We start from the raw sequence: 226,802 nt of genomic DNA on the forward strand, positions 1-226,802 counted from the left end.
CGGTGTATGCCTTGTCCGCGGCCAACGACGATCTCGCCGCACAGGCGCTGCAGCCGTTGATCAGCCACGGCTGGAGCCTGGCGACCGCGCTGTCGCTGCTAGTATGGTTCATCTACGCGCCGATGTGCATCTCGACGCTGGCGACGATCAAGCGCGAGACCAACTCCTGGCGGACGATGGCGTGGTCGACGTTCTATCTGTTCGCGCTGGCCTACCTGGCTTCGCTGGTGACCTATCAGGTCGCCGTTGCCCTGGGGGCTGGATGAACATGGAGCTTTCGCTGGCCCTGCAATATGCGGTGATCGTGCTGGCGGCACTGGCCAGCGTGCTGGTGGTGTGGAAAAAACAGTTCCCACGCAGCCTGCGCCGGCTGCGTTCGGCGATTGCGCTGCGCCTGCTGCGGGAACAGGCACCGGCATGGCAGCGACGTCTCGGCCGGCGGATTGCGCCACCGGCGCAGTCCATCGGTGCCGCTGCCTGCGGCGGCTGCGACAGTTGCGGACCGTCCAGGCCAGGCAAGTAAGCGCGGCGCTGCGGAATCGCTGTTGCGGTACCTGGCGGGCGGCAGCGGCTAGTGGCGGGTGAAGCGTTTGCCGAAGCCCTTGGCCGGGGTCGGCGTCACTTCCACCGACAGGCTGAAGGTGCGTGCTTCATTGGGTTGCATCGCGCCCACGCCGACCACCTGGCGGGTCACTTCCTCGCCTTTGTCGTTCTTGATTGACAGCACCACGCAGTATTCCCACGGGCCGCCGTCAGCCGGATGGCGGATGCTGCCCTCGACCTTGAGCGGGGTGATGGTCTGCACCGCCTGTGCATCCGCGTCGGCGGAGAAGCGCAGGTGGTGGCGGCACGACGGACATACCGTCGCGCTTTCCAGAATCACCGTCTTGCAGTGCGGGCAGGTGCGGGTTGCACCTGCCGTGCCGGGGCGCGGTGCGCTCATGCGCCGGCGCCGGACTCCGCGCCATTGCGCTTGCCGGAGGACGCGGACTTGTCGCCGCCCTTGCTGTCTTCCCAGCCGAAGTCGGCGTTGCCGCGCATGCGCGAACCGGCGGCGACGGTCAGCGAACCGGCTTTGACGTCGCCGATCAACACCCCGGATGCCAGCAGTTCGACCCGCGACGCGGATTCGATGTTGCCTTCCAGTTCGCCGGCGATGATCACCTTCTTGGCCCTGACGCCGCCATTGAGCTTGGCACCGGTCTCGATGGTCAGATCGCCCTGCACGTTGACGTCGCCCTTGAATTTGCCGGCGATGCGGATGTGCCCGGCGCCTTCAATCTTGCCCTCGATGGTCAGATCGGCGGCAATCACTGATTCCTTCGCAGCCGCCGATGGCTCGGCCATGCGCGTGGGCGTGGCGGCCGGCAGCGGTGGCACCACCGAGGCGGGTGGTTCGGTTTGGGCGGAGGCATCGCGCACTGCGGGTTCGGCCGGCGGTGGCGCGGGCGAATCCTTGCGCGGTTGGAACTGATCCTTCCAGCTAGACATGAGCAGGGGCTCCGTTGGGGACAGGGGAAACCGGACTATGGCGCGCAAGTTGCAGGCGCGTTGTGATGTATTTCACCTAACTGGAAGATATTGCAAGGAATTTCTGCTGCCGGCTACATCCGGAATACGCCGAACCGGGTCTCCACGACCGGTGCATTCAGCGAGGCCGAGATGGCCAGACCGAGCACCCGGCGGGTATCGGCGGGGTCGATGATGCCGTCGTCCCACAACCGCGCGGTGGCGTACCAGGGACTTCCCTGGTGTTCGTACTGATCGCGGATCGGCTTCTTGAATGCTTCTTCCTCGTCGCTGCTCCACTGGCCGCCGCGGGCTTCGATGCCATCGCGCTTGACCGTGGACAGCACGCTGGCGGCCTGCTCGCCGCCCATCACGCTGATACGGGCGTTTGGCCACATCCACAGGAAGCGGGCGCCATAGGCGCGCCCGCACATCGCGTAGTTGCCGGCGCCAAAGCTGCCGCCGATGATCACCGTGAACTTGGGCACCGACGAACAGGCCACGGCGGTCACCATCTTGGCGCCGTCCTTGGCAATACCGGCGTTCTCGTATTTCTTGCCGACCATGAAGCCGGTGATGTTCTGCAGGAACACCAGCGGGATGCCGCGCTGGTTGCACAGTTCAATGAAGTGCGCGCCCTTGAGCGCGCTTTCGGCAAACAGGATGCCGTTGTTGGCGACGATGCCAACCGGATAACCATGGATGTGGGCGAAGCCGGTGACCAGGGTCGCGCCGAAACGCGCCTTGAACTCGTCGAAGCGCGAACCATCGACCAGCCGTGCGATCACTTCGCGCACGTCGAATGGGCGCCGGGTGTCCCTGGGTACGATGCCGTACAACTCGTCAGCCGGGTAGGCCGGCTCGCGCGGTTCCTGCACCGCCACCGGCAGGTGCTTGCGGCGGTTCAGATGGCGGACCACGTTGCGGGCGATGTCCAGCGCGTGGCGGTCATCCTCGGCGAAATGATCGGCTACCCCGGAGACCCGCGTATGCACGTCGGCACCGCCCAGGCTTTCCGCGTCGACCACTTCGCCGGTTGCCGCTTTCACCAGTGGCGGGCCACCGAGGAAAATCGTGCCCTGTTCGCGGACGATGATGCTTTCATCGCACATCGCCGGCACGTAGGCACCGCCGGCGGTACAACTGCCCATCACCACTGCTATCTGCGGGATGTTGGCGGCGCTCAATCGCGCCTGGTTGTAGAAGATGCGGCCGAAGTGCTCGCGATCCGGGAATACCTCGTCCTGCAGCGGCAGGAACGCGCCACCGGAATCGACCAGATAGATGCAGGGCAGGTGGTTCTCGGCGGCGATCTCCTGCGCGCGCAGGTGCTTCTTGACCGTCATCGGGAAGTAGGTGCCGCCCTTGACGGTTGCATCGTTGGCCACGATCACTACTTCCAGGCCGTTGACGCGGCCGATGCCGGCGACCATGCCGGCGGCCGGGGCGGCGCCGTCGTACATGTCTTCGGCCGCCAGCGGCGCTATTTCGAGAAACGGCGAGCCGGGGTCGAGCAGCGCGGTAATGCGATCCCGCGCGGGCAGCTTGCCGCGCTCGGTGTGCTTGTCACGTGCCTTCTGGCCGCCACCTTCGGCCGCGCGCGCCAGTCGCTTCTGCAGTTCTTCGGCAAGGGCGCGATGGTAGGCGGCGTTTTCAATGAAATCCGCCGAGCGCGGATCAAGTTGCGAAGTCAGGACGGTCATGCAAAAAGCCGGTACGGGAAAACGGCCATCACATCATGAAACGCCACGTCGCGCCAATCGATGCGCGAGCCGGGACAACGAAAACAACAAGGCCCGCGTTCGCGGGCCTTGTCGAATCACAATCGCGAAGCGATTACTGCTTGGCTTCTTCCTTGGCTTCGTCAGCCTTGGCTTCAGCCTTGTCGGCCATTTCAGCGGCCTTGTCGGCGGTTGCCTGGGCAGCGTCGGCGACCGAAGCAGCAGCGTCGGCGGTGGCTTCGGTAGCGGCGGCCGACGCGTCGGTGGCGGCATCAGCGGCAGCGTTGCCGGCAGCGGCAGCGGCGTCGCCAGCAGCGGCGGTGGCTTCAGCGGCGCTGTCGGCGGCCGAGGCAGCGGCTTCGGCGGTCGCGTCGGCGGCATCGCCAGCAGCGGCGGCAGCCTGATCGGCGGCCGAAGCGGCGTCGTTGGCAGCCTCATCGGCAGCCTGCTTGGAGCAGGCGCTCATGGCCAGGATGGAGGCAACCAGCAGGACGTAGAATTTGGTCTTCATGAAAACATTCCCCGAGGATGGTGGATTGAGAAGAAGTGCTTCGGTGGATGACGGTCGTTGATCGATGTCGGCAACACCCTCAGGGCAAGCGCGGACAATGACCAGCTTCCGACATAAGACAAGGCCGCCAGATGACTGGCGGCCCTGTCAATTTTAACGCTAACCAGGTAAAGCAACGCAAGCAGATTACTGCTCGGTGGCTTCCTTGGCGGCGTCGGTAGCAGCTTCGGCGGTGTCGGCAGCCTGTTCGGCGGTGTCGGCAGCAGCGTCAGCAGCTTCGCTGGTGGTGGCGGCAGCAGCGTCCATCGCAGCGTCGCTGGCAGCGTCGGCAGCGGTGGCGGCGGCGTCAGCCGATTCCTGGGCGGCGTCGGCGGTGGCTTCACCGGCCGAAGCGGAAGCGTCGGCAGCAGCCTGGGCTTCAGTGGCAGCAGCGGAAGCGTCAGCAGCAGCGTCGGCAGCCTGGTCCTGGTTAGAGCAGGCGGCCAGAGCGAAACCCAGGGCCAGCGCAATCAGAGCCTTGTTCATGGTCATTTGTTATTCCTCGTCAATAAAATTAGGCAACGCGCAATTTGCGCGCCGGCAACATGATGACAAGCCGGTTACGGCTGTCAAGCGGTTGGCCAGTTATTTTTGTCAATACCGCGTTAAAGTCAAGCAGCAGCGCCTTGCGGTGCCGATGCCTTGGGCAAAAAAACCTTTTGCCAACATGGCTTAGCTACAGCCCAGGCGGGCCTCAGACGACCTCGATGGCGATGGCGGTGGCTTCACCACCACCGATGCACAGCGAGGCCACGCCACGTTTCAGGCCACGATTGCGCAAAGCGTTAACCAGGGTCACAACCAGGCGCGCGCCCGATGCGCCGATCGGATGACCCAGCGCGGTGGCGCCACCATTGACGTTGACCTTGGCATGCGGGATGCCGAGGGTCTTGATCGGGGTCATGGCCACGACGGCGAAGGCTTCATTGATCTCGAACAGATCGACATCGTCCACACTCCAGCCGACGTTCTTCAACACGCGTTCGATGGCGTGCACCGGGGCGGTGGTGAACCATTCCGGTTCCTGCGCATAGGTACTGTGACCGAGAATGCGGGCCAACGGCTGCAGGCCGCGCTTGGCGGCTTCATCGGCGCTCAGCAGGACGGTGGCGGCGGCGCCGTCGGAAATGCTGGACGAACTGGCGGCGGTCACCGTGCCGTCCTTCCTGAAGGCCGGGCGCAGGCTGGGGATCTTGTCGATGTTGGACTTGCCCGGCTGTTCGTCGGTGTCGATTTCGACATCGCCCTTGCGGGTGCTGACCTTGACCGGCGTGATTTCGTCGGCGAAGGCACCGGACTGCTGGGCGGCCTGTGCGCGTTTGACCGATTCGATCGAATAGGCGTCCTGGTCTTCGCGGCTGAAGCCGTGCTTGTCGGCGGTGGCTTCGGCAAACACGCCCATGGCCTGGCCGTCGTACGGATTGGTCAGGCCATCCCAGGCCATGTGGTCGACAGCCTTGAAGTCACCGAAACGATTGCCGGTGCGCGAATTGGGAATCATGTGCGGGGCGTTGGTCATCGACTCCATGCCGCCGGCGACGACGATGCTGGCCGAGCCGGCCTTGATCAGATCGTGCCCCAGCATGATTGCCTTCATGCCCGAACCGCAGACTTTGTTGATGGTGGTGCAGCCGGTGCCAAGCGGCAGGCCGGCGGCCAGCGCGGCCTGGCGGGCGGGGGCCTGGCCCAGGTTGGCCGGCAGCACGCAGCCCATGATCACTTCGGAGACGTCGGCGGCCGGGATCCCGGACTGGGCCAGCGCCGCTTCGATGGCGGCGGCCCCGAGCGTGGGCGTGGGTACGCCGGTGAACTGGCCCATGAAAGAGCCGATGGCAGTACGCTTGGCGGCGGCGATGACGATATCGGACATGGAGCGGAACCTCAGGGGAGTAGAACCGCGATTATCCGCCGCGCGCCCGGCAGCGGCAAATGGCCGGCGCTGAAAGAGCCCGGATGCACATGTTGCATGGTTCGCTGCCGGCGCGCCGGCCTCGGGGTTTTTTTCAGTTAGATTGATCGCTGGAAGGAGCACCGCAGGGGCGAGGATCAGGCAACATGGGCAAGCAGAAACTGTTGACGCGTTACATCGTGCTGGCCATCGCCAGCGGCATGCTGTCGGCATGCGGTGGCGGCGGTGGTGGCAACACCCGGCCGGATCCGCCACCGCCAGCACCGCCGTCGCCGCCACCGACCGCACCCCCGGGCAAACCGGTAGTAGCCACGCCCAACCCTGGCTACTCCCACCATCTTGCATGGACCGGCGCCGATGCCGCACGCGCCAGCGGCCTGACCGGCAAGGGCGTCACCGTCGGCATTGTCGACAGCGGGGTCAACCGTTACCACCCCGCGTTGTACCCGCGAGTGGTATCCAACCTGACCTATCTGGATCCGGCCAGCAACGACCTCTCCAGGGACGATGTGGTCGGCCATGGCACCGCGGTCGCGCAGGCGCTGGGCGGCACCGCGTTCGGTCAGTGGCCGGGCGGGGTGGCCCCGGGGGTGTCGATTGTTTCGGCACGCATCATCGGCGACACGCCACCGGAGGATGATGGTTCCGGTGAAGGTAACGAAGTCGATGGCGCACTGGGCCTGAAGTCGATCCACCAGGATCTGATCAATCGCGGCGCCCGGATCATGAACAACTCGTGGGGTGGCCTGTACTGGAACAACCGATCCGCAACCGCGCCGATTGCCGACGAGTACCGGCCCTTCATCACCAGTAACGGTGGCTTGGTGGTGTTTGCTGCCGGCAATGAATCACGCACTGATCCCAGTGACATGGCGGCTCTGCCAAGCCAGACTGGGGTCAACGGCAGTCTGCCGGCGCGGGATCTGGAGGCTGGCTGGCTGACCGTGGTCGCGTTGGACGAGAACGACCGCACCGCACTGGCGGGCTATTCGAACGCCTGCGGTGTGGCCAGGGACTACTGCCTGGCAGCCCCGGGCTCGGTGGTGGTGACCGGAACCGAAGATACTTCTACCGAGCCGAAGTACTACGAATGGCAAGGCACTTCATTGGCGGCGCCGCTGGTATCCGGTGCAGCGGCGCTGGTGTGGGAGAAGTTTCCCTATTTCAGCAATGACCAGGTCCGGCAGACCTTGCTTGGCACCGCCACCGATCTGGGCGCCGCCGGCACCGACGCGGTGTTTGGCCATGGGGGTTTGAATGTCGAAGCGGCGATCAATGGTCCCGGGCGCCTCGACTGGGGATTGATGAGCGTCGATTTCAGCGGCGAATCCATCTGGAGCAACGTGCTGAGCGGCGCCGGCGGTGTGATCAAGCGGGGGAGTGGCACGCTGACCCTGTCCAGCGATGCGCTGTACAGCGGCCAGACCCGGGTGTTGGCTGGCACGCTGGTGGCAGAGCATGGCCTGTCGGCTGATGCGCTGGTCGAAGCCGGCGCCAGTCTCGAACTGATCGGGCGTGATATCGGCGGCAGCCTCGACAACCGCGGCTACACCACGTTCAACGGTGCCAGCGCCGCGGGACCGCGCCAGGTGGGCGGCGACCTGCGTCAGGCCGCTGGCGCCACGCTCGGCGTGCAGATCGGTGCGCCTTTGCAGATTGCCGGCAGCGCGCAGTTGGACGGCACCCTGCAGGTTGAAGGGATCGCGCCGGGCTACGTCTGGCAGAGCCGCGAACTGGTAGTCAACGCAAGCGGTGGACTCAGCGGCAGCTTTGCCCAGGTGCAGGGCGCATCCAACGTATTCCTGCAGGCCAGCGCCGAATACGATGCCAACAACGCTTGGCTTGAAATCAGCCGACTGGATATCACTGCCGCTGCCCGGGCGATGGCCAATGCCAGTCCGCTGGCGCTGGCGTCGGCACGGCGCGTGGAATCAGCATTCCAGCAGATCGATCAGCAACTGGACGCGGCAACCGGCCCGCGCGCTTTGGCCCCGTCGTTGATCGAGCTGGCCGGTCATCTGCAGGCGGCGTCGACCGAGGCCAGCGCGCTGTCTTCGCTGGACAGCCTGTCGGGTCAATTGCACGCACGCGCCGATGCGATGACCCTGGACAGCCTGGACATGAATCGCCGCGCCATCGGCCAACGTGCCGATGTGCTGTTGGCCGGCCGTGGCAGCGGCAACTGGTACCAGGCGTTGGCGGGCGCCGGACGGGGTGGCCTGTCCGCCGATGGCTTCCAGCTCGATGGCTGGATGATGGGACATGAGCAACGACTCGCTGGTGGCGCCGTACTCGGCATGGCCTTCGGCGAGAGCCATGCCAGCAACCGCGACAACAGCGCCGATCGTGGCCAGGACCGCCAGGCCATGGGTGTGCTTTACGCGGGCATGCAGTGGAACAATGGCTACCTGCTCGGCCAGGCTGGCTGGGGTGACTATCAACGCCAGGTACAGCGGAGTCTGCAGTTCGGTGACCGCTACAGCCGGGTTGGTACCGATTATGGCGGGCAGACGTTCAATGCCACCCTTGAAGCCGGCTATCGCTGGGGCAACCAGCAGCGTGCGCTGACCCCGTATCTGGGGCTGGATCACACCCGCCTGCAGCGGGATGGCTTCATCGAGGCCGGTGGTGGCGGATTCGGCCTGCGCACCGTCGACAGCAGCAGTGAACTCTGCCGCGGCATCGCCGGTGTGCGCGCCAACCTCATCCAAGGCCGTTGGCAATTGCGCGGCTTCGCCGAATGGCAGCAGCTGCTGGGGCAGGGCGGGCAACCGTTGCAGGCCAGTTTCACCGGCCTGGATGCATGGTCGCCGTTGTCGCCCGGCAACGGTTACCAGTCACACGGGGTTGTCGGCATGGCGCTGGACCGGTACTGGGGCCAGCGCACGCGGATGAGCCTGGGTTATGACCAGACACTGGGTTCGGTGCAGAGTGACCACCAGGTCTCCGCGCAGCTGAGTGTCGGCTTCTAGCCAGCCCGACAGCGTCGACCTGGGCGCGTCGCCGGGCGGGTTGCTGGCGATGATGCGGGATGAAGCCGGGCTGCGCGGACAGCCCGGCATCGCAGCCAATGCCTCAATCGCGGCCGTCGAACAGTTCGCGACCGATCAGCATGCGGCGGATTTCGTTGGTGCCGGCGCCGATCGCGTACAGCTTGGCATCGCGCAGCAGTCGGCCGGTGTCGTACTCGTTGATGTAACCGTTGCCGCCCAGGGTCTGGATGGCTTCCAGAGTCACCTGCACCGCCGATTCGGACGCATGCAGCAGGCAGCCGGCGGCGGCCGAACGCGATGAAATGCCGTTGTCGTAATCGCGTGCGACCTGGTAGGCAAACGCACGGCTGGACTGCAGCGCTACGTACATGTCGGCCAGCTTGCCCTGCATCAGGCCAAAGGTGCCGATCGGCGCGTCGAATTGACGGCGTTCACGTGCATACGGCAGGGCGATGTCCAGCGCTGCCTGCATCAGGCCAATCGGTCCGCCGCTGAGTACCAGACGCTCGGTATTCAGCCCGCTCATCAACACCCGCACGCCTTGGTTGACTTCGCCGAGGACATTTTCTGCGGGGATTTCGCAGTCCTGGAAGACCAGTTCGCAGGTATTGCTGCCGCGCATGCCCAGCTTGTCCAGCTTCTGCGCGGTGGAGAACCCTTTCATGCCTTTTTCGACGATGAACGCGGTCATGCAGCGCGAACCGGCGCTCTTGTCGGCGGTGCGCATGTAGACCAGCAGCACGTCGGCTTCCGGGCCGTTGGTAATCCACATCTTGTTGCCATTGGCGACCCAGACGCCATCGCGCAGCTCGGCGCGACAGCTCATCGAACCGACCACGTCGGAGCCGGCGCCCGGCTCACTCATCGCCAGCGCGCCTTTCCATTCGCCGCTGCACAGCTTGGGCAGGTATTTGCGGCGCTGCGCCTCATTGCCATTGAGGTACAGGTTGGAAACGCAGAGGTTGGAGTGCGCACCGTAGCTCAGGCCGACCGAACCGGAGGCGCGCGAGATTTCCTCCATCGCCACCAGGTGCGCCATGTAGCTCATGCCGCTGCCGCCGTACTCGGGGTCCACGGTCAGGCCCAGCAGGCCCAGTTCGCCCAGCTTCGGCCACAGGTCCTGCGGAAACGCGTTGTCGTGATCGATACGTGCCGCGCGCGGTGCGATCTCGGCGTCGGCGAAGCGCCTTACTGCTTCGCGCAGTGCATCGATTTCCTCGCCCAATGAAAAAGTACGGGTTGAAACAGCTTGCATTCTGGCCTCCCAGCCGTATGCGCCGTCGACGAAGCCAACGGCGTTGGAAAGCAGGAATCGTACAACGGTTGTGTTGCACCGCCGTTGTGCAACGCGGTCGCACTGGCGCCGACCTTGCCCGGAGGGCGGCGGAACATGGATGGCGCAGGCCGCCAGCGTGATTCGCGCGACAGTCCCAGTCAGCCGGCGGCCGCTGTCACGCCTGTGCCGCAGCAGCGCCGGGGCGGAGCTGGCTCAGCGCTCGCCGCGCAGATGGCCCATGAAGCGCGGGGCGGTACGACCCAGCGGCAGTTTGAGTTTGCCGATCGAGCGGATGCGGTTCTCGGCAATGCGGTCGGCGGCATATTGCGGGGCGATGTTCTCGCGCTCGGAGACGTTGAAGATGTTGTTCACCGTGTGGTAGATCGTGCGCATCATCCGCATGGCCCGTTCGCGGTTGTAACCGTCGATTTCCAGCGACACGTTCATCACGCCACCGGCATTGACCGCGTAATCGGGCGCGTAGAGGATGCCGCGCTTGGCGGCTTCATCGCCGGTCACGTGTGACATCTGGTTGTTGGCGGTACCGCAGATGACCTTGGCCTTGAGTCGCGGCAGGGTCTGTTCGTTGATCGAATATTCCATCGCGCACGGGGCGAACACATCGACCGGCAGGTCATAGATTTCATCGGGCTTGACCGCTTCGGCACCGTACTCCTCGACCGCCATTTCGACCAGATCGCTACGCAGGTCGGTGACGAACAATTTGGCGCCGCGTTCGCGCAGCAGCTTGACCAGTTCCATGCCGATATGGCCCAGCCCCTGCACGGCAATGCTGTAACGGCCGATTTCCTCGTTGCCGAACTTGCGGCTGAGGCTGGCCATCAGGCCCTGCAGAGCGCCATAGGCGGTAAACGGTGCCGGGTCGCCGGAGCCGCCATGGACCTGGTGCACGCCGACCACGTATTCGGTTTCGCGGTAGACGTTTTCCATGTCGTTGACGTCGGTGCCCACGTCCTCGGCGGTGATGTAGCGGCCGCCCAGCGAATCAACGTAGCGGCCGAAGGCGCGGAACAGCACTTCGGTCTTTTCCTGGGTCGAGTCGCCGATGATCACCGCCTTGCCGCCGCCGACACTGAGCCCGGCCAGCGCATTCTTGTAGGTCATGGTCCGGCTCAGTCGCAGCGCATCGGTCAGTGCCATGTCGCTGTCCGCGTAGGTCCGCATGCGCACACCTCCCAGCGCGGGGCCCAGCACCGTGCTGTGGATGGCGATGATCGCTTTCAGGCCGGCATCGGGGTTGTGGCAGAAGACAACCTGTTCGTGGCCGGAGGTGTCGAGCGTTTCAAAAATCATGGTGGCTCCGTTGCGGCGTGGTGCACTGCAATACGTGCTGCGGACAATGCAAACAACTGATTAGAAAGAAAAAAAGCGACGTTTCCGGAGATATTTCCAGGCGGTCGCTGGTGCATAGTCTAATCCAATCCGCTGCTGGCGGCGGTCAATCCGCTGTCACTTCGCGCCGCGACGACGTGCGGTCGCTGGCGGGCGCCAGGGCGGGGCCGGGAAAACAGAGGCTTGCGCTGACCGGCCGCTATCGAGGGCTGGCGCTGGCGGGTCTGCCGTGCCGGTGGAGTCTGCACGCGCCGGCAATACGCACGCGTATGCATGGCCTTGTGCCTACAGGGATGCCGGGGGCGCACGGTACAATCCAATGCCATACCAGTATTCGAGGCAGCAAGAGGCGCATGAGCACACCGGCTCCACAGGTTCCCGCAGTACAGGCCGTGCCTACCCAGGCCACATCCACGCCGCTGCGTTTCGTCACCGCGGCCAGCCTGTTCGACGGGCACGATGCCGCCATCAACATCATGCGCCGGCTGATCCAGGCGCAGGGTGCGGAGGTCATCCACCTGGGCCATAACCGCAGCGTCGAGGACGTGGTCCGCGCGGCGCTGCAGGAAGACGCCGACGCCATTGCCCTGTCCAGCTACCAGGGCGGGCATGTCGAGTACTTCAAATACATGGTCGACATGTTGAAGGAACGCGGCGCCGGCCATGTGCGGGTATTCGGCGGTGGCGGTGGCACCATCACCCCGGAGGAAATCGCCGAGTTGCAGGGCTACGGCGTCGAACGCATCTATCACCCCAATGACGGCATGAAGATGGGCCTGGTGGAGATGATCGAGGACGTGGTCGAGCGTACCGGGGCCGCGCGCGCGCAGCTGCAGGAAAGCGGTGCCGCTGATGACGTGGAGCAGGCGGTCATTGCCGATGAGTCCAGCATCGGGCGAATGCTCAGTGCCATCGAGGACGGGATTTTTTCCGAATCCGAACTGGTCCAGTTGCGCAGGCAATGGGCCAACGCTTCCGGTTCGCGCTTCGCCGCGACCAGTGCCAGCCAGAGCCCGGTCATCGGCATCACCGGCACCGGCGGCGCCGGCAAGTCCAGCGTCACCGACGAGCTGATGAACCGCTTCCTGGCCAGCTTCCCGAAGATGCGGATGGCAGTCATCTCGGTCGACCCGACCCGGCGCCGTACCGGTGGCGCGCTGCTCGGTGACCGCATCCGCATGAACACCCTGCGCAGCGACCGCATCTACATGCGCTCGATGGCCACCCGCCGCCAGAACGTGGCGACCAACGCGGTATTGAAGGACTGCATTGCGTTCCTGAAGTCGCTGGGCTTCGACCTGGTCATCGTCGAGACCGCCGGCATCGGCCAGAGCGATTCGGAAATCGTCGATCTGGTCGATTTCCCGATGTACGTGATGACCAGCGATTACGGTGCGGCCAGCCAGCTGGAAAAGATCGACATGCTCGATTTCGCCGAGCTGGTGGTGCTGAACAAGTACGACAAGCGCGGTGCCGAGGACGCCCTGCGCGACATCCGCAAGCAGTGGAAGCGCAACCGGGTCGCGTTCCAGACTCCGGATGAGCAGGTGCCGGTTTATCCGACCATCGCCAGCCAGTTCAATGATCCGGGCATCAGCTGGATGTTCGCCAACCTGTGCCGGTTGCTGCGCGAGAAACTGTCATTGCCGGCCAACGCCTGGTCGCCGCAGCTGGACACTTCGATCAAAGAGCCGCGTGCGACGGTGTTGATTCCCGGCAGCCGGGTGCGCTATCTGGCCGAGATCGCCGAACAGGGTCGCTCCATCAACCGCCAGATCGAAACCCAGTCCGAGATCGCCGATCGTGCGCAGTCGCTGTGGCAGGCCTTGCGGGAACTGGACGATGCCGCGCTGCCGAAGGCACTGGAGTTGTATCCGGCCGAGGCGTTGCTGGATCCGAGCGGTGGTGCCGAGCACGGCCATGTCGCTGATCGCTCGCTGCTGACGTTGCGTCAACGCTACAACGATGCCATCCAGTCGCTGTCCAGCGATTCGCTGAAGCTATTGCGCGAATGGCCGGCACGGCGCAAGTCGGTCACCGACGAGGTCAACCAGTACGAAGTGCGCGGCAAGACCATCCGCATCGATAACTACACGACTTCGCTCAGCCACCAGCAGATACCGAAAATCGCGCCGCCACCGTACAAAGGCTGGGGTGAGCTGCTGGGCTTTCTGCAGAAAGAAAACCTGCCGGGCAGCTATCCGTATACCGGTGGCGTCTATCCGTATCGGCGCACCGGTGAAGATCCGATCCGGATGTTTGCCGGCGAAGGCACCCCCGAACGCACCAATCGCCGTTTTCATTACCTGAGCGTGGGCCAGCCGGCGGCACGTTTGTCGACCGCATTCGACAGCGTCACCCTGTATGGCGAAGACCCGGCGCCGCGGCCTGACATCTACGGCAAGATTGGTAACTCCGGGGTCAATATCCCGACCCTGGATGACATGAAGAAGCTGTATTCCGGCTTTGATCTGTGTGCGCCAACCACCAGCGTGTCGATGACCATCAATGGTCCGGCGCCGATCATCCTGGCGATGTTCATGAACACCGCCATCGACCAGCAAGTCGAGAAATACCTGAAGGCCGATGAGCAACGCTGGGCGCAGGCGCAGGCCTGGCTGGATGAATGGTTTGCGCAGCGCCCACGTCCGCACTACCACGGCGAGCTGCCGCCGACCAACAACGGACTGGGGCTGGGCCTGCTGGGGGTGACCGGGGATCAGCTGGTCGATGCCGAAACCTATGCACGGATCAAGGCCGAGACCCTGCGCACTGTGCGCGGTACCGTGCAGGCCGACATCCTCAAGGAAGATCAGGCGCAGAACACCTGTATCTTCAGCACCGAATTCGCCCTGCGGATGATGGGCGACATCCAGCAGTACTTCGTCGACAACGGCGTGCGCAATTTCTATTCGGTGTCGATTTCCGGTTACCACATCGCCGAAGCCGGGGCCAACCCGATTTCGCAGTTGGCCTTCACCTTGTCCAATGGCTTCACCATCGTCGAGTATTACCTGGCGCGGGGGATGCGGATTGATGACTTCGCGCCCAACCTGAGCTTCTTCTTCAGCAACGGCATGGACCCGGAATACACCGTGATTGGCCGCGTTGCCCGTCGCATCTGGGCGCGGGCGATGCGTGAGCGTTATGGCGCCAGTGCACGCAGCCAGATGATGAAGTACCACATTCAGACATCCGGCCGTAGCCTGCACGCGCAGGAGATCCAGTTCAACGACATCCGCACCACGTTGCAGGCCCTGTACGCGCTGTTCGATAACTGCAACAGCCTGCACACCAATGCCTATGACGAGGCCATCACCACGCCGACCGAGGAAAGCGTGCGCCGTGCGGTGGCAATCCAGATGATCATCAACAAGGAACTGGGCCTCAACTTCAATGAAAACCCGTGGCAGGGCAGTTTCATCGTCGAGCAGTTGACCGATATCGTCGAAGAAGCGGTGTACAAGGAATTTGAAGCGATCAGTGAACGTGGCGGCGTACTCGGTGCGATGGACACCATGTACCAGCGCGGCAAGATCCAGGAAGAGTCGCTGTATTACGAACACAAGAAGCACGATGGCAGCCTGCCGCTGGTTGGCGTCAATACCTTCCTGCCGCGCGAGCATGGCGGCGAGATTGCAACCGAGATCGAGCTGATTCGTTCCACCGAACCGGAAAAGGCCCAGCAGATCACCAACGTGCAGGCCTGGCAGACCAGCCGTAATCCATTGGCCCCGGCCGGTGAAACCGAGCATGGGCATTCGGTGGCGCTGGAGGAGCATGGCAGCGACGAAGTCCATGATGGCCATGGCCTGGCCTATCTGCAGCGCACCGCGCGCGAACGCGGCAACGTGTTCGCGTCACTGGTCGAGGCGGTGAAGACCCACAGCCTGGGTCAGATCAGCCATGCCCTGTACGACGTCGGTGGCGAGTACCGGCGCAACATGTGACCAGGAAGCGTTGATGCAGCAAGCAGGGGGTGCTCAGGCGTCCCCTTCTTTTTTGCTGCCTTTCAGCAATGCGTAGATGGCCATTGCGTGGCCATGGCCGAGGTCAAAGTCCTGCTTGAGCCAGGCCACGATCTGGCCAGCCTTGACGCCCTCGTGCAGATGGCTGCCATCACTGAAACCCTGCCTGGCAGCCAGCCTGCGGAAGTCGGCCGGCGATTTGCCGGTCCTGGCCTGGATGTTGTCGAGATAAGCCTGGAATGACATGGCGTTTCACCTGTTGGTATGGAGATTCAATCGCGGTCCGGCGCGCCAAGCGGAAAAAGATGGCGGTAAGGCCGGGCCTCATCGACCACGCGCTGCATGCTCGGGCGGGCCAGCAGTCGGCGCCGGTAGGCGTGCACGTGGGTGTGCTGCGCGGGTATCCGATGGGTCCAGTCGGCATAGAACAGGAACGGGGCGGCGGCGCAGTCGGCCAGACTGAAGGCATCGCCACCGGCCAACTGCCGCTGGCTCATGTACTGGTCCAACCAGGCGTAGGCGGTGTCCAGCATCCGCCGCGCTTCGTCGACGCCATGTGGGTCGCGGGACGCTGGCGGTCTGATGCCGTCGAACACGATCTTCTGCTGCGGGGTGGCGATGTAGTTGTCGAAAAACCGGTCGAGCATGCGCACCTGCAACGCCTGCCGCGGGTCATCCGGCAACAATCGGACCGGACCGGGGTGGTACAGCTGCAGGTGCTCGATGATGATGCTGGCTTCGAGCACCGTCTGCTCGCCATCGACCAGCAGCGGGAAGCGTTTCATCGGCCAGCGCCGTGCCAGCTCCTGCATGTTGGCTGGCTCTTCCAGACTGCGGTACTGGAAGCTGGTCTGGTTTTCATACAGGGCCAGCAGCGCCTTCTGGCAATAAGACGAGAACGGATGGGCGAACAGGACCAGTGGCTTGGCTGTGGTGGACATGGTGGCTCCAGCGATGTCGACAAGGATGTCTGGCAGCCGGCGGCTGCCTCATCATCCATGACGTCCGGGCAACGGCCGGATCGACAGCGTGCTGGTGAATCGATTGCCTGATCGGCAGCGATCAGCCGGCGATGAAGAACAGGCCCAGCACGCCGGCGGCATAGACGCCCACCAGCAGCCAGCTGTCAATGCCCATGCCGGCGTACTTGCGTGGCGCCTTCACCAGCAGTCCGGCGACGAACACCGCGCTGAGCAGGATACCCAGCGCGGTCATGTACAGGTCGGTCGGGGCGGCCGCCGGCAACACCGCATGGCCACTGAGCAATGTCGCCAACAGGAACAGTACCGGCAGGAACGCATTGCCGCCGAGGATGTCGCTGACCGCCAATTCGTATCTGCCAAGCCGGGTGGCGGCAATGCCGGTCGCGATTTCCGGCAGCGACGTGGCCAGCGCCAGCACGGTCGCCCCGAAGACCGCACCCTGCATGCCCCAGGCCTGCGCCAATGCATCGCCGCTGCGTTCCAGGGTGACCCCGGCCACCAGCGTGGCGGTGGCGGTGATGGCGAACATCCAGGCGGGTTTGGCCACTGACGGCCTGCCGGTTTTCGCCGTTGCCGGCGTTTTCGATGATGCTCCCGGCGAGCGCATGCCGCGCAGCAACAGCAGGGCGCCCACCCACACCAGCGCAATCAGCAGGCTGGTCGGACTGGCCCGCCAGATCATCAGACTGGCCGGCAGGAAGTGGCCAACCAGCACCAGTGCCAGCACCACGATGACCAGCAATCCTTCCAGTTGCAGGGCCGCGGAGCTGGCCAGCGTCGACAGTGGGGTGCGGCGGCGATTGCCGAATGCATCCAGTACCGACAGCACCACGGTCTGGATGGCGATGCCGCCGAGGATGTTGCCGATCGCCACGTCCATGCGGCTGCCTTGCACCGCGCTGACGACGATGGCGATTTCCGGCAGGTTGGTCGCGATCGCCAGCAGGACCATGCCGCCCACGGCCTGGCCCCAGCCGAAGGCGTCATCCAGCTGATCGACCGCGCGGGCCAGATGGATGCCTGCCCACCAGACAACGGCGGCGGCGGCGAGAAAGAGGAAAACCAGTCCTGACTGCGAAATATCGTCCATGCCCCAGTCTAGCCCGGCCCCGGTGAGCGGTGAGGCCGCACGGTTGCGGCAGCAGGCATTTTCAGGTTGCGGCGGCCGCGTGCCTGACCCGGTCTTCATCGACGTTCAGCTGGCTTGGGTAAGCTGGCGGGTAACCGTATTCCAGCCGTTGCGAGGAGACCGAGATGGCGACCGGATGGGCAGGCGACACTGCCGTGCAGGACCAAATCGATGCCACCGTGAAGGACGCCGTCGAGCGCGCCCGCCGCCAGTTGCACCGTGGCCCGTCATTGACGCATTGCGAGGAGTGCGATGCGCCGATCCCCGAGGAGCGCCGCGCCGCGGTGCCAGGCGTTCGCCTGTGCGTGGCCTGCCAGGAACTGGCCGACGCCAACGAACAGTCCGGCTCGGCAATCAACCGTCGCGGCAGCAAGGACAGCCAGTTACGCTGAGACACATCACTGGCCGGCTCCCGTGGAGCGCAGCTCGCTGTGCTGTTCTTCGCATCATTGACCGCCCGCCGTAGAGCGCAGCTTGCTGCGCTGCACTTCGCGTCATTGACCGCCCCGCCGTAGAACGCAGCTCGCTGCGCTGCACTTCATGCTGCAGTGGCGACGTGCTGACCTGGTCCAGGTTTCAGCGCAGCAAGGCGCGCTTCGTGTGTTCTCAGAATTTGTAGCCCAGCGAACTGATGATCGACCAGTCCGATTCCGATGCACCCTCGGTCTGTGGCTTGTTGTCGCGGCTGTTGATGTAACTCAGCTCGTAATACAGGTCCTTGATGATTTCGTAGCGTGCCTTCAGGCTGGCTTCGCTGCGCCAGCGGCCACTGACGGTAAAGCTGGGGTAGAGGGTCAATGCCAGCGAGACGTCGAGCTCGGGATGGCTGGTGCGGAAGAACGCGTAGTTGCCCTGCAGCAGGCCTTCGGTATTGCTGCTGGCCGGGGTGCCGACGTAATCCTCGCGGGTGACCACGACGCCGAACAGGCCGGACAACTCGCGCTGGGAATCGCGGAGGAAGTAACGGCCAAAACCACCGCCGAACAACGTACGCAGGTGCAGGTCCAGCTCATCATTGGTCGCCAGGCTGCCACCCATCGACCAGAACCAGTCCTCGCCCAGAAACCGCCGCTGTTCCAGGGTCGCCGCATTGCGCGCCTGGCTCGGGTTGCCGGTGGACTTGTCCCAGGCGCCGTCGTAGGTCGCGGTCCATTGCCGGATCGGATCGCGATAGGTGGCATCCGCCGACAATGTGTACTGGCGACTGTCGTTGGCGGACGCCGCGTCGAGGCCAGCGCTGATATGGCCGTCGATGCGGTCGAAGAAATTGCCTTCCGACAGTGGCACCACATGGACCGCATCGCGCTGGTCGATGCGGACCACGGTATCCTTGCCCTGGCCGCCGGCATTGGGATGCAGGGTCAGCACCCCCGGCTCGGTCAGTTCAGGCAACCGGCCGTAGCGGCGGGCGCCGTTGCTTTCCTCGATTTCCAGGTACTGGTCGGTCTTGATCTGGGCCACTTCGTCCCATTCGATCGACAACGTGCCCATCGAATCGGTCTTGAACGTCAGGATGCCGCGTTCGATGCCCTTGATTTCGCCGGTGATGCGATCGCCGTTGCGCATGACCACCACGTCGGTCTTTGGCGCTGCCAGGGCGTTGCCAGCCAGCAGCCAGCCCAGCACTGCTCCAGCGATACAATTTCCTGCCTTCATCACGTCCTCCGTGTGTCCGGGAGCGAAAATGCATGGGCCTGCCGCTCGATCCTTGAATGCACGCGACGAATCCGCTGTCGCGGTCCGGCGCCTCGGACCATTATCAACTTTTCGGAAGCTGTTTGTATGCCCAAGCCCGTGTCTCCACCCCAAAGCGACCTGTTCGCCGCGGCCACGCCGGTGCTGCACAGCTTGTTCTTTGCACTGCGGCCAGATCCGCGGCAGGTGGCCGGTATCGCGGAGCGCGCGAGCCAGCTGCACACCGCCCATCCGGGTGCGCGTTGGGTCGCGCCGTCGCGCTATCACCTGACCTTGCTGTATCTGGGGCAGAGCCAGGGCCGGCGCGACGATCGCATCCAGCAAGCCATCGCAGCGGCACAGGGATTGCAATCAGCGGGCTTTTCTCTGCGCCTGGATACGCTGAAGGCATTGGGCAATCCCGCCAATCCCGCGTTGGCGCTGGCCGGCGAAGTGGTTCCACCTGAGCTGCAGCACCTGTGGCAACAGTTGCGCCAACGGCTGCTGCGGCAGGGCGTGCGGCTTGCCCCGGGCGAGGCACGGACGCTGCTGCCGCATCTGACACTGGCCTATACAGCGCCCCGCCCGCCGCTGGCCGCGATAGCAGCCGAATCGATGCGCTTTGACGAATTCGTGTTGCTGTCCAGCGTGCAGCGACAACCGGAGTACGAATTGCTTGGCCGCTGGCCGTTGTTGCCTGCCGAGCCCGCCAGCTTGCTGCCGGATGAACCGCCAGCGCATCCGGTTGCTCACGGCCTGCCTCTTGATGGAAAGAACCGCTGACCGGAGTAGTGATGCGAATGCTTGCGATCCAAAGCCTGCTGGCGATGAGCCTGATTTCATCCAACGATGCGTTGGCCACCCAGACCTGCGCGGCCCGCAGTGGCGCCCAGCGGGTGCCGTTGGTCGAGCTTTATACCTCCGAGGGTTGCAGCAGCTGCCCACCGGCGGATCATTGGCTGAGCACGCAGCTTCCCGCGCAGCAGGCAAACTTCCTGGCTTTCCATGTCGATTACTGGGATGACATCGGCTGGCCGGATCGCTTTGCCTCGCCGGCCTACTCCAACCGGCAACGGCAACGGGTGGCCAGTGCCGGTGGCGACACTGTCTACACGCCCCAGGTGATGGTCGGTGCGGAGGTCAATGGCAACTGGCGCAGCCGCAGCCTGTGGCAGGCCACGCTGGCCGCTGAGCAGCGGCAGGCACCGGGCGTGGCGTTGGCATTGCAGATGACGCGAACCGATGATGGCTGGCGGGTCGGAATAGGCGCAACCGGCTTGGCCGCCGATGTGCCGAACGCGCGGCTATGGCTGGCCCGCTACGTCAATGGTCAGCTAACGCAGGTCAGGGCTGGCGAGAACCAGGGCAGGCAACTGCGCCATGATCGGGTGGTGACCGGGTTGCTGGGACCGTGGCCGTTGTCTGCCGGTACGCTGTCGCAGCAGGCGATGTTGCCGGCCTCCACTGGGGATGACTGGGGCATCGTCGCGTTCGCGCAGACCGCGGATGGACAGATACTGCAGTCGTTGCAGCTCGCGGCCAGCGACTGCGGCCCGTCCAGCTAGTCGGCCAGCGATGGTGCAGAATCCCATCGTCATGTTCGGAGAGTGTTCGCATCGGCAATGCCGAACAACGTTCCGAACACGCACTCCGGCTTGAATCGAGGCTATCGCTGACCTGACAGCGAGCCCACTTCCTACCCAAGCCGACGGGCCTGTCTGATGGTGGCCGGTCCCCTGTTGCCTGAAGATGGACCTGCACTCCAGGGGAGCGCGACTGCAGGAGAGGTTACGGGGATCACGGTGCAGGCGGGGAGCAGGATGGCCTGCACCGCCCCGTTTTTTTCACAATTGTTTGCCGCACCCGCGGCACTGACCAATAGACGACGAATCCAGTTGCCTGCGCGAAGTGCCGGTTGAGTGCTCGTCTCGGCGGAACACGCGCTCATCGCATCCTCACCAGATGTGTTGACTGTCACAGGCGATGCTTGCCGAGTTGGGCCAAGTGCAGAGCACGCGAGCTGTAACAGGTCGCACCTGTGACAGGGATGCCGCGATGGTTTCACCACGCCTGGCCGCGGATCCAGGCGGGATAGCGGGTGGTGCAGGGACAATGGTAGAGGCCAAGGGAGCAGGCATGGCCGACAAAAGCACGGCAAGCGCGCCACGATCGTGCATGGCGGGTCCACCACGCAGCAAGGTGGCTTTGGTCATCAACGCCGAAGCGTGCCAGCCGCGCGGCGGCGGTATTGGTCGGTGACCCGGTCGTTGATGCTGGCGTGGCTGGCCGGAATCTGTCTGTGCCTGTGGGGTGCCTGGCTGCCATCCGGTCCTGTGCTGTGGACGACACTGATCGCTGCCGCGCTGCTGGCCTGGCGCTGGCCGCAGGGACGCTGGATCGCGGTATTGCTGATGGGTGGGTGCTGGGCGGCGCTGCATGCCGAACATGTCCTGTCGCGACAACTGACGCCAGCTGCCGAAGGCAGTGAAATAGTGGTGCAGGGCAGGGTGGCCAACCTGCCTGCACATGAGGCCAGGCGCAGCGTGTTTCTGTTCGACGTTGATGAAACAACGGGATCGGCGGCGGAACTGCGTGGCAAGCGTATCCGGTTGTCGTGGTATGACGCCTACGGCAGTACCGCCCCCGGCCCGCGCCGGCAGCTGCTTGCCAACCAGCGATGGCGGTTCTCGATCAAGGCACGCGCACCCCGTGGCCTCAGCAATCCCGGAAGCTGGGACAGTGAACGCCATGCGCTGGCGCAACAGCTGGCTGCCACCGGCTATGTCAGGCAGCCGGACCGCGCTGTGTTGTTGCAGCCTGCCAGTGGGCTTCAGGCCTGGCGGGAAACGATGTCAGATCGCATCGCGCGTTCGGTGAGCGTCGATGGCAGCCGCTTCGTGCGGGCACTGGCGCTGGGTGATACCCGTGCGCTGACCGATCGCGACTGGGAAATCCTGCGTGCGGCCGGGTTGACCCACCTGATCGCCATCTCCGGCTTCCATGTCGGACTGGTGGCCGCGGCATTCGCGTTGCTGGTCGGGCTGGTGTGGCGGGCGTTTCCGTCGTTGATGCGGTATCTGCCGTTGCCACAGGTACTGGGCTGGGCGGCGGTGGTCGGAGCCAGCGTATATGCCGGCGTGGCCGGCTTCGGCCTGCCGGCGTTGCGCACGGTGGCGATGCTGCTGGTGGTGGTCATTGCCCGCAGCTGGCGGCGGCCGTTGGCCGTCATGGACGCACTCGGCCTGGCGATGAGCGTCATCTTGTTGCTGGCGCCGTTGTCGGTATTGACGGCCGGTTTCTGGCTCAGCTTTGCCGGCGTGGCCTGGCTGGCGTGGTGTCTGCCGGACGGACCACAACACTGGCTGCGGGGATTCCTGTCGGCGCAGGCGGTAGCCACGGTGGGGCTGTTGCCGCTGACCATCGCTTTGTTCGGCCAGGCCTCGGCGGTCGGGATAGGGGCCAATCTGCTGGCGATTCCGTGGTGGAGCCTGGTGGTAGTACCGCTGTCATTGCTGGGGACCGCGCTGGAAGTCATCCATGGCGGCAGCGGCGAGTGGGCCTGGCGCGCCGCCGCGGCATGCTTCCAGCCCAGTTGGGACCTGTTTGCGTGGATGGCCCGCTCGCCGGCAGCGTTGTGGTGGCTGCCACAAGCCGGTCGCTGGGCGCTGCCGCTGGCGTTGTTGGCCGCGTTCTGGTGGACGCTGCCGCGCGGAGTACCGGGCAAGGCGTTGGCCAGCCTGCTGTGGCTGCCGCTGCTATGGCCGGACCGCGAGCTGCCGCGGGCTGGCGAGGCCGAGCTGGTGGTGCTGGATGTTGGCCAGGGCTTGTCGGTGCTGGTGCGCACCGCCGGCCATACGTTGCTGTACGACGCTGGTCCGGCGGTCAGGGACGGCTTCGACGCCGGCGAACGGGTAGTGGTGCCGACCCTGCATGCGCTGGGGGTGCGCCGGCTGGACAAGCTGATCCACAGTCACGCCGATGCCGACCATGCCGGAGGCCTGGTGGCGGTCAGCGCGGTCTACCCGGTGGCGGCGACGCTCGGACCGCTGGGCTCGCCACTGCCGGTCCAGACGCCGTGCCAGGCGGGCGTTGGCTGGCGCTGGGATGGCGTCGAGTTCCGCTTCCTGCATCCTCCGCCACACTTTCCGTATCTGCGCAACGAATCCAGCTGCGTGCTGCGCATCAAGACCGCGCATGGCGTGGCACTGCTGACTGGTGACATCGGTGAAGTGATCGAGCGGGATCTGTTGCGACGCGGCCCTGAGGACGTGCGTGCCGATGTAGTGGTGGCTGCACACCACGGCAGCGCCAGCTCGTCGCAGCCGGCGTTTGTCAGGGCCACGCAGGCGCGGCTGGTCCTGGTATCCAGCGGTCACGGCAATCGCTTCGGCCATCCGCAAGCTGCGGTGGTCCAACGCTGGCAGCGTGCCGGCGCCGAGGTACTGGACACCTCCAGCGCCGGTGCGCTGCGGGTCTGGTTGTCGGCGCAGGGCCTGCAGCTACGTGAAAACCGCGCGCATCGGCGGCGATTGTGGGATGCGGTGCGGCGACGGCAGGCAGCTGGGCTATCCTATCGGCCCGACAACACACGGCCGGACGCGCCGGAGGACTGAACGTGCTGGAACTGGTCAAGGCCGGTGGATGGCCCATGATTCCGCTTTTGCTGCTGGCGGTGCTGGCGTTGGCGATCATCGTCGAACGCTTCTGGACGCTGCGGCGCAAGGAAGTCCTGCCGCCGGGACTGGGCCAGGAAGTACGCAACTGGGCGACCCGTGGCCAGCTGGAGCCGGCCCATATCGAGTCGTTGCGCCGCACCTCGCCGCTGGGTGAGGTACTGGCCGCCGCGCTGGACGTGCGCAACCGCCCGCGCGAGCAGATCCGCGAGCGCATCGAGGACACTGGCCGGCATGTGGTCCACCGCATGGAAAAATTCCTCAACACGCTCGGCAGCATCGCCTCGGCGGGCCCTCTGCTGGGGCTGCTGGGGACCGTGGTTGGCATGATCCAGATGTTCCTGGGCATCCTCGACAGCGGCGTCGGCGACGTCAACCAGTTGGCCGGCGGCATCGGCAAGGCACTGGTGTGCGCGGCCACCGGCATGATCGTGGCGATTCCGGCGCTGATGTTCTATCGCTATTTCCGCGGCCGCATCAGCGGTTACGTCATCGAGATGGAAAAAGAAGCCACCGCGCTGGTCGATGCGCTGGAAGCGCGCCCATCGCGCGCGCCGGTGCGTGGCCCCGTCGCGGCGACCGCCGTCCCGGCCAACGCCTGAGCCGCCCATGCGCATACGTGACGACCGAGCCCACGAAGAGCCCGAACTCAATCTGGTGCCGCTGATCGACGTGATCCTTGTCCTGATCATCTTCTTCGTGGTCACCACCACGTTCGACAGCCGCTCGATGCTGCAGCTGCAGCTGCCCAGCGCCACCGGCGAGCCGGTCGCCGCGCAGGCACGTGCGCTGAGCGTGCTGGTCAATGCCGACGGCCATTATTTCGTCGATGACCAGGAAGTCCTGCGCACCGACATCGATGCCCTGAAGCAGACCTTGTCGGCGGTAGCCGGCCGCGACCGCCAGCGACCGGTGCTGTTGCGGGCCGATGCGCGCACCCCGCACCAGGCGGTGGTGACCGCGCTGGATGCGCTGGGGCAACTTGGCTTCCACAAGGTCAACATCGCCACCGCACCGGAGGTGAAGCCTTGAGTACCGCTGACCGCCAGTCAACTGAAGCATCGCACTGGCAGACCTACAGGCGCCTGATTGGTTTCGCCAAGCCGTATCGCGGGCTGTTGCTGCTGGCGCTGGTCGGGGCATTGGTGGAAGCCGTGGCCAGCGGTGCGTTCACCAGTCTGATGAAGCCGATCACCAACGTCACCTTCATCGAGAAGAATGCGGAGGTGGCGATCTGGTTGCCGCTGGCCATCCTCGGCCTGTTCCTGGTGCGCGGCGCGGCTGGCTACACCACCGACATGAGCATGGGCCGTGCCGCCCGCAGCATCGCCCGCGATCTGCGGGTGAAGGTACTGGGCAAGTATCTGCGGTTGCCGGGTTCGCGCTTCGACAACGAGCCGGTACCGTCAATGCTGGTGCGGTTGGGCTCGGACAGCGACCAGGTGTCGCAGGCAGCGGTTGATGCGGCCAAGGTGGTCATCCAGCAATCGCTGCAGGTCATCGTGCTGGTTGGGGTGATGCTGTGGCACAGCTGGCAGGTGACCTTGACCATCGTCGTGCTGGCGCCACCACTGGCCTGGATCATGGACAAGGTCGCCAAGCGTTACCGGCGCATCAGCCATCGCATCCAGGAAAGCAGCGCCGCGTTGCTGCAGTCCGCCGACCAGACCCTGTCCAGTCATCAGGAAGTCAAGATCTACGGCGCCCAGGCGATGGAGCTTGAGCGCTACCGCGGCCTAGCCGACAACAATCTGCGGCTGGCAATGAAGGTCGAATCGACCAAGGGTATTTCCTCGGCCACCGTCCAGTTCATGGGCGCTGTAGGGCTGGCGGCATTGTTGCTGATTGCCGGGCGTGAAGCCCAGGCCGGCCGCCTCAGCGCCGGTGATTTCATCGTGCTGATGGTGTCGATGATCGGGATCATCCCGGCGATGAAGCAGCTGACCAACGTGCAGAACATGATGCAGCGCGGGGTCGCGTCGGCCGAGCGCCTGTTCACCGTCCTGGACGCGCCGGACGAAGTCGATGCCGGCCAACGCCATCTGCAACGCGCCAATGGTCTGATCGAGTTCCGCCATGTCAGTGCCCGTTACCCCGGCCAGACACGGCCGGCTCTGGAGGACATCAGCTTCACCGCACGGCCGGGCACGGTCACCGCGATTGTCGGCCGTTCCGGTAGCGGCAAATCCAGCCTGATCAAGCTGATTCCACGCTTCTACGAAAAAGAAGCCGGCGAGATCCTGCTCGACGGTTACCCGATCAGTGATTACACCCTGGCTGACCTGCGCCGGCAGATCGCGCTGGTCGGGCAGCAGGTGGTGTTGTTCGATGGTTCGATCGCCGCCAACGTCGCCTATGGTGAAATGGGCGCGGCCGAGGCCGCGGCCATCGACGACGCCATCCGTGGCGCCAATGCACTGGAGTTCGTCGAGCAACTGCCCGAAGGCCTGCAGGCATCGGTCGGCACCAAGGGCAATCGCCTTTCCGGCGGCCAGCGACAGCGCCTGGCGATTGCACGGGCGATGTTGAAGGACGCACCGATCCTGATCCTGGACGAAGCCACCGCCGCCCTCGACAACGAGTCCGAGCGCCTGGTCCAGAACGCGCTGGAAAAACTGATGCCCGATCGCACCACGCTGGTCATCGCCCATCGTCTGTCGACCATCGAGCATGCCGATCAGGTGCTGGTGCTGGATCAGGGCAGGCTGGTCGAGCAGGGCAGCCCGGCCGAGCTGTTGGCGCGTGGTGGGCTGTACGCGCATCTGCACCAGATGCAGTTCCGCGAGGGCGAGATCGGGTGAGCAGCAAGCGCAGGACGCCGCCGCGTTACTGGTTTGATGGTTTCCCGGTGCCTTGGCACATGCGGCTGCTGTCACGCCTGTACGCCGCCGTCATCGCCCTGCGCGTGCGCGCCTATCATTCCGGCTGGCGACGCTCGGTACGCGTGCCGGTACCGGTGCTGGTGGTCGGCAACATCACCGTCGGTGGCACCGGCAAGACGCCGCTGACCATCGCCCTGGTGCAGCGCCTGCGCGCGGCCGGTTACACGCCGGGCGTGGCCAGCCGTGGCTACGGACGCCAGCAGCCGGATCAGGCGGCCTGGGTCGACGCCAACACCCGCCCGGCCCAGGGCGGCGACGAACCAGTGCTGATCGCGCGCCAGACCGGCGCGCTGGTGCGGGTGGATCGCGACCGGGTCGCGGCGGCACGCGCGCTGGCCGACGCCGGCTGCGACGTGGTGGTCTGTGACGACGGCCTGCAGCACTACCGCCTGCAACGCGATATTGAAGTGGAAGTGATCGATGGCGAGCGCCGCTACGGCAACGGCAAGCTGCTGCCGGCCGGGCCTCTGCGCGAACCCGTCGAGCGCGGCCAGCGGTGCGACTTCCGGGTCGTCAATGGTGGCGAGCCGGGCTTTGGCGAATGGCCGATGCGACTGGCCAGCGACGCGGCACTGCCGCTGCATGGCGGGCGCTCGCGACCGCTGGCCTCGTTCGCTGGCCAGCGCGTGCACGCGGTGGCCGGCATCGGCCATCCACCGCGTTTCTTCGACATGCTGCGCGGACGGGGGATAGCGGTCGTGCCGCACGCATTCGACGACCATCATGCCTACAGCGCGCGCGACTTCGAGTTCGGCAGCGAGCTGCCGGTGTTGATGACCGAAAAAGACGCAGTCAAGTGCGCCGGCCTGGCCAAGGACTGGTATTTCAGCGTGCCGATCAGCGCGCAGTTGCCGGAAGCCTTCTGGGTCGCCCTGCTCGACAAACTGGACAAGCTGCGCCGGCGTGGCAGCGGCGGCAAGCGGAGTACGGACGTGGAGGAGGGGGATCGCAATGAGTGACGACAGCCAGGCGGGTGCTGGCGATTTCGTGGTCGCCATCCCGGCGCGCTACGCCGCCTCGCGGTTGCCCGGCAAGCCGTTGCGTCTGCTCGGTGGTGATCCACTGGTGCTGCACGTGGCACGGCGCGCGCTGCAGGCCGGTGCCCGCCAGGTCTGGGTGGCCACCGACGATCCGCGCATCGCGCATGCATTGCAGGGCAGTGGGGTCGAGGTGGCGATGACCTCGCCGGATCACGCCTCCGGCAGCGATCGGCTGGCCGAATGCGCGGACATTGCTGGCTGGGGTGATGACGTGGCCGTGGTCAACCTGCAGGGCGATGAGCCTTTTGCCCCGGCCGATGGCATCCGCGCCGTGGCCCGGGCATTGCTCGACAGTGGCGCGCCGATGGCGACGCTGGCGACCCCGGTCAGTGATGCGCAGACCCTGTTCGATCCGAATGCGGTCAAGCTGGTGCGCGCGGCCAATGGTGATGCGCTGTATTTCAGCCGCGCGCCGATTCCGTGGCATCGCGACGGCTTTGCCAGCAGTCGCGAACAACTGCCGTCTGCCGGCCAGTGGTTGCGGCATATCGGCATCTACGCCTATCGGGCCGGCTTCCTGCGCTGTTTCACCCGCTTGCCGCCGGGGCAGCTGGAGCAGGTGGAATCGCTGGAACAGCTGCGGGTGCTGGAAGCCGGCCATCGCATCGCGGTGGCGCTGGCGCCATCAGCGTTCCCCGCCGGCGTCGACACGCCGGAAGACCTGGCTCGCGCCGAGGCACAGCTGCTGGGTCAGGCATGAAGCTGCTGGTCATCTGCCTGGGCAACATCTGCCGTTCGCCGATGGCCGAAGGCGCGCTGCGCGCCCATATCCAGCGTTCGCACCTGCGCGACCGGGTCGAGATCGACTCGGCCGGCACCGGCGACTGGCATGCGGGGCAGGCGCCGGACCGGCGCGCGGTCGCCTGTGCGCGCAGCCACGGGGTCGATATCAGCGATCTGCGCGCACGCCAGCTGCGGCCATCGGATTTCCATGATTTCGACTGGCTGCTGTGTGCTGACCAGCAGAACCTGAAGGATGTACGGCGGCTGGCCCCGGCTGGCACCGCGCACAAGGTCGTGCTGCTGCTGGATTGGGCCGGGGTGCTGGCCGACGGCGCCATCCCGGATCCGTACACCGGCCAGGCCGAGGATTTCCAGCATGTCTGGCGACTGGTTGATTCAGCCGCATCAGCGGCGGTCGCACGCCTTTCTCAAAAGTGACTCTGCGGCATAATCAGGGACGATGATGACTGACACGATGGCTCCCGAACTTCCCCAAGGCCTGGCCTGGCTCAATGCGCCCGGTGGCAGCCTGCACGAGCAGCGTGGCCGGATCGTGGCCTTGGCGTTCGTCAACGCCGCCTCGGCCTGGTGCGGGCAACGGCTGGCCGAACTGGCGCTGCTGCAGTCGCGCTATCTGGGCCGGCTGCAGACGCTGGTCATCAGCGTGCCGCGGTTCGACAGCGAACGGGTACCGCAGCGCGTGCTCAAGCAGCTACGCCGCCAGGGGGTGCGGTTTCCGATTGCGCATGACAGCGACTGGCAGGCGTGGCAGCAATACGGCATCACCGCCTGGCCGACGGTGCTGCTGATCGATGCCGAAGGCCAGGTGCGGCATCGACTGGTGGGTGTCGATGGCCTGCCGGAACTGGAACGTGGCGTGGCCGCCTTGTGTGACGGCCTGCAGCCGGCCACCGATGACGACATGCGGATTCCGCGCGAAGCCAATCCCGAGCCACGCCTGCCGCTGCTGTTCCCGTCCGGCCTGGTCGCCACCGCCGAGCGCCTGTTCGTGGCCGACAGCGGCCATCACCGCGTGCTCGAATGCACCCACGCTGGCCGCGTCATCCGCCAGTTCGGCATGGGCGCGGCCGATTTCATCGACGGCGACCTTGGCCAGGCGGCCTTCAACAACCCGCAGGGCCTGGCCCTGGCGCGCGAATCGCTGTATGTCGCCGACGCCGGCAACCACGCGCTGCGCCGGATCAACCTGCCGACCCGGATGGTCGATACCCTGTGCGGCAATGGCCGTGCCGGGCGTCCGACCGAGGGCGTGGTCAATCATCCGCGCGATGTCGCCCTCAACCAGCCGTTGGCGGTGGCCGAGGTCAACAACCAGGTCTATCTGGCGATGTCGGGCGACAACAGCATCTGGAGCTATGGGCTGGGCAACCGGGAGTTGCGCCATCGCGCCGGCGCCGGTGCGCTGGACGTTCGCGACGGCCATGCCAGGCTGGCCGCCTTCGCCCAGCCGGTGTCGCTGGCGCCGGTGCAACAGGTGCTGTATGTCTGCGACGCGCTGGGCTCGGCGATCCGCTGCCTGCAGTTGAACAGTGACACCGTGCAGACGGTCACCGGCAAGGGGCCGTGGGAATTCGGCGCCCAGGATGGTCCGCGTGAATCGGCGCGGCTGCAGCACCCGCAGGGCATCGCCTTGCAGCCGGGGTCGCCGCAGATGTGGATCGCCGACACCGGCAATGGCAGCCTGCGCAGCCTGCGCCTGGGCGGTGGCGAGCTGAAGACCATCGAACTGCCACGACCGCTGCATTCACCGACCGGACTGGCAGTGGCCGCCGGTGCGGTGTGGATTGCCGAAACCGATGCCCATGCCATCGTCCGTTACGATATTGCCAGTGGCGAACTGAGTCATGTCCCCATCGAAGAATAATGAGTGGTACCCGAAACCCGCCTGCTGAGCAGCTTCCGCAATTTGACGGCAAGGCGTTCGCCGCCAGCCTGAGCACCGCGCCTGGCGTCTATCGCATGTACGCGGCCGATGACAGCCTGCTGTACGTCGGCAAGGCCAGTGCGCTGCGCAAGCGCGTGGCCAGCTATTTCAGCAACAGCCCGAAGTCGCCGCGGACGCTGTCGATGCTTTCGCAGGTCGCGCGCATGGATGTCACCGTGACCCGCACCGAGGCCGAGGCGCTGCTGCTGGAAAACCAGCTGATCAAGTCGCTGATGCCGCGCTACAACGTGCTGCTGCGCGACGACAAGAGTTTCCCGTATGTGTTGCTGACCCGCGAGCAATGGCCGCGGATAGCCTTCCATCGCGGCCCGCGCGCGGTGCCCGGGCGCTATTTCGGCCCGTATCCCAGTGCCTGGGCGGTGCGCGAAACCCTCAACCTGATGCAGAAGCTGTTCAAGATCCGTAATTGCGAGGACAGCGTGTTCCGCAACCGGACCCGGCCGTGCCTGCAATACCAGATCGGCCGCTGCACCGCGCCGTGCGTGGATCTGGTCGGTGCCGATCAATATGCCGAATCGGTGCGCCAGGCCGGGCTGTTGCTGGAGGGCCGCAGCGACGAACTGACCACCGAACTCAGCGACCGGATGGAAGCGGCCAGCGCCGCGCTGGAGTTCGAGGAAGCCGCGCGCCTGCGCGATCTGGTCTCGCTGATCCGGACCCTGCAGTCGCGCCAGTACGTCGATGGCCACGCCGCCGACCTGGACGTGCTGGCCTGCGCGATGCAGGGCAGTACCGCCTGCGTGCTGCTGCTGGCGTTCCGTGATGGTCGCAACCTGGGTACGCGGACGTTTTTCCCCAAGACCAACGGCGAGGAAAGCGCCGAGGAAGTGCTGGGCGCGTTTGTCTCGCAGTACTACATCGAACAGACGCCGCCACGTGAAATCATCATGGACCGGGAAATCCCCGACAGCCAGTTGATTGAAGCAGCGCTGGCCGAATCGGCCGGGCGCAAGGTGCAACTGAAGTGGAACGTGCGCAGCGAGCGTGCCGGCTATCTGGAGCTGGCCCGCCGCAACGCCGAGATCGCACTGGTCAGCGAAGTCACCAGCCGCAGTGCCCAGACCGCGCGCAGCGAAGCCCTGCAGCAGTTGCTGGGCCTGCCAGAGCCGGCCAGGCGGATCGAGTGCTTCGACATCAGCCACACCATGGGCGAGGCCACGGTTGCCTCGTGCGTGGTGTTCGACGCCGCCGGACCGGTGCGCTCGCAGTACCGCCGCTTCAATATCACCGGCATCACGCCGGGTGATGACTATGCGGCCATGCACCAGGCCATCGAACGCCGGTTCCGCCGCGCGGTGGAGGAACATACTGATGACAAGCCGGGCGTGTTACCCGACGTGCTGCTGATAGACGGCGGTGCCGGGCAGCTAGCCCAGGCCAAGGCGGCTTTGGCCGACCTCGGCGTCACCAGCGTGGTGCTGGTCGGCGTGGCCAAGGGCGAGGAGCGCAGGGCAGGGCACGAGGCGCTGGTAATGGAGGACGGCCGCGAAGTGCGTCCTGGCGCGGCTTCACCGGCCTTGCAGCTGGTGCAGCAAGTGCGAGATGAGGCACACAGGTTCGCGATCACCGGCCACCGTGGCAAGCGCCAGAAGGCGCGCATGACCAGCAAGCTGGAGGATATCCCCGGCATCGGCCCGCGTAGACGCGCCAGCCTGCTCAGGCATTTTGGCGGCCTGGCCGGCCTGAAAGCGGCCGGTGTCGATGAAATCGCCCGCGTGGACGGCGTCAATGCCGCGCTCGCCGAGCGGATCTACGCTAACCTGCACGGGCTGCCCACCCCCACCGCTGGAAGCGAGTAATCCCTGATGAAGTTGACGGTCCCCACCTGGCTCACCCTGCTGCGTATCGTGCTGATACCGGTACTGGTGCTGGTGTTCTACCTCCCGTACAAGTGGACCAATCTGGCCGCCGCGGTCGTGTTCGTGCTGGCGGCGGTGACCGACTGGCTGGACGGCTGGATTGCCCGCCGCTACCACCAGTACTCGGCATTTGGTGCATTCCTGGACCCGGTGGCCGACAAACTGATGGTGGCGGTATCGCTGTTCCTGATCGTGCAGGACAATCCGACCATCTGGATGACCATCTGGGCGGCGGTGATCGTCGGCCGCGAAATCGCGGTATCGGCGCTGCGCGAATGGATGGCTGAACTCGGCCAGCGCGCCACCGTCAAGGTCGCCAGCATCGGCAAGATCAAGACCATCGTGCAGATGGTGGCACTGGGCTGCCTGCTGTATTCAGCCACGCCCGGTATAATGACCCGCCAGGAAATCTGGCTGGGTGACTGGATCTTCCATATTGGCGACTGGTTGCTGGCGGTAGCGGCAATCCTGACCCTGTGGTCCGGCATCCAATATCTGATTGCAGCGTGGCCCACGTTGCAGGCGGATGAGAAAAAAGCAGTTGACAGTTCCAGAGATGCCGCTAAAATTTCGCATCTCACGACGCGGGAATAGCTCAGTTGGTAGAGCACGACCTTGCCAAGGTCGGGGTCGAGGGTTCGAGTCCCTTTTCCCGCTCCAGACATTGCGAGTCCTTCGCAGAAACCGGCCACTGAAGTCCGGATTCGAAAAAGGTTTCGCGAACATGCCCCCTCGCGGGGGTTTTGTTTTTCAAGCGCCTGCAAGGGCGTGGACGCCAGGGCAACTGCCAGGGCGGCCGAACACCGGCCTGGTGGCAGAGTGGTTATGCAGCGGCCTGCAAAGCCGCGTACGCCGGTTCAATTCCGACCCAGGCCTCCAAAATTCAATGCGGGAATAGCTCAGTTGGTAGAGCACGACCTTGCCAAGGTCGGGGTCGAGGGTTCGAGTCCCTTTTCCCGCTCCAGTTTGCAAGCCTCGGTGGCCACTCCAGTGGCAGCGGCGGTTGAATCAAGATGGCAATTGCGCGACGCTTGCGCAACGACCTCGTCGGCCTGGTGGCAGAGTGGTCATGCAGCGGCCTGCAAAGCCGCGTACGCCGGTTCAATTCCGACCCAGGCCTCCAACGATTTGGTGTCATGTACACTTCAGGCCCGCGTAGCTTTACGCGGGCTTTGTTTTGTCCGGCGCGGCTTTGCAATCGGCGGCGCATCAGGCAGGCTATCGTCACGCCCGGGTGGCGAAATTGGTAGACGCATCAGACTTAAAATCTGCCGGCCGCAAGGCCGTACCGGTTCGATTCCGGTCCCGGGCACCACTTCACCGAGCGCAATGCCAGTCACTGGCAGACGACCGCTCCACAAACAGCGAGGAACGCGATGAGTCGCTACCTAGCCTACGCGCTCAGCCTGCTGCTGACCGCAATTTCCCTGGCACTGTGCTTGCAATGGCCGCAGTGGGGGTGGGGCGTGGCCCTGTTCGGCAGCATCGCCGCGCTGGGTACCTGGGATGTCTTGCAGAAGCGCAGCACCTTGCGTCGCAACTATCCGGTGCTGGCGCATTTCCGCTACGGGCTGGAATCGGTCGGCCCGGAAATCCGCCAGTACTTCATCGAAGGTGATCTGGCCGAAGTGCCTTTCTCGCGCCAGCAGCGCTCGCTGGTCTACCAGCGCGCCAAAGGGGTGATGGACGTGGTCCCGTTCGGCAGCCAGCGTGACATGTACGGGCTGCAGTACGAATGGATCAACCATTCGATGGTGCCGACCAGCGTCGATTCGCATGACTTCCGCATCCGCATCGGCAGCCAGTCCTCGCAGCCGTATTCGGCCAGCGTGTTCAATATCTCGGCGATGAGTTTTGGTGCGTTGTCGGCTAACGCCATCCGCGCCCTCAACGCCGGCGCACGCCGCGGCAACTTCTTCCACGACACTGGCGAGGGTTCGATCTCGCCGTACCACCGCGAGAACGGTGGCGATCTGGTCTGGGAAATCGGCTCCGGTTACTTTGGCTGCCGCGACGAACACGGCAAGTTCGACGAGCAGCGCTTCCAGCAGAACGCGCAGCTGGAACAGGTCAGGATGATCGAGATCAAGCTGTCGCAGGGTGCCAAGCCCGGTCACGGCGGGGTGCTGCCGGCGGCCAAGGTCAGCGAGGAAATCGCCCTGACCCGCGGCGTGCCGGCCGGCCGCGACTGCGTGTCGCCGTCGCAGCACTCGGCGTTCTCGACCCCGATCGAACTGCTGCAGTTCGTTGCCCGCCTGCGCGAGCTGTCCGGCGGCAAACCCACCGGTTTCAAGCTCGCCATCGGCCATCCGTGGGAATGGTTCGCCATTGCCAAGGCCATGCATGAAACCGGCCTGTTGCCCGACTTCATCGTCGTCGACGGCGCCGAAGGCGGCACTGGCGCGGCGCCGGCCGAGTTCATCGATCACGTCGGCGTGCCGATGCACGAAGGCCTGCTGCTGGTCCACAACACCCTGGTCGGGCTGGATCTGCGCGACAGGATCAGCCTGGGCGCGGCTGGCCACATCACCAGTGCGTTCGACATCGCCCGGACCATGGCGCTGGGCGCGGACTGGTGCAACGCGGCCCGCGGCTTCATGTTCTCGATTGGCTGCATCCAGGCCCAGAGTTGCCACAACGACCGTTGTCCGACCGGCGTCGCCACCCAGGACCCGAAACGCTGGAAGAAGCTCGATGTGGCCGACAAATCGGTGCGGGTCGAGAACTTCCACAACCACACCCTGATGGCGCTGCGCGACCTGCTGTGCGCGGCCGGGCTGGGACACCCGCAGCAACTGGGGCCGGAACACATCCTGCGCCGGGTCTCGCATACCGAAGTGCGCTCGCTGGCGGCGCTGTACCGGTTCCTCAAGCGTGGCGAACTGCTCGAAAGCACCCCCCAACACGCGGTATTCCGCGATTTCTGGGCATCATCCAGCAGCGCCTCGTTCAAGGCGCCGGCCAAGGTCAGCGAATTGTGGGCCAGCAAATACGCCTGATGCGACCGCCGCAAGCCCCAGTTGGCCTGCGCAGGCCGGCCAGCTGGCAAAAACCGTTGACCCGGACACCGCCTCCCCGTTACCATTTGCGGCCCGATTATTCGGGCGGTTAGCTCAGCGGTAGAGCACTGCCTTCACACGGCAGGGGTCACAAGTTCGAACCTTGTACCGCCCACCAATTAAAACAACGGGTGACGCCGTTTTTAATTGCTTCCACGGTTTGAGTGTGGAAGATGTATGGAAAACGCCCCTCAATCGGGGCGTTTTTTTTGGGGATGTTGGCTCTGCGAGAGGTGCAGCGGTCCCTTGCGGGGCCAGCAATGCGGAGCCGGTGTGCAGGGCTGACCCGTGATCGATGCGGTGTCGGTCATGGTGAGCGGAAGTGCCGCCCGGTCGGCCTTCGCCCGCGGCAGTAGTATTCGAGCTGCCTAGCCCCGGCGAAGAGATCGCACCCTCATTGAAAGGGGCGCGGAGGGGGAGTAGCGTTGGTGGCCGGCAAGAAGCGGGGCATAAGGATGTCGGGGGAGCAAGGCGTACCAGAGCAGGCAGCAGTCGAGCTAGCGCGGTTGGCCTATGGAGATATTGTCCAGCCATCGGCAAAGCGCATCGGTGAAGCATTGAGCGCTGTGATGAAAGTCGCACTGACCCCTGTTGCACTGCTTGACTGGGGTTATGAACAATCAAAGGACTGGCTGGCGCGCAAAGTCGAAGAGCGGCTAAAGCAGATTCCTGATGCTGAAATCGTCGCACCACCACTGTCGATTGCTATTCCCGTGGTCAATCACATCGCCATGTCAGTAGACAGTCCGAGTCATCGTGAGCTGTATGCCGAGCTTCTGCTCAAGTCTTTGGACTCGAGAACTCAAAATTCAGTTCACCCGTCCTATGTGTACGTCATCGAGCAGCTATCTCCCGTAGAAGCAAAGCTACTCCAACTGTTAAACGACTCGACTGCATCAGTTTTGTTTACTGAAACGTGGAGTGAGTACGGTAATAACGGCACCCTGCCTCTCGAGACGCAGCTCGAACGCTTTGCTGAAGAGCACGAGCTGCCGTCTCCTGATCGTGCCGCCATTTGGCTCGATAACCTGCTGAGGCTTCGTTTGCTCGCCGTCGACGATTGGACTGAAAGCGAGCTGCGAGAAAGCGGGCACAACAGGTACGGTGATTTTCCCGCAACGATCGAGACGCAGACGTCGCGACAGCTGACATTTACGGCGTATGGCGGGGAGTTCATTCGCGCTTGTTCCCCTCGGCGCTGAGTGGGTCGTTACTGCGGCTATACGCCGGCCAAGACGGAGCTTTGGCGTGCAACATACGCCAGCGTGGTCAGCGGGGTGTAAAGATGAGTTCATGACCGCATTTGTGTCATTCCGTGAGCCGGCCATCGATAGGATGGCGTGCGGAGGCGCGCCGCCATGTCGGAAGAGTTCAAGTGGTCACCCCTCAATCCGGGCTACCCGGGGCAGGAGGTGCTTTACAAGCTGGGTATCTCACCCGTCGCCCGTCTGATCGATCGAATCGGGGGCATGTGGTTTGCGCTGCTGGACTACCCCCTACCCGATACGAAGCAGGTCCGCGATTGCACGAGCTACGAAGCTGGTCGGCGCGGCGTCGAACTCTGGGCAGCAAGGTACGCCGACCGGCTGAGGACTGAAATTGCGGATCAGCACGAAGCATGGCTAAAAAGCCAACCATGGCGACCCGGTGCGCGGATTAGAGTCGGAGCCAGCGAGGTAACTGCTGGACTGGGTGCCGCCGAAGGGACGCTGACGTTCCCGTCTGACGAGCAGGGCTAGCTGGGCTGCCGGATGGGGCCCAAGCGCAAAAGTTCCCGTCACAGATCTGAGGTCATCCGGAGCACTGATCAAGTCGCCAAACGAGGTCGACCAGCCCTTGAACTCTGAAGCCTGGATACCTTGCTCCGAGCTCATGACATGAGCCGCTGAGGCACTTTCTGCCAGTGGACGTTCAAGCAACTAAGGCTAGCTGGGCCGCGAAGCGGTATCAGCTAGACGAACGGCGAGTCAGAACGGCGGAAACACGGCTACCGTGCGAACATCAGTTATCGCGAATGGCTGGACGGTGAACTGCTATTCTCCCAAGTACCGGCTGTGTGCATTAGGTTCACTGATGATCGCCGGTGCGCGGAACGTGGCCGTTATGAGCGCGCCGCCGCTACTCATGGCGTTTAGGCCGCTGGCGAACATCGCTGCAACCTTTGAATCTGGAGTCCAACAGAATCCTATCGAGCCAGCCGAAAGCCTGTCTTGATTCTCGCCCCGGAAAAGCGTGACTGGTTCGCCCCTGTAGGGCTGTAGGACGTATCGTAAGAACTGAGTCAGAAGACGGTCGTCAGCAACCTGCTCTCGGATCCGATCCGATGCCCACCCTCTATCCAGTAGGTTTCGAAAGCTACTCAGGAGCGATTGCACGATTGCGAGTTCAGTGCCCAATTACACGGGCTATGCGACCAGCCCACGACGTCACACCGAACACGGCACGCACCCAGGTGCGGACGAGCTTAAGCGCCGCGAGTACTCAGCCGGGGTAGCCAAGCGGTTGCCTTACAGGAACAGGTGCACTGGCGGTGGTACAGCACGGCTTAGCTCGAAGAACTCAATCATCGATATCCCCTTTGGGGCGTACGTGCTGTGCTGCCATTCAATGGGGCGATTCCCCGTTGAGCCCCCCGACTGCTGGCGAAGTTCGTATACGAATGGACCTCCTTCACCGTCGACAGTGACCAGCTGAGGCACATCCTCGCGGGTCTCGTGTGTCCCATTAAGCGGGCCACCAACAAATGTCACGATCATGGGCTTCTCCAGAGTGCGCTTCCGCGCGGTGATGGGATATTGGCACACACTTGGCCGCGAACTCTAAGGCGAGAACTTTGCTTGCCCGATGAGAATCGGTCACTTAAAGAATACACTAAGGTGAAACAAGGGTGGGCTATGACACTCGAAGAAATTGTTCAGTCCGCAACTTTCACTGCGTTGCTAGGAAAGAATGGGGTTCTATCCCGCTAACACGGACACTTCGAAGAAGCCTCATCACAGGGCAGGGGGAGTGTTATGGCACAGCGAAGGAAGTTCAGCGAAGAGTTCAAGCGTGAAGCAGTCGGACTAATACGGCTTCCCTGCGCCAACGTCAGCCAGATTGCTCAGGATTTGGGGGTGGGAGCCAATTTGTTGTGGCGATGGCGCCGCGAGCTGGATAAGCATTGCAAGAAGTCTTTCGTAGGCGCCGGTGTTGCGCGTGACGAGGAGATCCTGGCCCTCAAGCGGCAGTCGGCGCGAGTGACCAAGGCACGGGATTTTTTGCGCGATGCGGCGGCGTTCTTCGCCAAGGAATCGTCCTGAGGTACGAGGCGATCCGGCGCCACCGCGATCAGTACCCGATCCGGCTGATGTGCCGGTGCCTGAAGCTGTCGTCCAGCGGATCCCACGACTGGTGCAGGCGTCAGTCCAGTTCGCGCGCACGCGACAATATGCGATTTCTGGAGAAGATCCGTGGGCACCACGCGGCCAGCGATGGCGTCATGGGTGCACCGCGGATGCACGAGACGTTGGGCTACGAAGACGAGACCGTCGGCCTCAACCGGGTGGCTCGGCCGATGACGGCTGGTGGACTGGCTGGTGTGCCGTAGCGGCGACGCTGGCGGTACAAGCCTTCAGGCGTTCGCCCGGCCTTTGTGCGCAACCATCTGTCCCGCGACTTCACCGCCAACGAGCCCAACACCAAGTGGGTCGTGGACATTACTTACATCCGCAGAGGGGAAGGCTGGCTGTATCTGTGCGCGGTGCTTGACTTGTACTCGGGCAAGGTCGTTGGCTGGTCGATGGCGCCAGTGCAAGACCGGCACTTGGTGCTGAAGGCGGTGATGATGGCGTGCTGGCAACGGCCGGGTCGCAGCGAGGTGATCTTGCACTCGGATCGCGGCACGCAGTTCACCAGCGCCGAATACCAGCAGTTCCTGAAAGACAACCACATCGTCAACAGCATGAGCGACGTGGGTCACTGCGCCGACAACGCGGCAGCGGAAGGCTTCTTCGGCAAGCTCAAACGCGAGCGGGTCCATCGGCGACGCTACCTGTCGCTGGCAGAAGCCAGGACCGATGTGTTCGACGACATCGAGCGGTTCCACAACCCGCTAATCCAGCGAAGACTTGATGCTGAGGATGAGGCCTTTAGGCTCTTAACCCAATCATCCGTGGAAACGGGGTGGAACCCCAAGTTCCAACCTTGTCCCGCCCACCAGTTGCAACAAGCCCGGCCAGTCCGGGCTTTTTCATGTCTGTCTCCCACACGTAGAGCGCAGCTTGCTGCGCTGGACAATACAAATCGCATGGCGGGCTGAAGGCAGCGGAGCAAGCTCCGCTCTACCAGTGCATCAAGCAGCGCGTCGTTTACCTGGTGACGATATTGACCAGCACCGAGCGGCTCTGGCCCATCACTTCGACTGACTTGGCGGTCTTGATTTTGGCGTCGCCCTGGACGTGGCCGATAGCCGGTGGACGGCCATCGACGACGATCATCACCTGGTTCAGATCATCGGGCAGTTCGGCACCGGTGACCTTGGCGTATTTGATGACCAGTGATTCGACGCTGGCGCCCTTGAGGTCCTTGCCGGCGTAGGTGATTTTCTTGCCGCCGGCGATGGCGAGGCCGGCGAAGGCGACGAGTGCCAGGGCGAGCAGGAGTCGTTTCATTGTCGTTCCTTGATGGGTGCGGGCGGATGCATGCCGGGTCAGGCACGGACATCGTTCCGATATGGTGCCAAGGAAATACAGGGCAGGGAAGGCCACGCGGCCCGCGCTAAGCCAAGCATTCCTGGGCTCCTTGCCCGTTGCACCCGGAATTGCCCCCATCCCAACCTTCCCCCGCGCGCAGGGGAAGGGGCAGATCGACAAGGAAATACGGGGCAGGGAAGGCCACGTGGCCCGCGTCAAGCCAGGCATTCCCGGGCTCCTCGCCCGTAGCACCCGGAATTGCCCCCATCCCAACCTTCCCCCGCGCGCGGGGGAAGGGGCCTGGCCAGTTTTTTCGATTTCGCCGGCCTGCAAACCTTCCCCCGCGCGCAGGGGAAGGGGCAGAACGGCATGGTCCGGGCAAGCGGAGCGCGCAGCCGCGAGCACTGTCTCACCGGTTGCGACGCGGTTGCGCTCAGATGGCCGCTGTTGCCGAAGATGCCGACTACCATGCCCCGACCTGCGTTGTTGCCTTTTACTGCCGCCAGCAGCGAGCTGGACGTGGCGGATCAGTCCACCTCACCGTTGCCACGGGTGGCGGTTGGCAGCAGCCAGCTGACCGCGCGGCTGGCGCGTAAATATGGCGACCGGATCACCGGTCAGTTCAGCGTGCCGGGACGGGAAGGACGCTTCAGCGATCTGCCGGACGATCTGCCCGAGCCACTGAAAACGGCGCTGCGCCAGCGCGGCATCGAGCAGTTGTATTCGCACCAGGCCGAGGCCTGGCAGCGCGCCCGCAACCGCGAGCACGTGGCGGTGGTCACCCCGACCGCGTCCGGCAAGTCGCTGTGCTACACCCTGCCGGTGGTCGCGGCGGCGTTGCAGGACGGGGCCAAGGCGCTGTACCTGTTTCCGACCAAGGCGCTGGCGCAGGACCAGGTCAGTGAACTGCTGGAGATCAACGCCGCTGGCGAACTCGGGGTCAAGGCGTTCACCTTCGATGGCGATACCCCCGGCGATGCGCGTCAGGCAATCCGCCTGCACGGCGACATCGTGGTCAGCAATCCGGACATGCTGCACCAGGCCATCCTGCCGCACCACACCAAGTGGGCGCAGTTCTTTGAAAACCTGCGCTATGTGGTCATCGACGAAGTGCATACCTACCGGGGGGTGTTCGGCTCGCACGTGGCCAACGTGCTGCGCCGGCTGAAGCGGGTATGCGCGTTCTATGGCGTCAGCCCGCAGTTCATCCTGTGCTCGGCGACCATCGGCAATCCCAAGGATCACGCCGAGGCGTTGATCGAGGCCGAAGTCAGCGCGATCACCGAATCCGGCGCACCCAGCGGCGAGAAGCAGGTGCTGCTGTGGAACCCGCCGGTGGTCAATCCGGACCTGGGCCTGCGCGCGTCGGCGCGTTCGCAGAGCAACCGCATCGCCCGGCTGGCGATCAAGGCCGGGTTGAAGACGCTGGTGTTCGCGCAGTCGCGGACCATGGTCGAAGTGCTGACCAAGTACCTCAAGGATGTGTTCGATCATGATCCGCGCAAGCGCCCGCGCATCCGTGCCTATCGCGGTGGCTATCTGCCCAGTGAGCGTCGCCAGGCCGAACGCGATATGCGTGCCGGCCAGATTGACGGCATCGTCTCGACCTCGGCGCTGGAACTGGGGGTGGATATCGGCAGCCTGGACTGCGTGGTGCTGAATGGCTATCCGGGCTCGATTTCCGCCACCTGGCAGCGCTTCGGCCGCGCCGGCCGGCGCCAGCAGGCGGCGCTGGGGGTGCTGGTCGCGAGCTCGCAACCGTTGGACCAGTACATCGTGCGGCATCCGGAGTTCTTCGCCGACAGCCCGCCCGAACACGCCCGGATTGCGCCGGACCAGCCGATGATCCTGCTCGATCACATCCGCTGTTCGGCGTTCGAACTGCCGTTCCTGAAAGGCGAACGTTACGGACCGGTGGATCCGGCGCCATTCCTGGAACTACTGGCCGAAGACAACGTCGTCCATGGCGAAGGCGAGCGCTACGAATGGATTGCCGACAGCTATCCGGCCAACGCGGTCAGCCTGCGCGCGGTAGCCGATGGCAACTTCGTGGTGGTGGATCGCAGCGATGGCCGCCAGACCATCATCGCCGAGGTCGATTTCAGCTCGGCGCCGTTGATGCTGTACGAAGGTGCGATCCACATGGTGCAGTCGACCCCGTACCAGGTCGAGCGGCTGGACTGGGAAGGCCGCAAGGCCTACGTCACCCGTACCCATGTCGATTACTACACCGACGCCATCGACTACACCAGGCTCAAGGTGCTGGAACGGTTCGACGGCTGCCAGGCCGGGGTCGGCACTTGCCATCACGGTGAAGTGCATGTGGTCCGGCGGGTCGCCGGCTACAAGAAGATCCGTTACTACACGCACGAGAACATCGGCTATGGCCCGGTCAATCTGCCGGATCAGGAAATGCATACCACCAGTGTCTGGTGGCAATTGCCACCGCGGGTGTTGCAGGGCGCATTCACCTCGCGCCAGCATGCGCTGGATGGATTCCTCGGCGCGGCCAACGCTCTGCATATCGCCGCGCTGGTGTCGGTGATGGCCGAAGGGCGCGATCTGCAGAAGGCGGTCGGTGACGGCGATGGCGCCTGGTTCGCGCTGGCCGACGGCAACGGCCGTGGCCAGATCCGCGGCGGCGACAGCCAGCTGCTGAGTGCGGGGCAGGGCGATCATTTCGTACCGACGCTCTATCTGTACGACAACTACCCCGGCGGCATCGGCCTGAGCGAACCACTGTGGCACCGCCAGCACGAGTTGCTGGCACGCGCCCATCAGCTGGTCCAGAGCTGCGCCTGCCGCGCTGGGTGCCCGGCCTGCGTCGGCCCGATCCTGGCGGCCGAGGAACACGCCGAAGCGGCCACGCCCAAGCAACTGGCCAACCAGGTACTGGGATTGTTGCTGGACGCATGAGCATCAGCCTGGAAAAACTGAAGCGGTTGAAGCAGCAGGCCGGCGTCGCGGCCACGCCCACGTCGGCGCAGGATACCCGGCAACAGGTGGCGCGCCTGCGCAGTCTGCTGCGGGTACGCCACGCCGCGCAGGCACCGCCCCGTCAGGCGGACGCCAGCCAGCGCGGGTTGCCCGGCGAGGAAATCGCCGATGGCTTGCGACTGCTGCAGACCTGGCTGCCGTGGTCGCCATTGCCGCCGCAACTGGATGGCGGATTTGCCGGCGACAAGGCCTTGCAGGGGCGCGCCATCGACACCGGCGAGCTGATGTTTTTCGATACCGAAACCACCGGGCTGGCCGGCGGCACCGGCACCCGTGCGTTCATGATCGGCGCATCGGATTTCCATGCCGGCGGACTGCGCGTGCGGCAACTGCTGATGACCCGGATGGCGGCCGAAAGCGATCTGCTGGATACCTTCGCCAGCTGGCTGACGACACAGACGCGATTGATCAGCTACAACGGGCGTTGCTACGACGCGCCGCTGCTCAACACCCGCTACCGCCTGGCCCGCAAGCACAGCCCGTTGCCGGCGCTGGCGCATCTGGATCTGCTGTTCCCGACCCGCAAACGCTATCGCGGGGTCTGGGAAAACTGCCGGCTGGCGACCATCGAGCGGCAGGCGCTGGGCATCCTGCGCGAAGACGATCTGCCCGGTTCGGAAGCGCCGGCGGCGTGGCTGGGTTACCTGCGCGGCGGCTCTTCGGAACTGCTGAATCGCGTGATCGCGCACAACCTGCAGGACGTGGTCACCCTGGCTCATCTGCTGCAACACCTGGCCCGGCTGGGCGCACCGCAACCGCTGGCCTGCGCAGGAATGTGAAGCACTGCCCAGATCGCGCAAGTCGGGTTCAAGAATGTGCAAGCCAGGCCGACAACCCGGTCAGCGTTGTTGCGTGCTGATGGTGGCCGGCGACGACTTTTCATAACCAGCTGGTTCAAGGGGAAGTGTCTTGCGAATTCTTTACGTGGGCGAGGTGGGCTGCCTGCCCGCCGATCTGGGCGACTACCTGGGCGACATGGGCGACGAGTGGAAGGTGGAAATGGTTGCCGATGGCAATGCCGCCATCTTCGCGGTAGCCAATTCGCCGATCGACGTGGTCATCACCGGACCGACGCTGCCGGACCTGCCGCCGTCGACCCTGCTCGGACAGATCCGCACGCTGCGCCCGGAGACCATCCGCATCGCGCTGATGGAAGGTGTCGACAGTGGCTCGGCACCGCCGGTCAAGCTGATCGGTGTGGCACATCGTTTCCTGCCGTTGCCGCTGGCCTCGGAAACCGTGCTGGAAGCGATCCACAGCCTGGAAGAACTGCGCGACCTGCTGGACAGCCCGCGCCTGCGCCGCACCATCGGCCGGGTCGAACACCTGCCATCACCGCCTCACCTGTATTTCGCCCTGACCCGCGCACTGGAAGACGATGAAGGCAGCAGCCATGACATCGCCAAGATGGTTGCCGCGGATCCGGCAATCGCCGCCAAGGTGCTGCAACTGTGCAACTCGGCGTACTTCTCCAATGGCCGCGCTATCACCGACCTGCGGGCGGCGGTGACGCGACTGGGCCTGGCCACGCTGCGCGACCTGGTGCTGGCCAGCGAAGTGTTCTCGATCAAGACCGGCAGCCATGTCGATCGTGCGGCGCTGCAGAGCAGGGCGTTGCTGGCGTCGCGGCTGGCGGCCAAGATCCTGCCGCATACCAGTTCCGAACTGGGCGCGACCGCGGCCCTGCTGGCCGACATCGGGCTGTTGTTGCCGGGCGTGCGCAACGAGCGCGATGCCGTGGTCAGTGGCGCGCAGCCGGACGAACGTCCCGGCCATACCGAAGCCGGTGCCTACCTGCTGGGTCTGTGGGGCCTGCCGATGCCGATCGTCGAAGCGGTGGCGTTCCATCGCCAGCCGCAGCGTTCCAGCCTGCGCAGTTTCTGGGTGCCGGGTGCCGTCCACGTGGCCGGCGCGCTGGCCAGCAACGAGCCGGTCGACGAAGCCTATCTGTCCTCGCTGGGCGTGCTGCACCAGCTGCCGATGTGGCGCGAAATGGCCGAGTCGATGTCGGACCGGCTGATGGCGGCCTGAACCGCTACCTGCGCAGCAGCGCAGGCTCGGCTGCACGGAAGCCGTGATTGTCGCGTTCTGAACGAGCGCGGCTTGAGGCGCGGGACGGCCGGCACCGTATGCGTGCCGGCCTCAGCCCATCATCTTGAACAGCGACATCGACTGCATCTGCATGAAGATGGTCTGCGCTGCCTGCAACGAGGTGTTTTCCAGGTTGTAGCGGCCGATGGCTTCGGCCCAGTCCAGATCACGCAATGACGACAGCGTGCCCTTGAGGGTGACGCTGTTGGCTTCGCGCAGGCTGGCGGCGGTGTCGATGGCGGCCAGCTGCGCGCCGCCGCTGGCGCGCGCGTCGATCATCTTTTCCTGCGCGGTGCCGATGTCGCGCAGTGCGCTTTGCAGGCTGTTCTGCATCGCGGTGCGCTGGGCGTCGGTGGTTGGATTGCTTGCCAGCGTATCGATGAGGTTCTGCACCGTGCTGAAGATGTCGCGTGTGCCGGCCGGGCCGATTTCGAAACGGTCACCTGCTGCTGGCTGGCCCTGCAACGTCAATTGCAGGCCGCCGATACTGATGCCATCGCCGGCTGTGTAACTGCCGGTCGCCACGATCGTATTGGCGGCGTCGCGGATCTCGTAGCTGTCGGCGGCGGTGAAGGCAATCTGGTAACGCTGGCCGTTCCAGGCACCGGTATCGGTAGCGGCGAAATCCATCAGCAGTCCGGTGCCGGTATTGGCGGCGTCGGCGTGGCCATCGACACGGCCGTCGCCGGTGGCCATGCGCAGGAACACTTCGCTGCCCGGCAGGGTATCGGAAACGAACATGTCCGGCGCCACCTCGACCTGGCGCTGGGTCTGGTCGCCGCTGTAGACCACGCCGCCGCCGGACAGGGCAAACGGGGCGCTGCCGTCGCTGGTGCCGCCAAACAGATAACGGCCACTGCCGTCGGTGCTGTTGGCCAGATCCAGCAGTCCGGCCTTGATCGCTTTCAGTTCGGTGCTGATCGCCTGGCGGCTGTCATCGCCGTAGGCTGAATTGTTGGCCTGCAGGGTCAGCTCGTGGATGCGCGCCATGGCCGAACCGACGCTGGTCAGGGCGTTTTCCTGCAGGCCCAGGCGGTTCTGGACGCCATTGGCGTTGGCGCCGAAGCGTTCCAGTTGCGCCAGCGAGCGGTCCAGCCCGACCGCGGTGCCAGCCGCCACCGGATCATCCTTGGCGGTGACCAGTCGCTGTCCGCTGGAGAGTTGCTGCTGGGTATGGGCCAGCTTGGCCTGCTTGCCGAGCAGGGTGCTGACCGACTGCTGGTACATCATGCTGGTGGAAATACGGTTATTCATCGGCGCACCGCACTGAGCAGGGTCTGGAAGGTGTTGTCGGCGGCGGAGACGATCTGCGCGGCCGCCTGGTAGGCCTGTTGCAGGCGCATCAGATCGGCGGCTTCCTCATCCAGATTGACCCCGGACACACTGTCGCGCGCCGCCTGCGCCTGATCCTGGATGGCCTGTTGCGCTTCGGCCGAATAGTCCGCCTGGCGTGCCGCCGAACCGACCATCGTGGTCAAGCCGCCAATCGCACCGTTCAGCGTCAACGAGCCGCCATTGAGGATGCGCGCATCGTCCAGCGCCGCCAGCGCCAACGCGTTGCCGTTGTCGCTGGAGTTGGCGCCGGTCGCGCTGATGGTGAAGCTGTCGCCCGCCGCGGGCGCGGCATCCAGAGTGATGCTCCAGCCGTTGTAGCTGATGCTCTGGCCGGCGCTGTAGGCAAACGGGCCGGCACCGTCGATGGTGTACTGGCCGGCATCGAGGAATTCGATATCGACGCTGTCGCGCAGACTGGGGTTGCTGGCATCGTTGACAGCGAGGCCGGACAGCTTGCCTGAGCCGGTGTTGCCCAGCCCGGCGCTGCTCCTGACCGGCGTGGCGGCGGCAATCCGCGCCGGGTCGGTGATTGCCACGCTGATGGCGCCGGCGGCGCCGGCACTGGGTTGCAGCAGGAAACGATCATTGGTGGCCGGCGTGCCCGACGCCAGCACCAGGCTGACGCCATTGACCTGCCAGGGATCGGTGGCGGTACCACTGCCACTCAATGCAATCGCCGCGCCGGTGTCCGGATTGCTGGCCTGCCACGCGCTGCCGTCGTAGCGCAGCAGAACGTTGCCACCGGTGAAGCTGGCAAGATCGGCGACGCTGGCCTGGACCACCGCACTGCCGCTGTTGCCGGCATGGGCGGCCACCCTCGGAGCGGGGATGTTGAACAGGTCGGCGCCCATCTGCCCGTACTGATCGACACCGGCCTTGTGGCCGGTATTGAAGGTCTGCGCCATCGACACTGCGATCCGGCCCAGCTCGGCCAGGGCAGGATCGAGCACCGTGCTGCGGAATTCCAGCAGGCCGCCCATCTGTCCGCCCATCGCGCGCTGGTCCAGGTTGACCCGCTGGCCGCTGGTTTCCAGTGCCAGCTGCAGCCGATCAGGCCGATACGGATCGGTGGTGGTGACCAGCTTGCTGGCCGCGGTGCCGACCACCAGTGGCTGGCCACCGGCGGTGAACACATTGAGCTGGCCGCCGTCCTGGGCAATTGCATTGCCGCCGGTAAAGCCGACCAGTTGGCTGACCAGATAGTCGCGCCGGTCCAGCAGATCGCCGGAGGCATGCGCGCTGTTGCTGCCAATCCTGCCGTTGAGCTGGGCGATTTCGGTGGCCAGCCGGTTGACCTCACTGACCCCGGCGACCAGCCCCTGGTTGACCTCGCCATCCAGCGAATCCAGATGCGAGTCGAGTTGCCGGAAGCGGGTGGCCAGCGCATTGGCCTGCGCCAGCATGCTTTCGCGATCCGCCGAACCGGCGGCGTTGGACGACAACGCACTGACCGAATCGAAAAAGCCCGACCACGGCGCGCTGATGCCGGTTGCGGTTTCCGAGAACAGCACGTCGATGCGGCTGGACATCACCGACAGTTGCTGCAGCCGGCTCAGCTCGCCGGTGCTGTCGAGCAGCCGCGAGGTCGCCAGCGAATCGGCCATTCGCCGGACATCGGTGATCTGCACGCCATTGCCCTGGTAGCCGTAACCGAAGTAGGTGCCATCGCGGGCGGCGAACTCGGTGCGCTGGCGTGAATAGCCGGGCGTATTGAGGTTGGCGACATTGTGGCTGACCGTGGACAGGGCACGCTGGAAGGCCAGGAGTGCGCTGCTGCCGGTGGCGAGAAGGTTGGACATGGCGGTTCCTCAGTCAGCGCTGCGCGTTCATCGCGCCGGCAGCAGGGTGTCGACGGCGGCGCGGGCGACCGCACCGGCGCCGTTGCCGATTACCGACAGCACCTTGCCCAAGGTCGGGCCATGGGCAATGGCGCTGATCTTGGCGGCGTAGGACGGGTCGGTGGCATAGCCGGCCTTCTGCAGGCCGGCGGCGAAACCGCGGATGTCGGTGCCGGCGGCCAGCGCCTGCTGGTAGCGCGGGTTGCTCTTCAGCAGGCGTACGTAGTCGGCAAAACTCTCGGCGGCCGAGCCGTAGGCGCGGAAGCTGGCGGTTTCGGTCTGGCGCACACCGTTGTTGTATTCATGGGTGGTGGTGCGGGTGCGGTCGCCGTTCCAGCCGGTGGCCTTGATCCCGAACAGATTGTGCGAACTGCCGCCCTCGTTGCGCTGGATGCCACGCTTGCCCCAGCCGGTCTCCAGTGCGGCCTGGGCGACCAGCGCACGCGGATCGACGCCCAGCTCGCGCGCGGCATCCTTGGCATGAGCCCAGATATCGGCGACAAAGCGTTCCGGCGAATGGGCGGCAAACCGCGCTGGTGGCTGGCTGGCGATCTGTTCGATGTTGTCGCAGGCGGCGTCTTCGTCGGTTTCGCTGGCATAGGGCTGCAGGCCGTGGCTGCGCAGGGCGGCGCTGAGCGGCAATGGCAGATCGGCGGTGGCAGCCGATGCATCCGCGCGCGTGCTCTGCAGGCTGCGGCCGGCGATCGCATCGAGCATCGATCCGGCATCACCGGCGCCTGGCAGCAGCTGGCGGTATTGCGACAGGGCGGTATTGACCGGGATCACGGCATCGGTCCGGTTGCCGGCCAGTTGCCGCTCGATCATCGGGGCCAGGCCCAGGCCACGGCCCTGGCTCAGCGCCTTGGCCATCTGCTGGTCGTACATGTCGCGGAAGGTCTGGTTTTCACCCGGGAACAGCGAGTCGCCGAAGCTGGCCTCGCGCATGCACTTGATCATCATCTGCGCGAACTGGCCTTCCAGCTGCCGCGCCACGTCCTTGACCCGTGCCGCATCGGGCGCCTGGGTGTTGCTGGACAGCGGCAACGCGGACTGCACCAGGTTCATCAGATCACCTCCAGCTCCGCGCGCAACGCGCCCGCCTGCTTGAGTGCTTCCAGGATCGCGATCAGATCGCCGGGCGCGGCACCGACTTCGTTGACCGCGCGGACGATGTCGTCCAGCGTGGTGCCGCCTTCGAATTTGAACATGCGATTGCCTTCGCTGCTGACCTGCACCGAGGACTGCGGCGTGACCACCGTCTGGCCAGCGGAGAACGCACCGGGCTGGCTGACATTGGCCGATTCACTGATGGTCACGGTCAACGAGCCATGGGTGATCGCGGCCGGCATCACCGTGACCTGCGAGCCGATCACCACGGTACCGGTGCGGGCATTGACGATGACCTTGGCCGGTGCCGTGCCGGGGGTCAGTTCCAGGTTTTCGACCTGCGACATGAAGCCGATGCGGGCGTTGGCATCAGTGGGTGCGCGCACTGACACGGTCACCGCGTCGATGGCGTAGGCGCTGCCGCGGCCGAAGGCGTTGTCCAGCGCGGCGACCATCCGCGAAACCGTGGTGAAGTCGGCCTGGTGCAGATTGAGGGTGATGTTGTCGCCGCCGCCGAATCCGCCGGCGACCGCGCGTTCGACGATGGCGCCATTGGGAATCCGGCCGACGCTGGGGACGTTGACCGACACCCGCGAACCGTCGCGGCCCTGGGCGCCAAAGCCACCGACGATCAGGTTGCCCTGGGCAATCGCGTAAATCTCGCCGTCGGCGCCGCGCAGCGGTGCCATCAACAGGCTGCCGCCACGCAACGAGGTGGCGTTGCCAAGCGAGGACACGGTGATGTCGATCGGCTGGCCGGGTTTGGCGAACGCCGGCAGGTCAGCGTGGATCGCGACCGCGGCGACGTTCTTCAATTGTGGATTGACGTTGGCCGGTACGTTGACGCCGAGCTGGCCGAGCATGTTCTTCAGGCTCTGCACGGTGAACGGTGCCTGGCTGGTGCGGTCACCGGAACCATCCAGGCCGACCACCAGGCCGTAGCCGACCAGCGGGTTGCTGCGCACCCCGCCGACCTGGGCCAGATCCTTGACCCGTTCGGCTTGCGCGGGCAGCGCCGCGGCAATCCAGATCAGGCAGCTGCAGGCCAGCCATTGGCGCAAGCGGGTGGTCATCGTCATCGCCTCAGTTGGGATAGATCGGCGAGTTGAAGAAGCGACTCAGCCAGCCCATCGAATTGGATTGCGCCAGCGCGCCACGGCCGCCATAGGCAATGCGTGCTTCGGCGACCCGGCTGGATGGCACCGAGTTGTCGGTGCGGATGTCGGCCGGGCGCACGATGCCCTGGATCTGGACCAGTTCGTCGCCCTGGTTCAGGCGCATGTTCTTCTGGCCCTGGACCACCAGGTTGCCATTCGGCAGGCGCTGGACCACGGTGACGGTCAGGCTGCCGACCAAGCGGTTGCTCTGCGCGCTCTTGCCGTTGCCGGCAAAGCCGCGGTCGCCGCTGACCGATGCGCTGAGCAGATCGCGGCCGTTGTAGGTCAGGGCGGCACCGGCGATTTCCGGTGCCGACATGCTGATGTCGCTGCTCTTGTCGACCGAGGTGGTGGCGGTGGTCTGGGCCATGGTGTTTTCGACCAGGTCGATGGTCAGCAGATCACCGACGTCGCGCGCGCGCTGGTCGGCATACAGATCCAGGCTGGGACCGGCGCGATAGATCGCGCCCTGGGTCGGGGTGGCGGCATTGGCGACCACCGGCTGGATCGGCGCCAGCGGCGCATAAGGGCGCACGTCGCCGAAAGCGCGCGTACAGCCACTGATGCCCAGCACGACGGCGAAGGCGAACAACAGGGAAGCAGACTTCATGGCCGTGATCACACGTTGTTGTTGAGGTAACCGAGCATGGCGTCGGTGGTGGAGATGGCCTTGGCGTTCATTTCGTAGGCGCGCTGGGTTTCGATCATGCTGACCAGCTCCTCGACCACGTTGACGTTGGAGCCTTCCAGCGCGCCCTGCACCAGCGTGCCGACACCGTTCAGGCCGGGGGTGCCGTTCTGCGCCGGGCCGGAGGCGGTGGTTTCCGAGTACAGGTTTTCACCGCGGGCCTGCAGGCCGGACGGGTTGATGAAGTCGGTCAGTGTCAGCGCACCGATTTCCAGCGCCTGCGCTTCGCCGGCCATGGTCACGCTGATGGTGCCGTCGTTGCCGATGGTCACCGACTGCGCGCCTTCCGGTACCTGGATGCCGGGTTGCACCGGGTAGCCGCTGTTGGTGACCAGTTCGCCCTGCGCGTTGATCTGGAACGAGCCGTCGCGGGTATAGGCGGGCGTGCCGTCGGGCATCAGCACTTCGAAGAAGCCGCGGCCATTGACCATCACGTCGAGGGCGCGGCCGGTCTGCTGCTGGTTGCCCTGCTGGAAATCCTTGGAGGTGGCGACCACGCGCACGCCGGTGCCCAGTTGCAGGCCCGATGGCAATTGCGTCTGCTGCGAGGTCGAACCGCCCGGCTGGCGGACCTGGTGGTACAGCAGATCCTCGAAGCTGGCGCGGTCGCGCTTGAAGCCGGTGGTGTTGGTGTTGGCCAGATTGTTGGAGACCACCGACATCCGCGTCTGCTGCGCGTCCAGTCCGGTCTTGGCGACCCATAAAGCCTGGTTCATTCAAAGACTCCCATGTGCTGATTGCCGGTTGCGCGCGGGGCAGGGGATGCCGCGCGCGAGCTGCTGCGTTGCATCCGTGCGCTGGTGTGCGTCCCTGTGTGGTTCAAGGCAAGTCCCGTGCCAGTGCCGGTGCCGGCAATCCGTCGCCGCGCTGCGCGCCTGCGTACATGGCTGGCTCAGCCACCCAGACGCAGCAGGGTGTTGGACGATTGCGCCATGTCGTCGCCGGTGCGGATCACCTTGACCTGCATTTCGAACTGCCGTTGCAGCTGGATCATCTGCACCAGCGCGCCGGCGGCATCGACATTGCTGCCTTCCAGCACCCCGGACTGCAGGCTGCTGCCAGTGGCCGCGGGCAGCGCCTGTTGCGGGTCGGCGGTGCGCATCAGGCCATCCGGCCCGCGCAGCAACTGCGCCTGGCTGGCATCGACCACGCGCAGGCGACCAACCGTGGCCATGGTTTGCGGGCCTTCGCCCTGCGGGATGATCGAAACCGTGCCGTCGTTGCCGATCTCGACCGATTGCGCGGGTGGGATCGCCAGCGGATTGCCGTTTTCATCCAGCAATGGATGGCCGCTGGCGGTCACCAGCTGGCCGTTGGGAGTGATGCTGAGTTCGCCGTTGCGGGTATAGGCCGGGCTTCCGTCGGCGGCCTGCACCGCCAGCCAGTTGTCGCCGGGCAGGGCCACGTCGAGGTTGCGACCGGTGGCCATGCGCGCGCCGGCACTGGCATTGAAGCCGGGGTCGACCAGCATCGCGTCGACCCGCGACGGCAGCCCCGGTCCCTGGATCGGAAACGCCTGGGTCGCCGCCAGCGCGGCCTTGAAGCCCTTGGTGTCGGCGTTGGCCAGATTGTGCGCGACGCTGCCCTGTGCCTGCAGCGAGGCGCGGGCACCGGTCATTGCCACATAGAGTCCCTTGTCCATGAATCAGCCCCCCGCGCCGGTGCCCATCAGCGGATGTTGATCACGGTCTGGGTGACCTGATCCTGGGTGGAAAGCATCTGCGAGTTGGCCTGGAAATTGCGCTGGGCGACGATCATGTTGACCAGTTGTTCGGTCAGGTCGACGGTCGAGGCTTCCAGTGCGCCGGAAGCGACCTGGCCGAAATCCGAGGTGCCGGGCGCGCCGGTGCGCGGTTCGCCGGAGGAGAAACTGTGGGTCCAGGTGTTGTTGCCCTGCGATACCAGGCCCTGCGGATTGTTGAAGTTGGTCAGTGCGACCTGGCCGATCGCGCGATCGACGCCGTTGGAATAACGCGCGTACACCACGCCTTCCGGCGACACGCTGAATTCATTGAGCTTGCCGCTGGCATAACCATCCTGGCGCTGATCGTTCTTGGCGAATTTCTCGCCGTACTGATTGGTGCCGCTGATGTCCAGGGTCATGTTCAGCACGCCGGCACCAGTGGCAGGGGTGAACGGCGCCAGCGCGATCTGGCCGTTGGCCGGCGTGGTCATCGCGCCGTTGTTGTCGAACTGCACCGTGGTCGGCGCGCCCATCGAAGTGCCATCGACGTAGACATGCGCCTGCCACTCGTTGGGGTTGGCGGTTTTGACGTAGTACACCGACTGCGCATGGGCCACGCCCAGCGAGTCATACACGGTCACCGAGGTGGTTTCGTTGTAGCTGTTGCCTTCGGCCGGATCGAACGGGCTGATGGTCGGCTCGGCGGCATTGCCGGGCAGGGTGACGCCCAGATTGACCCGGGTGGTCGGGCTGGGCGGACTGTCGGTGGTCAGCAACTGCAGATCGACCAGGCGCCCGGTATCGAAACCTGAGCCGTCGTTGCGCGGCGGGAACACCTGCAGGCGATAGCCATCCGGGGTGGTCACGTAACCGTTGGGATCGGGCTGGAAGTTGCCGGCGCGGGTGTAGACGTTGGTACCGTTGTTGTTGACGGTGAAGAAGCCCTGCTGGTCAATCGCCAGGTCCAGGTAACGGCCGGTCTGGTTGATGTCGCCCTGCGAGAACTGCTGGGCCACGTTGGTGACCCGCACGCCGGCACCGATGCCATTGCGCAGCAGGCCGTAGCCGGTGCTGGAAAACACTTCGGCAAACTCCGCGCGCGACTCCTTGAAGCCGGTGGTGGCGACGTTGGCGATGTTGTGCGAGGTGACGTTGAGGTCGGCGTTGGCCGCCTTCATGCCGGACAGTGAACTGTTGAAAGCCATGGTGAACTCCTCGGAGGGATGTCAGGTGCGGGCGCTGCCCGCTCAGGTGGACGATTTGCCGACGCGCAACACGTAATCCAGCGGCGCGGTGCCCAGACCGGGCAGGTTGAGGTACAGCCCATCGGAGCCGATGGTCACGCTCTCGACCCGTGAATCGACGTAGGTGTCGAGCTCGGTGGCGGTGCCGGCGGCATCGGTATGGGTGGCCTTGATGCTGTAGTTGCCGGCGGCCAGCCGCTGCCCGGCGGCGTTGGTACCGTCCCAGCGGAACGCGGTTTCACCCTTGCCGTCGGCCTGTACTTCGACATTGGCCACCACCACCCCGGTGGCATCGCTGATTTCGACGTTGACGCTGCCCGCCGACGGCGCCATCACCAGTCCGCTGCCGTCGCCGCTGGCGCCCAGCGCCACCTGTGCCGATGGCACCAGCACTTCGTGGCCGACCAGGGCGGCGCCCTTCAATACCTGCTCGCCGGTCAAGGCGCTGTTGAAGCCATCGACGGTGGTGTTGAGATCGCTGATGCCCTGCACGGTCGAGAACTGCGCCAGCTGGCCGATGAATTCGCTGTTGGACAGCGGCTTCAACGGGTCCTGGTGCTTGAGCTGCTCGGTCATCAGGCGCATGAAATCGGCCTGGCCCAGGGTTTCGGGCTTGGCGGTGGAGCTGCCGATAACCGGCACGGTGCTGTTGTTGAGGTCGCTGATACTGGTCATGGTCCGCCGTCAGGTAAGAGCCGCTCAGCGACCCATGGAAAGAGTGGCCAGCGCCAGTTCCTTGGCGGTGTTGAGCACTTCCACGCCGGCCTGGTAGCCGCGCGAGGCCGAAATCAGGTTGACCATCTGCGCCACCGGATCGACGTCCGGCGCATACACATAGCCTTCGGCATCGGCCATCGGATGACCCGGCTCGTAGCGCTTGATCGGCGCCGCGTCGCTGCTGCTGATCTGCTTGACCCGGACCGCGGTCAGCGAACCGTCTTCGTTCAGGGGCTGGGCCTGGAACACCGGTTCCAATGGCTTGTAGACAGCCTCTGGCGACGAGGCGATGGAATCGGCGTTGGACAGATTGCTGGCAATCGTGTTCAGGCGCACCGACTGCGCCTGCAGGGCGGAACCGGCGACGTCGAAAATCGGCAGGTTGCTCATCGCTTATTGCCCCGTGATCGCGGTCAGCATGGTCCGCACCTTGGATTCGATGAAGCTCAGCGAGGCGCGGTATTCCAGTGCGGCGCGGCCGTAGGCGGCACGTTCGGCGTCGGCATCGACGGTATTGCCGTCCAGGCTGGGCTGGCTGCCGGGGCGTTGGTACAACTGCGGCGCCAACGACAGATCATCGAGGTGGCGGCTGTCGCTGGTGCGCAGTGCCGCCGGATTGTTTTCGGCCGCCGCCGCGGCATTGCGCAGGGCAGCGTCGAAGTTCAGATCCAGCGCCTTGTAATGTGGCGTGTCGGCATTGCTCAGGTTGCTGGCAATCAGCTGCATGCGCTGCTCGCGCAAGGGCAGCGCGGTGGCGTGGACGCCGAGGTACGAGGAAATCGGGTTGGACATGGCTTGGCTCCGGCATAACCGTTGCCAGGGCTGCTGCAAGCCGCGTGCCACTGGCGCTGCCGTGGGCGCTGCCGATGCTAGGCGGCCTGGCTGGCCAGCACCTGCTTCAACCGCGCCAGCACGTATTCGGCCAGTTCGTGCGGACTGTACTTGGCGACAAAGGCATTGGCGCCGACCCGTTCGACCATGGCGTTGTTGAACACGCCCGACAACGAGGTGTGCAGCAACACGTACAGGCGGGCCAGGCCGGGGTGGCGACGGATTTCCGTCGTCAGGGTGTAACCGTCCATGGCCGGCATCTCGATGTCCGAGATCACCATCGCGTAGCGGCGGGCCGGATCTTCACCGGCGGCATGTATCTGCAAGAGGTGATCCAGTGCCTGGCGGCCATCGGACAGCAGGGTGGTGGCCACGCCCAGCTGGTCCAGCACGCTGCGGATCTGCGAACGCGCCACCCGCGAGTCATCAACCACCAGCACCTGCAGCGTCGGCGACCCGCTCGGCAGCGCCATCTCCGGCGCCAGCGGCGCATCCATCCGTGCCCGGGAGATGTCGGCCAGCACGCTCTCGACATCGATCACCTGGATCAGTTCGCCCTGGAAGCGGGTGACCGCGGTCAGGTAGCTGGCATCGGCGCCGAGGTCCGGCGGCGGCAGGATGTCTTCGACCGCGATGTTGACGATGCGCTCGACGCCGCTGACCAGGAAACCCTGCACCGAGCGGTTGAACTCGGTCACCACCAGATAGCGCGGGGCGCCATCGGGGACGGGTTCGCGCTCGGGATGGTGGATGCTCAGGCCCAGATCCAGCACCGGCACCGAGCGCCCGCGCACGTCGGCGACGCCGGCGAACTCGCCCGGCAGCCCCGGCAGCTGGAACAGTGGCGGGCTCTGCAGTACTTCCTGTACTTTGAACACGTTGACGCCAAAAAGCTGACGCCCGCCAAGCCGGAACAACAGCAGCGCCAGCCGGTTGTGGCCCGCCAGGCGGGTGCGTTGGTCGATTCGGTTGAGCAGATCCTGGGTCATGACCGCATATCGGCGCGGCGGCGCCAGACTTGAACGTTCGCCCATCCGCACGCTGCCGGGAATCAGGCCCATCCACGGGCTGGCACGCCGATTGCATCGCCAGTGGCAATCCCATCCGTGGCGGATTGCCGACATGCGACGTACTTCCTTCTGCGCTGGCGCGCTGCTGTTGGCCGCCTCGCTGCTCGCCGGCGACGCGCTGGCCAGTGGCTTCCAGTCCGTGGATTCGATCCGCGATGCCGCATTGCAGGCCTTGCCTGCCGGCAGTGATGCCGAAGCGACGCTGGACGCCAACCTGCGCCTGCCGGCGTGTGGCAGTGCGTTGAGCGCGCGTGTCAACGGCAGCCAGTCGGTGGAAGTCAGTTGCCCGCAGGATGCCGGCTGGCGGTTGTTCGTGCCGGTGCGGGTGCGTCGCAACCAGACCGTGCTGGTGCTCAACCGCGGCATTGCCGCCGGCCAGCCAATCAGCGCCACCGACTTCAGCAGCGAAACCCGCGATGCCGCGCGCATCGTCGGTGCCGCCATCGCCGACCCGATGCAGGCGGTCGGCCAGGTCGCCCGCCGCACCCTGAGCGCCGGCAGCGTGCTGTCACCCGGCGATCTGGTCGCGCCGCGACTGATTCGCCGCGGTGACAACGTGGCGCTGGTTTCGCGCCGTGGCGGCGCCGAGGTGCGGATGAATGGCAAGGCACTCGGCGATGCCGGCGAAAACGAGCGGGTGATGGTCGAGAACCTCAGCTCGCGCCGTGTCATCCAGGGCGTGGTCGGGGCCGGTGGCGATGTCTGGGTCAGCCGTTGACAGGCGATGGCCGCCACCGCCAGCCAGCCGCTAAAGATGACCGGGACGCGGCCGATAACCGTCGAGCAGGGAAAGCGATGGCGTGCGCCGCGCCGGTTTTGAATTCTGTGCACGCCGTCACTAAAGTTGCGCCAATGGCGGCCGATACCCTAACGAACCCCGTAACAGGACCCCTCCCATGAGCCAGAAAATCGAAGGAACGCCGCCCCCGGCCATCCGTAGCACCGGTCCGGTCTCCGGTCGCGTCAGCCAGGCTGGCGGCGAGCGCTCCGACCCGGTCGCGGCCAGCAGCGGCGGCGACAGCCTGCGCCTGACCGGCGAAGCCTCCAACCTGCAGGCGATGCAGCGCGAACTGTCGTCGGCATCGGCGGTGGACATGGCGCGGGTGCAGGAAGTGCGCGACGCGCTGCAGAACGGCAGCTACCAGATCAACGCCGGCGCCATCGCCGACGGCATGCTCGGCCTGGAAGCACAGCTGCGCGGATGACCGTGCCCGTGTCCAACGCGCTCGAATCCAACCTGATCGAACCGTGCATGCAGGCGTTGCAGCAGGCGCTGGACTGCGAGCGCCAGGCGATCCTGGATCACGATGTCGAGGCATTGATGAGTGCCACCGGCGAAAAACTGACGGCGCTGCGACAGCTGGAGACATTGGCCGCCGGCATTGATCCAACCCCGCTGGAACCCCGCCTGCGCGCGCTGTACCAGGCCAACCAGGCCAATGGCGCATTGCTGGCGCGCCGCCGCCGCGAGGTCAACTGGGCGTTGCGCCACCTCGGCCGCAGCGAAAGCTCCGGCGCCTACGACGCCCGCGGCCAGACCGATACCCTGCAGGCGTCACGCGCACTGGCCGTGGTCTGAGCGGCGAGCCAGGGCGCGGCCTGGCGCGTGCCGCTGACCGCTGCAACTTGCCCTGGCTGCGGGGCTTGTCGATACTGGGTCGCTCATGTCGCATCGCGTCGTCCAGGTTCCGTGTTCGTGAAATCTCCCGCAGAAATACCCCAGGGTCGAGCCGACATGCCCGCGTTTTCCACTATCCAGGCGTTGGGCCAGTTGATGGAAAACGGCGTGTTGATGTGTCGCGGCGATGGCCGCCCACTGCATGCCAACGAGGCCGCGCTGGCGCTGGTGCCCAGGCAATACGATGTCCTGCAGGCATTGCTCGACCTGATCCCGGTCGACGGCCTGCAGGCGGCGCGCAATGATGGCCGCTGGAACGGCATGATCACCCTCGATGACGGCCGCATCCTGCGCCTCAGCGCGTATTTCCATGCCGACGCCGGCGATGCCGGCTACTTCCTGATCATGTTCCATGACGTCAGCGACGCCCATGTACGACAACAGGAACTGCAGCGTCGCCATGCCCAGTTGCGGCAGACCCTGATCCGCCTCGCCGGCACCCAGGAACAACTGGTGCAGTCGGAGAAAATGGCTTCGATCGGCCAGCTCGCCGCCGGCGTCGCGCATGAAATCAACAACCCGATTGGCTATGTGCATTCCAATCTCGGTTCGCTGCAGGAATACCTGCACAGCCTGTTCGCCCTGATTGAAATGTACGAGCGTGCGCTGCGGGCCGCCGACCCCAAGCAGATGCTGCCGGAGATCGACGAGATGCGCGCGCGCTACGACATCGATTTCATCACCGGCGATCTGCCGCAGCTGATGGCCGAGTCGCGCGAGGGCATCGAACGGGTGACCCAGATCGTCCGCAGCCTCAAGGATTTTTCGCATACCGATCGTGATGATGCGTGGAAGCGCGCCGACCTGCACCACGGTCTGGATTCAACCATCAACATCATCTGGAACGAGCTCAAGTACAAGGTCGCGCTGGAGAAGCACTACGGCAAGCTGCCGATGATCGAATGCATGCCCTCCGAGCTCAACCAGGTATTCATGAACATCCTGTTGAACGCCGGCCAGTCGATCCAGGAGCGCGGCACCATCGAAGTACGTACCGGTACCGACGTCGAAGCGGACGAGGTGTGGGTGGAAATCGAAGACAGCGGCAGTGGCATCCCTGAGGACATCCTGCAGAACATCTTCGATCCGTTCTTCACCACCAAGGCGGTCGGCAGCGGCACCGGGCTGGGGCTGTCGATTTCCTACGGCATCATCAAGAAGCACCAGGGGCGCATCGACGTCACCAGTGTCCCGGGGCAGGGCTCGTGTTTCCGCATCAGCCTGCCGATCAAGCAGTTGCCACGCGAGGACGGCTAGCCGCCAGCGCGGTTCAGATGCCTTGCCGCAGTTGCGACTGGTGCTCGTGGGCGGTGAATGCCTGGCGGATGTGGTCGCGCAGTTCGTCATCGTTCCAGGGTTTGGTCAGGAACCGGTAGATTTCGCCGCGATTGATTGCTTCGGTGACAGTGGCCAGATCGGTGAAGCCGGACAGCACCAGGCGCACGGTGTTGGGATACAGCACTCGCACCCGGCCGAGGAATTCGGTACCGCTCATGTCCGACATGCGCTGGTCGGACAGGATCACCTGGATATCGTTGGTCGCCAGCAGGTCGAAGGCATCGTTGACGTTGCTGGCCGAGAAGATGCGATAGCCATCGCGGCGGAACAGGCGCACCAGCGAGCGCAGGATGTTTTCCTCGTCATCGAGCAGCAACAGCGCCCGGTCGGGCTTGATCGCGGCGAATGACTCGGCGCGCAGGTAGCGGCGTCGCAATACCGCGCCGGCTTCCTCGGCACTGACCGCCTCGCCGAACAGATGGCCCTGCAGCATGTCGCAGTGGTTGCGGCGCAGGAAGCCCAGTTGCACGTCGGTTTCGACACCGTGGGCGATGACTTTCATGCCCAGCTGGTGGCCCATGGCGATGATCGCGCAGGCAATGGCCACTTCGCGGCTGCTGTTGGGCACGCCCTTGATGAAACTGCGATCAATCTTGATCTTGTCGACCGAGAACCGCATCAGCGAATCCAGGTTGGAATCGCCCATGCCGAAATCGTCCAGGGTCAGGCGGATACCCTGCCGGTGCAGGTGGGCCAGGGTGCGGTGGACCACGCTCATGTCCTTGGCCAGGGTGTTCTCGCGTACTTCCAGCACCACCATGCTGGCGGGAATGCCAGCGGCATGGACCGCGTCCAGCACTTCATCGACAAAGCTCGGCCGCATCAGCTGCATCGCCGAGACATTGACCGCCACGCTCAGGTCATCGAAGCCGCGGTCACGCCAGATGCGGGCCTGGGCGAAGACCTGCTTCAGCACCCAGTCGCCAATCTGCACGATCACGCCGAGCTTCTCGGCCACGTGCATGAAGCGCTCCGGCGCCAGCACGCCCAGTGCCGGCGAATGCCAGCGCAGCAACGCCTCCATCCCGACCACGCGGCCGTCGTGGGCGTTGATCTGTGGCTGGTAGCACAGCTGGAACTCGTTGTTGGCCATCGCGTTGACGATCTGGCGGGCGACCATGCTGTCGCTGCGCAGGTTGATCGGCGCGCCGGCGGTGTAGCGCCGGACCAGGTTCAGCCCCTCATGCTTGGCCTGGCTGACTGCATTCTCCGCGTGGTGCAGCAGGGTGCCGACGTCGCTGGCGTCCTCCGGGCACAACGCCATGCCGACGGTGCCGCTGAGGAACAGGGTGTAGGGCAGCACGCTGAGTGGCAGTTCGATGGCGTCGCGCAGGCGTTCGCCGAACTGCTGCGGGCTCGGTGCGTTGGCATCGCGTGGCATTGCCACCACGAACTCATCACTGCCATGCCGCCAGATCAGCGCCTGCGCGGAAAATTCATCGACCAGGCGCTGGCCCATCAACGCCAGCGCTTCATCACCGACGGCAACGCCCATGTTCTCGTTGATCGAGCGGAAATGGTCGATGTCGATGTGGAACAGGGCCAGCGGCGTGCCGCCGGCGACCGCGTCCTGCACCAGCCCGCCCAGCCGCGCTTCGCTGCTGCCCAGCCGGCGCAGGGGATCTTCGGTGCGGGGATGGAAGTTCATGCTGCCTGAGGCTGGGCGTTCATGGGGCGCGGGACAGGCAAGGATAGGGCAGGCGGATGCTGATCCGGTAGCCGTCGTGATCGCCCTGCCCACGCAGCTCGCCGCCAACGCTCAACGCACGCAGCTGGCAGCTGTCCGGCACCATGCCATCGGCAGCGTCATCGCAGGCCACGCGCAGCTCGATCCACAGCGGCAATGCCGAGTCATCGCCGCGCAGGAGAACCTCCATCTGGCGGATGCCTGGTCGCGATAGCGCCTGCTCGATCAGTTGCTGGACGATGCGGAATGCCGCCTGTTCGATCATCGTTGGCGCGCGTTCGCTCGGCGGCTCGGCGTTCATCGACATCGGGATGCCGCTGGCCGCACTGTGGCGGGCCAGTTCGGCGCGCAGCGCCGCGACCAGCCCGAGCACCGGCAACTGCGGCGGGTACAGGCAGGCATGCAGCTCGCGCAGCCGCGCGACCACCTCGTCGGCCATCTCGACCAGCGCCTGCATGTCCTCGCGTCGCTGCTTCGGGTCGAGCTCGTCGGCGGCCAGGTGCGCGGTCATCTTGATCGCCGATACCGACTGGCCGATATCGTCGTGCAGGGCGCGACCGATCCGTTCACGCAGCTGCTCCTCACGCTGGAACAGTCCGGCCAGCGACGCTGGATCGGGGATGGCTGATCGAGGTGGGGCGGGGACGCGGTCGGACATCATGCGGTAGTGGCTGGAAACAGCCGGCAGTATGCCAGCGCCGTGTGGCTGAAGGCGTGACGTGGATGCCATGTCGCTGGCCATCGGCTACCGCCGCGAACGCAACGAGCCGGGCAATGCCCGGCTCGCTGTGGCTGACGCTGGCTGGCGACGATCGCGCGCCAGGCTAGAACAGTTCGACCGTGCCGGCTCCGAGGTTCTGCTGCGCGACCGGCTTGTGCGGCGGCCGTTCCCATTCGCTGCGCTGGCTGCGGACCCGGTTGCCGACGCTGCGCAGGCTGGCCAGCACTTCACCATCGTCGTTGCCGGCACTGCGTTGCAGCAGTTCCTGCAGGGCCAGCGCCTCGCGGTTGATCATGGTCAGGCGGTCGAGGTGGGTGGCGGCGCTGCCCAGTGACTGGGTGGCGATGTCCTCGAACTGCAGGGCGCGCACCGCTTCGGCGACGGTGCCGTCGATGGCCTTGCCGCACTGCGAAATCTCGCGCATGCCATCGCCCAGCGAATGATTGATGGCGGCGACCTGGTTGAGCATGTTGGCGGCTTCGCTGCGTGCCTCGCGCGAGCGATCGAGATCCCGCGAGGCCATGTGGGAAACGGTTTCGCGGACCTTGGCAATGGCATCCTTGGAACTGTGCGCCAGCTTGCGGATCTGCTCGTTGAAGGTGGTCGAGCGCTCGGACAGATTGCGTACTTCGTCGGCGACCACCGCGAAGCCACGGCCCGCCTCGCCGGCGCGGGCGGCTTCGATGGCTGCATTCAGCGCCAGCAGGTTGGTCTGGTCGGCGATCGACTTGACGTCTTCCAGCAGCGAGAAGATGCCATCCAGGTGCTGGGCCATCTCGTCGATGTGGTGCACCGTGGTCGAGCTCTGGCCGCTGACCTGTTCCAGCGCCTCGACCAGCTGTTCCATGCGCTGGCTGGCGTTGTGCGCGAACTGGGCGACATCGATGCCCGGATTGCTGCTGTCACCGGCGCGGTCGACGATGCGCGACACCACCTGGCTCTGTTCACGGGATTTGCGGCTCATCGCATCGAAGCTCTCGCCGAGTCCGCTGACCGCTTCGCGAATCAGGCCACGGGCGCGTTCGATCTCTCCGCGCGAGCCTTCGATTTCGTTGTCGACGAACTTGCGCAGCTCGCCAAGCAGGGTTTCCTGTTCGCGCAGCAGCGTGCTCTGCTGCGGCGAACTGCGGGTGGCCGTGTGCGCCAGCCAGGCGTGCAGCAACCAGGCCAGTGTCATCGTGGTGAGGATGGCCCAGCGCATCGGCACCGGCCATTCGAACAACACGGCCAGCGGGAACAGCAGGGTCAACAACAAGGGAGCAACTAGACGGACCAATGTGCGCGGATACATGTGGGTTCTCTACTGATTCACGTATTGGGTATCGGCCGCAACCGGGTGGTCTTTAGCGCGGCGGTGCAGTTTCTGCTGCTGGCACGAGGCCTGTTGCATGGCGCTGCAGCGCATCCGCCGAACGCCCGCTGAGCGCATGCGTCACCGCGTGGTGGACGGATTTGCGGTTGACCGTGGCGCCGTGCAGGCAAGCGTCGCGCTAGCGATGGGTGCTGTCGGTCGCGGCCAGGGTCAGCAGGCGGCTGGCGATCTTTTCCAGCGCTGCCTGTTCGCTGTCGGCGACCAGTCGCAACGCGGCGCCCGGCATGCCCCAGACCACGCTGGTGGCTTCGTCCTGGACCAGTGTCGGCGCGCCGGCTTGGGCCATCGCCAGCAATCCGCGCGCGCCGTCATCGCCCATCCCGGTCAGGATCGCACCGACCGCGTTGTGGCCGGCGGCCTGGGCCACCGAGTGGAACAGCACGTCGACCGCCGGCTTGTGCCGGTTGACCGCCGGACCATCGTCGATCCGGCAGCGCCAGCGCGCACCGTCGCGGATGATCCGCAGGTGGCGGCCGCCGGGCGGCAGGTAGGCATGGCCGGGCAGCACCGCTTCACCATCACTGGCTTCGCGCACCGCCATCGCGCTGTGCCGATCCAGGCGTTCGGCGAAGGCGCGGCTGAAGCCGGCCGGGATGTGCTGGGTGATGACGATGGCCGGGGCATCGGCCGGCATCTGTTCGAGTACCGCACGGATCGCCTCGGTGCCACCGGCCGAGGCGCCGATGGCGATCAGGCGGTCAGTGGTGCTGAAAGCGCGGCGCGCGGTTGGCGCGGCGGTGCTCATGCTTGGCGTGACGTGGCGCGCCGCATGCACCCGCGCCGACGGCCTGACCCTGGCGTGCGCCGCCGCCTTGACCTTGGCGATGATTTCATCGGCGTAGCTGCTCAGCCCCTGGCTGACAGCGAGCGCCGGCTTGGCGACGAAATCGACCGCGCCCAGCGACAACGCCTGCAGGGTGGTGTCGGCGCCGCGCTCGGTCAGCGAGGAAATCATCACCACCGGCAATGGCCGCAGCCGCATCAGGTTTTCGAGGAAGGTCAAGCCGTCCATGCGCGGCATTTCCACGTCCAGGGTGACCACGTCGGGGTTGAGCTTCTTGATTTTCTCGCGCGCCAGCAACGGATCGGCGGCGGTGCCGACCACCTCGATGCCGGCATCGCTGGACAGGATCTCCGTCAGCAGCTGGCGGACCACCGCCGAGTCGTCGACGATCAATACCTTGCACGCCGGCATCAGAACAACTCCACGCCGCCGGTGACCGGCGCACGCGACAGGCGTGCCCGGATCGCGGTTTCGGTAGCCACCACCTCGGCGTCGTGCGCATGCGGCAACCGTTGCACCACGACCCGGCCGGTGCGCGGGAAGAACCAGACCTTGCGCGGGTGGATGCCGCGCAGGTCCTCGGCCACCACCGGGATGTTCTCGGCCTGCAGGTAACGGTGCACGAATTCGGCGTTGCGGCTGCCGACCGGGTTGCTGGTGAAGCCCTTGAGCACGTTGGCGCCGCCAAACACCTTGGCCTGCAACCGCGAGCGATGTGCGCCGCGCTTGAGCAGATCGTTGATCAGCAACTCCATCGCGTAGCTGCCATAGCGGGCGGGCGCGCCGTCGCCGACTTGGCCATCGGGCAGCATGAAGTGGTTCATGCCGCCCAGCTTGAGCAGCGGATCGCGCACGCAGGCGGCCACGCAGGAACCCAGCACGGTCACCAGCGCCATGTCGGTATCGACCACCAGGTACTGGGTCGGCAGCAGCTTGGCGGCATCGGTGTGGAAGCGTGCGTCGCGGTAGCGCAGTACGCTGTCACCGGCCTCGACCAGGGCAGCGGCGTTCATGCCAACTGACCATTGCGGCGATACAGGGTACGCCCGCACGGCTGGATGATATCGGCCGCGTGCAGGTAGTTTTCCGAATGACCGGTGTACAGCATGCCGTCATCGGCCAGGTGCGGCACCAGCCGCGACAGGATGCCGCGCTGGGTCGGCTTGTCGAAGTAGATCATGACGTTGCGGCAGAACACCGCGGTGAACGGTCCGGCCACGTCGTAGCGCGGCGCCAGCAGGTTGAGCGGCTGGAAATCGATCAGCTGGCGCAGCCGCGGATGGACCCGGCACAACCCTTCCTGGCTGCCGGTGCCGCGTTGGAAATACCTGCGCCGCAGGTTGTCGTCGAGCGCGGCGATGCGCTCCAGCGGATAAACTCCACGCTGGCCGGTCGCCAGTACCTGGGTGTCGACATCGGTGGCGAGGATGCGTACCGGTGGCGACAGCGTCGAGAACGCCTCGCAGGCGGCGATCGCCATCGAATACGGTTCCTCGCCGGTGGAGGCGGCGCACGACCACAGACGCAGCTCGCCGTCGCCGGCACGCTTGTGCAGTTCCTCGCGCAGACGGTCGAAGTGGTGCGGTTCGCGGAAGAACGCGGTCAGGTTGGTGGTCAGCGCATTGGTGAAGGCCTGCCATTCGTCGCCGCCTTCGCGTTCCAGCCGGTCCAGGTATTCGCGGAACGAGCCGATGCCGAGCGCGCGCAGGCGCCGCGACAGCCGGCCGTAGACCATGTCGCGCTTGCCGTCGGCCAGGGCGATGCCAACACGCTGGTGGATCAACTGGCAGACCCGGCGGAAATCGCGGTCGCCGAACTCGAATTCGCGCTGTCCATTGCCGGCGCGTGGCAAGGCACTGGAAGCGCCGCTGGCGGCGTGGGTGGGAGCGGCAACGGACATGCGGGTTCCGGGGGTGATGGAGGAGCGACGGGGCGCCGGGCGCCCCGTCGGGGTCATGCGGCAATCAGAATTCCTGCCAGTCCTCGTCGGCACCAACCAGCGCCGGCTCCTCCTGGCGGGCTCGCGCGGCGACCCTGGGCCGGGCGCTGCTGGTCTTGCTGGCAGCGGCCGATGCCAGCTGGCTGGCGGCATCGTCAGCCTCATCCATTTCGCGCGCCTGCGCTTCCAGTACGAACACCCTGACCGTGTCGGCGAGTGCGCCGGCCTGTTCTTCCATGCTGCGTGCGGCGGCGGAGGCTTCCTCGACCAGCGCGGCGTTCTGCTGGGTGGTCTCGTCCATCTGGGTGATGGTCTGGTTGACCTGCTCGATGCCGGCCGACTGCTCCTGCGAGGCGGCCGAGATTTCGGCCATGATGTCGGTCACCCGCTGCACGCTGGCGACGATTTCGCCCATCGTCTGGCCGGCCTGGTTGACCAGTGCCGAACCATCGCTGACCTTGCCGACCGAGGTTTCAATCAGGCCCTTGATTTCCTTGGCCGCGTTGGCGCTGCGCTGGGCCAGGGTGCGCACTTCGCTGGCGACCACGGCAAAGCCGCGGCCCTGTTCGCCGGCGCGGGCGGCTTCGACCGCTGCGTTCAGGGCCAGGATATTGGTCTGGAAGGCGATGCCGTCGATGACCGAGATGATGTCGGCAATCTTGCGCGAGGACTGTTCGATGTCGCGCATGGTGGTGACGACCTGGCCGACCACCTCGCCGCCCTGCGAGGCGACCGAGGCCGCGCCGATGGCCAGCTGGTTGGCCTGGCGGGCCGATTCGGCGTTCTGGCGCACGGTGGAGGTCAGTTCCTCCATCGAGGCGGCGGTTTCTTCCAGGTTGGCGGCCTGCTGTTCGGTACGCCGCGACAGGTCGGCGTTGCCGGAGGCGATTTCGCCGGCGGCGGTATTGATGTTGACCGAGGCGCCCTTGATGCGGCTGACGATGTCGGTGAGCTGGGCGACGGTGGCGTTGGCATCGTCGCGCATGCGGGCGAACACGCCGTGGAACTCGCCCTGCATGCGGGCGGTCAGGTCGCCGCGGGCGATGGCCTGCAGCACCACCGAGGCTTCGGACAGGTTTTCGTCGGTGACTTCCATCAGCTGGTTGATGCCATCGACCATGTCGCGGAATTCGTACTGGTACTGGTCTACATCGCCACGCTGGCTGAAGTCGCCATCGGCGGCGGCACTGGCCAGGCGCTTGATTTCGGTATTGATGGCGGCCAGGTTGCGCTTGGTTTCATCCATGGCCTCGGTGATCACGGCCTTCTCGCCCGGCAGTCGGTCCATGTCCGGCGACAGGTCGCCGATGGCGTAGCGCTTCATGATCTCGACCGCGCGCATCTTGACATCGATGTGCTGGGCGACCAGGGCGTTGGTCTCACGGACCATGCGGCCGTACTCGCCGGGGAACCGGCTGTCATCGATGCGATAGCTGGTGGCGCCTTCGTCATGCCGGGTTGCCATCTCGCTCTGCGCGCTGATGACCTGCTGCACCTGGCTCTGCATGCGCTGCATCGCGCCGAGCAGCTGGCCGACTTCATCGCTGCGGCTGGTGTCGATGCGTCCGTCGAGCTTGCCGCTGGCGACATCGTTGGCCACGCGTACCGCTTCACCCACGGATCGGGCGATGGCGCGGGCAAACAACCAGGCCAGCAACAGGCCGCCGACGATGCCGGCCAGCAGCATGATGCCGATCAGGGTATTGGAAGCGGCAAAGGTACTTTCGGCGCTGCGGGTGGCGGCGGCCGACTGGCGATCGACTTCTTCGATCAGCATCGACAATGTGCGGGTGGCCTTGCTGTGCGCCTGGTAGGTGCTGCCGATGAAGGCATCGACCGCATCGTCTTCCAGTTGCAGATCCAGCATCTCGAACACATCCATGTACGAGCGGTGCGCTTTCTTCCAGTCGATCATCAACTGGTCATACAGCTTGCGCTCGGCGGCATCGGCGATCAGCGGCTTGTACGCGGCCAGATCCTTGTCGATCAGCTTGGCGGTGGCGGCGGCCTGCTTGCGAGCGTCGGCCTTGACCGCGTCGCTGGCGCGGACCAGGGTGGCGAAGGAGGTGCTGCGGTATTCACCCATCAGACCACGCAGGTCGCCGGCCAGCTTGACGCTGGGCAGGGTGTTGCTGGTCATTTCACGGGTGACGTTGTTGAGCGAGTACAGGCCGACAAACGAGCCAACGCCCTGTGCCAGCATCAATACCAGGACGACGCCGAAGGCCAGCATCATCTTGGTGGTGAGTTTGAGATTCTTGATCCGGTGCATTGAAATCCAATCCTGTTGACAGGCGGTGGCCGCGCGTGCAGCCGCTGGAAAAGGGCGCCGCGGTCCGAAACAGGCCAGCCGTGGGCCGGCTGGCCGTGGGGTGCCGCGTTTAGTTCATCGTCGCCAGCTTGAGGTTGGACGGCGAGTTGATCACGATTTCGGCGCGCGAGGCGTCGCGCTTGATGTCGCCGATCACGCACACGGCCTTGCCTTCCAGCGTTTCCGGGGCCGGCGAGAACTTGGCGCGGACCGAACCGGGGATGCGTGCGGTGAAGGTGTGGCGCGGGAAGTCACCGCCCATGTACAGGAAGGTCGGCTCGCCTTCGGAATTCTCGGCGAAGCGGGCGCGACCGACCTTGCCGCAGACCACGCCGGACTTGCCGGCGAACTTGGTCGCCATCTCGGCGGGGATGGCGTTGTCGACCTTGGACTGGCCGTTCGCGCGCGGCGCCAACGACAGCGCGGCGCCAACGATGGCGACGGAAACAAACACGAAAGAAGCGGTTTTCATCTGCAGATTCTCCGGGGAACGATTGAACGGGTTGGCGCCGGCAGGCGTCTCGCAGACTCAGATCGGCCGCGGCGCGGGAAACTTGAGTGGTTTTTCGCGCCGGGAGTGGCTGGCAGGCAATGCATCGCCCGTCGCCGCGCCGGGATCCCGCTCAGGCGCTGCCGGCCTGCCACCACGCGGCCAGCGCATCGGCGGCCAACGGCTCGGAGAACAGGAAGCCCTGCAGCACCGGGAACCCCTGTTCGATCAGGAAGTCGCGTTGCGACGGCGTTTCCACGCCCTCGGCGACGACCTTCATGCCGAGGCTTTCGCCGATCCGCAGCACCGAACTGATCAGGGTCCGGGCGATGGCGCTGCTCTCGATGTCATGGACGAAGCTCTGGTCCAGCTTGAGCTCGTAGATCGGCAGACGATGCAGATGGCTGAGGCTGGAGTAGCCGGTACCAAAGTCGTCCAGCGACAGGCGCACGCCCATCACGTAGATGGCCTCGATGTTGTCCAGCACTTCCGGGTCCGGATCCAGCATCACGCTCTCGGTGATTTCCAGGGTCAGATCGTCGGCCGACAGCTGGTGCCGGGCCAGGGTCTGCTGGATCTGGCTGGCCAGTTGTCCATCGCGGAAATTCAGTGCCGACATGTTGACCGACACCCGCGGCACCTGCACGCCGTCGCGACGCCAGCGCGCCATCTGCGCGCAGGCATGTTCCAGCACCCACAGGCTGAGCTCGCGGATGATGCCGCATTCCTCGGCGACCGGTATGAAGCGCATCGGCGCAATCGGCCCCAGCTCCGGGTGGTCCCAGCGCAGCAGCGCCTCGACCCCGTACAGCGCGTTGCCGTCGCCGCCGACCTGCGGCTGGTAGTGCAGGTGGAACTGGCCGGTCGCCAGCGCTTCGCGCATCGCGGTTTCCAGCGAGACCCGTTCCTGGGCGACGCGGTCCATCTCGCGACTGTAGAAGCGGAAGCGATCACCACCCTCGTTCTTGGCCTGGTTCATCGCCATGTCGGCATGCCGCAACAGGTGCTCGATGTCCCAGCCGTCGCCGGGGAACATCGCCACGCCGATGCTGGCGCTGGGATGCACCGTCATCACCCCGGCGCTGACCGGTTGCGCGATGGCCATCAGCAGCCGTTCGGCGACGCTGCCGGCCAGCTCGGTGCTGGAGTGCGGCAGGATGATCACGAACTCGTCGCCGGCCTGGCGGCCGATCAGATTCATGCCGGGTAATTCGTCGACCAGCCGTGCGGCGATGTCGCGCAGCACGCCGTCGCCGGCGGCATGGCCCTGCGCGTCGTTGATCCGCTTGAACCGATCGAGGTTGATGAACAGCACCGCGGCCTGGGTGTTCATCTGGATCGCGCTGACCAGGATCTGTTCGGCCTTGGCGCTGAACATCACCCGGTTGGGCAGTCCGGTCAGGGTGTCGTAGAACGCCAGCTGGTGCACGCGCTCGTTGGTCAGCTCGCGCTCCATCACCAGCGCGCACAGATGCAGGCAGGTATCGACCAGCCGCTGGTGGAATTCGTCGGCGCTGCGCATCTGCCGGGAGTAGAACGACAGCGTGCCCAGTACCCGGCCGTTGCTGGATTTGATCGGGTTGGACCAGCACGACTTGATGCCCTGTTCGAGCAGATAGCGGTGATAGTCCGACAGCACGCTGTATTCGCTGATGTCGGCGGTATGCACCGGCCGGCCGCGCCAGGCGGCGGTGCCGCAGGCGCCGGCACGCGGACCCATCGGCAGCCCCTGCAGTGACTGCAGGATGTGCGCGGGCAGGCTGGGCGCGGCCAATGGCTTCAGCTCGCCGCTGTTGTCGACCGCGACCACCGAGGTCACCAGCTCCGGTGAAATGCGCTCGATCTCCAGGCAGATCAGGTTCATCACTTCGGCCACCGGCAATTCGCGCACCATCGCGTTGAGCACTTTGTGGTGAAGCACCTGGTGCATCTTGGTGTGGGTGATGTCGGTCAGCACGCTGACCAGCGCAATCAGCTTGCCGTCGTCGCCGTGGACCGGATTGACCGCTGCCGACACCCATACCGGCCGGCCATCGCGTGCGTACAGCAGGACCTCGGTGTTGAGACTGTCGCCACTGCCAACCACGCCGGCAATCGCCCTGTCGAGGCCGGGATCGGTGTGCGGGCCGCTGAGCATCTCGCTGGGAATATGGCCGAACATCTCGTCCAGCGGGTAACCCATCAGCCGGGTGAAGCCACGGTTGATGTAGACCACGCGGCGCTCGGGAGTACTGATGAAAATCGCGTTGTCGCTCTTGTCCATCACCAGCGACAGTTGCTGCATCCGTTCCTGCTGCTCGCGGTATTCGCTGATGTCGCGGATATGGATGACGTGGTAGTGCCCGTCCTGCAATCGCAGTGGCGAGATCGACAGGGCGGCCGACAACCGGCTGCCGTCGCTGCAACGCATGCCGATGGCGTGATGGTTGCCGGCCAGGCGCGCCACGCACGAGGCCTGCGCCGGCGGGCCGGCATGCGGCAGCGGGCAGACCAGCAACTGGTGGATGTCGAGCCCGAGCAGGCTGTCACCGGCGTGGCCGAGCAGCGCCTGCGCCATCGGGTTGGCCAGCACCACCGTATTGTCGGCGTCCACCACCAGTGCCGCATCGACCGACTGGGCCAGCAGGCTGGCGATGCCGGGGTCGAATGTAGCTGGCAGGATCGCGCAACCGGCGTGCGCGGCGTGGGCGGCGTGGGTCATGGCCGTCTCTGGGGTGGACGTGGGGGCGGGATCAGGCGGGGCGGCATCAGCCATCCGCGACAGCGGATCAATCAGGCGCACGCCGGCGGCCAACGTGTGGCCTCAGGCGGCCACGTCCTGGATGTCCCGTGCATGCATGTCGGCACTGTCGAGCAGGGTTTCGATGTCGAGCAGGATCAGCATTCGATCGTCAATCGAGCCGATGCCGGAGATGAAGCGGGTATCGACCTGGGCACCGAACTCCGGCGTCGGCCGGATCTGTTCGGCCGACAGCGGTACCACGTCCGACACGCTGTCGACGACGATGCCGACCACGCGATCTTCGACGTTCAGCACGATCATCACCGTGAACGCGTCATAGCGCGCTTCGGCCAGGCGCAGTTTCAGCCGCAGGTCAATCACCGGCACGATGGTGCCACGCAGGTTGATCACGCCCTTGATGTAGTCGGGGGCGTCCGGCAGCCGGGTCACCGCGTCGTAGCCGCGGATCTCCTGCACCTTGAGGATGTCCACGCCGTAGTGTTCCTGGCCCAGGGTGAAGCTGAGGAACTCGTCGGCCGCGGTCGTGTTGCTGCTCATTGCATATGCTCCTGTGGCGTTGCGTCCAGGCGGGCGCGCGTACTTGGCGCGGCCGTCTGTCGGATGGCGGTGGCGGGCGCGTCGCAGGCGCGCGCCGTGTGCTCATGGAACGGTATCGACGCCGGCGATGGAATCTTTAGCGCGGCGGTAATGGCCGCCGGCGGGGCCGTGTGGCTCATACCAGGCCCTGCCGGCGCGCGGTGCGCAACCGTTCCATACGGAAGATGTAGCGCTGGATCAGGCGGTCGGCGCCGTGTGGCAGGCGCAGGAACGCGCAGCCGGCACGCCACGATTCCTGGCCGTTGGCCAGCTTCTGCCGGAACAGGTTGCGGACCTGCAGCTGGATCGGCAGCGGTTCGCTGTCCGGCAATTGCAGGCTGCAGGATTCGAAGGCGTTCAGCGGCCGGAACCCGGGCTGGTCGTCCGGCGCGACCACGGCGATGCCGCCTGCGCTGATGTCCAGCACGCGCAGGTCGCGGCGGCTGATGACCCCGTGGCGATCGCTGAAATCGACGGTGCAGGTCAGCGGCTGGGTCAGCGGCACTGGCAGTCGGTAGTACTCGCGCCGCTGCAGTTGCAGCAGCTGCGAGGGCGCGGCGGCGACAAACGCCGGCTGTCCGGCCAGGGTCTGCAGGCGCAGGCCCTGCAGGCGGAACTGCACGTGCACCTTGTCCAGTTGCGACACGCAGGTCAGATGGCTGCATTGCTGGACCGCGCTGTTCAGGGCTTCGTTGACGCTGGCATCGATGACCACGCTGCCGGTGTCTGCCGAATACTCCAGCAACGCGGTCGGGAAGCTCAGGTTACGCGGCGAAATCCAGGCACTGATCAGCGCCTGGCGCTCGATCAGCGCGTTCAGCACCGGCCCGACTTTGCGCTGGCCACGCAGCAGGTACTTCTCGTCCTCTTCGTAGCGTACCGGTGGTGGATTGGCGCTGACGGCTGATTCGGACATACGCTCGGCTGCGGTTGCGGGAACAGGCGCATCGCGGCGCCCGGGATATATATCGCGCCGTCGCCGGAAAACTTTAGCGTCAGGCCCGGCCTGTGCTGACGGACGCTGAAGTTCTTCAGGTCCTTGGTCGGGCACTATCCGGCGCGGTTTCGTGCGTCGCCTTCCCATGCCTGACGCGAGACAGACCAATGTCACATTACAACTCGTTTGATTGACCCTGCGACGGCGCGCCGCCTACGCTGCCGTGGATCTCACGGAAAGCGCTTTGGCGTTCACAGGAGGTGTCGATGTACTTCACTTGCAGGTGGCCGCTGATGCTGGTCCTGGCAGCGCTGGCCACCATTCCCGGCTGCGCGCCGGCCAAGTCACCGGAACAACGTTTGCAGGAGGAGCTGGTTTATATGGAATACGCTCAGGAACCCCTGATCATCAACCGGGATGAGGATGGCTATGCCTATACCAATGCGCCGCAGGAGACCTGGCTGGGTCCACACCGGTTCATGATTCCGGCCAATTATTTCAGCAGCCAGATAGGTCCGGATTTCCAGGGCGGGGTGACGATGGAACTGGAATGGCCGGCGCTCAAGCCCTTGCCACCGGGCCGGCGGCGGGTGATGAGCATGCCGGAGTTCTATGCCTTGGTCCAGGCGGGTTTGACCTATGTCGACAAACTGCCCTGGTATGAATCGATGGAGGCCGGGGTCAGTCCGCCGGATGACGACCCCATCAGCCGCCAGAACCCAGCCCGCCAGATCTCTCATCGGACCCGCGATGAAGAGGATGCCTATGGCCTGCAGCGCTGGATTGTCAGCGAAGCTGACCGCCGCCGTTATCTGGAGCTTATCAAAGACCAGCAGCCGCGCCGCTATGGGCTGCCAGCCCGGCAGGATACCCCGGACTGGTATCTGCGCCGCGATGCGCAGGGTCATCTGACAACGCATATCGTCTGTGACAATCGTGGACTGCCGGACGGGGTAAAGATTGAAGGTGAGCGGGTCGACGACGACCCGGCTTATTCGCGCAGCACGTCCTGCACTCACTATTTCGCCATTCCCAAGTACAGGACGCTGGTCACCGTTGACTACACCCGGGTGCTGTTGAAAGACTGGCAGCGCATCGAGGACACCATCCGCGCCAATCTGGACCGTTATTACGTCGGTGAAGGCGAGGGCTGGAAGCACTGGAGCCAGCGATGAGCGGATTGACGCAGAAAGATTTGAAGATTCTGCATGGCTACGCGAAGTGCGGGAACCGCGAGTTGTACTTGAACTGCTCCGCTGCCCAACACTGATGGCCATCACACGGCGCTTGCCCCATTGCATTGTCGATGACACGACAGACTTACAGGAAAAATGGATGTTCAACACCCGCACACATCTGATCGGTCTGGTATTGACCGTGCTGACCACCATTCCCGGCTGCGCGCCGGCCAAGTCACCGGAACAACGTTTGCAGGAGGAGCTGGTTTATATGGAATACGCTCAGGAACCCCTGATCATCAACCGGGATGAGGATGGCTATGCCTATACCAATGCGCCGCAGGAGACCTGGCTGGGTCCACACCGGTTCATGATTCCGGCCAATTATTTCAGCAGCCAGATAGGTCCGGATTTCCAGGGTGGGGTGACGATGGAACTGGAATGGCCACAGCTCAAACCCCTGCCACCGGGCCGGCGACGGGTGATGAGCATGCCGGAGTTCTATGCCTTGGTACGAGCCAGTCTGGACTATGTGGACAAGCTGCCCTGGTATGAATCACTGGAGGCTGGGGTCAGTCCGCCGGATGACGACCCCATCAGCCGGCAGGATCCGGACCGCCAGATCTCCCATCGGACACGCGACGAGGAGGTTTTTTATGGACTGCAACGCTGGTATGTCAGCGAGGCCGACCGTCGCCGCTACCAGGAGCTCACCCAAGGCCAGGATCAGATCACTTATGGGCTACCGGCACGGCGGGACATCCAGGACTGGTATCTGCGTCGTGATGCGCAAGGGCATCTGCTGACCCGGATCAAGTGTGAGTCGAGAGCACTGCCGGACGGGGTGAAGATTGAGGGTGACCGCATTGTCGCTGACCCGGCTTATTCGCGCAGCACGTCCTGCGACCATGCGTTCGCCATTCCCAAATACAAGACCTTGGTGTATGTGGGTTACAACCGGGTGCTGCTGAAGGACTGGCAGCGCATCGAGGACACCATCCGCGCCAATCTGGACCGTTATTACGTCGGTGAAGGCGAGGGCTGGAAGCACTGGAGCCAGCGATGAGCGGGCTGACGGAACAGAATCTGAAGATTCTGCATGGCTACGCGAAGAACGGAAACCGTGAGTTGTACTGGAACTACCTGGCGCAGTTGCCGGGCAATGATGGCTATGGGCTGCTGGCGCTGGGGGTGGTGCGCAATGACAATATGCCCGGTGCGGTCGCCAACCAGTACGCGCAGCTGCATGTCCACGACCATGGCGGCCACCAGCTGAGCGAACGCGAGTGGGAGAAGTTCGGCATCGACCTGATTCGTCAGGACTATGCATTGCGCGAAAAACAACTCAATGACAAGCATGACCCACAAGCGGCCCTGAATCTGCCAGTCAAGCTGGTGCAGGAGGCTCATGACAAGAGCTTTCAAAACGCCGGCCTTGACCCCGATGCCTGGACGCCACGCGTGTTGCTGGAAGCGGCATGGAAGAAAGATGGCGAGCCGGCCGCCGAGCGCATCTGGTCGCAGATGCTGGACAACCAGCGCCTGGGCCTGGATCGTGCCTTGCACACCGGCGTCGAGATCGGCCGCTATCTGCCGGCTGAACGTGCTGCCAGCTACCTCGGCAAGCTGAGCCTGGCCAGCGCCCTGGCCGCCGAGAGTCTGGACAACGTCGATCCGGAACGCATTGGCAGCAAGCATTTCTACTATCAGTTCGAAGCACGCGACAATCTGTGGTATTCGGTGCGCACAGGCAATGGCAGCGTTGCGGTCGGGCCGCAGATTCGTCAGGTGACCGACACGCAGACGCTGCAGGACCTGGAGGATATCCGTCAACTGCGACTGCAACGGCAGCACAAGGCCAGCCAGTTCCAGCCCGACGACCCGTATCGGGATATCGCCAGCAGCCCGCGCACGCTGGCGCAGCAATCGCTGCCGGTGCCGGGTCTGCAGTTGCCTGCCAGCCTGGCCGACCCCAGCCATCCGGGCCACGGCAGTTTTGCTTGTGCCTTGCATAAAGTGCGACAGCTCGATGCCGAACTGGGCATTGCCTCGGGTGCCAGCAGTGAGCGACTGGCAGCAGCGCTGGCGGTCAAGGGCCAGCAGGACGGCTTCCATCCGGCCAATGTGCACCTGCGCATGGGCGCGCAGGGCATCGTCCATATCCGTCATCGCCCCGGTAGCGTCTATGAACCGGAGCAGCAGCATACGCTGGACACCACCGATGCACTGGCGCGGTCGATGGAGCAACACGCCAACACCTGGGCTGGCAACCGGTCACCACATTATCTGAGTCAGGCGCCGGCCGCCGAACGCACGATCGAACACCAGCAACTGCTGCAGCAGTTGTCGGCTGCCGACCGCGAACTGTTTGATGGCTACCGTAGCCAGATGCCCGCCCATCTGGGCGATGAGGTGGTATTTAATGCGATGCTGGCTGGTCGCGAGCACGGCCGTATCCATCGACGCGAGCAACTGGGACAGGTCAGCATGCTGGGTGACGCTATCAGCATCGAAGGTACTGGCGGCTATTTGCATCCCTGGACCCGGGTCGAGATGGCCGCTCCGGTCCCGGCGATGCGCGACAGCCTCGAGCACAACCAGCAGTTGAACCAGCAACAACTTCTGCAGGCCGAACAGCGCGAACTGCACCAGCAGCAGCGGCGCGGCATGCAGCTGGCGTGAGGTGAGCGCGTGAACTGCCCGACCGGATTGCTGGGACTCGGCCCAGGCACGGTTTGACGGCAGGGCCCGGCGCATTGCAATGAGCGCGCTGGCCTGGGTTGAGCGATGCCCTGAGTTGGGACTGGAACGCCAAAAAGGACGCCGCGAGCGGCGTCCCTTGACCATCAGCCGTGCTGGCTCAGAACTCCTGCCACTCGCTGTCTTCGACCGCGGCTGCGGCGCTGGTGCGGCGTGCGGCTGGCTTGGCTGGACGCGGCGGGGCAGGGCGCGCCGCCGGTTTGGTCCTGGGCTGCATCAATGCAGTCACCGCTGCCGGCAATGCCAATGTGGCCGGTGCTGCCGCCGCCTCGTCGTCGGCGTGTTTTCGCAGGACGAACAGGGCCACCGTATCGGCCAGCTCGCCGGCCTGTTCTTCCATGCTGCGTGCGGCGGCGGAGGCTTCCTCGACCAGCGCGGCGTTCTGCTGGGTGGTCTCGTCCATCTGGGTGATGGTCTGGTTGACCTGCTCGATGCCGGCCGACTGCTCCTGCGAGGCGGCCGAGATTTCGGCCATGATGTCGGTCACCCGCTGCACACTGGCGACGATTTCGCCCATCGTCTGGCCGGCCTGGTTGACCAGTGCCGAACCATCGCTGACCTTGCCGACCGAGGTTTCAATCAGGCCCTTGATTTCCTTGGCCGCGTTGGCGCTGCGCTGGGCCAGGGTGCGCACTTCGCTGGCAACCACGGCAAAGCCGCGGCCCTGTTCGCCGGCGCGGGCGGCTTCGACCGCTGCGTTCAGGGCCAGGATGTTGGTCTGGAAGGCGATGCCGTCGATGACCGAGATGATGTCGGCAATCTTGCGCGAGGACTGTTCGATGTCGCGCATGGTGGTGACGACCTGGCCGACCACCTCGCCGCCCTGCGAGGCGACCGAGGCCGCGCCGATGGCCAGCTGGTTGGCCTGGCGGGCCGATTCGGCGTTCTGGCGCACGGTGGAGGTCAGTTCCTCCATCGAGGCGGCGGTTTCTTCCAGGTTGGCGGCCTGCTGTTCGGTACGCCGCGACAGGTCGGCGTTGCCGGAGGCGATTTCGCCGGCGGCGGTGTTGATGTTGACCGAGGCGCCCTTGATGCGGCTGACGATGTCGGTGAGCTGGGCGACGGTGGCGTTGGCATCGTCGCGCATGCGGGCGAACACGCCGTGGAACTCGCCCTGCATGCGGGCGGTCAGGTCGCCGCGGGCGATGGCCTGCAGCACCACCGAGGCTTCGGACAGGTTTTCGTCGGTGACCTCCATCAGCTGGTTGATGCCATCGACCATGTCGCGGAATTCGTACTGGTACTGGTCGACATCGCCACGCTGGCTGAAGTCGCCATCGGCGGCGGCACTGGCCAGGCGCTTGATTTCGGTATTGATGGCGGCCAAGTTGCGCTTGGTGGTGGCCATCGCTTCGGTGATCACCGCCTTCTCGCCCGGCAGTTGGTCCATGTCCGGTGACAGGTCGCCGATGGCGTAGCGCTTCATGATATCGACCGCACGCATCTTGACCCCGATGTGCTGGGCGACCAGGGCGTTGGTCTCGCGGACCATGCGGCCGTACTCGCCGGGGAACCGGCTGTCATCGATGCGATAGCTGATGGTGCCCCGGTCGTGCTGGACGGCCATTTCCGACAGGCCTTCGATCACGTGCTGGATCTGGGCCTGCATGCGCTGGGTGGCATCCAGCATCTGGCCCAGTTCATCCTTGCCGCAGGCGCCGGTGTTGCTGCTCAGATCGCCGACCGCCACCGCCTTGATCGCGCGCACCGCGCGCTCCAGCGGACCGGTGATGGCGCGGGTGATCAGCAGCCCCAGCACAGCGGCCAGCAGCACCGCCGCGGCCAGGCCGATCCACAGCGTGGTCACGGTGCGGTGATAGGCGGCCTTGGACTGGGCGACCTCGCTTGCCAGATGCTTGACGTTGTATTCCGACAGTTCCTTGAGATGGTTGAACAACACCCGGCGCAGCGGCCGTGATTCGTCACTGGAAATGGTGGCGGCGGTGGCGAAATCATCGGCGGCGACCGCGGCCTGCAGCCGCTCATGCGCCTCGAAATAATCCTTGCGGGCCTTGGCCACCTTGTCGTAGATCGCCAGCTCCTGCGGCGAGGATTCGGCCGGGATGGCGTTGTAGGCGGCTTCTTCGGCTTCGATCAGGGCGCGGGTGGCGGCCAGCCGCTTCTGGTAGTCGGCCAGCTCATCGGGCATGCCCTGTTTGGTCAGCATCGACTGCTCGTAAGTGCGGAACTCACCCAGCTGGGCGCGCATCTCGCCCAGGTGCTGGACCGCCGGCATCCAGTTTTCATTGGCGTCGGCAATCTGGTGGTTGGCCACCGACAGTCGCCACAGCGACAGCGCGCCCAGGGCCAGCGTCAGCAATACGGTGGTGGTGAATGCCAGCGCCAGTTTGCGGGCGATGGGCAGGTTATGGAACCAGTTCATCTGAGTGCTCTCCGATCAAGCCTAGAACGCGGTGGCCTGCCTCGCGGGATGGGAGGTGGCTCGCTGTCCAAGCTAGCGGCGCGGTTGCCGCAAACTTGAAAGAAAAACTTCGCGAAAGACACCATTTCCGACCAGCGGATCGCACGGCAGTGATGGCGGTCGGATTTTTGCCGCGACAGCGGAAAGCGCCGCCGGCACGCGATGGCATCCGGCAACGCTGCGGACGCCGGACATGCACACGCGGCGATGGAGTGGGCAGTGCAGCCAGTCACGCAGCAGCCGCCGGCGATGCGCGTTTACCGTTAGAAATGCAGCTGGGCGCGGGCCTGCAGCAGGTTGGGATCGGCCTGCTGGCCACGGCGGCGGGCATCGACGCGGGTGTAATCGACGACGAATTTCAGGTATGCGGTGAGGTACCAGTTGACGCCGACGGTGAAGTTTTTCTCGCGGCCACCGGCAATGCCGTCGGCATCGAGATCCAGATCCGAATAGCGCGCCAGCAGTTCGACCGCGCCACTGTCACGGACTGGCTTGGGATTGCTGGTGTTGGCGCCGGCATAGGGCCGCGATTCACCGGTCAGCAGCCAGCTGCCCATCGCATACCAGCCATCGCTGGCGTAGTCGCGGAAGCCGTCCTGGCGGCGGGTGCGCTGGCGCAGGTATTCGCCCTGCAGTTGCAGCGGTCCGCGCTGCCACAACGCCTCCATGCCCTGGCGCTGGATGTTGTCGACATGCTCGATGACCCCGCTGTCGACCAGTCGCGCGGCGGTCAGGCTGAGCTCGGGCTTGGCCCGCCAGCGGGCGATGCCACTGTCCGGGGTTTCGCGCGAAGCAGACAGGCCCAGGTGCAGTACGTCGCCTTCCTGCTTGCGCGGCGTCCACACCAGCCGGGCGCCGACGGTATCGCCATCGTTGTCGGCGTCGATGTCGGACTTGAAGAAATAGCTGGCGACGGCGAGGAATTGCGGCCGTTCCAACGTCCAGTCGACACCGACCCGGCGATTCTCGAAGAAAGCCTGGGTGACGGTGGAGAATTCCATGAACGGGATGCTGCGCGACGCGGTGTTGCCTTCCAGCCCGACCGTGGTTTTCATCTGGCCGATGCGGACGCGACCCAGGTCGCGTCCGAACATCGCCCTGGTCTCGATGCGCGCGCCGACGTCCAGCCAGCTGTCGGAATTGAAGTCGTAGGTCGCGGCCAGATCCAGCACGCCTGGACGGCTGTAGCGCACGCCCAGTTCGCTGCGACGCCAGTCGTCGTTGTCCTGCAGCGGCGCGCCGGCGGGATAGCCGTGGCCGTCGACGCGGTTGAAGTCATAGGCGGCGGCGCCCATCAGCGACAGGCTGCTGCCATCGTCGAAGCTGGCCTTGGGTGGCCACAGGCTGTCGGCCCGGGCATCGACGGCCAGCGCCAGCAGCAGGGCGGCATGCAACAAGCGGTATTTCATTTTTATTGACCTGCTAAAAGCCGGCACAGCGCGACATTCGCCACTGTGGACAGCAAAGGGAAACAAGGGACGCCCGCCAAAGCGGCTGGCATGCACGCTATCAGGCCGCCTGTGGCTGCCGCAACGAACGCACCAGGCTGCCGACGTCGACAATCAACGCCACCCGGCCATCACCGAGGATGGTGGCACCGGAAATGCCGGGGATGCGCCGGTAATTGTTTTCGATGTTCTTGACCACCACCTGCTGCTGGCCGAGCAGCTCATCCACTTCCAGTGCGATCTTCTGGCCATCGGCCTCCACCACCACGACCAGCGTCTCGCCATCACTGCGAGCGCCGTAGCGGTAGCGCTCGGTCAGCGACAGCAGTGGGATGTATTCGCCACGCACCCGCAGCACGCGACCTTCGCCGCCCATGGTGCGGATGTCCTCGGCTTGCGGCTGCAGTGCTTCCAGCACGTAGGTCAACGGCAGGATCAGGGTTTCCTCGCCGGTGGCCACGGTCATGCCATCGAGGATGGCCAGCGTCAGCGGCAGCCGGATCACTACGCGGGTGCCCTTGCCGAGCGTGCTTTCCAACTGCACTTCACCGCCCAGCGCCTGGATGTTGCGACGGACCACATCCATGCCAACGCCACGGCCGGACAGGTCGGTGACCGCCTCGGCAGTCGAAAAACCGGGCTGGAAAATCAGATCCCAGACCTGCGCGTCGCTCGGGTTTTCCGGCACCGGCAGTCCACGTTCGCTGGCCTTGGCCAGGATCCGCTGGCGATCCAGGCCGCGACCGTCGTCGCTGACTTCGATGACGATGTGGCCACCCTGGTGCGAGGCCGCCAGGGTGATGGTGCCGGCCGCGTCCTTGCCCTGCGCGGTGCGCGCCTCGGGCATTTCCAGACCGTGGTCGATGGCGTTGCGGACCAGGTGCACCAGCGGGTCGGCGACGCGTTCAATCAGGCCCTTGTCCAGTTCGGTGCCTTCGCCGACGGTGCGCAGGCGTACCTGTTTGCCGAGCCGCGCCGACAGATCCCGGACCAGTCGCGGGAAGCGGCGGAACACCGCATCGACCGGCAACATGCGCACGCCGATCACTGCTTCCTGCAGATCGCGGGTATTGCGTTCCAGCAGGTCCAGGCCGGCCAGCAGGCGTTCGCAGCTGCGCTCGTCCAGTCCGTGCGATACCTGCTTCAACATCGCCTGGGTAATCACCAGCTCGCCGACCAGGTTGATCAGACCGTCGATCTTGTCGACCCCGACCCGGATCGAGGTTTCCGCGGCGGTTTCGTTGCCGGTTGCCGCGGCCTCCACCGCAGCCGGTGCCGCCTGGGCGGTGGCCTGCATGATCGCCGCGGGCGCCGGTGCGGTTGGCAGGATCGGCTGGATATCCAGTTCGCAATCGTCCTCGACCCAGGCAAAGGCTTCGTCCAGCGACTCGCGCTTGACCGGCCCCAACAGGCCCAGGTCCCAGGCCAGGTAGGCCTGCAACGGGTCCATGCTGGCGAAGGCGGGCAGGCGATCGAAGCGGCAATCGACCTGCAGCGGCGCCAGGTGTTCCAGTTCGCGCAGGATCCGCAGCGGGTCGTTGCCACTCATGAACAACGATGGCTGCGGAGTAAAGCCGATGCGCCAGCCTTGTGGTTCGGTGGCCGCGCCAGCGCTGCTTTCGCTGCCAGGCGCGCTGGTTTCGCTGCCGCCGGCGTGTCCATGCATGACCGCGTGCAGGCGCTGGTGGATGGCCTGCACCTGGGCAGCATCGGCAGCCTGGCCGGTTTCCAGTTCGGCCAGCAGCATCCGCAACACGTCGACCGAGGCCAGCAATGCATCGACCGCCGCCGCATCGACCGCGCGCTTGCCGGCGCGCACTTCATCGAGCAGGGTTTCCAGCACGTGGGTCAGCCCGGCCATCGCCTCGAAACCGAAGGTGGCGGCGCCACCCTTGATCGAATGCGCGGCCCGGAAGATCGAATTGATCAGTTCACCATCGCGGTTGCCCTGTTCCAGCGACAGCAGACCGGCTTCCATCGATTCCAGGCCTTCGCGGCTTTCCTCGAAAAAGGTGGCGTGGAAGCGTTGCATGTCCATGTTCATTGGCGCGGCACCGTGGGTCGAATGGGCGTGTGTGCGGAGAAGGAAATCAGCCGAGGACTTTCTGGATGGTCGCGACCAGCTGTTCCGGGTTGAACGGCTTGACCAGCCAGCCGGTGGCACCGGCGGCCTTGCCTTCGGACTTCTTGTCGGCGGCCGACTCGGTGGTCAGCATCAGCATCGGCGTGAACTTGTAGTCGGGCAGGCCGCGCAGGTGGCGGATCAGGGTGATGCCGTCCATGTTGGGCATGTTGACGTCGGTGACCACGGCGTTGAATTTCTGGCCCTGGGCGCGCCCCAGCGCGACCTGTCCGTCTTCGGCCTCGTCCACCGCATAGCCGGCCGATGTCAGGGCAAAGGCGACCATCTGTCGCATCGATGCCGAATCGTCCACCACCAGAATACGAGCGCTCATGCAGGGTTCTCCATTGGATGTGTGTTGTTGTTGTCGTTGGCCAGTCCCAGCGACTGGCCCAGGCCGAGCAGGCGCACGGCGTCCAGGAACGAGGCACTGGTGGCGGAGAACCCGGTGTCGCGGCCGGCGCCGCTGCGCTCGCGCACGAACGTGCACAGCACCTGCAGGCTGGCGGTATGCACGCGCTGCACGCTGCCGGCGTCTAGCAGCAGCGGCTCGGCCTGCTCCAGGCGGGCGGCCAGTTGTTGCTTGAGGTCGGTGGCGGTCTCGATGCCGAGATCGGCCGCCAATGGCAATGCACTCATGGTGTCTCCGAAGGTCGGTTCGAGGTCATATCGGCCGTATCGGCCAGGACTTGAGGCCGGCCTGCTCAGGCCAGCAGTTGCGAGGCATCCAGCAGGATCACCGTCTGCCTGCCGAGGCGGGCGACGCCACGGAACAGGTGGTTGCTGATCCGGCAGATGCGCGCGTGATCGGGCGGTTCGATGCTGGCGGCGGCGATGTTGGCGACATCCTCGACCGCGCTGACCTGCAGGCCCAGCACTTCGCCGTTCTCCTCCAGCACCACGATTCGCGAATGACTGTCGACGCTGACCGCGGCGCGGTCCAGGAACAGGCCCATGTCGATCACCGGTACTACCTGTCCACGCAGGTTCATCACCCCGAGCAGATGCCGCGGGCCGCCGCGCAACGGCAGCAGCGTCGAGGGCAATACCACTTCCTGCACTTTCAGCAGTTCCAGCGCGTACTGCTGCTGGTCGCAACGCATCCGCAGCCAGCGCGTGGTCGGTTCGGCCAACGGCCGGAAATGCGCCGAAGCGGCTTCGCCCGGTTGCGGCAACAGCCGCGGCGACAACGCGGCCAGCGCCGGCATCTGTCCGGCCAACAGCGTGCGCGCGGGCAACGCTGCCGGTGGCAGCGGCAGCGGCGCAACGTCGGCGATGGCTGGCGAAACCGGCGGCGCGGATGCAGGCGTCACTTCGGTGATGACAGCCCGCTCGGCGTGGGCTGCCGCCGGCGGCGACGGCGCAGCGGCGGGCGCGGTCGCCGCGGCCGCATCGCCGCTCAGCAGTGCATCCAGATAGTCATCCAGCACCATCGCGTTCATGCGGCCTGTTCCTGCAGTCCGGCGTGGCGGTTGAGCAGCCAGTCCAGTGCCCGCCGATAGGCCGACAGGGCACGACCGGGATAGGCGTTGGGCAGGCTCGATTCGGTCAGTACCTGGATCCGGCACAGGCGGGTGTCATTGGGAATGGCATCGTCCCAGACCCGTTCGCCATGGGCATCCTGCATCGCCTTCAGGGTTTCGTTGCCGGTGCGGGTACGGCGGTCATGCAGGGTCGGCAGCACCGACACCAGCAGCTCGCGCTGGCGTGAGCGTTCGATCATCGCCGCGGTCCGCAACATGCCGTTGAGGCCGTGCAGCGCGAGGGGTTCGGTCTGGGTAGGGATGACCAGATGATCGGCCGCGGCCAATGCATTGACCATCAACAGGCCCAGCGTCGGTGCACAGTCGAACAACACGTGGTCATACGCATGGCCTCCGCGTGCCAGCGCGTTGGACAGGGCAAGGCCCAGTCCCGGCTGGGTCGCGCTGCGCCGTTCGAGCGTGGCCAGCGCGGTCTGCGCCGGCAGATAGGCCAGGTGTTCGATGTCGCTGCTGCGTGCCAACTGCTGCAGCTCACTGTCGGGGCGGTCGAACAGATCCAGCACCCCGGCCGGCGCCGGCTCGGCGGGCAGACCGAAGGCACGCGTCAGCGATGCGTGCGGATCCAGATCCACCAGCAGCACGCGTGCGCCACGGATCGCAAGCGCGCGACCCAGTGCGAGCGTGGTGGTGGTCTTGCCGACCCCACCTTTTTGATTGGCGATGGCCCAGACGCGCATCAGTTGGCTCCTTTGCTCAGGGTAGTGGTGCCGGCCGAAACTGTCGTCGCCGCGGGCGGCGGTGCGGTCTGCAGCGGAGCGACCAGGGTCGGCGCGATCGAAGGCAGCGTGGCAGCGGCAGCTTGCGCGGGCGGCGCGGTGGCGGCCGGGGCCGGTGATGTGGGCGGCGATTGCCCGGCGATCAACGCCGGATCCACCGGCAACGACGGTGATTCGTCGCTGGCGAGGATGATCAGCAGCACCCGGCGATTCTGGTTGCGGCCTTCGACGGTGGCGTTGTCGGCGACCGGGCGGAATTCGCCGTAGCCAATCATCGCCAGCCGTTCCGGGGCCAGCCCTTGCTGGGCGAACATGTGCAGCACGCTGGCCGCGCGCGCCGCCGACAGCTCCCAGTTGGACGGGTACTGATAGGTGGCAATCGGTCGGTTGTCGGTATGGCCTTCGACACGCACGTGGTTGGGCACGTCGGCCAGCACGTTGGACAGTTCGCGCACGGTATCGCGGGCGCTGGGTTCCAGCGTTGCCGAACCGGGGGCGAACAGGATGTCGCTGTTGATCTGCACTTCCAGCCACAACTGCGAGCGGCGCATCACCACCAGATCCTTGTCCAGCAGCGGCTTCAGTGCCTGTTCGATGTCGCCGGCAATCGATTCCAGCTGGCGGTGCGCGCTCTGCATGCCATCGTCGCCGGCACTCATGTTCATCTGCGAGGCCATCGCCGCCAGCAGGGTGACGTTGGGGGCAGGCGAGGGCGCCGAAGGCCCGGCCTTGGCGCCGGAGCGGATCGGCGAAGGTCGGTCGAAGTCGGCGCCCTGCAGCTGGTTGTTGCCGATCTGCACCGGGTTGATGGTCCGTGGCGCGCCACCAAAGGCGGCATTCAGTGCATCGGCCATCACCCGGTACTTGCCTTCGTTGAGGCTGGAGATGGCGTACATCACCACGAAAAACGCCAGCAGCAGCGTCATCAGATCCGCATACGGGATCGCCCATGCTTCGTGGTTGGCATGTTCTTCGTGGTGTTTGCGGCGCGCCATCGGATGCTGCCGCCGCTCAGTGCAGGAAGCCGGCCAGCTTGGCCTCGATGTTGCGCGGGTTCTCGCCCTGGGCAATCGCGATCAGGCCTTCGATGACCATTTCGCGTTCGCGGCTGCGGCCGTTGATCACGCTCTTCAATTTGTTGGCCATCGGCAGGAAGAACAGGTTGGCCGATGCGATGCCATAAATGGTGGCGGTGAACGCGGCGGCGATGCCGTGGCCGAGCTTGCTGGGGTCGGCCAGGTTCTTCATCACCGCGATCAGGCCGAACACCGCGCCAATGATGCCCAGCGTCGGCGCGTAGATGCCCATCGCTTCGTAGACCTTGGCGGCGGCCAGGTCCTGGTGTTCCTGGCCGTTGAGGTCGATCTCCAGCATGTGCCGGATCGCTTCGGGCTCCAGTCCGTCGACCAGCATCTGCAGACCTTTCTTGAGGAACGGATCCGACTGCTCGTTGACCAGTGGTTCCAGCCCCAGCAGGCCCTGCTTGCGGGCGATGTTGCTCCACTCGACCAGTTGCCCGACCATCTGCTCGCCACCGCCCAGCGGCGGAAAGAATACCCACTTGAGCATCCGCGCCGCGCGTTTGAACACCGCCGGCGGGGTATGCACCATGATCGCGGCGATGGTGCCGAGGATGACGATGACGAACGCCGCCGATGACCACAGCGACGAAACGCCGGCACCCTTGAGGATGCTGCCGCCGACCAGTGCGATCAGGGCCAGTACGAGTCCGATGAGGCTGAAGATGTCCATGTGCTGATGTATCGGCCTTGTCGATGCAGACTTGAGCGGGATGACGCGGGGTGAGGCCTTGCCTGCGGTCAATGAAGGGTCGGTGTGGCGGGCCCGCCGCGGGCAGTCACCAGCGCTGGCATCCCAGCGCGGTCAGGCTGCGCGCAGGCCGTCGACATCCAGGATCAAGGCCATCCGGCCGTCGCCAATCAGGGTCGCGCCGGCATAGCCGCGCAGGCCGCGCACCGCGCGCGGCAGCGGTTTGATTACCACTTCCTCGCGGCCGCGCACCTGATCGACGATCAAACCAAACCGTTGCTCGCCCATCTGCAGCACGACGATGGTCAGCAGCGGTGGCAACAACGGCGGCAGGCCGAGCCACTGGCGCAGATCCACCAGCGCCAGGGTGGTCGACTTGCGGTCCAGCACCGCTTGCCCGTCGAACCAGCGCAGGCTGCTGGCCGGTGCGTGCAGCACTTCCATCACCCGCGCCAGCGGCAGTGCGTAGACCGGGTCACCGGCCTGGACCAGCAGGGTCGGCAGGATCGCCAGGGTCAGCGGCACCCGGATGACGAAGCGGCTGCCACGGCCGAGATCGGAATGGATCTGGATCTGCCCGCTGAGTTCGCGGATGCGTGACTGCACCACGTCCATGCCGACTCCGCGGCCGGAGATGTCGCTGACTTCGGTCTTGGTCGAAAAACCGGCCAGGAACACCAGTTGCAGGCATTCTTCCGGCGACAGCCGCGCGGCTTCCTCGGCATCGATCAGGTTCTTTTCCAGCGCTTTCACCCGCAGGCGTTCGGGATCGATGCCGGCGCCGTCGTCGCGGATCTCGATGGTGACGTAATCGCCTTCCTGCTGCGCGCTGAGGCGGACATGGCCGCTGCGTGGCTTGCCGCAGGCTTCACGCAATGCCGGCAGCTCGATGCCGTGGTCGATTGCGTTGCGGACCAGATGCACCAGTGGATCGGCGAGTGCTTCGACCAGGTTGCGGTCGAGTTCGGTATCGGCGCCGACCAGTTCCAGTTCCACTTCCTTCTGCAGCGTGCGGGCAACGTCGCGGGCGACTTTCGGAAACCGCGAAAATACCTTGCCGACCGGCTGCATGCGGGTACGCATCACCGCGCTCTGCAGGCGAGCGGTGGCGATGTCGAGGCCGCTGACCGCGCGGTCGAGTTCTTCATCGCGCAGGCGGGTGCGCAGGGTCTTCAGCCGATTGCGTGACAGCACCAGTTCGCCGACCAGGTTGACGATCGCATCCAGCCGCCGGGTATCGACGCGGATGGTCTGCTCGGCATCGCCGCCGCGTGGCGCCGGTCTGGCCGGCAATGCCGCTGCCGCGGTCGCCGGCATGGCGGCGGGCATGGCGTTCATTGCTGGCGCGGGCGGCGCGGTGTTGTTCGCCACCATGGCACCGTCACTGGCACCCGGTGCGCTGCCGGCGTGCAGCTGGTCAAGCAGGGCTTCGAACTCGTCATCGTCGATCAGGTCATCCCCTGCCTGCACGCTGGCGACCGGGGCCACGGTCGGCGCGGCCGTGCCATGCAACTGATCCAGCAATGCCTCGAATTCGTCGTCGTCGATCATGCCGTCATCGGCGCTGGCCACGGGCGCGGTGGCCGGCTGGGCGACTGCCACGGCGGCGGCCGGCGCATCGACATCGAACTGGGCCACCAGCGTGGCCGGCGCATGCGCAGGGGCTTCGCCCATCGCCACCGAGTCCAGCATCCGCTGCAACCAGTCCAGCGACTGTTGCGCGGCGTCGAAATGGCGTGGCTGCAGGATCGCCTTGCCAGCGCGGACCAGCCCCAGCGTTTCCTCGGCGGCATGGCAGAGCTGGACCATGGCGTGGATCGCCAGGAATCCGGCGCCGCCCTTCAGCGTGTGGAAGCCGCGGAACACCGCGTTGAGTTGCTGCGAATCGCCCGGGTCGTTTTCCAGCGTGACCAGTTGTTCGCCCAGCCGGTCGAGGATTTCCTGCGCTTCAATCAGGAAGTCGGCGGCGATGTCGTCGGGGACGGCGCTCATGGGTGGGTGCCGGTGGCGGCCTACAGGCCCAGACCGGACAACAGGTCGTCGGCGTCGTCCTGCGACACCGCGTGATGATCCAGACCGGCCACGACCGGACCGGCCAGCACGGTCGCCGCTTGCTCACCGGTCTTCGGCGGCAGGCCGAGTTCGGCAAAACCTTCATGGACGCGGCGGACGATGCTGGCGACGCGGCGGATGATCTGCCCGGTCAGGTCCTGGTAGCTCTGTGCCAGTGCCATGTCCGACAGGTCGCCGCGGATCTGTTCGACCAGGGTCGCCTGTTCCGCGGTCAGCGTGGTCGCCTGCAAGCGGGTAGCCAGGCCACGGCAATGGTCGGCCAGGTCCAGGGTCTTGTGGCTGGCCTGCTCGGTCATGGCGATGACGTGATCCAGGCGCGCGCAGGCGTCGTCCAGCTCCTCGCTGTTCTGCGCCGCCGGCAGCTCGCCGAGGGTATGCGCCAGTTCCCGCGCCAGCCGGCCCAGGCCCTGCATCATCGGTTGCGTGCGCCAGGCGGCGATGGTGTCCAGTTCGCGGCGCCAGCCGGCTTCGTCACCGGATTCAAGCGCGCTCAGCGCATGCGCCAGGCGCTCGGCCAGCGCGGCCCGGGCATCGGCCTGGGCGCTGGCGTCGGCAGTGGCCGCCAGTGCAGCAGCGGGGGCGTTCATCAGGCGGCCGCTCCCAGGCGTTCGAAAATCTTGCCGAGCTTTTCTTCCAGGGTCTGCGCGGTGAACGGCTTGATGATGTAGCCGTTGACGCCAGCCTGGGCCGCTTCGATGATCTGCTCGCGCTTGGCCTCGGCGGTGACCATCAAAACCGGCAGGGTCTTGAACCTGGGCTCGGCACGAATCGCCTTGAGCAGCTCGATGCCGGTCATCCCGGGCATGTTCCAGTCGGTCACCACGAAGTCGAAATGGCCCTGCGCCAGCGCGACCAGCGCGGTGTTGCCGTCATCGGCTTCGGCAGTGTTGGTGTAGCCCAGGTCGTTGAGCAGGTTCTTGATGATGCGGCGCATGGTCGAGAAGTCGTCGACGATCAGGATGCGCATGTTCTTGTCGTGGGTCACTGGCTACTCCGGTGGTGCGGGCGCAAGGCAGGGGCGAGGCGGGTCTGCGGGTATATCGGCAGGGCCGCGGAAAAATTTAGCGGCCGGTCGCTGGCGCCGGTCACTCGTCATCGAGGCCGGCATCGGCCTTCTCGAACACGTCCAGGCGCCCGCGCAGGCGCAGCATGGCCTGGCCATGGATCTGGCAGACCCGCGATTCGCTGACCCCGAGCACGGCGCCGATTTCCTTGAGGTTGAGTTCTTTTTCGTAGTACATCGACAGCACCAGCTGCTCGCGTTCGGGCAGTTGGCCGATGGCGGCGACCAGTGACTGGCGGAACTCGCTGCGTTCCAGCAGCTGCTGCGGGCTGGGGCCGCCGCTGGCACTGGTGTTGGGTTCGCCGTGATCATCGACATGCGATTCCAGGCTCAGCACGTAACCGCGGGCGGCGTCTTCCAGCAGGCGCAGGTATTCGGGCAATGGCATTTCCATCGCCGCGGCGACTTCGGTGGCGATCGCGGCGCGGCCGGTGCGCTGTTCGATCTCGCGGACCGTGGCGGCGGCCTGGCGCGCCTTGCGATGGACCGAGCGCGGGACCCAGTCGCCACGGCGGATTTCATCGATCATCGCGCCGCGGATGCGGATCGAGGCGTAGGTATCGAACGATGCGCCCTGTTCGGCATCGTAGCTGCGCGAGGCTTCGAGCAGACCGATCATGCCGGCCTGGATCAGGTCATCGACTTCGACGCTGGCCGGCAGCCGCGCGGCCAGGTGGTGGGCGATGCGCTTGACCAGATCCGCGTGTTCGGCAATGAAATCATTGCTTGCGCGCTGGACGGCCTTGTACTGGGCGGCGGCTGCGTTCATATCGCCATGCTCCGTGCACTGATCAGACGTTCGACAAAGAATTCGACATTGCCGCGGGCACCGGTCGGCGGCTGCCAGCGTGCGGCGATGCGTGAGATTTCGTTGATGGCGCGCGCCGACGGACTGCCCGGATAGGCCTTGACCACCGGTTGCTGGCGCTGCACCGCGCGCCGCAGCCAGTCGTCCTGCGGCACCGCGCCGAGGTAGTGCAGGGCGACATCGCCGAGGAAGCGCTCGCACACGCGCGCCAGTTTTTCGTACAGCCGGCGGCCCTCGTTGGGATCGCGCACCATGTTGGCGACCACATGCACGCGATCGACACCGCGTTCGCGCGACAACACCTTGATCAGCGCGTAGGCATCGGTGATCGAAGCCGGCTCATCGCAGACCACCACCAGCGTGTCCTGCGCGGCCTGGCAGAAGGTCAATACGCTGTCGGTGATGCCGGCGGCGGTGTCGACGATCATCACGTCGAGTGCGCGTTGCAGTTCCGAGAACACGTTGACCAGGCCGATGTGTTCGGCCGGGCTGAGTTCGGCCATGTGCCGGAACCCCGACGAGGCCGGCACCACCAGCAGGCCGTCCGGGCCTTCGACGATGACTTCGTCGAGCTGGCAACGGCCGGCGACCAGATCGGCCAGGGTGAAACGTGGCGACAGCCCGAGCAGTACGTCGACGTTGGCCAGGCCCAGGTCGGCGTCCATCAGCAGGGTGCGCTTGCCCATCGCCGCCAGCGCGCTGGCGAGGTTGACCGACAGATTGGTCTTGCCAACGCCGCCCTTGCCACCGGTGACCGCGATCACCCGCACCGGGTGGAAGCTGCCGACGGCGGCCGGGGTGGTGCGCGGATTGGTTTGCAACAGGTGGTCAAGCGACATGGATGGCCTCGGCAGGGCAGGGTTCGTCGGCTTCTCGCCGCAGTTGATCAAGGCGCAGCACCAGGTGCGCGCTGTTGGCGCGATGCAGGTCTTCGGGCACGCGCTGGCCGTCGGTCACCCAGGCCATCGGCAACTGGTGGTCGACCACCACTGACAGCGCGCTGCCGAGGCGGCCGGTCTCGTCGAGCTTGGTCAGCACCACGCCCTGCGGATTGGCGGCACGGAAACGCCGCACCACTTCGTCCAGATCGCTGAAGTGCGAGTTGGCCGGCAGTACCAGCAGGGTCTGCACCTGGCCAGCCGAACGCAGCCAGTTGAGCTGGCCGACCAGGTTCCTGTCGCGCTGGCCGAGGCCGGCGGTGTCGATCAACACCAGCTTGTAGTCGCGCAGGCGTTCGAGCACTTGCGCCAGCTGGGTGTCGCTGTCGGCTTCGTGGACGGCGATGCCGAGCTGGCGGCCATAGCTGTGCAGTTGTTCGCGGCCACCGACACGGATGGTGTCGGTGGTGACCAGGGCCACGTCGCGCGGGTTGTGCAGGGCGGCGTAGGACGCCGCAAGCTTGGCGATGGTGGTGGTCTTGCCGGCGCCGGTGGGGCCGACCAGCGCGATCACGCCACCGCTGGCCAGCGGATCCAGTTCGGTGATCGGCAGCTTGCGCGACAGCAGTCCCAGCATCAGGCCACGACCGCGGTGCAGTTCGGTATCGGCGGGGATCTGCAGCGCCACGTCGCGGCTGATGCCGGCATCGAAACCGTAATCGTCCATCAGTTCCAGCGCCTGCGCGCGCGCCGGTGAACCACGCAGGCGCTCGTCGGTGAGGCGATGCATTTCGCGTTCGATCATCTCGCGCATCGATGCCAGCTCGGCGCGCATCTGCACCAGTTGCGCGTCGTTCTCGCCGGCGGATGGCTGGGTGTCTGTGGCCACTGCCGTCAGCGGCGGTGACGGGCACACGCCGTGTTCGGCCACTGAGGGTGCGACGGACTGGCAGTGGGCGGCGTGGCTGTCGCCATGGTCTGGCATCTGCTCGACAGGGTCCACGGCGAGGTGCGGTTGCGGCTGCGCCACGGGACGCTGCGCGGACTGCGCACCTGCGGCCCCGGAATCCGGCGCCATCGATGCCGTGACCGGTGCCGGCGGCAGGCTGGCAGCCAGTGCCGCGGCAAACGAGGACATCGAATCCTGCGCTGGCAGCGGCGCATGGGTGGCTTGCAACCACGCCGGTGGCAATGGCATGCCAGTGTTGGCCGTGCGCGTCGTCGCGGTATCAACGGTGTTGTGCTGATCGCGGCGGCTGGCCGGCTGCTGTGCCTCGCCAGGCGATGGTTGCGCTTCCGCTGAAGGTGCAAGGGCGGTTGCCGCGGCAGGTGCGGTCACCCGGCTGAAATAGGCGGCGGCGGCTTCGGCCGGCGAGGGTGCGCGCCGGTCATCGTGCTGGCGCGGTGCTGGTTGACCGGGCAATGCCGGCGCCGGCGTCGCCGGACGGGTGGCTTCCAGGGCGCGCTGCACCAGCGACTCATCGTAGTTGCTGGCGGCCACGATCTCGATGCCTTCATCAATCACGCGGTTGGACAGGATGACTGCATCCGGCCCTTGCTCTTCGCGCACCATCGCGAACGCGGTGCGCATGTCGGGAGCAACAAAACGTTTGATCTTCATGGCGTCTTATTCACCGGAACAGAGTGTGTGCAGTGGCGGGCCGGCGAAGATGGCTTGGCGCCGCCTTGCCGATGTGGATGCCGTTGATGGTGGATGTCTGTCATCTGTGTGCTCGCTTCGCCAATCTGCATGTCGACCGTCATTGCAGTGGCCGGTTTACCACCTGCTGCTTCAACTGATCGTTCCCAACAACTTCAACCGCTTGTCCTCCGGCACTTCGTTGTAGGCCAGTACCGACAACGAAGGCACGCTGTGCCGGACCAGCCGTGCCAGCGCCGCACGGACCGAACCCGGCACCAGCACCACCGCCGGTTCGCTCTTGGCGTCCTGCTGGGAGACGCACTGGGCCAGGCTTTGATGCAAGCGCTCGGCCAGTCCCGGTTCCAGCGCGGCGCCGGTGCCCTGGGTACTGTCCTGCAAGACGCGTTCCAAAGCCGGCGCCAAGGTATAGACGGGCAGTTCCGCGGCCATGCCGGATATTTCCTGGACGATGAAGCGGCCCAGCGCGGTGCGGACCAGCGCGGTCAACGCGGCCGGGTCGGTGGTCTGCGGTGCATGTTCGACCAGCGCCTCGACGATGCGTCGCAACTGGCGCAGCGGCACCCGCTCGATCAGCAGGTTCTGCAGCACCCGCACCACCGTGGCCAGCGGCAACGCTTTGGGTGTCAGATCCTCGACCAGCTTTGGCGCGCTGCGTGACAGCGTGGCCAGCAGTTGCTGCACCTCCTCGTGGCCGAGCAGTTCCGGCGCCTGGCCGCGCAGCAGGTGCGACAGATGGGTGGCGACCACGGTGGCCGCATCGACCACGGTGTAGCCGAGCGACTCGGCCAGCGCATGCTGGTGCGGCTGGATCCAGGTGGCGTCCAGACCAAATGCCGGATCCTTGCCGGGGATGCCTTCGATCGGGCCGAACGCGCCACCAGGGTCCAACGCCAGTTCCCGGTCCGGATGGATTTCGGCACTGGCTACCGGAATGCCGTGGACCAGCACCCGGTAGCCATTGGCCGGCAGTTCCAGGTTGTCGCGGATGTGGACCGGCGGGATCAGGAAGCCCAGCTCATGGGTCAGCTTGCGTCGCACCGCCTTGATCCGCGACATCAACTCGCCGCCCTGGGCCTTGTCGACCAGCGTGATCAGCCGGTATCCGACTTCCAGCCCCAACGGATCGGTCGGCCGCAACTCATCCCAGCTCAGCTCGGCGCTGGTGTTGCCGGGTGCGGGCAATGCGGCCTCGGCCACGCTGTCGGCCGGTTGCAGGCTTTTCTTCCACAGTTTCCAGGCCAGGTAGCCGAGCACCGCGGCCAGCGTCAAAAACACGACGTTGGGCATGCCCGGGACCAGGCCGACGATGCCAATCAGGCCCGCCGCCACCGCCAGCGCCTTGTGTTGGCCGAACACCTGGCCGACCATCGCCTTGCCCATGTCCTGCGAACGCGAGGCACGGGTCACCAGCATCGCCACCGCCGAGGACACCAGCAACGCCGGCAGCTGGGCGACCAGGCCGTCGCCGATCGACAGCAATGTATAGACCTTGGCCGCTTCGCCAACCGGCATGCCATGTTGCAGCACGCCGATGGCCAGGCCGCCGATGAGGTTGATGAACAGGATCAGGATGCCGGCGATGGCATCGCCACGGATGAACTTGCTGGCACCGTCCATCGCGCCGTAGAAGTCGGCTTCCTCGCGCACTTCCTCGCGCCGCGCCTTGGCTTCCTCGCGGGTCAGGATGCCGGCGTTGAGGTCGGCATCGATGGCCATCTGCTTGCCGGGCATCGCGTCGAGGATGAAGCGCGCCGATACTTCGGAAATACGCCCGGCGCCCTTGGTGATGACCACGAAATTGATGATGGTCAGGATCGCGAACACCACCAGGCCGACCGCGAAATTGCCGCCGACGACGAACTCGCCGAACGACTCGATGACCCTGCCGGCGGCGCCGTGCCCGTCCTGGCCGTTGAGCAGCACCACGCGGGTGGAGGCCACGTTCAACGCCAACCGCAGCATCGTGGTCATCAACAGCACGATCGGGAAGATGGTGAAGTCCAGTGGCCGGCGCACGTATACGACCGCCAGCAGCACCACCAGCGAGATGGCGATGTTGAAGCTGAAAAGCGCGTCCAGCACTGGCGGCGCCAGCGGCACGATGACCATCGCCAGCATCGCCAGCACGACCAGCGGCGCGCCCAGTCCATGGCGCAGGATTTCCATCATCCGTTGGGTCGGGGACGGTGCGCTCATGCCGGCGTGCCCGGGCTGCCGGCGCCTTCATCGACCTCGACCTGCGGCAGCGCCGGGGCCTGCGCCATGCCGCCGCGCCAAGCGCGCAGCTGGTACACATAGGAAAGGATCTGGGCCACGGCCGAATACAGTCTCACGGGGATCTCCCGACCAATCTGGCCTTCGCGATACAAGGCCCGTGCCAGTGGCGGTGACGAGACGATGGCGACCCGGTGCGCCTGCGCGACCTCGCGGATGCGCAGGGCCATTTCGTCCACGCCCTTGGCCACCAGCGTTGGTGCGCCCATCTGTCCGGCCTGGTACTTCAGCGCCACCGCGAAATGGGTGGGGTTGACGATGATGACGTCGGCCGACGGCACGTCTTCCATCATCCGTCGCTGCGACAACTGGTGTTGCATCTGCCGGATCCGGCCCTTGACCTCGGGCCGGCCTTCGCTTTCCTTCATCTCGTCGCGCAGTTCCTGGCGGGTCATTTTCAGTTTGCGGGTGTGGTTCCACTTCTGGTACGGCGCGTCCACCGCGGCCAGCAGCAACAACGCGCCGGCGGTTGCCAGCAACAGCGTGGCGGTGAAGTCCAGGCCGCTGCTGACGGCCTGTTCCAGCGGCATCGTCAGCAGTCGTCGCAACGGGTCGATGCCCAGCTTCAGGGCGATGCCGGCGGCGGTGCCGACAAAGGCCACGCGCAACAGCGATTTCAATAGTTCGGCCACGCTTTCGGCGCCATACAGGCGCTTGAGGCCGGCGGCGGGGCTGAGCCGCTTGAAATCCGGCTGCAGCGACTTGGCGGAAAAGCGCAGGCCGCCGATCAGCACTGGACCGGCCAGGCCGGCGAGCACGCAGATCACCGCCACCGGCACGAACACCCACAGCAATTGCAGCAGCAGCGCGCCTGTATGGCCGAGCAGCTCGCCCGGTTGCTGGTAGAGGTCGGGCGGCGGCGACAGCGCCTGCTTCATCCAGGCCAGTGCCTTGCCGGCGATGGCGTGGCTCATCGCCAGCAGCGCCAGCACCCCGGCCCCAAACACCGCCGCCGTCGCCAGCTCGCGCGAACGCGGCACGTTGCCTTGCTCACGCGCCTCGCGCAGGCGTTTTTCACTGGGCTGTTCTGTACGTTCGCCGCTTTCGTCCTGCTCGGCCATGTCATTTTCCCGACGGGTGCGAGAAGGTCACTGCAAGTCGCGTTCCATAGAAGGCGCATCGCGGGGAAGCAGATCGAGTCCTGGCCTCAAATAGACAGAGGAGGAGGGGCCGTTCCAGTCGTGCTGCCACCAATTGCCACCGTGGTCCGCCCCTTCCCCTGCTTGCGGGGAAGGCCGGGATGGGGGCGTTAAAACAGATCGTCGGCGATGGCGTAACTGTCGCGGCCGTTGGACTTGGCCCGGTACAGGGCGGCGTCGGCACGCGAAAACCAGTCGTGCCAGTCGTTCTCGTGGCCCAGCAGGGCCGCGCCCAGCGAAATGGTGATGCGTCCGCCCGGGCCACGCAGTGAATCGCGCACCGACTTGCGCAGGCGTTCGGTGGCCGCTTCCAGTTCCTGGCGGTCGGCGACCCGCAGCAGGACCACGAATTCCTCGCCACCAAAGCGGAACACGTGATCGTCCTTGCGCATCTCATGGCGCAGGATGGTGGCCAGGTCGGCGATGGCGATGTCGCCGGCGGCGTGCCCGTACAGATCGTTGACCTCCTTGAAGCGGTCCAGGTCCATCACGATCAGGCCGTAGCCGGCCGCGCGCCGACGTGGCTGCGCCATCAGGTGGCTGAGGATCTTCTCCATCGCCCGGCGGTTGGGTACGCCGCTGAGCGCGTCATGCGAGGCCATCTCCTGCAGCACGCTGCGGTCATGGTGGCTGCGGGTGGCGAAGATGAAGCAGAAGGCGATGGTCAACAACGCCGTGACCAGTACCGAAACCGAATGGAAGCCGCCGTGCAGCAGATCCGGCAGCAGCAGGATCGCCAATACCATCGTGACGCTGGCGGCCAGCGCTACCCGGCGCTCGGCGATGAAGAAGTTGGTCAGCAGCACCAGGTAGATCCAGCTCAGCGCATCCAGGCCAATGACCCAGCAGGCGGCGATGCAGCCCAGGCTGTTGCAGATGGCCAGCGCGCTGCCAGCCAGCTGGCTGTTGCGGGTGCGGATGCCATAACCGACCGACCCGACCAGCAGGATGACGATGACCGCATCGACGGTGGCCGCCGCGGTTTGCCCGGTCAGCAAGCGGTAGATCCCGAAACAACCGACCACCACCGCGGTAATCAACCCCCACAGGGTGATGATTTCCAGGCGCAGATCATCGCCGAGGCTTTTCATTCGCGCACCTGTCGCTGCCTTGTCCAGGCGGGGTGGGTGCTGGCCCTGTGCGTCAGGCTGGCAGGGGACGGCACAGGCGGGATCGGGTGGCGGGCATCAATGGGCATGGACGGCAACGATAGCGCAGGCAGGGCAACGGAGTGCTAAACCGGGATGCCGGTCACGGATGCAAGTTGCGTGCCGGAACGCGTCGATCTCACAGCTGCGACGAGAACAGGGCCGCGGTGTGTTCCAGCAGTTTCTCCCGCCACGGGCGCTGTTGCCACTGCTCATAGGTGATGCGCCTGGCATGGCGCAGGTCGGCCTCGAACACGCCGGTGACGTGCTCGGCAAACGCGTCGTCGTAGATATTGAGGTTGGCCTCCTCGTTGAGCCGGAACGAGCGGTTGTCGAAATTGGTCGAGCCGACCGACACCAGATGGCGGTCGACCACCAGCATCTTGCAGTGGAACATGGTCGGCTGGTACTCGAAGATCTGCGCCCCGGCGGCCAGCAACTGGCCCCATTCGGCGCGCGAGGCCTTGCGCACCACCTCGGTGTCGATATTGCTGCCGGGGACGATGATCCGCACCTTGACCCCGCGCCGCAGCGCATCCAGCAGTACCCCGCGGGTCAGCTCGTCGGGCACGAAATACGACGCCGACAGGTCGATGGTCTGGCGGGCCGCGCCAATGGCCATCAGGTACATCAGCATCATGCTGTCGCCGCCGCCATCGGGCGAGGCGACAAACACCTGCGCGCGGGCACCGCCGGCGGGCTCGAGGGCGGGGAAGTAGGCCGGCCCTGACAGCACCTTGCCAGTGGCCTTGATCCAGTTGTCCATGAAGGCGGCCTGCATCTGCGCCACCGCCGGCCCGCGCAGTTCGTAGTGGGAATCGCGCCAGTGCTGCGGATCGCTGGCGCTGCCACTCCATAGATCGGCGATGCCGACCCCGCCGGTGAAACCGACCTGGCCATCGACCACCAGCAGCTTGCGGTGGGTGCGGTTGTTGATCCGGCCCAGGCTGTACCAGCGCAGGGGATGGAACAACTCCACCTGCACCCCGGCCGCGCGCAGGCTGGCCAGCATCCGGTCGTCGATCTTCTGGCTGCCGACCCAGTCCAGCAGCACGTGTACCTTGACTCCAGCGCGTGCGCGTTCGCTCAAGGCGACGGCGAATTCATCGCCAATCGAGCCGGACCAGTAGATGTAGGTCTCGAAGGTGATGCTGTGTCGCGCGCCACGTATCGCCTGCAGCATCGCCGGGAAGATGGTGTCGCCGTTCTCCAGGTTGCGTATGGAATTGCCGGCCAGCACCGGTGGACCGAGCAGGGTGCCGATCTCGCGCTGGAACTGCGCGTCACGCACCCCCTGGGCATGGGGAATCCGGTGTTCGATGCGCTTTTCACCGCCGGTGAAATTGAGCATCAGCACGGTAACGACAAACGCCGCCAGCGCGCCGCTCACGACCCATCCGATTCTTTTCCTGGTCAGCCAACCCATCCGATGCTCCGTGGTCCGCCGGCCATGGACGGCGGCGCTCACGCCAGCTTGGCGGGCAGGGCGTCAACGGCTTGTTAGCAGGGTTCGCAGCCGATTCCGTCCAGACGCCTGCAGTAAGTTAGCGGAAGATTCGCAGGATCAGTGCCCCAGGCATGGACTACCATGAGGAAATGAGCGTGTCCCGAACAATCGCAGTGATGATGTTGTTGTCCGCCGGGATCCTGTTGATCTTCCTTGTGTCCCCCGCTTTGCTCAACGCCTATGTGTCGAGCGCGCCGAATCAAGCGACCGTCACCTCTGGGCAAGTCTACGAGTTCAACCAACAGGGGACCGTGGTCTACCTGACGCTTATGCAGGCAGCGGTGGTGCATGCCGCGACCGCGCTAGGCGTGCTGTCGCTGGTTGGTTGCAGGGTTGTACTGGGAAAGGGCCGCCAGGCGAGAGTGCAGAGGGACTGAAAGGCAAACTGGTTTGATGGCGGCAAGTTACACTCATGCGCATTGGTTGAGAGGAGGGAAATAGAAGCTGTGAAAAATAAAACAGGTAAATTTCTTCTGGTGCTGGGAACTTTAACCCTGGTGGGTCTGGTGCCTCTCTTTTCGCATCAACTACTTAATGAAATGCCAAAGGAAAAGAGCGTTAAAACTGGCAATGTATACAGATACGACTCACACGGCGAAGTGGTTTTTCTGGACAAAAGAGGGGGGCTGAAGCTCTGGGGTTCCTGTGTCCTTGGCGTCACATGTGTGATCGCGGGAGCTGTCATCCTGAATCACAAGTCTCGCAACTAAATTTTCTCTGTATTTAGTTATGTGCTTGCCTGTCGCAGACGGCCACAGTGGCGGCGGCATGATCGGAGTGTTGGATCAGGATTTTCAATTTAATGAAGTATTGGTGTCTGATAAATGAATTTTAACCACTTTCTTGCTGAGTACCGGATCTGGTTCGGAGTGCTCGCATCTGTAGCTTTCGTTAATGGGTTTCTGGCACATCGGGAGCTGCTGAAGCTTTATGCGCAGCGACAAGATCTTCTGAGAAGTGTTGGAATAATTCGAGTCGATTGGTGGTTTCGTTGTATTTGGGGCGCTATGCAATTGGGTTTTGGACAAGCAGGGAAAAGTTTGCCATGGTTCTCAAGACTGGTATTCAAGGGGATTGGCTTTCACTACGCTTGGCTTTTACTCTTGGCCTTGCTCATGGCTTTGGGGGTGCTAAAAATATGACAAAGCCAGCGGAGACCGGATAGGCGCAGCGCACCCGGGATTCTTTAACGGGATCGATCATGTTGTCGAAAGCAATGGGAGCGGTGAGGCCCGGTAACTTGGCGAGAATTTATTGAAAGATCTCGTTGAAAATATATCAAACAAGGATGTATTGAAAACGGGGTTGAGGATGTGGGCGATGATGTGGCTGGAGCGGCTGCCGACGCAGTTAATTTGTTTTCTCAAGTAGCTCAGTGCGAGGGAAAATGCTTGGTTGCGGAATTGGCTAGTGAAAATGTAAAAGAAGTTGGAAAAATGGCCGAAGAAACCACGGTAAGGGCGGCTGAGCGTGGTTCAAAGAAATTGAGTTTACTAAAGGAGTTCGCGCCGTAGATAGGTGGTCCAGACTTATGGGCGCGTATTCACTTGGTTCCGGGATGATGTGTTTTGATGCTTGCCCATCGGAGAATTGATGTCTCAGAGATTATTTCTTGTTTGCATGTTGGCTTTGCTTTGCGCGTTAACTTCTTGGCGGGAGTATGAAAAATTAAAAAATGGGCACGGCTTGTTTTATTACATAAGCCCTGAGCATGGCTCTTCATTGCTAGCGGGGGCTATGTTGTGGGCTTTTGTGACGTGTGTTTATTATGTTTACAAGGAAGAAGGTGGCTAGTAAAGAAGACCGGAGGTCGGCGCGTACTTTCCGGAGTCTCAACTGGGAAATATAAAGTCGACTTTGCCCCGATGTATCCGGTACAGGCCGCAAAGAGTCAGCGTAGCCCGGGTAAGCGCAGCGCACCCGGGGCTCTTCAACGGCATCACCCACACGATGGCCCAGAATGCGCGGCAAGTGCCGGCGCGCAGCAGTGACAGCAACAAAGCCATGGACCTGGACTACCGCTATGCACAGGGCACCCCGATTGCGGCAAGCAGCATCAACACTGACTTGCCATATGCAAGGCCCGGCGAACAGGCTAACCTACATGCAGTGGCGCTAATCGAATTAGAAAATAACTCATTAGGGAATTGAAGCAGAAGGCGCGACGGAATGTTCTATTTTGGGATTGGGATTCTGTTGATTGTGACCGGGCTCTGTTTGGGTGCCGTAGGCTCATCATATCTTCCGCCAGGATCTAGATTGCCCATTGATTTTGGTGAGTACAAGGATGCAGCAGTAATATTTTTTCTGTACGTTGGTGCTTTCTTGGTGTGGCTTGGAATAAAAAATATTCGCCAACGATAGGGGAAATAGAGGTAAGAGTCATCTGTTCATGACCGACTCTGTAACGCGTGCAAGCAGGAAGTGCGCTGACTTAATTCAGTAAGCGCAGCGCACCCGGGGCTCTATACCGACGCACTCGGCAGCCCAGTGGCCACTACCAGCGCTGCGGGTACAGTGATCGACCGTAACGACTACGAGCCTTATGGCGCCATCATAGGCAAGCCCGGCTATGGCGGCATTGGCTTCACCGGCCATGTACAGGACGCGGCCACTGGACTAACCTACATGCAGCAGCGCTATTACGAACCGATGCTGGGGGTGTTCCTCAGCGTGGACCCGGTGACGGCGTACGACAGCAAAGATTGGCGGCATTTCAACCGCTATGCTTACGCTTATAACAAGCCTTACAAATTCACCGATCCGGATGGGCGATGCCCATGGTGTGTGGGCGCAGGAATTGGTGTTGATCTTGAGATCGCACGCCAAGTTGTAACCGGCGAGATCAAAGATACGAGTCTTAAGGCATAGCGAGCAACATTGGTAAAGCTGTTGTTGCTGGCGCTGCCGGTGCCCCTGGTGCAGGAATTGGGTCAGGTGTCGCAAAACTAACAGCAAGTGTCGCAGTTCGAGCTGCGGCGAACACGGCGGCAGGGGCTGCGATTGGTGCTGCATCTACTGGCGCGAACAATGCGATCGACGGGAAGAGCGTGACAGAAGGAATAGATAAAGGTGCACTAGTAGGTGGCGCCCTAGGGGGAGCTGGATCTTTGGCAGGGGATGCGGCTGACGCATTGAAGTCAGCGGCTAGTTCGAAGTACGTGAATGGCATTCCTCTTGTAGAAAGAAATCTACTCGAACACATGAAAAGAGCAGATCCAGCGCGTAGCGCGAACCCAAAGGCAGTGGGTGCCGAGGCTGCGGGCGCGACGGGGGGTAATACAATCTCGAATTCTGGCGGTCTGGCGGAGTCGTGCGGAGCTCAGAAAAAATGCTAGACATGAGCAAGAGAGGTCTATTGTTGGTTGTACTGAACGCATTCTCGGATGCGATTGCGATAGCGATTCTGGGCATTTTCGCAGAGGTTCTGTACCGTCTATTTGTTCACTTTGATGCCATGAGTCATGGCATGGAATTTTTTCCAATGCTGGCGTGCTTCGCAGTAGCAGCCATACTTATTGTCATCAAACTTCCGAGCGTGGCTAGAGCCTGGAAGGCTGTAAAAAAGACGTAGACAGTTAATGCACATCCATAATGCAAGAGGCCCGCCGATGGTGCGCCTCTTGCTGTTGGAGCTGGTGATCGCGTTCAGCCAGCGTAGCTCAGGTAAGCACAGCGCACCCGGGGCTCTTCAATGGCATCACCCACACGATGACGCAGAATGCGCGGCAACTGCCAGCGCGCAGCAGTGACAGCAACAATGCCATGGACCTGGACTGCCGCTATGACAAAGTTGGCAACGTCAACGTCAGTGTCGACTTTGTCGATGGCCGTCAGACCCGCAGCATGCGTTACGACAAGCTCAACCGGCTGACCCAAACCACGTCCATCATGTTCGGCTCCGCCAGCTACGGCTACGACAAGCTGAACAACCTGTTGAGCATGCAGGTCGGCTGAGGCAGCAAGAAGCGGAACTACGGTTACTACTACTATTCCCGCAACCGCCTGGCCAACGTCACTGACCGAGGAACCGGCGCCACGGTCATCGGCCTGGAGTACGACGCCCAAGGCAACCTGGCCAACAAGAACGGGCAGGTGTTCACGTTGTGCAGTGCCGTTATTGCCATAAGGCAGTGATACATCAATACCGTCAAGGTATCGGTAACGGCCAGTTCGCCGGTCAGCAGTGCCAGCAGGAACAGGCCCAGCAGCAGGGCGCTGGGCAGGCCGAGCTGGATCGGGTTGAGCGCTGGGGCGGCGCGGCCGAGTACGCCGCGCCGCAGATCTCTCACAACCTAAGGCACCACGCTTGCATGGAGCGGAAGAAGTTAGCGATTTGCTCCATGTTGAATCGTCAGCGGCAACCGCAAGCGAAGACTTGAGAACCGCAGAAGCTTTCAGATGACGAGATCTACGTGCGGATCATTCTTCTGCGATGGCTGAAGCGAGACTGACAAGCAGCGTCGCTAGCGACCAACTCGCGGGCAGTTATGTGCGCGCCATCAAATGTGATTCAATTCGTGTTGAAAGCGGCGCGATTCATCTGCTATACATGCTGCCAGTGGAAACGGTCGGCATGCCGCCGGCAGTCAAAGGGGAACAGGGATGTTGCATTCCGAACGTACAAGGGCGTTGTTTGTCGCAGCTGTCACTGCCGTGGTCGCCATCGCTGCCATACCGCACGCCAAAGCGATCGAGCCTTACGTCGAGTACCGCAAGCAGGTCGAGAAGGCCGAGTCGATTGATGCCCTCAAGCCGGATCTGATGGGCGAGCAGGTCAGCCTGTACGACGGCAGCACGCGCTTTGAAGTCACCGATATCAGCATTCCTGGTAACAACAGTTTGCCGGTGCAGCTTGTCCGCAGCTGGTCTATCGAGTTGCGTGTACTCTCGCCCGGTGGCGGTTCCAGTAGAGACGATTCTCTCGGTGGCATCGGCAATTGGACACTGGAAGTTCCCTATATCGCGGGAAGCTTCGATGCACAGTTCAACTGGAAGGGCGGATATCCCGGCCACGGCTCGGACGTTTCCGATAGTCGTTGCTCGAAAGCGATCTGGCCGGGAACGTCACAGGGATTTTTGCTCAACGACATCTGGCAGGGCAATGCGGTCACCATCCCGGGGCAGGGCTCTCGGGTAATGCTGGCGGTGGATGCGGATAACCCGCCTCCTGTCGGCGGTAGTGCGCAGGTCTGGACGACCAAAGACCATGACCGCTTCAGCTGCATTCCGATGAAAAGCGGCCTTACCGGCGAAGGCTTCCTGATGACCGATGCCAGTGGGGTCAAGTACTACTTCGACACCGCGGTGTCGCGGACGGCGGCAAAAATCAACGTTCCAGGAAACACGACACTGCGGGTCCGCACTTATCTGCTCGCTTCACGGGTACAGGATCGCTTTGGGAACTACGTCGACTACACCTATGACGGCAATGGCCAGCCGGTACGCATCCAGTCAAGCGATGGCCGCTTGATCAGCCTGTCATACAGCGAGGGAAATTTGACCAGTGCTACTGCCAATGGTCGAACCTGGTCGTACCACTATGCCGGGGCATCGGGGCAGACACTGGCGAGCGTGGATCTCCCTGATGGCTCGCGCTGGCTGTATGAGCCGGTTGGCAGCCTGACCGTGGGCAGTCCAGTGGATGACAGCTCCTCCGAGCCAAGCTGTCTGGGACAGGAGTTGTATGCGGATTTTGGGTTGAATGTCACCCATCCCTCCGGTGCAAAAGGTCGATTTTCATTTTCCAATACCCGGCATTACCGCTCCGGTGTGCCTAAGTCCTACTGTTCAAGCAGAACGTACAACGACAGCCTGCAGGATCAGCGCCTGGTCTATACGCTCCAGGCCCCTTACTACTGGGATGTCATGAGCCTGTACAGCAAGGAGATCACCGGCGCCGGTCTGCCCGGCTACACATGGAGCTACAGTTACGACAACGGCTTCCAACCGCTATGGAGCGGCAACTTCAGCCAGGGGCCGTGTTCCACCTGCGTGCAGGAGAAAACCAACCGGGTGACCAACCCGGACGGCAGCAAGAGCCTCAGTCGATTCGGGATCGTGCTGGCGGGTAATGAAGCCCGCGAACTGGGTAGCAGTGTCCTGGCGGCGGACGGCAAGGTGATGCGGACGCAAAGCAACCTCTACCTTTCCGATGCGGAGGCAGTCGGCCAGCCTTTCAATCCGAAATGGGGCAACGGACCAGGAAGTCTTTTTCAGAATGAAGCCAAGGTGCGGCCTGTTGTTGTCCGCGAGATCCTGCAGGACGGCGTCACCTTCCGTTCCGCGTTCAACACCGGTTGCGTCACCGCGGGCAAGCTCTGCGCTGATGCGCTGGCACGGCCGACAATGGAAACCGAAAGCAACAGCCTGGGCTATGCACGCACCAACAAGACCGAGTACTACGACAACACGTCGGTCTGGGTGATCGGTCAGGTCTCCAAGTCATGGACCAACAATGTTCTGGTCAGCGAGACCAGCTATAACGCTAGCACAGCGCTGCCAGTGACGATAAAAAGTTTCGGCAAGATCGAGCAGGCCCTCACCTATAACGCTGACGGGACCGTGGCAACCGTGGCCGACGGCAATGGCAATAAAACCTCCCTGTCGTCATGGAAGCGCGGCACGCCGCAGCTGATTGCCTATGCCGATGGCACAACCCAGTCTGCTGTTGTTGACCCGAACGGCTGGCTGCAGTCGGTCACCGACGAAAATGGTTTTGTCACTGCTTATACATACGACTCACTGGGACGGTTGGCGAGCACGACCTACCCGACCGGTGACAGTACCGCCTGGCATCCTACGACTTACACGTTCGAGTACCGTAATGCTGCCGAGCATGGTCTGCCAGCCGGGCATTGGCTGCGTCGTCAGAACACCGGAAATCATCGCAGGAACACATTCCTGGACGCGCTGTGGCGACCGGTGCTGGTGCATGAGTACGATGCGGCCGATGTCGAGGGCACGCTGGTCGGCACCAGCACGCAGTATGACAGCGAGGGTCGTGTCAGCTTCACGTCCTATCCGGCAAACAATCGCGTACCACCGCTGCAGGGCGTATGGACCGAGTACGACGCCCTGGGCCGTACCACGGCGGTGGCACAGGACAGCGAACTTGGCGTTCTGACCACCGTCACCGACTATCTGCCCGGCTTCAAGACCCGCACCACAGACCCGAACAAGGGTTACACGACGACGAGCTATCAGGTGTTTGCAACGCCGACACAGGAATATCCCGCGTTGATTGAACAGCCTGAAGGGGTCACGACCGAGATCAACCGTGACGTGTTTGGCAAGCCGCTCGAGTTGACGCGCTAGAACTGAACTGGAAACAAGGGGATCCGAAATGGAATTCATGCGACGCACCACGCAGTCCAGGCATGCGACCAGCTGGCTGATGCTGTTCCTTCTGGCAGCCACGCCGATACCGTCGGTACTCGCCGCAAACGAGCCATCGCTGGCCATAAATGTTTGCGATGTACCCCTGTTTGTCGCCAATGGTGGGACGGTCACGGCCAGTGGAAATCCGCCTTGTCCTGGACCCGGCGTGAAAGCCGAGGATGCGAAATTTGTCAGTCAGTCGGTGCCGACGACCATGGTGGTCGGTCAGCCGTACCAGGTACGCGTCGACATGCGCAACACCGGTAGCAACCTCTGGATCGGCAAGTATCAGCTCATGTCCGATAACCGGGTCTGGGGAACCAACATCGTGCCGACCCCGGGAACCCCGGGCGAAGGCCAAACCGCCAGTTTCAGGTTCGGCGTTACCGCGCCGCTGAGCGCGGGTTCCCATTTGTTTGGATGGGCCATGACCAGCGATGCCCGCACCAATTTCGGTGAGCATAGCCCCGGTACGTTCATCAACGTATTGCCCTCCGTGGTCAAGGGCTACATCGACGGTATCAAAAGCAACAGCATTGTCGGCTGGGCCTGTTCCACTCGTCTTGATTTTCCCATCAAGGTACAGCTGTATGCAGGTGGGCCGGCGGGTACGGGCTCTCTGATCGGTACTTACAACACCGGCCAGACAAGTGAGTCGGCCATTGCCACGGCGTGCCAGGCGCAGGGCAGTGCATATCGCTTCAGCATCCCGATCACCACCGCCATGGTGACCGCTCACCCGGGCAAGAGCATCTACATGCACGGCCTTTCGCCGGTAGGTGCGGGCAACGCTGCTCTGTCAAAGGGCGGCAGCTACAAACTTCCGGTCAACAAGTTGCCGACCATCAGCCTGACCTCGCCGGCCCCCGATGCCGTAGTCAATGCGCCGGGCACGTTCACCCTGACCGCCAGTGTCAACGATCCCGACGATGGCATCGCCAGCGTTGCTTTCTACAAAGGCAGCACACTGCTGGCGACTGATACCTCGGCACCCTTTACCCATACTGTCAGCAATCTTGCGGCCGGTAGCTACAGCTTCAAAGCTGTCGCCAAGGATACGCGTGGCGCCAGCACCACCTCAGCGGTCATTTCCACCAGGGTCAACGCCTATCCCAGCGTCAGCATGACTGCACCTGCCAATAACAGCACCGGGGTGACCCCGGCCACGATGACGCTCAAGGCCAACGCCGCTGACAGCGACGGCAGCATTGCCAACGTCGTGTTCTATCAAACAGTCAATGGCGTCACCAAAGCCCTCAACACTGACTCTGCCGCCCCGTACGAGTACAAGCTGACCGGGATGATCGTTGGCGAGCACTTGTTGTATGCCGTCGCCAAGGACAACTGGGGTGCTACTCGCACCTCGGCCAAGGTCAAAGTCACCGTGGTGGCCAACCAGGCGCCGACGGTCAGCATCGTTTCACCTGCCGACGGGGCGACCATTCCGTTGCCGCCGGGTAGTGTGACGTTGAAAGCCAGCGCCTCTGATGCTGATGGCGGAGTGGACAGTGTTGCATTCTACGATGGCACAACGCTGCTCAATACCGATAAAGCCGCACCGTATGAGTACACCGCGACCAATCTCGCCAAGGGCACGCATGTCTTCAAGGCGGTAGCCACCGATATCGGCAATGGCAAGACCACCTCGAAAACCGTCACCGTGACCGTGGTCGACAATGCTGCGCCAGAGGTGTCCGTGGTCTGGCCGACCGATGGTGCGACACTGCATGGCCCCGCATCGCCGACGCTCAAGGCGGTTGCCAGTGACAGTGATGGCAGTGTCGCCAGCGTGGTTTTCTACCAGGATGGCAAGGTGCTGGGTACCGACACCAGCGTTCCGTATGAGTATACGGTCAGCAATCTTCCGGTTGGCAGCTATTCCTTCAAGGCAGTTGCCAAGGACAACCTCGGCATCAGCACGACATCGGCCAGCATCAAGATCAGCGTCATCCAGGGTGATCCGTCCAACCAGTCTCCTGGCACGCTTACCCGCAAGTTCACCTACGACCAGCACCAGCGCCTGTGCCGCACCGACGAACCGGAAACCGGGGCCACGCTGATGGGCTACGACAACGCCAACAACCTGGCCTGGTCCGCTGCCGGTGTCAGTGGAATAGGCTCTGGTTGCCAGGCCAGCAGCACGGCGGCAGTGGCCGCACGTCGGGTCGACCGCAGTTATGACCAGCGTAACCGCCTGTTGACACTCGATTTTCCGGATGGGAACGGTAATCAAAGCTGGACGTACACCGCCGATGGCCAGCCGGCGCAGGTCACTACCAGCAACAACGCCGGTACCAGCGTCGTGGTCAATTCCTATGGCTATAACAAGCGCCGCTTGCTGACCACCGATACCCAGAAGATTACCGGTTGGGGCACCTACACCGTCAGCAACACATACAACGCCAACGGCCATCTACAGCGCCTTGGCTACTCGGCCAACTACGACGGCATGGAAGTGGACTATGCCCCCAATGCGCTGGGACAGCCGACGCGCGCCGGCACCTTTGCTAGCAATGTGCGCTACTACCCCAATGGCGCCATCAAGCAATTCACCTACGGCAACGGCATCACCCATACGATGACCCAGAACGCGCGGCAACTGCCCGCGCGCAGTCTGGACAGTCATAACGCGCTGACGCTGGACTACAGTTACGACAAGCTGGGTAATGTCAACGCCATTACCGACCTGGTCGATGGCCGTCAGACCCGCAGCATGCGTTACGACAAGCTCAACCGTCTGACCCAAACCACGTCCAGCATGTTCGGCACCGCCAGCTATGGCTATGACAAGTTGGACAACCTGTTGAGCATGCAGGTCGGCGGAGGCAGCAAGAAGCGGAATTACGGTTATTACTACGATTCCCGCAATCGCCTGGTCAACGTCACGGACCGCGGAACCGGTGCCACGGTCATCGGTCTTGAATACGACGCGCAAGGCAACCTGGCCAACAGGAACGGCCAGGTGTTCACGTTTGACATGGGCAATCGCCTGCGTGATGTGCCAGACAAGGAGGGCCAGTACTCTTACGATGCAATGGGGCGGCGGGCACAGAACCGGCGCTTTGCTGGCGGCACCAGCCCTACCCGCAGCTTCTATTCGCAGCAAGGCCAGCTGCTGTTCAACCAGGACCAGCGGCTTGATAAGCGGAGGGAGTTCATCTACCTGGGCGGCAGCCTGATTGCCGAACGCAGCCACCCGACCAAGGCCGCCACGCCAGTGACGGTGACCTATCAGCATACGGATGCACTGGGCACCCCGATTGCGGTAAGCAGTGCCGACAAAGCGATTATCGAAAGAAGCGAGTACGAGCCCTATGGTCAACTGCTCAATCGCCCAGTGACCAGCGGCCCCGGATTCACCGGCCATATGCAAGACCCGGCGACTGGGCTAACCTACATGCAACAGCGCTATTACGACCCTGAACTGGGGCGCTTCCTGAGCGTGGACCCGGTGACCGCGTATAGCAATCCGGTGGGGATGTTCAATCGTTACAAGTATGCCGCGAACAATCCGTATCGGTTTATTGATCCGGATGGGCGCTACGAGAAGTTGACGGGGACGAATTTAAGTGCAGGTGCGATTTCTGCATCGGCAGCTAAATCCGGAGAGCGCAACGTAAAGGGTCAAGCAAAGGACCCCGGATCCCCTAACAATACTATTGGCAGAGGGGTTGCTGCCGCAGTACTTGGTTCTTTGTTTTCCAAGGCGGCTGAAAATGCTCAGAAAAATGAGGAGGGTAGTCAGGGTGACGATAGGAAATCAGATAAAGAACAGCGACCCAGTAAAACACCGAATCGTGGTGAGCCAGGTTCGGTCCATGTCAATCCAGGAAGTGGTCAAGAGCGTCTTTATGGTGATGACGGATTGCCTGCGTATGATGTTGACTATGACCACGATCATGGAGGAGCAGGTAAGCCTCACGATCATGAGTGGACGCGGGCGCCAGATGGGAGGCCGATTAGAAGCTTGCCTATTCCGGCACCTCTGCGTGATCCAACCAGAGGCCCTCGTACTAACGGCATCAGGGATGCAAATAGACTCCCTAGGCCGGGTAGTTCTGATTGATTACGGAATTGGAGGTAGGTGATTTTGAAACTGCATGACTCAAGCGTTGTGTCGATATGCCTGGATGATGGAGGAAGCAGTATCACGATTATGTTTGAAGGTGTTGATGGTATTAAGCATGAGTTGAAAGCTGTTGATGTTGTTGTATTAAGGGTGGTTGACATGCAGCAGAAAAATATCGTATCGAGAGCTATAGTTTCTACATACGATAAAATGTCAAAGGAAGACATGGACTACATAATTTCTTGGTCCGTAAAAGATAGTGAGGGGGGGGTATATTTAAATGAATCGTCAATTCGAGACTATCTGTCGAAGGCGATAAATGGGAGTTTGGCAGTTTGTTACATTGAGCCGTCGCAAGGGGCGGAAATCGCGTGTCTTGCGAGAGAGATAAGTATTGTTAAGCGTAATTAAAACAGCCGGCGTAGCCAGCGTAGCCCAGCTAAGCGCAGCGCACCCCGGGGCTCTTCAACGGCATCACACACACGATGACCTAGAATGCGCTGCAACTGCCGGCGCGCAGCAGTGACAGCAACAAAACCATGGACCTGGACTACCGCTATGACAAGGTTGGCAACGTCAACGTCAGCTTCATCGTCGACTTTGGCGATGGCCGTCAGACCCGCAGCATGCGTTACGACAAGCTCAACCGTCTGACCCAGACCACGTCCAGCATGTTCGGCGCCGCCAGCTATGGCTATGACAAGTTGGACAACCTGTTGAGCATGCAGGTCGGCGGAGGCAGCAAGAAGCGGAACTACGGTTATTACTACGATTCCCGCAACCGCCTGGTCAACATCACGGACCACGGAACTGGTGCCACGGTCATCGGTCTGGAATACGACGCGCAAGGCAACCTGGCCAACAGCCAGCGTAGCCCGGGTAAGCTAGCGTAGCCCGGGTAAGCGCAGCGCACCCGGGGCTCTTCAACGGCATCACCCACACGATGGCCCAGAACCCGGAAAATCAGGGGCGAAGTTGAGTTTCCTGATTACCCCCGACCCACAATCCCCGCAACGCGGGCTTTGCTATTTACGGGGTTATGGTGTGCGACTGACCTGCCCCACGGAACCGTACCGGCTGAGGCTGTAAAGTCCATCACCCAGTAACAGCACGCGCCGCGGCGAAGCCGGTGTCGAGGATCCGTTGCACCGGTGCGGCCAGTTCGCCGGTCAGCAGTGCCAGCAGGAACAGGCCCAGCAGCAGGGCGCTGGGCAGGCCGAGCTGGATCGGGTTGAGCGCCGGGGCGGCGCGGCCGAGTACGCCGAAGGCCAGGTTGACCGCCAGCATCGCCACCATCACCGGCAATGCCAGGCCGACGCCGGCGCGCAGGATCTGGCCGAACAGAGTCGGGGCGATTTCCAGCACCGTGCGCACGTCCGGCAGGGCGTGGCCGATCGGCAGGGCGTGGTAGCTGTCCAGCAGCATCGAGACCAGCGCCAGGTGGCCGTTGAAGGCGAAGAACAGCAAGCCGAACGACAGGTAGAACCATTGCCCGACCACGCCGGAATTGACCCCGCGCAGGGGGTCGGACATCTGCGCGAAGGCCAGGCCGGTACCCTGCGAAATGAGTTCGCCGGCGAGTGCACCGGCTTCGAACGCCAGCCGCAGCATGAAGCCCATGCAGGCGCCGACCGCCAGTTCGCGGGCGATGTTGAGCACGCTGATCGAATCCAGCGCGATGATGTCGATCGGCGCCGGCGGCAACAGCGGGGTCAGCGCCATCGACAAGGCACCGGCGATGATTACCCGCACACGTACCGACACTGCCCGGGTGCCGATCAGCGGTGACGCCATCAACAGCGCGCCGGTGCGCAGCAGCGTCCACAGCAGGGCGTTGATCATCGCGAACGCCTGCTGGCCATCGATGACGGTCTGGGTGGCGGTATCCATGGCCGGTCGGCAATCAGCCTATGATGTGCGGCAGCCGCTGGAACAGGCCGATGGTGTATTCGACCAGCGTGCCGAGCAGGAAGCTGCCGGTGGCGAACAACGCCGCGGTCAGCGCGATGGCCTTGGCGACGAAGGCGATGGTCGGTTCGTTGAGCTGGGTGGCGGCCTGGATGATGCCGATCACCACACCGACCACCAGTACCACCAGCAGCAGCGGGCCACCAACCCAGAGCGCGATTTCCAGGCCGCCGCGCAGTTCGGTCAGGGCAAGTTCGGGGCTCATCGGCTCAGACCACGTTGAAGCTGGCGGCCAGCGAGCCGACGATCAACACCCAGCCGTCGACCAGCACGAACAGCAGTATCTTGAACGGCGCCGACACCAGCATCGGTGACAGCATCATCATGCCCATCGACATCAGCACGCTGGCGACCACCAGATCGATGATCACGAACGGGATGAAGATCAGGAAGCCGATTTCGAAGGCGGTCTTCAGCTCGCTGGTGATGAACGATGCCACCACGATCGGGAACGGGATATCGGCGGCGCTGGCATAGGCGCCATGCCCGGCCAGTCCGGCGAAGGTCATCAGGTCGGTTTCGCGGACCTGCGCCAGCATGAAGTCGCGCAGTGGCCCGGTGGTCAATGACCAGGCGCTGGCGAAGTCGATCTGGCCGTCGAGGTAGGGCGCCATGCCCTGGGCCCAGGCTTTCTCGCCGACCGGCATCATCACCAGCATGGTCAGGAACAACGCCAGTCCCACCAGCACCTGGTTGGACGGAGTCTGGCCGGTCCCCAGTGCCTGCCGCAGCAGGCCCAGCACGATGATGATGCGGGTGAAGGCGGTCATCGCCAGCAGCGCCGAGGGGATCAGCGTGATCGCGGTCATCAGCAGCAGCGTCTGCAGCGGCAGGCTGACCGACTGGTTGCCAATCTGGCCGACGGTGACGTCGGGTAACGCCGGCAATTGCGGCTTGGCCGGGCTGGCCGCTTGCGTATTGCCGGCGTTGTCCGGCGCCGCTGCCGGCGCGGCGCTGGCCGCGGTGGGTGGTTGGGCATTGGCCTGGGCCAGCGAGACCGCCGGCAGCAGTGCCAGCAATGACAGCATCAGCAGCAGCGACAGGCGGCGGTGCAGGGAAGGGCGGGACATGTCAGGACTCTTTACGCAGGCGCTTGGCCAGCAGTTCGGCGAAGTTGGGAAGTGGTGGTGCGGCCACCGGCGCCAGCGGATGCGGCAGCGCATGCAGGTTGTGGATGCCGCCGGCGGTGACCCCCAGCAGCAGTTGCTGGCCGCCGACCTCGACCACCAGCAGACGTTCCTTGCTGCCGACCGACAGGCTGGTGACGACCCGCAGCTGATCGCTCTGGCGCAGACCCAGACCGCTGCCCGGCATGCGCTTGAGCAGCCAGGCCAGGCCCAGGATCAGGCCCAGCACCAGGATCAGGCCGACCAGCGCGCCGCCGATGCCGGGCGTGGTGGGCGCGTGCTGGCCGATCTTCTGCACGCTGGCGGGCGCGGCGGCGCTGGTGGCCAGCGCGACGAGGGGCATGGACATGAAGGACATCGCTCAGCGCAGGCGGCGGATGCGTTCGCTTGGGCTGACCACGTCGGTCAGACGCACGCCGAAGCGGTCATTGACCACCACCACTTCGCCCTGCGCAATCAAGGTGCCATTGACGTAGACATCGAGTGGTTCGCCAGCGCCACGTTCCAGTTCCACCACCGAACCCTGGTTGAGTTGCAGCAGGTTGCGGATCGGCATGCGCATGCGTCCTACTTCCAGTGACAGCACCACCGGCACGTCGAGGATGACGTCCAGGCTCATGTCGCTGTCGGCGGGATTGAACTCGGCTTGCAATGGTTCGAACTGGGCCGTGCCGGCCTGGCTGCTGGTGTGGGTCATGACGTGGTTTCCTCGGCGACGACGACGGGCTGGGTTTGCGTGCTGGCGCGCGCGGCGGCGGCCGCCTGCGCACCGGGCGGATGGGTGGCGGTGATCTTGACGGCGTTGTAGCCGTTGGAAATGCCGAATTCACCGCTGAATACCGGTACCTGCTCGACGCACACCGGCACCTGCTTGAGCAGTTCGATCGGCAGGATGTCGCCGACCTTCATCCGGGTCAGCTGGCGCAGGCTGATCTGTTTCTCGGCGATGATGCTGGAGACGTTGACCTCGGCGCTGTGCAGTTGCCGATGCAGGCTGCGGCGAAAGCTGTCGTCGTTGTCGACGCGGTCGGACTGCATGCCGGCATCCAGCAGTTCGCGGATCGGCTCCAGCATCGAGTACGGCAGGGTGATGTGGATCTCGCCACCGCCGCCGTCCAGTTCGACATGGAATCGGCTGACCACCACGTACTCGCGCGGGCTGACGATGTTGGCGAAGTGCGGGTTGACCTCGGAGTTGATGTACTCGAACTCCACGTTCATCACCGGCGCCCACGCATCGACCAGGTCGGCGAAGGTCTGCTTGAGCAGCAGGTGGATGACCCGCATCTCGGTCTGGGTGAATTCGCGCCCCTCGATCTTCGCCGGATAACGGCCATCGCCACCGAAGAAGTTGTCGACCACGGTGTAGACCAGCTTGGGCTCGAACACGATCAGGCCGGTACCACGCAGGGGCTTGAGCTTGATCAGGTTGAGGTTGGTCGGCACGTACAGCGAGTGCAGGTATTCGCCGAACTTGATCATCTCGATGCCGCGCACCGACAGGTCTGCCGAGCGCCGCAACAGGTTGAACAGACCGATGCGCCAGGTGCGGATGAAGCGCTCGTTGATCATCTCCAGGGTCGGCAGGCGACCACGGACGATGCGGTCCTGGCTGGCGAAATCGTAGGAACGGGCGACGCCCGGATCGAGCGGCGGTTCCTCGGTTTCGATCGCGCCCGAGTCCACCCCGTGCAGCAGGGCGTCGATTTCGTCCTGGGACAGCAGGTCGCTCATCATGGCCGCGGGCTCACTGCATCACGAAGCTGGTGAACAGCAATGCGTCGACGCCGGGCTTGCCGGTTTCGGCGCTCATCAGTTTGCGCACGTCGCGCAGCGCGGTGGCCTGCAGTTTCTGCTTGCCCTGCAGGCTGACCAGATCCTCCGCGTTCTGCTGCGCGAACAGCATCAACAGGTTGGCGCGCAGCGCCGGCGCGTGTTGTTCGATGGCCTTGAGTGCTTCCGGATCACGGGTCATCAGCTGCACTTCAATCTGCAGGTAACGGGCGCCGGAGGCCGAGCCGAACAGGTTGACCACGAACGGTGGCTCCAGGGCGAAGTACTGCGCCGGCGCCGGCACCTTGGCGGTCTGCTGCCTGGCCTTGGCTTCGGCCTGCTCGATGCGATGCTGCGCCGACTGGTTGGCGAAGTACCACGCTGCCGCGCCGGCGCCGCCAGCCGCCAGCAGGACGATGCAGGCAATCAACAGCCACGGCTTGCCGGACTTGGCGGCAGGCTTGATCAGGGCGGGGTCGGGTTTGGCAGCAGGCACGCGGGCGTCTCCAGGAGGTTCGCGGTGACAGATGCAAGCGTCGTGCCGGAAGCGGTATCCGGCAGTGACGGGGATTTGACATCCGCTGTGCCGCCGCCCCCATCCCGGCCCCGTATCAAGTACGGGGCAAGCTCTTCCCCCGTGGACGGGGGAAGGAGCAAAAGCAGCGCTCTGGAATTGCCCGGGCAGGGCGCAAGCGCAGAGCTGCGATACCTGTCCAGTGTTCGACGCTGCTCCCGCCTCGACTCCCTGCTGTGTTTACGCGGCAGTGTCGGGGTAGGGATAAGGCGTCATGCAAAGCTCAGGCGTAGGCGTCGAGCAGGCGGTTGCTGCGCAGGCGTGGGCTGTCGATGGCTGCGGTGGTCGCATCGGACGCCGGTGAACCGTCACCGCGGTGATTGCCGCGCTGGCCGCTGCTGCCCTGGCTGGCGGCCTGGCCGCCGTGACGACCGTGGCCGACATCGGCGTGGGTGAGCTGGAAGCCATGCTGGCCAAGCATGTCGCGCAGGCGCGGCAGGCTGCTTTCCAGCGCTTGCCGGACGTCTGGCTGGGCGCTGCTGAATTCGGCGTGCACGCGGTCGCCGTCCAGTTTCAGCTGTACTTCTACCGGGCCCAGATCGTGCGGGGTGATGCGGATGTGGGCGTGGCCGATTTTCTGCTCGGCCAGCCAGCTCAACTGGGTGCCGATGGCGTCGCCGAACTGCTCGCTGTGCAGGTGCGGGGTCGGCAACTGCGCCGGGTTGACGGTAGCGGTGGACGGCAGCAGGTTGCCATGTGGCTGGCCGCTGGCGATGGCGAATGGTGCCGGCGTGGCCGGCCCGGTGTCGGTCGCGACCTGCAGTTTATCGAGCATCGCCTTGAAGCCCTGCATCAACCCGTTGCCTTCCACCGGCGGCGGGATGGCGGCAGCCAGAGCGGGCAGGGCGGTGGTGGTCATTGCGGCAGGGCCATTGCCGGCCTCCGCGACGTTGGCATGCAGCGGGGCGGCGGTCGACCCATTGGCCACGGATGGCAGCAGGCCGGTGTCGCCGGCGGCAGCCGGCAGTTGCGCCACATCCAGGCCGGTGGTCAACGCGGTTGCCGGCAACGCGGACGCGATCGCGGTGGCTGCACCTGCAAGGCCATCGGCCGCGGGCAGCGTCGCTGCCGGCAACCACCACGGCAGCAGCGGTGCGATGGCGACCGCATCCTTTTCCTCGCTGTCGGCCGGGTCAGTGTCGTTGTCGTGGCTGCGCTGTTGCCGCGGCGGGCTGGTCGTTGCGCAAGTACCTGCGTTGGCGGCGTCGGCATGGTCGCCGGCGGCTTCCGTCGCCGGTCTTCCGCGCGATACCGGCATCGGTTTGTCGTCGTTGCCAGTCGTGCCAGCGCTGGCCTGCAATGCCTTCGAGAACGCGTCGCCCTGCGCATCCTCGCCACGGCCGGCAGCGCCCCCGCCATCACGGCCGACAGGCGTACTGGCGCCCATCGACACACTGGCCAGCATCGGACTCACGCGTTGCCGTCCTCTTCCTGCGCGGCCAGCATCGCCAGGCGGCTGCGGCGCGCGCCGAGATCGTCCATCTCACGTTGCTGGCGGCGCTCGATGACCTGGTGTTCCTGCACCCGGTAGCTGGCGGCGAGCTGTTCGAGCACCTGCTTGTCACGGCTGGCCAGCAACAGCCGGTCACGCTGGATATCGACATTGGCGCGGCTGCGGTCGACGTTCTGCAGCTGTTGCTGCAAGGCGCTGTCCAGGCGATCCAGGAACGCACGCCGGTTGGCCAGCTGGGCCGGGCTGGTGGCGGCCATCTGGCTGTTGGCATACTCCTCCATGTAGCCACGCAGTTCTTCCAGCCGCGATTCATGCGCGCTCAGCGCCTGCTGGCGCTCGGCCAGTTCGCGGGCCACGGCGTCTTCGGTTTCCTGCGCACGGCGCAGCAGCGGATCAATTCGGCGGGATTGCATCATTGATGATGTCCTTGCGTTGTTGCGTTGGGCGCTCGACCAGTTGTTCAAGGGCCTGGCGACTGTCGTCCAGGTCCGCCGCGCGGGCCACGTCCTGGCCGAGGAACTCGACGATCTCCGGCCAGCGTGCCAGCGCTTCATCGACCAGCGGATCGCTGCCGCGCTGGTAGGCGCCGATCGCAATCAGGTCGCGGTTGCTGTTGTAGGCCGACAGCAGTCGCTTCAGTTTGCGGATGCGATCACGCCAGGTTTCATCGGCAATGTCGGTGACCACGCGGCTGACCGATGACTCGACGTCGATGGCCGGATACAGGCCGCTGTCGGCCACCCGCCGCGACAGCAGGATGTGGCCGTCCAGGATCGCGCGGGCCGCATCGGCAATCGGATCCTGCGGATCGTCGCCTTCGGTCAGCACGGTGTAAAACGCGGTGATTGAACCACGTCCGGCGGCGCCGTTGCCGGCGCGTTCGACCAGCGCCGGCAGTCGCGCGAATACCGATGGCGGATAACCGCGGGTGGTCGGCGGCTCGCCCACCGACAGGCCGATTTCGCGCTGGGCCTGGGCAAAACGGGTCAACGAATCCATCAGCAGCAACACGTTCAGGCCCTGATCGCGGAACCACTCGGCAATCGCGGTGGCGCGGTAGGCGCCCTGCAGGCGTGCAAGCGGCGGCCGATCGGCGGGGCTGGCGACCACCACCGCGCGCTCCATGCCGGCCGCACCGAGCGTGGTTTCGACGAAGTCGCGCACTTCACGGCCACGTTCGCCAATCAGGCCGACCACGATCACGTCGGCGGCGGTGTAGCGGGTCATCATGCCAAGCAGGGTCGACTTGCCGACGCCGGAGCCGGCGAACAGGCCGACGCGCTGGCCACGGCCAATCGGCAGCAGTGCGTTGATCGCACGCACGCCGACATCGAGGGGCCGGGTAATCGGTTCCCGCGACAGCGGATTGATCGAAGCGCCGGCCAGGCTGACGCTGGTCTCGGCGCGGATCGGGCCACGTCCGTCCAGCGGCACGCCGTCGCTGTCGATGACCCGGCCCAGCAGGCCTTCGCCGACCTGCACGCCACCACGACGGCGCTGCGGCACCACCCGCGCGTTCGGCAGCAGGCCATGCATTTCCGCGCTTGGCATCAGGTAGGTGCGTTCGCCGGAAAAGCCGACCACTTCGGCATCGACCCAGCCACCGTCGACCACTTCGACCTTGCAGGTGGCGCCGAGCGGTGCTTCGCAGCCGATGGCTTCCAGGGTCAGGCCGACCGCACGACGCAGGATGCCTTCGCGGATCAGGCCACGGCCATTCGGTTCCGGCTGGATGCTGGACAGCCGCGCGGCCAGCCGCAGGTCGCGTGCGTCCAGCCACTCCAGTGGTTGTGCGCTCATGGCAGCACCGCGCTGCGATTGACTACGTTGCGGTTGAGTACATTGTCCAGTGCACCGCGCAGGCGTGCCTCCAGCGTGCCGTCGATGCGCACGCTCTCGGCATGCACGCGCAGGTCACCGCGGCTCAATGACAGATCCGCGGTCAGGCGGGTGCCGGGCATCAGCGACAACACCGGTGTCAGTGCGGCGATGTCGTCCGGATGCAGGCGTACTTCCACTTCGCGATTGCTGGCGCCGACCGCATCCAGCGCTTCGCTGGTCAGTTCCGACAACAGCATCGGGTCGGCCTGGTAGGCGCGGCCGACCAGGCTGCCGGCGATGCGCACGGCCAGTTCCGACAGGGCGGCGACGACTTCGTTCTCGAGCCGGTCCAGCGGACGCGAGAAGTTGTCGAGGATGCCTTCCATCTGCGCGGCCAGGCGGCGGACTTCGGTCTGGCCCTGGGCCAGGCCTTCGGCATGTCCCTCGGCGTAGCCGCGGGAAAGGCCTTCTTCGTGGGCGGCGCGTTCGATCGCCTGGATCTCCTCGACGCTGGGCGGCCGCAGCGGTGGCAGTTCTTCGGCCAGTGGCTCGTTGGCGGCGCCAAAATCCAGTGCCGGGGCCAGCCAGCGGATTGCCTCGTTCATACCAGTTCCTCGCTGTTGCTACCCAGCGCGATCGCGCCCTGGTCGGCCAGCCGGCGGACGATGGCGAGGATCTCTTTCTGCGCCGATTCGACATCCGACAGCCGTACCGGGCCACGCGCTTCCATGTCCTCGACCAGGATCTGGGCGGCGCGCTGCGACATGTTGCGGGTGATCTTCTCGCGCACCTTGGGGTCGGCGCCGCGCAGCGCCAGGCTCAGACGATCGTTGGCGACTTCGCGCAGCAGGGTCTGCAGTTCGCGGTCTTCCAGATCGATCAGGTTGTCGAAGACGAACATCAGGTCCTGGATGCGGGTGCCGAGGTCGGCATCGATCTGGGCGATGCCGCCAAGGATGATCTGGTCCTGGCCGGAGTCCATGAAATTGAGGATGTTGGCGGCGACCTTGACCCCGCCGATGTTCGACGACTTCAGGTTCTGGTTGCCTGCGAACTGGCGCTCCATGATCTCGTTGAGCTCGTTCAGTGCATTCGGCGGGATGCCGTCGAGGGTGGCGATCCGCAGCAGCACGTCGGCGCGCGCGCGCTCGGGCAGGATCTTGAGCACGTCGGCGGCCTGGTCACTGTCCAGGTGGGCGAGCACGATGGCGATGATCTGCGGATGCTCGTTGCGGACCAGGTCGGCGATCGCGCGCGGGTCCATCCACTTCAGCGAATCCAGGCCGGTGGTGTTGCGGCCCAGCAGGATGCGGTCGATCAGGCTGCCGGCCTTGTCTTCACCCAGCGCCTGCACCAGCACGTTGCGGACGTAGTCGTCGGCGCCCATGCCGAGCGAGGTCTGCTTGTCCAGCGACTGGCCGAAGCTGTCCATCACCTGCAATACCTGGTCGCGGCTGATGCCGCTGATGGTGGCCATGGCGATGCCGAGCTTCTGCACCTCTTTGGCATTCATGTGCTTGAGCACTTCGGCCGCGTCCTGTTCGCCCAGCGACAGCAGCAGGACCGCGGCGCGTTGCACGCCGGTGAGGGCGGGGATGTTGTTATTCATCGGTCGCCAACCAGTCCTTGACTACCTGCGCGACCTGCTTGGAGTCGCTCTTGACCGCTTCGCGGGCCTGTCGCAGGCGATCCTCGTAGGCATCGGATGCCAATGCGCGCGGCGCCGGGGTTTCAACCCTGTCCTCGGCCAGCGCGGCCATCAGCTGTTGTTCCTCGTCGCCGTCGTCGAGCATGGTCAGCTCGGCGCTGGGCGGTGCCGGTTTGCTGCCGGCCGGCTGGGTGATCTGGCGGATGGCCGGGCGCAGTACCCCGAACAGCAACGCCAGCACCACCGCCGCGCCCAGCGCATAGCGGGCGACATCGCGCAGCATCGGGTTCTGCAGCAACGGGTGCTGCCACAGCGGCAGGTCCTCGGGTGCGTCGACCGCCTCGCGCACGAATGGCGCGTTCATCACCGACACCGAGTCACCGCGTTCGGCGTCGAAGCCGACCGCTTCCTTGACCAGCGATTCGACCCGCGCCAGTGTCGCCGCATCCAGTGGCACCAGCGTGACCTTGCCGTTGCCACCGGTGCGCGGCACGTGGTCGACCAGTACCGCGGCGGTCACCCGGCGGATCCGGCCGGCCGGCTGGCGGGTGTGCTGCAGGGTGCGGTCGAGTTCGAAATTGCGGGTTGCGCTGCTTGCGGTTTCGACCGGCGCGGCGGGGTTGGGGTCGGCGGCGGCGGTCGGGCCGGGCGGGGTGTTGCTGGCGGCGCCGGGCACACCTTCGGGACCGGGCTTGCTGACAGTGTTCTGGCTGACCTGTTCGCTGCGGATCTTGGTCGGATCATTGCCGTAGACTTCGCGCGCTTCCTCGCTGACCGAGAAATCAAGGTCGACGGTCACTTCGGCGTTGACCCGGCCCGGCCCGGTCAACGGTTCCAGCAGCTCGCGGATGCGATCATTGAATGAGGTTTCCTGGCGCCGCACCTGTTCGAACTGGGCGGCACTGAGCGCCGATTCGCTGTCCGGGTCGGTGACGTTGAGCATGCGCCCGCTCTGGTCGACCACGGTTACCCGTTCCGGCGCCAGATCAGGAATGCTGGAGGCGATCAGGTGGATGATGGCATCGACCTGGTTGCGTTCCAGCATCGCACCGGCACGCAGCTCCAGCACCACCGAGGCGCTGGCGACATCGCGCTGGCGGGTGAAGGCACTGGGCTTGGGAATGGCCAGGTGCACGCGCGCATCGCGCACCGGGCGCAGGGTGGTGATGGTGCGCACCAGCTCGGTTTCCAGCGCATGCTGGTAACGTGCGTTCTCGACGAACTGGCTGACTCCGAAACCGGGATCGCGTTCCATCATCTCGAAGCCCAGCCTGCCGCTTTCGGTCAGCCCGGACCCGGCCAGCTTGAGGCGTGCGTCGTGCAGGTTTTCCTGCGGCACCGAAATCGCGCCGGTCGACTGATCCAGCTTGAACGGAATCTGCGCGGTGCGCAGCAGGTCGGTGGCTTCGGCCGTGGCCTTGGCATCCAGGCCGGTGTAAAGCGGTGTGTAGTCGGGCTTCTGCGACCAGAAGAACACCATCAGCCCCAGCGCCACCGCGCCGGCAATCACCAGCAGCGTGCCCAGCTGCCGCAGCACCGGCAAATCCTGCAGCCGTCCCAGCGCCGCGTTGGCCTTCTCGGCGTTCAACGTCTGCTTGAGTGAATCCTTGGAAAGCGAGATGGCCATGGTGCTGCGGTTCCTGCGCGACGGCGTGGAGGGCGGTGTTGCCGATGTTGCGGTGGATCAGGCGGGTGGGTGGGTACGTGTAGTCGCCGACTGGGCAGTTGCGATCAAAGCGGCATGTTCATCACGTCCTGGTAGGCCTGGACCAGGCGATTGCGTACTTCGACCGTCGCCCGGAACGCGACCTGCGACTGCTGCGCCGCCACCATCACCCGCGCCAGATCGGCGCGCGGGTCGCCCAGCTCGAACGCGGTGGCCAGTGCCCCGGCGTTCTTCTGGGTGCTGTTGACGCCTTCGATCGCGCTCTGCAGGGTTTCGGTGAAACTGGCCGGCTTGATGCCGGGGTTGCCGAAGTCCACCGCCGACGGATTGGCTGCCAGTTCCTTGCCCAGCGGCGGCAGCGCGGGCGTGGCCAGTTGGCTCTGGTAGCTGCGTATCTGCGAAAGAATGGAAGAAACGGCGTCGGACATGGGCAGTTGGCTGGCGGTGTGTCTTCAAGTGATGGTTGCAAGACCCGTGCCGCAATCGCCTGGCTGCCGCCGTCAGCTTTCCGTCGCCAGTGCCTCTTCGCGTTCGACCCCGTACTTGCGCAGTTTCTCCACCAGCGTGGTCCGGCGCAGGCCCAGCAGTTGCGCGGCATGGGCGACCACGCCACCGGCGCGTTCCAGTGCATCGCGGATCAGATCGACCTCGATGCGGGCGATGTGCTCGCGCAGATCCAGGCCTTCTTCGGGCAGGCGCTGGATGGCGGCCGGCGCATCGATGACGGCCGGGCCGCTAGTGACGGCGCCCGGATGCGCTTCGAGGACGGGTTCGCTGCGCACGGTGGTCGCCGCAGCGTCGGCCAGCGCGTTGGCGGTGGCTGCAGCGGCATCGTCTGCCTGCAGCGCCGGCGCGTTTGCCGGTTGCGCGGCCAGTGCCGGCAGGCTGCCGTCCTGCGGCTGGTAGCGCCGTGGCAGGTCGTGTGCACGCACCAGCCCACCGGGGTGCAGCACCGCCATCCGCTCGACCAGATTGGTCAGCTCGCGCACGTTGCCCGGCCACGGATACTGCGCCAGCGCCAGCAACGCGTCGCTGGCGAAGCGCACTTCGCCACGGCCGGTACGGGCCATCTGTGCGGCAATCGTGGTGACCAGTTGCGGCAGGTCTTCGCTGCGCTCGCGCAGGGCTGGCATTTCAATCGGGAACACATTGATGCGATAGAACAGATCCTCGCGGAACTGGCCATCGGCGATCCGGTCTTCCAGGTTGCGGTGGGTCGCGGCGATCACCCGCACGTTGCAGCGGATGGTCTGGCCACCGCCGACGCGCTCGAAGCTGCGCTCCTGCAACACGCGCAGCAGCTTGACCTGCATCGGCAGGCTCATGTCGCCGATTTCGTCCAGCAACAGGGTGCCGCCTTCGGCCATTTCGAAGCGTCCCTTGCGCGCACTCAGCGCCCCGGTGAACGCTCCTTTCTCGTGGCCGAACAGTTCGCTCTCCAGCAGGTCGGCCGGAATCGCACCACAGTTGATGGCGACAAATGGCCCGTCACGGCGCGGCGACTGCGCGTGGATGGCGCGCGCGGCCACTTCCTTGCCGGTCCCCGATTCTCCCAGTACCAGCACCGTGGTGTCGAAGGCGGCGACCTGGTCGATCAGCCTGCGCAGGCGGCTGACCGCTGCGCCGCTGCCGGTCGGACCGTGGCTGTCGACCGAGGCGCCCTGGTGTTCGCTGTCCAGGCGCTTGAGGCTGGCGCGACGCAGACAGGCTTCCAGTTGCGCGTGGCGCAGCGGGCTTTCCAGCGGCCAGACGCCGGCTTCGTGCAACTGGTGGTCGCTGGCAAACGTGGCCGCGTCGCCTTCCAGCAGCATCACCGGTGGCGGCAGGCTGGCACGTCCCAGCCACGCGAACAGCGCGTCGGCGGCGGTCTTGTCATCGAGGCTGCCAACCATCACCGCCATCCAGTCGCGCGGATGTTGCCGCGACAGGTCGACGTCGGCCGGACTGGCGACCCAGCGCGGGGTCAGGTCCATGAATTCCAGCAACCCCACCATGCGCTCGGCACGCGCGGGATTGGCATCGACAACCAGGATTCGCGATTCGCTCATGACAGATGGCTTTCTTTCAGTTTTTCAAGGATGGGCAAGACTTCCTGGATGTAGGAAAGCTTGCTGACGAAATCGTCGGCGCCGGCCCGCAACGCATGTTCGCGATGCTCGGCGTCGTCGAAATGGCTGGCGATGACCACGAACGGCGGGTTGTCCTGGGTCTTGATCAGGCGAGTGGCCTGCAGTCCACCCATTTCCGGCATCGCCAGGTCCATCAGCACCACGTGCGGGCGCAGTGCTTCGGATCGTTCAATGGCCTGCAGACCGTTGTTGGCGCGGCCGATGATGTCCAGCCACGGATGCTTGCGCAGGTGGCGGATGGCGGCATTGATGAAGCCGTCGTGGTCGTCCACCAGCAATACTTTGAGTCGGTCCATCGGGGCGCCTGTCGGTGTGATCATGTCGATTGCTCAGCCAGCTTTGGCAAGAGGCAATACGTTACCGCGGCCGCGGCGGCGTTCGCGTGCCGGTGCGATGTCCAGTTGCTCGCGATACTTGGCGACCGTGCGGCGGGCGATATGCACGCCCTGGCGCGCCAGCAGGCCGGCGATGGCGTCATCGGCCAACGGTTTGCCCTGCGGCTCGGATTCAATCAGGCGCCGGACCATCGCCCGCACCGCCGCGCCGGAGACGTTGGCGCCTTCCAGGCGGACCGCGAAAAAGCGCTTCAGCTCGAAGGTGCCGCGCGGGGTCTGGATGTACTTGCCAGTGGTGATGCGCGAGATCGTCGATTCGTGCATGCCGATTTCATCGGCGATTTCCTTCAGCGTCAGTGGCGCCATGGCTTCCTCGCCATGGGTCAGGAAACCGGCCTGGCGCTCGACGATGGCGCGGGCGGTGCGCAGCAGGGTGTCGTAGCGCATCGACAGGCCACGGGTCAGCCAGCGCGCTTCCTGCAACAGGTCACGCAGCCTGCTGGTGCCTTCGCCGGGCGCGGCCTGCTCCAGCAGGCGTTCGTTGGCTGGCGATACCGATACCCGCGGTGTGGTCGCTGGATTCAGCGCCACCCGCCAGGCGTAGTCCGCATGCCAGGCGACAACGTCGGGAACGATGTACGCGGGCGCACTGGCCTGCAGCAACTCGCCCGGCCGTGGTTGCAGCGACAGGATCAGGCGCACGCCTTCGCGTACCTGTTCGACCTCCAGCCGCAGCCGGTTGGCGATGCCGGCGTAGTCATGGCTGGCCAGCAGCGGCAGGCAATGCGCGATGATGTTGGCGGCGACGCTGCGTGCCGGCACCCGGCCGGGCAGCAGTTGCAGCTGCACGGCCAGGCATTCAGCCAGATCGCTCGCGGCCAGGCCGGGAAAGTCGCCATGCAGCAGCCGTTGCCGCAGCGCCAGCGCCTGCTCGACGCTGATCTGGAAGCGTTCGCTGGCGGTGGTGGCCAGGGTCGAGACGGCATCGGTCAGATAACCGGCGTCATCCAGCTGCTCCAGCCAGAACGCCACCACCGCCAGTTGCGGCGCGTCCATTTCCAGCGCCAGCCGTTGCAGCACGCGCACATGCGGGTCGCTGGACTCGCCGGCCTCGATCCGCTGCAGGCGGTCGTCGTCTTCGCCATTCCAGCTGGCGCCACGCACGTCCCACAGCGACGACTCCTTCAGCTCGTCGAACGCGGCCACTTCGCAGCTGGCGGCGTCGCGGTCGGCACTGGCATCGGGTTCCTGCGCGGCGGCCTCGAACGCGGTTTCCTCCAGCTCCAGCAGCGGATTGATGTCCAGCATGCGGCGCACTTCCAGCTCCAGCTGCAGACCATCCAGTTGCAGCAGGCGGATCGATTGCAGCAGCTGCGGCGTCAGATTAAGTTGTTGCCCGAGCTGGGCACTCATCCCCGTTTTCATCTACTCATTGCCCCGGTGGAAACCCCTGATGCCCGCGGCGCTGGCCGTGAACATCCTGTGATGAGTCACTGTGAGGCGAGGGCGCCAAGAAAAGAATCAGGGCGATTCCGCTGCAACTGAGAGTGTTCCCGACAGGCGTGTAGGGGATTTACCGACAGCGACGGCGTTTGCTCAACCCGCAAGGCCACGTGACAAGGGCTTGGCGCCGTAAGGTTGGCGCCGGCCCCGACAGACCGTTCGTCGGCTGGGCCAGGCAAGTGACGGGCCAACACTGGCTTGAGAACGCGGCTACGCGCGACAAAGCGTTGACGCACCAGTTTCAACAGCACTGCGGCCTTGAACCTGCATTCCTGCCGAGCGCCACCGTGGTACCAAAGCCTGCTCATTGGCTCATTGCCATCGACGTAGCTTTATCTGGTTGTGCAAGCTCCGCTTCTGGCCGTGCGTTGAAGGTGGCCGCGCATCACTGAGCCATAACGGTATCGGCGTCATTGCCAGGCGCGCAACAATCACAGTTTCGGGGTCAGCGTTGGAGAAAGATACTCGGGGTCGAAATACACGGATTTACTGGCAGTGAAAAGGAGTTCCGATGCATCGTTTTCGTTCGACATTACCGGTCATTCTGGCGCTCAGCCTGCTCGGCTGTGCTCATGCCGGCCCAGCATCCGATTCCGCGCCTGGCAGGGAGACCGCCGCCATGGCACATTCAACGGATGCCACATCAGCCAGTCCTCAGCTCAGCGCGGAGCAGGTCGGCAAGCGATTTCTGAAGCTGATTGAAGGGCTGGAGTCGCGCGATGACTTGAGTCTGGAGCGCATCAGGGATGTCATGGGGCTATCACTTAGAAACTATGAGAGTCGATCTGATGATTTCTATGCCTATAGCCAATTGCTGGAGGATGACTGGTACTTTTCGGTGGATTACCTTGAACCCTCGCCCTCCTCAATGCGGGGCGTAGGTCTGTCTTTCGGTAAGCCATTTCCGGCAGAGTTCGAGCCGAATCCGATGCCCGCCTCACTCTGCGTATTGGACTTCGAGTATTACCACAATGCGCTGAAGGCAATGGGGCTTTATGCTGAGCCGGTATGCGATGAGATTGGTCGATTGCGCAGCTGGGAATATACAAAATTCAATAGTGACGCAGTTGACTTTACGCTTTCCATCATCCTGCAGAACATCGTGCCAGGTGAGCCGGGAACCCTGTGCGTTAAATCCATCGACATGTTGAACGGACGCTGATTTGCCAAGGAGAATATAGGCATGAGCAACTCGAATCCCCAATTCGAAGCGGCATCGGCATGCGTTGCCGCAGAGCCCGGTGCTGCCTCCGAACAAGCGGCGTAATTACCTAATTCGATCGGTGCCGAGCCGGAGGAAGCCGCGCAGCTCAATCGGAATGCCGCCATCCAATGCAAGGCATCACTCCATCGCGTTGTCTTTGCAAGGCTGTCTGCTGACCAGCATCATGATGGTCACAGTTGCATCGTCGTTGCTCGATGCAGATACTGCAGGTCGATTGCTACGGATTTCATACGGTGAAAAGGAGTTTCCATGCATCGCTTTTCGTTGGGGCTGGCGGTCATTTCGGCACTCAGTCTGCTCGGCTGCGCTCACGCCGGTCCAGCATCCGATTCCGCGCCCGGCAGGGAGGCCGCCGCCATGACACATTCAACTGATGCCACTTCAGCCAATCCGCAGCTCAGCGCGGAAGAGGTCGGCAAACGATTTCTGAAGCTGATTGAAGGGCTGGAGTCGCGCGATGACTTGAGTCTGGAGCGTATCAAGGATGTCATGGGGCTATCACTTAGAAACTATGAGAGTCGATCTAATGATTTCTATGCCTATAGCCAATTGCTGGAGGATGACTGGTACTTTTCGGTGGATTACCTTGAGCCTTCGCCCTCCTCAATGCGGGGCGTAGGTCTGTCTTTCGGCAAGCCGTTTCCAGCAGAGTTCGAGTCGAATCCGATGCCGGCCTCACTCTGCGTATTGGACTTCGAACATTACCGGGATGCGCTAACGGCAATAGGTTATCGCGATGTGCCAATTTATGGCGAAATCGGCAACCTGATAGATTGGCGATTTTACAAAAGCGATATCACGCTTTCCGTCGTTCTGCAGAACATCGTGCCGGGCGAGCCGGGGCTGTTATGCGTCAAATCCATCGGAACATTGAACTGACGTTGACTCGGCAAGGAGAGCCCCGCATGGCCAATCCCAATCCCCAGCTCGAAGCCGCATTGGCATACTTTGCCGCACAACCCGGCACCAGCGCCGAACAGGCGGCACAACTGCGCGATGCGCTCAACGCCGATTCTGACCGGTTGAGCCAGCTCAACCAGCAGGCAACTAACGGCCAACTCAGGGGTTTCGCGCTGGAAACAGCAGGCGGCAAGCCGAACCTGATCGGCGGCTACGACAAGGCTACCGGCGTGGTCACGCTGCCACTGGCCAGCTTTCAGCCCGTTGTTGGAACTGCCAGCGCCGACCTCAAGGCGGTTGTCGGCATACAGGCGATGTCGGTCGCCTTCGCAGATAAGACCTATATCGATGCGAAGGGACAGTCACAGACCGTCAGCCAGGACATGCTCGGCAATCTACAGACAAGCTTTAACGGATCACCGGAGCTAGCCAACCAGCTCAAGACCGCCGTCCGTCGCGAGGAGGTGCAGCATTTCAGTCTGCTGGACAATCGAATGGCCGCTGGCGCGACCTATGATGGCGTCACCCATGACGGCACGCCCAAGGGCATCAATCTGCCGGTACTAGGGCTGCAAACCAACTCGCCGGCTCAGCCGCAGGGGCGCTACGATGAAAAAGACATGACCTGGGTCTTGGGTCATGAAATCCAGCATGGTTTGAACAATGCCGCAAAGGCCGAGGCAACCCGGAACTTTCTGCGTGACATCAGCAGGCAGGCCAAGGCACCGGATGGTATGCATGACTATACCGCTGAGTTGAAGGCCTATCTGCAAGCCAGCCGCGAGGATGAGGCAAGCGCTAATATCGCAGGCTGGAATGCCTTGCTCAGCCGTGAGCAACAGCGGAATCCAGGCAAGCCTGGATTGGAACTAATGATGGATGCAAAAAGCAGCAGAACCTTGGATGTCGCTGGCATCGACCGAACTACACAAACCATTACCATCCAACCCGGCTTTACCTTCAATCCCGATGGCAGCCTATCCATGACGCCAGCCAATATTGCGGCGATGGGCAAACACTATTTCGACCGGCCGTCGCCATTGCATGCAAAACCCGGTGAGCGTGCGGTGGGATTGGGTGAACACGTCCCCAGGCCAGCGCCGACTATCCCAACTATTACGGCACCTGGGCGCTGGAGCAGGTATTGGCCGCCGAGAATCGGGCCAACCTGCGTCAAGCAGGGGCCAAGCCACAGATCGTCATCGACATGGCTGGCATCGGCTTGAAGGAAGACCTGCTGGAGATGGAAGGACTGGACCTGGGGAAGAGCAGGGCGCCGCGGCCGTATCTGGACAGCAGCCACACGCCAGCCCGGAGCGGACACTTTCACCACACCCAGGATGCCAGCCAGGGACATGACCACCAGTACGTACCGATTACTGCCGCCCCGCCGTTGACCGCCACCGGCGACGCGGTGGTCGACCGCTGGCTGCGCGCCCTGCAGACGGGTGACCTTGCCGCCGCACGCAAAGTGGAGAACGAGTTTGCCGCTTCGGCCGAAGGACAGTGGCAGTGGGAAACAGGACTGGCCGCGGCCCACGCCGAACAGGACCGCCAGCAGCCATGGCGGGCGCAGGCCCGCGACACACCGCTATACCAACAGGCGCTGCAGCAGTTGGACGCACAACCGGGCCAGTTCTGGATGCATGAACAGCGCGAGAATCTGGCTGGGGCGCTGGCACTGCAAGCGCAACGCGCCGGCTTGCCACGCATAAACGCACTGTTTGCGGGCGAGAACGGCGTGCAGCCGGTTTTCCAGCATCCGCACAACCATTACGCGAACCGCTATGGCGCGGCCGCGGACCCGCAGCAGGCGGCAGAACAACCGTTGCAGCACAGCATGCGGCAACTGGGCGAGGAGGCGGCGCAACAGGCGCAGCAGGCCTTGCTTGAAGAGCAACGGCAACAACAGCGCGGTAGGTCGCTGTAGGTTTTCAAAGGAGTTTCCATGCACGACACGGATGTACTGCGCCAGCTGATGCTGGCGGTATCACGGCTGGCGGAGGGTAGTGACCAGCAGATGCGGCAAGCCGAGCAGTTTGCCGAGAGCGTTCGGCAGCTGCAGGCCACGCAACTGGAGTGGGTCAAGCAGCGCCAGGTTGAAGAAGGCCATTTCAGGCAGGCCATGGTGCAATTGTTTGCCGAGCAGCAGGACAGGACCGAAGCCGCACTGCGTCCGGTCATCGGCAAGACCTGGTGGGGTCTGGTGACGGTAGCCGCCGGCTTTGTGTTGTTCTATATCGGCGCATGGTTGCTGGTGGACCAGCAGCTGCAGCGGCTGGAAGAGGCACAGGCCCGCGCCGATGCCGCGCAGGTGTCGGCGGAAGTCCAGCAGGCGTCGCAGCATGTGCGGATCACCTCCTGTGGTGGTCGCGCCTGCATTGCCATCGACAAGAACACGCCAACCTGGAAGAGCAACGGCAAGGAATACGTGCTGGTTGATGGCAGACCCGCCGACTAGGCAGCAGCTGCCGGGCCAGTAGCAAGCGGCGCTCAGGCCAGTTCGTTGTGGTGGCGGGCGGCCAGCAACAGCAGGTCATTGGCGCGCCGGCAGCCGAGCGCTTCCATCATGCGTGCGCGGTGGGTTTCCACGGTCTTGACGCTGATACCGAGCAGGGCGGCGATTTCCTTGCTGCTCAGGCCGCCGCCGAGCTTGTGCAGGATCTGGCGCTGGCGAGGCGACAAGGCATCGATGCCGGTGGGCCGGCGCTGGCGGTTGAGCATGGGCGCGAGCATCTTGGCCGACACCTGCGGGCTCAGGAACACCTGGCCGGCCTGTGCCGCGCGCAGGGCCAGTTCCAGTTCCATCGGTGCGGCTTCCTTGACCACGAAACCATCGCAGCCACGATCCAGCGCGCTGCGGATCTGATCAGGGTCGTTGTGCATCGACATGATCACGATGCGCACCGCCGGCAGCGCCTGCTTCAGTGGCGCCAACAGGTCCAGGCCATTGCGATCAGGCAGCGACAGATCCAGCAGGATCAGATCCGGACGATGGATGTTGGCCAGGTCGATGGCCTGCTGGGCGGTGGAGGCCTCGGCGACGACGTCGACGTCCGCCACTGATTCGAGCAGCCGGGCGATGCCGGCCCGCACCAGGGTATGGTCATCAACAATCAGGACGCGCACTTGGACAGATCAACCGCAACAGAGGGAAGTCACATTAGCGGTCGGAACCCGCCCCGCCAACGCCACCGGCGCGGATGGTATTGGAATTGACGACGTCTGTCACATTTATCGCGGTTGCGATGCCGGAAATCCGTCACCGGTCGCATATCGTGGTCTGAACAGCCCTGCGTCAGCCGCCGCTGGCGCGCCGGGCCTCGGCAATCTGCCGGCGATGCATGCGGAACAGGTGACGCTCCAGTGCTTCCGCATAGCCCGGTTCCAGCGCCCCGGTGCGCAACCACAGGTGCTGGCCGCTTTCACTGTGCTGCTGGTCCAGTACCGTCACCGGCAACTCGATGCTGTCGTTGATCCAGCTGACCGGTGCCAGTCGCACTACGCCGGTATCGCCAGTGGCAACGTCAACCGGCTGTTCCAGGTCCAGCCGCAGGCCGCGATGCGACCAGCGCAGCGGGCAGGGTGGCAGCGGGTTCTCGAGGCGACCGGCCAGTCGTCCGAGCAGGCCCAGCACCAGATCCAGTTTCGCGTCCAGGCGCTGCACCGCCAGCGGCAGCTCGCCGCGCTCGTCCGGGTCCTCGCCGCGGGTGTCCTCGGCCACCGCCAGTCCCAGCAGCAGGGTTTCGGAAGCCTGTTGCATCAGCACACGCGCCCCGCGCTGGAAGCTGGCCGGCAGCACCGCGTCGCAGGTCAGGGCATCGCCGAAGAGGCTGGCTTCGGCGGGGTGCGGAAGATGGGCGACCGAACGGCTCATGCGCGCTCCCCGCCCATGCGGGCATAGCTCCGAGCAGCGCGTCCGGATTGTTGCAGCTGGCGCATCTGTTCGGCAGCGCGATCACGCAGGGCGGTCATCGTCTGCAGCATGGTCTGCTGGGCAGCCAGCAACGCACGCAATTGCGCCTGGCAACCGCCAGTCCGCGAAGGACTGGCCAGGAACTGGCGCAGATCCTGATCGTGGCGCGACAACAGCCATTGCGCGCCGTCCAGATCGCCATTGGCCAACGGCGCCTGCATCGCCTGCAACTGCGCATGCAGCGTTTGCAGGTCGTTGCCGATGTCGCTGTCGATGGCGGATGCAGGCAGGTTCGTCATGCGCTGGCTCCGACTGAAGGCCGTTGCCGCTGGTGGGCCGGGATCGCATTCCAGGCCGATTCGATTTCGCCCAGCAGTTCCAGCGACTCCCGCAGCGCGGACTCGTCGTTGTGCAAGTTGGCTTCGGTCAGGCGCGCCTGCAGGTAGTCGTACAGCGATGACAGACTGCCGGCGATGTCGCCACCGGCTTCATGGTCCAGCGAACCATTCAGATGGCCCAGGATCGCGCAGACTTCGCCGATCGCCTTGCCCTTGCGTGCCAGATCGCCACGCGCCACGCAGGCCTGGGCCAGGCGGATGCGTTCGCAGGCACCGGCCAGCAGCAACGCCACCAGCTTGTGCGGGTCGGCTTCCATCACCGCGCTGTTCAAGCCGGTGTTGCGGTATTCGGCGGCGTACGAATGAGGTGACATGCCTTTAACTCCTGTCGTCGCGGGCGGGCACGCCACGCGTGCGCGGCGTGGCGGCCGTGTCCACGTGGTGACGGTGCATGCCGGGCATCTGCGTGTGGGCCATGATCAGATCTGCGCGGCCAGTGAGGCCAATTGTTGGGAAAGATACGAGCTGGTGCTGTTCATCTGCGAAATCATGCTGTCCAGCGCCACGAACTGCGCCTTGTAGCGGTTGCCGACGGCTTCCATCCGCGCATCCAGTGCGGTGCGCTGGGTGGCGACGTCCTTGACCTGCAGATTGAGGGTCGCGGTGCGGCGGGTGAACGCGCCGTCGGTACCGATGTAGCCCTTGACGGTATCCAGCAGAGTGTTGGCAAAGCCACTGTCGCCGGTGAACGCGGCGCGGATGCGATCCGGGTCCTTGGCCATCGCCGCATCGAACTTGGCGGTATCCAGGACCAGGCTGCCGTCGGAAGATGGGTAGCCCTTGGTCTGCAGACCCAGGGTCTTCGCGTCCAGCCCTTGCGCGGCCAGATCGCCGAGCAGGTTGCCGAGCATCCCGCGCAACTGGCCCGAGGCACCGCGCATCTGCGCATCGCCGGTGAGCGCGGACGGCGCGTCGTTCTCGGCATCGTAGGCGGTCGCGGTACCGATAGCGGCCAGCGCGGCGTTGTAGGCGGTGACGAAATCCTGCACCAGCTTGCGGCTGGCGGCGACATCGCCCGATACCGTGACCGTGCTGCTGCCTTCGCTTTTCAGTACCAGGCTCAGCCCCGGCACCGCGTCGGTCAAGGTGTTGTTGCTGGCAGTGATTTCCAGGCCGTCGATCGAAACCCGCGCATCCTTGGCCTGGACCCGCTCCTGCATGCTGGCAACCAGGTCCTGCAGATCGCTGCCGCCTTCGGCAAACGCCAGTGACACGCTGTTGTCGGCGCCGGTCTTGTCCGCCGACAGCGACAGGAACTGTCCCTCATTGGCGCTGACGATGCTGGCCTGCACCCCCTTGCCGGCGCCAGCCTGGTTGATCGCGCTGCGGATGTCGGCCAGCGTCGCCCCGGCGGGCACGTCCACGTCCAGGGTGGTATCGCCTACCTGCACACTCAGCTTGCCTGCGGCGAATGTCTGGCTGGTCGCCACCGGGCTGTCGGCCAGCCACTTGTTGGCGGTTGCCAGTGACAGCACCTCGATGTTGTAGGTGCCGGTCGGCGTGCTCTTGCCGGCTGTCGCGGTCAGGGTGGTATCCGTCGAGGATTTGACGCTGCGCGCGTCAAAGGCGTCGGCGCCGGTCATCGCCTTCAGCGCGGTCTGCAGGTTGTTGAAGGCCGAGCTGACCGTGCCCAGTGCGGAAATCTTGAATTTGGCGGCGTTTTCAACCCGGTTGAGGCGATTGTCGGCCGGCGCCCGATCCGCGGCCACCAGCTGTTCGACCATGCCGGTGATGTCCAGCCCTGATCCAATGCCGCCGTATCCCAGTGAGTAATCCGCCACGCCCGCTCTCCTCGTTGCTCCCGTGTGGGAGGTGCGGGTGCCGGCCAGTTGCCGGTGCTGTCCAGGACAGTACGCCCGCGGTCCACAAGATAACGGCCGCGGGCAGGCTATCTTTAGCCCGCCCGCGACCTGCTTTTTGTTTTGCCCGCCGGCACAACCTGGCGAGTGCCGCCCACGCCGCTGCGTCTCCCGCCACCGCCATGCCGGCCGGCCGCCAGCAACGCGGACTGCGAAACAATGGATGCAGGATTTGTGCCACTGGCCCAGTGCCGCTATCCGCGGCGGCATCCCGATGGGCCGGAGTGACATGTCGCACTGGTGGTGGTGCCAAGCAGTCAAGCTGTTGAAGCCGAACACATCACCACGCAATACTGCCGTGGTCGCTGGCACTGATGCCATGCTTGCAACAAGGATGCGATGACATGCCCGTCTGCTTACGTTTTCTGGTTGGTGCCTGGATGTCTAGGAAAGGCTGGCCGGTCCAATTCGGTTGTTCGCCCACCTTCCATGGCTGACGGCGCGAGCAGAACCTCAAAAGCCAGTGGACGCTTCGGGTCATTCAAGGTCCCCACCACGCGGCAGGTTGCAAGCAGGAAGGGTGCGCTGTCCATTGCTACGGGTTTTGTTCGCTGCGACTTCCATACGCATAAAAAAAGCCCCTTTCACCAGGAAAGGGGCTTGAAGCCTGCCAAACGGAGGGAGACGAATCCGCCCGGGATGTGACAGAAAAAGGAGCGGCATCCTGCAACCAGGGTGGCCTGAAGGCGGACACCCTGGGGTTTACCGGGTGGCTGGGCTTAGCGGAGCAGGCTCAGCACGTTCTGCGGCACCTGGTTGGCCTGGGCCAGCATCGCCGTACCGGCCTGCTGCAGGATCTGGGTGCGGGTCAGTTCAGCGGTTTCCTTGGCGAAGTCGGTGTCACGGATGCGGCTGCGCGAGGCGGCCAGGTTTTCCGAGCTCGACTGCAGGTTGGCAACGACCGAGGTGAAGCGGTTCTGGATGGCACCGAGGTCGGCGCGGGCGCTGTTGACCGAGGTCAGGGCCTTGTCGACGATTTCCAGGGCCTGCTGTGCGCCCTTGACGGTGGAGATGTCGAGATCGCTGGCGTATTCCTTGCTGGCCGCAGCAGCCGAGGCGGTAAAGCCGGTTGCGGTGGAGGCGATGGCCTGGAAGGCACCGTCGCTGTCGACGCTGTCCTTGACCGAGGTCAGGGTGACGGCGCCGGTGTCATCGGCTTCGGCGTAGACGCCGGTTTCGCCCAGCTTGGCGTTGATGTGCGAGGCCAGCGCCTTGCCGGCGGCGACTTCGTTCTCACCGGCATCGCCGACGCTGGCCACATCCAGTGCGTCGAAGCTGACCGCGACGCCGCTGGCACCGGTGATGGTGAAGGCGCCGATGGCCACGTCGGTGTCGTCAACGCCGGTGACCTTGGCGATGGTGCCGCTGGCGAACTGGGCGCCGCCCAGTGCATTGGCTTTGGCGTCGACCACCTTGTCGATGGCAATCGCCTGGCCGGCATTGGCGCCCACCTGGAACAACTGGCTGGAGAACGAACCATCCAGCAGCTTGGTGCCGTTGAAGTCGGACTGCTTGGCGACGCGGTCGATTTCAGAAGTCAGCTGCTTGACTTCGGCGTTCAGCGCGGCGCGGTCGGAAGACGAGTTGGTGGCGTTGGCCGACTGCACCGACAGCTCACGGATGCGCTGCAGGTTGTTGCCGATTTCGGTCAGCGAACCTTCGGCGACCTGGGCCAGCGAAATACCGTCGTTGGCGTTGCGTACGGCGACGTCGAGGCCGCGGATCTGGGTGCTGAAGCGCTCGGAGATGGCCAGGCCGGCGGCGTCGTCCTTGGCACTGTTGATGCGCAGGCCGGAGGACAGGCGCTGGATGGTGGTGGCCAGCGAGGCGCCGCTGGTGCTCAGGTTGCGCTGAGCATTCAACGACATGGTGTTGGTGTTGATTACCTGTGCCATGAAAATGATTCCTTGGGCGTTGTCTGCACGGGGATGATGTGTCCAACGTTCCCCGCCGTGCCGCCGGGGACGCCGGAATTAGCGTTGCAACAGACTCAAGACGTTCTGCGGTACCTGGTTGGCCTGGGCGAGCATGGCGGTGCCAGCCTGCTGCAGGATCTGGGTGCGGGTCAGTTCGGCGGTTTCCTTGGCGAAATCGGTATCGCGGATGCGGCTGCGCGAGGCGGCCAGGTTTTCCGAACTGGTCTGCAGGTTGGCGACCACCGAGGTGAAACGGTTCTGGATGGCACCCAGGTCGGCACGCGCACCGTTGACCGAGGTCAGCGCGGCATCGACGATTTCCAGCGCCTGCTGGGCGCCGGCGAAATTGGTGATGTCCAGATCCTTGGCGAACACGGTGGCGCCATCGGCGGCGGCCGCGGCGGTGGCGATGCCGGCCAGGCCGACTTCATCGGCCACGTCCAGGGTGCCGGCGGTGTAGCTGAAATCCTTGCCTTGCTTGACCGAAGTCAGGGTGATGGTGTCGTTCTCGACCGAGGCATAGACGCCGGTCTCGCCGACCTTGGCATTGATTGCACCGGCGATGCCGTTGCTGACGCTGGTTGCCGAAGCGCCTTGTTTCCATTCGACGGTATCGATGGTCACCCCGTTGATTGCCAGGCCCGACAGGCTGTTGTCGGCGGTAGCGGCAACCGCGGCGGCGGTGGCGACCTGGGCGTCGGCGAAGTTGACGTTGCCCAGTGAATCGGCACGCGCATCGACCACTTTGTCGATGGCAATCGCCTGGCCGGCATTGGCACCGACCTGGAACAACTGACTGGTGAACGAACCGTCCAGCAGCTTGGTGCCGTTGAAGTCGGCCTGCTTGGCGACGCGGTCGATTTCAGAGGTCAGCTGCTTGACTTCGGCATTCAGCGCGGCGCGGTCGGAAGAAGAGTTGCTGGCATTGGCCGACTGCACCGCCAACTCGCGGATGCGCTGCAGGTTGTTGCCGATTTCGGTCAGCGAACCTTCGGCGACCTGGGCCAGCGAGATGCCGTCGTTGGCATTGCGTACGGCCACGTCGAGGCCGCGGATCTGGGTGCTGAAGCGCTCGGAGATGGCCAGGCCGGCGGCGTCGTCCTTGGCGCTGTTGATGCGCAGGCCGGACGAAAGACGCTGGATGGTGGTGGCCAATGAAGCGCCGCTGGTGCTCAGGTTGCGCTGAGCGTTGAGTGACATCGTGTTGGTGTTGATTACCTGTGCCATGGGTCGTCTCCTCTTGTTTAGGTCCCGGCGGATGGACGGAGGTGCTGCCGGATTTTTGTGGTTGGCTAGTCGCCCCCGTTGGTGATAGGGATAACGGCGGTCGCCGGAAAACCTTTAGCGATGGATCGAAGAAAATTTGCATCGGCGGCGGACACGGGCATCGGCAGACCGCCGCGATTGGCCTGTATCCATCGCTGCCGGGTGCGGCACGGCAAGCCGTGCGCGAGCTGGCGACAAGTCCGCTGCGGCGGGGCTCGCGGCGCGTGTTGTCATCGAAGCCGGACGTCGCCGGTCAATACGTCGACGGCGACGATCCGCAGATAAAAAAAAGACCCGCCATGTCGCCATGACGGGTTGCTTGTGCGCTGTCGCCGGTGACGGCGTATGCAGCGCTGGTTACGGTGTGGCGCGGGTAGCCACGTTGGCCGGCGATACCGGCGAGGGCAGGCTGATGTCGGGGTAGGCCGATTGCAGCAGCGACAGGCCGGGCAGGCGGTATTCGCAGCCAACCAGCACCAGATCCTGCAGGCCCGGTTGGTCGCTCTGGTACACCACCAGCGCATGTTGTTCGTCCAGTGCCGCGGCCAACGGCGCATCCGCCGAGGCCTGCAGGTGCTTCTCGAGCTCGGCGGTGACGGCTGGCATGTCGCCGGCAATCGCCAGCAGCACCCGGTCGTCGGTGATCACCACGGTGTCGCTGCGGCTGCCCCAGGCGCTGACCGCGTCGCGCAGGCGATAGCTGTCCATCATCGGTGTGGCGTACTGGCGCTGGGCCTGGATGAAATCGGCTGGCCGCTCTTCACGCAGGCGGCCGAGCAGGCCGGGCATGTCGGTGAGATCGGTGCGGCACGACAGCGCTTCCAGCAGCGAATCGCGCGCCAGCGCCGGTGCCATGCCAGCGTCCTGGGCACTGGCGGCCATCAATGCTGGCTGCATGTCCAGGGCCGGGGCACCCGCTGCGGTCTGCGCCGCCAGCGGTCCGGCCAGCAGGCACAGGCTGCCGATGCCAACGCGCAGGCACCAGGCCAGCGGCGATGTTCGAACCGGGGATTTGCGCTGCGGTGTTGCCAATGCCTTGTTCCAGGTCTGGGCCGGCGGACGCCTCCCTTGTGCCGGTTACTGCTGGCTAGTCCAGATAGGCCTGGACCAGCGCATTCAGGTGCCGTCTTTCCTGATCACGCAAAAAAGGGGCAACAAGGGTCATCGCCTGCACGATCCCGTCGCGGATCGCCGCGGATTCGTCGTTTTCGCCCCGGGCGGCGGCGTGATTGAGCCAGAAGGTCGAGATCATGACCAGATTGCTGGCGGTGGCGGCGCGCTCGGCTGCCGAAGCCTGCATGGCGCCGGTCTGCTGCAGGCCGTCCAGCAACTGGCGGGCGCTGGCATCGCTGCGTTTCAGCAGGCGCGCGAAGCGTAGCCGCAGCCGCCGGTTGCGGCTGAGGATTTCGACCAGATCCCGATGCAGGAAACGGTATTCACAGATGCATTCGAATACCAGGTGCAGTTGCAGCCACAGATCTTCCAGACCGGCCGGCTGCTCATCGGGCAGCGCCAGCGCCGCGTCCATGCGCGCCTCGTAGTCGGCGTACAGGTGCTCGATGATGTCGTCCTTGCTGCGGAAGTGGTAGTACAGATTGCCGGGACTGATCTCCAGTTCGTCGGCGATGTGGTTGGTGCTGACGTGGGGCTCGCCGCGGCTGTTGAACAGGGCCAGAGAGCCGTCAAGGATGCGCTGGCGGGTGTCGCGTGGCACCGCTCAGTCGGACAACTGCCGGACCAGCTCGATGTAGCCCCGCATGGCCTCGTCGGCCGGCATGCCTTTCAGTTTGCCCCAGGCTTCATGCTTGGCTGTGCCGACAAAATCGAAAAAACCGGGCTTGTTGCCGCTGACATCGCCTTCGGTCGCCTGCTTGTACAGCGCGTACAGGCGCAGCAGGGTGTTGTTGTCGGGCCGGTGCGGCAGGCCCTGCACGTCGCTGGATGCCTGTTCGAAATCGCGTTGCAGTTCGCTCATTGGATAACCCTCCCTGGGCTGTGTCGCATGACACCACTGCTATCGGCGAGGGTCAACCGCGTGGCTGGCTGTTGCAGGACAGCATGATCGGCGGCGCGTCGCGCCATCCTGTTGCCGCCGCGGATCGGCTACATGGTCTGGCACTGGCGCCAGCGCACGCGTCGTTCACTGCCTGCCGGCGGATTGAGTTGCACGCGCACCGTGCTCAGTGCCGGATACAGCTCCAGTTGCTGGCAGATACGTGGCCACACCGTGTCTTCGGGTTGTGCGGACAGATCGACCGACAGGGTCATCCGGGTCAGCCAGCTGGCGCGGGCAATGCCGTCGATGCGGTTGATGGCGCGCAACACATCGGCGCGCTGGCTCTCCAGCTGCTGTTCGCTGGGTTCGCCAGCGTCAGTGTCCGTGGCAGCGACCACAGTCGCGGCGGGCGCAGCAGCGGCCGTGGCCGTGGCCGGAGCGGCGGGCTCGATGGGCGCCGGCGCATCGGTCTGGCGCAGTCGCTGCATGCCGACGCTGACCAGCGCGCCCAGCGCCAGTGCGGCCAACCAGGCAATGGCGCTGTGGCGGATGGCGCGCTGGCGCGCGCCGGCCAGCAGTTCGCGGGCCGTGTCCAGCGGCAACAACGGCTTGATTTCCCGCCACAAGCGATTGCCGTGCAGCAGTTCGATACGCTGGCCGAGCACGGCCTCGCGACCGGATTTCTGGACATGGCCGTCGGTGACCAGGATGGCGCCGTTGACGCCGGTCAGACGCACGCTGGCGGCCAGGTCCTCGACCGAGCTGCTGCCGATGCGATAGGCCGATCCATGCTTGCATGACAGCAGCCAGCGCTGGTTGCCCTGGGTCAGCACGAAACTGGCCTTGGGCATGCGTGATTCATCGGCCGCCGATGGCGCCTGCTTGAGGCCGCGCTTTTCCATCGCCGCCAGCACCAGTTGCGAGAACTCGCGCCAACGCATGCTGGACATCGCCAGCAGGCCGGCGTGCTGCTCGTCGCGGCGGCGACGGAACAGCCAGAAATACAGCGTGGCCACGCTTCCGAAAACAAGGGCAGCTGCTAAACCGGGTAACCAGACGGGCATGGAGTCGAACGAATCGCCAGTGAAGGGAAAAAATAGCAAAGGTCGTGGCCGCAACGCGTGATCAACGTGGCGTCTGCATACAGGTATGCAATTGGCATCGGAGCGCTGGCGACAATAAAAAGCCCGCCAGTCCGAAGTCGTAAGGGGAGGGGAGCATACGTACTTCGGTGGACTGGCGGGCACTTCGATTGTTGCTCGTTTGCTTGCTGTCGTGCAACAAATCAGCGGGCTTTGGAACACCTGCGATAGGTGCTGTTCATCTGTGTGGCGTCATTGCCCCGGCGACCGGCCACGACCGCGCGGGGCGCCGCTGGCCGGCTTCCTTGCCGCCACTTTCTTGACGCTCTTGCGGGCCGGTGAGTTGGCCGGTTTGGCGGTGGCGGTCTTGACCGTTGCCCGCTTGACCGCACTGCGTGGCGCCTTGCGGGCGGCCGCTGCCGGCGTCGCCGTGGCCCGGCGCGCACGACCGCTGGTCGTTGTCGCGGACGCGCGCACCGGGTTGAGCTCGCGCAACTGGGCATTGAGTTCGTCGACCCGTTCAATCAGCGAGGCCATGTCTTCACGGCCGGGTACATCCAGTCGCCGCAGTGCCTGCTGCACGCGTTGCTCGAATACCTTTTCCAGCCGTCCCCAGGTATCGCTGGCCCGGTCACGGGCCTGGCCGACGCTGGCCTCCACCGCCTCGCGCACTGCCTCGACTTTCTGCTGGGTGGTGCGGCGGGTGCTCTGCTCGAGCTCGGCGCCCTCACGGGCCAGCGTCTCGAACAATTTGCTGCCTTCGGCCTGCGCACGGGCGAAGGCGCCGACGCCGGCCAGCCAGACCTGTTGCGCCGATTCACCGAGGCTGCGGGAAAGATGCTCGGCCTGTTGCTGGAAGTTTTCGCTGTCGCTGGATGCCGGCTTGCGGGGTTTCTTCACGGTAGCCATAAGTCTCCTTGGTGGATGTCACCACACCACCATCGGATTTTGTTCTAGAGCTTTCACACCACCCGTGCATCGCTGGCGACCGCAGCCAGGTGCGCATCCGCAAGCACGCGGCCGGTCGCGGCTTGTCGCTGGCATCCGGGATCGCCATCATCGGGCCATGGTCGCCCATTCCCCCATTGCCCGGCGCGTCGGCAGGCGGCTGGACTGGCATCGGCAGCTGCAGGATCCCGATTGCCATCCGCTCAACCAGTCGGCGTGGCTACCGCAACTGCGCCAGTGGCAGGCGCAGCGATTGCGGCACAGCCATGCCAGCTTGCTGGATGACCCCGCGCAGCGCGCCGCGCTGATGTTCTTCCTCAGCGATGTCTACGGCGCCCAGGATTTCAGCCGCCGCGATGCCGACATCGCCAAAGTCATCCCGATGATGCAGCGGCTGCTGCCGGCGATCGTGCTGCAGGTGGTCAGTGATGGCCTGGAACTGGCGGCGGTCACCCAGGCACTGGATCTGCAGATGGCCGCGGCACTACGCCGGTTGGCGCCGCGTCGCAGGCGGCTGGATGCGGCGTTGTATACGCAGGCTTATCGTGATGTCGGTCACTGGCGTCTGCGCGAGCGCCAGATAGATCTGATCGAGCGCCTCGGCAAGGGCTTGGCCAGGGCGGTGCGGATGCCGGGCGTGTCGATGTTGTTGCGCTTGTCGAGGGGACCGGCCAAGGCCGCCGGCGTGCAGGCGCTGCAGGGGTTCCTCGAGCGCGGATTTGCCGCCTTCTCGGCGCTGGACGACAGCGAGGGCTTTGTTGCCGGGATCGTGGCCGGCGAGCGCGAACTCAGCCAGCGCCTGTTTGACGGCGATCCGCGGCCATTCGATGATTAGCAGCGCTGGCCGCGACCGCCTCGTGCGTGCGTCAGACGAATTTTTCGTCCAGCACCCGGCGGATTTCCGATTCAATCGGGCTCTTCATCGCCGACAGCAGGAAGCCCAGGTTGGCGGTCACGTGCAGTTGGTTGGGTTGCAGTTCGATGCAGCCATCAACGCCAGACCGCTTGAAGTTGAGCACGTCGCCATCCCACTGGCAGCTGACGTCGAAGCGCTCGGACAATTTGCGCGCCACTTCGTCCACCGCCTCGCGGGCCTGCTGCGGGGACTTGCTGTGCGGGTGCTGGATATCGATGCTGGCCATGAAACTCTCCTCCTGAATCAGTGTATTGTGCGTAACCCGAGGCCAACGGCATAGCGGCGCATCCGCCCTGCCGGCCGCCACCAGCCACCGCCCGTGAGTTTGCCGCCGGATGAACAAGCTGCGATTGCATTTTCCCAACCGCGCCATGGCCGATCATCCCCTGGACATGGGGGCGCATCGGATCGTACGCGAGGCATCCGGCAATGTGGGCGTCGGCGAGCACCTGCAGGGTGCACTGCTGGCGCGCATCTGCGTCGACCGCCGTGGCCGCTGGCTGCAGGTTGCCAACGGCCTGCGCGGCGTCCACGTCAACGGCCGGCCGATCAAGCGGATGGCGATGCTGCGCGCTGGCGATGCCGTTTATGTCGATGGTGTCGAGCTGCTGCTGCAGGCGCCGGTGGCCGACCCGCAACGGCTGGACCAGACCCTGCAGCGGCCGATTGATGGCGACCCGCGAATCGTCCTGCGCGGCGTCGGCGGGCCCTACCATGGCCGCTGTTTTCCATTGCAGCAGCCGTGTCTGATCGGCAGCGGCCGTGGCGCCAGCATCCATATCGATGATGTCGGCGATCGCCATGCCCAGATCGAACTGCATGGCGGACAGGCGGTGCTGCGTGACTTCAGCGGGTCCGGCAACGTGCTGGTCAACGGCATCGCCACCGGCGACAGCGTGCTGAACCCCGGTGACCAGGTGGTGTTCGGCAGTCAGCACCGTTTCGTGCTGGAAGTGCCGTGGGGCAGTGGTCCCATCGACTTGCCGGCGGATACCGGGGACGACGTGGCGGCCGCCCAGGCCCAGCCGACGCTGCCGCCACGGCGGTCGGCGCTGCGCTGGCCGTGGCTGTTGCTGGCCGCGGCAGCGCTGGCAGCGGCGCTCAGCGCGCTGCTGCTTTTCGGCGCTGGCTGAGCTTCTTCCACAACCGCCAGCCCAGCAGCACGGCCAGGATGCTGGCATACAGCAGCGGTTCGCGGATGTCGGATTTGACCAGCCACCAGAAGTGCAGCACCGCCAGTACGCCGATCGCATAGACCAGCTTGTGCAGCTTGCCCCAGTTGCGGCCCAGCCGGCGGATCCAGCCGGTGGTCGAGGTGACCGCCAGCGGTACCAGCAGCAGCCAGGCGGTGAAGCCGACGGTGATGTACGGGCGTTTAACGATTTCCTCGAATATCTGCGTCCAGTAGCCACGTAGGTCGAGCAGCAGGTAGGCGCCCAGATGGACGCTGGCATAGAAGAACGCGTACAGGCCGATCATGCGCCGGAAGCGGATAAATACCGGTTTGCCGGTCAGCTGCCGCAGCGGGGTGATGGCCAGTGCCAGCATCAGCATGCGCAGCGCCCACAAGCCGGTGCGATGTTCGATTTCGGCGACCGGGTCGGCACCGAGGGCGTCGCTGCCGGTCTGCCATACGTCATAGAACTGCCAGGCCAGGATGGCGATCGGGGTCAGGGCCAGCGCATGCACCAGCACCTTGGCGGCGATCACGCCGTTGGAAGTACGCGCCATGGGTCAGTGCCCCGCCGCGGCGACATGACGCCGCCAGGCGTCGAGGGGGCGCGACTTCATCAGAACCATTTCTTCAGATCCATCCCGGCATACATCGAGGCGACCTGCTCGCCGTAGCCATTGAACGGCAGCGTCGGGATGCGTTCGGCAAACAGCTTGCTGGCATTGCCAGCAATGCGGCGCTCGGTTTTCTGGCTCCAGCGCGGATGGTCCACGGCCGGATTGACGTTGGAAAAGAAGCCGTACTCGGACGGCTGCAGATCGTGCCAGGCGGTCTCCGGCATGCGTTCGACAAACTTGATTTCGACAATCGACTTGATGCTCTTGAAGCCGTACTTCCACGGCACCACCAGCCGCAAAGGCGCACCGTTCTGCTGCGGCAACGGCTTGCCGTACATGCCGGTGGCGAGCAGGGTCAGCGGGTTCATCGCCTCATCCATGCGCAGGCCTTCACGGTAGGGCCAGTTGATCGAGCGGTAGCGGATGCCGGGCATCTGTACCGGGTCGGCTAGGGTGGTGAAGGCAACATACTTGGCCTTGGAGGTCGGCGCGAAGCGCTTGAGCACCTGCGCCAGCGGCACGCCCTGCCACGGAATCACCATCGACCAGCCCTCGACGCAGCGCAGCCGGTAGATGCGCTCTTCGCTGGCCAGCCCCTTCAGCAGGTCATCCAGCGACAGCGTGCCAGGCTTTTCGCATTCACCGCTGACGGCCACGTTCCAGGGGCTGGTGCGCAGGGTCTTGGCGGCATTGCCGGGGTCGGCCTTGCCAGTGCCGAACTCGTAGAAGTTGTTGTAGCTGGTGGCATCGGCCTGGCGGGTCAGTTCTTCGTTGGTCTTGAAGCCGGCGCGGGCCTGGGCCGGGGTGACCGTTACCTTGGGCGCCGGTGGCGGCTCGGCCTCGGCGCAGCCGGCCAGGGTCAGCGCCGGCGCCAGCGCCATCGCGCTGATCAGGTCGCGGCGCTGCCGGTAGACGGCCTCATCAGTGATATCGGTCGAGCGGATATTGAGTAAGTCGCGAAGTGCCATGGCCAAACTCCTGTGCGGTGCAACCCGGGTCGTCTAGAAGAGACGGCGAACGGCGCCAATGGTTCGGTGCCGGCTCAGTTGCGGTTCAAGATGGCAGCGTCCGTGCCGGAAACCCAATGTTAGCCGATGGTGGTTGGCGGGCCGACTCACAAATAAGACGGTGATGGTTGCCCCCGCAACTGTTGCGCTGCGGCATACTACGGTTTCCCCTCACAGGTGCTCTATGACGCGCGCGTACAACTTCAGTGCCGGCCCCGCCACCTTGCCGGAAGCCGTGCTGCGGCAGGCCCAGGCGGAATTGCTCGAATGGAACGGCGTTGGCGCGTCGATCGTCGAAATCAGCCACCGCAGTGCCGAGTTCATCGAAGTGGCCGCCCAGGCCGAATCCGACCTGCGCACGCTGCTGGCCATCCCGGACGATTACGCGGTGATGTTCCTGGCCGGCGGCGCCACCACCCAGCAGGCGCTGCTGGCGCTCAACTTCGCCGCCCCTGGCCAGATAGCCGACTACATCGTCAGCGGCCACTGGGGCCAGACCGCGATCAAGCAGGTGCGCCACTACGTCACCGCCAATGTCGCCGCCAGCAGCGAAGCCGGCGGCTTCACCGATCTGCCGGCCCGCGAACACTGGCGGCTGAGCGAGGGTGCGGCCTACGTCCACATCACCGCCAACGAGACCATCCATGGCGTCGAGTTCCGCAACACCCCTGATACCGGCGAGGTGCCGTTGTTCGCCGATTTCAGCTCCAGCATCGCTTCCGAGCCGGTGGACGTTTCGCGCTATGGCCTGATCTATGCCGGTGCGCAGAAGAACCTCGGTCCGGTCGGGGTGTCGGTGGTCATCGTCCGCCGTGATCTGCTGCAACGCGAAGGCCAGCCGCGCGCCGACATCTTCGACTACCGTTCGCACGTCGCCCGCGACTCGATGCTCAACACCCCGCCAACCTGGAACTGGTACCTGGCCGGGCTGGTGTTCAAGTGGATGCTGGCCGAAGGCGGGGTCGAGGAGTTCGCCCGCCGCAACGCGGCCAAATCGGCGCTGGTCTACCAGGCCATCGATGACTCCGGCGGCTTTTATCGTAATGAGGTCGCAGCCGCGGCGCGTTCGCGGATGAACATCCCGTTCTTCCTGGCGGACGACACGCTGACCGCGCGTTTCGTCAGCCAGTCGCGAGAAGCCGGGCTGCTGGCGCTGAAAGGCCACAAGGCGGTCGGCGGCATTCGTGCCTCGCTGTACAACGCGATGCCGGTGGCCGGCGCGCAGGCCCTGGTCGATTTCATGCGTGATTTCCAGCAGCGCCATGGCTGAGCAGCAGATGGCCGAGCAACAGGAAGAACAGCGAGAGAATTCGTAATGGCAGCAAAACAGAAGAACAAAACCGTCGCCAAGCCCGTCGCCAAGACCGGGAAGGGCAAGCCCGCCAAGGCCAGGCCCGCCAAGGCCAAGCCCGGCAAGGCGGCCGGCAAGGCCAAGTCCGTGCCGGCCACTGTGCCGACCCCGGTGCTGGCCGATGTACGCAGCAAGATCGACGGCATCGACCGCCAGATCCAGAGCCTGATTGCCGAGCGCGCCGCGTTCGCCCATCAGGTCGGCAAGGCCAAGGGCAAGCTGGCCGCGGCGGTGGACTACTACCGCCCCGAGCGCGAGGCACAGGTGTTGCGGATGGTGGTCGACCGCAATCAGGGCCCGCTCAGCGATGAAGTGCTGGTGCATGTGTTCCGCGAAATCATGTCGGCCTGCCTGGCCCAGCAGGAGCCGCTGAAGATCGGCTTCCTCGGCCCGGAAGGCACCTTCAGCCAGCAGGCGGTGCTCAAGCACTTCGGCCGCTCGGCGCATGGCCTGCCGCTGGGCAGCATCGAGGAAGTGTTCCAGGAAGTGGAAAGCGGCAACGCCGATTTTGGCGTGGTGCCGGTGGAGAACTCGGGGCAGGGCACCATCCAGGTCACCCTCGACATGTTCCTGACCTCCAACCTCAAGATCTGCGGTGAAGTCGAACTGCGGGTGCACCAGTATCTGCTGTCGCGCAGCGGCCGCATCGAGGATATCGAACGCATCTATTCGCACCCGCAGTCGTTCGCGCAGACTTCGTCGTGGCTGCGTGCCAACCTGCCGAAGGTGGAAAAGATCCCGGTCTCCAGCAACGCCGAAGGCGCCCGCCGCGCACGCAACGCCGACGACGCCGCCAGCATCGGTGGCGAAAGCGCCGGCCATGTCTATGGCTTGAAGAAAGTCGTCACCAGCCCGATCCAGGACGATGCCGACAACACCACCCGCTTCCTGGTCATCGGTCGCAGCATCTTCCCCAGTTCCGGCCATGACCGTACCTCGGTGCTGGTATTCATCCATGACAAGCCGGGTGCGTTGTTCGATGTGCTCAGCCCGTTTGCCCGCCACGGCATCAGCATGAACCGGATCGAGTCGCGGCCGTCGCACCACGCCAAGTGGGAGTACGGCTTCTTCATCGATCTGGCCGGCCATATTGACGACCCCGGCATGAAGGAAGCGCTGGCCGAACTGAAGGCGCATTCGGCCCAGATCAAGGTGCTGGGCTCGTATCCGGTAGCGGTGCCATGAGCCAACAAGACTGGATTGCCTCGACCGGCCAGCCATTGCGCGGCAGCCTGACCATCCCCGGCGACAAATCGGTTTCGCACCGCGCGATCATGCTGGCGGCGCTGGCCGATGGCGTGTCGCGGATTGATGGCTTCCTGGAAGGCGAGGATACCCGTGCCACCGCGGCGATTTTTGCCCGGATGGGCGTGCGCATCGACACCCCGTCGGCATCGCAACGCATTGTCCATGGTGTTGGCGTCGATGGCCTGCGGGCCCCCGACGGCGTGCTTGATTGCGGCAATGCCGGCACTGGCATGCGACTGCTGTCCGGGTTGATGGCGGCGCAGGCGTTCGACAGCACCCTGGTCGGTGACGAATCGCTGAGCAAGCGGCCGATGCGCAGGGTCACCGCGCCGCTGCAGCAGATGGGTGCGCGCATCGACACCCGCGAAGGCGGCTTGCCGCCGCTGCGGGTGCACGGCGGCCAGAGCCTGCACGGCATTGATTACACGCTGGAAGTCGCCAGTGCCCAGGTCAAGTCGGCGGTGCTGCTGGCCGGCCTCTACGCGCAGGGCGAAACCACGGTGCGCGAACCCCATCCGACCCGTGATTACACCGAACGGATGCTGGCCGCATTCGGCGCGGACATCGAATTCTCGCCTGGACATGCGTGCCTGCGCGGCGGACAACGGCTGCGCGCCACCGACATCGCGGTGCCAGCGGATTTTTCATCGGCGGCGTTTTTCCTGGTCGCCGCCAGCATCGTGCCCGGTTCCGAATTGCGTCTGCAGGCGGTTGGACTGAATCCGCGTCGCACCGGCCTGTTGCAGGCGTTGCGCTTGATGGGTGCCGATATCCGCGAGGAAAACCGCGCCGAACACGGCGGCGAGACGGTCGCCGATCTGCTGGTCCGGCATGCCCCCTTGCATGGCATCGAGGTGCCGGTGGAACTGGTGCCGGACATGATTGACGAGTTCCCGGCGCTGTTCGTCGCCGCGGCCTGCGCGCTGGGTCCGACCCGGGTCAGCGGGGCGGCGGAGTTGCGGGTCAAGGAATCGGATCGCCTGGCCAGCATGGCCACTGGCCTGCGCGCGCTGGGCCTGCAGATTGATGAGACACCGGACGGGGCGACCATCCATCCAGGACCTTTGCGCGGCGGCAGTGTGCAAAGCCATGGCGATCACCGCATCGCGATGGCATTCGCGATTGCCGGCCAATGCAGCCAGGGCGAGGTCAGGATTGCTGACATCGCCAACGTCGCTACCTCGTTCCCCGGCTTTGATGACCTGGCCCGTGCCAGCGGTTTCGCCCTGCGCGACGCCTGATCGATCCCGCGGCTTGCGGCTGCACTCCGCCGCTGCGGCAGGCAGACAAAAGCGGGAGCGTCGATGACGCTCCCGCAGCGGGTAGACGGTCGAGTAGCACCGCCGTTACACGAAGTTAGTTACACGAGGTTACACGAGGTTACACGAGCGTCGCCGTTACATCGGCTTGAATTCGACCGGCACCTGGACCAGGCTGGCAACGCGCTTGCCGTTGGCCTGGGCCGGCTCGAAGCGCCAATGACGCACGGCATTGACAGCGGCACGATCCAGATCGCGGTTGCCACTGCGCTTGACGATATCGACATCAGCAGGCACGCCATAAGCGCTGACGTTGGCCCGTACCAGCACAGTACCACCGATGCCCGAACGCAACGCCGCCGCCGGATATTTCGGTTGCGCATTGCTGGCCAACGGTCGCGCAGCGCGTGCCGGCGGCGGTGAAGCAGGCGTGCGGCGTGTCACCGGCTTGTCGGCCACCGGCGCTGGCGTGGTCGCCACGGGCGCCGGTTGCGTGGCAGGCAGCGGAGTGCTGGTGTCGACCAGGGTCGGGCTGGCCGGCTGCACTCGTCCCAGCCACCAGGCGCCGGCGGCGATGACCAGCAGCGCCAGCAGCAACCATGCGACCGGGGAAACACGCCGCGGCGCCTGCAGTGGTTCCTGCGCGTGCTCGGGCGTCGTGTCTTGGTAGTGGACTGTACTCATCGCCTGACTCCTTCAACGTTGGGACGCTGACAGTCATAGCGTCGTCAATGTTGCCGACAGGTGAGTCGCCAGTGAAGCCCGCGTATTGGGTTCAGGCTTGTGCAGGCCATGCATGCACAAGCGGCGATGCCTATTTCAGGGTGAAATCGACCGGAACCGTGACGCTGCCGGGGATCGGCTGGCCATCGCGCTGGCCGGGATTGAACTTCCAGCGTTTGACCGCCGATACCGCGGCGCGGTCCAGCGCCCGCGAACCGCTGCGTTGTTCGACCCGCACCTTGGTCGGGTTGCCCTCGGCATCAACATCCACGCGCAGCAGCACGGTGCCGCTGTCGCCGCGACGAATCGCCGACGCCGGATATTCCGGTGCCGGACTGAAACCGGCACGGGGTTGCGGGCTTTCGCCACTGGCCAGGGGCACGCCGCTGGCGACCGGTGCCACCGGCGGCTCGACGATGGTCGGCGGCGGCGCGCTGGGGGCGGGCGCGGCGACCGGTTCCTGGACCAGTTGCGGACGCTCGGCTGGCGCCACGTCGGCCGGCTTTTCCATGCCGCTGGCGCCGCCACGGGTCGACATCGGTTCGGGCAGGGCATCGACCAGGCTGCCAGCATCCCTGGCCACCGGTTCGGGTTTGTAGAAACCCTTGTCGCGTCCCAGCCACCACACCAGCACGAACAACAGCAGGCCTGCGGCAAACGCGATCCCGGCAATCCGCAAGGCGCGGCGGGGCAGGCGGAACACGAACTCGGACTGCGATGACGAGGGTTGCGGCGAACGGCTGGCGGACATGACAGAGACCTTGCGGAGTGGGGTGATTCTGTCACATCGAGGGTTAATCGTTGCAGGCAGCGGCGGCGATAAAAGGCGATAATCGCTGCCTCCCACGCAACATGATGGCCTGCCGATGCTTGACCCCGTCCTCCTCCGAACCCAGCCCGCCGAACTGGCCCAGCGCCTGAAAGCCAGCCGTGGCTTTGATCTGGACGTGTCCGCGCTGGAGCGCCTGGAAGCCAGCCGCAAGCAGATCCAGACCCGCACCCAGGAACTGCAGAACCTGCGCAACACCCGCTCCAAGGCGATCGGCCAGGCCAAGGCCAAGGGTGAGGACGTGGCGCCACTGATGGCTGAAGTCGCCGGCTTTGGCGAGGAGCTGAAGGCATCGGAAATCAAGCTGGACGAGATCCGCGCGCAGATTGAAGCCATCGCGCTGGGCATTCCCAACCTGCCGCACGCCAGCGTGCCGCACGGCAACGACGAGAACGACAACGTCGAACAGCACCGCTGGGGCGAGCCGCGCGCATTCGATTTCGCGGTCAAGGACCACGTCGAACTGGGCGCCCGCCATGGCTGGCTTGATGGCGATGCCGGCGCCAAATTGTCTGGTGCGCGTTTCACGGTATTGCGCGGCCAGCTGGCGCGCCTGCACCGTGCCCTGGCCCAGTTCATGCTGGACCTGCACAGCAACGAGCACGGCTACGAGGAAACCAACGTGCCGGTGATCGTCAATGCCGAATCACTGCGTGGGACGGGCCAACTGCCGAAGTTCGCCGATGATCTGTTCGCCACCGACGTCGGCGACAGCCAGCGCTACCTGATTCCGACCGCGGAAGTGTCGCTGACCAATATCGTCCGCGATGAAATCGTCGACGACGCGGTGTTGCCGCAGCGGATGACCGCGCATTCGCTGTGTTTCCGCGCCGAAGCCGGCAGCCACGGCCGCGACACCCGCGGCATGATCCGCCAGCACCAGTTCGAGAAAGTCGAAATGGTGTCGATAGCGCGACCGGCCGACAGCTACGACGAACTCGAGCGGATGACCCGCTGCGCCGAAGTGGTGCTGGAAAAGCTGGGCCTGCCTTACAAGCGCATGTTGTTGTGCAGCGGCGACATGGGCTTCTCGGCGACCAAGACTTACGATCTGGAAGTGTGGCTGCCGTCGCAGGACACCTACCGCGAGATTTCCTCGTGCTCGAACTGCGAGGATTTCCAGGCCCGCCGCCTGCAGGCGCGCTGGCGCAACCCGGAAACCGGCAAGCCCGAACCGGTGCATACCCTCAATGGCTCCGGCACCGCCGTCGGCCGCGCCCTGATCGCGGTGATGGAAAACTACCAGAACGCCGACGGCTCGATCAGCGTGCCCGAGGTACTGCGCCCGTACATGGACGGTATTGACGTCATCCGCTGAGTGCGCCCCGGGTAGAGCGGGGCTTGCCCCGCTGATTTTCCAGGCAGCTCCAGCAGTGAAGACTCACCGCTTGCCTCACGCCGCCTTGCGCAACGGTGCCGGGATGCTGGCCAGCGCCGCGGCAATCGCGTCGGTGCGGTGCTGCGGCGAATAGGCAATGCCTTCGGCCCGCACGAAATGGATATCGGTGATGCCCAGGAAGCCGAAAACCTGGCGCAGGAATGGCTCCTGGAAATCGGTCGGCGCGTTGCTGTGGATACCGCCGCGGGCGCTGGCGATGATCACGGTCTTGCCACCGGCCAGGCCTTCCGGCCCGTTCTCGGTGTAGCGGAAGGTCTTGCCGGCCACCGCGATCCGGTCGATCCAGGCCTTCAGCGTCGACGGTACCGAAAAGTTGTACATCGGCGCGCCGATCACCAGCACGTCGGCCTGCTGGAACTGCGCCAGCGTGCGCGCGGCCTCGTCGGCATCGGCGCCGGCCAGTGACTTGCCGGTAAGATGGGGCAGCGGCTCGCTGTCCAGGTCACGATGGATGACTTCCAGGCCGGGCACCGTGTCGGCCCAACGCGCTACGATGGCCGCACTGAGCTCACGGCTGACGGATTGGGCGCCGAGGGCGCTGCTGTCGATGTGCAGGAGTTTCATGTCTTGGTCTTCGTTCCAGTGCGGCCGTGCCGCGTTGGATGAAACGATAGATCGTTGCCTTGTTGGGATAAAGGTGGTCAAATGTCACTGATTGTTCTGTCTGTGGTGCCAATCCATGCATGATCTCAATGACCTTTATTACTTCGCGGTGGTCGTCGACCACGGTGGTTTCGCTGCCGCCGAACGCGCGCTGGGCATCCCAAAGTCGCGCCTGAGCCGGCGCATCAGTCAGCTCGAAACCGACCTCGGCGTGCGCCTGTTGCAGCGTTCGACCCGCCGCTTCGCGGTCACCGATGTCGGCATGAGCGTGCATCGCCACGCGCAGACCATGCTGGCCGAGGCCCAGGCCGCGCGCGAAGTAGTGGATCGGCTCAGCGCCGAGCCGCGCGGCATCGTCCGGGTCAGCGTGCCGGTGGCGGTGGCGCAGATGCAGCTGCCGAAAATCCTGCCCAAGTTCCTCGACAAATACCCGCAGGTGCGCCTGCAACTGCACGTCAACAACCGCCGCGTTGACATCATCAACGAGGGCTATGACATCGCCCTGCGGGTGCGCGCCAAGCTCGATGACGATGGCAGCCTGGTGATGCGCAGCTTCGGCCAGATCCAGGAACTGCTGGTCGCCAGCCCCAAATACCTCAACCGCGCCGGCCGCCCGACCGACCCCGGCCAGCTGGCCGACCACGTCACCCTCAGCATCAGCGAGGACGAGGCCCGCCAGCGCTGGGAACTGCATGGTCCGGGCGGCGAGGTACGCCGTGTCGACCTGCAACCACGCCTGGCCGGTTTCGATTTCCCGCTGCTGCAATCGATGGCCAAGGACGGGTTTGGCATCACCCTGTTGCCGGAAACCGTCTGCGCCGAGGCCGTGCGCAACGGCGAGCTGGAAGTGGTGCTGCCCGAATGGAGCCTGCCGCAGGGCATCTGCCACGCGGTGTTCGCGTCCCGGCGCGGCCTGCTGCCGGCGGTGCGGGTGTTCATCGACTTCCTGGCCGAACACCTGCCACAGCAGATCGAAGCCTCGCGCTTGGACTGCGGCGGCAAATGCGCCGAACAGGCCGAAGCCGCCATCCAGTCCGCCATCGCCAAGGCCCGCTGAGCAATTTGCCCCGGTTCATGCGAAAATGCGCCGCGCCGTCGCCGCAGCAAGTAGTGACGGATCCCGCAGACCGCAGCGAACATCAGCGTAGCTGATGATCAAACCGGCGCGGAACAATGAAGCAGTAACGGAAAGATGGCCGAGCAATTCAAGGCACCGGTCTTGAAATTTGATGTAGGTACAACGGAAGGATGGCCGAGCGGTTTAAGGCACTGGTCTTGAAAACCAGCGATGGGCAACCATCCGTGGGTTCGAATCCCACTCCTTCCGCCAATAAAAACAAACAGTTGCTGGGGTATGGGGTCCAGCTTTGCTGGAGCACGCTGTCGGGGTAATCCCAGATTTGCATGCTCAAGGCGTGGCTTCGCAGGCGGACGTCGTAAGCCCATAGTAAGCGCTTGTTGCAAGCTATGAGATAGGGACTTCGTATAAGGCAAACTGCCTTCAGGGGACTTACAGAAGCGTCAGATGGCGGTCAGCAATGAACTTCTAAAGCCGGAATCGGAGGATGCCTTCGAAGCCATGTGCCACCAGCTTTATCGGCGCATATGGGAAGACGTCGGGTGCGCCAGAGTCGGCAGATCGGGCCAAGCCCAATTCGGCGTAGACATCATAGGCACTTATCGCCAGATGCAGATCGGACTTCAGTGTAAGCACTACAACAAGAAGTCCTTCACGCTAAAGACAGTTGCGGACGATATCCATAAGGCTGAGGCTGCTGGCCTAGCGCTCGGGCATCTAAAATTCGCGACAACGGCTCCCAACGATTCGAAGGTCGTAAGAGAGGTGTTCGAGCTGAGTGAGAAGCGCCGTGCAGATGGTCGCTTCACTGTCTCGGTGGATTTTTGGGGTGACATCTGTTGTCACCTTCAAATGCATCCAGAAGTTGGCCGGGCGTTCATTACGAACTTTCCGGGTGGTGCCCTCGTTACGATTAAAGAGACGGCTGCAGAAACGCTCGAGATCGTGCGTGAAATGCATGCATCGAGCGGAAATTCGCACGAAGAAGTCATCTCGCTAATCAAAACCGAGTTCGCGCTGAGTCGAGCGCTACCCGTTCCGGACGCCAAAGGTGATGAGGCAGACCCTGCGGTTGTGGCTACACTGGATTTCGTGCGGGACCGCCTCCGTGAAGGAAGAACGAAGGATGCAAGGAAACTCCTCAGCAAGCTGGGAGAACCTTCGAAGTTTAAAGACCAATTTTCAAAATTTCGCTGGCACACCAACTTGGCCTCCATTGAACTTGAGGAGGGAAACACGGCGGAGGCCGCTGAAGGCTACCTCCGTGCATTTGAGTTGGCCAAAGATAATGAAAAGGCGCTTTCCAATCGGGCACATGCGCTGCTCCTTAAAAGGGACTATGCGGCGGCGCTTGAGGCTTGCAATAACGGTCTGGAGATATTTCCCGACAGTCATTACTTGTGGTCGCTCTGGCTGCATGCGCAGCACGCGCTTGGAAATGAGAGTCCTGAAGCTGGCGTTCCCGATGGTGTCCGTGATTCACCCGATCTGCTTTTTTCCCGCGCGAGGCTGGCTAGCAAGCGGGGGGATTTTGCAGGTGCGCTAGAGTTGCTACGCCTATGTTTAGACACGGATGGTGGATCGTTTGAGGCAAAGCGCGCCCTCCTTGTAGAGGCGCTCTCGTGGGCCACGCAAGAATCAGTGCATGCGGGGCATTCGCACTTGAGTTCCGAGCAGCGTAGTGGTCTGAATGAGGCGATTGATCGCTTAGAGCCATTAGAGCAGACACTTTCCTCTATCCAGTCGGAATCTACGTCGCTGGAAATGACCAGCAACGTTGCTATTGCGCTCTGGCTGTTGGGACAAGATAAGCGCGCGCAGTCGATAGCTGCGATCTTCCTGTCCAGGCATCCGCTTTCAGAAGGCTTGTTGCGGATTCGCCTATCACAGCTCGATGAAGACGGTGATATAGCTGCAATCCATAGCTTGACCGATGAGCGATTGGTCCAGTTGACTATGCCAGTGCTGGCAATCCTTGCTGAGGTTTCAGCCAGAACGGGGAATTGCACGTGGCACGAGTCTATCCAAGCCTGTGTCGAAAAGGTTGAGGCTGACGAGAAGAGACTGCGCGACCTTCGGGTTCTGTCGTTTCAGGCTGTGTGGTCATCGGGGGAGCGAGATAAGGCTCTGGCGTCCCTAAACGAATACTTGGGGGCTCAGCCAGACCATGTGATGGCGAGAGTTATGCTTAGCCAATTCCTGGTTAGGAAGGAGCTGAAGGATGAGGCGGTATCCCAAGCCGTGGCGTGTGTGCGTCAGGTTGAAAGCGATGGGTCGCCGTTCGAATTGTTGCAGGTTGCGGACCAGCTATACCGGCTCGATAAGCATGGTATGGCCGGAGCTCTTTATGAGCGACTGGTTGTATATCCGGGCGCGGATGAGCTTACGATCCGACTGCTCATTTGTTTGATTGAGACTGACCAACGCCGCAAGGCGAAATCCATACTTGAAAAAATGCCGCCTGCGGATAGACAGGTACCTGCGGTTCGCCGTATTGAGTGCAATCTTGCGAGGCGCATGGCCGACTGGCCGCGACTGCGCGAACTGCTGGCGGTAGAGAATGAGCGCGTTCCTGATGCTGCAGATATCGGGGTCGCTTTTGCGGGGGCGCTCTACAGGGTCAATGACCACAGTGCTCTGCGTGCGTATCTAGAAAGTGATCCGCGGTTTTCTTCTGCGAAGCCGGAGGACGAGTTTGAATTTGCAAAGCATCAAGCGGGAGTGGGCCTTTATTCGCTCGCAGTTCGGCGTCTGTATCGTGTTTATCGCGAAAATTCCGACAGTACCAAGGTTGCGGGCTATTATCTCAGTCAACTGCTATTGGCTCCAGTAGCTCCTGAGCTGGCGACTCCACTGCAAGTAGCTCCGGGCGTGGCTGTGCTATTGCGTGACGAGTCGGATGCTTGGTGGGTTGCAATTGATGAGGGAAGGGTGCCTTCAGGTAGTTGGCCCGAGTTGGTGTCACCAGACTCGAGAATGGCTCAACAAATAATTGGTCGGAAGCGCGGCGAAAGGCTTTTGCTCGATCGTGGAGTGATTAGGCAAGAAGTCGAGATCGCAGAGTTTAAGTCTATTTTTGCGTTCGCGGCGGATAAGGCGCATGAGCGAATTCAGGCCTCGGTCTCGCCTGAAGGGCCTTTGTGGAGCTTCAAGGCCTATAAGGAGGACGGTGAGTTAAACCTTGACGCGATAGCGAATACTGCTCGCGGGCGTCGTGAGGCGATTGACTGGGCATTCGCTAGCTATCGAGAACATCGATTCCCCATATGTTGTCTGGCTGGATTGATAGGGACTGACATCGTCACTCTTGTCTTAGATTGGCCGTACACCGAAGCAAGCTTCTTTGTCGGTATCGGCACGCATGAAGAACGTGACGCTGCAATTTCGCTGCTCGAGGCCGGCCAGAGGCGATTCGTCCTTGACCTTGTGGCAATAGTCGAGTTAACACGACATGGCCTCTTTGAGGATGTTGTTAGGCTGATCGGGCAGCCGCTTATCCCTCAAAGTGCACGAGATGATCTTGTCAACATAATTCAGCTAGCTGACAAGCAACAACCTGTGGCCACAGTAGGCGAGCAGGGTGGCCGCCTGAGTGTTACTGAGATTACGTCGACATTCCATAAGCAGCGAAATGTTTTGCTGCATTCAATTCTTGCAAATATCGATAGCTGCGAGGTGTGTCCGACAGTTGGGCCGGAAGTTATAAGTGAAGAACTTCATAAGGCTTCGCAATTGCTAGACGCGCAAACTATCGATGCGATTTATTTGTGCATCGAGCGAGATGCGGTTTTAGTGACAGAAGATGGAGGGCTGCGTCTTTTTGCGCCTGCGTTAGGGTTGAAGAGCACAATATGTTTGCAGCCTATTTTTCTGGTTGCATGTGGACGAGGGATGCTGGCAAAGGGGAAGTACGCCAAGGTTGTTGCCGAAAAAATCCAGCGAAATCATGATTTCGTCAGCGTTAGGGCGGAGGACCTTTTGCTTCTGGCCAACCAGGATGTATCTAAGGTCTCGGGTGATGCCCGCGCGGCACTGGAGACATTTAGACGGCCGTCAATTGACTTCATTTCGGCGGTTAAAGTGGCAGCCGAATTCCTGCGGGCGGCCATGACCACATTGCCGCCGGGCATTGTTGGGGATTACAGCAAGCTCGTCTACGATGTTCTCGTAAGCGACAGGCCAGATTCAGAGGGTGCGGTCAAAGACGCTCTTGCTGTTCTGCTGCAAAGGTGTTTTGGCAGAAATGGACGTCGATTGAATTCGCGTGATCGGCGTAGGTTTGGAGGCCTTCTAGAAAGAAGGGCCAAGTAGGACGCAGGCCACGCTAGCGGCCATTGGGCGTTTAGCGCAGGCTCGCCGGTACCCCTGTGGCGACCAAGTTGTGCGTGCGCTCCCAGCGGCGCCCTACCGCGTTACGGTGCCGGTCCAACGGCAATGACAAGTGAATCGCCCCGGGTTCACTAGACATCTCCAAGTCGTACATTACGACAATCACGGAGGTGTGTAAGAGTGGCAAGCGGGCTTCGTCTTTACGGCAACTCGTTCGATCAGGTACTGCTGTCACAGCGCACTCCACCCCTCAAGCCGTCCGCCGCATCATTCCCTGGAACAGGCGCCATTTGCCGTCGCCGCCTTCGACATTGATGGCGTAGCCGAGCCCCTGCTGCTCGCGTTGCTGGGCGAGTTTGACGGCGTAGCTCAGCGCCGCGCCAGGGGTGGGGAAGTGCAACGGTGCCGATTCGTTGATGGACAACTGGTACGTCCCATCCGCGGCGGGGAGATGGGGCAGGTCGAAGGTCATCACTGGGCGTCGTTCCCTCTTGCCATCGTTGGCTCACCCTACCCAGCGGGGCGTGAGGCTTCCGTGCAAAGGCGGGCCGGCGCCGCCACCACGGTGTGCTGCGGACACGCCGTTCAGCGGCGATCTAGACAAAATGTTAGTTGCGGGGTCGAGGGCCCCGGAATACGCTGGCGGGCGAGCATCCGCTCGGGGAACAGGCAGGTATGACAATCAAGGTTTTCCTGGTCGACGATCATGCATTGGTTCGCGCCGGCATGAAGATGATCCTGGCCAAGGAAATGGATATCGAGGTGGTTGGCGAAGCCGACAGCGGCGAGGAAGCACTGCCGCTGATCCGCCAGCTACGGCCGGACGTGGTGCTGTGTGACCTGCATCTGCCTGGCTACAGCGGGCTGGAAGTGACTGAACGCATCGTCCACGGCGGCAACGAATGCCGGGTCATCATCGTGTCAGTGCTGGAAGATGGCCCGTTGCCCAAGCGTCTGCTGGAAGCCGGTGCTTCCGGCTACATCGGCAAGGCCGGAGACGCCGAAGAACTGGTCCGTGCGGTGCGCGACGTGGCCCGCGGCAAGCGCTATCTGGGCGCCAACGTGGCGCAGAACCTGGCGCTGTCGAGCATGGGCGGCGAGGGCTCACCATTCGATGCGCTGTCGCCGCGTGAGCTGGAAGTGGCGATGCTGATGGTGCAGGGACTGCGCCAGGACGATATCGCCAAACGACTGAGCCTGAGCGCCAAGACGGTCAGCACCCACAAGACCCGCCTGTTCGACAAGACCGGTGTCAACGACACGATTGCATTGGCGCGGCTGGCGGCGCAGTACGGGCTGCTGGACCCGTTCCGTTCGTTGTAGATCCCACCCGGTCCAGCCGGAGAGCACCGCACAAAAACAAAACGGCCGCATTGCGGCCGTTCTGCTTGGTGGACGCGGGGTGCGTCAGCGCTCGCTGTTGCCTTCAAGCGGGGGCTTGGCGGCCTGCACGGGCTGGCTGGCATCGACCTCGTCTTCCGATTCGGCGTCAGCATCAACCTCGATGACCGGTTGCGGCTTGGGCATGACCGGCTCGAACAGGCTGCGGGTCACCGAGGCCGGGGTGTCGACATCGGCGACGAAGAACAGCGAACCGGTGGTGCCGCGCGCCGCCGCCGGAGTCGCCGGAGCTGCCGGAGCTGCCGGAGCTGCCGGAGCTGCCGGAGCTGCCGGAGCCGGAACAGCCGGAGCAGCCGGAGCAGCCGGAGCAGGAGCCTCCGCAGCAGCAGCCGGAGCCGCCTGCGGGGCCACGACGTCAGGCACGACCGCCGCCTGACCGGTGGTCGACGCTGCGTCCTGCATGTCGGCCAACGCCGCCTGTTGCACCGGCGCGACTTCACTCACCGCAGCCGCGGTGGCGGTTTCGACCACCGGGGCAATCGCTGCCGCTTCGGATTGCACGCTGTCGGCAATCTGCTGCTTCTGCGACGGTGACAACGAGGCCTCAACCGGTTTCGCCACGACCGCGACCGAAGCCACTGCCGCTGCTGCGGCAGCCATCGGCTTGTCGTTGGCGGGGGCGGCATCCTGGCGTTGCGTGGCAGCCGCTTGCGCCGGTGCTGCTTCGGCGGGCTGCACGGGCTGTGCCTGCTCCTGCTTGTCAGCGGACAGCTTGCGTTCGCCGTGCTGCGCGGTCTCGGCGTTGTCCGCACGCGGTGCACGCGGGCGGGGATTGCGCGGCGGGTTGCCGGTGTTGGCGTTCACCGCCTCGTCGTCGAAATCGAACTCGGGCTGGGAACGGCTGACCGCCACCTTGTTTTCATCTTCCGGCAGGTCGTTGTCGCTATCGTTGTCATTCTCGCCATTGCCGCTGTTCTCGGCGTTGCCGCGACGACGACGACGGCCACCGCGACGACCGCGACGGCGGCGACCGGTACCTTCGCCGCTGCCGTTATCGGCGTTGTTGCCTTCCTGGGCCTCATCACCGGCAGCGGTCGCGGCCTTGGCCGTTTCCTGGCTTTCGGTGGCGGCGATCGGTGCGGTTTTTTCTTCCTGGCCGGGGGCGACGACCGCAGCGGCGGCGGTTGCCAACGCAGCCGTGGTTTCGACGGCGCTGGTTTCATCCAGCTTGGCCTCGTTCTGGCGCGGCTGGCGGCCGGGCTGCGGCGCTTTCTGGCTGGTTGCGTCGGCGTTGCGCGGCTGACGCGGCGGCTTGGCGGCCTTGGCCTGGCCCTGCTTGGGCTCGTTGCGCGGCGGCTTCTGCTGGGCGGCGTTGGCGTTCTGGCTGTCGGCCTGCTTGCTGCCGCGCTCATCGCGACGGCCTTCGGGCTTGCCGGCATTGCCGCCACGTGTCTTGTTGCGATCGCCACGATCGTTGCGTTCACCGCGCTCGTTGCGACCGTCGCGACGGCCATTGCCGCCGCGGTCAGAGCGCTCGTTGCGATTGCGCGCATCCTGCTGGCCGCGCTGGTTAGCCGATTGCGGAGCCGGGCTTTCGGCGCCGCCAAGCAGACGCTTGAACCAACCGATGACGCCACCGCTGACTGGAGCGGCGATCGGCGCAGCCGCGACCGGTGCTGGTGCTGGCGCTGGCGCGACTTCGCGCGGTTCGCGCAGCGGGGCAGGCGAGGAGTGCTTGACCTGGGTCACTGCCGGTGCCGGCGGGATGTTGAGCTGGGCCTTGGTCAGCGCGTGCACCGGCAACTTGCGCGGCGTGCCACGCTGGTAGCTGGGGCGGCTGGATTCTTCGCCCAGTTCGTTCTCGCGGACGCGGGTGACTTCGTAGTGCGGCGTGTGCAGGGCTTCATCGGCGACGATGACGATGGGCGCTTCATGGCGCTTTTCGATTTCACGCAGCGCGCCGCGCTTCTCGTTGAGCAGGAAGTTGGCGATCTCCACCGGCGCCTGTACCAGCACCTGTCCGGTGTTTTCCTTCATCGCGTGTTCTTCGGCGACGCGGATGATCGACAGCGACAGCGACTCGACGCTGCGCATGCGGCCATGGCCATCGCAGCGCGGGCAGACGATCTGGCTGGATTCGCCCAGCGACGGACGCAGCCGCTGGCGGCTCATTTCCATCAGGCCGAAGCGCGAGATGCGGCCCAGCTGCACGCGCGCGCGGTCGTACTTGAGCGCGTTCTGCAGGCGGTTCTCGACTTCGCGCTGGTGCTTGTTGGAGGACATGTCGATGAAGTCGATGACCACCAGGCCGCCCAGGTCACGCAGGCGCAGCTGGCGGGCAACCTCGTCGGCGGCTTCCAGGTTGGTGTGGAAGGCGGTCTCTTCGATGTCGCCACCCTTGGTCGCGCGTGCCGAGTTGACGTCGATCGCGGTCAGCGCTTCGGTCTGGTCGACGACAATCGAGCCGCCGGACGGCAGACGCACGTTGCGTTCGTAGGCGCCTTCGATCTGCGATTCGATCTGGAAGCGGTTGAACAGCGGGATGTCGTCTTTGTAATGCTTGAGCTTGCGCAGGTTGTGCGGCATCACCTGTTCCATGAACTCGCGGGCGGTTTCATGGAGTTCTTCGGTATCGACCAGGATTTCACCGACGTCCGAGCGCAGGTAGTCGCGCAGGGCACGCACGATCAGGCGGGATTCCTGGTACAGCAGGAACGGTGCCGGCTTGACCAGCGCCGCTTCGGCAATCGCCTTCCAGACCTGCAGCAGGTAATCCAGATCCCATTGCAGCTCTTCGGCATCGCGGCCGACGCCGGCGGTGCGGATGATGACGCCCATGTCATCGGGAATGGTCAGTGCGTCCATGGCCTGCTTGAGGGCAGCACGATCGTCGCCTTCGATGCGCCGCGATACGCCACCGGCGGTGGGCGAATTGGGCATCAGCACCATGTAGCGGCCGGCCAGCGAGATGAACGTGGTCAGCGCCGCGCCCTTGTTGCCGCGTTCGTCCTTGTCGACTTGGACCACCACTTCCTGGCCTTCGCGCAACAGCTCGCGCAGGCCGGCCTTGTTGTGGTCGACCCCGGCCTGGTAATAGTCGCGGGAGATTTCCTTCAGCGGCAGGAAGCCGTGGCGTTCGGCACCGTATTCAACGAATGCCGCTTCGAGCGATGGTTCAAGGCGGGTAATCCGGCCCTTGTAGATGTTGGACTTCTTCTGTTCCTTTGACGGCTGTTCGATATCGATGTCGTACAGGTTCTGACCGTCAACAATGGCTACGCGCAGTTCTTCTTCCTGCGTCGCATTGATCAACATGCGTTTCATGTTTGCGTTCCTCGCGCGCTTCTACCGCGCGGAACGCCATGGCGTTTCGCCTCTGGCACCACTCCCTCGTGAGAGGCAGCTCCACGTAAGAGCTGTTTTGCCCCTGCGCAAGCGCAGCAGGCCAGTTGGTTGTCCAGCGCTGCAACACCACGGCAGGCCGCGGGAGCGCTTGTTACAAATTAAAATGCTACGGGCCGGTGGCCGCGTCCGTTGCCGGATGCGCCACGCGGGACATGTTCAGCTCCAGCGTCTGACACACTGGGCGGTATCCGGGCCTGCCGGTTAGCCGCTAACATGGCCGCCCCTGAGGCGGTGGTCGCGCACTGCACCGGAATCGCGGAAAGCTGGGCTTCTGGCCCACAACCCCGTTAAAGCGGGTTGTATAACTCCCAGCGAAATCAAACCCTTATCTCGCTCGGCGAGTGTATCAGAATAAAGTGACACATGACTGCCCCCAAAGCACCGCCCGCCGGTAACAAAACCGCTGTCCGCATGGTCGTCGTTCCCGAGGACCGGGCCGGCCAGCGGCTGGACAATTTCCTGCTCGGCCAGCTCAAGGGCGCGCCGCGCAGCCTGGTCTACAAGCTGGTCCGCAGTGGCCAGGTGCGGGTCAACGGCGGCCGGGCCAAGGCCGAGCGCAAGCTGGAGGGCGGCGAGGAGGTGCGTATCCCGCCGGTCAGTCTCCATGAAGAGGGAGACAAGACCCCGCCGCCGCAGGCCTTCCTCGAGCGGATGGAGGCGGCCATCGTGTTCGAGGATGCGCGCCTGCTGGTGCTGAACAAGCCTTCAGGCGTGGCCAGCCACGGCGGCAGCGGCATCAGCCATGGCGCCATCGAGACCATGCGCGTGCTGCGCCCGAACCAGAACCTGGAACTGGTCCATCGGCTGGACCGGGATACCTCGGGCCTGCTGATCATGGCCAAGAAGCGCTCGGCGCTGACCGAACTGCAGGCGTTGATGCGCGAGGAGGGTGGCATCCAGAAGCGCTACCTGACCCTGCTGGCCGGACGCATGCCGGACGGGGTGATGACGGTGGACGCGCCGCTGCACGTGGGCTTGCGCCAGGGCGGCGAACGCCACGTACAGGTCAACGCCATCGGCAAAGCCTCGCTCAGCCATTTCCAGGTGCTGGAGCGGCGCGGCGGGCATTCCTATTGCGAAGTGCGGATCGAGACCGGTCGCACCCATCAGATTCGCGTGCACGCCCAGCACATCGGTCATCCGGTGGCGGGGGACGACAAATATGGTGACCCCGCGGTCAACAAGCGCCTGCGCGAACAGGCCGGGCTCAAGCGCCTGTTCCTGCATGCGGCATCACTGGAATTCGCCCTCGACGGCGGCAAGTCACCGTACCTGCTCAACGCGCCGCTGGCCGAGGAACTGGGCGCGGCGCTGAACCGGCTGGGCTGAGCGCCACCAACTCCGACGCGGCAACGATCAGCTGGAAGAGCGTCCGGCGTCCAGCGCGAAGCACTCGTCCGGGCGTGGCTGCGGCGGGGTGAACGTCACCGGCACCTGGATGGTCTGCGGGACCGCCTGGCCATTGCGGGTGGCGGCCTTGAACTGCCAGCCCTTGACCGCTTCCATGGCGGCCTGATCCAGGGTTTCGCTGCCGCTGCCGGCAACGCGGGCGACATGGGTCGGCTTGCCTTCACTGCCAACGGTCACCGACAACGTCGTGGTGCCGCCAACGCCGTCACAGGCCAGGCGTAACGGATACACCGGCGGTGGCGTATCCAGCGCGGCCAGTTCGGTCGGCGCGGCCACCGGCTCGGCCGGCGGTGCCGGTTCGCCACAGGCGGCCAGCGCCGCCGTCGCGGCAATCAGGCCCAACCACGCCAGCCGGCTACCGGTCACGGTCGCGGCGCCTGCGTGGTTTGTTGATGTTGCAATGGATAGGGTGTCCATGAGATCTCCATGTTGCCTGTCGACGCGTCGGCTCATTCGCTGATCAGCGCCTGGGCCTTTGCCGCGCAGATGAAGTCGTTCTCGCTCAAGCCGCCAACATCGTGGGTGGAATAGCGCACCACCACCCGGTTGTAGTGGACGCCGAGATCAGGATGGTGATCCTGAGCGTGGGCCATGTATGCCAGCGCGTTGACGAAGGCCATGGTCAGGTAATAGTTATCGAAATGAAAGGTCTTGCAGAGTGCATGGCCGTTCTCGGCCAGTTCCCAGCCGGGCACCTGCGGCAGCAATTCGCCGATGCGGGCCTGTCCCAGCCGGTGTTCGTGGCCACTTACCGGCAGGCAACGGGCCTGTACCAGTGGAATGAGGTCGTTCATGGTGGTCTCCTGCAGCGCGGGTCGGGGGATATCCTGCGTTGCCAGCAAATGCGCATCAGTACATCCAGAACGCTAGAATACCCGCATGATCCAGATATCCGACAGCGCCCAGCAGCATTTTCGCAAACTGATCGAACGTGAGGCATTGCCCGGCCTGGGTGTGCGCCTGAGTGCGGTCGACGCCGGCACCGCGCGCGCCGATGCGCGCCTGGAGTTCGCCGAACCGGCGGATCTGGCCGGTGACGAATGGGCGGTGGACTGCGAAGGCTTCACCATCTATGTCGATGCCAACAGCGTGGCCTGGCTGGATGGCGCCGAAATCGACTACGTCAGCCAGGGCACCGGCAGCCAGCTGACGATCAAGGCACCCAAAATCAAAGGCCAGGCGCCAGCCGAATCGGCCTCGCTGGTCGAACGCGTGCGCTGGGTGGTCAGTAACGAAATCAATCCACAGCTGGCCCAGCACAAAGGCCAGGTGTCGGTGCAGGAGGTGACCTCCGACGGCGTCGTGCTGCTGCGTTTCGGCGGCGGCTGCCACGGTTGCGGCATGGCCGACGTGACCTTGAAGCAGGGCATCGAAAAGACCCTGCTGTCGCGGGTACCGGGAGTGACGGCGGTGCGTGACGCCACCGACCACGACACCGGCCAGGCGCCTTACATCCCACGCGATACCGCCGCCTGACGCCTCGCCTCCGGTGACGACCGCCACCGAGATCATCCGCGAACTGTTGCCGCGCCGGCCTGCGCCCATGCTGGAGCGGCAGACCGGCCTGTCCTACGGCTGGGGCCTGTGGTTGCGGGCGCTGCCGCAGCGACTGGGTCCGATTACCCGCGAGCGTGCCAATGCCGTGGTCGGCGAGCTGGCGATGCGGCCACCGCGGCCAGCAGGGACCATCCTCCCGGCGCTGAGTACCTGGCAGGCATGGCGCTCGTTGCTGCACCAGGGCTGGGAACCGCCGCTGCGCGAGGAGCGTGGCCTGCGCTGGTTTGCCGGCAGCGTCAGCGGGCTGGTGCACGTGCTGTTCGTACTGTTCCTGATCCTGTTCGCTGCGGTGCGACTGCCGCCGCCTGCGCGCGATGCCGGTGACAGCAGCCGCGTACAGGTGCAGTACGTCGGCAACGGCACCCCGGAATACACCGGCGGTGGCGGCGAACCGGCCCCGCCGACCGCGACCGCCGCCGTGCCACAGCCCCGGCAGAACCCGCCGGCACCGGCCCAGGCAGCGCTGGCGAGCGCACCGGTGGCGCCGCCGACCATCACCACCCCCGAGTTGGCATCGCCGCCGCCGGTGACGGTGCCCGAGGCGGCATTGAACGTGCCCGAACGCGCCGTGCCCGAGCCTTCCACGCCACCGGCCCGGCAGGTATTGCAGGTCACCGAAGTACCGCAGCCAACCCGGGAATTCGTGCTGACCGCGCCGCAGCCAGCCGGCGAGGTGACCGCGCCGGAGATCCAGCCGCGCGCGCTGGCGGTGCCCGAACGCAGCATTGAAGTGCTGCAGGCGCCGCAGCTGGCGACACCGACGCCGGCCACCGCGATTGCCAGTCCGACACTGGCGCGTCCGTTGCCCGAGGTGAGGCAGCGCGAGATCAGCGCGCCATTGCCGGCGGTGCCACGGGTGGACGTGCAGACGCCGAGCGTACAGGCGCCGACCTTGCCGTCGCCCGAGTTGAGCGTACGCGAGGCAAGCATTCCCACCCCGGCTGCGCCACCCGCGCAAACCGAACCGAGCGCGCCACCGGCGCCAACACCCACCCCGGCCGCGCCTGCGCCGGCCGTCACATCGACGTCGCCGGCCAGCAGCACTGCCAGTCGACCGCCAGCCAGCGTGCCGAGCGACAACCGTGCGGCCGGACCGGCCAGGCGCGCCAATGACGGTGGCTGGAGCACCCCACGGCGTGGTGATGACTGGGGTGCCGCGGATCGCAACCAGGCCGGTGACAGTGGTGCCAACGCCGGCAAGACCGCCGGGCTGTTCAATGCCGACGGCAGCGTGCGCTTGCCCGGGCAGGCCAGCAGCCAGGGCGATGAGCCGGGTGACCGCGGTGCGCCGGGTGGCGCCAACGATCAGTGGACGCTGGAACGCATCGAGCAGTCCGGTACCTGGCTGAAGCGGCCACCGTCGGATTACCAGCCGACCCTGTTCGATAAATACTGGGCGCCGAACGATTCGATTCTGGCCGAATGGGTACGCCGCGGGATCAAGAAACTGGAGATACCGATCCCCGGCACCAGCAAGAAGATTTCCTGCGATATTTCGCTGCTGCAACTGGGCGGTGGATGCGGCATCAGCGATCCCAACCTCAACGAACAACCCGCGCAGGCGCGCCCGCCGCCGGAAATACCGACCAAGCGCACGCCGATTCCGACTGATTCTTAGCGCTTTTCGTTGCGATCACGCCCGGCCTGCCGGGCTGCTGCTGCAGCCGACATGCAGGGTTATTGCCCGGGTGGAATGGAGCCTGCACCACTTCGCTCAGGGCTGATCCCATCGCTTGATGCCGGTCATGCCGGGCGGCGCGAGCGCAGTCCGGTGGTTGCTGCCTCGCTTCGCGAGAGAAGGCAAAAAAAACGGAGCCGTCAGGCTCCGTTTTTCTTCACATGGACGTGCAGGACTGGCGGTCAGTGCACGCCGTGCAGATCGCGCAGTTCGGTTTCGCGGGAGCCGAAGTAGGCGGCCAGGTCGGAAATGTCCTGGTCGCTCAGGTTGGCGGCCTGCGGCGACATCAGCGCATGCTGGCGGTCGCCGCCACGATAGGCCTGCAGCGCATGGGCCAGGTAGTCGGCGTACTGGCCACCCAGCTGCGGGTAGGTCGAATCAATCGGGGCCTTGCCTTCGGCACCGTGGCAGTCGACGCAGCTCTGGCCGGTGGCCGCGCCCTTGGCACTGGCCAGTTTCTCGCCGTTGGCGATGCTGCCGGCAGGCAGGCCGGCCGATGAACTGGAGCCGTGTTCACCGCTGGCGTGGCCGGGATTCTCGGCGGCGGTCTCGGTGGTTTCCACTTTGGAACATGCCACCAGGGCGAGGGCAGCGAACAGGGCGATGGCTAGACGCTGGGCGTGCTTGGCGTTGGGCATGAGTGGATTACTTGACGGTTGAAAGGAAGGCGGCGATGTCGGCGATGTCCTGCTCAGAGAAGCTCTGGGCCTGCGCCTGCATGGTCGGGTGCTTGCGGTTGCCGTTCTTGTACTCGAGCAGCGCATGGGTCAGGTAGTCGGCCGACTGGCCACCGATGCGCGGCACGTGGAAGTTGGGATAGGCGTTCTTGTAACCGGTGACGCCGTGGCAACCCTGGCAGGTATAGGTCAGGGTCTTGCCGGTTTCCGGATTGCCGACGATGGCAGCAGCGGTGGCGGTCGGAGCGGGCTGCGCTGCGGGCGCGGCGGCGGTTTCCTGGGCGGTGGAGGCGGCGATCGGGGCGAAGGCGGCCAAAGCAAGGCAAGCGGCGAGCGGAAGCGGTCGCATCATGTCGTAATCCGGAACTCTCTGAAGGCGCGCACCACGTCCAACCGTGGCGCTTGGCTGCGGCAAGTATAGCGACGCATTCACGGAGCCGCCATCCTCGTTCATGTTGGGTGCGACGCCGACGACGGCGGACGCGGCGGGTCGTCATCCGGAGGCCGGCACATTGCCGTCGTCACCATGGGTCTATTCCCAAGGTCATCATGACCTTCGGCGCATGGCGGCCCGGACCGGGTGATATACTTTGATACAACACCTAAACAACCAACCCACGGACCCCACCCATGTCGCACCCGCGCATATCCACAGGACGTTTGATTCTGCGTAGTTCCACCGTGCCCCTGCTGCTGGCGGTATTGCTGGCTGCCGGCTGCAAGGGCGGTGGCCCGGCCGAAGAAGCCAATGCCAAGGCTCCCGATGCGGTCGAAGCCGTGCCGGTGGAAGCCGTGGCCGCCACCCATCGCCCGGTCGCCGCCAGCTACACCGGCACCGCGGCACTGGAGCCGCTGGCCGAGTCGCAGGTCGTCGCCAAGACCTCCGGCGTTGCGCTGGCGGTGCTGGTCGAGGAAGGGCAGGTGGTCAAGGCCGGGCAGACGCTGGTACGGCTGGATCCGGACCGCCCGCGACTGACCGTGGCCCAGGCCGAAGCGCAGATGCGCAAGCTGGAAAACAATTACCAGCGTGCGCAGAAGCTGGTCGGCCAGCAGATGATCAGCGCCAATGACGTCGACGAGATCAAATTCAACCTCGAGAACGCGCGTGCGCAGTATCGTCTGGCAACGCTGGAACTGTCGTACACCAATGTGGTCGCGCCGATCTCAGGCGTGGTCGCCTCGCGCTCGATCAAGACCGGCAATTTCGTCCAGATCAACACGCCGATTTTCCGCATCGTCGACAACTCGCGGCTGGAGGCGACCCTCAATGTGCCCGAGCGCGAGCTGGCCACGTTGAAGGAAGGCCAGCCGGTCGCACTGCGGGTCGATGCGTTGCCGGGCAAGACGTTCGACGGCGTGGTTGATCGCATTGCCCCGGTGGTCGATGCCGGCAGCGGTACCTTCCGCGTCATCTGTGCGTTTGATGGTGGCCAGGCGGCGGCATTGCAGCCGGGCATGTTCGGCCGCATCAGCATCGATTATGACAAGCGCGCCGATGCTTTGGTGGTACCGCGTATCGCCTTGCTGGATGACGGCGACCCGGCGGTGTTCGTGGTCCGCAAGGGCAAGGCCGTGCGGGTGCCGGTCAAGGTCGGCTACGCCGACGGCGAATGGCTGGAAATCCGCGAAGGCCTCAAACCGGGCGAACGGGTAGTGACCGCCGGCAAGGTGGCGCTGCGCGACGGTACCGACGTGCAGGTCATCGGTGACCCCGAACCGAAGGCCGTGGCCAAGGCCGCGGACGACAAGAAAGGCAAGAAATAATGAGCGCGCCTGAAGGGGGTTCCGGCAAGAAATCAGGCGCGGCGACATTGATGGGCGGGGGGCTGGTGGAGTTTTCGACCCGCCGGCGGGTGACCATCGCCATGATCACCGTGACCATGCTGCTGTTCGGCTTCATCGCCCTGGGCAGCCTGAAGGTCAACCTGCTGCCCGATCTCAGCTATCCCACGCTGACCGTGCGCACCGAGTACACCGGCGCGGCGCCAGCGGAAATCGAAACCCTGATTTCCGAACCGGTGGAAGAAGCCGTCGGCGTGGTCAAGAACCTGCGCAAGCTGAAGTCGGTATCACGTACCGGCCAGAGCGACGTGGTGCTCGAGTTTGCTTGGGGCACCGACATGGACCAGGCCAGCCTGGAAGTGCGCGACAAGATGGAAGTGCTGTCGCTGCCGCTGGAGGCCAAGGCGCCGGTGCTGCTGCGCTTCAATCCGTCGACCCAGCCGATCATCCGGTTGGCGCTGTCCAGCAAGGGCAAGCCGGCCAGTGATGCCGACGCGATCCGCGAGCTGACCGGACTGCGCCGCTACGCTGATGATGATCTGAAGAAGAAGCTGGAGCCGGTTGAAGGCGTGGCCGCGGTCAAGGTCGGCGGTGGCCTGGAAGACGAAATCCAGGTCGACATCGATCAGCAGAAACTGGCCCAGCTGCACTTGCCGATCGAAAACATCATCAATCGCCTGCAGCAGGAGAACATCAATATTTCCGGCGGCCGGCTGGAGGAAGGTTCACAACGTTACCTGGTCCGCACGGTCAACCAGTTCGCCGACCTGGACGAAATCCGCAACATGCTGGTGACCACCCAGAGCAGCGGCGGCAATGATGCCGCCAGTGCCGCGGCGCAGGTGGCCGCGCTGGCGGCGTCCAGTGGTGACGCAGCGACAATGGCCGCCGCGGCCGCCGCGCAGAGTGCGTCTTCGGGGTCATCAACGGCGATTGCCGGCGGCATGCCGGTGCGGCTGAAAGACGTGGCCGACGTACGCCAGGGTTACAAGGAACGCGAGGCGATCATCCGCCTCGGCGGCAAGGAAGCGGTGGAGCTGGCGATCTACAAGGAAGGCGATGCCAATACCGTGTCCACCGCGGCTGCGTTGAAGGCCGCGCTGGAGAAGATCAAGACCCAGATTCCGCCGGACGTGGAGGTGACCACGATCGAGGACCAGTCGGTCTTCATCGAACACGCCATCAGCGACGTCAAGAAGGACGCGATCATCGGTGGCCTGCTGGCAATCCTGATCATTTTCCTGTTCCTGCGCGATGGCTGGAGCACCTTCGTCATCAGCCTGTCGCTGCCGGTCTCGATCATCACCACGTTCTTCTTCATGGGCCAGATGGACCTGAGCTTGAACGTGATGTCGCTGGGCGGTCTGGCATTGGCCACCGGCCTGGTGGTGGACGATTCGATCGTGGTGCTGGAAAGCATCGCCAAGGCGCGCGAGCGCGGGCTGGGCATCCTGCAGGCGGCGATCGTCGGTACCCGCGAAGTAAGCATGGCGGTGGTGGCATCGACGCTGACCACGATCGCGGTGTTCCTGCCGCTGGTCTTCGTCGAGGGCATCGCGGGCCAGTTGTTCCGCGACCAGGCATTGACGGTGGCCATCGCCATCGCCATCTCGCTGGTGGTGGCAATGACGCTGATCCCGATGCTGAGTTCGCTGAAAGGTCGCCCGCCGCTGGCATTCCCCGATGAACCGGCGCATCCGCAATGGCGTCCCGACGCCAAGCCACTGAAGCCCATCGCCGCGACCGGTCGTGGTGTCGGCATGGCCACCCGCGGTACCTTCTTCGGCCTGTCATGGCTGGTGGTGAAAGTCTGGCGTGGACTGGTGGCGGTCATCGGCCCGGTCATGCGCAAAGCCAGTGACCTGGCGATGGCGCCGTATGGCCGTGCCGAGCGTGGCTATCTGAAGCTGTTGCCTGCCTCGCTCAAGCGGCCGTGGCTGGTGCTGGGATTTGCTGGCGCTGCATTCGTGGCGACGGTACTGGTGGTACCGCTGCTGGGTGCGGACCTGATTCCGCAGCTGGCCCAGGATCGCTTCGAGATGACGGTCAAGCTGCCGCCGGGCACGCCGTTGAGCGAAACCGATGATGTCGTTCGCAGGCTGCAACAGGTGCATGGCAAGGACGAAGGCATCCATGCCTTGTACGGCGTCAGTGGCAGCGGCACCCGGCTCGATGCCAGCCCGACCGAAAGCGGCGAGAACATTGGCAAATTGACCGTGGTCATGGCCGGGGGTGGCAGCGACGAACTGGAAGCCAGCGAGACCGAGCGCCTGCGCGGCACGATGAAGGAATTCCCGGCGGCGCAGGTCGACTTCAGCCGGCCGGAGCTGTTCAGTTTCTCGACGCCGCTGGAAGTGGAACTGCGTGGACAGGATCTGGCGACCATCGAACAGGCTGGACGCAAACTGGCGGCGATGCTGCGCAAGAACCCGCACTACGCCGACGTCAAATCGACGGTGGAAGAGGGATTCCCGGAAATCCAGATCCGCTTCGATCAGGAACGGGCCAGCGCACTCGGCCTGACCACGCGGCAGATTGCCGATGTGGTGGTCAACAAGGTGAGGGGTGACGTGGCGACCCGTTACAGCTTCCGCGACCGCAAGATCGACGTGCTGGTGCGCGCCCGTGAAAATGACCGCGACAGCATCGAGAGCATCCGCAACCTGATCATCAATCCGGGCAATGCGCGGCCGGTAACGCTGGAAGCCGTTGCCAATATCGTCGCCACCACCGGTCCCAGCGAGATCCATCGCACCGACCAGGTGCGGGTGGCAGTGGTGTCGGCCAACCTGCGCGACATCGATCTGGGCAGCGCGGTGCGCGAAGTCGAGGACATGGTCAGCAAGGATCCGCTGGCCGCTGGCGTAGGCATGCACATCGGCGGCCAGGGCGAGGAATTGAAGGATTCAGTCAAGTCTTTGCTGTTCGCTTTCGGCCTGGCGATCTTCCTGGTCTATCTGGTGATGGCTTCGCAGTTCGAGTCGTTGCTGCATCCGTTCGTCATCCTGTTCACCATCCCGCTGGCCCTGGTCGGCGCGGTGCTGGCGCTGCTGCTGACCAACTCACCGGTTTCGGTGGTGGTGTTCATCGGCCTGATCCTGCTGGTCGGGCTGGTGACCAAGAACGCCATCATCCTGATCGACAAGGTCAACCAGCTGCGCGAAGCCGGGGTGGCGAAGCGGGAGGCACTGATTGAGGGCGCACGCTCACGCCTGCGTCCGATCATCATGACCACCTTGTGCACGCTGTTCGGCTTCCTGCCGCTGGCGGTGGCAATGGGCGAGGGCGCGGAAGTGCGCTCACCGATGGCCATCACCGTGATTGGCGGCCTGCTGGTGTCGACCCTGCTGACGCTGGTGGTGATTCCGGTGGTGTATGACCTGCTGGATCGTCGACCGGACGAGCACTATCGCGAGCGTGCGCGGCGCGTGCTGGCCGATGAGGCCGAGCTGGTTGACGAGGAGGATGCTTACGACAACCGCGCGCCTGGTCACACCGGCACACCGGGCATGGAGCATTGACATGAGCGTTGCCCAGTTCAGCATCAAGCGCCCGGTCACCACCATCATGTTCTTCGTGTCGCTGGTGGTGATTGGCGCGATTGCCTCGTTGCGGTTGCCGCTGGAGGCGTTCCCCGATGTTTCGTTCCCGGTGATCTTCGTCAATCTGCCCTACCAGGGATCGACGCCCGAGGAAGTGGAACGCACGGTATTGCGGCCGACCGAAGAGGCCTTGGCCACGATGCCCGGGGTCAAGAACATGCAGGGTACCGCCAGTGCCGACGGTGCCAATGTGGTGCTGTTCTTTTCAGACTGGGAGCGCAATGTCTCGATTGCCGCGTCGGAGGCACGCGAGAAGATCGACGCCATCCGCGACCAGCTGCCGGATGAGATACGGCGGGTATTCGTCGGCAACTTCAGCTCAAGCGACCAGCCGGTGTTGCGTATCCGCCTGGCCAGCAACAGCACCAACCTGGCGAAATCCTATGAGCTGATCGACCGGGAGATGAAGCGAAGGCTGGAGCGCATCGCCGGCGTGGCCAAGGTCGAAGTGTCGGGCGCGACACCCAATGAGGTCGAGATCGCGTTGGATTCGGACCGGTTGGTCGCGCATGACATCAGCCTCAACACGCTGACCGAGCGGCTGCAATCGCTGAACTTTTCGGTATCCGCCGGCGAAATCACCGATGCCGGGCAGAAGCTGCGCGTGCAGCCGCTGGGTGAGATCACCGATCTGCAGCAGTTCCGCTCACTGGTCATCGACCAGAAGGGGACGCGACTGTCGGACATCGCCGAGATCCGGCTCAAACCAGCACGCATGCAGTTCGCCCGGCGTCTGGATGGCGTGCCGGCGGTCGGACTGGACGTATTCAAGGAACGCAGCGCCAACCTGGTCGAGGTAGCCAGGAGCACCTTGCAGGAAGTCGAGAATATCCAGAAAGAGCCGGCGCTGAAGGGTATCCAGGTCAAGATCATCGAGAACCAGGGCAAAAGCGTCACCAGCTCCCTGCTGGAACTGGCCGAGGCAGGCGCGATTGGCTTGCTGCTGTCGGTGATCGTGCTGTTCTTCTTCCTGCGCCACTGGGCGTCGACGCTGATGGTGTCATTGGCGATTCCGATCTGCTTCGTGATGACCCTGGGCTTCATGTATTTTGCCGGCGTCACTCTCAATATCCTGTCGATGATGGGTCTTCTGCTGGCGGTCGGCATGCTGGTCGACAACGCGGTGGTGGTGGTGGAAAGCATCTACCAGGAGCGCGAGCGCAACCCGGGCAATCCGCGACTGGCGTCGATACTGGGCACCAAGCACGTCGCCATTGCGCTATCGGCCGGCACCTTGTGCCATTGCATCGTGTTCATCCCCAACCTGTTTGGCGAGCGCAACGTGCTGGCGATCTATCTGTCGCAGATCGCGGTGACGATCTCGGTATCGTTGCTGGCGTCATGGCTGGTGGCCATCAGCCTGATTCCGATGCTGTCGGCGCGGCTGCGCACGCCTCCGGGCATCGACCGTGGCGATACCTTCATCCGCCGCCTGCAGACCCGCTACGCCAGATTGTTGCGCTGGACGCTGGAACACCGCGGTCTGAGCGTGATGGGCATTCTGCTGATCATCGCCTGCAGTATCTTCCCGGTCATGCATACCAAACAGAACATGTTTGGTGGCGGCAGTGGCAATGAAACCGGGATCAACTACCAGTGGAATGGCAGCTACAGCCTGGAACAGATGTCGGACGAAGTCCTGCGGGTGGAGGACTATCTGAACGCCAATCGCAAGCGCTTCCAGATCGCGCAGATCTATTCGTACTTCAGTGAGGAGGAAGGAGGCGCCGGTACCCGCGTGACCTTCAATGACAGCTACGAAGGCAGTACCAAAGAGCTGGAAGACGCGATCAGCAAGGACATGCCGAAATCGGCGCGTGCCCGCGTCACGGTCGGTTTCGGCGGTGGCGGCGGTGGCGGTGGTGCGCCAAAGACGGTGTCGGTGCGGCTGGTCGGTGATTCCACCCAGACGTTGAACGATCTGGCCAAGGACATCCTGCCCGGGCTTTCCAAGCGCAAGGAACTGCGCGACGTACACATCGATGTCGGCGATCGCGGCAGCGAGTTGCAGATACGGGTGGACCGGGCGCGCGCGGCCGCATTCGGTTTCAATTCGCAGGAAGTGTCCCAGTTTGTCGGCCTGGCCCTGCGTGGTGCGCAGCTGCGCGACTTCAGGCGAGGTGACACCGAGGTACCGGTCTGGGCGCGTTTTGAAGGAGCCGAGGAGTATTCGGAAAAAGACCTGCAATCGATGACCGTGCGCACCGCCGATGGCCGCAGTGTGCCGCTGTTGTCGATGGTCAATGTCAGTGTCGTGCCTGCGGCGACCCAGGTCAGTCGCATCAACCGGCAGACGGCACTGGAGATTGAAGCCACGCCTGACGGCAAGACCACCATGCCCGAGGCACGCAAGGCGATGGAGGACGCTTTGAAAGCGGTCTCCTATCCAGCCGGGTATGGTTACACCTTCGATTCGATCGAGTTCTTCGACGAAGCGGAGATGTTCTCGCAGATGATCTTCAACCTGATGATCGCGCTGGTGATGGTATACGTGGTGATGGCGGCGGTGTTCGAGTCGCTGCTGTTCCCGTCGGCGATCATGAGCGGCGTGCTGTTCTCGATATTCGGGGTGTTCTGGCTGTTCTGGCTGACCGGCACCGAGTTCAACATCATGGCGTTCATCGGCATTCTGGTGCTGATGGGAGTGGTGGTGAACAACGGCATCGTGATGATCGAACACATCAACAACCTGCGCCGGCGCGGCATGTCACGTACCGATGCGCTGGTGGAGGGCAGTCGTGAACGATTGCGGCCGATCATGATGACGATGGGTACGGCGATCCTGGCGATGGTGCCGATTGCACTTTCGACTGGTGGCGACAACGATGAGATCTCGTATTACCCGATGGCGCGCGCGATTGCCGGTGGACTGGCGTTCTCGACCGTAGTCAGCCTGCTGTTCCTGCCGACCATCTACGCCATGCTGGATGATCTGCGGGGCACCACCTCACGGCTGATAGCGCGGGCACGCGGCAAGCGTGGGCAGGGCGAAGCCATCGCTTCGGCCCGATCCATCGCCCGCTGAGCGCGGATCAAATGCCGGAAAGCAGAAAGGGCCGGATGATTCCGGCCCTTTCTTTTCACGCGCCACGCACTATTTCGTAATCAGCCGAACAGCTTGCCCAGCATGCGCAGGCCGCCGGTCCAGACGCCAATGGCCGTGCCGAGGCTGGTCAGGAAGAAGTTGAGCAGGATGCGCGCGACCCGATTGGTCCACCAGCCTTTCACGCTTTGCACGTCCTGGCGCAGAGCCATGAAGTCGGCATACGTCGGCTTGCGCAGGCTGGCTTCAACCAGCCCGCTGACCGTGCCGGAGGCGAGTGCCGGGTGCAATGGCGTCAACGGCGAGGAGATGAATGCCGCCAGGATGCTCAACGGATGGCCACCGGCCAGCGCACAGCCCAGCGCCCCCAGTCCACCGGTCGCGAGCACCCATTGCACGATGAGATCCGAGCCGACGTCGACACCGCCGCGATAGAAGCCCCAGGCAAAGCCACCGACCACGAATGCGGTCAGGGCGATGGTGAACCATGGCAGGCCGCGTTTCTCGGGGATGTATTCGAGATCGGCAAGCTGCCGGGCCGGGTCCGATATGTCTTCGCGCAGATGCCGGGCCAGGCCCTGCAGGTGGCCGGCGCCAACCACCGCCAGTACCTCGCGCGGGCCATCGCCGTGGCTGTCCCGCGCAACCTGGCGCAGGCGGGTCGCCATGTATTGATCGCGCTCGGCGATGATGGTTTCGTACAGTGCAGGGCTCTGCGCGGCGAATTCGCCAAAGCTGGATTCCAGCATATCGCCCTGCTTGAGCTTTTCGATTTCGTCGTCGGCGACTTCTTCGTCATCCAGCATCGCCATCATGATGCCGGCGCTGATCTTGGCACGACCCCACCAGCTCAGCCGCTTCAACGCGCGCTTGAAAGTCAGGCCGACCTCGCGATCGATCAGGTGCACCGGCAGGCCCATTGCCTGCGCATCCAGCGCGCCGGCCTTCAGTTCGGCGCCGGGTTCGACGTCCAGTTGCTCGGCCAGTCGGCGCTGATAGGCAGCCAATGCCAGGTTGGCGGCGAACAGATGGGTCTTGCCTTCGCGCAACACCTTGACGATATCCAGTTTGGCCAGCGCATCGGGATCGGTCAGCGACTGCATGCGGCCTGCATCCAGTTCCACCGCGACGCTGTCGTACTGGCCGCTGGCTACCGCGGCCTTGACCGCCTCGACACTGGCTTTGGAAACATGCGCGGTACCGAGGAGGGTGAAACGGACGCCGTCACGCTCGATGACCTCATGCGGTTGTTGCAGCCAGTCGACAGCAGGGGGTTGGGTAACGATGTCGGTCATCAGGGTTCCGGTAGCTAAAACGCGAGTCAATCAGACAATATTGGGCCGTGGCGCGGACATACAAGCCAGCATCGGCCATGCGGTGGATGGAGTCAGACCGGCGAGCCGTCGCCGTCGCCCAGCGGGCGTTGCATCTGCACCGTGTCCAGCCAGCGCCCGTGCTTGCGGCCCAGGCCCTTGAAGATGCCGACGGTGATAAAGCCGAGGCGCTCGTGCAGGGCCACCGAGGCGCCGTTGCCAGGTTCGCCGATGACCGCCACCATCTGCCGGTAACCCTTGGCGGTGCAGGCATCGATCAGGTGTTGCAGCAATGCCTTGCCGATGCCGCGGCCCTTGAACTGCGGCGCGATGTAGACCGTATCCTCGACCGTCCAGCGATAGCCGGCGCGGCTGCGGTAACTGCTGGCGTAGGCATAGCCGGCGAACTGGCCGGCCACCTCGGCGACCACGTAGGGATAACCGGCAGCGGTGATCTCGCGCAGGCGCTGTGCCATTTCCGCTTCATCGGGTACGTCGTATTCGTAGGTGGCGACGTGGTCGCGGACTTCGATGGCATAGAGTCCGGTGATGGCCGCCATGTCGGCCATCGTGGCGTCACGGATGATCAGGTCCAAGCGCAGGTCTCAGTCGATGTAGCGTTTCAGAAGGTCGCCATAAGCGTCGATGCGCCGGTCGCGCAGGAACGGCCAGATCCGGCGCACGTCTTCGCTGCGCGCCATGTCGATCTCGACGCTGAGGATTTCTGCTTCGCCACCGGCTTCGGCGAGGAACTCGCCCTGCGGTCCCAGCACGTGGCTGTTGCCCCAGAAGCGGATGCCGGAGGCGCCCATCGGTGAAGGTTCATGGCCGACGCGATTGCAGCTGAGTACCGGCAGGCCATTGGCCACGGCATGGCCACGGTGACTGAGGATCCACGCATCGCGCTGGCGGTTCTGCTCGGCCTGGTCATCGTCCGGGTCCCAGCCAATCGCGGTCGGGTACAGCAACAGGTCGGCGCCGGCCAGCGCCATCAGCCGTGCGGCTTCCGGATACCACTGGTCCCAGCACACCAGCACGCCCAGTCGGCCCACGGAAGTGTCGATGGGAGTGAAGCCGATGTCGCCGGGGGTGAAATAGAATTTTTCGTAGAAGCCCGGATCGTCCGGAATATGCATCTTGCGATACTTGCCGGCGATGCTGCCATCGGCCTCGAATACCACGGCGGTGTTGTGGTAAAGCCCCGCCGCGCGGCGCTCGAACAGCGAGCTGACCAGCACCACGCCATGCTGCCTGGCCAATGCCGACAGTCGCTGCGTGCTTGGCCCCGGTATCGGTTCGGCCAGATCGAATTCGGCGACGCTTTCATGCTGGCAGAAGTACTGGCCGTTATGCAGTTCCTGCAGCAGGACCAGTTTGGCGCCGCGTTTGGCTGCTTCGGCAACGCGCGATTCGATGATGCTCAGGTTGGCGTCGGCGTCACCGTGGTTGTTTTCCTGGATGAGGGCAACGGGCAGGGTGGTTTTGCGGCTCATGATCGTCGGCATTCGGGGCGTTAGCAGAGAATGCGCATGGTAACGCGGATCCTCGCGGCGACGGTTGGCAGAGGGTGAACGCAGGCGTCAACGCGGGATGGCCTGCTGGCGTTCGCGGCGCTGCTGGGCGCGTCCCAGCCAACCACCGGTCAATGCCCAGACCAGAGCGATGGCGCTGCCGATCAGCATCGCCAGTGCCGGATGTTCGGCGACTACATCCAGCAGCCGTTTGATCCAGCCGCTGAGCGCATCGGCGCCACGGTAGACGACCGTGTCGATGAAATTCTTGGCTTTGTATTTGGCTTCCGGGTCAACCACGGTGTACAGCATTTCGCGGCCCGGGCGGGCGAAGGCGTACTCACCGGCGCGGCGCGCCACCATCACCACCGCCAGCACCGCGAAGGTCGGGGCCAGTGCCAGCCAGAGGAAACCCAGCATCGCCACCAGCGGCACGCTGACCAGCAGCAGGCCAACGCCGAAACGACGTGCGACGCGGCCGGTGATGAACAACTGGGCCAGTATCGACAGACTTTGCACCACCGTGTCGATGGTGCCGAATACCTGCGTCTGGCGGGTGCGGTCAGGGAAGGTATCGGCAACCAGCCGCGCCTGCTCGAAATACAGGAACGTGGTCACGCTGGCCAGCAGTACCACGAACAACGCAATCCCCATCAGGTACGGCGAGCGCAGGACCGCGCTGGCGCCGGCAAACGGATTGCCGCCAAGCGGCCGCGATCGAGGCAGGCTGGCATCCTGCGGCAGCGGACAGCGGTCCCGCCAGTGCTGCAGCCAGATGGCCGCCGCTGCACTGCCAGCCAGCAGCAGCGCCGAAAGCAGCATCAGGCCGGCATGGCCAATCGGGGCGACCAGCAGCGTGCCCAGCAGCGGCCCGACCAGCCCACCCAGGCTGGCGCCGCCGGCCATCAATGCGAACAGGCGCCTGGCCTGCGAGGCGGCGAAAAGATCCGCCAGCACGCTCCATGCCAGCGATATCGACAGCAGGTTGAACACCGAGAGCCAGATGTAGAAGACGCGCGCCAGCCAGACATCGTCCGGTCGCTGCTGGAAGGCGACGACGAACAGCAGCAGATTGAAGACGAAGAAGCCGTAGGTCCACGGCAGGATCCGGCGTCGCGACACCTTGCCGGCCAGCCAGCCGAACAACGGCAGCGTTACCAGGGTGGCGACGAAGGTGCCGGTGAACAGCCATTGCAGTTGCTCCACGCCACCGGCAACTCCCATCGTCTCGCGTACCGGCCGCAGCATGAAGTAGCCGGCGAACAGCAGGAAGAACATCAACATGCCGGCCAGCACCGGGGCTGTCTCTCCGGCTTCCAGGTCGAACGTGCGCGCCAGCCATCCGGCGCGGTGCGGGGCAGGGGCCATGCCAGCCTCAGGCAAGCAGCGCAATCAACGACTGTCGCTGCGCCTGGGTCAAATCCGCCCCCAGTCCGGCCCGCAGGTTGTCGCGCTGGTGGCGTAGCTTGCTGGTTGCCGGTATCACCACGGTTACCGCGGGATGGCTGAGCGCGAACTTCAGCAGCGCCTGCGCCCAGGAGTCGATGCCGGCCTCGGCGGCCCAGCCGGGCAGCGGCATGTCCTTGACCCGGGCAAACACTTTGCCGTCGTCAAAGGCGCGATTGATGATCACGGCGATGCCAAGATCCTGTGCCAATGGCAGCACTTCGCGCTCGGCACCGCGGGCGCTGACCGAATAGTTGATCTGCACGAAGTCCGGCTTGTGTTCGCGCATGACCCGCGCCAGTTCCGGCTGCGCGCCTTCGACGTAATGGGTCATGCCAACATAGCGGGTTCTGCCTTGATCCTTGAGTTCGCGTGCCACCGCCAGCTGGGTGTTCAGATCGCCCAGGTTATGGACCTGCAACAGTGCTACCTGGTCGGTGCGCAAGTCGCGCAGGCTCTGCGCAAACTGGGCCAGGCCGGCTTCGCGGCCGTTGACGCCCGACAGTTTGGTGGCCAGCCACATCCGTGCGGTCAGTGCCTGCTCGGCCAGCAGCGCGCCCAGCACCGGCTCGGCACCGCCGTAGGTCGGTGCGGTGTCGATGACCGTCGCCCCGGCCGCCGCGAATGCCCGCAGCACGTCGCGCAATGGATCGCGTTCGGCGGCCGAATCGCCGACCTGGAAACTGCCTGAAGTCCCCATGCCAATGACCGGCAGGCGTTCACCGCTGGAGGGGATGACGCGGGTTTTCAGCTGGCCTGCCGGCTCGCTTGCGGCGTTGGACTGGGAAGGTCCCGGTCGGGTTTGGCCGGATTCGGCATGGGCGGCGTCACGGCAGGCCGCCAGGCCCAGACCGGCGGCGGCCAAGGCACTGGATGCCAGGAACTTGCGGCGAGTGACCACGGCAGACTCCCTATCGGAACACAGCTGCCGGTTATCGCCGATGCCGGCGTCGAAAGTGTGAATAAATTGTATTTTGAATCTGCTTTGTAGTCGTGTGGCCAAGTCGCCGGCAATCTATTGCCGGCACCGTCCTGCCGAGTTCAGGCCAGCAGGCCCTGCGGCAGCTGCATGGTGATGCAGTGCAGGCTGCCGTTCTGCCAGATCAGCGAGCGACAGGGCACCTGCACGATTTCGCGATCCGGGTAGGCCCGGGCCAGTACTGCGGCGGCGGCATCGTCGGCAGCATCGCCATAGGCCGGGATCAGCACTGCGCCATTGATGATCAGGTAGTTGGCGTAGGAGGCGGCAAGCCGGCGGCCTTCATCGATGACCGGCTTGGCCCATGGCAGCGGATACAAGGTGTATGGCTGGTCATCGCGGGTGCGCAGCGCGGCAATGTCGTCGGCCATGGCGGCGAGCTCGGCGTAATGCGCGTCCTGCGGATCGTCGCAGGCCTGGAACACGATCGCGTCGCCCGGGGCGAAGCGGGCCAGGGTGTCGATATGGGCGTCGGTGTCGTCGCCTTCCAGATAGCCATGGTCCAGCCACAGTACCCGGTCCTGCTTCAGCCACGCCGCCAGCCGCGTGCTCAGCTGCTCGCGACTGGCCTCGGGGTGACGTTCGTGCAGGCAACGCCAGGTGGTCAGCAAGGTACCCGCGCCATCGGTCTCAATTGCGCCGCCTTCCAGTGCGAAATCAATGGTTTGCGCGAAATAATTATGAAACAGCTTCATGCTGGACAATTCACCGACCAGGCGGTCGTCGCGGCTGGCCTCGAACTTGCCGCCCCAGCCGGTGAAGCGGAAATCCAGCAGCTTGAAGCGCGCTTCGCCGTCGCGACCGGCCAGGGTGATCGGGCCGGAGTCGCGCAGCCAGGTGTCGTCATATTCGACCGACGCGACAAACCGCACCCGCTGCATGTCGACCCGGTTGGAACGCAACCGCGCCTCGGCATAGATCTGCAGATCGTCATCGGCGGCGCAGATCACCACCGGCTGGAAACGGGTAATTGCCGCCACCAGCGCCACGTACGTGTCTTCCACCTCGGCCAGCCGGGGACCCCAGTCGGTATCGGCATGGGGCCAGGCAATCAGCACCGCGGATTGTGGTTCCCACTCGGCGGGAAAACGGAAAGCGTCAGTCATGGCTACTCGGCAGCGGTAAGGAGGATCAGCGGATCGGAGGTTTAGGACCGATTTCGTCGGCCCCTGCCTGGTTGACGACCACGTCGATGACGCGGTTCTTCTCAAAATAAACGGTGAAGCCCGGATACACCCAGCGGTTGATGGTCGGCCACTGCTGGCGCTGGCCGCCGCGTGGCTCCAGTCGTTGCTGTGGCTCGCCGAAACGGGCCTGGACATCGGCCGCGGTCTGGCCGCGGACGGGGGCTGGCTGGGCCGCCGTTTCCTTGACCCGGTCAACCAGCAGCGTTTCCGCGCTGGCAGCGGCCGAACAACCGAGCAGCGCTATTGCGACCCATTTCGTGCATGCGTTCATCACAACCCCCTTTGAGAAAGCGCTTGTTATAACAAAAGCGCCGGGAGGCCGGTGAGCACGCGGTCGGCAAAGCGCGCACCCGGTCGCTCGCTCTGGCCAGGGAAATCGCCGGGCCTGACCGTTGTTGACCGCCACGGATCAACAAAAAACCGCCTTTCGGCGGCTTTTCGCGTGTCCAGGACTGGTGGCGCTTATCAGCGCTGGCGAGCCTTGAAACGGGGGTTGGACTTGCAGATCACGAAGACCTTACCGCGGCGGCGGACCACCTTGCAGTCGCGGTGACGGGCCTTCGCCGACTTCAGGGAGGACAGGACCTTCATGACATAAACCTCGGCGTGACGTTAATTAAATAGGAGTGGAGCGCACTAAGCCCGCTATTGTAGCCGGGTTTTCCCAGCCATATCAAGTGGTTGTCAGGTGCGCCGGTGCATTTCGCCGGCCGGGGCTCGCGGAACGCGCTGGGCCAGACCGCGGCAGGCCGGCATAATGCCGTAAAAACACAGGATTCAAGATGAACGACAGCATCCCGGTTCTCACCATCGACGGGCCTTCCGGTGCCGGCAAAGGCACCATCAGCCGACTGGCGGCCAGCCGGCTGGGCTGGCATTACCTTGATTCCGGGGCGCTGTACCGGGCGGTGGGCGTGGCCGCCAGCTGGGCCGACCTGGATGTGTCCGACCCGGCGGCACTGGTCCGCTGCACCTTCGACACCGACATCGGTTTCCGTGAAACCGGGCAGGGGCTGCGGGTCATCGTCGACGGGGTCGACGCCACCGACGAACTGCGCCTGGAAACCACCGGCGCACTGGCCTCGGCGATTGCCGCCATCCCCGAGGTGCGCTCGGCGCTGAAGGAGCGGCAACGCGCGTTCCGGCAGGCGCCAGGGCTGGTGGCCGACGGCCGTGACATGGGCACGGTCATCTTCCCGGACGCCCCATTCAAGGTGTTCCTGACCGCCAGCGCCGAGGAACGCGCCGACAGGCGCTATAAGCAGTTGAAAGACAAAGGGGTTTCGGTCACAATAGACGGTCTGCTACGCGAGATTCTGGCTCGCGACGCCCGTGATGCCCAGCGCACGGTGGCGCCATTGCGGCCGGCACCCGATGCCGTCCTCATCGATTCCACCGGTCTGAGCATCGACCAGGTCGTCGCGCAGGTGTTGGCTTTATTGCCATCGCCTGCGGCCTGAACACCGTCGGTTTCCCGCCGGCAGACAGTCCCGCGACATCGCAATGGTGCGATGCCCGCGGTTTTTCTTCCATCAACCAACACACGGCGCTTCGGTGCCGAAGGGGTGGACAGGGGAGACGCCAACGCTGGCGTACACCTGTCCGTGTGTCCAACCGAGTAAATCAACAATGACCGAATCATTTGCAGAACTGTTTGAACAGAGCCAGACCCATCTGGCCAAGCTGAAGCCCGGCGCCATCGTCATCGGCACCGTTGTGGAAGTCCGCAACGATGTGGTGGTGATCAACGCCGGCCTGAAGTCCGAAGGCATCGTGCCGATCGAACAGTTCCGTAACGACGCCGGCGAAATCGACGTGGGCGTGGGCGACGAAGTGAAAGTCGCGCTCGACTCGCTCGAGAATGGCTTTGGCGAAACCGTCCTCTCGCGCGAGAAAGCCAAGCGCGCCATGGTGTGGGACGAGCTGGAAGAAGCCCTCGAGAAGAACGAAACCATCACCGGCCGCATCAGCGGCAAGGTCAAGGGTGGCTTCACCGTCGACATCAAGGACGTCCGCGCATTCCTGCCGGGCTCGCTGGTCGACGTGCGTCCGGTGCGCGACCCGGGCTACCTGGAAGGCAAGGAGCTGGAGTTCAAGCTCATCAAGCTGGATCGCAAGCGCAACAATGTCGTCGTCTCCCGCCGTGCGGTGGTCGAGAGCGAGCATTCGGAAGAGCGCGAACAGCTGATGGACAAGCTGCAGGAAGGCGTGGTGCTGAAGGGTGTGGTCAAGAACCTCACCGACTACGGCGCATTCGTGGATCTGGGCGGCATCGATGGCTTGCTGCACATCACCGACATGGCCTGGAAGCGCGTGCGCCATCCGTCCGAAGTGGTTGAAGTTGGCCAGGAACTGGATGTCCGCGTGCTCAAGTACGACCGCGAGCGCAACCGCGTCAGCCTCGGCCTGAAGCAGCTGGGCGAAGATCCATGGGACAACATCGCCCGTCGCTACCCGGCCAACAGCCGCGTGTTCGGCAAGGTCTCCAACGTCACCGATTACGGCGCGTTCGTCGAAATCGAACCCGGCGTCGAAGGCCTGGTCCACGTCTCCGAAATGGATTGGACCAACAAGAACGTCAACCCGTCCAAGGTCGTGCAGGTCGGTGACGATGTCGAAGTGATGGTGCTGGACGTGGATGAAGAACGTCGCCGCATCTCGCTGGGCATGAAGCAGGTTGCCGCCAATCCGTGGGAAACCTTCGCTGCCATCCACAAGAAGAACGACAAGGTGTCCGGCCAGATCAAGTCGATCACCGATTTCGGCATCTTCATCGGTCTGGACGGCGGCATCGACGGCCTGATCCACCTGTCCGACATCAGCTGGAACACCACCGGCGAAGACGTGGTCCGCAACTTCAAGAAGGGCGACACCCTGGAAGCCGTGGTCCTGGCCGTTGACCCGGAACGCGAACGCATCAGCCTGGGCGTCAAGCAGCTGGAGCAGGATCCGTTTGGCCAGTACATGGCCGCCAACCCGAAGGGTTCCAAGGTCGAGGGCGTGGTCAAGGAAGTGGACGCCAAGGGCGCGACCATTGAACTGGCCGACGGCGTCGAAGGCTACGTGATGGCCCGCGACGTTGCCGCCGAGCGCGTCGATGACGCCAGTCAGCACCTGAAGGTCGGCGACAAGATCGAAGCCAAGTTCATGGGCATGGACCGCAAGGGCCGTACCCTGCAGCTGTCGATCAAGGCCAAGGACGATGCCGAGATGCGTGAAGTGCTGGAGGAATACCAGTCGGCGTCCGGCGGTACCACCCAGTTGGGCGCGCTGCTGCGTGCACAGCTGGATGGTAACAAGTCCGAATAAGCCTGTTTGCAACATCTTCCCAGCCGGCCCGGGTTTCCCCGGGCCGGTCATGGGTGACCCCGACCGACTCCCTAGACGATGACCAAATCCGAACTCATCGAAATCCTGACCCGACGCCAGCCGCACCTGAAGGCTGAAGACGTGGACCTGGCGGTCAAGGCATTGCTGGAAATGATGGGTGGCGCACTGGCCCGGGGAGACCGCATCGAGGTCCGTGGCTTCGGCAGCTTTTCACTGCATTACCGGCCACCGCGCCTGGGACGCAATCCCAAGACCGGCGAGTCGGTGGCATTGCCGGCCAAGCACGTGCCGCATTTCAAACCCGGCAAGGAACTGCGCGAGCGCGTCAGCGACGTGACCCCAGTCGAAGAAAGCAACGAATAACTTTCCACTCACGGCGTTCGCGCCTGGGTGCGTCCGGTTCTGGGCTAAGCTATGCAGCAATCTGCAGGAGCCCGCATCATGAATTCTCTCCGCCTTGTCATTGCCCTGCTGGTGTTGGCAGTAGGCATCGTCATCGGCGTGCTCAACACGCAGCCGATTCAGCTCAACCTGCTGTTTTCCACCCTGCAGACATCCTCCGGGGTGGCCATCATCGTGTCGCTGCTGCTGGGGGTGATCATTGGTGGATTGCTGACGATGATCACGCTGGTGATGCCGATGTACGCCCGCCTGCGTAAGGCCACCCGGGCACCCGGCTACGCCGCCGGCTCGAAGCCGTCATCACCCCCCCCATCGCAACCAGGACACTGAAGCATGGAATTTCTCAACGAGTGGTTCTGGTTCTTCCTGTTCCTGCCACTGGCGGCGCTGAGTGGCTGGGTAATCGGCCGTCGCGGCGGCCAACGGCATGGCGACAACCAGGTCAGCCGGCTGTCATCGACCTATTTCCGCGGCCTCAACTATCTGCTCAACGAGCAGCCGGACAAGGCCATCGAACTGTTCCTGCATATTGCCGAGCTGGACAAGGAAACCTTCGAGACCCAGGTGGCGCTCGGTCATCTGTTCCGTCGCCGTGGCGAAGTCGACCGCGCCATCCGCCTGCACCAGGGGCTGGTGCAGCGCAATGACCTGAGCGACCAGCAGAAAGTCCAGGCGCTGTTGGCGCTGGGCGAGGACTACATGAAATCCGGTCTGCTCGACCGTGCCGAAACGGTGTTCAGCGACCTGGCCCAGATTGATCAGCGCGCACCACAGGCGCTCAAACATCTGATCGGCATCTACCAGGCCGAGCGCGACTGGGCCAAGGCGATCGACAATGCCAGCCGCTTCGAGGAAGTCACCGGCGAGCCGATGGGGAAGATGATCGCCCAGTTCGAATGCGAACTGGCCGAGCGTTACCGCACCGCCAACGACATCGCTGCCGCGCGCGCGGCACTGGCCAGGGCCTACCAGGCCGATGCCGGCTGCGTGCGTGCGGGCATCATCGAAGGGCGTATCGAGTCGGACGCCGGCCATCACGATGCGGCCATCCGCGCTTACGAGCGGGCCGCGCGCCACGATCCAGACTACCTGCCGGAAGTGCTGCCCAGCCTGCTCGCCAACTACGAGCTGGCAGGCGACCTGTCTGGCGCGCGTGCGTTCCTGTCGGAGATGTGCGAACACTACCGGGGCATCGCTCCGGTACTGGCGCTGACCAAACTGGTCGAAGGCCAGGATGGCATCGCCGCCGCCCGCGCCTATCTGGCCCGCCAGTTGAAGGATCGGCCATCGGTGCGCGGTGAAGCAGCCCTGATCGATCTGACCCTGGCCGAGGGCACCCAGGCCGAGGCGACGCTGCAGGATCTCAAGCACATTACTGATCAGCTGCTGGTGCGCAACCCCAGCTACCGTTGCACGCGTTGCGGATTTGGCGCGCGCACGCACCATTGGCAGTGCCCCAGCTGCAAGGAGTGGGGCACGGTCAAGCCGCTGCTCAATTACGCGGTCGTCTGATGCCGGCGACGATTGTCTGGCTGTTGCTGTGTTTCATCGCGACAGCCATCGGGACCTGGCTGTCGATACGCTACGCCCTGCATCGCCGCCTGCTGGACCAGCCCGGCGCGCGGCGCAGCCATCAGATCGCGACACCTCGTGGCGGTGGGATTGCCATCGTCGCGACGCTGCTGCTGGCCAGTCTGTTCCTGCTGTGGAGCGGAACCGGTCCAAGGACCACATTCGCAAGTTTCGCGCTTGGCCTGCTGCTGGTCGCGGGGGTGGGTTGGTGGGACGATCACCAGCCGCTGTCGCCGCGCCTGCGGTTGGCGGTGCAGGGTGCCGCGGCGGCATTGCTGGCGTGGGGGTTCCACGCCGATGGCGGATCATCCTGGCAGGCGCTGGTCGCGTTCAGCAGCGTGCTGGTGCTGGTCAATGTCTGGAATTTCATGGATGGCATCAATGGTCTGGCGGTCAGCCAGGCTGGCCTGGTGGCACTGGCGTTCGTCGGTTTCGCCCCGGATGGCTGGTCGTGGCTGGCGCTGGCACTGGTTGCGGCCTGCTGCGGATTCCTGCCATTCAACTTTCCCCACGCCCGGATTTTCCTTGGCGACGTGGGCAGCGGCGGGCTCGGATTCGTGCTGGCGGCGTTGCTGGCCAGTACCGCAGCGGCCGACCGGCTGGACTGGTGGCTGCTGTTCCTGCCGCTGGCAGCCTTTCTTGTAGACGCAGGCTTCACGCTGCTTTGCCGCATCCTGCGGGGGGTGAAATGGTGGGAGCCCCACGTGGAACATGCATACCAGCGGGCGGCGCAGGCCAATGGACACAGCCGGGTCACCCTTGGATATGGCGCGTTCACACTTTTAGGCTTAACGTTCACTTTACTATCGCGCTGGGCGATAATGCCCTACATCCCCTTGCTGGCCCTCGCGCTGCTGGGCGGCGGTGTATTCGGATGGCTGAGACTGCGTAAAGGAGTACGGTGCTTTGGAAAGGAGTAAGGGAATGATGTCCTGGCGTGATCGCATAGCCGGTAGCCTGCCCAAGATTCTGGTGGCCACGCACGACCTGTTCATGGTCTGGTTCTGCTGGCAGATGCTGCACCGCCTGCGTTATGCCATGCTGCCATCGCCACCTGATTTTCCGTTGTGGTCCAATGAGATAGCCATCGTACTGGCCGCGCAGGGTGTGATCTTCTGGTGGATGGGGCTGTACAAGGGTCTGTGGCGTTTCGCCAGCCTGCCTGACCTGTGGAACATCCTCAAAGCTGCCGTTCTGGGCCTGCTGGCAATCCTGGTGGGACTGGCTTTCTACAATCGCTTCGAATCGGTGCCGCGTGCGGTGCTGGCGTTCTATCCGTTCGCACTGGTCGGGTGCCTGGGCTTGCCGCGGATGAGCTATCGCGCGTGGAAGGACAGCCAGATGCACCAGCCACGGGAAGCGGCCTCGCGGATCGTTATCCTGGGTGCCGGCCGCGCCGGTGAATCGCTGGTGCGCGAACTCAAGCGCACCGGCATGTACAACCCGGTCGCGTTCCTCGACGATGCGCCGAATCTGCAGGGTTCCAGCCTGCAGGGCATTCCGGTGCTGGGTCGGCTGGACAATGCGGCCGCTGTGGCGCGCGAAACCGCGGCCAAGATGCTGGTCATCGCCATGCCGTCGCTGGATGCCTCGGCGATGCAGCGGGTGGTTGCGATCTGCGAAAGCACCGGCGTGCCGTTCCGTATGGTGCCGCGACTGATCAATTCACTGGAAGGGCACACCAGCGTTGGTGACCTCAAGGAAGTGGCGATCGAGGATCTGCTGGGACGCAAGTCGGTGACCCCCGACTGGAAACTCATCCGCGGCTGGTTGGGCGGCCGCACGGTCATGGTGACCGGCGCCGGTGGCTCGATCGGCTCGGAGTTGTGCCGACAATGTGCCCGCCACGGTGCCCAGCGCATCGCGCTGCTGGAAATTGACGAACTGGCGCTGATCACCATCCATGCGGATCTGCAACGGGCCTTCCCGGATCTGGAAATCCTGCCGGTGCTGGGCAATTGCGGCGACCCCGCGGTGGTGGCGCATGCGCTCAAAATCGCCGAGCCCGATGCCGTGTTCCACGCGGCGGCCTACAAGCAGGTGCCATTGCTGGAAAGGCATCTGCGCGAAGCGGTCGGCAACAACGTGCTGGCGACCGAAACCGTGGCCCGAGCCTGCCGTGATGCATCGGTGTCGACTTTCGTGTTGATTTCCACCGACAAGGCAGTGGATCCGGCCAACGTGCTGGGTGCGACCAAGCGCCTGGCTGAAATGGCCTGCCTGGCACTCGACCAGGGCATGGCCAGCACCCGCTTCGTCACCGTGCGCTTCGGCAATGTACTGGACTCGGCCGGCAGTGTGGTGCCGCTGTTCCGCGAGCAGATCCGCAAAGGTGGGCCGGTGACGGTGACCGATCCGGAAGTCACCCGTTACTTCATGACCATTCCCGAAGCCTGCCAGCTGATCCTGCAGGCAGGTTCCAGCGCCGCGCATGCATCAATCTATACCCTGGACATGGGCGAACCGGTGCCAATCCGGACCCTCGCCGAACAGATGATCCGCTTGGCGGGCAAGCAGCCCGGGCGCGACATCGCCATTGTCTATACCGGCCTGCGCCCCGGCGAGAAACTGCATGAGAACCTGTTCCATGCAGAGGAGAACTATCGGCCGACCTCACACTCCAAGATCATGGAAGCCGAGGCGCGCACGGTATCGCGCGAGTTCATCGAGCTGGCATTGCAGCGGCTGCGCAGGAGTCATGCCCAGTATGATCTGGTCGAATTGGAAGAGGTGTTGAAAGTGGCGGTGCCCGAATTCAGCCCCATTCATCAGGAGCACACAGGGGCATCGGATAACATCGTGGCCTTTCCCGCACGCGAATCCCGAATCCAACGATGAAGCAGCGCATCCGCAAGGCCGTCTTTCCCGTCGCAGGCCTGGGCACCCGATTCCTGCCCGCCACCAAAACCGTCCCCAAGGAGATGTTGCCGATCATTGACCGGCCATTGATCCAGTACGCCGTCGATGAAGCCATCGAGGCCGGTTGCGATACCCTGATCTTCATCACCAATCGCTACAAGCACGCGGTAGCGGACTACTTCGACAAAGCCTACGAGCTTGAACAGAAGCTGGAGAAAGCCGGCAAGACTGACCAGCTGGAAAAAATCCGCAACGTTCTGCCGCCCGGTGTGCGGGCGATTTTCGTGACCCAGGCCGAGGCGCTGGGACTCGGCCATGCCGTGCTGTGCGCCAAATCCATCGTCGGCAATGAGCCGTTTGCCGTGCTGCTGCCCGATGACCTGATCTGGAACCGTGGCGATGGCGCGCTCAAGCAGATGGCCGATGCCGCCGAGGCGACCGGCGCCAGCATGATTGCGGTGCAGGACGTACCGCGGGAACAGACCGGCAGTTACGGCATCGTCGCCACTGATGAATTTTCCGGTCGTTCCGGTCGCATCAATGCCATCGTCGAGAAGCCGGCACCGGCAGATGCGCCAAGTAATCTGGCGGTGGTTGGCCGTTACATCCTGAATCCGGGAATCTTCGACCTGCTTGAATCGACCACACCGGGATCGGGCGGTGAAATCCAGTTGACCGACGCCATTGCGGCGCTATTGGCCGACAATCCGGTGCATGCGTACCGCTTCAAGGGTACCCGGTTCGATTGCGGTACCCATATCGGTCTGATCGAAGCCACCATCCGTTATGCGCTGGACCACGAGAAGCTCAGCGATGCCGCCCGCGACATGATGCAGAATGCCTTGAGCGAGCTCGGAGTCATCGATCTGAATTGAGATCGGCCCGGCAATCTGGCCGCTCGCCGCTGATGAAGTCAGATGAGCAGTGGCGCGATGAACCGGCCGTGGCCGGCTCAACCAAAAACAATGGCGCCGGTAGGCGCCATCGTCGTAGTAGGGCTCGTCGGCTTACGCTTTACAGCGCTTCGAAGATACCGGCTGCACCCATGCCGGTGCCGATGCACATGGTAACCATGCCGTATTTCTGCTGGCGACGGCGCATGCCGTGCAGGATGGTCGCGGTGCGAATCGCACCCGTAGCGCCCAACGGGTGGCCCAGCGCGATGGCGCCGCCCAGCGGGTTGACCTTGGCCGGGTCCAGTTGCGAATCGTGGATGACCGCCAGCGCCTGCGCGGCAAATGCCTCGTTGAGCTCAATCCAGTCCAGCTGATCCTTGCTCAGGCCGGCCTGCTTGAGTGCCTTCGGGATGGCCGCGATCGGACCAATGCCCATCACTTCCGGGCGCACGCCGGCGACCGAGAAGCTGACGAAGCGGGCAATAGGGGTCAAGCCGTAGTCCTTGACCGCCTGTCCCGAAGCCAGCAACACCGCACCGGCACCGTCGCTCATCTGCGAGCTGTTGCCGGCGGTGACGCTGCCGCCAAACTGGCCATTGCGGAACACCGGCCGCAGCTTGGCCAGGCCTTCCATGCTCGAGTCCGGACGCGGGCCTTCATCGTTCTCAGCCAGGAATTTTTTCAGCTTGACGCTGTCATTGGCCAGGTCGGGCACATGCGAAACAATCTCGTACGGGGTGATTTCGTCCCTGAATTCGCCGGCCTGCATTGCCGCGATTGCTTTCTGGTGCGAGGCCAAGGCGAAGGCATCCTGCTGCTCGCGTGAGATCTTCCATTCGCTGGCAACTTTCTCGGCGGTGATGCCCATGCCGTAGGCGATGGCGACATTCTCGTCGCGTTCGAACACGCTGGGTGCCAACGCAATCTTGTTGCCCATCATCGGCACCATCGACATCGATTCGGTACCGCCGGCCAGCATCAGGTCCGAATTGCCGAGGCGGATTTCGTTGGCGGCCAGGGCCACGGCCTGCAGGCCGGAGGAACAGAAGCGGTTGATGGTCTGTGCGGCGATGGTGTTGGGCAGGCCGGCCAGCAGCACGCCGATGCGCGCCACGTTCATGCCTTGCTCGGCTTCGGGCATGGCGCAGCCGATGATTGCATCGTCGATGCGGTTGACGTCCACGCCCGGTGCCTGGGCGATCACCGCCTTCAACACATGCGCCAGCATGTCATCGGGGCGGGTGTTGCGGAACATGCCCTTGGGCGCCTTGCCAACCGGGGTCCGGGTGGCGGCGACGATATAGGCTTCCTGTACTTGCTTGCTCATTTTGATTCCTCGGAAAGGGGGCGCGACGCCGGCATGAAAACCGGCGCCTGGTCGATTAGTTGCGCAGTGGCTTGCCCGTTTTCAGCATGTGGGCGATACGCGCCTGGGTCTTTTCCTGCTGCGCCAACTCGACAAAATGCCTGCGCTCGAGCTTCAACAGCCATTCTTCGTCGACCACCGAGTTGCGATCCACCTCGCCGCCGCAGACCACGGTGGCGATGCGGGTGGCGATTTCGTAGTCGTAGGGGCTGATGAAGGCGCCTTCCAGCATATTGACCAGCATCATCTTGAAGGTCGCGATGCCAACGTCGCCGGCGACCCGGATCTGCCGCGCCGGCATCGGCGGGCGGTAGCCGCTTTCGGCCATCGCCAGCACCTGCTGCTTGGCCACGTACAGCTGTTCGAAGGCATTGAACACCACCAGATCGGTGTCGCGCAGCAGGCCCAGCTCCTTGGCCTCGACGGCGGAGGCAGACACCTTGGCCATCGCCACGGTCTCGAAGCTGCGCTTGAGTTCGCTGAAGATGTCGCCGCTGGCACCTGCTGCCTGCGACGCGCGCACCGCGATTTCCTTCAAGCCGCCACCAGCCGGCAACAGACCGACGCCGGCTTCGACCAGGCCGATGTAGCTTTCCAGCCCGGCCACGGTGCGGCTGCTGTGCATCTGGAATTCGCAACCACCGCCCAATGCCAGGCCACGCACCGCGGCCACCACCGGCACCAGCGAATACTTGATGCGCTGGCTGGTGGCCTGGAAATTGGCCACCATCGCTTCGAACTCGGCAATCTTGCCGGCCTGCAACGCGGCCAGGGCGCCGGCCAGATCGGCACCGGCGGAGAACGGCTCCTTCGGCTGCCAGATCACCAGACCCTTGAACTTCTGCTCGGCGATCGATACCGCTTCCTGCAGGCCATCGAGTACGGCGTCGGAGACGGTATTCATCTTGGTTTTGAAGCTGACCACGGCCACGCCATCACCGTCGGTCCACAGTCGCACGCCGTCGTTTTCATAGACCGTTTCGCCTTGGGCGAAGCTCTCACCCAGCAGCGCGTCGGGGAAGCGCTGGCGCTGGTAGACCGGCAGCGAGGAACGCGGCAGCTTGGCATTCTTGGCCGGGCTGTAACTTCCTTCGGCAGCGTGCACGCCTTCGCGGCCATCGAAGACCCAATCGGGCAGGGGAGCGCTGCTCATGCTCTTGCCGGCGACGATGTCATCGGCAATCCACTGCGCGACCTGCTTCCAGCCAGCGGCCTGCCAGGTTTCGAACGGACCCAACGACCAGCCGTAGCCCCATCGGATCGCCAGATCGACGTCGCGCGCGGTTTCGGCGATGTCGGACAGGTGATAGGCGCTGTAATGGAAAAGATCGCGGAAGACCGCCCACAGGAACTGTGCCTGCGGGTGTTCGCTGGCACGCAGCTGGGCGAATTTTTCCACCGGGTTGCGGTTCTTCAGGATCTCGATCACTTCCGGCGCCGCGCCGCGGTCGGCCGGACGGTAATCCTGCTTGTCCAGGTCCAGCACCATGATGTCCTTGCCGACCTTGCGGAACACGCCGGCACCGCTCTTCTGCCCCAGCGCGCCCTTGGCAATCAGAGCCTCCAGCCACTTCGGCGACTTGAAATACGGATGCCAGGGGTCGTCCGGCAGGGTGTCGGCCATGGTCTTGATGACGTGGGCCATGGTGTCCAGGCCAACCACATCCGAAGTCCGATACGTGGCCGACTTCGGCCGCCCGACCAGCGGACCGGTCAACGCATCGACTTCATCGAAGCCCAGGCCCGATTCGGCGGTGTGGTGGGCGGTGGCGAGGATCGAGAACACGCCGATCCGGTTGCCGATGAAATTGGGGGTGTCGCGGGCGTACACCACGCCCTTGCCCAGGGTGGTGGTGAGGAAAGTTTCCAGCCCTTCCAGCACGGCGCTGTCGGTGGTCTTGGCCGGGATCAGTTCGGCCAGGTGCATGTAGCGCGGCGGATTGAAGAAGTGGACGCCGCAGAAGCGGTGGCGCAATTGCTCCGGCAACACTTCAGCCAGCTTGTTGATGCCCAGGCCCGAGGTGTTGGACGCCAGTACCGCATGGTCGGCCACGGCGGGGGCAATCTTCTTGTATAGATCCTGCTTCCAGTCCATCCGTTCGGCGATGGCCTCGATGATCAGGTCGCAATCCTTCAGCTTGTCCAGGCCGGTCTCGTAGTTGGCCGGGATGATTGCCGCGGCGTAGGACTTGCTGGCCAGCGGGGCAGGGCTCAGCTTGGCCAGGTTGGCGATCGCCTTCAGTACCACGCCGTCCGGATTGCCTTCTTTGGCGGGCAGGTCGAACAGCACGGTTTCAACGCCTGCGTTGGTCAGATGCGCGGCAATCTGCGCGCCCATGACGCCGGCGCCAAGCACCGCCGCCTTACGCACCATTAACGTATTGGACATGTCGTAAATCCTTGTTTTCAGGGGTTATTCTTTTGGCTTGCACGCAAGCCGGCCTCGGCAAAACGGATCAGCTCGTGGGCGGCATGCTCACGGTGGACGGACTCGCTGACATGGGCGGGGCGCTTGATGACGCCAAAGTCGGCCATGGCATAGGTCAGCGCACCGGAGACGAAATCCAGGCGCCAGTACAGCTCTTCCTTGCTCAGTTCAGGTACGCACTGGGCAATCGCACGACCAAACTCGCGCATCACGTGACCGTAGTGGTCGGACAGGAACTTGCGCAGGCCGTCGTTCTTCTCGGCGTAGGCGCGGGCAATCACCCGGACAAAGGCGCCGCCGCCGTGGCGGTTCTGGGCCAGTGCCAGGGCAGGGCGGACGAAGGCCGCCAGAATCGGGGTCAGTTCGCCGGGATGCTGGGCCAGCGCCGCCTGCAGCTGCTGCAGGCGATTGGCGGTCATATCGTCCATACGCCGGCGGAACACCTCGTTGATCAGGTTTTCCTTGGAACCGAAGTGGTAGTTGACCGCGGCGATGTTGACATCGGCATGGGTCGTGACCTGGCGCAGGGAGGTGCCGGCAAAGCCGTATTGGGCGAACAACTCCTCGGCCGCGCCGAGGATGCGGTCCTTGGTGGAAAACTGCATGGCATGGCCCATCGCGGAATCTCTTAATCAAACGCTTGTTTGATTCTGCTTGTTTCCGTCCCGGCCGTCAATGCTGCCATGCAGCATGGCTTCAGCGGCGGCGCTATTTTCCCGCCTGGCTTTACGTTAGAATCGCACTACGCAATTCAGTCTAAGCCCGCGTTTCGACGCGGGTTTTTCATGTTAAACTCGGGCCTTAGTGGCTCGCCCAACGGAGAAATCCCCATGGCGCTGGAGCGCACCCTGTCGATCATCAAGCCCGATGCTGTTGCCAAGAACGTCATCGGCGAAATCTATTCCCGTTTCGAAAAAGCTGGCCTGAAGATCGTCGCCAGCAAGATGAAGCACCTGTCGCGCCGCGAAGCGGAAGGCTTCTATGCCGTGCATCGCGAGCGTCCGTTCTTCAATGCGCTGGTGGACTTCATGATCTCCGGCCCGGTGGTCATCCAGGTGCTGGAAGGTGAAAACGCCATCCTCAAGCACCGTGAGCTGATGGGTGCCACCAATCCCAAGGAAGCCGCCGCCGGTACCATCCGTGCCGACTTTGCCGACAGCATCGATGCCAATGCGGTGCACGGTTCGGATGCCGCTGATACCGCTGCGCAGGAAATCGCTTATTTCTTCGCCAGCACCGAAGTCTTCTCGCGCTAATCCGAGGTTGTCCACGTGATCGACGTCGTAGCAAAAAAACAGAATCTGCTCGACCTCGATCGCGAGGGCATGGAGCGCTTTTTCGCCGAGACCCTCGGCGAGCAGCGTTACCGCGCCCATCAGGTGATGAAATGGATCCATCACCGCTATGTCACCAACTTCGATGACATGACCGACCTCGGCAAGGCGCTGCGTGCGAAGTTGCACGAGCGTGCCGAGGTAGTCGCCTTGAACATCGACTTCGACAAACCGTCGGTCGATGGCACCCACAAGTGGCTGCTCAGCATGGATCGCGGCAGCAACGCGATCGAGACGGTATACATCCCCGACAAGTCGCGCGGCACCTTGTGCGTGTCCTCGCAGGTCGGCTGTGCGCTCAATTGCACCTTCTGTTCCACCGCGACCCAGGGCTTCAACCGCAACCTGTCGACCGCCGAAATCATTGGCCAGGTCTGGGTGGCGGCGCGTCACCTGGGCAATGTCCCGCACCAGCAGCGCCGGCTGACCAACGTGGTCATGATGGGCATGGGCGAGCCGTTGATGAATTTCGACAACGTGGTGCGTGCGATGAACATCATGCGCGACGATCTGGGTTACGGCCTGGCCAGCAAGCGGGTCACCCTGTCGACGTCCGGGCTGGTGCCGTTCATCGACCGCCTGTCGACTGAAACCGACGTCTCGCTGGCGGTATCGCTGCACGCGGCAAACGACGAACTGCGCGAGCAGCTGGTGCCGCTCAACAAGAAGTATCCGATTGCCGAGTTGATGGCTTCCTGTGCCCGCTATCTCGCCCACAGCAAGAAGCGCGATTCGGTGACTTTCGAATACACGCTGATGAAGGGCATCAACGATCAACCCGAGCACGCACGCCAGCTGGCCCGGCTGATGCGCCAGTTCGACAACACCTGCCAGTCGCGCGATGCCGGCAAGGTCAATTTGATCCCGTTCAACCCGTTCCCGGGCACCCGCTACGAGCGCAGTTCCGAGGAAGACATCCGTGCTTTCCAGAAGATCCTGCTCGACAGCAAGGTACTGACCATGGTGCGGCGTACCCGCGGCGACGATATCGATGCCGCCTGCGGCCAGCTGAAAGGGCAGGTGATGGATCGCACCCGGCGCCAGGCCGAGTTCAAGCGTCAACTGCAGTCGCAAGGCGTCAATGATGCGGCAGCGTGAGGTCTGGGCCTGGTTGTTGTTGCCCTGCCTGGTGATGACCGGCTGCAGCCGGCTGACCTTCGTCAAGCCAAAGATGGACCGCAAGGACGGCGAGCAGATCGCGCAGGACTACCACGTGGCCGACAGCCCGGAAGTCCAGAAGCGGATGAAGACCCAGCAGCGCCTTGGCCTGGCTGCCCAGCGCCTGCGCGCCGGTGATTACGCCATGGCCGAGCGCGAGGCGAAGGAAGTGCTGAAGGTTGACCCCGGTTCGGTCGATGCGCTGACCATCCTTGGCATCGCCAGCGACCAGCAGGATGACGTGGCCAAGGCCGGTGAATACTACAAGCGCGCCGCCGATCTGGCTCCGGCCAAGGGCAGTGTGCTCAACAATTACGGCGCCTGGCTGTGCCAGAACCGTGATCCGGCCGAATCGCTGGCCTGGTTCGACCGCGCCTTGAAGGATCCCGGCTACGCATCGCCGGCATCGGCGCTGGCCAACGCCGGCGACTGCGCGCAGCAGGCCGGGCAGTATCCGCGATCCGAACGTGACCTGCGCCAGGCACTGGCACTGGAACCAACCAACGCGGTCGCGCTGGAAGCGCTGGCCCGCAATGCCTATCGAGAGCAGCAGTACATGGACGCCCGCGCGTTCGTTGAACGGCGGCTGGATGCTGCACCGGCCAACGCAAGCGTGTTAAAACTAGCGGCTGGAATCGAGCAGCAGCTGGGTGACACACGTGCCGCCCAGCGCTATCAGCAGACTTTGCGGGCGGAGTTCCCCAATGACGCGAGTGATATTTCCAGGGGGAATGCACGGCAATGACGAATTTGGATTCTATGGATATGCAACAACTGCAGGGCTGTGGTGATTACCTACGGTCAATGCGTGAAAAAGCAGGCTTGAGTCAGCAGGATGCGGCCACCCGTCTGAAGACGCCACTGCGCATCCTGCAGGCGCTGGAAGCCGAGCAGTGGCAACAACTCGGCGCCCCGGTTTTCGTCCGTGGGCAATTGCGCAGTTACGCCAGGTTGCTGGGTGCCGACATCAGCGAATATCTGCATCAGGCCCATCTGGAAGTGGTGCGGCCAGCCGAACTGGTCAGCCACAGCTATACCTCGGGGCTTGACCGCTTCCTTGAGAGCTTCAAGCGCCGGGCGGTCTACGTGGTGCTGACCGCGGTGCTGGTCATCCCGGTGTGGATGGGCGCGCGTTCCCAGCTCGGTTCTGCCGATACCCAGACCACCGCCTCGCTCGACGTGGTGCCGGCGACGGCAAGCGCCGAGGTGGCGACAGGTCCGGCACCGGCCAGTCAGCCGCCTGCCCGACGCGCGCCTGCCACCCCTTACGTTGCCTCGATGGTGCCGATCAGCCGTGCCGACGCACCCGCACTGAGCTTCCACTTCAACGGTGACAGCTGGGTGCAGATCTCCGCTCCTGATGGCAGCCGGGTCGAACAGGCGCTGATGAAGGCTGGCGACGAGCGCAACTATGCCAAGGGTGAGGTCGGCAACGTGGTGCTGGGCAACGCCACGGCGGTCGAAGTTCAGCAGGCGGGTAGTACCGTGGACACCACGCCTTACCAGCGCGGAAGTGTGGCGCGCTTTACGGTATCCTCTGACGGTTCGCTCGCGCCGATCAGCAACTGATCCGCGCGGGCATATCCCTCAACACGGCAAGACCCCGCTCGCGGGGCAAGAGTACGCATGGCGATTGATGACCTGCTCGATGAGCACGAACAAAGTGAACGAGTCCGCAGCTGGCTGCGCAACAATGCGCTGGGGTTGTTGGGCGGGGTAGCGCTGGGACTGGGTGTGATTGTCGGCTGGCAATGGTTCCAGAAACATCGCGCCGAGCAGGAACAGCAAAGCTATCAGGCCTACCAGAAGGCCAATGAGCAGATTGGTGCCGGTGACCTGAAGAAGGCCGAAGCGGCGGTAGCGTCGATCGGTGGCAAGGGCAAGAACGCGGTGTATTCGGAACTGGCCGGCCTGCGTCTGGCCAAGGCCCAGGTCGAGGCCGGCAAGCATGAGGCGGCCATCGCCACCCTGCGTGCGATCAAGCATGACCCGGCCCTGCAGCCGCTGGTCAACGCCCGCCTGGCACGCCTGTTGATCGATACCGGCAAACCGGCCGAAGCGATCAAGGTAATCGGCCAGGCCAGTGATCCTTTCAGCCTGGAAATCCTCGGCGATGCGCTGCAGGCCGACGGCAAGCTGGATCAGGCGCGCGACACCTACAGCAAGGCCCTGGTGGGCATGGACGTGGCGGCACCGCAACGTCGCCTGCTGGAACTGAAACTCGCCGAGGTTGGCGGAACCGTACCCGCCAGCGGAGACAAGGCTTGATGAGTAACTCGAACGCATCGCAGCGTGCGCTGCTGGTCGCCACCCTGCTGGTGGCACTGTCCGGTTGCAGCACGGTCAAGGGCTGGTTCGCCGGCAAGGACGCGGAAGCCAAGAAACTGGCCGAACCGGCCGAGCTGGTCGATTTCACCCCGACCGCAACCGTGACCAAGGTCTGGAAGGCCAACGTCGGCAAGGGCGAAGGCCGGATTGGCCTGCAACAGGGCCCGGTGGTCGTCGATGGTCGCGTTTACGCGGCGGCGGTCGAGGGTGGCGTCGAGGCGCTTGACCTGCAGACCGGCAAGCAGATCTGGCATTACGAGCCGGAGAAGGTCAAGAAACAACCGGAGCTGCGCCTGTCCGGCGGTCCCGGCGCCGGTGACGGTCTGGTCGTGATCGGCACGCTGGACGGCAAGGTCATCGCCCTGGATGCGGACACCGGCACTGAAAAATGGCGTGCGGAAGTGGCCAACGAAGTCATCACCGCTCCGGCCATCGGCCAGGGGCTGGTGCTGGTGCGCAGCAACGATGGTCGGGTCAGTGCGTTCGATGCCGCCAACGGCGAGCGCCGCTGGTTCTGGAACCACGATCTGCCCAGCCTGACCGTGCGCGGCAACGCGCCGGTTACCCTGGGTCCGGGAGTGGCCTTTGTCGGCAACGATGACGGCACTCTGGTCGCACTCGCACTCAACGACGGCCGCCAGGTCTGGTCGCAGTCGATCGGGATTCCCGAAGGCCGCACCGAACTGGATCGCATGTCCGACGTCGACGGCGCCGCAGTGCTGGAAGGCACCACCCTTTACGCCACCAGCTTCAAGGGTGAGACCCTCGCCATCGAAGGCCCCAGCGGCCGCCCGATCTGGAACCGTGACAATGGCGGCGCCGGTGGCCTGGATCTGTCCAGCAGCCTGGTGGTGGTGTCGGATCGTGCCGGCACGGTCTGGGGCCTGGACAAGGCCAGCGGCAACGCCACCTGGTCCAACCCGATTCTGGCCCGTCGTTCGCTGACCGGCGTTACCGTGCAGGGCGACTATGCGGTGGTCGGTGACTACGATGGTTACGTGCATTGGTTGAGCCTCACCGATGGCCAGATTGCCGCGCGCGAACGCGCCGGCGGCGAGCGCATCCGGGCCAAGCCGGTGCTGGCCGACGGGCTGTTGCTGGTGCAGAACGTCGAAGGTGAAATCACCGCGTTCCGGGTCAACTAGTACACGATTGCCCGCAACCTGGGCCTGCGTCCGCCTGAACTGTGCGGACGCTGATGACGACGGCGCCGCGACTTGGGCGCCGTTGTCGTTTAATATTGCCCGCTGACATCGCCGTGCGTCGGGCTTGTGGCCGCGCCGGTGGGCGATGCGTCGCCTGATGGCAACCTCCTTTCTTCACGGCTTCCCGGCACCTGCTCATGCTTCCCCTCGTTGCCCTGGTGGGCCGCCCCAATGTGGGCAAATCAACCCTGTTCAACGCGATGACCCGCAGTCGCGACGCCCTGGTCCATGATCAGCCCGGGGTCACCCGCGACCGTCATTACGGTATCTGCCGTCTCAACGAGGACACCTCGTTCGCGCTGGTCGATACCGGCGGTATCGCCGGCGAGGAAGAAGGCCTGGCCGGTGCCACCGCACGCCAGGCGCGGGCCGCGGCCGCCGAGGCCGACCTGGTGTTGTTCATCGTCGACGGGCGTGAAGGCGCTTCGGCACTGGATGACGAGATTCTGCGCTGGCTGCGCAAGACCGATCGTCCGACCCTGCTGGTCATCAACAAGATGGACGGCATGGATGAGACGACCGTGCTGGCGGACTTCGCCCGCTACGGTTTCAGCGACATGCTGGCGATTTCCGCCGCCCACCGGCAAGGCATCGATGACCTGGTCGATGAAGTCCTGCAGCGTCTGCCAGAGCAGGGCGCGGCAGAAGAGCTGGACACCGATCCCAACCGGGTGCGTATCGCCTTCGTCGGCCGCCCCAACGTCGGCAAGTCGACGCTGGTCAACCGCCTGCTTGGCGAAGAGCGGATGATCGCTTCGGAGGTACCTGGCACCACCCGCGATTCGATCGCCGTGGACCTGGAACGTGGCGGCCGCCAGTACCGGCTGGTCGACACCGCTGGTCTGCGCCGCAAGGCGCGGGTCGAGGAAGCGGTCGAGAAGTTTTCCATCATCAAGACCCTGCAGGCGATCGAGCAGTGCCAGGTCGCCGTGTTGTTGATTGATGCCACCGAAGGCGTCACCGATCAGGATGCCAGCGTGCTCGGTGCCATCCTCGATGCCGGCCGTGCGCTGGTGGTGGCGGTCAACAAGTGGGACGGTTTGACCACCTATCAGCGCGACCAGACCGAAGCGCTGCTGTCGCGCAAACTGAGCTTCGTCGAATGGGCCGAGGCAGTACGCATCTCGGCCAAGCATGGTTCGGGCCTGCTTGAACTGTTCAAGGCCATTCACCGCGCGCACGCCTCGGCGACGAAGGAGTTTGGTACCAGCGAAGTCAACAAGGCGCTGGAAGTGGCCTACGAAACCAATCCGCCTCCGAGCATCCGCGGCCATGTCTCCAAGCTGCGCTACGTGCATCCGGGTGGCAGCAATCCGCCGACGTTCATCGTCCACGGCACCCGTCTGAAGGTGTTGCCGGAGTCATACAAGCGTTATCTGGAGAATTTCTTCCGCAAGCGCTTCAAGCTGGTCGGCACGCCGGTGCAGTTCATTTTCCGCGAAGGCAGCAACCCGTACGAAGGCAAGAAGAACGTCCTGACCGAGCGCCAGATCGCCAAGAAGCGGCGCTTGATCAAGCACGTCAAACGCGGCAAATGAGTTGCCGCTTGAGCTCGCCGCGATGACCGGGTTCCCCAGTCGCATTGCCTTTGCCGAGGCGCTGGAAATGGTCCGCAAGGTCGGCGCTGCCCACGCGACCGGCGCCGAACAGGTACCGACCCGCCGTGCCGATGGCCGGGTGCTGGCGCAGGATGTGACCGCACCGGTCGCCTTGCCGGGCTTCGACAACAGCCGGATGGATGGATTCGCCCTGCGCCATGCGGATCTGGCCGGGTCGGGGACCACGCGTCTGCGTATCGTCGCCGATCAGTTTGCAGGCCATGCCCGGACCCAAGAGTTGGCAAATGGTGAGTGCGTGCGCATCACCACCGGCGCGCCGTTGCCGCCGGGCGCCGATACCGTGGTGATCAAGGAAGACGTCAGTGTCGACGGCGACCTGCTGTCGGTATCGCAGCTGCCCGCGCACGGCGCCGATATCCGCCGTGCCGGCGAGGACGTCGCCCTGGGTGCGCAGGTGCTGCAGGCGGGGATGACGATGACGCCTGCGCGGATCGGACTGGTGGCTTCGCTGGGCCTGGCCGGACTGAGCGTGGCGCGGCGGCCGACGGTGGCGGTGTTCACGACCGGGGATGAACTGGTGGAGCCGGGCATGCCATTGCAGCCCGGGCAGATCTACAACGGCAATCGCGACATGTTGATGGCGCTGTTGCGTCAGCAGGGCCTGGAGCCGACCGCGTGGCCGAGCCTGCCGGATGATCCGCAGCGCATCCAGTCGATGCTGCTGGATGCCGCCTCCGCATTTGATCTGGTGATCACAAGTGGCGGCGTGTCAGCCGGTGAAAAAGACCACTTGCCGGCGTTGCTCAGCGAGCATGGCCGCATCCATTTCTGGAAAGTGTTGATGAAGCCGGGCATGCCGGTGTTGCTCGGGCAGCTGCAGCAGGCGCTGGTGCTGGCCCTGCCGGGCAATCCGGTGTCGAGCCTGGCGACCTTCGTCAGCCTGGGGATTCCATTGCTGGATACGATGCAGCGGCGCCAGGATCCCGCCGCACCGCTGCACGCCGCGCTGGCCTGCGAGTGGAACAAGCAACACCCACGCCATGAGTTCCTGCGCGGCCGACTGCAAAGCGACGGCGATGCGCGCTTGTGGGTGCAACCCAACCCGGCAGACGCCTCGCATCAGCTGCGCGGTGCCGCCGACAGCGACGTGCTGCTGGTGTTGCCGGAAGGCCCCCGCCAGTACCAGCGTGGTGACGTGGTCCAGGTCATCCGCTACTAGAACACGGGGCCACGCACCGCCTCCGCTGCACGGATGGATAACGCGGCCTGATCCACGTTTGGGAGATAATTGGCAGATGGACAAGCCAGAAATTTCCCCACGACAGGTGGCTGCCGCCATCGCCCGCGGCGCACTCTTCATCGACATACGCGCAAGCCATGAACGCGCCAGCGGCCAGGCCGAAAGCGCCAGCGCCATCGAGCAGCGGGATCTGGATCGAGATCCGGCCCAGCATCTGCCGGAACGCTCGCGCGAGATCATCCTCATCTGCCAACGCGGTGGCCGCTCGCTGAGCAGCGCCCGTCGCCTGGCCGAAGCAGGCTATGCCAATGTGTGGTCGGTCGCCGGTGGTACTGATGCCTGGCGCGAAGCCGGGCTGCCGATGGTGCGACCGGAACTGGACCCGGGCAGCGCTGATTTCCTCGAACGCTATTCGCGCCACCTGCTGCTGCCGGAAGTCGGCGAAAGCGGGCAGCGGACACTGGCGGCATCGCGGGTGTTGATGATTGGCGCCGGTGGCCTGGGTTCGCCCGCCGCCTTCTATCTGGCCGCCGCTGGCATCGGCCATCTGCGCCTGGTCGATGACGACGTGGTCGAGCGCAGCAACCTGCAACGACAGATCCTGCATTCGGAAGCGGCCATCGGCCAGCCCAAGGTCGATTCGGCCGCGCGGACGCTGGGCGCGCTCAATCCACGCACCCAGGTGCAGGCCATCCGCGAACGGGTCGGCCCGGAGAATATCGATGCCCTGATGGCCGACGTCGACGTGGTGCTGGATGGGGCCGACAATTTTCCCGCCCGCTATCTGCTCAACGATGCGTGCATCAAGCATGCCAAGCCACTGGTGTACGGGGCGGTGCAGCGGTTTGAGGGCCAGGTCAGCGTGTTCGATGCCGGTCGCCAGCGCGGCCAGGCGCCTTGCTACCGCTGCCTGTTTCCGGAACCTCCACCGGCCGAGTTCGCACCCAATTGCGCCGAAGCCGGGGTGCTGGGGGTCTTGCCGGGCATCATTGGTCTGTTGCAGGCCAACGAGGTAATCAAGCTGCTGCTTGGCATTGGCCGGCCTTTGACCGGCCGCTTGCTGCAGTTCGATGCACTGGGCATGCGCTTTCGCGAAACCCATCTGCGCCCGGATCAGCGCTGCCCGCTATGCGCGCCGGGGCAGGCTTTTCCCGGCTACGTCGATTACCAGGCGTTCTGCGCCAGTCCGGCCTGAGCGGATGTTCCGGCGACCCGATGCCGGGCTTGAATATGTGAGTGGAGCTTTGGCAAACGTGCCTTGATACTCGGGGGCCCTCCGGCCATTGTGCCTGCCGCTTGTTGGCGCTGTGCAGGCCGGAGACACCCTCACATCAAGGAGCTCGCATGTCAGCCAGGACCCTGCAGGGAAAAGTCGCGGTCATCGCCGGAGGCGGCAAGAATCTGGGCGCGCTGATCGCGCACCAGTTCGTCGATGCCGGTGCACGCGGCATTGTCGTCCACTACAACAGCGACGGATCACGTCCCGCTGCCGAGGCCACCGTCGCGGCGCTCAAGGCCAAGGGTGCCGAGGCGATCGCGTTCCAGGGCGATCTCGCCCGGGTCGATAACAACGTCCACCTGTTTGATCTGGCGATCAAGCACTTTGGCACGGTCGATCTCGCCATCAACACCGCGGGCGTGGTCATCAAGAAGCCGATTCTGGAAGTGACCGAAGCGGACTATGAGCAGAGCTTCGCCGCCAACGCCAAGGCCGCTTTTTTCTTCATGCAACAGGCTGGGCGTACCCTCGCTGATGGCGGCAGCATCGTCACCATCGTCAGTTCACTGCTGGCGGCCTACACCGATTCCTACGCCATCTATCCGGGCAGCAAGGCCCCGGTCGAACATTTCACCCGTGCCGCCTCCAAGGAGTTCGGCGCACGCGGCATCAGCGTCAATGCGATTGGCCCCGGGCCGATGGACACGCCGTTCTTCTATGGACAGGAAAGCAAGGAATCTTCGGCTTATCATGCCTCGGCGGCGGCGCTCAGCGGGTTCTCGAAGACCGGGCTGACCGATATCGAGGACATCGCACCGATCGTCCGCTTCCTGGTCACCGATGGCTGGTGGATCACCGGCCAGACCATTTTCGCCAATGGCGGTTACACCACGCGCTGACGCGCAGGAGTCTGCATGCGGACCTTGATCTTGTTGCTTTGCGGGGCAGGGCTGGCGCTGTTGTGGCTATGGCCGATGCGGGCGCGTGGGCAGCACTGGCGGTTGCCGGCGTTCCTGGCACTGTGGCTGGCAGTGGTGGGCTGGAACCTGGCCACCGGCCTGTCGCATGGCTATTCCCTGCAGGAAGAGCTGCCGATCCAGTTGCTGATCTATCTGCTGCCGGCGGCATTGGCGTGGTGGCTGTGGCGCCGCGGCCGGTCTTGCTGACGCCAGCGCAATCGAGGCAGTCACCCCGCCGGGCGGAGTGGGTGGGTCAGGTCGTGCCGGCGCGATAGCTGGCCGGCACGCCTTGATGGAACAGATGCTTGCCAGCCGCAGCCTGCCACCGCGGTGGCGTCGGGCCCGAACCGGGCGGTGACTGGCTGAGCCGCGCTGCCTCAGCCGCCGTGACGCTTCTGCGTGGCTTCGAACGCGGCCAGTTGTTCGGGCGTGGCCGCTTTCTGATGCCTGGCTTTCCACTCGGCAAACGGCATGCCGTAGATGACTTCGCGGGCCTGCTCCTTGTCCATCGGCTGGCCAGCGGCTTCGGCGGCCTCGCGATACCAGTCGGCCAGGCAGTTGCGGCAGAAGCCGGCCTGGATCATCAGGTCGATGTTCTGCACGTCGAGCCGATCCTGGTTGAGATGCTGCAACAGGCGGCGGAAGGCAGCGGCCTCGAGTTCGGTGGTAGTGGTCATGGATTGGTTTGCCTCGCGTGGCTGATTGGCACCAGAGGGCGCCGATGGGGGACAATAGGCGCCGACTTTACACCCGACCACGCCATGACTGCCCGAATCCTGGACGGCCGCCGCATTGCCGAAGATCTGCTCGACCAGCTCAAGACCCAAGTGGACGCGCGGCTGGCCCGTGGCCGTGCCCGTCCTGGCCTGGCGGTGGTGCTGGTAGGCGGCGATCCGGCTTCGGCAGTGTATGTGCGCAACAAGCGGCGCGCCGCCGAGAAAGTAGGCATCCAAGCCTTCGATTACGACTTGCCCGCAGGCACCGGTGAAGCGGAGCTGCTGGCGCTGATTGAGCAGCTGAATGCCGATCCGCGCATCCACGGCATCCTGATCCAGCTGCCGCTGCCCGGCATCAGCGACGCCAGCCGGATTATCGAGCGCATCGATCCCGGCAAGGACGTGGATGGCTTCCACCCGGCCAATGTCGGCCACCTGGCGCTGCGTCAGTTCGGCCTGCGTCCCTGTACCCCGCGTGGCATCACCACCTTGCTCGGCTACACCGACCGGCCGGTACGCGGCAAGAACGCCACCATTGTCGGAGTCAGCAATCACGTCGGCCGGCCAATGGGCCAGGAGTTGCTGATTGCCGGCGCCACCGTGACCAGCTGCCACAAGTTCACTCCCATCGACGTGCTGGAAGCACGCGTCCGCGACGCCGATATTCTGGTGGTGGCGGTTGGGCGGCCCGGGCTGATTCCCGGTGAATGGGTCAAACCGGGCGCGGTGGTCATTGATGTCGGCATCAACCGGCTCGACGACGGCCGGCTGGTCGGCGATGTCGGTTTTGCCGCTGCTGCCGAACGTGCCAGCTGGATCACGCCGGTGCCGGGCGGGGTCGGGCCGATGACGGTGGCCACGCTGATGCAGAACACGCTGGAAGCCGCCGAGGCGGCGGATCGCCAGTAGGACGCTGGGTTCAGCAATCCGCCAGCCTGGCGACTGACAGCAGGGGCATGGACGCGGTACAATTGCGCGCTTCCCCAAACTCGGGTTTGCCGATGCTGCGCATCCAGGCTGAAGCACTAACGTACGACGACGTCTCCCTTGTCCCCGCCCATTCCATTGTCCTGCCCAAGGACGTGCAACTGGGTACCCGGCTCACGCGCGACCTGCGCCTGAACCTGCCGGTCATCTCGGCCGCCATGGACACCGTGACCGAAGCCCGCCTGGCGATTGCCATGGCACAGCTCGGCGGCATGGGCATCATCCACAAGAACCTGACCGTGGAACAACAGGCCATCGAAGTGGCCAAGGTCAAGAAGTTCGAAGCCGGCGTGATCAAGGAGCCGTTTACCGTCGGCCCTGAAACCACCATCCGCGACGTGCTGGCGCTGACCCGCGCGCGCAATATTTCCGGCGTGCCGGTGGTCGATGGCGGCACTCTGGTCGGCATCGTCACCAGCCGCGACATGCGTTTCGAAAGCGAGCTGGACGATCCGGTCCGCCACATCATGACCAAGAAGGATCGCCTGGTCACCGTGCGCGAAGGCGCCAGTGACGAAGAAGTGATGCAGCTGCTGCACAAGCACCGCATCGAGAAGGTACTGGTGGTCAACGACGGTTTCGAACTGCGCGGCCTGATCACGGTCAAGGACATCCAGAAGAAAGACGACAACCCCAACGCCGCCAAGGACAGTGCCACCCGTTTGCTGGTCGGCGCGGCGGTCGGCGTCGGCGGCGATACCGAACAGCGTATCGAGGCACTGGCCGCGGCCGGCGTGGACGTGGTCATCGTCGATACCGCGCACGGTCATTCGCAGGGCGTGCTCGACCGTGTCGCCTGGGTCAAGAAATCATTCCCGAAGCTGCAGGTCATCGGCGGCAACATCGTCACCGGTGACGCCGCATTGGCGTTGATGGATGCCGGTGCCGACGCGGTCAAGGTCGGTGTTGGTCCCGGTTCGATCTGCACCACCCGCGTCGTTGCCGGCGTCGGCGTGCCGCAGGTGACCGCGATCGACATGGTCGCCGAGGCGTTGCAGGACCGCATCCCGCTGATTGCCGATGGCGGCATCCGCTATTCCGGCGATATCGGCAAGGCGATTGTCGCCGGCGCCTCGACGGTGATGATTGGTGGCCTGTTTGCCGGCACCGAGGAAGCACCGGGCGAAGTCGAACTGTTCCAGGGCCGCAGCTACAAGAGCTACCGCGGCATGGGCAGCTTGGGCGCGATGGAAAAGGGCAGCAAGGATCGTTATTTCCAGGACGCCTCCGATGCCGACAAACTGGTGCCGGAAGGCATCGAAGGCCGGGTGCCGTACCGTGGCCCGCTCAGCGGCATCGTCCACCAGCTCGTGGGTGGCCTGCGGGCGACGATGGGTTACGTCGGCTGCGCGACCATCGAAGACATGCGGACCAAGCCCAAGTTCGTCAAGATCACCGGTGCCGGCCAGCGTGAGAGCCACGTCCACGACGTCCAGATCACCAAGGAACCACCGAACTACCGGATGGGGTGAACGGACGCGCTTGCGAGCCAGTGGCTCGCGCGTCCACCAACGCCCGGCCAAGGATGGTTGGGCCGGACCTTCCCGCGCGAAGGTGCCACGCCAGGACGGCGGCAGGGACGTACCCAGTGACGCGCGCGAATCCCGGTTTGCGCGCGTTGCCGCATCCGGAGCCCGCGCGCTCCGTGATTTCTCCTTCAGCAGGGCAGCAGATCGATGACCAACAGCCAGAACGACCGCATCCACAACGACAAGATCCTGATCCTGGATTTCGGCGCCCAGTACACCCAGTTGATCGCGCGACGCATCCGCGAAATCGGGGTCTATTGCGAAATCTGGGCCTGGGATCATGACCCGGACGAGATCGCCGCGTTCGGCGCCAAGGGCATCATCCTGTCCGGCGGTCCGGAATCGACCACCCAGCATGGGGCGCCGCAGGCGCCGCAGCAGGTGTTCGACAGCAATCTGCCGCTGCTGGGCATCTGTTACGGCATGCAGACCCTGGCGGCGCAGCTGGGTGGCGCCACCGAAGCGGCCGATGCCCGCGAATTCGGCCATGCCGAAGTACAACTGGTGGCCCACGACGCCCTGCTCGGCGGCCTGAGCGACCACGCCGGCAAAGCCAGCCTGGATGTCTGGATGAGCCACGGTGACCACGTCGCCAAGGCACCGCCGGGCTGGACCGTGACCGCTACCACCGACCGCATCCCGGTCGCGGCGATGGCCAATGAAGACAAGCGCTGGTATGGCGTGCAGTTCCATCCCGAAGTCACCCACACCAAGCAGGGCCAGACCCTGCTGCGGCGCTTTGTCACCGAGATCTGCGGTTGCCAGACCTTGTGGACCGCCGCCAACATCATCGACGACCAGATTGCCCGCGTGCGCGCGCAGGTCGGCGACGACGAAGTCATCCTCGGCCTATCCGGTGGCGTCGATTCGTCGGTGGTGGCCGCATTGCTGCACAAGGCGATCGGCGACAAACTGACCTGTGTGTTCGTCGATACCGGCCTGTTGCGCTGGCAGGAAGGCGACCAGGTGATGGCGATGTTCGCCGAGCACATGGGCGTCAAGGTCATCCGGGTCGATGCGGCCGATCGCTATTTCTCCGCGCTGGAAGGGGTTGCCGATCCCGAGGCCAAGCGCAAGATCATCGGCAACCTGTTCGTCGAGATCTTCGATGAAGAGTCGAGCAAACTCAGCAATGCAAAATGGTTGGCGCAGGGCACCATCTACCCGGACGTGATCGAGTCGGCCGGCAGCAAGACCGGCAAGGCCCATGTGATCAAGAGCCACCACAACGTCGGCGGCTTGCCCGAGCATATGAAGCTGGGCCTGGTCGAGCCATTGCGCGAACTGTTCAAGGACGAAGTGCGCCGCCTCGGCGTGGAGCTGGGCCTGCCCGAATCGATGGTCTACCGTCATCCGTTCCCCGGACCGGGCCTGGGCGTGCGCATCCTCGGCGAAGTGAAGCGCGAATATGCCGAGCTGCTGGCCAAGGCCGATGCGATCTTCATTGAAGAACTGCGCAAGGCCAACCTGTACGACAAGACCAGCCAGGCATTCGCGGTGTTCCTGCCGGTCAAATCAGTCGGCGTGGTCGGCGATGCCCGCGCCTACGAATGGGTCATCGCCTTGCGCGCGGTGGAAACCATCGACTTCATGACCGCGCACTGGGCGCATCTGTCCTTCGAGTTCCTCGGCCACGTCTCCAACCGCATCATCAACGAACTACGCGGCGTCTCGCGCGTGGTCTACGACATCAGTGGCAAGCCGCCGGCGACGATCGAGTGGGAGTGACCCCGGCTGTTGCCTGAGCCGATGCGGCAACATGCAACGCGATAGGAGAAGGTGATGCTGCGTACTCTGGTGCTGACGATTCTGGCTGCTGTCGCCCCGGTGCCGGCGCTGGCAGCGCAGTCCGTGGTCTACGGGGAACGGCTGGAAGGCTTTGATTACCCGTATGAAGTCCGCGAATACGCGTTCGAGTCGCAGGGCCAGTCATTGGAGATGGCGTACATGGACGTGGCGCCGGCGACCGCGGCCAACGGCATGACGGTGGTGCTGCTGCACGGCAAGAACTTCTGCGGCGCGACCTGGGAGGCCACGATCAAAGAACTGGCTGGCAACGGCTACCGGGTAGTGGCGCCGGATCAGATTGGTTTCTGTCGTTCGAGCAAACCGCGCGGCTATCAGTTCAGTTTCCACCAGCTGGCAGCCAATACCCATGCGCTGTTGCAGCAGGCCGGTGTCGATAAGGCCATCATCATCGGCCACTCGATGGGCGGCATGCTGGCTACGCGCTATGCATTGGATTTTCCGCAGGCGACCACGCAACTGGTACTGGTCAACCCGATCGGGCTGGAGGACTGGGCAGCCAAGGGCGTGCCCTACGCGAGCATCGACGCCAGCTATGCGCAGGAACGCAAGACCAGTTTCGATTCGATCAAGGCGTATCAGTCCAAGTTCTATTACGACGGCCAGTGGAAGCCCGAATACGACCGCTGGGTCGGCATGCTGGCCGGCATGTACGCCGGTCCGGGTGCCGCCAACGTGGCCTGGAACCAGGCGCAGACCTCCGACATGCTGTTCACCCAGCCGGTGGTGCATGAATTTTCACGATTGCGCGCACCGGTGCTGCTGATGATTGGCGGCAGGGACCGCACCGCGCCTGGCGCCAATCGTGCCAGCGCGAAGGTCGCCAGTACGCTGGGCGACTACCCGGCGCTCGGACGCCTGGCGGCGCGGACGATAGCCGATGCCACATTGGTCGAGTTCCCCGAACTCGGCCATTCGCCACAGGTACAGGACCCGGCCCAGTTCCATCGTGCGCTGCTGCCGCGGCTGCGTGGAGCAGTCTCGCAATGAACCCGCAGCAGGCTGACGAACACTGGATGCAGCACGCCTTGGCGCTAGCTGATCGCGCCGAGCGCGAGGACGATGAGATTCCGGTGGGCGCGGTACTGGTGTCAGCCGAGGGCGAGCTGCTGGGCGAGGGCTGGAACCGCAATCTGGCCGAGCATGATCCATCGGCCCATGCTGAAATCGTCGCGATGCGCCAGGCGGGCAGGACGCTGGGCAACCATCGGCTGATTGGCACCACCCTGTACGTGACCCTGGAGCCGTGCGCGATGTGCGCGATGGCGCTGGTGCATGCGCGGGTGGCGCGGGTGGTCTATGCGGCCGCTGATCCCAAGACCGGTGCCTGCGGCAGCGTCTTCGATCTGATGGCCGATCCACGGCACAACCATCGCGTGGCGGTGCAGGGCGGGCTGCTGGCCGACACCGCCAGCCGCAAGCTCAGCAACTATTTCCGCGCCAAACGCGGCAAGCCACCACTGCCATAGACGGGCAGGGCGCCGATGGCGCCTGCTAGGCCTGCCGGTCCTGCTTGTGCTCGACCCCGGCCTGCGCCAGCGCAGGGTTGCAGCGCGGGTCGTGGCGGTGATCCATCTCATCGTTGATGGCGGTCACCGCCAGTCCCGACTCGCGCCCCAGCAACAGGCTGGCCACCAGCATGCACAGCACGCCAATCGCGGCCAGCACGGTGGGAATCATTCCCAGCCGGTGCTGGGCGACCGCATCCACCGCCACGAACAGGCTGGTGGCGACGAAGAACACGATGGCCGCATACAGCAGCTGTCCGGCGCGCAGGATGATCAGGCTGCGCCGCCGCTGCATCTGGATGCGACGCTCGTACAGCATGCGTTCCTTGTCATCGCTGACGCTGGACAATTCAAGCAGCAGGGTACGGGCACGGTCGATGATCCGTGCCAGCCGGTTGTTGGCCGACAGCAGCAGCGACGCGGTCGCGGTCAGGAAGAATGCTGGCGCCAGCATGGCGGTAAGGGTGGCGTATTCCATCTGTTTGTGAGCGTCCAACGGCCGGTGGCTGACAGGGTCTGCGTTATCATGACACGACAACAAGACAAACCTCATGGGCCGCGCTGGCGCCGCCCCAAGGAATCGCGAATGAGCCAACGCCCCGAGCAGTACGACCGTTTGATCTGGATCGACCTGGAAATGACCGGACTGGATACCGGCAATGATTCCATTCTCGAGATCGCCACCATCGTTACCGATTCGCAGTTGAACGTGCTGGCCGAGGGGCCGGAACTGGCGATCCGCCATCCCCTCGAGCGGTTGGAAGCGATGGACGACTGGAACCGCAACCAGCATCGTCATTCGGGCTTGTGGCAGCGGGTGCTGGACAGCCAGGTCAGCATCGGCCAGGCCGAGGCGATGACCGTCGATTTCCTCAGCCAATGGGTGCCGGCCAATGCCTCACCGATGTGCGGCAACTCCATCTGCCAGGATCGCCGCTTCATGCACAGGTTGATGCCGCGGCTTGAGAAGTACTTCCACTATCGCAACCTCGATGTCAGCACCCTGAAGGAGCTGGCGCGACGCTGGGCGCCGGGTGTACTCGATGGCGTGCGCAAGCAGGCCGCGCACACCGCGCTGAGCGACGTGCGTGATTCGATCAACGAGCTGCGGCACTACCGTGATTTCATGGGTCGTTTTGGCGGTTCCGTCGCCAGCTGAAAGCCAGGAAAGGCAAGCAGGGATGATGCAATTACAACAAGGAAGGAAACGCAATGGACCACACGCGCAACATTGTTCTTTCGATGGCGTTGGCCGCGGCATCATGCATCGGCCAGGCGGACGCAGCGGAGAAGAAGCCGAGCATCTACAACGTGGCCATCCTGGTCGGGCAGCACTGCGGCAAGCCGACCTGGATTAATTACGAGCCACATCCCAGCGCCAGCAAGCACAGGACACTGGCGTACTGACACTGGGCAAGACCGGCTACCGCGTTGTTCTCTCACAATTGACCGGGTTCAGTGATTGGACGCTGATGGAGCGACTCAATGACAACTCGCGAGGGGTTGACGACAGTTACGCGCTTTTCACCCGTGACGACCTGAGTCCGTTTGAAGCAGCCTATGTCATAACGCCGTTACCTGAGCAGATGCGCGACACAGACCGGGTACTGCAGGCGTTGGTGAGCATGCAGCAGGACAATGCCGATGGTGGCAAGGTCTCCTTTATCAAGGCTGATACGCCATTCGGGCCCGGGCTGGAGATGATCGTTGCTGGCAGGGCCGGGTCCACTTGTTTCCCAACCTCGCACTTTGTCTACGCAACCGCTGAAGCGCCGTCCATCGGAATAAGCCGATTTGTGGTTCGCGACGAGACGCTGATTGAGTACTCGCTGGTCATGGGCTGGCCCAACGGCCTCGATCAGGATGCCATGGTCAAGCAGGCTCAGCAGCGGATGGACGCATTCCAGCGTGGACTGGTTGCTGAGCCAGGGGTGTAAGAGCTCCGCCACTACCGCAGGCATCTGGCGGCACTGGCGCAAGCATGAAAAACCCCGGCATTGCCGGGGTTTTTGCTGGAACTGAAACGGATGATTTACTGCGGATCCACCGAGGGCTTGTGATCCGGACTGTCGAGTGAGACTCCCTCACCGGTCAGCGCCTGCAACGACTGCTTGATCTGCTCGTTGCCGGACTGATTGCCCTGGGCCAGGTGGTGGTACAGATTGACGTCGCGCTGCGGGAACGGGATGCCGATGCCGGCCTCGTCGAAGCCCAGCTTGATCTTCTCCAGCAACTCGCACTTGGTCAGGAAGAAATCGGCGTTGGCGACATGGCAGCGGATACCGAGGTTGACCGAGTTGTCGGCCAGTTCGTAGACCAGCACGTCGGCCGGCGGTTCGGCCAGGATGCGCTGATCCTGGCTCATGACATCCAGTGCAATGCCGCGTGCCTTGGCGATGCTGGCCGAGTAGCTGATGCCAACCACCAGCTCGATGCGACGCATCACATCGGGGGTCAGGTTGATGATGGAATCGGCGGTAATCAGGCTGTTGGGCAGGACGATGGTCTGGTTGTCGGCGCCGCGCAACGTGGTCTGGAAAATACTGACTGATTCCACTTTGCCGGTCTCGCCGGCAATCGTCACCAGGTTGCCGACCCGGAACGGCTTCAGCGACACCAGCATCACCCCGGAGGCAACATTGGAAAGCGAGTCCTTCAGCGCCAGACCGATGGCCAGGCCGGCGGCACCAAGCACGGCGAAGAACGATGTCACCGGGATGCCGAAGATCGGCATGATGGTCAGCACCACCAGCACCAGCAGGATCACGTAGACCAGCTTGTTCAGGAACAGCACCGCGGTGGTATCGAGGTTGGCCCGTTCCATGGCGCGCGAACTGATCCCGGCTATCCAGCGGGCCATGCGGATACCCACGTAAAGGATGACCAGCGCCGCGACCAGCTTGATCACATACGGCAGCAGCACATGCCCCCAGCCATTGGCCTCAATGGCCTTCAACCAACTTTCCATTCCCTGTCACCTCGTTTGTCGTTTTTGCCGGCACCAATGACAAGCCCCGCATCGCGGGGCTTGTTGGTTGTGACAACCATGTTAGTCGAGTCGTCATTAAGATGGCGACTACGGCCTTTAAGCGGGATTTAACCCCGCTTCTTCGCCAGCTGCAGCCAGGTATCGACCACCGTATCCGGATTCAGCGATACCGATTCGATGCCCTGATCCATCAGCCATTCGGCCAGATCCGGGTGATCCGAGGGTCCCTGGCCGCAGATGCCGATGTATTTGCCCTTGGCGCGGGCGGCCTGGATCGCCATCGACAGCATCTTCTTGACCGCCGGATTCCGTTCGTCGAACAGGTCGGCGATGATGCTGGAGTCACGATCAAGGCCCAGGGTCAGCTGGGTCATGTCATTGGAACCGATCGAGAAGCCGTCGAAGATATCCAGGAATTCATCGGCCAGCAGCGCGTTGGACGGCACCTCGCACATCATGATGATCTTCAGCCCCGGCTTGCCGTCACTGGCGCCATCGCCTTGCTTGAGGCCGTGTTTGGCCAGCACCTCGATGACCTTGCGGCCTTCTTCCAGCGTGCGCACGAACGGGATCATCACCCACAGATTGTCCAGGCCCATCTCGTCGCGGACCTTGCGCACGGCCTGGCATTCCAGTGCGAATGCCGGTTCGAACGATTCGGAGACATAGCGACTGGCGCCACGGAAACCCAGCATCGGGTTTTCCTCGTGCGGCTCGTAAGCGGCGCCGCCGATCAGGTTGGCGTACTCGTTGGACTTGAAATCCGACAGGCGCACGATGACCGGATTCGGCGCCACCGATGCGGTGATGGTGGCAATGCCTTCAGCCAGGCGATTGACGTAGAAGCTGACCGGGTCGGCGTAGCCGGCGATTTTCTCGTCGATTTTCTGCCGGGTCTGGCGGTCCTGGCGGTCGTATTCCAGCAATGCCAGCGGGTGGATGCCGATATGGCTGGCGATGATCATTTCCAGCCGGGCCAGGCCGATGCCGGCATTGGGCAACTGGCCGAAGTCGAAGGCGCGCTCGGGGTTGGCGACATTCATCATGATCTTCAGCGGTGCCGGCGGCATGTTGCCGAGATCGGTGGTGGTGCGCTCGGACGCCAGCTTGTCGGCGTAGATGAAGCCGGTGTCACCTTCGGCACAGCTGACGGTGATTTCGCGGCCGTCTTCGATCAGATCCAGTGCGTTGCCGGTGCCGACCACCGCCGGCACGCCGAGTTCGCGGGCGATGATCGCGGCGTGGCAGGTACGCCCACCGCGGTTGGTGACGATGGCACTGGCGCGCTTCATCACCGGTTCCCAGTCGGGGTCGGTCATGTCGGCGACCAGCACGTCGCCGGGCTGGACCCGCGCCATGTCATCCAGCGAACGCACCACGCGGGCGACGCCGGCGCCGATCTTCTGGCCGATGGCGCGGCCTTCGGCGATGACCTGACCACGCTGCTGCAGCGCATAGCGCTCGATCTGGGTGGCCTTGCCGCGTGACTTCACCGTCTCCGGGCGCGCCTGCACGATGAACAGTTTGCCGCTGACACCGTCCTTGGCCCATTCGATGTCCATCGGCCGGCCGTAATGCTCCTCGATGGTCAGCGCCTGCCGCGACAGCAGCTGCACGTCCTCATCGCTGATCGAGAAGCGGTTGCGCAGATCGGCGGGGGTGTCTTCGATCTTGACCCGCTCGCCCGGCGCGTCGGAATACACCATGCGCAGCAGCTTGCTGCCCAGCGAGCGGCGCAGGATCGCCGGCTTGCCCTGTTTAAGGGTGGGCTTGTAGACGTAGAACTCGTCGGGATTGACCGCGCCCTGGACGACCATTTCGCCGAGACCAAGGCTGGAGGTGACGAACACCACGTCGCGGAAGCCGGATTCGGTGTCGAGGGTGAACAACACGCCGGAGGCACCGACATCCGAACGGACCATCAACTGCACGCCGGCCGACAGGAACACGTCCTCGTGCTTGAAGCCGTGATGGACGCGGTAGGCGATGGCGCGGTCGTTGTAGAGGCTGGCAAAGACTTCCTTGACCTTGCGCACGACATCGTCGGCACCGGTCACATTGAGGAAGGTTTCCTGCTGGCCGGCGAAGCTGGCATCGGGCAGATCCTCGGCGGTGGCCGAGGAGCGTACCGCCACCGCGACGTCGGCACCGTCGCCATTCTCCGCGCAGAGCTGCGTGTAGGCCTCGCGGATGTCCTTGTCCAGCGCCGGTTGCAGCGGGGCGTCAATGACCCATTGGCGGATTTCCCTGCCGGCGGCGGTCAGTGCGGCGACGTCTTCGACGTCCAGCGTCGCCAGTTTGTCGAAGATGCGCTTGGACAGTTCGTTGTGGGCGATGAAATCCTTGAACGCCTCCGAGGTGGTGGCATAGCCGCCCGGGACCGAAACGCCGAGGCTGGCCAGATTGCCGATCATCTCGCCGAGGGACGAGTTCTTGCCGCCAACGCGGGCCAGATCGGCCAGACGCAACTGATGCAGCCACAGGATATTCTGGTTCAAGCGCTATGCTCCAAATCGGGATGCCTGCGCGCCGAAGGACCGACGGCACGGCCGTGTCGTGGGGAAAGGAGCGATATGATGACGTGCAGACCAATTGCATACAAGCTTGATTTGACGAGGTATACGTGGTGACTGAAGCAAATTCCGAGGAAGCGGCCGTGCGGCCGGTGTTCTACGTCTCCGATGGCACCGGTATCACCGCCGAGACCATCGGCCACAGCCTGCTGACCCAGTTCACCGGAACCCGCTTCCAGACCGACCGCATATCGTTCGTCGACGATGAGGAAAAAGCGTTGGACGCGGCCGATCGGATCCGTCGCGCCGGCGAAAAGGCCGGTAGCCGGCCGATCGTGGTCAATTCATGCGTGGACCCACGGTTGAGCGCGGCGCTGGCGCAGAGCGGGGCGCTGATGCTGGACGTATTCGCACCGTTCATCGAGCCGCTGGAGCGCGAACTGGGCGCGATGCGCCAGGCCCGGGTCGGCCAGGCCCACGGCATCGTCGATTTCGACACCTATCACCGCCGCATCAACGCGATGAATTTCGCCCTGACCCATGATGATGGCGTGGCCATCAACTACGACGAGGCCGACGTCATCCTGGTCGCCGTCTCGCGGGCCGGCAAGACGCCGACCTGTGTCTATCTGGCGCTGCATTACGGGATTCGCGCGGCCAATTATCCGTTGACCGATGGCGATCTGGAGACCGACCGCCTGCCGGCGCGGCTGCGGCCTTACCGGCGCAAACTGTTCGCCCTGACCATCGACCCCGAACGGCTGCACCAGATCCGGCAGGAACGCCGGCCCAATTCCAGCTACGCGCGGCTGGATACCTGCCGGCGCGAAGTCGCCGCCGGCGAGGCGATGTTCCAGGTCGAACGTTTGCCGACCCTCAGCACCACCAACAAATCGATCGAGGAGATCTCCAGCAAGGTGCTGTCGACCCTGGGCCTGCAACGGGAAATGTTCTGAATGCCGGCCGCTGGCCGGACTCTGGCAACAACCGCAGAATGGGGGCGCTGCCGCATGCTTTCAATGCTGCTCAAAGCGCCTGCGAGCGTGTAGCATCGCTGCATGGATCATGCATTGGCCCGCATCGCGCGCATTCCCAAACTCAGCCGCTTCGGTTGGCTGATGGCGCTGTATGCGGAAAACCACCAGCGCCTGTCGCGGCTGTTCGACCTGCAGACGCTGGCCGTCGGCAGCTACGTGTCCTCGGTCGGTGACGGCCTGGACCTGCGGGTGGATGTCATCGAGACCCACCGCTACACGATTGAACTGCGCCTGACCTACGACATCTGCGACCCGTTGACCGGCGAGCCGGACCCGTCGGCATTCGTGCGTTTCTATCGCGATGCACACCAGGTCGAAGCCACCCACTGCTACGTGGGCCGACGCTGGCAGGATGTCATCGGTCTGTACCCGCCGCCGGCCGAAGTGGTCGGCCATCGCATGCGGATGAACACCTTCCTCGGCAAATGGCTGGAATACCTGGCCGGCCAGGGCCATGACAAGCGCACGCTGCGGCCGGTTCCGATTGGCGCGACCCGGGCGCAGGACGCGGCCTGATGGCCGCTGGCGGAACCATCCAGCGCTGAAGCCGGTCCAGGCAGCCGATCCGCCGGTGCTCAGCCCAGGCGCATGAAACGAATGGCGTTCAAGCGGCGCTTGCCCTTGCTGGTCTTGGCCGAATCGCGACTGAGATTGATGATGTCGACGGCACCTTCGTCTTCCAGTTCCAACACGCGTTGCGCGACCTCGTCAAAGCTGCGTTCACTCAGTCCCAGCGACTCGGCGGTCCAGCGGACATCGCGGTTCAGGGGCACTTGCAGCAGCAACTGGTCGACCAGGGGATCATCCTTCATCACGGCGGGCTCCAGGCAGGGCAGCATCGGACAATGGGTTGCTGGGTATCGGTGGAACCCACACCCACAGGCCTTGGATGCCAGTGGGCGGGTGAAACGGACGTGAGCCGGAGACAGGCGGGGGACGGGCTCACTGGCCTTATAGCACGCCATCGGCCGGAAAGCACAAAGCCCGGCGGAACCGGGCTTTGGCTGGAAATGGCGTCCCCACGGGGATTCGAACCCCGGTCGCCACCGTGAAAGGGTGATGTCCTAGGCCTCTAGACGATGGGGACGCGTTAATCGGTACTGCTCGAATTGTAGAGTGCGCCAGCGGGCCTAAGCGCTGGTGCCGACACGGAACCTGGTGGAGCCAGGCGGGATCGAACCGCCGACCTCTTGCATGCCATGCAAGCGCTCTCCCAGCTGAGCTATGGCCCCGGAATTCCGGTCTTTCAACAAAAGAGCCCGGTTTCCCGGGCTCTCCTGTTTTTAAATGGCGTCCCCACGGGGATTCGAACCCCGGTCGCCACCGTGAAAGGGTGATGTCCTAGGCCTCTAGACGATGGGGACGCGTTAATCGGTACAGCTTGAATTTTTTGCCACATCCAACGGGCCTAATCGTCGGATTTGGTGGAGCCAGGCGGGATCGAACCGCCGACCTCTTGCATGCCATGCAAGCGCTCTCCCAGCTGAGCTATGGCCCCACGATGCTGGCAGGAGCGGAATTGTAGACAGCCGTTTAACGAGTTGCAAGCGATTGCGGCAAAAAAACTTTGCAACTGGCGAAATCGGTACGGGCCGGTTCAAATACACCGGTTGGATATCCGTGGAAGCGCAGGCGTTGAACATCGATTTTGTCGTTAACCGTTGGGCCGCGTGGGCACCGGGCGTGCAGACGCAGGCGCAATGGCAGGCATGGGCGCAAGCGCCGTGGTTGCCTGTGGGCGATGACAGTCCGGCGCTGTCGGAAGTGGCGCCAATGCAACGCCGGCGCATCGAGCGACTGGGGCGGATGGCGATCCAGACCGCTTACTGGTGCCAGTCGGCGGCAAGGGATGATCTACCGATGATCTTCGCTTCGCGCCACGGCGATGTCGCCGGCTCGCTCAGACTGCTGGAAAGCCTGGTCAGCGAACAGGCGCTGTCGCCGACGGGCTTTGGCCTGTCGGTGCACAACGCGATTGCCGCGCTGTATTCGATCATCGAAAACCGCACCGGCAACTATCTGGCGGTGGCTGGAGGGGCGGCGACGCCGGAAGTGGCGATGGTCGAAGCGGCCGGGTTGCTGGCCGATGGAGCCGATGAGGTGATGGTGGTCTGCTACGACGCGTCATTGCCGGATCTGTATGCGGACTTCGCCGAAGAACCCAGCGCCTTCCACGCCTGGTGCTGGCAGGTGGCCGCTGGCGACGGCAGCGACGCCATCGGCCTGAGCTGTGGCGCAGGCCAGGCCAGCACGGAGGCGCCATCGGCGCTGTTGCCGCACAACCTGGATGTATTGCGCTGGTGGCTGTCTGGAGATCGGCTATTGCAGGCCCGCGCCGATGCCAGCCACTGGCAATGGCAACGTCATGGCTGAACGCCTGGATCGCGCCTGGCGGGTATTCGGTACCGGCTTGAGCTTCCTCGCCTTTGGCGTTGGCGGCGTGTTGCTGCGGGTGCTGGTGCTGCCGCCGCTGCAATGGTGGGTACGCGAACCGATGCGCCGGCAACGGCTGGCACGTCGGCTGGTGCAACGCAGCTTTGCCAGCCATGTCTGGCTGATGCAGCTGCTGGGGGTGATGAGTTACGAAATCCGCAACCCGCAACGGCTGCGTCGCGATGGCCTGTTGATCCTGGCCAATCACCCGACCCTGATCGATGTGGTCCTGCTGATCGCGCAGCTGCCCAATGCCGATTGCGTGGTCAAGTCGGCGGTGGCGCGCAACCCGTTCATGCGCGGCCCGGTGCGTGCGGCCGGCTATGTCGCCAACGACGACGGCGCCGGGCTGGTCGAGGACTGCATCGCCGCGGTACGGGCCGGCGGCAATCTGGTGATTTTCCCGGAGGGGACGCGGACGCCGCGTGACGGGACGTTCAAGTTGCAGCGCGGGGCGGCCAACATTGCGGTGCGCGGACGGCTCGATGTCACCCCGGTCATCATTTCCTGCACGCCGCTGACCCTCGGTAAAGGCGAGAAATGGTATCGTGTGCCGTCGCGCAGGATGCATGTGGTCATCGATGTACTGGATGATTTGCCGGTCAGCCGGTTCCTGAATGATGTCGACCAGACCTCCGGGGGCGAAGCGCTGGCGGCACGACGTTTGACTGATTACCTCGCCCGTTTATTTTCAGGGGAATTACCGCGTGCAAGTACTTGAGGACGAGATCAAGGAATTGATCATTTCGTCACTATCGCTGGAAGACGTGGCGCCGGCGGATATCGATCCGACCGCTCCATTGTTCGTCGAGGGCCTGGGCCTGGACTCGATCGATGCACTGGAACTGGGCCTGGCCCTGCAGAAGCGCTACGGTGTCAGCCTGTCGGCCGACTCCCAGGAAACCCGCCGGCACTTTTCCAGCGTGCGGGCACTGGCTGAATTTGTCGCATCACAGGGACAGGAACCGTCGCTGTAGCGAGGATTGCAAGATGACCAAGAATGAATTGTTCCAGCGGATCGCCACGATCCTGCATGACACGTTTGAAATCGACCCAGTACGGATCACGCCGGAGGCGCGGCTGTACGACGATCTGGACATCGACAGCATCGACGCGGTCGATCTGATCGTGCAGCTCAAGCCCCTGCTGGGGCGCAGCCTGCAGCCGGACTCGTTCAAGGCGGTGCGGACGGTGCAGGACGTGGTCGACGTGCTGTTCGGCCTGATCCGCGAACAAGCCGCCTGACGCCACTGAAAGGGAGCCACCGTGGGGCGTTTACGGGTGGGGCTGTTCATCGCGTTGTCGTTGGCGTATCCGCTGGTGGTGTACCTGGCGCTGGGACGTTTCGAGCCGCGCTGGCTGGCGGTGTTGTTGTGCGTACTGGCAGTTTTGCGTGCGCTCAGTACGCGCCAGCCGGTGTGGCTGGTGGCCGCGGCCGGGGCGCTGTTGCTGGCGGGCCTGGCCACGCTGTTCAACGATGCCTTGCCACTGAAACTGTATCCGGCGCTGGTCAACGCGGTAATGCTGGCAGTGTTTGCCGCCAGCCTGGTGTTCCCGCCGACCGCGGTGGAACGGATTGCCCGGCTTACCGAGCCGGATCTGCCGGCACACGCGGTCGCTTACACACGGCGGGTGACATGGGTGTGGTGTGGGTTTTTCGTAATCAATGGAGCACTGGCGCTGGCGACGGCGTTCTGGGCAACGGACCGCGTCTGGGCGGTCTACAACGGACTGGTGGCGTATCTGATGATGGCAATCGTATTCGCGGTGGAATGGCTGGTTCGCCAGCGTGTCAAAGCGGCCCACGCCCATGACTGACTGGCTGCCACTGGAGTCTTTCGCCTGCCAGGCGTACCCGGACCGGGCGATCATGGCGGACGATGCCGGCTGCAACCATGCCGCGCTGCGGCGACGCATCGATCATTGGCGGCGGGCATTCGCTGGCGTGGACGGCGGCGATGTCGCGCTGTATTTCGACGATGTGTACGAGTTCTCCGCCGCGCTTTATGGCGCTTGGCATGCAGGCAAGCGGGTGTATCTGTGCAGCGACAATCTGCCGGCCACCGTGCAGCGGCTGTGCTCGCGGGTACAGGCGCTGGCCGGCGACTTTGTCGCTGGCGAAGGTTTGCGCGTCATTACCGCAGCCGATGAAATGGACGCCGTCGACGCGGCGCCACGCCTGCCGCTGGATCCGATTGCCACGCGGCTGGTGGTGTTCACCTCGGGCAGTACCGGCGAGCCGGCGGCGATAGAAAAGCAGCTGCGGCAGTTGTCGGCCGAAGTGCAGGCCCTGCAGCAGGCGCTGGGCGCGGGCCTGGATGCGGCGGTGGTGCATGCCACGGTCTCGCATCAACACATCTACGGCCTGCTGTTCCGGGTGTTGTGGCCACTGGCCGCAGGTCGCCCGCTGGGTGCCAGGGTGTTCTTTCCGGAAGACATGGTGGCGGCGTTGTCGCAGCGCGACTGCGTGCTGGTTGCCAGCCCGGCGCATCTGAAGCGATTGCCGGCGCAGCTGCCCTGGCACAGCGTGCATGGGCGCCTGAAAGCGGTGTTTTCCTCCGGCGGCGTGTTGCCTGCCGATGCCGCCGGTGAAGCAGCCAGATTCCTGGGAGTGCCGGTCCATGAGATTTTCGGCAGCAGCGAGACCGGCGGCGTCGCCTGGCGTTGCTGGGACCGCGGGCAACCCGATTGGCAGCCCTTGCCGGGGGTGCAATGGCGCAGTCGCGAAGGGGTGCTGGAAGTCTGCTCGCCGCATCTGCCGAGCGCGGACTGGTGGACCTGCCAGGACAGGGTTGAAGCCGCAGGGCAGGGCTTCCGCCTCGTCGGGCGGGTCGATCGCATCGTCAAGATCGAGGAGCGGCGGGTGTCGTTGAGCGCACTCGAACAACAGTTGCAGGCGCACCCGCAGGTCAGCGAAGCGCGGGTGTTCGCCTTGCGCGGCCCACGTACCAGCCTGGCCGCGGTCGTGGTTGCGCACGATGGTCATGGCGGGGCGTTGCCGGCTGCCGCCAGGCGCGCATTGATCGCGTCGCTGGCGACACATCTGTCGAGCAGTCACGATGCGGTGACCCGGCCGCGCCATTGGCGGCTGCTCGATGCCTTGCCGCTCAACGCGCAGGGCAAGCTGAGCGAGGCCGCGCTGGAAGCCTTGTTCCGACCGCAGCAACCAGCGCCGCAATGGCGCGCACGCGGAGAACAGCAGGCGGATCTGTCGCTCTGGCTGGA

The 226,802-nt window shown here is 64.3% G+C and carries 206 protein-coding genes, 11 tRNA genes and 3 pseudogenes (2 of these 220 cut by a window edge); 103 read left to right on the forward strand and 117 right to left on the reverse strand.

Annotated features, from left to right (window positions below):
- Nucleotides 1-266 carry the final stretch of a ferrous iron transport protein B gene (feoB, locus tag ABB29_RS03845; protein ID WP_057657296.1) on the forward strand. The gene continues 1,597 nt to the left of window position 1, outside the view, so the window shows 266 of its 1,863 coding nt (coding positions 1,598-1,863); its start codon lies off the left edge, out of view; its stop codon occupies nt 264-266.
- Between the two features lie 2 nt (nt 267-268).
- Nucleotides 269-523 carry a DUF6587 family protein gene (locus tag ABB29_RS03850; RefSeq protein ID WP_057657297.1) on the forward strand — a complete coding sequence of 85 codons (255 nt, stop codon included), beginning with the start codon at nt 269-271 and terminating at the stop codon, nt 521-523.
- A 48-nt stretch (nt 524-571) separates the two neighbouring features.
- Here ABB29_RS03850 and ABB29_RS03855 read toward each other — a convergent pair whose 3' ends face one another.
- The 6 genes from ABB29_RS03855 to ABB29_RS03880 all read right to left on the reverse strand — a co-directional run bounded on the left by ABB29_RS03855 (nt 572) and on the right by ABB29_RS03880 (nt 5,650).
- On the reverse strand, nt 572-943 hold the full coding sequence (locus ABB29_RS03855) for a hypothetical protein (RefSeq protein WP_057657298.1): 372 nt from the start codon (nt 941-943) through the stop codon (nt 572-574).
- A complete protein-coding gene (locus tag ABB29_RS03860) occupies nt 940-1,491 on the reverse strand; it encodes a bactofilin family protein (protein ID WP_057657299.1) in 552 nt (183 codons plus the stop codon). The genes ABB29_RS03855 and ABB29_RS03860 overlap by 4 nt, the downstream gene beginning before the upstream one ends.
- 113 nt (nt 1,492-1,604) lie before the next feature.
- Nucleotides 1,605-3,212, reverse strand: a complete 1,608-nt coding sequence (locus tag ABB29_RS03865) for a carboxyl transferase domain-containing protein (RefSeq protein WP_057657300.1) — start codon at nt 3,210-3,212, stop codon at nt 1,605-1,607.
- 133 nt (nt 3,213-3,345) lie between these two features.
- Complete coding sequence (locus ABB29_RS16025; RefSeq protein WP_083487446.1) at nt 3,346-3,741, reverse strand: hypothetical protein; 396 nt, start codon at nt 3,739-3,741, stop codon at nt 3,346-3,348.
- A gap of 186 nt (nt 3,742-3,927) precedes the next feature.
- On the reverse strand, nt 3,928-4,272 hold the full coding sequence (locus ABB29_RS03875; RefSeq protein WP_057657302.1) for a hypothetical protein: 345 nt from the start codon (nt 4,270-4,272) through the stop codon (nt 3,928-3,930).
- Nucleotides 4,273-4,474: 202 nt separating this feature from the next.
- Entirely contained in the window at nt 4,475-5,650 is a 1,176-nt protein-coding gene (locus ABB29_RS03880) for a thiolase family protein (RefSeq protein WP_057657303.1), read from the reverse strand.
- A gap of 185 nt (nt 5,651-5,835) precedes the next feature.
- Between ABB29_RS03880 and ABB29_RS03885 the strand changes: the two genes are divergently transcribed.
- Complete coding sequence (locus ABB29_RS03885) at nt 5,836-8,661, forward strand: autotransporter serine protease (protein WP_057657304.1); 2,826 nt, start codon at nt 5,836-5,838, stop codon at nt 8,659-8,661.
- A 103-nt stretch (nt 8,662-8,764) separates the two neighbouring features.
- Here the strand turns inward: ABB29_RS03885 and ABB29_RS03890 are convergent, their stop codons facing one another.
- Complete coding sequence (locus ABB29_RS03890; protein ID WP_057657305.1) at nt 8,765-9,937, reverse strand: acyl-CoA dehydrogenase family protein; 1,173 nt, start codon at nt 9,935-9,937, stop codon at nt 8,765-8,767.
- A 234-nt stretch (nt 9,938-10,171) separates the two neighbouring features.
- Entirely contained in the window at nt 10,172-11,272 is a 1,101-nt protein-coding gene (locus tag ABB29_RS03895) for a Glu/Leu/Phe/Val dehydrogenase dimerization domain-containing protein (RefSeq protein ID WP_057657306.1), read from the reverse strand.
- Nucleotides 11,273-11,664: 392 nt separating this feature from the next.
- On the opposite strand from ABB29_RS03895, the gene ABB29_RS03900 reads away from it, so the two are divergent.
- Entirely contained in the window at nt 11,665-15,261 is a 3,597-nt protein-coding gene (locus tag ABB29_RS03900) for a methylmalonyl-CoA mutase family protein (RefSeq protein ID WP_057657307.1), read from the forward strand.
- 33 nt (nt 15,262-15,294) lie between these two features.
- Here the strand turns inward: ABB29_RS03900 and ABB29_RS03905 are convergent, their stop codons facing one another.
- The 3 genes from ABB29_RS03905 to ABB29_RS03915 all read right to left on the reverse strand — a co-directional run bounded on the left by ABB29_RS03905 (nt 15,295) and on the right by ABB29_RS03915 (nt 17,352).
- Nucleotides 15,295-15,525 carry a DUF4287 domain-containing protein gene (locus tag ABB29_RS03905; RefSeq protein WP_057657308.1) on the reverse strand — a complete coding sequence of 77 codons (231 nt, stop codon included), beginning with the start codon at nt 15,523-15,525 and terminating at the stop codon, nt 15,295-15,297.
- A 26-nt stretch (nt 15,526-15,551) separates the two neighbouring features.
- Nucleotides 15,552-16,220, reverse strand: a complete 669-nt coding sequence (locus ABB29_RS03910; RefSeq protein WP_057657309.1) for a glutathione S-transferase family protein — start codon at nt 16,218-16,220, stop codon at nt 15,552-15,554.
- 121 nt (nt 16,221-16,341) lie between these two features.
- A complete protein-coding gene (locus ABB29_RS03915; protein WP_057657310.1) occupies nt 16,342-17,352 on the reverse strand; it encodes a sodium:calcium antiporter in 1,011 nt (336 codons plus the stop codon).
- Between the two features lie 164 nt (nt 17,353-17,516).
- On the opposite strand from ABB29_RS03915, the gene ABB29_RS03920 reads away from it, so the two are divergent.
- Nucleotides 17,517-17,783 carry a DksA/TraR family C4-type zinc finger protein gene (locus ABB29_RS03920; protein ID WP_057657311.1) on the forward strand — a complete coding sequence of 89 codons (267 nt, stop codon included), beginning with the start codon at nt 17,517-17,519 and terminating at the stop codon, nt 17,781-17,783.
- A gap of 214 nt (nt 17,784-17,997) precedes the next feature.
- On the opposite strand, the gene ABB29_RS03925 is transcribed toward ABB29_RS03920, so the two are convergent.
- Entirely contained in the window at nt 17,998-19,047 is a 1,050-nt protein-coding gene (locus tag ABB29_RS03925) for a DUF481 domain-containing protein (protein ID WP_170185842.1), read from the reverse strand.
- Between the two features lie 138 nt (nt 19,048-19,185).
- On the opposite strand from ABB29_RS03925, the gene thpR reads away from it, so the two are divergent.
- The 22 genes and pseudogenes from thpR to ABB29_RS04045 form a co-directional block, all read left to right on the forward strand.
- Nucleotides 19,186-19,848 carry an RNA 2',3'-cyclic phosphodiesterase gene (gene thpR, locus ABB29_RS16475; protein WP_170185843.1) on the forward strand — a complete coding sequence of 221 codons (663 nt, stop codon included), beginning with the start codon at nt 19,186-19,188 and terminating at the stop codon, nt 19,846-19,848.
- A 17-nt stretch (nt 19,849-19,865) separates the two neighbouring features.
- Nucleotides 19,866-20,630, forward strand: coding sequence for a DUF1223 domain-containing protein (locus tag ABB29_RS03935; protein WP_057657314.1), 765 nt, complete (start codon nt 19,866-19,868; stop codon nt 20,628-20,630).
- 690 nt (nt 20,631-21,320) lie between these two features.
- Nucleotides 21,321-23,678: a DNA internalization-related competence protein ComEC/Rec2 gene (locus ABB29_RS03940; RefSeq protein ID WP_425414724.1), complete on the forward strand. Its 2,358-nt coding sequence runs from the start codon at nt 21,321-21,323 to the stop codon at nt 23,676-23,678.
- A 35-nt stretch (nt 23,679-23,713) separates the two neighbouring features.
- Nucleotides 23,714-24,340, forward strand: coding sequence for a MotA/TolQ/ExbB proton channel family protein (locus ABB29_RS03945; RefSeq protein ID WP_425414725.1), 627 nt, complete (start codon nt 23,714-23,716; stop codon nt 24,338-24,340).
- 7 nt (nt 24,341-24,347) lie between these two features.
- Entirely contained in the window at nt 24,348-24,770 is a 423-nt protein-coding gene (locus tag ABB29_RS03950) for an ExbD/TolR family protein (protein ID WP_057657317.1), read from the forward strand.
- Complete coding sequence (gene msbA, locus ABB29_RS03955) at nt 24,767-26,539, forward strand: lipid A export permease/ATP-binding protein MsbA (RefSeq protein ID WP_057657318.1); 1,773 nt, start codon at nt 24,767-24,769, stop codon at nt 26,537-26,539. Before ABB29_RS03950 ends, msbA begins: the two co-directional genes overlap by 4 nt.
- Nucleotides 26,536-27,579: a tetraacyldisaccharide 4'-kinase gene (gene lpxK / locus ABB29_RS03960; RefSeq protein ID WP_057657319.1), complete on the forward strand. Its 1,044-nt coding sequence runs from the start codon at nt 26,536-26,538 to the stop codon at nt 27,577-27,579. The genes msbA and lpxK overlap by 4 nt, the downstream gene beginning before the upstream one ends.
- Nucleotides 27,572-28,360 carry a 3-deoxy-manno-octulosonate cytidylyltransferase gene (kdsB, locus tag ABB29_RS03965; protein WP_057657320.1) on the forward strand — a complete coding sequence of 263 codons (789 nt, stop codon included), beginning with the start codon at nt 27,572-27,574 and terminating at the stop codon, nt 28,358-28,360. Before lpxK ends, kdsB begins: the two co-directional genes overlap by 8 nt.
- On the forward strand, nt 28,357-28,821 hold the full coding sequence (locus tag ABB29_RS03970) for a low molecular weight protein-tyrosine-phosphatase (RefSeq protein WP_057657321.1): 465 nt from the start codon (nt 28,357-28,359) through the stop codon (nt 28,819-28,821). The genes kdsB and ABB29_RS03970 overlap by 4 nt, the downstream gene beginning before the upstream one ends.
- A 25-nt stretch (nt 28,822-28,846) precedes the next feature.
- Complete coding sequence (locus ABB29_RS03975) at nt 28,847-30,268, forward strand: redoxin domain-containing protein (RefSeq protein WP_057657533.1); 1,422 nt, start codon at nt 28,847-28,849, stop codon at nt 30,266-30,268.
- Nucleotides 30,268-32,148, forward strand: a complete 1,881-nt coding sequence (uvrC, locus tag ABB29_RS03980) for an excinuclease ABC subunit UvrC (RefSeq protein ID WP_057657322.1) — start codon at nt 30,268-30,270, stop codon at nt 32,146-32,148. Before ABB29_RS03975 ends, uvrC begins: the two co-directional genes overlap by 1 nt.
- Nucleotides 32,149-32,154: 6 nt before the next feature.
- Entirely contained in the window at nt 32,155-32,802 is a 648-nt protein-coding gene (gene pgsA / locus ABB29_RS16035; protein ID WP_083487451.1) for a CDP-diacylglycerol--glycerol-3-phosphate 3-phosphatidyltransferase, read from the forward strand.
- A tRNA-Gly gene (locus ABB29_RS03990) sits at nt 32,793-32,868 on the forward strand. The genes pgsA and ABB29_RS03990 overlap by 10 nt, the downstream gene beginning before the upstream one ends.
- Before the next feature lie 145 nt (nt 32,869-33,013).
- Nucleotides 33,014-33,087, forward strand: a tRNA-Cys gene (locus ABB29_RS03995).
- A gap of 9 nt (nt 33,088-33,096) precedes the next feature.
- Nucleotides 33,097-33,172, forward strand: a tRNA-Gly gene (locus ABB29_RS04000).
- A gap of 85 nt (nt 33,173-33,257) precedes the next feature.
- Nucleotides 33,258-33,331: transfer RNA gene (locus ABB29_RS04005), tRNA-Cys, on the forward strand.
- A 105-nt stretch (nt 33,332-33,436) separates the two neighbouring features.
- Nucleotides 33,437-33,523: transfer RNA gene (locus ABB29_RS04010), tRNA-Leu, on the forward strand.
- A 61-nt stretch (nt 33,524-33,584) separates the two neighbouring features.
- The gene (locus ABB29_RS04015) at nt 33,585-35,207 is read left to right on the forward strand and encodes an FMN-binding glutamate synthase family protein (RefSeq protein ID WP_057657324.1); all 1,623 of its coding nucleotides are present in this window, start codon (nt 33,585-33,587) and stop codon (nt 35,205-35,207) included.
- A gap of 103 nt (nt 35,208-35,310) precedes the next feature.
- Nucleotides 35,311-35,385 (forward strand) — tRNA-Val (locus ABB29_RS04020).
- A 310-nt stretch (nt 35,386-35,695) separates the two neighbouring features.
- Nucleotides 35,696-36,469, forward strand: coding sequence for an Abi-alpha family protein (locus ABB29_RS04025; RefSeq protein ID WP_157062485.1), 774 nt, complete (start codon nt 35,696-35,698; stop codon nt 36,467-36,469).
- A 156-nt stretch (nt 36,470-36,625) separates the two neighbouring features.
- Nucleotides 36,626-37,006 carry a hypothetical protein gene (locus tag ABB29_RS04030; RefSeq protein ID WP_057657326.1) on the forward strand — a complete coding sequence of 127 codons (381 nt, stop codon included), beginning with the start codon at nt 36,626-36,628 and terminating at the stop codon, nt 37,004-37,006.
- Nucleotides 37,007-38,281: 1,275 nt separating this feature from the next.
- Nucleotides 38,282-39,432: pseudogene (locus ABB29_RS04045) on the forward strand (IS3 family transposase); the annotation flags it as partial.
- A gap of 184 nt (nt 39,433-39,616) precedes the next feature.
- Here ABB29_RS04045 and ABB29_RS04050 read toward each other — a convergent pair.
- Entirely contained in the window at nt 39,617-39,919 is a 303-nt protein-coding gene (locus ABB29_RS04050) for a hypothetical protein (protein WP_057657329.1), read from the reverse strand.
- A 489-nt stretch (nt 39,920-40,408) separates the two neighbouring features.
- Between ABB29_RS04050 and ABB29_RS04055 the strand changes: the two genes are divergently transcribed.
- The 3 genes from ABB29_RS04055 to ABB29_RS04065 all read left to right on the forward strand — a co-directional run bounded on the left by ABB29_RS04055 (nt 40,409) and on the right by ABB29_RS04065 (nt 44,968).
- On the forward strand, nt 40,409-42,856 hold the full coding sequence (locus ABB29_RS04055; RefSeq protein ID WP_083487453.1) for a DEAD/DEAH box helicase: 2,448 nt from the start codon (nt 40,409-40,411) through the stop codon (nt 42,854-42,856).
- Nucleotides 42,853-43,716 carry a ribonuclease H-like domain-containing protein gene (locus ABB29_RS04060; RefSeq protein WP_057657330.1) on the forward strand — a complete coding sequence of 288 codons (864 nt, stop codon included), beginning with the start codon at nt 42,853-42,855 and terminating at the stop codon, nt 43,714-43,716. Before ABB29_RS04055 ends, ABB29_RS04060 begins: the two co-directional genes overlap by 4 nt.
- A gap of 130 nt (nt 43,717-43,846) precedes the next feature.
- Nucleotides 43,847-44,968: an HDOD domain-containing protein gene (locus ABB29_RS04065; RefSeq protein ID WP_057657331.1), complete on the forward strand. Its 1,122-nt coding sequence runs from the start codon at nt 43,847-43,849 to the stop codon at nt 44,966-44,968.
- 111 nt (nt 44,969-45,079) lie between these two features.
- Here ABB29_RS04065 and flgL read toward each other — a convergent pair whose 3' ends face one another.
- The 12 genes from flgL to ABB29_RS04125 all read right to left on the reverse strand — a co-directional run bounded on the left by flgL (nt 45,080) and on the right by ABB29_RS04125 (nt 56,618).
- Nucleotides 45,080-46,282 (reverse strand): flagellar hook-associated protein FlgL, encoded by a 1,203-nt coding sequence (gene flgL / locus ABB29_RS04070; protein ID WP_057657332.1) that lies wholly within the window; start codon nt 46,280-46,282, stop codon nt 45,080-45,082.
- Complete coding sequence (gene flgK / locus ABB29_RS04075; protein ID WP_057657333.1) at nt 46,279-48,162, reverse strand: flagellar hook-associated protein FlgK; 1,884 nt, start codon at nt 48,160-48,162, stop codon at nt 46,279-46,281. The genes flgL and flgK overlap by 4 nt, the downstream gene beginning before the upstream one ends.
- A 27-nt stretch (nt 48,163-48,189) precedes the next feature.
- A complete protein-coding gene (gene flgJ / locus ABB29_RS04080) occupies nt 48,190-49,266 on the reverse strand; it encodes a flagellar assembly peptidoglycan hydrolase FlgJ (RefSeq protein WP_057657334.1) in 1,077 nt (358 codons plus the stop codon).
- Entirely contained in the window at nt 49,266-50,381 is a 1,116-nt protein-coding gene (locus ABB29_RS04085) for a flagellar basal body P-ring protein FlgI (protein ID WP_425414726.1), read from the reverse strand. Before ABB29_RS04085 ends, flgJ begins: the two co-directional genes overlap by 1 nt.
- A 10-nt stretch (nt 50,382-50,391) precedes the next feature.
- Complete coding sequence (flgH, locus tag ABB29_RS04090) at nt 50,392-51,075, reverse strand: flagellar basal body L-ring protein FlgH (RefSeq protein WP_057657535.1); 684 nt, start codon at nt 51,073-51,075, stop codon at nt 50,392-50,394.
- Between the two features lie 8 nt (nt 51,076-51,083).
- Nucleotides 51,084-51,869 carry a flagellar basal-body rod protein FlgG gene (gene flgG / locus ABB29_RS04095; protein ID WP_057657336.1) on the reverse strand — a complete coding sequence of 262 codons (786 nt, stop codon included), beginning with the start codon at nt 51,867-51,869 and terminating at the stop codon, nt 51,084-51,086.
- Nucleotides 51,870-52,045: 176 nt separating this feature from the next.
- Complete coding sequence (locus tag ABB29_RS04100; RefSeq protein WP_057657337.1) at nt 52,046-52,795, reverse strand: flagellar basal body rod protein FlgF; 750 nt, start codon at nt 52,793-52,795, stop codon at nt 52,046-52,048.
- Between the two features lie 26 nt (nt 52,796-52,821).
- Nucleotides 52,822-54,042: a flagellar hook protein FlgE gene (gene flgE, locus ABB29_RS04105; RefSeq protein ID WP_057657338.1), complete on the reverse strand. Its 1,221-nt coding sequence runs from the start codon at nt 54,040-54,042 to the stop codon at nt 52,822-52,824.
- A gap of 42 nt (nt 54,043-54,084) precedes the next feature.
- Nucleotides 54,085-54,756, reverse strand: coding sequence for a flagellar hook capping FlgD N-terminal domain-containing protein (locus ABB29_RS04110; protein WP_057657339.1), 672 nt, complete (start codon nt 54,754-54,756; stop codon nt 54,085-54,087).
- Between the two features lie 24 nt (nt 54,757-54,780).
- The gene (gene flgC / locus ABB29_RS04115; RefSeq protein WP_057657340.1) at nt 54,781-55,188 is read right to left on the reverse strand and encodes a flagellar basal body rod protein FlgC; all 408 of its coding nucleotides are present in this window, start codon (nt 55,186-55,188) and stop codon (nt 54,781-54,783) included.
- A gap of 3 nt (nt 55,189-55,191) precedes the next feature.
- Nucleotides 55,192-55,590: a flagellar basal body rod protein FlgB gene (gene flgB, locus ABB29_RS04120; RefSeq protein WP_057657341.1), complete on the reverse strand. Its 399-nt coding sequence runs from the start codon at nt 55,588-55,590 to the stop codon at nt 55,192-55,194.
- A gap of 77 nt (nt 55,591-55,667) precedes the next feature.
- Nucleotides 55,668-56,618, reverse strand: a complete 951-nt coding sequence (locus ABB29_RS04125) for a chemotaxis protein (RefSeq protein ID WP_057657536.1) — start codon at nt 56,616-56,618, stop codon at nt 55,668-55,670.
- 133 nt (nt 56,619-56,751) lie between these two features.
- Between ABB29_RS04125 and flgA the strand changes: the two genes are divergently transcribed.
- From flgA to ABB29_RS04145, 4 genes are all read left to right on the forward strand, one after another.
- Nucleotides 56,752-57,417: a flagellar basal body P-ring formation chaperone FlgA gene (gene flgA, locus ABB29_RS04130; protein WP_057657537.1), complete on the forward strand. Its 666-nt coding sequence runs from the start codon at nt 56,752-56,754 to the stop codon at nt 57,415-57,417.
- A 178-nt stretch (nt 57,418-57,595) separates the two neighbouring features.
- Complete coding sequence (gene flgM, locus ABB29_RS04135; RefSeq protein ID WP_057657342.1) at nt 57,596-57,904, forward strand: flagellar biosynthesis anti-sigma factor FlgM; 309 nt, start codon at nt 57,596-57,598, stop codon at nt 57,902-57,904.
- A complete protein-coding gene (locus tag ABB29_RS04140; protein ID WP_057657343.1) occupies nt 57,901-58,278 on the forward strand; it encodes a flagellar protein FlgN in 378 nt (125 codons plus the stop codon). The genes flgM and ABB29_RS04140 overlap by 4 nt, the downstream gene beginning before the upstream one ends.
- A 156-nt stretch (nt 58,279-58,434) precedes the next feature.
- Nucleotides 58,435-59,634: an ATP-binding protein gene (locus tag ABB29_RS04145; RefSeq protein ID WP_057657344.1), complete on the forward strand. Its 1,200-nt coding sequence runs from the start codon at nt 58,435-58,437 to the stop codon at nt 59,632-59,634.
- A gap of 13 nt (nt 59,635-59,647) precedes the next feature.
- Here ABB29_RS04145 and ABB29_RS04150 read toward each other — a convergent pair whose 3' ends face one another.
- The 11 genes from ABB29_RS04150 to ABB29_RS04205 all read right to left on the reverse strand — a co-directional run bounded on the left by ABB29_RS04150 (nt 59,648) and on the right by ABB29_RS04205 (nt 73,254).
- Complete coding sequence (locus tag ABB29_RS04150; protein ID WP_057657345.1) at nt 59,648-61,363, reverse strand: EAL domain-containing protein; 1,716 nt, start codon at nt 61,361-61,363, stop codon at nt 59,648-59,650.
- Between the two features lie 19 nt (nt 61,364-61,382).
- A complete protein-coding gene (locus tag ABB29_RS04155) occupies nt 61,383-62,060 on the reverse strand; it encodes a sensor histidine kinase (RefSeq protein WP_170185844.1) in 678 nt (225 codons plus the stop codon).
- Nucleotides 62,061-62,226: 166 nt separating this feature from the next.
- Nucleotides 62,227-63,414, reverse strand: coding sequence for a methyl-accepting chemotaxis protein (locus ABB29_RS04160; RefSeq protein ID WP_057657347.1), 1,188 nt, complete (start codon nt 63,412-63,414; stop codon nt 62,227-62,229).
- A 199-nt stretch (nt 63,415-63,613) separates the two neighbouring features.
- Nucleotides 63,614-64,690, reverse strand: coding sequence for a protein-glutamate methylesterase/protein-glutamine glutaminase (locus ABB29_RS04165; protein ID WP_057657348.1), 1,077 nt, complete (start codon nt 64,688-64,690; stop codon nt 63,614-63,616).
- Entirely contained in the window at nt 64,690-65,292 is a 603-nt protein-coding gene (cheD, locus tag ABB29_RS04170) for a chemoreceptor glutamine deamidase CheD (RefSeq protein ID WP_057657349.1), read from the reverse strand. Before cheD ends, ABB29_RS04165 begins: the two co-directional genes overlap by 1 nt.
- On the reverse strand, nt 65,289-66,179 hold the full coding sequence (locus tag ABB29_RS04175; RefSeq protein WP_057657350.1) for a CheR family methyltransferase: 891 nt from the start codon (nt 66,177-66,179) through the stop codon (nt 65,289-65,291). Before ABB29_RS04175 ends, cheD begins: the two co-directional genes overlap by 4 nt.
- Before the next feature lie 64 nt (nt 66,180-66,243).
- Complete coding sequence (locus ABB29_RS04180) at nt 66,244-68,490, reverse strand: methyl-accepting chemotaxis protein (protein WP_057657351.1); 2,247 nt, start codon at nt 68,488-68,490, stop codon at nt 66,244-66,246.
- A 109-nt stretch (nt 68,491-68,599) separates the two neighbouring features.
- Entirely contained in the window at nt 68,600-69,001 is a 402-nt protein-coding gene (locus tag ABB29_RS04185; RefSeq protein ID WP_057657352.1) for a hypothetical protein, read from the reverse strand.
- 151 nt (nt 69,002-69,152) lie between these two features.
- Nucleotides 69,153-71,720: a bifunctional diguanylate cyclase/phosphodiesterase gene (locus ABB29_RS04190; protein WP_170185845.1), complete on the reverse strand. Its 2,568-nt coding sequence runs from the start codon at nt 71,718-71,720 to the stop codon at nt 69,153-69,155.
- Between the two features lie 102 nt (nt 71,721-71,822).
- Entirely contained in the window at nt 71,823-72,299 is a 477-nt protein-coding gene (locus ABB29_RS04195; protein WP_057657353.1) for a chemotaxis protein CheW, read from the reverse strand.
- A 175-nt stretch (nt 72,300-72,474) separates the two neighbouring features.
- The gene (locus ABB29_RS04205; protein ID WP_057657355.1) at nt 72,475-73,254 is read right to left on the reverse strand and encodes a flagellar brake protein; all 780 of its coding nucleotides are present in this window, start codon (nt 73,252-73,254) and stop codon (nt 72,475-72,477) included.
- 314 nt (nt 73,255-73,568) lie between these two features.
- On the opposite strand from ABB29_RS04205, the gene ABB29_RS04210 reads away from it, so the two are divergent.
- From ABB29_RS04210 to ABB29_RS04220, 3 genes are all read left to right on the forward strand, one after another.
- A complete protein-coding gene (locus tag ABB29_RS04210) occupies nt 73,569-74,450 on the forward strand; it encodes a hypothetical protein (RefSeq protein WP_057657356.1) in 882 nt (293 codons plus the stop codon).
- Nucleotides 74,451-74,610: 160 nt separating this feature from the next.
- Nucleotides 74,611-75,519: a hypothetical protein gene (locus ABB29_RS04215; protein WP_057657357.1), complete on the forward strand. Its 909-nt coding sequence runs from the start codon at nt 74,611-74,613 to the stop codon at nt 75,517-75,519.
- Entirely contained in the window at nt 75,516-77,135 is a 1,620-nt protein-coding gene (locus ABB29_RS04220; protein WP_057657358.1) for an XVIPCD domain-containing protein, read from the forward strand. Before ABB29_RS04215 ends, ABB29_RS04220 begins: the two co-directional genes overlap by 4 nt.
- Nucleotides 77,136-77,313: 178 nt before the next feature.
- Here the strand turns inward: ABB29_RS04220 and ABB29_RS04225 are convergent, their stop codons facing one another.
- The 19 genes and pseudogenes from ABB29_RS04225 to ABB29_RS04315 form a co-directional block, all read right to left on the reverse strand.
- A complete protein-coding gene (locus ABB29_RS04225) occupies nt 77,314-79,596 on the reverse strand; it encodes a methyl-accepting chemotaxis protein (RefSeq protein WP_057657359.1) in 2,283 nt (760 codons plus the stop codon).
- 302 nt (nt 79,597-79,898) lie between these two features.
- Entirely contained in the window at nt 79,899-81,044 is a 1,146-nt protein-coding gene (locus ABB29_RS04230) for an OprO/OprP family phosphate-selective porin (protein ID WP_083487461.1), read from the reverse strand.
- 100 nt (nt 81,045-81,144) lie between these two features.
- Complete coding sequence (locus ABB29_RS04235; RefSeq protein ID WP_057657361.1) at nt 81,145-83,127, reverse strand: chemotaxis protein CheA; 1,983 nt, start codon at nt 83,125-83,127, stop codon at nt 81,145-81,147.
- Between the two features lie 46 nt (nt 83,128-83,173).
- Complete coding sequence (locus tag ABB29_RS04240) at nt 83,174-83,539, reverse strand: response regulator (protein WP_057657362.1); 366 nt, start codon at nt 83,537-83,539, stop codon at nt 83,174-83,176.
- Entirely contained in the window at nt 83,536-83,844 is a 309-nt protein-coding gene (locus ABB29_RS04245; protein WP_057657363.1) for an STAS domain-containing protein, read from the reverse strand. The genes ABB29_RS04240 and ABB29_RS04245 overlap by 4 nt, the downstream gene beginning before the upstream one ends.
- Nucleotides 83,845-83,909: 65 nt before the next feature.
- Nucleotides 83,910-84,308, reverse strand: a pseudogene (locus ABB29_RS16790) (chemotaxis protein CheW); the annotation flags it as partial.
- A gap of 335 nt (nt 84,309-84,643) precedes the next feature.
- Nucleotides 84,644-85,426 carry a ParA family protein gene (locus ABB29_RS04255; RefSeq protein WP_057657365.1) on the reverse strand — a complete coding sequence of 261 codons (783 nt, stop codon included), beginning with the start codon at nt 85,424-85,426 and terminating at the stop codon, nt 84,644-84,646.
- Nucleotides 85,426-86,460, reverse strand: coding sequence for a flagellar motor protein MotD (gene motD / locus ABB29_RS04260; RefSeq protein WP_057657366.1), 1,035 nt, complete (start codon nt 86,458-86,460; stop codon nt 85,426-85,428). The genes ABB29_RS04255 and motD overlap by 1 nt, the downstream gene beginning before the upstream one ends.
- Nucleotides 86,461-86,476: 16 nt before the next feature.
- The gene (locus ABB29_RS04265) at nt 86,477-87,217 is read right to left on the reverse strand and encodes a flagellar motor protein (protein WP_057657367.1); all 741 of its coding nucleotides are present in this window, start codon (nt 87,215-87,217) and stop codon (nt 86,477-86,479) included.
- 132 nt (nt 87,218-87,349) lie between these two features.
- Complete coding sequence (locus ABB29_RS04270) at nt 87,350-89,227, reverse strand: chemotaxis protein CheA (protein ID WP_057657368.1); 1,878 nt, start codon at nt 89,225-89,227, stop codon at nt 87,350-87,352.
- A gap of 20 nt (nt 89,228-89,247) precedes the next feature.
- Nucleotides 89,248-89,895 (reverse strand): protein phosphatase CheZ, encoded by a 648-nt coding sequence (locus ABB29_RS04275; RefSeq protein WP_057657369.1) that lies wholly within the window; start codon nt 89,893-89,895, stop codon nt 89,248-89,250.
- The gene (locus ABB29_RS04280) at nt 89,895-90,275 is read right to left on the reverse strand and encodes a chemotaxis response regulator CheY (protein ID WP_057657539.1); all 381 of its coding nucleotides are present in this window, start codon (nt 90,273-90,275) and stop codon (nt 89,895-89,897) included. The genes ABB29_RS04275 and ABB29_RS04280 overlap by 1 nt, the downstream gene beginning before the upstream one ends.
- 118 nt (nt 90,276-90,393) lie before the next feature.
- On the reverse strand, nt 90,394-91,140 hold the full coding sequence (locus tag ABB29_RS04285; protein WP_057657370.1) for an RNA polymerase sigma factor FliA: 747 nt from the start codon (nt 91,138-91,140) through the stop codon (nt 90,394-90,396).
- Entirely contained in the window at nt 91,137-92,018 is an 882-nt protein-coding gene (locus tag ABB29_RS04290; RefSeq protein ID WP_057657371.1) for a MinD/ParA family protein, read from the reverse strand. Before ABB29_RS04290 ends, ABB29_RS04285 begins: the two co-directional genes overlap by 4 nt.
- Complete coding sequence (gene flhF, locus ABB29_RS04295; protein ID WP_057657372.1) at nt 92,008-93,678, reverse strand: flagellar biosynthesis GTPase FlhF; 1,671 nt, start codon at nt 93,676-93,678, stop codon at nt 92,008-92,010. Before flhF ends, ABB29_RS04290 begins: the two co-directional genes overlap by 11 nt.
- Before the next feature lie 171 nt (nt 93,679-93,849).
- Nucleotides 93,850-95,916 (reverse strand): flagellar biosynthesis protein FlhA, encoded by a 2,067-nt coding sequence (gene flhA, locus ABB29_RS04300; RefSeq protein WP_057657373.1) that lies wholly within the window; start codon nt 95,914-95,916, stop codon nt 93,850-93,852.
- Nucleotides 95,913-97,055, reverse strand: a complete 1,143-nt coding sequence (flhB, locus tag ABB29_RS04305) for a flagellar biosynthesis protein FlhB (protein WP_057657374.1) — start codon at nt 97,053-97,055, stop codon at nt 95,913-95,915. The genes flhA and flhB overlap by 4 nt, the downstream gene beginning before the upstream one ends.
- 188 nt (nt 97,056-97,243) lie before the next feature.
- On the reverse strand, nt 97,244-98,224 hold the full coding sequence (locus ABB29_RS04310; RefSeq protein ID WP_057657375.1) for a GGDEF domain-containing protein: 981 nt from the start codon (nt 98,222-98,224) through the stop codon (nt 97,244-97,246).
- 196 nt (nt 98,225-98,420) lie between these two features.
- On the reverse strand, nt 98,421-99,683 hold the full coding sequence (locus ABB29_RS04315; protein WP_157062504.1) for a phospholipase D-like domain-containing protein: 1,263 nt from the start codon (nt 99,681-99,683) through the stop codon (nt 98,421-98,423).
- 176 nt (nt 99,684-99,859) lie between these two features.
- Between ABB29_RS04315 and ABB29_RS04320 the strand changes: the two genes are divergently transcribed.
- From ABB29_RS04320 to ABB29_RS04335, 5 genes and pseudogenes are all read left to right on the forward strand, one after another.
- Nucleotides 99,860-100,165: a hypothetical protein gene (locus ABB29_RS04320; RefSeq protein ID WP_057657377.1), complete on the forward strand. Its 306-nt coding sequence runs from the start codon at nt 99,860-99,862 to the stop codon at nt 100,163-100,165.
- Nucleotides 100,166-100,612: 447 nt separating this feature from the next.
- Nucleotides 100,613-100,930: a hypothetical protein gene (locus tag ABB29_RS16275; RefSeq protein ID WP_157062486.1), complete on the forward strand. Its 318-nt coding sequence runs from the start codon at nt 100,613-100,615 to the stop codon at nt 100,928-100,930.
- A gap of 862 nt (nt 100,931-101,792) precedes the next feature.
- Nucleotides 101,793-101,939 carry a hypothetical protein gene (locus ABB29_RS16280; RefSeq protein WP_157062487.1) on the forward strand — a complete coding sequence of 49 codons (147 nt, stop codon included), beginning with the start codon at nt 101,793-101,795 and terminating at the stop codon, nt 101,937-101,939.
- 327 nt (nt 101,940-102,266) lie between these two features.
- Nucleotides 102,267-102,659 (forward strand): annotated as a pseudogene (locus ABB29_RS04325) (RHS repeat-associated core domain-containing protein); the annotation flags it as partial.
- An 840-nt stretch (nt 102,660-103,499) separates the two neighbouring features.
- On the forward strand, nt 103,500-103,745 hold the full coding sequence (locus tag ABB29_RS04335) for a hypothetical protein (protein WP_057657380.1): 246 nt from the start codon (nt 103,500-103,502) through the stop codon (nt 103,743-103,745).
- 32 nt (nt 103,746-103,777) lie between these two features.
- Here ABB29_RS04335 and ABB29_RS16740 read toward each other — a convergent pair whose 3' ends face one another.
- On the reverse strand, nt 103,778-104,080 hold the full coding sequence (locus ABB29_RS16740; protein ID WP_057657381.1) for a hypothetical protein: 303 nt from the start codon (nt 104,078-104,080) through the stop codon (nt 103,778-103,780).
- A gap of 313 nt (nt 104,081-104,393) precedes the next feature.
- Here ABB29_RS16740 and ABB29_RS04345 point away from each other — a divergent pair, with 313 nt between their 5' ends.
- From ABB29_RS04345 to ABB29_RS04355, 4 genes are all read left to right on the forward strand, one after another.
- Nucleotides 104,394-107,105 carry an RHS repeat protein gene (locus ABB29_RS04345; protein WP_057657382.1) on the forward strand — a complete coding sequence of 904 codons (2,712 nt, stop codon included), beginning with the start codon at nt 104,394-104,396 and terminating at the stop codon, nt 107,103-107,105.
- 28 nt (nt 107,106-107,133) lie between these two features.
- Nucleotides 107,134-111,234 carry an Ig-like domain-containing protein gene (locus ABB29_RS16480; RefSeq protein ID WP_170185846.1) on the forward strand — a complete coding sequence of 1,367 codons (4,101 nt, stop codon included), beginning with the start codon at nt 107,134-107,136 and terminating at the stop codon, nt 111,232-111,234.
- 18 nt (nt 111,235-111,252) lie between these two features.
- Complete coding sequence (locus tag ABB29_RS16290) at nt 111,253-111,648, forward strand: hypothetical protein (RefSeq protein WP_157062488.1); 396 nt, start codon at nt 111,253-111,255, stop codon at nt 111,646-111,648.
- Between the two features lie 128 nt (nt 111,649-111,776).
- Complete coding sequence (locus ABB29_RS04355) at nt 111,777-112,130, forward strand: hypothetical protein (protein WP_057657384.1); 354 nt, start codon at nt 111,777-111,779, stop codon at nt 112,128-112,130.
- A gap of 202 nt (nt 112,131-112,332) precedes the next feature.
- Here ABB29_RS04355 and fliR read toward each other — a convergent pair whose 3' ends face one another.
- From fliR to rpoN, 17 genes are all read right to left on the reverse strand, one after another.
- Nucleotides 112,333-113,127 (reverse strand): flagellar biosynthetic protein FliR, encoded by a 795-nt coding sequence (gene fliR / locus ABB29_RS04360; protein WP_057657385.1) that lies wholly within the window; start codon nt 113,125-113,127, stop codon nt 112,333-112,335.
- A gap of 13 nt (nt 113,128-113,140) precedes the next feature.
- Nucleotides 113,141-113,410 (reverse strand): flagellar biosynthetic protein FliQ, encoded by a 270-nt coding sequence (locus tag ABB29_RS04365; protein WP_057657386.1) that lies wholly within the window; start codon nt 113,408-113,410, stop codon nt 113,141-113,143.
- Between the two features lie 4 nt (nt 113,411-113,414).
- Nucleotides 113,415-114,275 carry a flagellar type III secretion system pore protein FliP gene (gene fliP, locus ABB29_RS04370; RefSeq protein WP_057657387.1) on the reverse strand — a complete coding sequence of 287 codons (861 nt, stop codon included), beginning with the start codon at nt 114,273-114,275 and terminating at the stop codon, nt 113,415-113,417.
- 1 nt (nt 114,276) lies between these two features.
- Nucleotides 114,277-114,690: a flagellar biosynthetic protein FliO gene (fliO, locus tag ABB29_RS04375; protein WP_057657388.1), complete on the reverse strand. Its 414-nt coding sequence runs from the start codon at nt 114,688-114,690 to the stop codon at nt 114,277-114,279.
- Nucleotides 114,691-114,693: 3 nt separating this feature from the next.
- A complete protein-coding gene (fliN, locus tag ABB29_RS04380; protein ID WP_057657389.1) occupies nt 114,694-115,029 on the reverse strand; it encodes a flagellar motor switch protein FliN in 336 nt (111 codons plus the stop codon).
- A complete protein-coding gene (gene fliM / locus ABB29_RS04385; RefSeq protein WP_057657390.1) occupies nt 115,026-116,066 on the reverse strand; it encodes a flagellar motor switch protein FliM in 1,041 nt (346 codons plus the stop codon). Before fliM ends, fliN begins: the two co-directional genes overlap by 4 nt.
- A gap of 13 nt (nt 116,067-116,079) precedes the next feature.
- Nucleotides 116,080-116,601 carry a flagellar basal body-associated FliL family protein gene (locus ABB29_RS04390; RefSeq protein ID WP_057657391.1) on the reverse strand — a complete coding sequence of 174 codons (522 nt, stop codon included), beginning with the start codon at nt 116,599-116,601 and terminating at the stop codon, nt 116,080-116,082.
- Nucleotides 116,602-116,902: 301 nt separating this feature from the next.
- Nucleotides 116,903-118,084: a flagellar hook-length control protein FliK gene (locus tag ABB29_RS04395; protein ID WP_057657392.1), complete on the reverse strand. Its 1,182-nt coding sequence runs from the start codon at nt 118,082-118,084 to the stop codon at nt 116,903-116,905.
- Between the two features lie 5 nt (nt 118,085-118,089).
- Nucleotides 118,090-118,548: a flagellar export protein FliJ gene (gene fliJ, locus ABB29_RS04400; protein ID WP_057657393.1), complete on the reverse strand. Its 459-nt coding sequence runs from the start codon at nt 118,546-118,548 to the stop codon at nt 118,090-118,092.
- The gene (fliI, locus tag ABB29_RS04405) at nt 118,526-119,932 is read right to left on the reverse strand and encodes a flagellar protein export ATPase FliI (RefSeq protein WP_057657394.1); all 1,407 of its coding nucleotides are present in this window, start codon (nt 119,930-119,932) and stop codon (nt 118,526-118,528) included. The genes fliJ and fliI overlap by 23 nt, the downstream gene beginning before the upstream one ends.
- Nucleotides 119,929-120,558 carry a FliH/SctL family protein gene (locus tag ABB29_RS04410; protein WP_057657395.1) on the reverse strand — a complete coding sequence of 210 codons (630 nt, stop codon included), beginning with the start codon at nt 120,556-120,558 and terminating at the stop codon, nt 119,929-119,931. Before ABB29_RS04410 ends, fliI begins: the two co-directional genes overlap by 4 nt.
- On the reverse strand, nt 120,555-121,562 hold the full coding sequence (gene fliG, locus ABB29_RS04415; protein ID WP_057657396.1) for a flagellar motor switch protein FliG: 1,008 nt from the start codon (nt 121,560-121,562) through the stop codon (nt 120,555-120,557). Before fliG ends, ABB29_RS04410 begins: the two co-directional genes overlap by 4 nt.
- Nucleotides 121,555-123,228, reverse strand: a complete 1,674-nt coding sequence (gene fliF, locus ABB29_RS04420; protein WP_057657397.1) for a flagellar basal-body MS-ring/collar protein FliF — start codon at nt 123,226-123,228, stop codon at nt 121,555-121,557. Before fliF ends, fliG begins: the two co-directional genes overlap by 8 nt.
- A 104-nt stretch (nt 123,229-123,332) precedes the next feature.
- Nucleotides 123,333-123,695: a flagellar hook-basal body complex protein FliE gene (gene fliE / locus ABB29_RS04425; protein ID WP_057657398.1), complete on the reverse strand. Its 363-nt coding sequence runs from the start codon at nt 123,693-123,695 to the stop codon at nt 123,333-123,335.
- 72 nt (nt 123,696-123,767) lie between these two features.
- Entirely contained in the window at nt 123,768-125,315 is a 1,548-nt protein-coding gene (locus ABB29_RS04430; protein ID WP_057657399.1) for a sigma-54 dependent transcriptional regulator, read from the reverse strand.
- A complete protein-coding gene (locus ABB29_RS04435) occupies nt 125,312-125,692 on the reverse strand; it encodes a response regulator (RefSeq protein ID WP_057657400.1) in 381 nt (126 codons plus the stop codon). Before ABB29_RS04435 ends, ABB29_RS04430 begins: the two co-directional genes overlap by 4 nt.
- Nucleotides 125,693-125,725: 33 nt before the next feature.
- Complete coding sequence (rpoN, locus tag ABB29_RS04440; protein WP_057657401.1) at nt 125,726-127,156, reverse strand: RNA polymerase factor sigma-54; 1,431 nt, start codon at nt 127,154-127,156, stop codon at nt 125,726-125,728.
- Nucleotides 127,157-127,745: 589 nt separating this feature from the next.
- Here rpoN and ABB29_RS04445 point away from each other — a divergent pair.
- From ABB29_RS04445 to ABB29_RS04465, 5 genes are all read left to right on the forward strand, one after another.
- Entirely contained in the window at nt 127,746-128,396 is a 651-nt protein-coding gene (locus ABB29_RS04445) for a hypothetical protein (protein ID WP_157062489.1), read from the forward strand.
- 312 nt (nt 128,397-128,708) lie between these two features.
- The gene (locus tag ABB29_RS16295; RefSeq protein WP_157062490.1) at nt 128,709-129,338 is read left to right on the forward strand and encodes a hypothetical protein; all 630 of its coding nucleotides are present in this window, start codon (nt 128,709-128,711) and stop codon (nt 129,336-129,338) included.
- Nucleotides 129,339-129,364: 26 nt separating this feature from the next.
- On the forward strand, nt 129,365-130,585 hold the full coding sequence (locus tag ABB29_RS16545; RefSeq protein ID WP_211260674.1) for a hypothetical protein: 1,221 nt from the start codon (nt 129,365-129,367) through the stop codon (nt 130,583-130,585).
- A complete protein-coding gene (locus ABB29_RS04460; protein WP_057657403.1) occupies nt 130,567-131,289 on the forward strand; it encodes an XVIPCD domain-containing protein in 723 nt (240 codons plus the stop codon). The genes ABB29_RS16545 and ABB29_RS04460 overlap by 19 nt, the downstream gene beginning before the upstream one ends.
- Before the next feature lie 18 nt (nt 131,290-131,307).
- Nucleotides 131,308-131,820: a hypothetical protein gene (locus ABB29_RS04465; protein WP_057657404.1), complete on the forward strand. Its 513-nt coding sequence runs from the start codon at nt 131,308-131,310 to the stop codon at nt 131,818-131,820.
- 32 nt (nt 131,821-131,852) lie between these two features.
- Here ABB29_RS04465 and ABB29_RS04470 read toward each other — a convergent pair whose 3' ends face one another.
- The 7 genes from ABB29_RS04470 to ABB29_RS04500 form a co-directional block, all read right to left on the reverse strand.
- A complete protein-coding gene (locus ABB29_RS04470) occupies nt 131,853-132,488 on the reverse strand; it encodes a response regulator (RefSeq protein ID WP_057657405.1) in 636 nt (211 codons plus the stop codon).
- Nucleotides 132,489-132,657: 169 nt separating this feature from the next.
- Complete coding sequence (locus ABB29_RS04475) at nt 132,658-133,236, reverse strand: PilZ domain-containing protein (protein ID WP_057657406.1); 579 nt, start codon at nt 133,234-133,236, stop codon at nt 132,658-132,660.
- Nucleotides 133,233-133,574, reverse strand: a complete 342-nt coding sequence (locus ABB29_RS04480) for a hypothetical protein (protein WP_057657407.1) — start codon at nt 133,572-133,574, stop codon at nt 133,233-133,235. The genes ABB29_RS04475 and ABB29_RS04480 overlap by 4 nt, the downstream gene beginning before the upstream one ends.
- Nucleotides 133,571-133,987, reverse strand: a complete 417-nt coding sequence (fliS, locus tag ABB29_RS04485; protein WP_057657408.1) for a flagellar export chaperone FliS — start codon at nt 133,985-133,987, stop codon at nt 133,571-133,573. Before fliS ends, ABB29_RS04480 begins: the two co-directional genes overlap by 4 nt.
- Before the next feature lie 105 nt (nt 133,988-134,092).
- Complete coding sequence (gene fliD, locus ABB29_RS04490) at nt 134,093-135,454, reverse strand: flagellar filament capping protein FliD (RefSeq protein WP_057657409.1); 1,362 nt, start codon at nt 135,452-135,454, stop codon at nt 134,093-134,095.
- Between the two features lie 797 nt (nt 135,455-136,251).
- On the reverse strand, nt 136,252-137,427 hold the full coding sequence (locus ABB29_RS04495) for a flagellin (RefSeq protein WP_057657410.1): 1,176 nt from the start codon (nt 137,425-137,427) through the stop codon (nt 136,252-136,254).
- Between the two features lie 78 nt (nt 137,428-137,505).
- A complete protein-coding gene (locus ABB29_RS04500) occupies nt 137,506-138,675 on the reverse strand; it encodes a flagellin (protein WP_057657411.1) in 1,170 nt (389 codons plus the stop codon).
- A 41-nt stretch (nt 138,676-138,716) separates the two neighbouring features.
- Between ABB29_RS04500 and ABB29_RS16300 the strand changes: the two genes are divergently transcribed.
- Entirely contained in the window at nt 138,717-139,025 is a 309-nt protein-coding gene (locus ABB29_RS16300; protein WP_157062491.1) for a hypothetical protein, read from the forward strand.
- Between the two features lie 46 nt (nt 139,026-139,071).
- On the opposite strand, the gene ABB29_RS04505 is transcribed toward ABB29_RS16300, so the two are convergent.
- The 5 genes from ABB29_RS04505 to ABB29_RS04525 all read right to left on the reverse strand — a co-directional run bounded on the left by ABB29_RS04505 (nt 139,072) and on the right by ABB29_RS04525 (nt 142,701).
- Complete coding sequence (locus ABB29_RS04505) at nt 139,072-139,746, reverse strand: hypothetical protein (RefSeq protein ID WP_057657412.1); 675 nt, start codon at nt 139,744-139,746, stop codon at nt 139,072-139,074.
- Between the two features lie 55 nt (nt 139,747-139,801).
- Nucleotides 139,802-140,428 carry a TetR/AcrR family transcriptional regulator gene (locus tag ABB29_RS04510; protein ID WP_057657413.1) on the reverse strand — a complete coding sequence of 209 codons (627 nt, stop codon included), beginning with the start codon at nt 140,426-140,428 and terminating at the stop codon, nt 139,802-139,804.
- Between the two features lie 3 nt (nt 140,429-140,431).
- Nucleotides 140,432-140,689: an acyl-CoA-binding protein gene (locus ABB29_RS04515; protein WP_057657414.1), complete on the reverse strand. Its 258-nt coding sequence runs from the start codon at nt 140,687-140,689 to the stop codon at nt 140,432-140,434.
- 128 nt (nt 140,690-140,817) lie between these two features.
- On the reverse strand, nt 140,818-141,726 hold the full coding sequence (locus tag ABB29_RS04520; RefSeq protein ID WP_057657415.1) for a restriction endonuclease: 909 nt from the start codon (nt 141,724-141,726) through the stop codon (nt 140,818-140,820).
- Between the two features lie 318 nt (nt 141,727-142,044).
- On the reverse strand, nt 142,045-142,701 hold the full coding sequence (locus tag ABB29_RS04525; protein ID WP_057657416.1) for a phasin family protein: 657 nt from the start codon (nt 142,699-142,701) through the stop codon (nt 142,045-142,047).
- Between the two features lie 157 nt (nt 142,702-142,858).
- On the opposite strand from ABB29_RS04525, the gene ABB29_RS04530 reads away from it, so the two are divergent.
- Nucleotides 142,859-143,575 carry a DUF8198 family protein gene (locus ABB29_RS04530; protein WP_057657417.1) on the forward strand — a complete coding sequence of 239 codons (717 nt, stop codon included), beginning with the start codon at nt 142,859-142,861 and terminating at the stop codon, nt 143,573-143,575.
- A gap of 31 nt (nt 143,576-143,606) precedes the next feature.
- On the opposite strand, the gene ABB29_RS04535 is transcribed toward ABB29_RS04530, so the two are convergent.
- Entirely contained in the window at nt 143,607-143,882 is a 276-nt protein-coding gene (locus tag ABB29_RS04535; protein ID WP_057657418.1) for a polyhydroxyalkanoic acid system family protein, read from the reverse strand.
- Nucleotides 143,883-143,991: 109 nt separating this feature from the next.
- Here ABB29_RS04535 and ABB29_RS04540 point away from each other — a divergent pair, with 109 nt between their 5' ends.
- Nucleotides 143,992-144,789, forward strand: coding sequence for an FHA domain-containing protein (locus tag ABB29_RS04540; protein WP_057657419.1), 798 nt, complete (start codon nt 143,992-143,994; stop codon nt 144,787-144,789).
- On the opposite strand, the gene msrQ is transcribed toward ABB29_RS04540, so the two are convergent.
- Both msrQ and msrP read right to left on the reverse strand, forming a co-directional pair.
- On the reverse strand, nt 144,758-145,387 hold the full coding sequence (msrQ, locus tag ABB29_RS04545; protein WP_057657420.1) for a protein-methionine-sulfoxide reductase heme-binding subunit MsrQ: 630 nt from the start codon (nt 145,385-145,387) through the stop codon (nt 144,758-144,760). The two genes, ABB29_RS04540 and msrQ, sit on opposite strands and share 32 nt — an antisense overlap.
- A 59-nt stretch (nt 145,388-145,446) precedes the next feature.
- A complete protein-coding gene (msrP, locus tag ABB29_RS04550) occupies nt 145,447-146,415 on the reverse strand; it encodes a protein-methionine-sulfoxide reductase catalytic subunit MsrP (protein WP_057657421.1) in 969 nt (322 codons plus the stop codon).
- 223 nt (nt 146,416-146,638) lie between these two features.
- Between msrP and serC the strand changes: the two genes are divergently transcribed.
- From serC to aroA, 3 genes are read left to right on the forward strand one after another with little or no spacing between them, the layout of a single operon-like run.
- On the forward strand, nt 146,639-147,724 hold the full coding sequence (serC, locus tag ABB29_RS04555) for a phosphoserine transaminase (RefSeq protein WP_057657422.1): 1,086 nt from the start codon (nt 146,639-146,641) through the stop codon (nt 147,722-147,724).
- A 45-nt stretch (nt 147,725-147,769) separates the two neighbouring features.
- Nucleotides 147,770-148,990: a prephenate dehydratase gene (pheA, locus tag ABB29_RS04560; protein ID WP_057657423.1), complete on the forward strand. Its 1,221-nt coding sequence runs from the start codon at nt 147,770-147,772 to the stop codon at nt 148,988-148,990.
- Complete coding sequence (gene aroA / locus ABB29_RS04565) at nt 148,987-150,294, forward strand: 3-phosphoshikimate 1-carboxyvinyltransferase (protein ID WP_057657424.1); 1,308 nt, start codon at nt 148,987-148,989, stop codon at nt 150,292-150,294. Before pheA ends, aroA begins: the two co-directional genes overlap by 4 nt.
- A gap of 156 nt (nt 150,295-150,450) precedes the next feature.
- Here aroA and ABB29_RS04570 read toward each other — a convergent pair whose 3' ends face one another.
- Nucleotides 150,451-150,996, reverse strand: a complete 546-nt coding sequence (locus ABB29_RS04570; RefSeq protein WP_057657425.1) for an energy transducer TonB — start codon at nt 150,994-150,996, stop codon at nt 150,451-150,453.
- Nucleotides 150,997-151,126: 130 nt separating this feature from the next.
- Entirely contained in the window at nt 151,127-151,786 is a 660-nt protein-coding gene (locus ABB29_RS04575) for an energy transducer TonB (protein ID WP_057657426.1), read from the reverse strand.
- Between the two features lie 115 nt (nt 151,787-151,901).
- On the opposite strand from ABB29_RS04575, the gene serS reads away from it, so the two are divergent.
- Nucleotides 151,902-153,182: a serine--tRNA ligase gene (gene serS / locus ABB29_RS04580; protein ID WP_057657427.1), complete on the forward strand. Its 1,281-nt coding sequence runs from the start codon at nt 151,902-151,904 to the stop codon at nt 153,180-153,182.
- Nucleotides 153,183-153,257: 75 nt separating this feature from the next.
- On the opposite strand, the gene ABB29_RS04585 is transcribed toward serS, so the two are convergent.
- On the reverse strand, nt 153,258-153,827 hold the full coding sequence (locus tag ABB29_RS04585; protein ID WP_057657428.1) for an FMN-dependent NADH-azoreductase: 570 nt from the start codon (nt 153,825-153,827) through the stop codon (nt 153,258-153,260).
- A 115-nt stretch (nt 153,828-153,942) separates the two neighbouring features.
- Here ABB29_RS04585 and ABB29_RS04590 point away from each other — a divergent pair, with 115 nt between their 5' ends.
- The 3 genes from ABB29_RS04590 (at nt 153,943) to ABB29_RS04600 (ending at nt 159,255) form a co-directional block, all read left to right on the forward strand.
- Nucleotides 153,943-154,923, forward strand: coding sequence for a LysR family transcriptional regulator (locus ABB29_RS04590; RefSeq protein WP_057657429.1), 981 nt, complete (start codon nt 153,943-153,945; stop codon nt 154,921-154,923).
- A 185-nt stretch (nt 154,924-155,108) separates the two neighbouring features.
- Nucleotides 155,109-155,196 (forward strand) — tRNA-Ser (locus ABB29_RS04595).
- Between the two features lie 195 nt (nt 155,197-155,391).
- Nucleotides 155,392-159,255, forward strand: a complete 3,864-nt coding sequence (locus ABB29_RS04600) for a PIN domain-containing protein (RefSeq protein ID WP_057657430.1) — start codon at nt 155,392-155,394, stop codon at nt 159,253-159,255.
- A gap of 268 nt (nt 159,256-159,523) precedes the next feature.
- Here ABB29_RS04600 and ABB29_RS04605 read toward each other — a convergent pair whose 3' ends face one another.
- A complete protein-coding gene (locus ABB29_RS04605; protein WP_057657431.1) occupies nt 159,524-159,745 on the reverse strand; it encodes a hypothetical protein in 222 nt (73 codons plus the stop codon).
- Between the two features lie 203 nt (nt 159,746-159,948).
- Between ABB29_RS04605 and ABB29_RS04610 the strand changes: the two genes are divergently transcribed.
- Complete coding sequence (locus tag ABB29_RS04610) at nt 159,949-160,596, forward strand: response regulator (RefSeq protein ID WP_057657432.1); 648 nt, start codon at nt 159,949-159,951, stop codon at nt 160,594-160,596.
- An 84-nt stretch (nt 160,597-160,680) separates the two neighbouring features.
- Here ABB29_RS04610 and ABB29_RS04615 read toward each other — a convergent pair whose 3' ends face one another.
- Nucleotides 160,681-163,938 (reverse strand): Rne/Rng family ribonuclease, encoded by a 3,258-nt coding sequence (locus tag ABB29_RS04615; protein WP_083487469.1) that lies wholly within the window; start codon nt 163,936-163,938, stop codon nt 160,681-160,683.
- A gap of 444 nt (nt 163,939-164,382) precedes the next feature.
- On the opposite strand from ABB29_RS04615, the gene ABB29_RS04620 reads away from it, so the two are divergent.
- Nucleotides 164,383-165,348 (forward strand): RluA family pseudouridine synthase, encoded by a 966-nt coding sequence (locus ABB29_RS04620; protein WP_057657433.1) that lies wholly within the window; start codon nt 164,383-164,385, stop codon nt 165,346-165,348.
- A gap of 27 nt (nt 165,349-165,375) precedes the next feature.
- Here the strand turns inward: ABB29_RS04620 and ABB29_RS04625 are convergent, their stop codons facing one another.
- A complete protein-coding gene (locus ABB29_RS04625) occupies nt 165,376-165,795 on the reverse strand; it encodes an energy transducer TonB (RefSeq protein WP_057657434.1) in 420 nt (139 codons plus the stop codon).
- An 83-nt stretch (nt 165,796-165,878) separates the two neighbouring features.
- Nucleotides 165,879-166,223: a 4a-hydroxytetrahydrobiopterin dehydratase gene (locus tag ABB29_RS04630; protein WP_057657435.1), complete on the reverse strand. Its 345-nt coding sequence runs from the start codon at nt 166,221-166,223 to the stop codon at nt 165,879-165,881.
- Between the two features lie 85 nt (nt 166,224-166,308).
- Here ABB29_RS04630 and ABB29_RS04635 point away from each other — a divergent pair, with 85 nt between their 5' ends.
- A complete protein-coding gene (locus tag ABB29_RS04635) occupies nt 166,309-166,905 on the forward strand; it encodes an NfuA family Fe-S biogenesis protein (RefSeq protein WP_057657436.1) in 597 nt (198 codons plus the stop codon).
- 13 nt (nt 166,906-166,918) lie between these two features.
- Entirely contained in the window at nt 166,919-168,604 is a 1,686-nt protein-coding gene (locus ABB29_RS04640) for a hypothetical protein (RefSeq protein ID WP_057657437.1), read from the forward strand.
- 242 nt (nt 168,605-168,846) lie between these two features.
- Here ABB29_RS04640 and ABB29_RS04645 read toward each other — a convergent pair whose 3' ends face one another.
- The gene (locus ABB29_RS04645) at nt 168,847-169,302 is read right to left on the reverse strand and encodes a c-type cytochrome (RefSeq protein ID WP_057657438.1); all 456 of its coding nucleotides are present in this window, start codon (nt 169,300-169,302) and stop codon (nt 168,847-168,849) included.
- 7 nt (nt 169,303-169,309) lie between these two features.
- Entirely contained in the window at nt 169,310-169,690 is a 381-nt protein-coding gene (locus tag ABB29_RS04650) for a c-type cytochrome (RefSeq protein WP_057657541.1), read from the reverse strand.
- A gap of 281 nt (nt 169,691-169,971) precedes the next feature.
- Between ABB29_RS04650 and ABB29_RS04655 the strand changes: the two genes are divergently transcribed.
- From ABB29_RS04655 to ABB29_RS04665, 3 genes are read left to right on the forward strand one after another with little or no spacing between them, the layout of a single operon-like run.
- Complete coding sequence (locus ABB29_RS04655; RefSeq protein WP_057657439.1) at nt 169,972-171,105, forward strand: efflux RND transporter periplasmic adaptor subunit; 1,134 nt, start codon at nt 169,972-169,974, stop codon at nt 171,103-171,105.
- On the forward strand, nt 171,105-174,644 hold the full coding sequence (locus ABB29_RS04660) for an efflux RND transporter permease subunit (RefSeq protein ID WP_083487473.1): 3,540 nt from the start codon (nt 171,105-171,107) through the stop codon (nt 174,642-174,644). Before ABB29_RS04655 ends, ABB29_RS04660 begins: the two co-directional genes overlap by 1 nt.
- Before the next feature lies 1 nt (nt 174,645).
- Nucleotides 174,646-177,750 (forward strand): efflux RND transporter permease subunit, encoded by a 3,105-nt coding sequence (locus ABB29_RS04665; protein ID WP_057657440.1) that lies wholly within the window; start codon nt 174,646-174,648, stop codon nt 177,748-177,750.
- Between the two features lie 80 nt (nt 177,751-177,830).
- Here the strand turns inward: ABB29_RS04665 and ABB29_RS04670 are convergent, their stop codons facing one another.
- The 8 genes from ABB29_RS04670 to ykgO form a co-directional block, all read right to left on the reverse strand.
- Nucleotides 177,831-179,063: a TraB/GumN family protein gene (locus tag ABB29_RS04670; protein ID WP_057657441.1), complete on the reverse strand. Its 1,233-nt coding sequence runs from the start codon at nt 179,061-179,063 to the stop codon at nt 177,831-177,833.
- 92 nt (nt 179,064-179,155) lie between these two features.
- Complete coding sequence (locus tag ABB29_RS04675; RefSeq protein WP_057657442.1) at nt 179,156-179,677, reverse strand: GNAT family N-acetyltransferase; 522 nt, start codon at nt 179,675-179,677, stop codon at nt 179,156-179,158.
- 9 nt (nt 179,678-179,686) lie between these two features.
- A complete protein-coding gene (locus ABB29_RS04680; RefSeq protein WP_057657443.1) occupies nt 179,687-180,574 on the reverse strand; it encodes a carbon-nitrogen hydrolase in 888 nt (295 codons plus the stop codon).
- A gap of 87 nt (nt 180,575-180,661) precedes the next feature.
- On the reverse strand, nt 180,662-181,960 hold the full coding sequence (locus tag ABB29_RS04685) for an NTP/NDP exchange transporter (RefSeq protein WP_057657444.1): 1,299 nt from the start codon (nt 181,958-181,960) through the stop codon (nt 180,662-180,664).
- Nucleotides 181,961-181,967: 7 nt separating this feature from the next.
- Nucleotides 181,968-182,939, reverse strand: a complete 972-nt coding sequence (locus ABB29_RS04690) for an aldo/keto reductase (protein ID WP_057657445.1) — start codon at nt 182,937-182,939, stop codon at nt 181,968-181,970.
- Between the two features lie 140 nt (nt 182,940-183,079).
- Nucleotides 183,080-184,123 (reverse strand): agmatine deiminase family protein, encoded by a 1,044-nt coding sequence (locus tag ABB29_RS04695; RefSeq protein WP_057657446.1) that lies wholly within the window; start codon nt 184,121-184,123, stop codon nt 183,080-183,082.
- A 25-nt stretch (nt 184,124-184,148) separates the two neighbouring features.
- Nucleotides 184,149-184,475, reverse strand: coding sequence for a hypothetical protein (locus ABB29_RS04700; protein ID WP_057657447.1), 327 nt, complete (start codon nt 184,473-184,475; stop codon nt 184,149-184,151).
- Between the two features lie 194 nt (nt 184,476-184,669).
- A complete protein-coding gene (ykgO, locus tag ABB29_RS04705; protein ID WP_010342887.1) occupies nt 184,670-184,795 on the reverse strand; it encodes a type B 50S ribosomal protein L36 in 126 nt (41 codons plus the stop codon).
- 191 nt (nt 184,796-184,986) lie between these two features.
- On the opposite strand from ykgO, the gene cmk reads away from it, so the two are divergent.
- The 8 genes from cmk to galU all read left to right on the forward strand — a co-directional run bounded on the left by cmk (nt 184,987) and on the right by galU (nt 193,242).
- Nucleotides 184,987-185,664 (forward strand): (d)CMP kinase, encoded by a 678-nt coding sequence (gene cmk / locus ABB29_RS04710; RefSeq protein ID WP_057657448.1) that lies wholly within the window; start codon nt 184,987-184,989, stop codon nt 185,662-185,664.
- A gap of 169 nt (nt 185,665-185,833) precedes the next feature.
- The gene (gene rpsA / locus ABB29_RS04715; RefSeq protein WP_057657449.1) at nt 185,834-187,513 is read left to right on the forward strand and encodes a 30S ribosomal protein S1; all 1,680 of its coding nucleotides are present in this window, start codon (nt 185,834-185,836) and stop codon (nt 187,511-187,513) included.
- A 78-nt stretch (nt 187,514-187,591) separates the two neighbouring features.
- Entirely contained in the window at nt 187,592-187,897 is a 306-nt protein-coding gene (locus ABB29_RS04720) for an integration host factor subunit beta (protein ID WP_057657450.1), read from the forward strand.
- A 78-nt stretch (nt 187,898-187,975) separates the two neighbouring features.
- The gene (locus ABB29_RS04725; protein ID WP_057657451.1) at nt 187,976-188,266 is read left to right on the forward strand and encodes a LapA family protein; all 291 of its coding nucleotides are present in this window, start codon (nt 187,976-187,978) and stop codon (nt 188,264-188,266) included.
- Nucleotides 188,267-188,269: 3 nt separating this feature from the next.
- Complete coding sequence (gene lapB, locus ABB29_RS04730) at nt 188,270-189,448, forward strand: lipopolysaccharide assembly protein LapB (protein WP_057657452.1); 1,179 nt, start codon at nt 188,270-188,272, stop codon at nt 189,446-189,448.
- Nucleotides 189,448-190,428, forward strand: a complete 981-nt coding sequence (locus ABB29_RS04735) for an MraY family glycosyltransferase (protein ID WP_157062492.1) — start codon at nt 189,448-189,450, stop codon at nt 190,426-190,428. The genes lapB and ABB29_RS04735 overlap by 1 nt, the downstream gene beginning before the upstream one ends.
- A 4-nt stretch (nt 190,429-190,432) precedes the next feature.
- Nucleotides 190,433-192,346, forward strand: a complete 1,914-nt coding sequence (locus ABB29_RS04740; RefSeq protein ID WP_057657453.1) for a nucleoside-diphosphate sugar epimerase/dehydratase — start codon at nt 190,433-190,435, stop codon at nt 192,344-192,346.
- Entirely contained in the window at nt 192,343-193,242 is a 900-nt protein-coding gene (gene galU / locus ABB29_RS04745; protein ID WP_057657454.1) for a UTP--glucose-1-phosphate uridylyltransferase GalU, read from the forward strand. The genes ABB29_RS04740 and galU overlap by 4 nt, the downstream gene beginning before the upstream one ends.
- Nucleotides 193,243-193,381: 139 nt before the next feature.
- Here the strand turns inward: galU and ABB29_RS04750 are convergent, their stop codons facing one another.
- The 3 genes from ABB29_RS04750 to ABB29_RS04760 are packed head-to-tail and all read right to left on the reverse strand — an operon-like array spanning nt 193,382 to nt 197,662.
- The gene (locus ABB29_RS04750) at nt 193,382-194,590 is read right to left on the reverse strand and encodes an acetyl-CoA C-acyltransferase (RefSeq protein WP_057657455.1); all 1,209 of its coding nucleotides are present in this window, start codon (nt 194,588-194,590) and stop codon (nt 193,382-193,384) included.
- A gap of 55 nt (nt 194,591-194,645) precedes the next feature.
- On the reverse strand, nt 194,646-197,018 hold the full coding sequence (locus ABB29_RS04755; protein ID WP_057657456.1) for a 3-hydroxyacyl-CoA dehydrogenase/enoyl-CoA hydratase family protein: 2,373 nt from the start codon (nt 197,016-197,018) through the stop codon (nt 194,646-194,648).
- 17 nt (nt 197,019-197,035) lie between these two features.
- Nucleotides 197,036-197,662, reverse strand: coding sequence for a TetR/AcrR family transcriptional regulator (locus ABB29_RS04760; protein ID WP_245622527.1), 627 nt, complete (start codon nt 197,660-197,662; stop codon nt 197,036-197,038).
- A gap of 225 nt (nt 197,663-197,887) precedes the next feature.
- On the opposite strand from ABB29_RS04760, the gene ndk reads away from it, so the two are divergent.
- The 11 genes from ndk to ABB29_RS04815 all read left to right on the forward strand — a co-directional run bounded on the left by ndk (nt 197,888) and on the right by ABB29_RS04815 (nt 208,266).
- Entirely contained in the window at nt 197,888-198,313 is a 426-nt protein-coding gene (ndk, locus tag ABB29_RS04765; RefSeq protein ID WP_057657458.1) for a nucleoside-diphosphate kinase, read from the forward strand.
- Between the two features lie 15 nt (nt 198,314-198,328).
- On the forward strand, nt 198,329-199,489 hold the full coding sequence (rlmN, locus tag ABB29_RS04770; protein WP_057657459.1) for a dual-specificity RNA methyltransferase RlmN: 1,161 nt from the start codon (nt 198,329-198,331) through the stop codon (nt 199,487-199,489).
- Nucleotides 199,476-200,294: a type IV pilus biogenesis/stability protein PilW gene (pilW, locus tag ABB29_RS04775; RefSeq protein ID WP_057657543.1), complete on the forward strand. Its 819-nt coding sequence runs from the start codon at nt 199,476-199,478 to the stop codon at nt 200,292-200,294. Before rlmN ends, pilW begins: the two co-directional genes overlap by 14 nt.
- On the forward strand, nt 200,291-201,118 hold the full coding sequence (locus tag ABB29_RS04780) for a helix-turn-helix domain-containing protein (RefSeq protein WP_057657460.1): 828 nt from the start codon (nt 200,291-200,293) through the stop codon (nt 201,116-201,118). The genes pilW and ABB29_RS04780 overlap by 4 nt, the downstream gene beginning before the upstream one ends.
- Nucleotides 201,119-201,175: 57 nt before the next feature.
- A complete protein-coding gene (locus ABB29_RS04785) occupies nt 201,176-201,817 on the forward strand; it encodes a YfgM family protein (protein ID WP_057657461.1) in 642 nt (213 codons plus the stop codon).
- A complete protein-coding gene (bamB, locus tag ABB29_RS04790; protein WP_057657462.1) occupies nt 201,817-203,022 on the forward strand; it encodes an outer membrane protein assembly factor BamB in 1,206 nt (401 codons plus the stop codon). The genes ABB29_RS04785 and bamB overlap by 1 nt, the downstream gene beginning before the upstream one ends.
- 197 nt (nt 203,023-203,219) lie before the next feature.
- Complete coding sequence (gene der, locus ABB29_RS04795) at nt 203,220-204,620, forward strand: ribosome biogenesis GTPase Der (protein WP_057657463.1); 1,401 nt, start codon at nt 203,220-203,222, stop codon at nt 204,618-204,620.
- A gap of 22 nt (nt 204,621-204,642) precedes the next feature.
- Nucleotides 204,643-205,860 carry a molybdopterin molybdotransferase MoeA gene (locus ABB29_RS04800; protein ID WP_057657464.1) on the forward strand — a complete coding sequence of 406 codons (1,218 nt, stop codon included), beginning with the start codon at nt 204,643-204,645 and terminating at the stop codon, nt 205,858-205,860.
- A gap of 76 nt (nt 205,861-205,936) precedes the next feature.
- Complete coding sequence (gene moeB / locus ABB29_RS04805) at nt 205,937-207,076, forward strand: molybdopterin-synthase adenylyltransferase MoeB (RefSeq protein ID WP_057657465.1); 1,140 nt, start codon at nt 205,937-205,939, stop codon at nt 207,074-207,076.
- Between the two features lie 149 nt (nt 207,077-207,225).
- Nucleotides 207,226-207,999 (forward strand): SDR family oxidoreductase, encoded by a 774-nt coding sequence (locus ABB29_RS04810; protein WP_057657466.1) that lies wholly within the window; start codon nt 207,226-207,228, stop codon nt 207,997-207,999.
- Nucleotides 208,000-208,014: 15 nt separating this feature from the next.
- Complete coding sequence (locus ABB29_RS04815; protein ID WP_083487475.1) at nt 208,015-208,266, forward strand: hypothetical protein; 252 nt, start codon at nt 208,015-208,017, stop codon at nt 208,264-208,266.
- A 170-nt stretch (nt 208,267-208,436) separates the two neighbouring features.
- Here the strand turns inward: ABB29_RS04815 and ABB29_RS04820 are convergent, their stop codons facing one another.
- Complete coding sequence (locus ABB29_RS04820; protein ID WP_057657468.1) at nt 208,437-208,736, reverse strand: DUF1244 domain-containing protein; 300 nt, start codon at nt 208,734-208,736, stop codon at nt 208,437-208,439.
- Nucleotides 208,737-208,820: 84 nt separating this feature from the next.
- On the opposite strand from ABB29_RS04820, the gene folD reads away from it, so the two are divergent.
- The 5 genes from folD (at nt 208,821) to tadA (ending at nt 214,566) form a co-directional block, all read left to right on the forward strand.
- Nucleotides 208,821-209,684 carry a bifunctional methylenetetrahydrofolate dehydrogenase/methenyltetrahydrofolate cyclohydrolase FolD gene (folD, locus tag ABB29_RS04825; RefSeq protein ID WP_057657470.1) on the forward strand — a complete coding sequence of 288 codons (864 nt, stop codon included), beginning with the start codon at nt 208,821-208,823 and terminating at the stop codon, nt 209,682-209,684.
- A 92-nt stretch (nt 209,685-209,776) separates the two neighbouring features.
- Nucleotides 209,777-211,234: an IMP dehydrogenase gene (guaB, locus tag ABB29_RS04830; protein WP_057657471.1), complete on the forward strand. Its 1,458-nt coding sequence runs from the start codon at nt 209,777-209,779 to the stop codon at nt 211,232-211,234.
- A gap of 204 nt (nt 211,235-211,438) precedes the next feature.
- On the forward strand, nt 211,439-213,019 hold the full coding sequence (gene guaA / locus ABB29_RS04835) for a glutamine-hydrolyzing GMP synthase (protein WP_057657472.1): 1,581 nt from the start codon (nt 211,439-211,441) through the stop codon (nt 213,017-213,019).
- A 54-nt stretch (nt 213,020-213,073) separates the two neighbouring features.
- Nucleotides 213,074-214,087: an alpha/beta fold hydrolase gene (locus tag ABB29_RS04840; RefSeq protein ID WP_057657473.1), complete on the forward strand. Its 1,014-nt coding sequence runs from the start codon at nt 213,074-213,076 to the stop codon at nt 214,085-214,087.
- The gene (gene tadA / locus ABB29_RS04845) at nt 214,084-214,566 is read left to right on the forward strand and encodes a tRNA adenosine(34) deaminase TadA (protein ID WP_057657474.1); all 483 of its coding nucleotides are present in this window, start codon (nt 214,084-214,086) and stop codon (nt 214,564-214,566) included. The genes ABB29_RS04840 and tadA overlap by 4 nt, the downstream gene beginning before the upstream one ends.
- A 25-nt stretch (nt 214,567-214,591) precedes the next feature.
- Here tadA and ABB29_RS04850 read toward each other — a convergent pair whose 3' ends face one another.
- Entirely contained in the window at nt 214,592-215,083 is a 492-nt protein-coding gene (locus ABB29_RS04850; RefSeq protein ID WP_083487477.1) for a DUF2721 domain-containing protein, read from the reverse strand.
- Between the two features lie 108 nt (nt 215,084-215,191).
- On the opposite strand from ABB29_RS04850, the gene orn reads away from it, so the two are divergent.
- The 3 genes from orn (at nt 215,192) to ABB29_RS04865 (ending at nt 216,542) form a co-directional block, all read left to right on the forward strand.
- Complete coding sequence (gene orn / locus ABB29_RS04855) at nt 215,192-215,764, forward strand: oligoribonuclease (protein WP_057657475.1); 573 nt, start codon at nt 215,192-215,194, stop codon at nt 215,762-215,764.
- Between the two features lie 53 nt (nt 215,765-215,817).
- Nucleotides 215,818-216,012 carry a hypothetical protein gene (locus ABB29_RS04860; protein WP_057657476.1) on the forward strand — a complete coding sequence of 65 codons (195 nt, stop codon included), beginning with the start codon at nt 215,818-215,820 and terminating at the stop codon, nt 216,010-216,012.
- A 65-nt stretch (nt 216,013-216,077) separates the two neighbouring features.
- Nucleotides 216,078-216,542 carry a hypothetical protein gene (locus tag ABB29_RS04865; RefSeq protein ID WP_057657477.1) on the forward strand — a complete coding sequence of 155 codons (465 nt, stop codon included), beginning with the start codon at nt 216,078-216,080 and terminating at the stop codon, nt 216,540-216,542.
- A 95-nt stretch (nt 216,543-216,637) separates the two neighbouring features.
- On the opposite strand, the gene ABB29_RS04870 is transcribed toward ABB29_RS04865, so the two are convergent.
- Together ABB29_RS04870 and ppsA are read right to left on the reverse strand one after the other, a co-directional pair.
- Nucleotides 216,638-217,561 carry a mechanosensitive ion channel family protein gene (locus tag ABB29_RS04870; RefSeq protein WP_170185847.1) on the reverse strand — a complete coding sequence of 308 codons (924 nt, stop codon included), beginning with the start codon at nt 217,559-217,561 and terminating at the stop codon, nt 216,638-216,640.
- A gap of 140 nt (nt 217,562-217,701) precedes the next feature.
- Complete coding sequence (gene ppsA, locus ABB29_RS04875; RefSeq protein WP_057657478.1) at nt 217,702-220,092, reverse strand: phosphoenolpyruvate synthase; 2,391 nt, start codon at nt 220,090-220,092, stop codon at nt 217,702-217,704.
- 128 nt (nt 220,093-220,220) lie between these two features.
- Between ppsA and ppsR the strand changes: the two genes are divergently transcribed.
- Together ppsR and ABB29_RS04885 are read left to right on the forward strand one after the other, a co-directional pair.
- Nucleotides 220,221-221,063: a posphoenolpyruvate synthetase regulatory kinase/phosphorylase PpsR gene (ppsR, locus tag ABB29_RS04880; RefSeq protein WP_057657544.1), complete on the forward strand. Its 843-nt coding sequence runs from the start codon at nt 220,221-220,223 to the stop codon at nt 221,061-221,063.
- A 102-nt stretch (nt 221,064-221,165) separates the two neighbouring features.
- Nucleotides 221,166-221,660 (forward strand): DUF1249 domain-containing protein, encoded by a 495-nt coding sequence (locus ABB29_RS04885; protein ID WP_057657479.1) that lies wholly within the window; start codon nt 221,166-221,168, stop codon nt 221,658-221,660.
- 59 nt (nt 221,661-221,719) lie between these two features.
- Here ABB29_RS04885 and ABB29_RS04890 read toward each other — a convergent pair whose 3' ends face one another.
- From ABB29_RS04890 to ABB29_RS04910, 5 genes are all read right to left on the reverse strand, one after another.
- Nucleotides 221,720-221,956: a hypothetical protein gene (locus ABB29_RS04890; protein WP_157062493.1), complete on the reverse strand. Its 237-nt coding sequence runs from the start codon at nt 221,954-221,956 to the stop codon at nt 221,720-221,722.
- 199 nt (nt 221,957-222,155) lie between these two features.
- Nucleotides 222,156-222,231: transfer RNA gene (locus ABB29_RS04895), tRNA-Glu, on the reverse strand.
- Between the two features lie 69 nt (nt 222,232-222,300).
- A tRNA-Ala gene (locus ABB29_RS04900) sits at nt 222,301-222,376 on the reverse strand.
- 56 nt (nt 222,377-222,432) lie between these two features.
- A tRNA-Glu gene (locus ABB29_RS04905) sits at nt 222,433-222,508 on the reverse strand.
- A 58-nt stretch (nt 222,509-222,566) separates the two neighbouring features.
- Nucleotides 222,567-222,642: transfer RNA gene (locus tag ABB29_RS04910), tRNA-Ala, on the reverse strand.
- 137 nt (nt 222,643-222,779) lie between these two features.
- On the opposite strand from ABB29_RS04910, the gene ABB29_RS04915 reads away from it, so the two are divergent.
- The 6 genes in view from ABB29_RS04915 to ABB29_RS04940 are tightly spaced (at most 21 nt apart) and all read left to right on the forward strand, a layout consistent with a single transcriptional unit that may run on beyond the window.
- Nucleotides 222,780-223,517, forward strand: coding sequence for a beta-ketoacyl synthase chain length factor (locus tag ABB29_RS04915; protein ID WP_170185848.1), 738 nt, complete (start codon nt 222,780-222,782; stop codon nt 223,515-223,517).
- Nucleotides 223,510-224,298: a lysophospholipid acyltransferase family protein gene (locus tag ABB29_RS04920; RefSeq protein ID WP_057657546.1), complete on the forward strand. Its 789-nt coding sequence runs from the start codon at nt 223,510-223,512 to the stop codon at nt 224,296-224,298. The genes ABB29_RS04915 and ABB29_RS04920 overlap by 8 nt, the downstream gene beginning before the upstream one ends.
- The gene (locus ABB29_RS04925) at nt 224,285-224,554 is read left to right on the forward strand and encodes a phosphopantetheine-binding protein (RefSeq protein WP_057657481.1); all 270 of its coding nucleotides are present in this window, start codon (nt 224,285-224,287) and stop codon (nt 224,552-224,554) included. The genes ABB29_RS04920 and ABB29_RS04925 overlap by 14 nt, the downstream gene beginning before the upstream one ends.
- A gap of 13 nt (nt 224,555-224,567) precedes the next feature.
- Nucleotides 224,568-224,822 carry an acyl carrier protein gene (locus ABB29_RS04930; RefSeq protein WP_057657482.1) on the forward strand — a complete coding sequence of 85 codons (255 nt, stop codon included), beginning with the start codon at nt 224,568-224,570 and terminating at the stop codon, nt 224,820-224,822.
- Nucleotides 224,823-224,843: 21 nt separating this feature from the next.
- The gene (locus tag ABB29_RS04935; protein WP_057657483.1) at nt 224,844-225,395 is read left to right on the forward strand and encodes a COG4648 family protein; all 552 of its coding nucleotides are present in this window, start codon (nt 224,844-224,846) and stop codon (nt 225,393-225,395) included.
- Nucleotides 225,388-226,802, forward strand: the 5' portion of a protein-coding gene (locus ABB29_RS04940; protein WP_057657484.1) for an ApeI family dehydratase. Its footprint extends 280 nt past the window's final position; only the first 1,415 of its 1,695 coding nucleotides appear in the window; its start codon is at nt 225,388-225,390; its stop codon lies beyond the right edge, outside the window. The genes ABB29_RS04935 and ABB29_RS04940 overlap by 8 nt, the downstream gene beginning before the upstream one ends.

This window comes from Pseudoxanthomonas dokdonensis (genome assembly GCF_001431405.1).
Lineage (GTDB): Bacteria > Pseudomonadota > Gammaproteobacteria > Xanthomonadales > Xanthomonadaceae > Pseudoxanthomonas_A > Pseudoxanthomonas_A dokdonensis.

What these genes read in the sequence shown, in the direction of transcription:
- ABB29_RS03850 (WP_057657297.1), top strand. Translation starts at nt 269, where the DNA reads ATGGAGCTTTCGCTGGCCCTGCAATATGCGGTGATCGTGCTGGCGGCA.
- ABB29_RS03855 (WP_057657298.1), bottom strand. Translation starts at nt 943, where the DNA reads ATGAGCGCACCGCGCCCCGGCACGGCAGGTGCAACCCGCACCTGCCCG.
- ABB29_RS03860 (WP_057657299.1), bottom strand. Translation starts at nt 1,491, where the DNA reads ATGTCTAGCTGGAAGGATCAGTTCCAACCGCGCAAGGATTCGCCCGCG.
- ABB29_RS03865 (WP_057657300.1), bottom strand. Translation starts at nt 3,212, where the DNA reads ATGACCGTCCTGACTTCGCAACTTGATCCGCGCTCGGCGGATTTCATT.
- ABB29_RS16025 (WP_083487446.1), bottom strand. Translation starts at nt 3,741, where the DNA reads ATGAAGACCAAATTCTACGTCCTGCTGGTTGCCTCCATCCTGGCCATG.
- ABB29_RS03875 (WP_057657302.1), bottom strand. Translation starts at nt 4,272, where the DNA reads ATGACCATGAACAAGGCTCTGATTGCGCTGGCCCTGGGTTTCGCTCTG.
- ABB29_RS03880 (WP_057657303.1), bottom strand. Translation starts at nt 5,650, where the DNA reads ATGTCCGATATCGTCATCGCCGCCGCCAAGCGTACTGCCATCGGCTCT.
- ABB29_RS03885 (WP_057657304.1), top strand. Translation starts at nt 5,836, where the DNA reads ATGGGCAAGCAGAAACTGTTGACGCGTTACATCGTGCTGGCCATCGCC.
- ABB29_RS03890 (WP_057657305.1), bottom strand. Translation starts at nt 9,937, where the DNA reads ATGCAAGCTGTTTCAACCCGTACTTTTTCATTGGGCGAGGAAATCGAT.
- ABB29_RS03895 (WP_057657306.1), bottom strand. Translation starts at nt 11,272, where the DNA reads ATGATTTTTGAAACGCTCGACACCTCCGGCCACGAACAGGTTGTCTTC.
- ABB29_RS03900 (WP_057657307.1), top strand. Translation starts at nt 11,665, where the DNA reads ATGAGCACACCGGCTCCACAGGTTCCCGCAGTACAGGCCGTGCCTACC.
- ABB29_RS03905 (WP_057657308.1), bottom strand. Translation starts at nt 15,525, where the DNA reads ATGTCATTCCAGGCTTATCTCGACAACATCCAGGCCAGGACCGGCAAA.
- ABB29_RS03910 (WP_057657309.1), bottom strand. Translation starts at nt 16,220, where the DNA reads ATGTCCACCACAGCCAAGCCACTGGTCCTGTTCGCCCATCCGTTCTCG.
- ABB29_RS03915 (WP_057657310.1), bottom strand. Translation starts at nt 17,352, where the DNA reads ATGGACGATATTTCGCAGTCAGGACTGGTTTTCCTCTTTCTCGCCGCC.
- ABB29_RS03920 (WP_057657311.1), top strand. Translation starts at nt 17,517, where the DNA reads ATGGCGACCGGATGGGCAGGCGACACTGCCGTGCAGGACCAAATCGAT.
- ABB29_RS03925 (WP_170185842.1), bottom strand. Translation starts at nt 19,047, where the DNA reads ATGAAGGCAGGAAATTGTATCGCTGGAGCAGTGCTGGGCTGGCTGCTG.
- ABB29_RS03935 (WP_057657314.1), top strand. Translation starts at nt 19,866, where the DNA reads ATGCTTGCGATCCAAAGCCTGCTGGCGATGAGCCTGATTTCATCCAAC.
- ABB29_RS03945 (WP_425414725.1), top strand. Translation starts at nt 23,714, where the DNA reads ATGATTCCGCTTTTGCTGCTGGCGGTGCTGGCGTTGGCGATCATCGTC.
- ABB29_RS03950 (WP_057657317.1), top strand. Translation starts at nt 24,348, where the DNA reads ATGCGCATACGTGACGACCGAGCCCACGAAGAGCCCGAACTCAATCTG.
- kdsB (WP_057657320.1), top strand. Translation starts at nt 27,572, where the DNA reads ATGAGTGACGACAGCCAGGCGGGTGCTGGCGATTTCGTGGTCGCCATC.
- ABB29_RS03970 (WP_057657321.1), top strand. Translation starts at nt 28,357, where the DNA reads ATGAAGCTGCTGGTCATCTGCCTGGGCAACATCTGCCGTTCGCCGATG.
- ABB29_RS03975 (WP_057657533.1), top strand. Translation starts at nt 28,847, where the DNA reads ATGACTGACACGATGGCTCCCGAACTTCCCCAAGGCCTGGCCTGGCTC.
- uvrC (WP_057657322.1), top strand. Translation starts at nt 30,268, where the DNA reads ATGAGTGGTACCCGAAACCCGCCTGCTGAGCAGCTTCCGCAATTTGAC.
- pgsA (WP_083487451.1), top strand. Translation starts at nt 32,155, where the DNA reads ATGAAGTTGACGGTCCCCACCTGGCTCACCCTGCTGCGTATCGTGCTG.
- ABB29_RS04015 (WP_057657324.1), top strand. Translation starts at nt 33,585, where the DNA reads ATGAGTCGCTACCTAGCCTACGCGCTCAGCCTGCTGCTGACCGCAATT.
- ABB29_RS04030 (WP_057657326.1), top strand. Translation starts at nt 36,626, where the DNA reads ATGTCGGAAGAGTTCAAGTGGTCACCCCTCAATCCGGGCTACCCGGGG.
- ABB29_RS04050 (WP_057657329.1), bottom strand. Translation starts at nt 39,919, where the DNA reads ATGAAACGACTCCTGCTCGCCCTGGCACTCGTCGCCTTCGCCGGCCTC.
- ABB29_RS04055 (WP_083487453.1), top strand. Translation starts at nt 40,409, where the DNA reads ATGCCCCGACCTGCGTTGTTGCCTTTTACTGCCGCCAGCAGCGAGCTG.
- ABB29_RS04060 (WP_057657330.1), top strand. Translation starts at nt 42,853, where the DNA reads ATGAGCATCAGCCTGGAAAAACTGAAGCGGTTGAAGCAGCAGGCCGGC.
- flgL (WP_057657332.1), bottom strand. Translation starts at nt 46,282, where the DNA reads ATGAATAACCGTATTTCCACCAGCATGATGTACCAGCAGTCGGTCAGC.
- flgK (WP_057657333.1), bottom strand. Translation starts at nt 48,162, where the DNA reads ATGTCCAACCTTCTCGCCACCGGCAGCAGCGCACTCCTGGCCTTCCAG.
- flgJ (WP_057657334.1), bottom strand. Translation starts at nt 49,266, where the DNA reads ATGAACCTGGTGCAGTCCGCGTTGCCGCTGTCCAGCAACACCCAGGCG.
- ABB29_RS04085 (WP_425414726.1), bottom strand. Translation starts at nt 50,381, where the DNA reads ATGACCACCCGCTTGCGCCAATGGCTGGCCTGCAGCTGCCTGATCTGG.
- flgH (WP_057657535.1), bottom strand. Translation starts at nt 51,075, where the DNA reads ATGAAGTCTGCTTCCCTGTTGTTCGCCTTCGCCGTCGTGCTGGGCATC.
- flgG (WP_057657336.1), bottom strand. Translation starts at nt 51,869, where the DNA reads ATGAACCAGGCTTTATGGGTCGCCAAGACCGGACTGGACGCGCAGCAG.
- ABB29_RS04100 (WP_057657337.1), bottom strand. Translation starts at nt 52,795, where the DNA reads ATGGACAAGGGACTCTATGTGGCAATGACCGGTGCCCGCGCCTCGCTG.
- flgE (WP_057657338.1), bottom strand. Translation starts at nt 54,042, where the DNA reads ATGGCTTTCAACAGTTCACTGTCCGGCATGAAGGCGGCCAACGCCGAC.
- ABB29_RS04110 (WP_057657339.1), bottom strand. Translation starts at nt 54,756, where the DNA reads ATGACCAGTATCAGCGACCTCAACAACAGCACCGTGCCGGTTATCGGC.
- flgC (WP_057657340.1), bottom strand. Translation starts at nt 55,188, where the DNA reads ATGAGCAACCTGCCGATTTTCGACGTCGCCGGTTCCGCCCTGCAGGCG.
- flgB (WP_057657341.1), bottom strand. Translation starts at nt 55,590, where the DNA reads ATGTCCAACCCGATTTCCTCGTACCTCGGCGTCCACGCCACCGCGCTG.
- ABB29_RS04125 (WP_057657536.1), bottom strand. Translation starts at nt 56,618, where the DNA reads ATGACCCAGGATCTGCTCAACCGAATCGACCAACGCACCCGCCTGGCG.
- flgA (WP_057657537.1), top strand. Translation starts at nt 56,752, where the DNA reads ATGCGACGTACTTCCTTCTGCGCTGGCGCGCTGCTGTTGGCCGCCTCG.
- flgM (WP_057657342.1), top strand. Translation starts at nt 57,596, where the DNA reads ATGAGCCAGAAAATCGAAGGAACGCCGCCCCCGGCCATCCGTAGCACC.
- ABB29_RS04140 (WP_057657343.1), top strand. Translation starts at nt 57,901, where the DNA reads ATGACCGTGCCCGTGTCCAACGCGCTCGAATCCAACCTGATCGAACCG.
- ABB29_RS04145 (WP_057657344.1), top strand. Translation starts at nt 58,435, where the DNA reads ATGCCCGCGTTTTCCACTATCCAGGCGTTGGGCCAGTTGATGGAAAAC.
- ABB29_RS04150 (WP_057657345.1), bottom strand. Translation starts at nt 61,363, where the DNA reads ATGAACTTCCATCCCCGCACCGAAGATCCCCTGCGCCGGCTGGGCAGC.
- ABB29_RS04155 (WP_170185844.1), bottom strand. Translation starts at nt 62,060, where the DNA reads ATGTCCGACCGCGTCCCCGCCCCACCTCGATCAGCCATCCCCGATCCA.
- ABB29_RS04160 (WP_057657347.1), bottom strand. Translation starts at nt 63,414, where the DNA reads ATGTATCCGCGCACATTGGTCCGTCTAGTTGCTCCCTTGTTGTTGACC.
- ABB29_RS04165 (WP_057657348.1), bottom strand. Translation starts at nt 64,690, where the DNA reads ATGCCGGCGTGCAAGGTATTGATCGTCGACGACTCGGCGGTGGTCCGC.
- cheD (WP_057657349.1), bottom strand. Translation starts at nt 65,292, where the DNA reads ATGAACGCCGCTGCCCTGGTCGAGGCCGGTGACAGCGTACTGCGCTAC.
- ABB29_RS04175 (WP_057657350.1), bottom strand. Translation starts at nt 66,179, where the DNA reads ATGTCCGTTGCCGCTCCCACCCACGCCGCCAGCGGCGCTTCCAGTGCC.
- ABB29_RS04180 (WP_057657351.1), bottom strand. Translation starts at nt 68,490, where the DNA reads ATGCACCGGATCAAGAATCTCAAACTCACCACCAAGATGATGCTGGCC.
- ABB29_RS04185 (WP_057657352.1), bottom strand. Translation starts at nt 69,001, where the DNA reads ATGAAAACCGCTTCTTTCGTGTTTGTTTCCGTCGCCATCGTTGGCGCC.
- ABB29_RS04190 (WP_170185845.1), bottom strand. Translation starts at nt 71,720, where the DNA reads ATGACCCACGCCGCCCACGCCGCGCACGCCGGTTGCGCGATCCTGCCA.
- ABB29_RS04195 (WP_057657353.1), bottom strand. Translation starts at nt 72,299, where the DNA reads ATGAGCAGCAACACGACCGCGGCCGACGAGTTCCTCAGCTTCACCCTG.
- ABB29_RS04205 (WP_057657355.1), bottom strand. Translation starts at nt 73,254, where the DNA reads ATGTCCGAATCAGCCGTCAGCGCCAATCCACCACCGGTACGCTACGAA.
- ABB29_RS04210 (WP_057657356.1), top strand. Translation starts at nt 73,569, where the DNA reads ATGCTGGTCCTGGCAGCGCTGGCCACCATTCCCGGCTGCGCGCCGGCC.
- ABB29_RS04215 (WP_057657357.1), top strand. Translation starts at nt 74,611, where the DNA reads ATGTTCAACACCCGCACACATCTGATCGGTCTGGTATTGACCGTGCTG.
- ABB29_RS04220 (WP_057657358.1), top strand. Translation starts at nt 75,516, where the DNA reads ATGAGCGGGCTGACGGAACAGAATCTGAAGATTCTGCATGGCTACGCG.
- ABB29_RS04225 (WP_057657359.1), bottom strand. Translation starts at nt 79,596, where the DNA reads ATGAACTGGTTCCATAACCTGCCCATCGCCCGCAAACTGGCGCTGGCA.
- ABB29_RS04230 (WP_083487461.1), bottom strand. Translation starts at nt 81,044, where the DNA reads ATGAAATACCGCTTGTTGCATGCCGCCCTGCTGCTGGCGCTGGCCGTC.
- ABB29_RS04235 (WP_057657361.1), bottom strand. Translation starts at nt 83,127, where the DNA reads ATGAACATGGACATGCAACGCTTCCACGCCACCTTTTTCGAGGAAAGC.
- ABB29_RS04240 (WP_057657362.1), bottom strand. Translation starts at nt 83,539, where the DNA reads ATGAGCGCTCGTATTCTGGTGGTGGACGATTCGGCATCGATGCGACAG.
- ABB29_RS04245 (WP_057657363.1), bottom strand. Translation starts at nt 83,844, where the DNA reads ATGAGTGCATTGCCATTGGCGGCCGATCTCGGCATCGAGACCGCCACC.
- ABB29_RS04255 (WP_057657365.1), bottom strand. Translation starts at nt 85,426, where the DNA reads ATGCGCGTCTGGGCCATCGCCAATCAAAAAGGTGGGGTCGGCAAGACC.
- motD (WP_057657366.1), bottom strand. Translation starts at nt 86,460, where the DNA reads ATGGCGCGCCGCAAACACCACGAAGAACATGCCAACCACGAAGCATGG.
- ABB29_RS04265 (WP_057657367.1), bottom strand. Translation starts at nt 87,217, where the DNA reads ATGGACATCTTCAGCCTCATCGGACTCGTACTGGCCCTGATCGCACTG.
- ABB29_RS04270 (WP_057657368.1), bottom strand. Translation starts at nt 89,227, where the DNA reads ATGAGCGCCGTCCCCGACGACATCGCCGCCGACTTCCTGATTGAAGCG.
- ABB29_RS04275 (WP_057657369.1), bottom strand. Translation starts at nt 89,895, where the DNA reads ATGAACGCCCCCGCTGCTGCACTGGCGGCCACTGCCGACGCCAGCGCC.
- ABB29_RS04280 (WP_057657539.1), bottom strand. Translation starts at nt 90,275, where the DNA reads ATGCGCATCCTGATCGTCGACGACTTCTCGACCATGCGCCGCATCATC.
- ABB29_RS04285 (WP_057657370.1), bottom strand. Translation starts at nt 91,140, where the DNA reads ATGAACGCAGCCGCCGCCCAGTACAAGGCCGTCCAGCGCGCAAGCAAT.
- ABB29_RS04290 (WP_057657371.1), bottom strand. Translation starts at nt 92,018, where the DNA reads ATGTCGCTTGACCACCTGTTGCAAACCAATCCGCGCACCACCCCGGCC.
- flhF (WP_057657372.1), bottom strand. Translation starts at nt 93,678, where the DNA reads ATGAAGATCAAACGTTTTGTTGCTCCCGACATGCGCACCGCGTTCGCG.
- flhA (WP_057657373.1), bottom strand. Translation starts at nt 95,916, where the DNA reads ATGAGCGCACCGTCCCCGACCCAACGGATGATGGAAATCCTGCGCCAT.
- flhB (WP_057657374.1), bottom strand. Translation starts at nt 97,055, where the DNA reads ATGGCCGAGCAGGACGAAAGCGGCGAACGTACAGAACAGCCCAGTGAA.
- ABB29_RS04310 (WP_057657375.1), bottom strand. Translation starts at nt 98,224, where the DNA reads ATGAAAAGCCTCGGCGATGATCTGCGCCTGGAAATCATCACCCTGTGG.
- ABB29_RS04320 (WP_057657377.1), top strand. Translation starts at nt 99,860, where the DNA reads ATGGACTACCATGAGGAAATGAGCGTGTCCCGAACAATCGCAGTGATG.
- ABB29_RS16275 (WP_157062486.1), top strand. Translation starts at nt 100,613, where the DNA reads ATGAATTTTAACCACTTTCTTGCTGAGTACCGGATCTGGTTCGGAGTG.
- ABB29_RS16280 (WP_157062487.1), top strand. Translation starts at nt 101,793, where the DNA reads ATGGACCTGGACTACCGCTATGCACAGGGCACCCCGATTGCGGCAAGC.
- ABB29_RS04335 (WP_057657380.1), top strand. Translation starts at nt 103,500, where the DNA reads ATGACGCAGAATGCGCGGCAACTGCCAGCGCGCAGCAGTGACAGCAAC.
- ABB29_RS04345 (WP_057657382.1), top strand. Translation starts at nt 104,394, where the DNA reads ATGTTGCATTCCGAACGTACAAGGGCGTTGTTTGTCGCAGCTGTCACT.
- ABB29_RS16480 (WP_170185846.1), top strand. Translation starts at nt 107,134, where the DNA reads ATGGAATTCATGCGACGCACCACGCAGTCCAGGCATGCGACCAGCTGG.
- ABB29_RS04355 (WP_057657384.1), top strand. Translation starts at nt 111,777, where the DNA reads ATGGACCTGGACTACCGCTATGACAAGGTTGGCAACGTCAACGTCAGC.
- fliR (WP_057657385.1), bottom strand. Translation starts at nt 113,127, where the DNA reads ATGGATACCGCCACCCAGACCGTCATCGATGGCCAGCAGGCGTTCGCG.
- ABB29_RS04365 (WP_057657386.1), bottom strand. Translation starts at nt 113,410, where the DNA reads ATGAGCCCCGAACTTGCCCTGACCGAACTGCGCGGCGGCCTGGAAATC.
- fliP (WP_057657387.1), bottom strand. Translation starts at nt 114,275, where the DNA reads ATGTCCCGCCCTTCCCTGCACCGCCGCCTGTCGCTGCTGCTGATGCTG.
- fliO (WP_057657388.1), bottom strand. Translation starts at nt 114,690, where the DNA reads ATGTCCTTCATGTCCATGCCCCTCGTCGCGCTGGCCACCAGCGCCGCC.
- fliN (WP_057657389.1), bottom strand. Translation starts at nt 115,029, where the DNA reads ATGACCCACACCAGCAGCCAGGCCGGCACGGCCCAGTTCGAACCATTG.
- fliM (WP_057657390.1), bottom strand. Translation starts at nt 116,066, where the DNA reads ATGAGCGACCTGCTGTCCCAGGACGAAATCGACGCCCTGCTGCACGGG.
- ABB29_RS04395 (WP_057657392.1), bottom strand. Translation starts at nt 118,084, where the DNA reads ATGCTGGCCAGTGTGTCGATGGGCGCCAGTACGCCTGTCGGCCGTGAT.
- fliJ (WP_057657393.1), bottom strand. Translation starts at nt 118,548, where the DNA reads ATGATGCAATCCCGCCGAATTGATCCGCTGCTGCGCCGTGCGCAGGAA.
- fliI (WP_057657394.1), bottom strand. Translation starts at nt 119,932, where the DNA reads ATGAGCGCACAACCACTGGAGTGGCTGGACGCACGCGACCTGCGGCTG.
- ABB29_RS04410 (WP_057657395.1), bottom strand. Translation starts at nt 120,558, where the DNA reads ATGAACGAGGCAATCCGCTGGCTGGCCCCGGCACTGGATTTTGGCGCC.
- fliG (WP_057657396.1), bottom strand. Translation starts at nt 121,562, where the DNA reads ATGAATAACAACATCCCCGCCCTCACCGGCGTGCAACGCGCCGCGGTC.
- fliF (WP_057657397.1), bottom strand. Translation starts at nt 123,228, where the DNA reads ATGGCCATCTCGCTTTCCAAGGATTCACTCAAGCAGACGTTGAACGCC.
- fliE (WP_057657398.1), bottom strand. Translation starts at nt 123,695, where the DNA reads ATGTCCGACGCCGTTTCTTCCATTCTTTCGCAGATACGCAGCTACCAG.
- ABB29_RS04430 (WP_057657399.1), bottom strand. Translation starts at nt 125,315, where the DNA reads ATGAGCGAATCGCGAATCCTGGTTGTCGATGCCAATCCCGCGCGTGCC.
- ABB29_RS04435 (WP_057657400.1), bottom strand. Translation starts at nt 125,692, where the DNA reads ATGGACCGACTCAAAGTATTGCTGGTGGACGACCACGACGGCTTCATC.
- rpoN (WP_057657401.1), bottom strand. Translation starts at nt 127,156, where the DNA reads ATGAAAACGGGGATGAGTGCCCAGCTCGGGCAACAACTTAATCTGACG.
- ABB29_RS04445 (WP_157062489.1), top strand. Translation starts at nt 127,746, where the DNA reads ATGCATCGTTTTCGTTCGACATTACCGGTCATTCTGGCGCTCAGCCTG.
- ABB29_RS16295 (WP_157062490.1), top strand. Translation starts at nt 128,709, where the DNA reads ATGCATCGCTTTTCGTTGGGGCTGGCGGTCATTTCGGCACTCAGTCTG.
- ABB29_RS16545 (WP_211260674.1), top strand. Translation starts at nt 129,365, where the DNA reads ATGGCCAATCCCAATCCCCAGCTCGAAGCCGCATTGGCATACTTTGCC.
- ABB29_RS04460 (WP_057657403.1), top strand. Translation starts at nt 130,567, where the DNA reads ATGGCTGGCATCGGCTTGAAGGAAGACCTGCTGGAGATGGAAGGACTG.
- ABB29_RS04465 (WP_057657404.1), top strand. Translation starts at nt 131,308, where the DNA reads ATGCACGACACGGATGTACTGCGCCAGCTGATGCTGGCGGTATCACGG.
- ABB29_RS04475 (WP_057657406.1), bottom strand. Translation starts at nt 133,236, where the DNA reads ATGAGCCGTTCGGTCGCCCATCTTCCGCACCCCGCCGAAGCCAGCCTC.
- ABB29_RS04480 (WP_057657407.1), bottom strand. Translation starts at nt 133,574, where the DNA reads ATGACGAACCTGCCTGCATCCGCCATCGACAGCGACATCGGCAACGAC.
- fliS (WP_057657408.1), bottom strand. Translation starts at nt 133,987, where the DNA reads ATGTCACCTCATTCGTACGCCGCCGAATACCGCAACACCGGCTTGAAC.
- ABB29_RS04495 (WP_057657410.1), bottom strand. Translation starts at nt 137,427, where the DNA reads ATGGCACAGGTAATCAACACCAACACCATGTCGTTGAATGCTCAGCGC.
- ABB29_RS04500 (WP_057657411.1), bottom strand. Translation starts at nt 138,675, where the DNA reads ATGGCACAGGTAATCAACACCAACACGATGTCACTCAACGCTCAGCGC.
- ABB29_RS04515 (WP_057657414.1), bottom strand. Translation starts at nt 140,689, where the DNA reads ATGAGCGAACTGCAACGCGATTTCGAACAGGCATCCAGCGACGTGCAG.
- ABB29_RS04525 (WP_057657416.1), bottom strand. Translation starts at nt 142,701, where the DNA reads ATGGCTACCGTGAAGAAACCCCGCAAGCCGGCATCCAGCGACAGCGAA.
- ABB29_RS04530 (WP_057657417.1), top strand. Translation starts at nt 142,859, where the DNA reads ATGGTCGCCCATTCCCCCATTGCCCGGCGCGTCGGCAGGCGGCTGGAC.
- ABB29_RS04535 (WP_057657418.1), bottom strand. Translation starts at nt 143,882, where the DNA reads ATGGCCAGCATCGATATCCAGCACCCGCACAGCAAGTCCCCGCAGCAG.
- ABB29_RS04540 (WP_057657419.1), top strand. Translation starts at nt 143,992, where the DNA reads ATGAACAAGCTGCGATTGCATTTTCCCAACCGCGCCATGGCCGATCAT.
- msrQ (WP_057657420.1), bottom strand. Translation starts at nt 145,387, where the DNA reads ATGGCGCGTACTTCCAACGGCGTGATCGCCGCCAAGGTGCTGGTGCAT.
- msrP (WP_057657421.1), bottom strand. Translation starts at nt 146,415, where the DNA reads ATGGCACTTCGCGACTTACTCAATATCCGCTCGACCGATATCACTGAT.
- serC (WP_057657422.1), top strand. Translation starts at nt 146,639, where the DNA reads ATGACGCGCGCGTACAACTTCAGTGCCGGCCCCGCCACCTTGCCGGAA.
- pheA (WP_057657423.1), top strand. Translation starts at nt 147,770, where the DNA reads ATGGCAGCAAAACAGAAGAACAAAACCGTCGCCAAGCCCGTCGCCAAG.
- aroA (WP_057657424.1), top strand. Translation starts at nt 148,987, where the DNA reads ATGAGCCAACAAGACTGGATTGCCTCGACCGGCCAGCCATTGCGCGGC.
- ABB29_RS04570 (WP_057657425.1), bottom strand. Translation starts at nt 150,996, where the DNA reads ATGAGTACAGTCCACTACCAAGACACGACGCCCGAGCACGCGCAGGAA.
- ABB29_RS04575 (WP_057657426.1), bottom strand. Translation starts at nt 151,786, where the DNA reads ATGTCCGCCAGCCGTTCGCCGCAACCCTCGTCATCGCAGTCCGAGTTC.
- serS (WP_057657427.1), top strand. Translation starts at nt 151,902, where the DNA reads ATGCTTGACCCCGTCCTCCTCCGAACCCAGCCCGCCGAACTGGCCCAG.
- ABB29_RS04585 (WP_057657428.1), bottom strand. Translation starts at nt 153,827, where the DNA reads ATGAAACTCCTGCACATCGACAGCAGCGCCCTCGGCGCCCAATCCGTC.
- ABB29_RS04590 (WP_057657429.1), top strand. Translation starts at nt 153,943, where the DNA reads ATGCATGATCTCAATGACCTTTATTACTTCGCGGTGGTCGTCGACCAC.
- ABB29_RS04600 (WP_057657430.1), top strand. Translation starts at nt 155,392, where the DNA reads ATGGCGGTCAGCAATGAACTTCTAAAGCCGGAATCGGAGGATGCCTTC.
- ABB29_RS04605 (WP_057657431.1), bottom strand. Translation starts at nt 159,745, where the DNA reads ATGACCTTCGACCTGCCCCATCTCCCCGCCGCGGATGGGACGTACCAG.
- ABB29_RS04610 (WP_057657432.1), top strand. Translation starts at nt 159,949, where the DNA reads ATGACAATCAAGGTTTTCCTGGTCGACGATCATGCATTGGTTCGCGCC.
- ABB29_RS04615 (WP_083487469.1), bottom strand. Translation starts at nt 163,938, where the DNA reads ATGAAACGCATGTTGATCAATGCGACGCAGGAAGAAGAACTGCGCGTA.
- ABB29_RS04620 (WP_057657433.1), top strand. Translation starts at nt 164,383, where the DNA reads ATGACTGCCCCCAAAGCACCGCCCGCCGGTAACAAAACCGCTGTCCGC.
- ABB29_RS04630 (WP_057657435.1), bottom strand. Translation starts at nt 166,223, where the DNA reads ATGAACGACCTCATTCCACTGGTACAGGCCCGTTGCCTGCCGGTAAGT.
- ABB29_RS04635 (WP_057657436.1), top strand. Translation starts at nt 166,309, where the DNA reads ATGATCCAGATATCCGACAGCGCCCAGCAGCATTTTCGCAAACTGATC.
- ABB29_RS04645 (WP_057657438.1), bottom strand. Translation starts at nt 169,302, where the DNA reads ATGCCCAACGCCAAGCACGCCCAGCGTCTAGCCATCGCCCTGTTCGCT.
- ABB29_RS04650 (WP_057657541.1), bottom strand. Translation starts at nt 169,690, where the DNA reads ATGCGACCGCTTCCGCTCGCCGCTTGCCTTGCTTTGGCCGCCTTCGCC.
- ABB29_RS04655 (WP_057657439.1), top strand. Translation starts at nt 169,972, where the DNA reads ATGTCGCACCCGCGCATATCCACAGGACGTTTGATTCTGCGTAGTTCC.
- ABB29_RS04660 (WP_083487473.1), top strand. Translation starts at nt 171,105, where the DNA reads ATGAGCGCGCCTGAAGGGGGTTCCGGCAAGAAATCAGGCGCGGCGACA.
- ABB29_RS04665 (WP_057657440.1), top strand. Translation starts at nt 174,646, where the DNA reads ATGAGCGTTGCCCAGTTCAGCATCAAGCGCCCGGTCACCACCATCATG.
- ABB29_RS04670 (WP_057657441.1), bottom strand. Translation starts at nt 179,063, where the DNA reads ATGACCGACATCGTTACCCAACCCCCTGCTGTCGACTGGCTGCAACAA.
- ABB29_RS04680 (WP_057657443.1), bottom strand. Translation starts at nt 180,574, where the DNA reads ATGAGCCGCAAAACCACCCTGCCCGTTGCCCTCATCCAGGAAAACAAC.
- ABB29_RS04685 (WP_057657444.1), bottom strand. Translation starts at nt 181,960, where the DNA reads ATGGCCCCTGCCCCGCACCGCGCCGGATGGCTGGCGCGCACGTTCGAC.
- ABB29_RS04695 (WP_057657446.1), bottom strand. Translation starts at nt 184,123, where the DNA reads ATGACTGACGCTTTCCGTTTTCCCGCCGAGTGGGAACCACAATCCGCG.
- ABB29_RS04700 (WP_057657447.1), bottom strand. Translation starts at nt 184,475, where the DNA reads ATGAACGCATGCACGAAATGGGTCGCAATAGCGCTGCTCGGTTGTTCG.
- ykgO (WP_010342887.1), bottom strand. Translation starts at nt 184,795, where the DNA reads ATGAAGGTCCTGTCCTCCCTGAAGTCGGCGAAGGCCCGTCACCGCGAC.
- cmk (WP_057657448.1), top strand. Translation starts at nt 184,987, where the DNA reads ATGAACGACAGCATCCCGGTTCTCACCATCGACGGGCCTTCCGGTGCC.
- rpsA (WP_057657449.1), top strand. Translation starts at nt 185,834, where the DNA reads ATGACCGAATCATTTGCAGAACTGTTTGAACAGAGCCAGACCCATCTG.
- ABB29_RS04720 (WP_057657450.1), top strand. Translation starts at nt 187,592, where the DNA reads ATGACCAAATCCGAACTCATCGAAATCCTGACCCGACGCCAGCCGCAC.
- ABB29_RS04725 (WP_057657451.1), top strand. Translation starts at nt 187,976, where the DNA reads ATGAATTCTCTCCGCCTTGTCATTGCCCTGCTGGTGTTGGCAGTAGGC.
- lapB (WP_057657452.1), top strand. Translation starts at nt 188,270, where the DNA reads ATGGAATTTCTCAACGAGTGGTTCTGGTTCTTCCTGTTCCTGCCACTG.
- ABB29_RS04735 (WP_157062492.1), top strand. Translation starts at nt 189,448, where the DNA reads ATGCCGGCGACGATTGTCTGGCTGTTGCTGTGTTTCATCGCGACAGCC.
- ABB29_RS04740 (WP_057657453.1), top strand. Translation starts at nt 190,433, where the DNA reads ATGATGTCCTGGCGTGATCGCATAGCCGGTAGCCTGCCCAAGATTCTG.
- galU (WP_057657454.1), top strand. Translation starts at nt 192,343, where the DNA reads ATGAAGCAGCGCATCCGCAAGGCCGTCTTTCCCGTCGCAGGCCTGGGC.
- ABB29_RS04750 (WP_057657455.1), bottom strand. Translation starts at nt 194,590, where the DNA reads ATGAGCAAGCAAGTACAGGAAGCCTATATCGTCGCCGCCACCCGGACC.
- ABB29_RS04755 (WP_057657456.1), bottom strand. Translation starts at nt 197,018, where the DNA reads ATGTCCAATACGTTAATGGTGCGTAAGGCGGCGGTGCTTGGCGCCGGC.
- ABB29_RS04760 (WP_245622527.1), bottom strand. Translation starts at nt 197,662, where the DNA reads ATGCAGTTTTCCACCAAGGACCGCATCCTCGGCGCGGCCGAGGAGTTG.
- ndk (WP_057657458.1), top strand. Translation starts at nt 197,888, where the DNA reads ATGGCGCTGGAGCGCACCCTGTCGATCATCAAGCCCGATGCTGTTGCC.
- pilW (WP_057657543.1), top strand. Translation starts at nt 199,476, where the DNA reads ATGCGGCAGCGTGAGGTCTGGGCCTGGTTGTTGTTGCCCTGCCTGGTG.
- ABB29_RS04780 (WP_057657460.1), top strand. Translation starts at nt 200,291, where the DNA reads ATGACGAATTTGGATTCTATGGATATGCAACAACTGCAGGGCTGTGGT.
- ABB29_RS04785 (WP_057657461.1), top strand. Translation starts at nt 201,176, where the DNA reads ATGGCGATTGATGACCTGCTCGATGAGCACGAACAAAGTGAACGAGTC.
- bamB (WP_057657462.1), top strand. Translation starts at nt 201,817, where the DNA reads ATGAGTAACTCGAACGCATCGCAGCGTGCGCTGCTGGTCGCCACCCTG.
- der (WP_057657463.1), top strand. Translation starts at nt 203,220, where the DNA reads ATGCTTCCCCTCGTTGCCCTGGTGGGCCGCCCCAATGTGGGCAAATCA.
- ABB29_RS04800 (WP_057657464.1), top strand. Translation starts at nt 204,643, where the DNA reads ATGACCGGGTTCCCCAGTCGCATTGCCTTTGCCGAGGCGCTGGAAATG.
- moeB (WP_057657465.1), top strand. Translation starts at nt 205,937, where the DNA reads ATGGACAAGCCAGAAATTTCCCCACGACAGGTGGCTGCCGCCATCGCC.
- ABB29_RS04810 (WP_057657466.1), top strand. Translation starts at nt 207,226, where the DNA reads ATGTCAGCCAGGACCCTGCAGGGAAAAGTCGCGGTCATCGCCGGAGGC.
- ABB29_RS04815 (WP_083487475.1), top strand. Translation starts at nt 208,015, where the DNA reads ATGCGGACCTTGATCTTGTTGCTTTGCGGGGCAGGGCTGGCGCTGTTG.
- ABB29_RS04820 (WP_057657468.1), bottom strand. Translation starts at nt 208,736, where the DNA reads ATGACCACTACCACCGAACTCGAGGCCGCTGCCTTCCGCCGCCTGTTG.
- folD (WP_057657470.1), top strand. Translation starts at nt 208,821, where the DNA reads ATGACTGCCCGAATCCTGGACGGCCGCCGCATTGCCGAAGATCTGCTC.
- guaB (WP_057657471.1), top strand. Translation starts at nt 209,777, where the DNA reads ATGCTGCGCATCCAGGCTGAAGCACTAACGTACGACGACGTCTCCCTT.
- guaA (WP_057657472.1), top strand. Translation starts at nt 211,439, where the DNA reads ATGACCAACAGCCAGAACGACCGCATCCACAACGACAAGATCCTGATC.
- ABB29_RS04840 (WP_057657473.1), top strand. Translation starts at nt 213,074, where the DNA reads ATGCTGCGTACTCTGGTGCTGACGATTCTGGCTGCTGTCGCCCCGGTG.
- tadA (WP_057657474.1), top strand. Translation starts at nt 214,084, where the DNA reads ATGAACCCGCAGCAGGCTGACGAACACTGGATGCAGCACGCCTTGGCG.
- ABB29_RS04850 (WP_083487477.1), bottom strand. Translation starts at nt 215,083, where the DNA reads ATGGAATACGCCACCCTTACCGCCATGCTGGCGCCAGCATTCTTCCTG.
- orn (WP_057657475.1), top strand. Translation starts at nt 215,192, where the DNA reads ATGAGCCAACGCCCCGAGCAGTACGACCGTTTGATCTGGATCGACCTG.
- ABB29_RS04860 (WP_057657476.1), top strand. Translation starts at nt 215,818, where the DNA reads ATGGACCACACGCGCAACATTGTTCTTTCGATGGCGTTGGCCGCGGCA.
- ABB29_RS04865 (WP_057657477.1), top strand. Translation starts at nt 216,078, where the DNA reads ATGGAGCGACTCAATGACAACTCGCGAGGGGTTGACGACAGTTACGCG.
- ABB29_RS04885 (WP_057657479.1), top strand. Translation starts at nt 221,166, where the DNA reads ATGGATCATGCATTGGCCCGCATCGCGCGCATTCCCAAACTCAGCCGC.
- ABB29_RS04890 (WP_157062493.1), bottom strand. Translation starts at nt 221,956, where the DNA reads ATGAAGGATGATCCCCTGGTCGACCAGTTGCTGCTGCAAGTGCCCCTG.
- ABB29_RS04920 (WP_057657546.1), top strand. Translation starts at nt 223,510, where the DNA reads ATGGCTGAACGCCTGGATCGCGCCTGGCGGGTATTCGGTACCGGCTTG.
- ABB29_RS04930 (WP_057657482.1), top strand. Translation starts at nt 224,568, where the DNA reads ATGACCAAGAATGAATTGTTCCAGCGGATCGCCACGATCCTGCATGAC.